At 38.8% G+C, this 230,686-nt stretch carries 202 protein-coding genes and 5 pseudogenes (1 of these 207 only partly in view); 139 read left to right on the forward strand and 68 right to left on the reverse strand.

Translation table 11 applies throughout. The features are described from left to right. Positions 1-126: 126 nt before the first annotated feature. The 26 genes from IPM48_09570 to IPM48_09695 all read right to left on the reverse strand — a co-directional run bounded on the left by IPM48_09570 (position 127) and on the right by IPM48_09695 (position 26,594). Entirely contained in the window at positions 127-2,352 is a 2,226-nt protein-coding gene (locus IPM48_09570) for a TonB-dependent receptor (GenBank protein ID MBK9271836.1), read from the reverse strand. 80 nt (positions 2,353-2,432) lie between these two features. After that, entirely contained in the window at positions 2,433-2,882 is a 450-nt protein-coding gene (locus IPM48_09575) for a hypothetical protein (GenBank protein ID MBK9271837.1), read from the reverse strand. A 50-nt stretch (positions 2,883-2,932) separates the two neighbouring features. After that, positions 2,933-4,075, reverse strand: coding sequence for an acyl-CoA dehydrogenase family protein (locus IPM48_09580; GenBank protein MBK9271838.1), 1,143 nt, complete (start codon positions 4,073-4,075; stop codon positions 2,933-2,935). Between the two features lie 65 nt (positions 4,076-4,140). Then, a complete protein-coding gene (locus IPM48_09585) occupies positions 4,141-4,608 on the reverse strand; it encodes an isoprenylcysteine carboxylmethyltransferase family protein (protein ID MBK9271839.1) in 468 nt (155 codons plus the stop codon). Between the two features lie 334 nt (positions 4,609-4,942). Next, a complete protein-coding gene (locus IPM48_09590) occupies positions 4,943-5,680 on the reverse strand; it encodes a DUF2807 domain-containing protein (GenBank protein ID MBK9271840.1) in 738 nt (245 codons plus the stop codon). Positions 5,681-5,728: 48 nt separating this feature from the next. After that, positions 5,729-6,085: a GntR family transcriptional regulator gene (locus IPM48_09595; GenBank protein ID MBK9271841.1), complete on the reverse strand. Its 357-nt coding sequence runs from the start codon at positions 6,083-6,085 to the stop codon at positions 5,729-5,731. Then, the gene (locus IPM48_09600; GenBank protein MBK9271842.1) at positions 6,085-6,852 is read right to left on the reverse strand and encodes a hypothetical protein; all 768 of its coding nucleotides are present in this window, start codon (positions 6,850-6,852) and stop codon (positions 6,085-6,087) included. The genes IPM48_09595 and IPM48_09600 overlap by 1 nt, the downstream gene beginning before the upstream one ends. A 12-nt stretch (positions 6,853-6,864) precedes the next feature. Continuing rightward, a complete protein-coding gene (locus tag IPM48_09605; GenBank protein MBK9271843.1) occupies positions 6,865-7,725 on the reverse strand; it encodes an ABC transporter ATP-binding protein in 861 nt (286 codons plus the stop codon). Between the two features lie 344 nt (positions 7,726-8,069). Then, on the reverse strand, positions 8,070-9,854 hold the full coding sequence (sppA, locus tag IPM48_09610) for a signal peptide peptidase SppA (protein MBK9271844.1): 1,785 nt from the start codon (positions 9,852-9,854) through the stop codon (positions 8,070-8,072). A 5-nt stretch (positions 9,855-9,859) separates the two neighbouring features. After that, positions 9,860-10,510, reverse strand: coding sequence for a deoxynucleoside kinase (locus IPM48_09615; GenBank protein MBK9271845.1), 651 nt, complete (start codon positions 10,508-10,510; stop codon positions 9,860-9,862). After that, positions 10,488-10,997 carry a 2-amino-4-hydroxy-6-hydroxymethyldihydropteridine diphosphokinase gene (folK, locus tag IPM48_09620; protein ID MBK9271846.1) on the reverse strand — a complete coding sequence of 170 codons (510 nt, stop codon included), beginning with the start codon at positions 10,995-10,997 and terminating at the stop codon, positions 10,488-10,490. The genes IPM48_09615 and folK overlap by 23 nt, the downstream gene beginning before the upstream one ends. Continuing rightward, positions 10,997-12,523 carry a M28 family peptidase gene (locus IPM48_09625; GenBank protein ID MBK9271847.1) on the reverse strand — a complete coding sequence of 509 codons (1,527 nt, stop codon included), beginning with the start codon at positions 12,521-12,523 and terminating at the stop codon, positions 10,997-10,999. The genes folK and IPM48_09625 overlap by 1 nt, the downstream gene beginning before the upstream one ends. Before the next feature lie 10 nt (positions 12,524-12,533). Further along, positions 12,534-13,895 (reverse strand): hypothetical protein, encoded by a 1,362-nt coding sequence (locus IPM48_09630; protein MBK9271848.1) that lies wholly within the window; start codon positions 13,893-13,895, stop codon positions 12,534-12,536. Then, entirely contained in the window at positions 13,892-15,724 is a 1,833-nt protein-coding gene (locus IPM48_09635; protein ID MBK9271849.1) for a UbiD family decarboxylase, read from the reverse strand. The genes IPM48_09630 and IPM48_09635 overlap by 4 nt, the downstream gene beginning before the upstream one ends. A 157-nt stretch (positions 15,725-15,881) precedes the next feature. Beyond that, on the reverse strand, positions 15,882-16,208 hold the full coding sequence (locus tag IPM48_09640) for an iron-sulfur cluster assembly accessory protein (protein MBK9271850.1): 327 nt from the start codon (positions 16,206-16,208) through the stop codon (positions 15,882-15,884). Between the two features lie 25 nt (positions 16,209-16,233). Beyond that, on the reverse strand, positions 16,234-16,614 hold the full coding sequence (gene iscU, locus IPM48_09645; protein MBK9271851.1) for a Fe-S cluster assembly scaffold IscU: 381 nt from the start codon (positions 16,612-16,614) through the stop codon (positions 16,234-16,236). A 33-nt stretch (positions 16,615-16,647) separates the two neighbouring features. Further along, complete coding sequence (locus IPM48_09650) at positions 16,648-17,862, reverse strand: IscS subfamily cysteine desulfurase (GenBank protein MBK9271852.1); 1,215 nt, start codon at positions 17,860-17,862, stop codon at positions 16,648-16,650. Positions 17,863-18,928: 1,066 nt separating this feature from the next. Next, on the reverse strand, positions 18,929-19,330 hold the full coding sequence (locus IPM48_09655) for a hypothetical protein (GenBank protein MBK9271853.1): 402 nt from the start codon (positions 19,328-19,330) through the stop codon (positions 18,929-18,931). 1 nt (position 19,331) lies between these two features. Continuing rightward, a complete protein-coding gene (locus IPM48_09660; GenBank protein MBK9271854.1) occupies positions 19,332-20,285 on the reverse strand; it encodes a beta-ketoacyl synthase chain length factor in 954 nt (317 codons plus the stop codon). Between the two features lie 3 nt (positions 20,286-20,288). Beyond that, the gene (locus IPM48_09665) at positions 20,289-21,458 is read right to left on the reverse strand and encodes a beta-ketoacyl-[acyl-carrier-protein] synthase family protein (GenBank protein ID MBK9271855.1); all 1,170 of its coding nucleotides are present in this window, start codon (positions 21,456-21,458) and stop codon (positions 20,289-20,291) included. A gap of 1 nt (position 21,459) precedes the next feature. Beyond that, complete coding sequence (locus IPM48_09670; protein ID MBK9271856.1) at positions 21,460-21,723, reverse strand: acyl carrier protein; 264 nt, start codon at positions 21,721-21,723, stop codon at positions 21,460-21,462. Between the two features lie 20 nt (positions 21,724-21,743). Further along, entirely contained in the window at positions 21,744-22,079 is a 336-nt protein-coding gene (locus tag IPM48_09675) for a hypothetical protein (protein MBK9271857.1), read from the reverse strand. 80 nt (positions 22,080-22,159) lie between these two features. Further along, positions 22,160-22,891 carry a 3-oxoacyl-ACP reductase FabG gene (fabG, locus tag IPM48_09680; protein ID MBK9271858.1) on the reverse strand — a complete coding sequence of 244 codons (732 nt, stop codon included), beginning with the start codon at positions 22,889-22,891 and terminating at the stop codon, positions 22,160-22,162. Next, positions 22,888-24,048, reverse strand: a complete 1,161-nt coding sequence (locus tag IPM48_09685) for a hypothetical protein (protein ID MBK9271859.1) — start codon at positions 24,046-24,048, stop codon at positions 22,888-22,890. Before IPM48_09685 ends, fabG begins: the two co-directional genes overlap by 4 nt. Before the next feature lie 19 nt (positions 24,049-24,067). Further along, on the reverse strand, positions 24,068-24,910 hold the full coding sequence (locus tag IPM48_09690) for a DUF1702 family protein (GenBank protein ID MBK9271860.1): 843 nt from the start codon (positions 24,908-24,910) through the stop codon (positions 24,068-24,070). Continuing rightward, positions 24,900-26,594 (reverse strand): NAD(P)/FAD-dependent oxidoreductase, encoded by a 1,695-nt coding sequence (locus IPM48_09695; protein ID MBK9271861.1) that lies wholly within the window; start codon positions 26,592-26,594, stop codon positions 24,900-24,902. The genes IPM48_09690 and IPM48_09695 overlap by 11 nt, the downstream gene beginning before the upstream one ends. A 396-nt stretch (positions 26,595-26,990) precedes the next feature. Between IPM48_09695 and meaB the strand changes: the two genes are divergently transcribed. The 12 genes from meaB to IPM48_09755 all read left to right on the forward strand — a co-directional run bounded on the left by meaB (position 26,991) and on the right by IPM48_09755 (position 40,441). Beyond that, entirely contained in the window at positions 26,991-28,013 is a 1,023-nt protein-coding gene (gene meaB / locus IPM48_09700; GenBank protein ID MBK9271862.1) for a methylmalonyl Co-A mutase-associated GTPase MeaB, read from the forward strand. 1 nt (position 28,014) lies between these two features. After that, positions 28,015-29,730, forward strand: coding sequence for a M23 family metallopeptidase (locus IPM48_09705; protein MBK9271863.1), 1,716 nt, complete (start codon positions 28,015-28,017; stop codon positions 29,728-29,730). Positions 29,731-29,741: 11 nt separating this feature from the next. Further along, positions 29,742-30,224 (forward strand): peroxiredoxin, encoded by a 483-nt coding sequence (locus IPM48_09710; protein MBK9271864.1) that lies wholly within the window; start codon positions 29,742-29,744, stop codon positions 30,222-30,224. A 1-nt stretch (position 30,225) separates the two neighbouring features. Then, positions 30,226-30,531, forward strand: coding sequence for an acylphosphatase (locus tag IPM48_09715; protein ID MBK9271865.1), 306 nt, complete (start codon positions 30,226-30,228; stop codon positions 30,529-30,531). A 38-nt stretch (positions 30,532-30,569) separates the two neighbouring features. Next, complete coding sequence (locus IPM48_09720; GenBank protein MBK9271866.1) at positions 30,570-31,742, forward strand: NADP-dependent malic enzyme; 1,173 nt, start codon at positions 30,570-30,572, stop codon at positions 31,740-31,742. A gap of 62 nt (positions 31,743-31,804) precedes the next feature. After that, a complete protein-coding gene (locus IPM48_09725) occupies positions 31,805-33,211 on the forward strand; it encodes an aldehyde dehydrogenase family protein (GenBank protein ID MBK9271867.1) in 1,407 nt (468 codons plus the stop codon). Beyond that, positions 33,187-35,394 carry a S9 family peptidase gene (locus IPM48_09730; GenBank protein MBK9271868.1) on the forward strand — a complete coding sequence of 736 codons (2,208 nt, stop codon included), beginning with the start codon at positions 33,187-33,189 and terminating at the stop codon, positions 35,392-35,394. Before IPM48_09725 ends, IPM48_09730 begins: the two co-directional genes overlap by 25 nt. Positions 35,395-35,455: 61 nt before the next feature. Beyond that, positions 35,456-35,860 (forward strand): hypothetical protein, encoded by a 405-nt coding sequence (locus IPM48_09735; GenBank protein ID MBK9271869.1) that lies wholly within the window; start codon positions 35,456-35,458, stop codon positions 35,858-35,860. Then, on the forward strand, positions 35,857-36,306 hold the full coding sequence (smpB, locus tag IPM48_09740; protein ID MBK9271870.1) for an SsrA-binding protein SmpB: 450 nt from the start codon (positions 35,857-35,859) through the stop codon (positions 36,304-36,306). The genes IPM48_09735 and smpB overlap by 4 nt, the downstream gene beginning before the upstream one ends. Before the next feature lie 32 nt (positions 36,307-36,338). Continuing rightward, positions 36,339-37,433: a 3-dehydroquinate synthase gene (locus IPM48_09745; protein ID MBK9271871.1), complete on the forward strand. Its 1,095-nt coding sequence runs from the start codon at positions 36,339-36,341 to the stop codon at positions 37,431-37,433. A gap of 2 nt (positions 37,434-37,435) precedes the next feature. Beyond that, positions 37,436-40,057, forward strand: a complete 2,622-nt coding sequence (locus tag IPM48_09750) for a transglycosylase domain-containing protein (GenBank protein ID MBK9271872.1) — start codon at positions 37,436-37,438, stop codon at positions 40,055-40,057. A gap of 24 nt (positions 40,058-40,081) precedes the next feature. Then, positions 40,082-40,441, forward strand: coding sequence for a hypothetical protein (locus tag IPM48_09755; GenBank protein ID MBK9271873.1), 360 nt, complete (start codon positions 40,082-40,084; stop codon positions 40,439-40,441). Positions 40,442-40,452: 11 nt separating this feature from the next. Here the strand turns inward: IPM48_09755 and hppD are convergent, their stop codons facing one another. The 6 genes from hppD to IPM48_09785 all read right to left on the reverse strand — a co-directional run bounded on the left by hppD (position 40,453) and on the right by IPM48_09785 (position 51,537). After that, positions 40,453-41,580 (reverse strand): 4-hydroxyphenylpyruvate dioxygenase, encoded by a 1,128-nt coding sequence (gene hppD / locus IPM48_09760; GenBank protein ID MBK9271874.1) that lies wholly within the window; start codon positions 41,578-41,580, stop codon positions 40,453-40,455. Positions 41,581-41,708: 128 nt separating this feature from the next. Further along, positions 41,709-42,338: a histone H1-like repetitive region-containing protein gene (locus IPM48_09765; protein MBK9271875.1), complete on the reverse strand. Its 630-nt coding sequence runs from the start codon at positions 42,336-42,338 to the stop codon at positions 41,709-41,711. Between the two features lie 304 nt (positions 42,339-42,642). After that, positions 42,643-44,754 (reverse strand): hypothetical protein, encoded by a 2,112-nt coding sequence (locus IPM48_09770; GenBank protein ID MBK9271876.1) that lies wholly within the window; start codon positions 44,752-44,754, stop codon positions 42,643-42,645. 19 nt (positions 44,755-44,773) lie between these two features. Then, positions 44,774-49,636, reverse strand: a complete 4,863-nt coding sequence (locus IPM48_09775; protein ID MBK9271877.1) for a gliding motility-associated C-terminal domain-containing protein — start codon at positions 49,634-49,636, stop codon at positions 44,774-44,776. Between the two features lie 96 nt (positions 49,637-49,732). After that, positions 49,733-51,187, reverse strand: a complete 1,455-nt coding sequence (locus tag IPM48_09780; GenBank protein MBK9271878.1) for a GWxTD domain-containing protein — start codon at positions 51,185-51,187, stop codon at positions 49,733-49,735. After that, positions 51,184-51,537, reverse strand: a complete 354-nt coding sequence (locus IPM48_09785) for a hypothetical protein (protein ID MBK9271879.1) — start codon at positions 51,535-51,537, stop codon at positions 51,184-51,186. The genes IPM48_09780 and IPM48_09785 overlap by 4 nt, the downstream gene beginning before the upstream one ends. 51 nt (positions 51,538-51,588) lie before the next feature. Here IPM48_09785 and IPM48_09790 point away from each other — a divergent pair, with 51 nt between their 5' ends. Both IPM48_09790 and IPM48_09795 read left to right on the forward strand, forming a co-directional pair. Further along, positions 51,589-52,446 carry an SDR family NAD(P)-dependent oxidoreductase gene (locus tag IPM48_09790; protein ID MBK9271880.1) on the forward strand — a complete coding sequence of 286 codons (858 nt, stop codon included), beginning with the start codon at positions 51,589-51,591 and terminating at the stop codon, positions 52,444-52,446. Then, positions 52,443-54,086, forward strand: coding sequence for a M1 family metallopeptidase (locus IPM48_09795; protein MBK9271881.1), 1,644 nt, complete (start codon positions 52,443-52,445; stop codon positions 54,084-54,086). Before IPM48_09790 ends, IPM48_09795 begins: the two co-directional genes overlap by 4 nt. Positions 54,087-54,110: 24 nt before the next feature. On the opposite strand, the gene rplS is transcribed toward IPM48_09795, so the two are convergent. Next, entirely contained in the window at positions 54,111-54,464 is a 354-nt protein-coding gene (rplS, locus tag IPM48_09800; protein MBK9271882.1) for a 50S ribosomal protein L19, read from the reverse strand. A gap of 120 nt (positions 54,465-54,584) precedes the next feature. Beyond that, complete coding sequence (locus IPM48_09805) at positions 54,585-56,849, reverse strand: gliding motility-associated C-terminal domain-containing protein (GenBank protein MBK9271883.1); 2,265 nt, start codon at positions 56,847-56,849, stop codon at positions 54,585-54,587. A gap of 107 nt (positions 56,850-56,956) precedes the next feature. Here IPM48_09805 and IPM48_09810 point away from each other — a divergent pair, with 107 nt between their 5' ends. Further along, a complete protein-coding gene (locus tag IPM48_09810) occupies positions 56,957-57,493 on the forward strand; it encodes a hypothetical protein (protein ID MBK9271884.1) in 537 nt (178 codons plus the stop codon). A 14-nt stretch (positions 57,494-57,507) separates the two neighbouring features. Here IPM48_09810 and IPM48_09815 read toward each other — a convergent pair whose 3' ends face one another. The 3 genes from IPM48_09815 to IPM48_09825 all read right to left on the reverse strand — a co-directional run bounded on the left by IPM48_09815 (position 57,508) and on the right by IPM48_09825 (position 62,169). Beyond that, positions 57,508-59,022, reverse strand: coding sequence for a hypothetical protein (locus IPM48_09815; GenBank protein MBK9271885.1), 1,515 nt, complete (start codon positions 59,020-59,022; stop codon positions 57,508-57,510). Between the two features lie 4 nt (positions 59,023-59,026). Continuing rightward, positions 59,027-60,487, reverse strand: coding sequence for a glyceraldehyde-3-phosphate dehydrogenase (locus tag IPM48_09820; protein MBK9271886.1), 1,461 nt, complete (start codon positions 60,485-60,487; stop codon positions 59,027-59,029). Between the two features lie 812 nt (positions 60,488-61,299). Continuing rightward, positions 61,300-62,169: a sigma-70 family RNA polymerase sigma factor gene (locus IPM48_09825; protein MBK9271887.1), complete on the reverse strand. Its 870-nt coding sequence runs from the start codon at positions 62,167-62,169 to the stop codon at positions 61,300-61,302. A gap of 228 nt (positions 62,170-62,397) precedes the next feature. Between IPM48_09825 and IPM48_09830 the strand changes: the two genes are divergently transcribed. The 4 genes and pseudogenes from IPM48_09830 (at position 62,398) to lysS (ending at position 68,432) form a co-directional block, all read left to right on the forward strand. After that, a complete protein-coding gene (locus IPM48_09830) occupies positions 62,398-62,772 on the forward strand; it encodes an activator of HSP90 ATPase 1 family protein (protein MBK9271888.1) in 375 nt (124 codons plus the stop codon). A 59-nt stretch (positions 62,773-62,831) separates the two neighbouring features. Continuing rightward, positions 62,832-65,465 carry an AAA family ATPase gene (locus IPM48_09835; protein ID MBK9271889.1) on the forward strand — a complete coding sequence of 878 codons (2,634 nt, stop codon included), beginning with the start codon at positions 62,832-62,834 and terminating at the stop codon, positions 65,463-65,465. A 71-nt stretch (positions 65,466-65,536) separates the two neighbouring features. Beyond that, positions 65,537-66,754 carry a porin gene (locus tag IPM48_09840; GenBank protein ID MBK9271890.1) on the forward strand — a complete coding sequence of 406 codons (1,218 nt, stop codon included), beginning with the start codon at positions 65,537-65,539 and terminating at the stop codon, positions 66,752-66,754. A 164-nt stretch (positions 66,755-66,918) separates the two neighbouring features. After that, positions 66,919-68,432, forward strand: a pseudogene (gene lysS / locus IPM48_09845) (lysine--tRNA ligase). Positions 68,433-68,658: 226 nt separating this feature from the next. On the opposite strand, the gene IPM48_09850 reads toward lysS, so the two are convergent. Then, positions 68,659-69,015 carry a hypothetical protein gene (locus tag IPM48_09850; GenBank protein ID MBK9271891.1) on the reverse strand — a complete coding sequence of 119 codons (357 nt, stop codon included), beginning with the start codon at positions 69,013-69,015 and terminating at the stop codon, positions 68,659-68,661. Positions 69,016-69,173: 158 nt separating this feature from the next. Between IPM48_09850 and IPM48_09855 the strand changes: the two genes are divergently transcribed. The 93 genes and pseudogenes from IPM48_09855 (at position 69,174) to IPM48_10315 (ending at position 163,802) form a co-directional block, all read left to right on the forward strand. Beyond that, on the forward strand, positions 69,174-70,865 hold the full coding sequence (locus tag IPM48_09855; protein ID MBK9271892.1) for a tyrosine-type recombinase/integrase: 1,692 nt from the start codon (positions 69,174-69,176) through the stop codon (positions 70,863-70,865). A gap of 366 nt (positions 70,866-71,231) precedes the next feature. Further along, the gene (locus IPM48_09860; GenBank protein MBK9271893.1) at positions 71,232-74,612 is read left to right on the forward strand and encodes a DEAD/DEAH box helicase family protein; all 3,381 of its coding nucleotides are present in this window, start codon (positions 71,232-71,234) and stop codon (positions 74,610-74,612) included. 3 nt (positions 74,613-74,615) lie between these two features. Beyond that, complete coding sequence (locus IPM48_09865; GenBank protein ID MBK9271894.1) at positions 74,616-78,071, forward strand: N-6 DNA methylase; 3,456 nt, start codon at positions 74,616-74,618, stop codon at positions 78,069-78,071. A 190-nt stretch (positions 78,072-78,261) separates the two neighbouring features. Further along, positions 78,262-78,459, forward strand: a complete 198-nt coding sequence (locus IPM48_09870; protein ID MBK9271895.1) for a hypothetical protein — start codon at positions 78,262-78,264, stop codon at positions 78,457-78,459. Then, positions 78,456-78,878: a hypothetical protein gene (locus IPM48_09875; protein MBK9271896.1), complete on the forward strand. Its 423-nt coding sequence runs from the start codon at positions 78,456-78,458 to the stop codon at positions 78,876-78,878. The genes IPM48_09870 and IPM48_09875 overlap by 4 nt, the downstream gene beginning before the upstream one ends. Before the next feature lie 9 nt (positions 78,879-78,887). Continuing rightward, a complete protein-coding gene (locus IPM48_09880) occupies positions 78,888-79,262 on the forward strand; it encodes a hypothetical protein (protein ID MBK9271897.1) in 375 nt (124 codons plus the stop codon). Between the two features lie 42 nt (positions 79,263-79,304). Beyond that, a complete protein-coding gene (locus IPM48_09885; protein MBK9271898.1) occupies positions 79,305-79,697 on the forward strand; it encodes a hypothetical protein in 393 nt (130 codons plus the stop codon). A 191-nt stretch (positions 79,698-79,888) separates the two neighbouring features. Continuing rightward, on the forward strand, positions 79,889-81,310 hold the full coding sequence (locus IPM48_09890) for a linear amide C-N hydrolase (protein MBK9271899.1): 1,422 nt from the start codon (positions 79,889-79,891) through the stop codon (positions 81,308-81,310). Between the two features lie 521 nt (positions 81,311-81,831). Continuing rightward, positions 81,832-82,038: a helix-turn-helix transcriptional regulator gene (locus IPM48_09895; protein ID MBK9271900.1), complete on the forward strand. Its 207-nt coding sequence runs from the start codon at positions 81,832-81,834 to the stop codon at positions 82,036-82,038. After that, the gene (locus IPM48_09900; GenBank protein MBK9271901.1) at positions 82,038-84,143 is read left to right on the forward strand and encodes a site-specific DNA-methyltransferase; all 2,106 of its coding nucleotides are present in this window, start codon (positions 82,038-82,040) and stop codon (positions 84,141-84,143) included. Before IPM48_09895 ends, IPM48_09900 begins: the two co-directional genes overlap by 1 nt. Position 84,144: 1 nt before the next feature. Next, positions 84,145-87,018 carry a type III restriction-modification system endonuclease gene (locus IPM48_09905; GenBank protein MBK9271902.1) on the forward strand — a complete coding sequence of 958 codons (2,874 nt, stop codon included), beginning with the start codon at positions 84,145-84,147 and terminating at the stop codon, positions 87,016-87,018. Then, positions 87,011-87,448 carry a hypothetical protein gene (locus tag IPM48_09910; protein MBK9271903.1) on the forward strand — a complete coding sequence of 146 codons (438 nt, stop codon included), beginning with the start codon at positions 87,011-87,013 and terminating at the stop codon, positions 87,446-87,448. The genes IPM48_09905 and IPM48_09910 overlap by 8 nt, the downstream gene beginning before the upstream one ends. A gap of 155 nt (positions 87,449-87,603) precedes the next feature. Continuing rightward, positions 87,604-89,625, forward strand: a complete 2,022-nt coding sequence (locus IPM48_09915) for a site-specific DNA-methyltransferase (protein MBK9271904.1) — start codon at positions 87,604-87,606, stop codon at positions 89,623-89,625. A 3-nt stretch (positions 89,626-89,628) separates the two neighbouring features. Continuing rightward, positions 89,629-92,289, forward strand: a complete 2,661-nt coding sequence (locus tag IPM48_09920; GenBank protein MBK9271905.1) for a DEAD/DEAH box helicase family protein — start codon at positions 89,629-89,631, stop codon at positions 92,287-92,289. A 307-nt stretch (positions 92,290-92,596) separates the two neighbouring features. Beyond that, on the forward strand, positions 92,597-93,157 hold the full coding sequence (locus IPM48_09925; protein MBK9271906.1) for a Crp/Fnr family transcriptional regulator: 561 nt from the start codon (positions 92,597-92,599) through the stop codon (positions 93,155-93,157). A 78-nt stretch (positions 93,158-93,235) separates the two neighbouring features. Further along, positions 93,236-93,553 (forward strand): hypothetical protein, encoded by a 318-nt coding sequence (locus IPM48_09930; GenBank protein ID MBK9271907.1) that lies wholly within the window; start codon positions 93,236-93,238, stop codon positions 93,551-93,553. 205 nt (positions 93,554-93,758) lie between these two features. After that, the gene (locus IPM48_09935) at positions 93,759-94,142 is read left to right on the forward strand and encodes a VOC family protein (protein ID MBK9271908.1); all 384 of its coding nucleotides are present in this window, start codon (positions 93,759-93,761) and stop codon (positions 94,140-94,142) included. Further along, positions 94,139-94,579 carry a DUF1801 domain-containing protein gene (locus IPM48_09940; protein ID MBK9271909.1) on the forward strand — a complete coding sequence of 147 codons (441 nt, stop codon included), beginning with the start codon at positions 94,139-94,141 and terminating at the stop codon, positions 94,577-94,579. The genes IPM48_09935 and IPM48_09940 overlap by 4 nt, the downstream gene beginning before the upstream one ends. A 174-nt stretch (positions 94,580-94,753) precedes the next feature. After that, positions 94,754-95,038 carry a hypothetical protein gene (locus IPM48_09945; protein MBK9271910.1) on the forward strand — a complete coding sequence of 95 codons (285 nt, stop codon included), beginning with the start codon at positions 94,754-94,756 and terminating at the stop codon, positions 95,036-95,038. A gap of 252 nt (positions 95,039-95,290) precedes the next feature. Continuing rightward, positions 95,291-95,527 carry a hypothetical protein gene (locus IPM48_09950; GenBank protein ID MBK9271911.1) on the forward strand — a complete coding sequence of 79 codons (237 nt, stop codon included), beginning with the start codon at positions 95,291-95,293 and terminating at the stop codon, positions 95,525-95,527. Between the two features lie 183 nt (positions 95,528-95,710). After that, on the forward strand, positions 95,711-96,919 hold the full coding sequence (locus IPM48_09955; GenBank protein ID MBK9271912.1) for an alpha/beta hydrolase: 1,209 nt from the start codon (positions 95,711-95,713) through the stop codon (positions 96,917-96,919). Positions 96,920-96,956: 37 nt separating this feature from the next. Then, positions 96,957-97,886, forward strand: a complete 930-nt coding sequence (locus tag IPM48_09960; GenBank protein MBK9271913.1) for a ketopantoate reductase family protein — start codon at positions 96,957-96,959, stop codon at positions 97,884-97,886. A 71-nt stretch (positions 97,887-97,957) separates the two neighbouring features. Then, positions 97,958-98,890, forward strand: a complete 933-nt coding sequence (locus IPM48_09965) for an alpha/beta hydrolase (protein MBK9271914.1) — start codon at positions 97,958-97,960, stop codon at positions 98,888-98,890. 67 nt (positions 98,891-98,957) lie between these two features. After that, positions 98,958-99,431 (forward strand): HXXEE domain-containing protein, encoded by a 474-nt coding sequence (locus tag IPM48_09970; GenBank protein MBK9271915.1) that lies wholly within the window; start codon positions 98,958-98,960, stop codon positions 99,429-99,431. 242 nt (positions 99,432-99,673) lie between these two features. Continuing rightward, positions 99,674-100,696 (forward strand): ParA family protein, encoded by a 1,023-nt coding sequence (locus IPM48_09975; GenBank protein ID MBK9271916.1) that lies wholly within the window; start codon positions 99,674-99,676, stop codon positions 100,694-100,696. A gap of 185 nt (positions 100,697-100,881) precedes the next feature. After that, positions 100,882-102,639: an AIPR family protein gene (locus tag IPM48_09980; GenBank protein MBK9271917.1), complete on the forward strand. Its 1,758-nt coding sequence runs from the start codon at positions 100,882-100,884 to the stop codon at positions 102,637-102,639. A gap of 302 nt (positions 102,640-102,941) precedes the next feature. Continuing rightward, a complete protein-coding gene (locus tag IPM48_09985; GenBank protein MBK9271918.1) occupies positions 102,942-104,018 on the forward strand; it encodes an asparaginase in 1,077 nt (358 codons plus the stop codon). Positions 104,019-104,480: 462 nt separating this feature from the next. After that, positions 104,481-104,876: a helix-turn-helix transcriptional regulator gene (locus tag IPM48_09990; GenBank protein MBK9271919.1), complete on the forward strand. Its 396-nt coding sequence runs from the start codon at positions 104,481-104,483 to the stop codon at positions 104,874-104,876. Between the two features lie 69 nt (positions 104,877-104,945). After that, positions 104,946-105,818 carry an SDR family oxidoreductase gene (locus IPM48_09995; GenBank protein ID MBK9271920.1) on the forward strand — a complete coding sequence of 291 codons (873 nt, stop codon included), beginning with the start codon at positions 104,946-104,948 and terminating at the stop codon, positions 105,816-105,818. 51 nt (positions 105,819-105,869) lie between these two features. Next, positions 105,870-106,271, forward strand: a complete 402-nt coding sequence (locus IPM48_10000) for a hypothetical protein (protein ID MBK9271921.1) — start codon at positions 105,870-105,872, stop codon at positions 106,269-106,271. 45 nt (positions 106,272-106,316) lie between these two features. After that, positions 106,317-109,430 carry an SIR2 family protein gene (locus IPM48_10005; GenBank protein ID MBK9271922.1) on the forward strand — a complete coding sequence of 1,038 codons (3,114 nt, stop codon included), beginning with the start codon at positions 106,317-106,319 and terminating at the stop codon, positions 109,428-109,430. 50 nt (positions 109,431-109,480) lie between these two features. Next, entirely contained in the window at positions 109,481-110,443 is a 963-nt protein-coding gene (locus tag IPM48_10010) for an ABC transporter substrate-binding protein (protein ID MBK9271923.1), read from the forward strand. Between the two features lie 5 nt (positions 110,444-110,448). Beyond that, positions 110,449-111,249, forward strand: coding sequence for an ABC transporter ATP-binding protein (locus IPM48_10015; protein ID MBK9271924.1), 801 nt, complete (start codon positions 110,449-110,451; stop codon positions 111,247-111,249). After that, positions 111,246-112,049, forward strand: a complete 804-nt coding sequence (locus tag IPM48_10020) for an ABC transporter permease subunit (protein MBK9271925.1) — start codon at positions 111,246-111,248, stop codon at positions 112,047-112,049. Before IPM48_10015 ends, IPM48_10020 begins: the two co-directional genes overlap by 4 nt. Next, positions 112,046-113,410: a hypothetical protein gene (locus tag IPM48_10025; protein ID MBK9271926.1), complete on the forward strand. Its 1,365-nt coding sequence runs from the start codon at positions 112,046-112,048 to the stop codon at positions 113,408-113,410. The genes IPM48_10020 and IPM48_10025 overlap by 4 nt, the downstream gene beginning before the upstream one ends. A 9-nt stretch (positions 113,411-113,419) precedes the next feature. After that, positions 113,420-113,941 (forward strand): cysteine hydrolase, encoded by a 522-nt coding sequence (locus IPM48_10030; GenBank protein ID MBK9271927.1) that lies wholly within the window; start codon positions 113,420-113,422, stop codon positions 113,939-113,941. Positions 113,942-114,485: 544 nt separating this feature from the next. After that, entirely contained in the window at positions 114,486-116,066 is a 1,581-nt protein-coding gene (locus tag IPM48_10035; protein ID MBK9271928.1) for a hypothetical protein, read from the forward strand. A 30-nt stretch (positions 116,067-116,096) separates the two neighbouring features. Beyond that, positions 116,097-117,020, forward strand: coding sequence for a T9SS type A sorting domain-containing protein (locus IPM48_10040; GenBank protein MBK9271929.1), 924 nt, complete (start codon positions 116,097-116,099; stop codon positions 117,018-117,020). Positions 117,021-117,290: 270 nt separating this feature from the next. Beyond that, positions 117,291-119,249 carry a hypothetical protein gene (locus IPM48_10045; GenBank protein ID MBK9271930.1) on the forward strand — a complete coding sequence of 653 codons (1,959 nt, stop codon included), beginning with the start codon at positions 117,291-117,293 and terminating at the stop codon, positions 119,247-119,249. 195 nt (positions 119,250-119,444) lie between these two features. Then, positions 119,445-119,951: a hypothetical protein gene (locus IPM48_10050; GenBank protein MBK9271931.1), complete on the forward strand. Its 507-nt coding sequence runs from the start codon at positions 119,445-119,447 to the stop codon at positions 119,949-119,951. 135 nt (positions 119,952-120,086) lie between these two features. Then, positions 120,087-121,007, forward strand: a complete 921-nt coding sequence (locus IPM48_10055) for a restriction endonuclease (GenBank protein ID MBK9271932.1) — start codon at positions 120,087-120,089, stop codon at positions 121,005-121,007. A 368-nt stretch (positions 121,008-121,375) separates the two neighbouring features. Then, the gene (locus IPM48_10060; GenBank protein ID MBK9271933.1) at positions 121,376-121,858 is read left to right on the forward strand and encodes a hypothetical protein; all 483 of its coding nucleotides are present in this window, start codon (positions 121,376-121,378) and stop codon (positions 121,856-121,858) included. A 92-nt stretch (positions 121,859-121,950) separates the two neighbouring features. Next, on the forward strand, positions 121,951-122,799 hold the full coding sequence (locus IPM48_10065; protein ID MBK9271934.1) for a DUF3347 domain-containing protein: 849 nt from the start codon (positions 121,951-121,953) through the stop codon (positions 122,797-122,799). Positions 122,800-122,857: 58 nt separating this feature from the next. Continuing rightward, a complete protein-coding gene (locus IPM48_10070; protein MBK9271935.1) occupies positions 122,858-125,002 on the forward strand; it encodes a heavy metal translocating P-type ATPase in 2,145 nt (714 codons plus the stop codon). Positions 125,003-125,012: 10 nt separating this feature from the next. Beyond that, positions 125,013-127,283, forward strand: a complete 2,271-nt coding sequence (locus IPM48_10075) for a multicopper oxidase domain-containing protein (GenBank protein MBK9271936.1) — start codon at positions 125,013-125,015, stop codon at positions 127,281-127,283. 387 nt (positions 127,284-127,670) lie between these two features. Beyond that, a complete protein-coding gene (locus tag IPM48_10080; GenBank protein MBK9271937.1) occupies positions 127,671-127,955 on the forward strand; it encodes a hypothetical protein in 285 nt (94 codons plus the stop codon). 13 nt (positions 127,956-127,968) lie between these two features. Then, on the forward strand, positions 127,969-128,445 hold the full coding sequence (locus IPM48_10085) for a DUF1772 domain-containing protein (protein ID MBK9271938.1): 477 nt from the start codon (positions 127,969-127,971) through the stop codon (positions 128,443-128,445). Between the two features lie 160 nt (positions 128,446-128,605). After that, positions 128,606-128,948: pseudogene (locus tag IPM48_10090) on the forward strand (cupin domain-containing protein). An 11-nt stretch (positions 128,949-128,959) separates the two neighbouring features. Then, complete coding sequence (locus IPM48_10095; GenBank protein ID MBK9271939.1) at positions 128,960-129,364, forward strand: group III truncated hemoglobin; 405 nt, start codon at positions 128,960-128,962, stop codon at positions 129,362-129,364. A gap of 183 nt (positions 129,365-129,547) precedes the next feature. Then, positions 129,548-129,943 carry a helix-turn-helix transcriptional regulator gene (locus IPM48_10100; protein MBK9271940.1) on the forward strand — a complete coding sequence of 132 codons (396 nt, stop codon included), beginning with the start codon at positions 129,548-129,550 and terminating at the stop codon, positions 129,941-129,943. 68 nt (positions 129,944-130,011) lie between these two features. Continuing rightward, entirely contained in the window at positions 130,012-130,884 is an 873-nt protein-coding gene (locus IPM48_10105; protein MBK9271941.1) for an SDR family oxidoreductase, read from the forward strand. A gap of 354 nt (positions 130,885-131,238) precedes the next feature. Further along, complete coding sequence (locus tag IPM48_10110; GenBank protein MBK9271942.1) at positions 131,239-132,315, forward strand: asparaginase; 1,077 nt, start codon at positions 131,239-131,241, stop codon at positions 132,313-132,315. A 441-nt stretch (positions 132,316-132,756) separates the two neighbouring features. After that, positions 132,757-133,098 (forward strand): cupin domain-containing protein, encoded by a 342-nt coding sequence (locus tag IPM48_10115; GenBank protein MBK9271943.1) that lies wholly within the window; start codon positions 132,757-132,759, stop codon positions 133,096-133,098. A gap of 11 nt (positions 133,099-133,109) precedes the next feature. After that, positions 133,110-133,514 carry a group III truncated hemoglobin gene (locus IPM48_10120; GenBank protein MBK9271944.1) on the forward strand — a complete coding sequence of 135 codons (405 nt, stop codon included), beginning with the start codon at positions 133,110-133,112 and terminating at the stop codon, positions 133,512-133,514. A 176-nt stretch (positions 133,515-133,690) separates the two neighbouring features. Further along, positions 133,691-134,284: a Crp/Fnr family transcriptional regulator gene (locus IPM48_10125; GenBank protein MBK9271945.1), complete on the forward strand. Its 594-nt coding sequence runs from the start codon at positions 133,691-133,693 to the stop codon at positions 134,282-134,284. Between the two features lie 56 nt (positions 134,285-134,340). Beyond that, positions 134,341-135,360, forward strand: coding sequence for a cytochrome c (locus tag IPM48_10130; protein MBK9271946.1), 1,020 nt, complete (start codon positions 134,341-134,343; stop codon positions 135,358-135,360). A gap of 111 nt (positions 135,361-135,471) precedes the next feature. Beyond that, positions 135,472-135,939, forward strand: a complete 468-nt coding sequence (locus IPM48_10135) for a hypothetical protein (GenBank protein MBK9271947.1) — start codon at positions 135,472-135,474, stop codon at positions 135,937-135,939. Between the two features lie 172 nt (positions 135,940-136,111). After that, positions 136,112-136,507 carry a helix-turn-helix transcriptional regulator gene (locus IPM48_10140; protein ID MBK9271948.1) on the forward strand — a complete coding sequence of 132 codons (396 nt, stop codon included), beginning with the start codon at positions 136,112-136,114 and terminating at the stop codon, positions 136,505-136,507. Positions 136,508-136,594: 87 nt separating this feature from the next. Further along, positions 136,595-137,449, forward strand: coding sequence for an SDR family oxidoreductase (locus IPM48_10145; protein MBK9271949.1), 855 nt, complete (start codon positions 136,595-136,597; stop codon positions 137,447-137,449). A 697-nt stretch (positions 137,450-138,146) separates the two neighbouring features. Beyond that, the gene (locus IPM48_10150; protein ID MBK9271950.1) at positions 138,147-138,500 is read left to right on the forward strand and encodes a tail fiber domain-containing protein; all 354 of its coding nucleotides are present in this window, start codon (positions 138,147-138,149) and stop codon (positions 138,498-138,500) included. Positions 138,501-138,505: 5 nt separating this feature from the next. Further along, complete coding sequence (locus tag IPM48_10155; GenBank protein ID MBK9271951.1) at positions 138,506-139,495, forward strand: glycoside hydrolase family 16 protein; 990 nt, start codon at positions 138,506-138,508, stop codon at positions 139,493-139,495. A gap of 12 nt (positions 139,496-139,507) precedes the next feature. Further along, positions 139,508-140,449, forward strand: coding sequence for a T9SS type A sorting domain-containing protein (locus IPM48_10160; GenBank protein MBK9271952.1), 942 nt, complete (start codon positions 139,508-139,510; stop codon positions 140,447-140,449). Between the two features lie 530 nt (positions 140,450-140,979). Further along, complete coding sequence (locus IPM48_10165) at positions 140,980-142,023, forward strand: IS481 family transposase (GenBank protein ID MBK9271953.1); 1,044 nt, start codon at positions 140,980-140,982, stop codon at positions 142,021-142,023. A gap of 8 nt (positions 142,024-142,031) precedes the next feature. Beyond that, complete coding sequence (locus IPM48_10170) at positions 142,032-142,688, forward strand: tail fiber domain-containing protein (protein MBK9271954.1); 657 nt, start codon at positions 142,032-142,034, stop codon at positions 142,686-142,688. Positions 142,689-142,769: 81 nt separating this feature from the next. Then, a complete protein-coding gene (locus IPM48_10175) occupies positions 142,770-143,660 on the forward strand; it encodes an IS1595 family transposase (protein ID MBK9271955.1) in 891 nt (296 codons plus the stop codon). After that, entirely contained in the window at positions 143,661-144,656 is a 996-nt protein-coding gene (locus tag IPM48_10180; protein ID MBK9271956.1) for a glycoside hydrolase family 16 protein, read from the forward strand. 12 nt (positions 144,657-144,668) lie between these two features. Beyond that, positions 144,669-145,610 (forward strand): T9SS type A sorting domain-containing protein, encoded by a 942-nt coding sequence (locus IPM48_10185; GenBank protein ID MBK9271957.1) that lies wholly within the window; start codon positions 144,669-144,671, stop codon positions 145,608-145,610. A 161-nt stretch (positions 145,611-145,771) separates the two neighbouring features. Further along, positions 145,772-146,323 carry a Crp/Fnr family transcriptional regulator gene (locus IPM48_10190; GenBank protein MBK9271958.1) on the forward strand — a complete coding sequence of 184 codons (552 nt, stop codon included), beginning with the start codon at positions 145,772-145,774 and terminating at the stop codon, positions 146,321-146,323. Between the two features lie 77 nt (positions 146,324-146,400). After that, positions 146,401-147,204: a 3-demethylubiquinone-9 3-O-methyltransferase gene (ubiG, locus tag IPM48_10195; protein ID MBK9271959.1), complete on the forward strand. Its 804-nt coding sequence runs from the start codon at positions 146,401-146,403 to the stop codon at positions 147,202-147,204. Positions 147,205-147,665: 461 nt separating this feature from the next. Beyond that, positions 147,666-148,532, forward strand: coding sequence for an AraC family transcriptional regulator (locus IPM48_10200; protein MBK9271960.1), 867 nt, complete (start codon positions 147,666-147,668; stop codon positions 148,530-148,532). Positions 148,533-148,616: 84 nt separating this feature from the next. Beyond that, positions 148,617-149,546 (forward strand): EamA family transporter, encoded by a 930-nt coding sequence (locus IPM48_10205; GenBank protein MBK9271961.1) that lies wholly within the window; start codon positions 148,617-148,619, stop codon positions 149,544-149,546. After that, a complete protein-coding gene (locus IPM48_10210) occupies positions 149,530-150,039 on the forward strand; it encodes a cupin domain-containing protein (GenBank protein ID MBK9271962.1) in 510 nt (169 codons plus the stop codon). The genes IPM48_10205 and IPM48_10210 overlap by 17 nt, the downstream gene beginning before the upstream one ends. A 19-nt stretch (positions 150,040-150,058) precedes the next feature. Then, on the forward strand, positions 150,059-150,766 hold the full coding sequence (locus IPM48_10215) for a carboxymuconolactone decarboxylase family protein (protein MBK9271963.1): 708 nt from the start codon (positions 150,059-150,061) through the stop codon (positions 150,764-150,766). 16 nt (positions 150,767-150,782) lie between these two features. Beyond that, positions 150,783-151,748: an alpha/beta hydrolase gene (locus IPM48_10220; GenBank protein ID MBK9271964.1), complete on the forward strand. Its 966-nt coding sequence runs from the start codon at positions 150,783-150,785 to the stop codon at positions 151,746-151,748. 500 nt (positions 151,749-152,248) lie between these two features. Continuing rightward, positions 152,249-152,533, forward strand: coding sequence for a type II toxin-antitoxin system RelE/ParE family toxin (locus IPM48_10225; protein ID MBK9271965.1), 285 nt, complete (start codon positions 152,249-152,251; stop codon positions 152,531-152,533). 1 nt (position 152,534) lies between these two features. After that, positions 152,535-152,834, forward strand: a complete 300-nt coding sequence (locus IPM48_10230) for a HigA family addiction module antidote protein (protein ID MBK9271966.1) — start codon at positions 152,535-152,537, stop codon at positions 152,832-152,834. Positions 152,835-152,963: 129 nt separating this feature from the next. Then, positions 152,964-153,308: pseudogene (locus IPM48_10235) on the forward strand (type II toxin-antitoxin system RelE/ParE family toxin). Continuing rightward, the gene (locus IPM48_10240; GenBank protein MBK9271967.1) at positions 153,308-153,622 is read left to right on the forward strand and encodes a helix-turn-helix transcriptional regulator; all 315 of its coding nucleotides are present in this window, start codon (positions 153,308-153,310) and stop codon (positions 153,620-153,622) included. Before IPM48_10235 ends, IPM48_10240 begins: the two are co-directional and overlap by 1 nt. Positions 153,623-153,886: 264 nt before the next feature. Beyond that, positions 153,887-154,078, forward strand: a complete 192-nt coding sequence (locus IPM48_10245) for a type II toxin-antitoxin system HicA family toxin (GenBank protein ID MBK9271968.1) — start codon at positions 153,887-153,889, stop codon at positions 154,076-154,078. Further along, the gene (locus IPM48_10250; protein MBK9271969.1) at positions 154,075-154,473 is read left to right on the forward strand and encodes a type II toxin-antitoxin system HicB family antitoxin; all 399 of its coding nucleotides are present in this window, start codon (positions 154,075-154,077) and stop codon (positions 154,471-154,473) included. The genes IPM48_10245 and IPM48_10250 overlap by 4 nt, the downstream gene beginning before the upstream one ends. Positions 154,474-154,787: 314 nt before the next feature. Then, positions 154,788-155,582, forward strand: a pseudogene (locus IPM48_10255) (abortive infection family protein). A gap of 220 nt (positions 155,583-155,802) precedes the next feature. Then, positions 155,803-156,513, forward strand: a pseudogene (locus tag IPM48_10260) (VIT family protein). 481 nt (positions 156,514-156,994) lie between these two features. Continuing rightward, positions 156,995-157,330 (forward strand): type II toxin-antitoxin system HicB family antitoxin, encoded by a 336-nt coding sequence (locus tag IPM48_10265; GenBank protein ID MBK9271970.1) that lies wholly within the window; start codon positions 156,995-156,997, stop codon positions 157,328-157,330. Positions 157,331-157,587: 257 nt separating this feature from the next. Continuing rightward, positions 157,588-157,998 (forward strand): antibiotic biosynthesis monooxygenase, encoded by a 411-nt coding sequence (locus IPM48_10270; GenBank protein ID MBK9271971.1) that lies wholly within the window; start codon positions 157,588-157,590, stop codon positions 157,996-157,998. A gap of 291 nt (positions 157,999-158,289) precedes the next feature. Then, entirely contained in the window at positions 158,290-158,616 is a 327-nt protein-coding gene (locus IPM48_10275) for a DUF3830 family protein (protein ID MBK9271972.1), read from the forward strand. Between the two features lie 256 nt (positions 158,617-158,872). Next, on the forward strand, positions 158,873-159,361 hold the full coding sequence (locus IPM48_10280; protein ID MBK9271973.1) for a DUF1801 domain-containing protein: 489 nt from the start codon (positions 158,873-158,875) through the stop codon (positions 159,359-159,361). 227 nt (positions 159,362-159,588) lie between these two features. Then, positions 159,589-159,915, forward strand: coding sequence for a multidrug efflux SMR transporter (locus tag IPM48_10285; protein MBK9271974.1), 327 nt, complete (start codon positions 159,589-159,591; stop codon positions 159,913-159,915). 415 nt (positions 159,916-160,330) lie between these two features. After that, the gene (locus IPM48_10290) at positions 160,331-160,723 is read left to right on the forward strand and encodes a DUF1801 domain-containing protein (protein MBK9271975.1); all 393 of its coding nucleotides are present in this window, start codon (positions 160,331-160,333) and stop codon (positions 160,721-160,723) included. A gap of 26 nt (positions 160,724-160,749) precedes the next feature. Continuing rightward, complete coding sequence (locus IPM48_10295) at positions 160,750-161,115, forward strand: DUF2200 domain-containing protein (protein MBK9271976.1); 366 nt, start codon at positions 160,750-160,752, stop codon at positions 161,113-161,115. A gap of 257 nt (positions 161,116-161,372) precedes the next feature. Further along, complete coding sequence (locus IPM48_10300; GenBank protein ID MBK9271977.1) at positions 161,373-161,834, forward strand: DinB family protein; 462 nt, start codon at positions 161,373-161,375, stop codon at positions 161,832-161,834. Between the two features lie 338 nt (positions 161,835-162,172). Continuing rightward, positions 162,173-162,961 carry a PhzF family phenazine biosynthesis protein gene (locus tag IPM48_10305; protein ID MBK9271978.1) on the forward strand — a complete coding sequence of 263 codons (789 nt, stop codon included), beginning with the start codon at positions 162,173-162,175 and terminating at the stop codon, positions 162,959-162,961. 229 nt (positions 162,962-163,190) lie between these two features. Next, positions 163,191-163,610 carry a DUF1801 domain-containing protein gene (locus IPM48_10310; GenBank protein ID MBK9271979.1) on the forward strand — a complete coding sequence of 140 codons (420 nt, stop codon included), beginning with the start codon at positions 163,191-163,193 and terminating at the stop codon, positions 163,608-163,610. Continuing rightward, positions 163,611-163,802: a hypothetical protein gene (locus IPM48_10315; protein ID MBK9271980.1), complete on the forward strand. Its 192-nt coding sequence runs from the start codon at positions 163,611-163,613 to the stop codon at positions 163,800-163,802. Positions 163,803-163,855: 53 nt separating this feature from the next. On the opposite strand, the gene IPM48_10320 is transcribed toward IPM48_10315, so the two are convergent. The 3 genes from IPM48_10320 to IPM48_10330 form a co-directional block, all read right to left on the reverse strand. Next, positions 163,856-164,050 carry a hypothetical protein gene (locus tag IPM48_10320; GenBank protein ID MBK9271981.1) on the reverse strand — a complete coding sequence of 65 codons (195 nt, stop codon included), beginning with the start codon at positions 164,048-164,050 and terminating at the stop codon, positions 163,856-163,858. Between the two features lie 8 nt (positions 164,051-164,058). Next, positions 164,059-165,102, reverse strand: a complete 1,044-nt coding sequence (locus IPM48_10325) for an IS481 family transposase (GenBank protein ID MBK9271982.1) — start codon at positions 165,100-165,102, stop codon at positions 164,059-164,061. A gap of 177 nt (positions 165,103-165,279) precedes the next feature. Next, positions 165,280-165,933 carry a metal-dependent transcriptional regulator gene (locus IPM48_10330; protein ID MBK9271983.1) on the reverse strand — a complete coding sequence of 218 codons (654 nt, stop codon included), beginning with the start codon at positions 165,931-165,933 and terminating at the stop codon, positions 165,280-165,282. A 118-nt stretch (positions 165,934-166,051) separates the two neighbouring features. Here IPM48_10330 and IPM48_10335 point away from each other — a divergent pair, with 118 nt between their 5' ends. The 4 genes from IPM48_10335 to IPM48_10350 all read left to right on the forward strand — a co-directional run bounded on the left by IPM48_10335 (position 166,052) and on the right by IPM48_10350 (position 170,508). Further along, positions 166,052-167,251: a thiol oxidoreductase gene (locus IPM48_10335; GenBank protein ID MBK9271984.1), complete on the forward strand. Its 1,200-nt coding sequence runs from the start codon at positions 166,052-166,054 to the stop codon at positions 167,249-167,251. Beyond that, complete coding sequence (locus tag IPM48_10340) at positions 167,252-167,692, forward strand: Rieske (2Fe-2S) protein (GenBank protein MBK9271985.1); 441 nt, start codon at positions 167,252-167,254, stop codon at positions 167,690-167,692. It abuts the gene before it with no gap. Continuing rightward, positions 167,679-168,917: a hypothetical protein gene (locus tag IPM48_10345; GenBank protein ID MBK9271986.1), complete on the forward strand. Its 1,239-nt coding sequence runs from the start codon at positions 167,679-167,681 to the stop codon at positions 168,915-168,917. The genes IPM48_10340 and IPM48_10345 overlap by 14 nt, the downstream gene beginning before the upstream one ends. 1,054 nt (positions 168,918-169,971) lie before the next feature. Further along, complete coding sequence (locus IPM48_10350; GenBank protein MBK9271987.1) at positions 169,972-170,508, forward strand: hypothetical protein; 537 nt, start codon at positions 169,972-169,974, stop codon at positions 170,506-170,508. 86 nt (positions 170,509-170,594) lie between these two features. Here IPM48_10350 and IPM48_10355 read toward each other — a convergent pair whose 3' ends face one another. From IPM48_10355 to IPM48_10370, 4 genes are all read right to left on the reverse strand, one after another. Further along, the gene (locus IPM48_10355; protein MBK9271988.1) at positions 170,595-171,791 is read right to left on the reverse strand and encodes a pyridoxal phosphate-dependent aminotransferase; all 1,197 of its coding nucleotides are present in this window, start codon (positions 171,789-171,791) and stop codon (positions 170,595-170,597) included. An 82-nt stretch (positions 171,792-171,873) separates the two neighbouring features. Continuing rightward, the gene (locus IPM48_10360) at positions 171,874-173,931 is read right to left on the reverse strand and encodes an Omp28-related outer membrane protein (GenBank protein MBK9271989.1); all 2,058 of its coding nucleotides are present in this window, start codon (positions 173,929-173,931) and stop codon (positions 171,874-171,876) included. Positions 173,932-174,265: 334 nt separating this feature from the next. Continuing rightward, entirely contained in the window at positions 174,266-177,193 is a 2,928-nt protein-coding gene (locus IPM48_10365; GenBank protein ID MBK9271990.1) for a hypothetical protein, read from the reverse strand. A 220-nt stretch (positions 177,194-177,413) separates the two neighbouring features. Then, positions 177,414-178,265 carry a cupin-like domain-containing protein gene (locus IPM48_10370; protein ID MBK9271991.1) on the reverse strand — a complete coding sequence of 284 codons (852 nt, stop codon included), beginning with the start codon at positions 178,263-178,265 and terminating at the stop codon, positions 177,414-177,416. 172 nt (positions 178,266-178,437) lie between these two features. Between IPM48_10370 and IPM48_10375 the strand changes: the two genes are divergently transcribed. Genes IPM48_10375 through IPM48_10385 form a run of 3 tightly spaced genes read left to right on the forward strand, consistent with a single transcriptional unit; the run spans position 178,438 to position 180,887 of the window. Beyond that, positions 178,438-179,595, forward strand: coding sequence for a phosphoribosylformylglycinamidine cyclo-ligase (locus IPM48_10375; protein ID MBK9271992.1), 1,158 nt, complete (start codon positions 178,438-178,440; stop codon positions 179,593-179,595). A 6-nt stretch (positions 179,596-179,601) separates the two neighbouring features. Beyond that, positions 179,602-179,889 (forward strand): hypothetical protein, encoded by a 288-nt coding sequence (locus tag IPM48_10380; protein ID MBK9271993.1) that lies wholly within the window; start codon positions 179,602-179,604, stop codon positions 179,887-179,889. A 5-nt stretch (positions 179,890-179,894) separates the two neighbouring features. Next, positions 179,895-180,887 carry an acyl transferase gene (locus IPM48_10385; GenBank protein ID MBK9271994.1) on the forward strand — a complete coding sequence of 331 codons (993 nt, stop codon included), beginning with the start codon at positions 179,895-179,897 and terminating at the stop codon, positions 180,885-180,887. Between the two features lie 95 nt (positions 180,888-180,982). Here IPM48_10385 and pfkA read toward each other — a convergent pair whose 3' ends face one another. Together pfkA and IPM48_10395 are read right to left on the reverse strand one after the other, a co-directional pair. Beyond that, positions 180,983-181,954: a 6-phosphofructokinase gene (gene pfkA, locus IPM48_10390; GenBank protein ID MBK9271995.1), complete on the reverse strand. Its 972-nt coding sequence runs from the start codon at positions 181,952-181,954 to the stop codon at positions 180,983-180,985. Further along, positions 181,950-182,795: a hypothetical protein gene (locus tag IPM48_10395; protein MBK9271996.1), complete on the reverse strand. Its 846-nt coding sequence runs from the start codon at positions 182,793-182,795 to the stop codon at positions 181,950-181,952. The genes pfkA and IPM48_10395 overlap by 5 nt, the downstream gene beginning before the upstream one ends. Before the next feature lie 125 nt (positions 182,796-182,920). On the opposite strand from IPM48_10395, the gene IPM48_10400 reads away from it, so the two are divergent. Then, the gene (locus tag IPM48_10400; GenBank protein MBK9271997.1) at positions 182,921-183,826 is read left to right on the forward strand and encodes an NAD-binding protein; all 906 of its coding nucleotides are present in this window, start codon (positions 182,921-182,923) and stop codon (positions 183,824-183,826) included. After that, the gene (locus IPM48_10405) at positions 183,819-184,169 is read left to right on the forward strand and encodes a DUF983 domain-containing protein (GenBank protein ID MBK9271998.1); all 351 of its coding nucleotides are present in this window, start codon (positions 183,819-183,821) and stop codon (positions 184,167-184,169) included. The genes IPM48_10400 and IPM48_10405 overlap by 8 nt, the downstream gene beginning before the upstream one ends. Positions 184,170-184,225: 56 nt before the next feature. Here the strand turns inward: IPM48_10405 and IPM48_10410 are convergent, their stop codons facing one another. The 5 genes from IPM48_10410 to IPM48_10430 all read right to left on the reverse strand — a co-directional run bounded on the left by IPM48_10410 (position 184,226) and on the right by IPM48_10430 (position 188,882). Then, positions 184,226-185,167: a T9SS type A sorting domain-containing protein gene (locus IPM48_10410; GenBank protein MBK9271999.1), complete on the reverse strand. Its 942-nt coding sequence runs from the start codon at positions 185,165-185,167 to the stop codon at positions 184,226-184,228. Positions 185,168-185,393: 226 nt separating this feature from the next. After that, on the reverse strand, positions 185,394-186,635 hold the full coding sequence (gene rocD, locus IPM48_10415) for an ornithine--oxo-acid transaminase (protein MBK9272000.1): 1,242 nt from the start codon (positions 186,633-186,635) through the stop codon (positions 185,394-185,396). Beyond that, positions 186,632-187,234 carry a dephospho-CoA kinase gene (locus IPM48_10420; GenBank protein MBK9272001.1) on the reverse strand — a complete coding sequence of 201 codons (603 nt, stop codon included), beginning with the start codon at positions 187,232-187,234 and terminating at the stop codon, positions 186,632-186,634. The genes rocD and IPM48_10420 overlap by 4 nt, the downstream gene beginning before the upstream one ends. A 2-nt stretch (positions 187,235-187,236) precedes the next feature. Beyond that, positions 187,237-187,881, reverse strand: a complete 645-nt coding sequence (locus tag IPM48_10425; GenBank protein MBK9272002.1) for a YigZ family protein — start codon at positions 187,879-187,881, stop codon at positions 187,237-187,239. 20 nt (positions 187,882-187,901) lie between these two features. Continuing rightward, positions 187,902-188,882 carry a hypothetical protein gene (locus IPM48_10430; protein MBK9272003.1) on the reverse strand — a complete coding sequence of 327 codons (981 nt, stop codon included), beginning with the start codon at positions 188,880-188,882 and terminating at the stop codon, positions 187,902-187,904. Positions 188,883-188,940: 58 nt separating this feature from the next. On the opposite strand from IPM48_10430, the gene IPM48_10435 reads away from it, so the two are divergent. The 4 genes from IPM48_10435 to IPM48_10450 all read left to right on the forward strand — a co-directional run bounded on the left by IPM48_10435 (position 188,941) and on the right by IPM48_10450 (position 194,396). Next, positions 188,941-190,431 (forward strand): DoxX family protein, encoded by a 1,491-nt coding sequence (locus IPM48_10435; protein ID MBK9272004.1) that lies wholly within the window; start codon positions 188,941-188,943, stop codon positions 190,429-190,431. Positions 190,432-190,523: 92 nt separating this feature from the next. Beyond that, entirely contained in the window at positions 190,524-191,462 is a 939-nt protein-coding gene (nusB, locus tag IPM48_10440; GenBank protein MBK9272005.1) for a transcription antitermination factor NusB, read from the forward strand. Between the two features lie 29 nt (positions 191,463-191,491). Next, positions 191,492-193,030, forward strand: coding sequence for a glutamine-hydrolyzing GMP synthase (gene guaA / locus IPM48_10445; protein ID MBK9272006.1), 1,539 nt, complete (start codon positions 191,492-191,494; stop codon positions 193,028-193,030). Then, positions 192,987-194,396 (forward strand): hypothetical protein, encoded by a 1,410-nt coding sequence (locus IPM48_10450; GenBank protein ID MBK9272007.1) that lies wholly within the window; start codon positions 192,987-192,989, stop codon positions 194,394-194,396. The genes guaA and IPM48_10450 overlap by 44 nt, the downstream gene beginning before the upstream one ends. 20 nt (positions 194,397-194,416) lie before the next feature. Here the strand turns inward: IPM48_10450 and IPM48_10455 are convergent, their stop codons facing one another. Both IPM48_10455 and IPM48_10460 read right to left on the reverse strand, forming a co-directional pair. Then, on the reverse strand, positions 194,417-195,496 hold the full coding sequence (locus IPM48_10455) for a M42 family metallopeptidase (GenBank protein MBK9272008.1): 1,080 nt from the start codon (positions 195,494-195,496) through the stop codon (positions 194,417-194,419). A gap of 13 nt (positions 195,497-195,509) precedes the next feature. Beyond that, on the reverse strand, positions 195,510-196,154 hold the full coding sequence (locus IPM48_10460; GenBank protein MBK9272009.1) for an orotate phosphoribosyltransferase: 645 nt from the start codon (positions 196,152-196,154) through the stop codon (positions 195,510-195,512). Positions 196,155-196,162: 8 nt separating this feature from the next. On the opposite strand from IPM48_10460, the gene IPM48_10465 reads away from it, so the two are divergent. Then, the gene (locus tag IPM48_10465; protein ID MBK9272010.1) at positions 196,163-196,819 is read left to right on the forward strand and encodes an NUDIX domain-containing protein; all 657 of its coding nucleotides are present in this window, start codon (positions 196,163-196,165) and stop codon (positions 196,817-196,819) included. Positions 196,820-196,851: 32 nt separating this feature from the next. Next, entirely contained in the window at positions 196,852-197,646 is a 795-nt protein-coding gene (locus IPM48_10470; protein ID MBK9272011.1) for a diaminopimelate epimerase, read from the forward strand. Positions 197,647-197,655: 9 nt separating this feature from the next. Here IPM48_10470 and IPM48_10475 read toward each other — a convergent pair whose 3' ends face one another. After that, a complete protein-coding gene (locus IPM48_10475) occupies positions 197,656-198,075 on the reverse strand; it encodes a nucleoside-diphosphate kinase (GenBank protein MBK9272012.1) in 420 nt (139 codons plus the stop codon). A 106-nt stretch (positions 198,076-198,181) separates the two neighbouring features. On the opposite strand from IPM48_10475, the gene IPM48_10480 reads away from it, so the two are divergent. The 3 genes from IPM48_10480 to prfB all read left to right on the forward strand — a co-directional run bounded on the left by IPM48_10480 (position 198,182) and on the right by prfB (position 201,249). Next, the gene (locus IPM48_10480; GenBank protein ID MBK9272013.1) at positions 198,182-199,204 is read left to right on the forward strand and encodes a DHH family phosphoesterase; all 1,023 of its coding nucleotides are present in this window, start codon (positions 198,182-198,184) and stop codon (positions 199,202-199,204) included. Positions 199,205-199,218: 14 nt separating this feature from the next. Further along, positions 199,219-200,115 carry an FKBP-type peptidyl-prolyl cis-trans isomerase gene (locus IPM48_10485; GenBank protein MBK9272014.1) on the forward strand — a complete coding sequence of 299 codons (897 nt, stop codon included), beginning with the start codon at positions 199,219-199,221 and terminating at the stop codon, positions 200,113-200,115. Positions 200,116-200,150: 35 nt separating this feature from the next. Continuing rightward, positions 200,151-201,249, forward strand: a protein-coding gene (gene prfB, locus IPM48_10490; protein MBK9272015.1) for a peptide chain release factor 2 whose coding sequence is annotated in 2 segments (ribosomal slippage) — positions 200,151-200,210 and positions 200,212-201,249 — 1,098 coding nt in all. Because the reading frame shifts where the segments join, the coding sequence is not laid out codon by codon here. 39 nt (positions 201,250-201,288) lie between these two features. Here prfB and lpxB read toward each other — a convergent pair. Genes lpxB through surE form a run of 3 tightly spaced genes read right to left on the reverse strand, consistent with a single transcriptional unit; the run spans position 201,289 to position 203,523 of the window. Next, the gene (gene lpxB, locus IPM48_10495; protein ID MBK9272016.1) at positions 201,289-202,422 is read right to left on the reverse strand and encodes a lipid-A-disaccharide synthase; all 1,134 of its coding nucleotides are present in this window, start codon (positions 202,420-202,422) and stop codon (positions 201,289-201,291) included. A gap of 2 nt (positions 202,423-202,424) precedes the next feature. Then, a complete protein-coding gene (locus IPM48_10500) occupies positions 202,425-202,751 on the reverse strand; it encodes a hypothetical protein (GenBank protein ID MBK9272017.1) in 327 nt (108 codons plus the stop codon). Continuing rightward, the gene (surE, locus tag IPM48_10505; protein MBK9272018.1) at positions 202,732-203,523 is read right to left on the reverse strand and encodes a 5'/3'-nucleotidase SurE; all 792 of its coding nucleotides are present in this window, start codon (positions 203,521-203,523) and stop codon (positions 202,732-202,734) included. The genes IPM48_10500 and surE overlap by 20 nt, the downstream gene beginning before the upstream one ends. Positions 203,524-203,596: 73 nt before the next feature. Between surE and holA the strand changes: the two genes are divergently transcribed. From holA to topA, 4 genes are all read left to right on the forward strand, one after another. Next, positions 203,597-204,607 (forward strand): DNA polymerase III subunit delta, encoded by a 1,011-nt coding sequence (gene holA / locus IPM48_10510; protein MBK9272019.1) that lies wholly within the window; start codon positions 203,597-203,599, stop codon positions 204,605-204,607. Between the two features lie 14 nt (positions 204,608-204,621). After that, positions 204,622-210,153 (forward strand): hypothetical protein, encoded by a 5,532-nt coding sequence (locus IPM48_10515; protein ID MBK9272020.1) that lies wholly within the window; start codon positions 204,622-204,624, stop codon positions 210,151-210,153. Further along, positions 210,150-212,480 (forward strand): penicillin-binding protein 1C, encoded by a 2,331-nt coding sequence (gene pbpC, locus IPM48_10520; GenBank protein ID MBK9272021.1) that lies wholly within the window; start codon positions 210,150-210,152, stop codon positions 212,478-212,480. The genes IPM48_10515 and pbpC overlap by 4 nt, the downstream gene beginning before the upstream one ends. A 63-nt stretch (positions 212,481-212,543) precedes the next feature. Beyond that, entirely contained in the window at positions 212,544-215,081 is a 2,538-nt protein-coding gene (gene topA / locus IPM48_10525) for a type I DNA topoisomerase (GenBank protein MBK9272022.1), read from the forward strand. 36 nt (positions 215,082-215,117) lie between these two features. Here topA and IPM48_10530 read toward each other — a convergent pair whose 3' ends face one another. Together IPM48_10530 and IPM48_10535 are read right to left on the reverse strand one after the other, a co-directional pair. Next, entirely contained in the window at positions 215,118-215,396 is a 279-nt protein-coding gene (locus tag IPM48_10530) for a DUF2752 domain-containing protein (GenBank protein ID MBK9272023.1), read from the reverse strand. A 45-nt stretch (positions 215,397-215,441) separates the two neighbouring features. After that, entirely contained in the window at positions 215,442-215,816 is a 375-nt protein-coding gene (locus IPM48_10535) for a YqaE/Pmp3 family membrane protein (protein MBK9272024.1), read from the reverse strand. Between the two features lie 16 nt (positions 215,817-215,832). Between IPM48_10535 and IPM48_10540 the strand changes: the two genes are divergently transcribed. Further along, on the forward strand, positions 215,833-216,744 hold the full coding sequence (locus IPM48_10540; GenBank protein ID MBK9272025.1) for a hypothetical protein: 912 nt from the start codon (positions 215,833-215,835) through the stop codon (positions 216,742-216,744). Between the two features lie 43 nt (positions 216,745-216,787). On the opposite strand, the gene IPM48_10545 is transcribed toward IPM48_10540, so the two are convergent. Beyond that, complete coding sequence (locus IPM48_10545; GenBank protein MBK9272026.1) at positions 216,788-218,578, reverse strand: ABC transporter ATP-binding protein; 1,791 nt, start codon at positions 218,576-218,578, stop codon at positions 216,788-216,790. A 129-nt stretch (positions 218,579-218,707) separates the two neighbouring features. On the opposite strand from IPM48_10545, the gene fbp reads away from it, so the two are divergent. Continuing rightward, entirely contained in the window at positions 218,708-219,691 is a 984-nt protein-coding gene (gene fbp / locus IPM48_10550) for a class 1 fructose-bisphosphatase (protein ID MBK9272027.1), read from the forward strand. 79 nt (positions 219,692-219,770) lie between these two features. Here the strand turns inward: fbp and IPM48_10555 are convergent, their stop codons facing one another. After that, positions 219,771-220,664, reverse strand: coding sequence for a helix-hairpin-helix domain-containing protein (locus tag IPM48_10555; GenBank protein MBK9272028.1), 894 nt, complete (start codon positions 220,662-220,664; stop codon positions 219,771-219,773). 2 nt (positions 220,665-220,666) lie between these two features. Further along, positions 220,667-222,679, reverse strand: a complete 2,013-nt coding sequence (locus IPM48_10560) for a ComEC/Rec2 family competence protein (protein ID MBK9272029.1) — start codon at positions 222,677-222,679, stop codon at positions 220,667-220,669. A 265-nt stretch (positions 222,680-222,944) separates the two neighbouring features. Here IPM48_10560 and typA point away from each other — a divergent pair, with 265 nt between their 5' ends. From typA to IPM48_10575, 3 genes are all read left to right on the forward strand, one after another. Beyond that, the gene (typA, locus tag IPM48_10565) at positions 222,945-224,759 is read left to right on the forward strand and encodes a translational GTPase TypA (protein ID MBK9272030.1); all 1,815 of its coding nucleotides are present in this window, start codon (positions 222,945-222,947) and stop codon (positions 224,757-224,759) included. Positions 224,760-224,994: 235 nt separating this feature from the next. Beyond that, positions 224,995-226,038: an IS481 family transposase gene (locus IPM48_10570; GenBank protein MBK9272031.1), complete on the forward strand. Its 1,044-nt coding sequence runs from the start codon at positions 224,995-224,997 to the stop codon at positions 226,036-226,038. 8 nt (positions 226,039-226,046) lie between these two features. Then, positions 226,047-226,226 (forward strand): hypothetical protein, encoded by a 180-nt coding sequence (locus IPM48_10575; GenBank protein MBK9272032.1) that lies wholly within the window; start codon positions 226,047-226,049, stop codon positions 226,224-226,226. A 99-nt stretch (positions 226,227-226,325) separates the two neighbouring features. Here IPM48_10575 and IPM48_10580 read toward each other — a convergent pair whose 3' ends face one another. From IPM48_10580 to IPM48_10600, 5 genes are all read right to left on the reverse strand, one after another. Beyond that, on the reverse strand, positions 226,326-227,504 hold the full coding sequence (locus IPM48_10580; GenBank protein MBK9272033.1) for an acetyl-CoA C-acyltransferase: 1,179 nt from the start codon (positions 227,502-227,504) through the stop codon (positions 226,326-226,328). A gap of 93 nt (positions 227,505-227,597) precedes the next feature. Continuing rightward, entirely contained in the window at positions 227,598-228,413 is an 816-nt protein-coding gene (locus IPM48_10585; GenBank protein MBK9272034.1) for an MOSC domain-containing protein, read from the reverse strand. A gap of 131 nt (positions 228,414-228,544) precedes the next feature. Continuing rightward, positions 228,545-228,841 carry a hypothetical protein gene (locus IPM48_10590; GenBank protein MBK9272035.1) on the reverse strand — a complete coding sequence of 99 codons (297 nt, stop codon included), beginning with the start codon at positions 228,839-228,841 and terminating at the stop codon, positions 228,545-228,547. Beyond that, positions 228,838-229,119, reverse strand: a complete 282-nt coding sequence (locus IPM48_10595) for a hypothetical protein (protein ID MBK9272036.1) — start codon at positions 229,117-229,119, stop codon at positions 228,838-228,840. Before IPM48_10595 ends, IPM48_10590 begins: the two co-directional genes overlap by 4 nt. Positions 229,120-229,128: 9 nt before the next feature. After that, positions 229,129-230,686, reverse strand: partial view of an acyl-CoA carboxylase subunit beta gene (locus IPM48_10600; protein MBK9272037.1) — the 3' portion only. It continues 68 nt past the right edge of the window; only the last 1,558 of its 1,626 coding nucleotides appear in the window; the start codon falls outside the window, past its right edge — the gene reads right to left on this strand; its stop codon occupies positions 229,129-229,131.

Raw genomic sequence — 230,686 nt, forward strand, 5'->3', positions numbered from 1 at the left:
CCAATTCCTGGTAATAAGGAATTGTACCTAATTGTAAGAAGAACCCATAAGTAGAGAAGGAAGGATGGTTTGTTTTCCAATCCAAATTCCATCCATCCTTTTCTTCGTAATGGCTATGATTTATTTTTATTGCCATTTATAGCGAACACCCAAATATGGTTTGATTCCGTTGATGGGTGCAAAAACTTCTGTTGCATTAAAAAAATCCCCGTGCGGATCACTGGCTGCAATGATCGCACTGTGCTGGGTATAGTTGGTGATGTTTTCACAGCCGAGGTACCAGTCCCAGCGACCTTTTAAATAATTGATCTGTGTTTGCAAGAGAGGATAGGCAGGACTTTTGTCTGTATGATCATGAATCAATTCGTGCGAATAATTGGGCTTGTCCGGAAGTCTCATTGGGCCAATGTAATTCATGGTCATGTTAACGCTCCAAGTTTTGGACTTACTTTCCCAATCCAGTGAAACCAATCCGCGCCATTTTGGAATCATCACCTGTTCTCTGAATCTGAAATCTGCATTGAGCTTGTTGTTCTGATAGCGAAACCCAAATTTTGCACGGATAAAATCAAAAAATGGATAGCTGATGGTGCTTCCAAGTACCCAGGCTCTTGATTTGCCTTCCAGTTCCTTTATGCTGATCAGAGGTTGAGAATTTTGAAATTGATCCAAACCAACCACCAGTTGTTTTTCAAAATCAGTGCGATAGGCATCTATATTTATTTCAAATTCTTCTCCAAAGACTTGTGGCTTTCCCACCAGATTTAATCCATAGTTCCAACTCAATTCATAATCGGGCAGTTTGCCAATGCTCAAAGAGGAATTGCTGGACAAAAGATTAATCTGGTCTGAAAACACCCTGAAAAAGCGGTAGCCCCTGCCAGCAGATGCCCTTGCAGTCCACTGTTCGGTCATATTGTAACGCAGGTTAAATCTTGGTAGCCAGAGCGCTTTTTGATTGTTTAACCAATCCAAACGCTGGCTGGAGCTTACAATAAGTTTGGCGGGTTCCGATTCGCAGTCCTGCCCATATCTCCATTGGTAATCCAACAGCAATCCCGCCACCATCTGGTTGTATTGGATGATTGGAAATCGAATGTCCTTTGTTTTTTCCTCCGCAATATTGAGATGAAGGGAAGGCCCGGCATCAAGCTGATGAGCCTTGTCGGCACTTTCGTAGGTCAGAATAATCTGTGATTGAAAATGATGTTCATTGGCATTTAAAGTGTTTCGCTTGCCAAAGCTGGCGTCCAAATTTGATTTAGAAAAATCCCAGATGGAACCAATGGTCATGTTTTTATTGGGCAAACCAAGGTAGCCTACATTGCCTGAGACATTGAAATGACTTAAGATCTGTTGAGACAAATAAGGATCTTCCATTCTAGTTTGACCTCCGCTGCGAAAATCTCTCAGCGCGTGAAGATTAAATTGACCCTCCCAATTTTTGCTGTGAAAAGTATTTCTCCACAGTCCATTTAGGCGCAGTGTTCTCGCATCATCGTAAAATCCGTCCTGGTTGTGGTCTCTAAATCCGGAATGACGGGATCCGTGTAAGTAGAGTCCACTGAATAGCCCATCTTTCCATTTCTTATTGAGATGAATATTGCCTTCATATCTACCGTGGTAATCACCATAGGCATTCACAAAGACCGGTGGGTCCGTTTCCGGAGATACCAACCCGACGTTGATGGCTCCGGTCATGCTTTGCGCGCCATAGATCGAACTTCCTGCACCTTTTTGAATATTGACCCTTTCCAGCCAGGTGCCAGGAATGAAATCATATCCAAATGTGGAGAGAATACCTGTAAAGACCGGGCGATTTTCAATGAGTTGTTGCGTATATGCACCACGCAATCCCAAAAATTGGATTTCCCGATTTCCGACGACAGCGTTGTTGTACGAAAGATCCACTGTATTTGAGGTCTGAAAACTTTCTGCCAAACTACAGCAAGCGGCTTTTCTAAATTCAGATGCGTGGAGGGTTTCTACATTGAGTGGATTTAAGAGGGAAAAACTATGTGATTTGCGGACTGCTTCGATGGTGACTCCTTCCAATTCAATTCCTTCTTGTAGAACCAATAAAATTTGATGCATGTCTTTTGGAATAAGGATCGTGTCTGTCTGATAACCGGTATAGGCTATGACCAGAGAATCCTGATGCGGAGGTCTTGAAATGAAAAATTCTCCTTTTTCATCGGTTTGAGTACCTGTACCTGTATTTAAGAAAAACACGGTTGCGCCTAAAAGGGGTTTTTGGTTTTGGTCTTGGACGCTACCTTGTAAAACCTGAGCATGAAGTTTTAGGAATACAGGAAGAAAGACATATATTAAAGTGAATGATTTTGCTTTCATTTTTAAAATAGAATTTAAACAATAAAATGATGGTGTCCCTCTTTCGAAAGGTAACACATGAATAAAGTGAAAGCAAATTTCTAACAGGTGAGAGAAGCGTATTCAATCCTGATGAAACAACCTGATCGTTGTCGTCGGTCTTGGGTAATCTCAGGATTGATCAGGGCACTGGAGTAAACCTTGATCAGATTTGCAAAGTTCGGAAGAACTTGCGCTTCAGCAGTGAAGTGGAGGGATTTGGAATCCAAAGAATAGGATTCGGTATTTACTTTTTTATATTGAGTTTCTGACTTGCCACATGATTTTTTAGTGGGTTCTTCATGGCTTATTTTGCAGCTTCCCGATTTGGAGCAACAGGAATTGGAAAGCAAACCTTCATGACCACAGACCTCAGGATGAGGCAGGAAGGATGTTTGTATGGCTTTTTTACAATAACATGAAAAATTGAAAATGTTTAGACCAATCTGACCAACCAGTATGAGGCTACTGATGAATAAAACAAAGGGTTTGATATTTCTAAAAATCTTCATGCCTTTAAATCAGCTATTGCTAAAAACGCCATTCACAGCATTTTGTTGAATCATTCATTGCAAATCGCCCTGGAAATGACCAGCTTTTGTATTTCTGAAGTGCCCTCTCCGATGGTGCACAATTTGGAGTCTCGGAAGAATTTCTCCACTGGAAAATCTTTGGTATAGCCATATCCCCCAAAAATCTGGATGGCATCGGTGGCAGCCTGTACACATACTTCGGAGGCATAATACTTTGCCATGGCCGAATATTTGTTGGTGAGTCGGTCCTCATCTTTCATTTTGCCGGCTTGCCGGGTCAGGAGTTCAGCAGCTTCGATCTTTATGGCCATATCAGCCAATTTAAAGGCGATTCCCTGGAAGTTGGAAATGGATTGACCAAATTGCTGTCTTTCTTTAGAATACTGGACAGAGGCCTCGTAGGAGCCTTTGGCAATCCCCAAAGAGAGGGCTGCAATCGAAATCCTGCCACCATCCAATACCTTCATGGCCTGTTTGAATCCTTCGCCCACTTCACCCAATACCTGAGACTCATGCACCCTGCAATCTTCAAAAATGAGTTCTGCAGTTTCTGAGGCCCGCATTCCGAGTTTATTTTCTTTTTTTCCACCTCTGAAACCTGGAGTACCGCTTTCTATGATAAATGCGGTCATTCCGTTGGAGTCCAAAAGTTCACCGGTTCGCGCAATGACCACAGCCACATCTCCTGAAATTCCATGGGTGATCCAGTTTTTGGTACCGTTGAGTACCCAATGCTCACCGTCTTTTTTGGCCACACATTGCATGCGCATGGCATCAGATCCGGTATTCGCTTCCGTCAGACCCCAGGCACCGATCCATTGTCCGGAAGCCAATTTGGTGAGGTATTTTTGTTTTTGCGCCTCATTGCCAAAGTAGTTAATATGGCCGGTGCAAAGTGAGTTGTGGGCAGCAACGGAAAGTCCAATTGAACTACACACCTTGGCGATCTCTTCAATAATGCAGATGTATTCCTGATAGCCAAGTCCAGCGCCACCGTATTCTTCAGGAACGAACACACCGAGATAACCCTGGGTTCCCAACGCATGCATCAGGTCTTTTGGAAAATGCTGGGCTTCGTCCCATTCCATGACATAAGGTCTGATGTTTTGTTCGGCAAACTCACGCACGCTTTTTCTGATCATTTCCAGCTGTTCCGTATCCTGAATGGGCATCTAATCTAAATTTTTTTGCAAAAATATAAAATTCCCCACAATAAAGGAAGTAGACCTAAGGCCTGTCAAAGCCAGCGAGGAGTTTGAGATTGGTATTGACGATAACTCTCACCGAATTTACGGAGCATTCGTGGCTCTTCATGCAGGAGAATAAATAATTGAAAAACGCAAAACACAAAAAGGGTATAAATGAGTAGGGTGTAAGATCTAAAAAAAAGGGATTTTGCAAGCAGCATGCTGATCACGCAGACATACATTGGATTTCTTGAATAACAATACAGTCCTGAATCCACCATTTGCTGAGTGGGATCGATGGGAGAGAGAGTGCCTTTTCCTGCTATTGCAAATAGGCTTATGCACCATAGAAGGCCAGACAATCCGATCATAAAAATCAGTGCAGCAATAAAATGAAGCAAATTCAAGTTTTCAGGAAAGTTGTTGTTGTTTTTTATCAGCCACCATGGGATTATGCCAACAACCACTCCAGGCTGAAGCAGGGTGTAGAAAAGATTTCTGATAAATAGTGAAAGCATGGATTTATCAAATGATGCAAAACTCTAATTACCTGAATCCTATCATGGCAAATCTACTATTTGAAAATAGAAGGTTTATCATGGAAGAACCCAAAATGAGTAGCCCACAAATTTACCAATTTATCTGATCCTGGGTAAAGATTGTGACTCTGGTAATGTGGAAAATGTTATCCACACCATCCACGATGCATGGAGAAAAAATCAAAAGGAAATGGTCCATGGCCTCCAAAATTGCATTAAAGCTCTATGTGAAGAGGGAAGGAGAACAGTGAAACTTTAATTTAATTCATAGAAAGAGGAATCCATTCATCATTCCTGATTTTTGCGACAAAGCTTATTCTGCTTTTATCACCTCACCGTGTCCCGTTTTATTGATCTGGAGTTGGGGATTGCCCATATAAATGACATCGCCGCTGCCGGTAAGATTGACCAGCAAGCTATCTGCACAATGCAGTGCGATTGCACCAGTTCCAAGCAAATTGACGGTTGCATTTTTGGCGGTAGTGGTTTTGGTATTGATTTCTCCGCTGCCTTGTAGCGAAAGCTGAAGTCTATCAACAGTCCCTTCATTGGTAACAAAGCCCGATCCCAAGATCGATATATCCAAAAATGGTCCTGAATATTTGGTATGTATATCTCCGCTCCCTTGCAAATTGATACGATGCAGTCCTCCTCCGTAGGTGTCTTTGTAATTCAGTTGCCCGGAACCCAGAAATTTAACATCTCGCAATTCATCTGTGAACACGGTAATTTTTAGACCAGCTCTATAGGATACATTGCGTTTTGTTTCTATTTTGAATTGTAAGACGGAATCTACTACTGATATTTCATGACTCGCTATTGCGAGAGAATCACCGTCCAGTTGAATGGAAAATGGACCCTTTGCCAGTTCAATATCGGCGAATGACTGTACTTTCAGGCTGTGGAAGGCAGAGAGATTTTCTTTCTTTGTAATTTGTGTGGAATCAACATGCGTGATATTTAATCCTTTTTTTGCCAGAAGCAGAGAGATAAATATGAAAAGGAGAATGGCAGTGATCAATGCGATGAGGATTTTATAACTGGTTTTCATATACTTGGTGCTTGTAATTTTTTAATTGTATTTCTGATTGGATTTGTTTTAATTTTGTTCGACATACTTGCGAAGTTCATCCAGATCGATTCCCAGAAGTCTCATTTGTCTTACGGTGTCCGGTAAAACCTCTTTGATGAATTCATCTTTTTTCAAAGCAATCGTTTTCTGATATACATCTTCTGACAGATAGAAGCCAATTCCTCGCTTCTGATGAATGATATTTTCATCCTGCAACCATTGGTAGCTCCGTTGTACCGTGTTTGGATTGACCTGAACATTCAGTGCCATCTCCCTAACCGAAGGGATTTTATCACCATCCGTCAATTTTTTGTTGAGCACATCTTCCAGGATAACATCTGCAATTTGCATATAGATGGGTTGTTGTTTTCTAAAGTCCATAATTACAATTCTTTTTCGCGTAACTTAAATAATGATGTAGCCATAATGGTCAGAAAAAAGATGAAGCCAATCAGGTATCTGATCCATTTTTGTTCAACGATATGCTCAAACGGAAAGTCAATAGACACATGATCCTTGACCATTAAAACACCGATGAAAAAATCATAAAAAACAATTCTGAAAAACAAAAACGAAACCAGACCAATCATTATCGTGAGCAGGAAAAGGGAGAATGTAGTTTTTATGATGCTGTACCTTGGTTGCCAAATGGATCCCAATATGTAAATGCTCTGAGCCACTAAGATGGAGGGAATCATTTCAAAAATGTCTCCAAATCCAAGAGTTTCGGACATGACTTCTCTGGTAGTGAAAAGCTGAATCAACCAGGGAGCAATTAGGGAAATCAGGTAAAAACAGATTATAAAGCTTACCGGTATGACCAATGCGACCATGGTCCATTTGGATATAAGTTTTTCCAAGGGGCTTGCAGGAATCGCAAGATAGTTTTGTCTGCTTGCTGTTTTGGCCAATTCAATAAAGCTCAAACTGGCAAATATGATAGACATGATGGCAAGAGATGAGCCCAGACTTTCAATTCTGTAGGGGGAATCGATTGATTCACTTCCCAATAGCTGGATCGGCAAAGACAAAAACATAATGCCTAAGATGCTTGTAAATACAATGGCAATGGTACTCTTGCTGTGATTCCACTCCCTGAGCAATAGGAATTTGAAACGGGTAAATTGAAATATAAAAGTTGATGAGGACATGTTTGAAATTTTTTAGATTTGGCCAATGCGTGATTTGTATTTTTCCAGAATGGATTTGATCTGATCTTTCTTCATCAGGATCGCGTTAAATAAGACTTCTACATCCACACTGGAATGAAGCCCTTCGGTATTTTCTCGAATGCTGAGATAACCTCCACTGATGCGTTCTGCATATAGAACTCCCTGGGGTTCAGTCATGCTATGATGTACTTCAAAATATAGGGCATTGGCAATTTCTTCCAGACTGTGGTTAAAAATAATTTTTCCATCTTCAAGAATAAGGATTGGGTCGATAAGATTGACCATATCTCTTACCTGGTGGGTGGAGATGATCACAATTCTTTGATCCAGCATGGCTTCAGTGATCAGCTTGCGAAACTGTGATTTGGAAGGAATGTCCAGTCCGTTGGTGGGTTCGTCCAGAATGACGATTCTTGCATTGGATGCCAGGGCAAAACTGAGCATGACCTTTTTCTTTTGTCCAAAGGATAGTTTATTTAATTTGAGCTGACCTTCCAGACCGAATTCAGTAATCAGACTGAAAAACTGATCAAAGTCAAATCCCGGATAAAATGGCGCGTAAGTATAGAGATAGGCTATGATCGATAAATCCGGTATATAAGGTTCTTCCTGGACATAACAGATGTCTGCCAGCATATCCGGGTGACGGTCAGTTGCGTCAAAGCCCATGACATCTACCGTTCCTTTTACAGGGAATAGAAGACCATTGATTAACCTTAACAAGGTAGTTTTTCCGGCACCGTTTTTTCCAAGCAGTCCATAGATGTTTCCTGCTGTCAATTGCAGATCGAGGTTTTCAAAGAGGTTTTTTCTTTTGCCGTATTTGAATTCCAGATTTTTTAAATGAATCATATTCTATTGTTTTAGTGTATTACATAACTAATACACCACAAAGGTATGTTGGTGGATCTAAATTGTCCAAATTTTTTTCAACATTTTTTTATAATTTTATTTTTATAATGTATAAAATACAGAATAATAATTATATATAAAATATTTGGACTCAAAAAATCGTTCCATTTCAGCCTTGTCCTTGGGAATATACAAGGCTAAGGATTGCTGATCTGAGCAAACAAGCCTTGATTTTTAAAGAATTGAATGGGATTTATAAGTCTGGGTTAAATAAGTTATTGCACCGCCAATCAGCAGCGGTTACCTTACCATTTTTGCAATTCCAGAAGATGAAATACGATTCCTTAGAATGCTGGTTTGACCGGAAGCAACATTTGCACTCCTTTGGAGTTACGGATGTTTTTCCAGTCATTCAGATATGGGTAATACTCTCCAAGATTTTCCCGCAGGATGGATTCTTTCAAGCGAGAGGAGACCTCATCATTTCCTTGCAGTTGGTCGAGAAATTTTTGAAAAGGATCTTTTTGCCGTGGGTATTCCTCTGTCTTGTAGCGCTCCACTGAAGCCAGAGAAGCAGCCGCTTTGATCGCATCGGGCAATTCACCAATGGCACTAATTAGTCCCAGCTCCCTGGCCGCTTTTCCTGTCCAGATTCTTCCTCTGGCAACTTCATGCACTTCCTCACGAGACATTGATCTGCCTTTGGCCACAATGCCTAGGAATGTCTCATAGACCTGATCTACATTTTCCTGAATGATGGCTGATTCCTCTGGTCCCCATTCAAAATTGGGATTGAATCTGGAGGACAAAGGTCCTGTTCCAACGGTATCGACATCAATGCCGATTTTATCTCCCATTAGAATTTTGACATTGGGAATCATGGCAAAAACACCGATGGATCCGGTAAGGGTATGGGGGCTTGCGAAGATGCTGTCTGCGTGACAAGATATATAGTATCCACCGCTTGCTGCGTAATCTCCCATGCTCACCACCACTGGTTTGCCTTCAGTGCGCATCTGATCTATTTCATGGAGTATTTCGTCAGACATGATGGCACTGCCACCTCCGGAATTCACACGGAGCACCATGGCTTTGATGTTTTTATTCTCTCGAATGTCTTTGAGGATTTTTAGGTACTTTCTTCCGATTTGACCTTCTTCACCTTTGCCATCAATAATATTTCCCTCTGCAAATACCACGGCAATTCTGCTTTTGCTGTTGTAATCCTGTTCGGATTTACCATTCACTTTAAAATAATCCTGAATGGATACAAACTCAGTTTTTGTACCAGCCTCTATTCCGGCTTTGCTTTTTAGCTCCTTAATGGCATCCAATTCGTAGTTCAATCCGTCTATTATTTTCTGCTCTACTGCCTTTGCCGGAGAAGAAGCTTTGTAGTTATGAAAAATAGACTTCAGTTCTTCGGAGGACAGCATTCGGCTTTTGGAGACCTGGACACAATATTCGTCCAGCTGGGCATTGAGATATTCAGATAGTTGCAGGCGGTTTTCAGGGCTCATCTTGGCCAATCTGAAAGGCTCAGTTGCAGATTTGAATTCGCCGGCATAATAGATATTGAAGGAAAGCCCGATTTTTTCCATCATTTCTTTAAAAAATGGAATGGAAGCTGCGAATCCTCTCAGGTCAGCAAATCCCAGGGGATGCATGATCAGTTGATCGGCCACAGAAAGGAGAAAATAATTCTTGTGGTCGAGAAACAAGGTGTAGCCTACAATGGGTTTGCCGCTTTCTTTAAATTCCAATAAGGCATCGCGGATAATTTTTAAGGTTGCATAGCCATGCTGGTAACTCTGACCGGTCAGGTATATTCCTTTGATTTTAGAGTCTTTTGCTGCATTTCGAATACTCTGAGCGAGGTCGTGCACACCGATGGTTTTTTCATCTTTGAATGAAAACCCCGCCAGGGGAGTGTTGTTGGTTTGTTCCGGAAGTATTTCCGGGATGGATACTTTTAGCAAACCGGATTCCGGGATGTGTACCGATTGACCACCTTCCATGCCTTTGGAAGCAAGGCTGGATCCGATTCCCATCAGGATAAAAAATAGGATCATAATGGCAATCATGGTGCCCAGACAAGATGTAAATAGTGATTTTAAAAACTGAGTCATATTATTTAAAATAAGATACGTAAATGATGAAGTCCCGGCTGGTATTTCTGCCGAAGGGATTTTTTGATTTCTTCAAAATGAAGTTTGTTGTCAATGAAGTCGATGTGTTCAGCATCTAACACCAAAACGGGCAATACGGTTTGGGATTTAAAAAAATCAAAGTAAGAATTCTGTACTTTCTCGAGGTATTGATCTTCAATTTTCATTTCATAAGAACGGGCCCTGTCGATGATGTGCTTTTTGACTTTTTCCACAGGACGGTGCAAGTACAGAATTAAATCAGGTTTTGGTGTGCTGTGATTCATTTGCTGATAGATCCTCTGGAACAGGTTGAACTCAGTTTTGTCCAGATTATGGCTGGCAAACAACAGACTTTTGACCAGGGAATAATCTGCTAAAGTAAACTCTGCAAATAAATCGTCATGGAGGATCGTAGCCTGGAGTTGTTTATGTCGTTCTGCCAGAAAGAAGAGTTCTGTAGGCAGGGCATATCGCTGAGGGTCTTTGTAGAAAAACTCCAGAAAGGGGTTTTCAGCAAATTCCTCAAGGATCAGCCGGCATTTCAAATCTGCTGCGAGCATGGAGGTCAATGTGGTTTTTCCTGCACCAATATTGCCCTCAATACAAATGTAATTATAAGGTATCTGTTTTTTCATTCAGTTTGACAACTTCCAATGGATCTTTGCATGCAAAGAATATTTCTTCTATTGTTTTTTTAAGTACCGGATGAATGATCTCACCCGCAATTTCCATTAAGGGAATCAGGGTAAAATTTCGTTCATGCATTCTGGGATGGGGAATTTGTAAATCAGCTTCGTCGATGTGCATCTCACCATAGAGCAAAATGTCAATATCAATCCTTCTGGCTGCATTTTGTACCGTCCTAACTCTGCCCAAAGCGCTTTCGATGTCTAAGATAAGTTGAAGGATTTTTGAAGCGGATTTGGAAGTATCGATTCGAACGACCAGATTCAGATAATTTTGTTGGTGGGGATCCCCCCAGGGCATGGTTTCGTATAGCGAACTTTTCTCCTTAATTTGTCCGATGCGCTCAGACATCAGGGCCATGGCTTTGTTTATCCAGGACCTGCGCTGACCCATATTGGAGCCCAATAAGAAATACACCGACTTTTTGTCACCCATTATTGCCAGAAAAATTGGTAGGTTTTTTGACTCCGATGGTTTCTCAAACAGAGGAAGTAAATTCCTGGGGAACCATCATTGGACCATTTCAGCGAATGTCCTGGTTTTAATTGAGAACTTTTTATAAGATGCCCATTCGAATCAAAACAATTCAGAATTATTTCAGGAGAATTTTCTTCGGCTTCAATGTTCAGTATTCCATTGGCCCAGTATATCTTGGGTAATTCGAAGGAAGCATCCTTGTTGGCCGTTCCCAAATGAAGCTCCATACTGCTTGCTGCCGCGTGTTCGATTCCAGAAAGTTGCACCATGGCAGCGATGGTGGTTTTTATAATCTGAATAATAAAATCGAGATCAAGTGTGTGTACCGAGTCACGAATGGTGTGATAATTTTTGTTTCTAAAGTTGGCCGCGTCGGTGATCATCAATGCGGGAATGTTTCTATCCCAAAAGCTGGCGTGGTCCGATCTTCTCAAATCCGGTGTCAAAGTTCCATTTCCCGGCACTTTCAAAGACATGACTTTGAGTACAGGAACAAATTCAATGGCTGCATTGGCAAATGCGTCCACCAAAGCAGAGGAGTTGACATTTCCAACATTGGTGATAAAATCCCCACGTCTTTGATTTGCAATAACCTGATTGTATACATCCGGAAACAAAATATTGAATCCAGCCGGAAGATCCTGGGTATTTGGCTGATCTGAATAGTAACCAATCATTTCAAAATTGATACAATTTTGCAAAAGGTCATTTGGATTTAACTGATTGATTAAATAAAATTGAGAGCCGAGTAATCCGGATTCTTCAAGATCAAAAAACAGATAGCGGATCGTCTTTTGAGCGTACAGGGGTGAAAGGATTCTCATTGCTTCCATAACCCCCGCCACACCAGAACCATTGTCATCAGCACCCGGTGATTGTCCAAAACTATCGTAATGAGCGTCAATAATTTGAACCTGCTCAGGATGCTCGCAACCCCACTGAGTGGCTTCAATATTGATGAGTTGTCCTTGTGGTAATCTGCCTTCTATTTTTCTGGACAAAAGGTGAAGTGAAGAAAATCCCAATAGATCATCTCTGGTTTTGTTGAGGAAAACAGGATCAGTTACTGCATTCCTTTTGCCCTGCAGCTGATTTAAATAATGTAGAATGGAATCTCTGTTGACCCCTGCGATGAGGTCACCCACATTGAGTTTTTCGCCATCGTGTGCAGATAAGTGTACAACAATATCTGCAGGCAATAAAGAGGGGTCTTCAAAACTCAGACGAATGGATTTATTGGCGCCTGTAGCTACATTTGCTCCAATGTCTCCCTCAGCATTCTTAATTGCAATTTTATTTCTGTTTTGTTGATTAAAAATGGCACAACGGATTTCCAATAAATGATTATCCGGATCAGCCAGATCATAGTAAATGGTAATTACACCATTTTTAAATTCCGAGTAGCAATGTTCGAGTATGGGTAGTTGGTTGGCATACACCAGCCTGGAGAGGATCCAAAACAATAAAACAACACTCTTTTTCATGAAAATTATTCTAAAGGTGACGAATTCTGAATTCCCTGGGATAATGGTTTTTAATGCTCTGTGCATTACATTTTATCCAGCCCAAAGTTACATCTTTAAAAGCAACTGTTTGCCATTTCTCATGAAGGAAATTTGGAATTTTTAAATCTTTGGGAATCAACCCTCTGAGATAATCTAAAGCCTGATTTAGGTCTAAAGTGACCGGTTCTGTCGACGGTTTATGATCGATGCTCAAAGCAAGAGCCTGATGGGGGATCCAGTCTTTTCCCTTGAATTCCCCAATCGGAATGCCCGCATGGATGAGTGGTATTTTGTTGTGATAAATGTTTTCAAACCATGAAAATATTCCAACCGGAAGAGCATACCAACCTGATGAATTTTGAAAATAGCGAAAGGCGTCCGGATGGTGCAAATGATGTTTTACCAGGGGAGGAATATTCATTTCAAGGGCGGTTTTATACCGGTTATTTTTTGCAGTCCTTTCTTTGGTTTCCGATTTTTTTTGGAGGACACAAAAACTAAATCCCTCTCCGGACATTCGGCTTGGCAAACATCGATTTATCAGGATTCCTTGATGATCGCTTTGAAAGATTGGAGAGTCCTTTCCAAAATCGATTGGAAGCAGATCGAATTGGCTTGAATCTATTGATGATCGTATGCTGCCTTCATTCTCTATGGTATTGTAAGTACAGGTAGAATATATGATTATTCCACCGGGTGCAAGTAGCTTGTACGCAGTTTGCAGCAGGTTTTTTTGGATCGAGTGGCAGCGATGTACCTTTTGCAAACTCCATTGTCGCAGAGCTTCGGGTTCTTTTCGAAACATTCCTTCGCCACTACAAGGAGCGTCCACCAAAATGAGATCGTATTGAATGCCAGTTTGCAGAAGTTTATCTGCATTTCCAGCAGTGACCACTGTGTTTGGGTAGGCCCATTTCAGCATATTTTGTCTCAGAATTTCGGCCCTGGCAGAAATGAATTCATGGCAATGAATGAAAGCCTCTCTTCCGAAAAAATCACACAGCAAAGTAGATTTACCTCCGGGTGCCGCGCACAAATCCAGTATTTTGGGAAGGGAAGGAATCGGAATTTTTTGAAATATTTGATCTAAAAACATGGAGGAGGCTTCCTGTACATAATAATGACCTCCGTGGAAATAGGGATCCTTGGTAAAAGAAATTCTCTCCTTTAAATAAAATCCATTGCTGCTCCATGGAATTTTTCCAATCAAATCAAAATCATGCCCCGGCTTCAGTGGATGGATTCGAATACTGACAGGAGGTTTTTCCTGCAATGCGATGAGGAGCGAATCCAATTCTTCTCCTATGGCCTCTTTCAACAAATTTTCAAATCCTTCGGGTATTTGAATCATAGATATGGCCTTAAGTAAGCATGGTTTTTAAAAAGCTGATCCACTTTTTCTTCCACTTCCGGATCTTCAATCAATTCCGGAGCATGGTGGGGCTTTTTCCGGGCATCGATGATGATGGGTCCATCGCATCCCCAATGTTTGTTTTTTATAAAAGAACGGACTCCGAAAATATCATTGGCAGGATTGCTGCGGGTAAATGCCACCCAAAGGAAGTTATTTAAATTTTGGCTGGTCCAGGCTGAATCATCAACAAGAACGATCATTGGGATCTCGCTCCAATCATAGGGAGCTAGTTTATTTTCGAGTCCCAAAAGATTTTTGATTTCATTTTCTTGATGGGTATAGCTGGATATTTCACACAAGAGTATTCCCGGTAATGCAAGATGGAGATTTTTCAATTCTGAACATTTCAAAAGGGCAGATGGAATTCTATCTGCGAGGGATCGTATCGGAGAGCCATGAACAGCCATAATCAGTTTTGACCCCTGATTGAGAAATTCTCCGCTGTAGTCCAAGGTATCGATGGTCGTGTTGGTGATAAAATGGAGGTCTCTTTTTAAATCGATTCTACGCAACACATAATCCAAATAGGCAGGAATATTTTTGGTGGAAAGATTTTGATTTTCCACGTCGGTCGTGATCATTAAATATTTAGCCAAAGAGGTTTGACCTTTTCCAAGTATGTGCATAGCCTGGGTCAAAATTTCTTCTGGTCGGATCTCTCTAAAGGGCATATACCTTTCCGAACCAATGGCCAGTAAAAGTGGGTGTACTCCTGCGGCATCCACAGCATGGATTTCTTTCACTCCCTTAAATTCGTCCGGAGTTAATTCCTTTACCATTTGATGAATCAAATGTCCAAAAGAAGAATCTTCCTGAGGCGGTCTGCCTACTACCGTAAAATGCCAAAGAGGATTAGGTCTGTGATAAACTTTATGTACTTTTAAATAGGGAAACGGATGTTGCAGACTATAGTAACCGAGGTGATCCCCAAAAGGTCCTTCAGGTTTTAAATTATCCTTGACCACCGTGCCTGTGATGCAAAAATCAAGATCAGATGGTACAAAATAGCCATCCTCCCAGATATAGCGATATGACCTGTTTCCCAATAAACCGGTAAACAGGATTTCACTCAGGGCTTCCGGCAATGGGAATATCGATCCCAGAGTATGGGAGGGTGGGCCGCCTATTCCAATACTAACTTTAAACTCCTCCTCGGATTGGTTATATGCCTGATGGTGGATACCAATCCCGCGATGGATCTGATAATGCAAGCCAACTTCCTGATCGAATAAGTAATTGTTTCCGGCAAGCTGAATGCGGTACATTCCTATGTTGGCCTGTTTGAGGTCTTTTATATTTGGGGGAAAACTAATTACTTGTGGAAGCGTAACAAAAGCTCCGCCGTCCATGGGCCAGGATTTTATGAGTGGTAGTTTTTGGATGCTTGTTTGATTTTTTAATATTTCGGGTTTTAGCCAAGATTTTCTTGGTAATCCATTTAATGCAAAGGGGATGGTTTTTAAAGATTTTATGGGAGATTTTACGATTTCGGCAGGATTCAATTTTATCTTGATCAGTTGTTCCATCTTTCGGAGAACTTCTCTGAAAATGTATTCTGACCTTTGGAAGGTCCCAAACAAATTGGAGATAGCTTCAAATGGACTGGCTTTTACTTTTTCAAAGTGGATGACCGGACCTTTTTTCGCATAAATCCTTCGATGGATGGATGCCATCTCAAGATTCGGATCAGTTTCAAATGGAATTTTCAGGACTTCTCCTTTTTGTTCGAGATCCTTGATGCATTCTCTCAGCTTTCGATAGGACATGGCGGCCAGATTTTGTCAACTGACTAACAACAAAGCAGCCATAGGGTTATGAAATCAGGTCAATCAATCTCTGGATGAGCCATTACGGGCACATTGTCTGAAATTAACTGTATGCCTTTTTATCAGAGCTATTGGAAATCTTCTTTAAATTGGAAGTTTAGACAGAAAAGCTTTCGCCACATCCGCAGGTTCTGGAAGCGTTGGGATTGGTGAAATAAAAACCCTTGCCATCCAGGCCTCCTGAAAATTCGAGGGTGGAATCAAATAAGTAGAGGAAGCTTTTGAGATCGGTCACCACCTTGACCCCTTTGTCTTCAAAAATCTGATCATTGGGTTGAATGGTATCGTCAAACTCCATGTTGTAACTTAGGCCACTGCAACCGCCACTGGTGACGGAAACCCTTATAAAATGCTGCATGTCCAGATTTTCAGAAAGCCTGATCTGGTTGATTTTTTCAAGTGCAGAATCAGCTACGTGAATCATAATTTTAAACCAATGAATGAAGGAATCAATGTTTGGACTGATAGTCTTTAATGGCAGATTTGATGGCGTCTTCCGCCAAAACGGAGCAATGTATTTTGACTGGAGGAAGCGCCAGTTCTTCGACGATTTCCATGTTGTCAATTTTCAAAGCATCTTCCAGACTTTTTCCTTTAAGCCACTCGGTGGCCAGGGAAGAAGAAGCAATGGCGGATCCGCATCCAAATGTTTTAAACTTTGCGTCTTCGATGGTATGCGTTTCCGGATTGACTTTGATTTGGAGTCTCATGACATCACCACATTCAGGGGCGCCTACCAGACCGGTGCCGACGTTGGGGTCATTTTTGTCCAAAGTACCCACATTTTTTGGGTTTTTGAAGTGGTTGAGAACTTTTTCTGAGTATGCCATATTTCTGTTTTTAAAATAAAACCAAATGTATCATTAATGGGAGGACCAAACAACTGAGTTGAGGTCAACACCTTCTTTGTACATCTCCCAAATGGGAGATAAATCCCTCATGTGATTCACACCTTTGACAATGGATTCGAGGGCGAAATCCACATCTTCTTCAGTGGTAAATCTTCCCAAACTAAATCTCAGGGAAGAATGTGCCAAATCATCACCAAGACCCAACGCAACTAAGACATAAGAGGGTTCAAGTGAAGCCGATGTGCAGGCAGAACCTGAGGAAAGGGCAATGTCCTGATTAAAGGTCATCATTAGTCCTTCGCCTTCCACGTGTTTGAAAGAGATATTGGTGACATGAGGCATTCTGTGTTCCGTATTACCATTTACATAAACTTCTTCCAGCTTGTTTTTAAACCCAGCCTCTAATTTATCTCTCAATTTTGAGAGTCTAAGCGCCTCGTCGATCATTTCAGATTTGGCGATGGCCGCAGCTTTGCCAAATCCTACAATTCCCGGAACATTGAGCGTGCCGCTCCGCATGCCCCTTTCATGCCCGCCTCCATCCATCTGAGCGGTAACTTTGACTCTGGGTTCTTTGCGGGATACATATAAAGCGCCTACTCCTTTTGGTCCATACATCTTGTGTGCGGAGAAGGCCATCAGGTGGACACCATTTTCTCTTGGGTTGATGGGGATTTTGCCCACTGCCTGGGTAGCATCTGACATAAACAGGATGCCATGTCTGGCACATATTTCACCGATGGCTTTCATTGGCTGGATAACTCCGGTCTCATTATTTGCCCACATGACTGAGACCAGGATGGTGTTTTTCTGAATGGCTTTTTCAAGCTTTTCCAAATCCACCAGACCATCTGATTCTACCTCCAAATAAGTCACCTGAGCACCCTTTTTCTCCAATGATTTGCAAGTATCCAATACAGCTTTGTGCTCTGTTTTGAGAGTGATGATGTGATTGCCTTTCCGGCTGTACATTTCAAATACCCCTTTAATGGCCAAATTATCAGACTCTGTTGCTCCTGAGGTGAAGATAATTTCTTTCTCATCTGCGCCAATAAGGTCCGCCACCTGAGCTCTGGCCTGGTCCACAGCATCCTCAGCTTCCCAACCAAAAGGATGGCTCCTGCTGGCTGCATTCCCAAAATGTTCAGTAAAATAGGGGAGCATCGCATCCACTACACGGGGGTCGCAGGGGGTGGTGGCATTATGATCGAGATAAACTTTTCTCATTGGCAAAATAGAATTGTTTGGGATACCTAACATTTTTTGAAGGTACAAAGTTCAACAATTTATTGGTGAATTTGAAGTGAATTTTATAAAATGGTGATTTTCGTCATCCTTGAAGTTGATAAAAGTCAATTTTATTTCAAAAATCTACAGCAATCGTGAGTAGAAATCAATATATATTAAAAATTAATTTTATATATAATATATTATATTACATGTAAATTATAAATATTGATGAGAATATTTTTGCCGTTTAAGTATTAAAAATTTAATTGAGGATATGATCTTAACCCATTAGTTTTCAATGGTCTATGGCAATTCAATTGGGTAACCATTTCTTGATTCAAACCGCAATTGTATTGTAACTGAGCCATGCTTTACTTCTGGAAGCCTACTGATTTCGACATAACAATCGTTGATAAATAAATTGTTTTAATTGTGATCCTATAATTGGAAAGGGATTACAGGACTGTGTTAAAGTTACATTTTTTACTTCTTCACCCTCATTGATGAAATGGATATTGTCTTGTCCTGCTATTATACAAAGGTAAATATCGTTCACGGCAGAACCGATTCTATTGCCTTCCCAGTTCATACTACCTTCTTTTATGCTACTAAGGTGGAATTTGATCTTACTCTTATCATCCAGTGGATAAGAGGCAAGTCCAAAACCCAATTGTGATCAAAAATCGTTTTCGACCTGGCCGTATTAATACAATATTTTAGCAGTCCCTTGAGGTATTTCACCAATTAAATTTTCGATTTTAAATTGGCATCCATCCAGGCTCATTTTCGATGGGTAATTTTGAGACACGCAGCCATTGTTTTGATAGGGTAGAGAGGATGACATTAGCGTTTTTAAATGATTCAGGTTTAGATAAGAAAAAGTTACTGCAATTCATCCAATCGAAGTAAAAAATCAGACTTTTAGGGGAGCAGGAAATTTGTTCCGCTCATCAACCATATGGGATTTGGTCTGTAGAAAGGTTATTTTCTGGTGCGGATAGACGAAGCTGCCTGTGACGATTAAAATTGGATTCCTTGTACTTTTTCAAAGTCAGTAAAAGTCTCAGGTTGATTTTCTCATTTGCTGATTGGGATACTCAAGGACATGGTAAACAGCATTCACTTTAAAATACAATTCATTGTCACTCGTTGCGCTAGATTTTACAGAGCAAGTTGGTCCATTGCTGTCGCAGTCTATTTTGACAATTATTTGGGGAGTTTTTTCAGGGTTCATGATTTTTAAAAATTTACATTGTAAAATGGTTTCAAGTTTTAATTTAATTGAGAATTTTTTTTCCAGTAGTTCATGAAGGATCAGTAATTGGATGGCGCCGGGAGTAACTGGATGTCCAGGAAAATGACCGGTGTAAACTATATGGTCTCGATTTAGTTCAATTTTAGCAAGAAATCCATTTTGAGTTTCAGAAATTGAAATTATTTTATAAAAATCATTTGCGAGTTTCATCTTATGAGTCAATAGATTCCAATAATATAAGACCAAGATTTTCCGGGATTAAATTGTTGCAGATTAGAATTCTTTTGATCATTGGATACTTTTGTTGCGATAAAATATCTACTGCATAACTTAAGGCAAAGCCAGAATTGGTAAGATAGACACCGGAAAATTTTTGAAAGTCCATTAATTTACTTTTTTCAAACAATGAGTTTACACCCACAATTGTATTTTCTTTGCTATTCGAATAGAGTACCAGGTCAATGCTTTCAGGTGAGCAATCATTATTTCGTAAAAAATCTGAGATTGGATTAAGAATAGAGTTGTTCAATACGAAGCTGGCAACATCCACTATCCTGGTATCAGAAGGAGCGTTTGATTTATTTGCCAGAATAAAAAATGAGGCCCCTGAAGTTGAAAGACAATCATTGAGATCCAGTCTTTTTTCAATATTGTACAAATTGGCTTCTATTTCATCTGCAGCCCCCACCAATGCAGTGCTCGAGCCTTCACTGATATACAATGCGGCATCCATGAGGGCCTGTTCAAAGGAAACATTGTTTTGGGTATGCGTCATATTATAGCTATTGTTTCCCAATATTAGGGAAAGCTGGCCAGCAATGGTATTGTGTGTAGAAGAGATGAAAGAGGTAGGAGACAAGGGACCACCTTCTGCATTTATAATTTTTTCGAGAAATTGTTTTGTATGAGTACAGCAACCCATGCTAGTACCAATGATAATGGCCTCTGGCTGCTGCTTTTCAGAAGACAGAAGACAGTCGATAGCACAGGCAACTGACATTTTTAAAACATTGCTCATTCTTCTTCTTTCCATGGGTGAAATAAATTCGCTATAGTCCGGATGTAGGAGAACACTGGAATGATCCAGTTCTTTGATCAATGCAGAAAAGCCTTTGTTTCGAAAGCTGGGCTGATGAGAAATGGTAGAAGCGGAAAGTATGTACATTCCTTAGATTTTACTGAATATTAGACTTGTACAATTACCTCCAAAACCAAATGAATTGGAGAGAACATGCTCAATGTTTGCATGGTTCTGAAATATGGAACAAGGAGCCATTCCGGTTTCTTTCATTGGTGTAGTATAATGGAGATTTGGGGGAATGACTTGTGTGTTAAGAGCAAGAACACTATACACGGCTTCAATTGCACCTGCTGCTGCTAAGGTATGACCTGTAAACCCTTTGGTTGAGCTAAAAGGCGGAATATTGTCTTCAAATACCGCTTTAATGGCCATTGATTCGGATAAATCATTGTTTTCTGTTCCTGTGCCATGAGCATTGATGTAATTTATTTTTTCCGGTGTGATTTTTGCTTTTATTAAAGCTTTGCTCATGGAAAGCACAGCACCTTGGCCATTGGGAGAGCTTGCAGTTTGATGATAGGCATCTGTTGAGTTGTTCCATCCAGACAGAATACAAAGAGGCGTATTGCCGGTGACCGAAACACTGTGCTCGTTTTCAATCACCAGAAAAGCAGCGCCTTCCCCCAGATTTAGTCCTTTTCTATTTTCATCAAAAGGCTTACAGATGCTTTCATCATAGATTTTCAGTGAATTGAAACCATTGATGTTAAATAGTGTAAGCGGGTCGCATCCACCTACGATCACTCTGTCAAGCTTTTTTCCTTCCACCATTCTTGCTCCGAGCATAATTGAATTAGCACCAGAGGAGCAAGCTGTTGAAATGGTTCCAATGTAACCAGAAATTCCTAATTCTCGGGCCACTTTTTCTGTGGTACCACCATTTTCAAATATCTGTTTGGTGTATGAATCTGATTGATTGTATTTTTTTGATTGTATATAATATTCCTCCATTTTATCGAGTCCACCGACAGAAGTTGCAGAAATCAGTCCTGTCCTGACACGGACAAAATGCCTGTTATTTTTCCAGGCCTCATTTGCTGCCAAGAGGGAGAGCAAGCTTGTTCTTGAATAGTCTTCCTTGGGTAAGTTGAGCAATTTAATAATTTGTTCATTGTTCCATTTGACTTTACCCAGCAATAATTGATGATCATTGGATTTTTTAATGCCGGTTTGAAGTGATTGGAGAGAATTTAAATTTTCATCTACATTGAGTCCAACAGCACTCACAACGCCAATGCCCGTCACATATATTTTCATTTTACTTTTTGCCGTTCCTGATGATATAGTCAGCCATGGTATTGATGGATTTTAGCACCTTTCGTCCTGTTTCCTCATCCGGAATTTTAACTCCGTGGTATCTTTCCATTATAACAACCAGTTCCAGTGCATCAATGGAGTCAAGTCCAAGACCTTCGACAAAGAGTGGAGCATCGTCTTCAATATCTTCCGGCTGTAAATCTTCAATATTTAACTCCTCAATAATTTTTTTCTTTAGATCGTATTTTAATGTATTAATATTCATGTGATATAATAGAATTATTATTAGATTCCAACTAGTTTCATTTCACATTCCAGCAGCAATTCTTGACCTAGATAGCTTTCCCCTTTTATTAAAAACATGCTTCCAAATTGCTGGATTGGAGTTACATGTGTTTGGATGGTATCATTTAGTTTTGCTAATTTATGTAACTTTAGTTTTGAGATGGCCCCAATAAAGCCGTCCAAGGGTTTAGATTGTATTTCAATACCAATAAAGCACAAACCAGCGGCACTGCTTTGTGCTATATTTTCAATTAGTGCATATTCACTGAGCGTATTATCCAAAAGAAAAATGTTGTTTTGTCGGATGGTGAAATCAGTAATAATTTCTCCATCCATGCATTCTATTAAGTTGTCAATCATAATAAATGGTTCCCGTTGGGGAATATAATATTTAATATTTTCATTGCTGACTTGCATTAAGAGTATAATCCACCATTAATATTGATCACTTCTCCAGTTATGTAAGAAGCTTTTTCAGAACACAGAAAGCTAACCAGATGAGCTATTTCTTCTGGCTCTCCGACTCTTCCGGCGGGAATTATTTTTAAATAATTTTCCACATTGATGCTTTTGATCATATCAGTATTGATTAGCCCTGGAGCAACAGCATTGACTGTAATTCCCATTTTGGCCACTTCCTGTGCGAGGGCTTTGGTGGCTCCAATCATTCCCGCTTTCGCGGCCGAGTAATTTGTTTGACCTGGAGTTCCTTTTAAGCCTGAAATGGATACAATATTGATGATTTTTCCGGTTTTATAGTGTAGCATCTTTCGCATCACATTTTGCGTAAGGTTAAACATTCCTTTAAGAGATACCTCAATAACCTCATCCCAATTGATCTCCGACATAAAAATGAAAAGACCATCTTTTGTAATTCCTGCATTATTAACAAGCACGTGAATAAATTTATCAGGATTTGAAGTTTGCCAATCTGAAATGACCTGATCTACTTCATCCTTGTTCTGCACTTTAAATTTTAAGACTTCTGCGCTACCGCCACATTCTTTGATCATATTGCAGGTTTCATTAGCAGATTTTATGTCTGTCGAGTAGTTAATCAGAGTATGGAGTCCATGGTCCAGAGCAATTTGTTTGGCGATGGCTCTGCCTATGCCTTTTGATCCGCCGGTAATCAGTGCACATTTCATTTGGATTTAGTCTTTTCTTTCTTAAGAAATCTATTTAAACTTCTAATTCCACGAATGCAAAGCATTATAAGTAGTGCTCCAAGAATGAGCCAAGCCAAACCTAGTACCATTCCTGATACTAATAATGATATTCCATAAATAGTTAAGCATATTCCTGCGCATATCAAAACTACTAAATATATAATCCCAAGAATAGCAAATAATGTCAAAATCACTGCAGCTTTTTTCCTCGCAATTTGATCAGTTTCGAGTGTATTTTGACCTTTGAGTTCATCGGAATAACTTGAATGCAGTTGCGTTGTTATGGCATTGTCAACGGAGTAGAGTATTTTTGTACCAGTAGAATTTGGAAATTTGACCGTAAATTGGTTGCCAAATGAAGTAACTATTATGGTGGAAGATATGATGATTGCCAAATAACCTGCTCTCTGCCGGTTTAAAACTTTGGGTAAGGTGAATTGATTGCTATTGTATAAAAATGGGACCAAGAGGAAACCCAGTGCAGCTAATATTCCGAATAGAATGTTGTTGACATTTGTCAACTCATACCCCAATTCTCTTAAATTGTGGCCGGTGATAAAAGCGATCAGAATAAGTGGTATTTGGAGTAGCGCTATAAATAATTGTGCTTTTTTAGGATTTGTTTTTGCCCAGCGAGTTAGTTTGGTAGCCCTGCTTTTATTCATCCTAAGCATTCCAAAGGTAGTAAGGGCCATTAACACAGCAGCCAGATAGATTAAACGATTGCCGTTTCTGTACTTTTTATGTTCTATAGTATGGATTGAGATTCTTTTTTTTGTACTTTCAGCTCTTTTACCGAGATAAATGGATTCTGTTTTTTTCTTAAGATGGGAGCTCTGTTTCTTGGTAGGTGGAATTGGTAAAGTTTCTTTGGTTGTATAAAAATTTTGAGTTTCGACCTTTTTAAAATCTTCTTTATTTGAAGATTGAATGACCTGATTGTTTTCGGAATTTATAGGTAATCCTCCATTTTTTTCGTTTTGAATGTGTGCTGTCATCACATGGGTACTTTCATTGATAGGATTGTATTGCCCCATGCCATAAGGGTTTTTCTCGATTGTACAGGAATAAAATTTTTTCCTTGGAGTACAAGAGTTTAGGGTCAGAATCAGAATAATAATGACATATGTTTTCATATGGTTTAATTTTAAAGGTTTAGTTTATTGAAAGCTTTTTTTCAAGGTTTGAAATCCAATGGATTTTATCCTGGCAATCAGAAGATGAAAAGAGTTTTTCAATTTCTAAAATTGGAATTCCACAAACAACTTCACAGGCCATTACAACAGAGGGAATGACAGTTTCAGATTTAATCCGACTATAGGCTGCTATGGCAATACCTGCGCTTAAAGATACAATATAATTGCCAGATTGATTGGTCAATTCTTTGAGGATCGATTTTTCCGTTCCCCCAACATATCCACAAGCAATACCCACTCCTCTCCATAAATCAGAATGTCGAGATTCTGTAAAAAGGGAGATTTTGGCATTTAGAATTTGCAAATTTCCCTTTGAAATATGCCATAATCGCCTTCCAATCCCCTGGTCGTATCCTTTTAGCTGAATGCCTTTAATTTCTTCAGGAATACAAGCGTTTTGAATGAACTTACGTTCTTTGAAAAGGGAATGGTAGTAGCCATAGCCGTCAAGAACCATTTGTTGGCTGTGCAAAGGTAAATCAAGAGTAAACAAGTCGGGTGGTGTATTTGATTTGGCCAATGCCCATCCCAGTCCAATTTGCATATGAAAAGGATGAAGTTGGCATTTTTTCAGGTAAAATTCGCTGTAATTCTTAAGAGCTAATCCGGCTTTCAGATCTTGGTATGCGATTTCAGAGGAAGCACTTTCATAAGACAGAGAATGGAAATCGTGATGATCCTCGTCCAAAAAATTAATTATGTCAATAAGGGTGGCATACTTGTTTATATGATAAGCCACCATCAGAAATAAATTCTGGATGTACTCAATGTTTTGGGCGATATTTTGAGTATTATGGTTCAATTTTTAATTTTTCAGGAACAAGCCACATTTTTTCAATATCTGATTTAATTTGTTCATGTATTTCAAATGCATTTGGATGATTGGCTTTTTGATATAATGATTCAACGGAATCGCTTAGCGACATTTCGTAAGGATTTACTCTTAAATCAGCAGGAGTTTGGTTAATTTGAAAGCACAGCTTTCTAAAAATTTCTGAAGCTAGCCTTTCAAGTTGGTTGACATTGGATTCTAGCTTTTCGATTAATCTGTCTTCGGTGTATTTTAAATGAAGATCCAATTGTAATTTTCTTAGAAAATTTAATTCGAATAGGTTTCCATGAAAATTTGCATATTGATTCTGCTCAAATCCACTCCAGTCCTTAAATAGCATTTGCATTTTTTCATTTAATTTATTAAATCGTTTGCCTATGCTTTTGGATGAGGAAGAATATTCTTTAAGAATGGCAATATTCGTGTACCCGTCATTTACAAACAGAACAGCCGGTACAGACCAATAAGTTGCCCAATCCCAGATTATTTTCATTAACATGATTTGACTATTGCCGAAAAGTCCGTATTTGTTTTGATAAATCAAAGTCCACCCGTCAAATAGTTCATTTATCGTGAGTTCATAGATCATTGAGCGCAATGTGATGTCCTCTCCTCTTAACTCACGAAGAATTAAATCTGCGGTCCAGGTGTTCCCAAGAGCAATGAAATCTGAACCGGGAGAATAAAAGGGATCCATAAAGGCTCCGGCCTCACCGGTAATGGCCCAACGATCTTTTGAAAAAAATTTTTGGGTGCCGTATGCCAAATTTTTCATCGATTTGAAATCCATCTTTTTTCCTTTGTGAGGAGACAGCATTTTAAATGCAAGCGGTTCGTGTTCGGCAAGCCAGATCATTGCTTTTTCAAATGTGTTGAAAGTTTCAAACGGATGGTATGCAGGGTCCGCCACTATTCCCACGCTTGTAGCGCCTGAAATAAGAGGAATTAACCACACCCAATAGCCCTCACCCATCAGGTGGTTGGTGGCAAGACGCCTCCGTCCCGCAGGGACTTTATTACGCCATATTAAGTTATTTGACCATTCATCAATGTCAATTTCATGATCCAATCTGAACCAAACAGCATTGATTTGGTGATTTAGTGGTTTTTGAAGTTCCAATTTCCTTTTCAGCAAGCTGCTTCTTCCAGATGTATCGACAATCCATTTGGCAAAAACTGTTATGTTCTTATTTTCTTTTTCATAAACCACAGTATGCTTTGTGGGGGACAAATGGACTGTCCTGACGACTGCACCAAAAATTATCTCAACCCCAATAGAAATTGACAAATGAGACAGGTCATTTTCCAGGATGCCCCTGTCAAGTTGATGGGTAGGGTTAAATCCATCGATTCGTGTTCCCACTTCTACACGCATAGAGAGGTCGCCAGCATTTTGAGGACTAAAGAAAAACCTCAATCCGTATTTCAACAATTGCTTTTCATCGAGATATTTGGCAAGATCCAATTTTTCTCTTAAGTAACAAGCAGCAATCTCACTGATCGATTCTCCAACTTTATGGGTTGCAACCGGTGCTGCATTATCTCGTTTTTCAATCACAAGAATGGAAATTGCAGGGTTTTCTCGTTTTAATTGCAAAGCAAGAGTCAAGCCAGCCAGCCCACAGCCCGGAATCAACACATCATATGTGTTCACGATATTTATAGTATTGTGGATACAAATAAAGACATTTTATTTTAAATCTGTCCACACATTTCACTTTTAATTTTATTTGACGCAGACAAAAATCCAAAGCCGGACTTTGGATGGCAGATCTTTTTGGGTTTTAAGAAGTCCTTATGTTTGATTGATTTTTCAAAATTTACAAGATCAGTTGTCATTTTTGTTGTACCAATTCCGGGAGAATTAAACGTACTTTTTTTAATGCATTGAATCAAAATGGAGTTTTTTGATTTCATTTTGGAGCGATTCTCAAATTGGTGTCAAGATATATACCCTATTAAACATTGGGATTTAAGAGTTAAGATACATAATTTACTTTATGTAGTTTCAAAGTAGAGAAGAGGAGTCATACCTTCAACTTAGTTATATTTGTCCCTATTTTGCTGGTTTTGGGATATGGCGAACTTGGATCAGGTAGACGAATGGGTAAGAAAGATTACTGCGCGAGACAGGACTGTTCTCGCCCGGGCCATTACTTTGATAGAATCTTCTAGAAAGGAGGATCGGGATCAAGCCAAAACCCTGATTAGGACATTGAGGAAGTTGGCTAAACCCAAACTTAGATTGGCCGTCACCGGACCTCCCGGAGTAGGTAAAAGTTCGATGATCGAAAAACTAGGAATGTTCCTTATTCAGGAAGGTTGGAAGGTCGCCGTGCTTAGTATTGATCCAAGTAGTCAGATAAAAGGTGGAAGTATATTGGGAGACAAAACCCGAATGCAGGATCTGTCAAAACAGGAAAACGCTTTTGTGAGACCAAGTCCTTCAGGACAGTATTACGGTGGGACTTCAAGGTATACCCGAGATATCGTTTTACTTTTGGAAGCTGCAGGATATGATATCATTGCCATTGAGACTGTTGGAGTTGGCCAATCAGAAGTGGGAGTTTTTCAAATGACGGATCTTGGGTTGATCCTATTACAACCAGGATCAGGAGACGAACTTCAAAGTATTAAAAAGGGCATTCTGGAATGGGCTGATCTTTTTGTCATCACCAAAGCCGATGGAGCTACTGAACGATTAGCCCAGAAGGCATATTCAGATATGGTTCATTCCTTTCCTCCTAGCGTAGATGGAGCCACATTGGCTAAAAAAGTTTTACTATATAGCACTGAAAAAGAAGAACTTACAGAGGTTTTGGCCAAGTACATTTGTGCAAGCTGGGAACAAATCCAACATTCCGGGCAATTGACTCAAAAGCGGTTATTCCAGGAAGCAAATGACTTTATTTTACATTGGCATGAGGAACTCAAAGATGTTTTATTGGCTAATAAAGATATTGTAAATCAATTAAATACAATTAAGGATGGTATTTTAGATGGCAGTATCGACAGAGAAGAAGCCTTCAATTTGATGATTCGTTTTACTTTTGCGCTCTGTAAAAAGCAGTAGTTTGGTAAAGTGGATTCTAAGCATCGTTTTTTTCTTTGGCTTTGGCTTAAAGAATGATTCCGGAATGGGAACTTTCCTTGTGATCAACGAACCCTTTCAGTTGAGCTCTCCGGTAAAACACCCCCTTTCCTTTTCCGGTGGTTTTGGCGAGTTGCGGAGCAATCATTTTCACGCGGGCCTCGACATACGTTCCAGCCATTCCGGAAGACCAGATGAAATATTGGCTGCTCAAAAGGGATTTATCTCCAAGATTGACATCAAAGCAGACGGTTACGGCAAAGCTGTTTTTATCCAACATCCGGGTGGATATACCACGGTGTATGCCCATCTCGAACGATTGAGACCTGACCTGGAAGCAAGGCTGCGCGAATTGCAATTTGCGCAAAGAAAATTTGAGATTGAAGCTGAATTTAAAGAAGGAGAAATACCCGTAGAAGCCGGAGAGTTTTTTGCCTTTATGGGCAATACCGGTGCAAGCAGAGGAGCCCATTTGCATTTTGAGTTGAGAAAAACCGCTACCAATGAAATTTTGGATCCCCTGGAATTTGGACTCGGGGTGGTTGATCGGATTGCCCCTGTGTTAAAGAGAATCAAAGTATATGGTTTTGGACAAGATGGTTTTCTGCAAGATGAAAAAATAGTTCTCAAAAAACAGTTGGTGAATCCTGTTGTCATCGCCGGTGACTTTTTGGGAATTGCCGTCGATGCCGCAGACAAGAACAACCAAAGTTGGAACACCACCGGACTTAAACACATTCGCTTGATGGTGGACAGTGTTCTGGTGTATGAATATCATTTAGACAGTTGGCATCCTGAAGATGCGAGGTATATGAATGCCCATATAGATTTTCACTCCAAGTTAAAATCACTGGGTCATTTTCACCGATGTTACAAACTACCCGGCAACTGCCTACCCATTTACAAAAATATCCTGAATGATGGTCTCGTGTCTTTGCAATTTGAAAAAGATCATCACATCAAGCTCGAAATTGCAGATGCGTTTGACAACAAAACCCATGAGAGTTTTTTGGTGAGACGGTCTAACCAAATGATCAATCCTGTCGGACAATGCAAAGGGGATATGGTTCCTTATGACCAGGCCTATGTTTGGGATTTTAAATTTGGACAAATCCGCTTTGATGCGGGAACCTTGTATGAATCCACACCGATCGTTGCCGATACCTTATCAAATGTACTCAAGAACGCATATTCTCCATGGTTAGGCATCAGGGCTACAGGGATTCCACTTCACAAGCATTATCAGATTTCTGTTTTTCCAACAAGAAAGTTGGACTCTGCTTTGATCGATAAGGCCTATTTAGCGATTAAAACTGCTGAGTCCGTCAGGTCCCTCCCGAATTCAAAATGGAATGGTGAACACTTTGTAGGAACTCACAATCAGCCTGGATTTTTTTGTATCATGGTGGATACCATCGCGCCAACCATTACACCGCTTACGTTTAGAGCAGACATGCGCAAATCAAAGTCCTTTAAATTTAGAATAAAAGACAATATACCCTCCACAAAAGTATCCCAGGAAGTCAGATACCATGCCTATATAGATGGTAACTGGATTCTTATGGAACATGATGCAAAGTCCAGAACCATTCGGCATGAATTTGACCCAATGTTAGAATCAGGAAGACACGAATTGGTCATTGTGGCAGAGGACAATCGGAACAATAAAAGAACGTATCGTGCGAATTTTATAAAGTAAATGAGAATTGCATGAATGAGTATCTGCCAAAGTTTGTGTATGAAGTGGGCAGCCCTTTCCCTAAGCAGGAGATGCTCAATCAAAAATCAAAATGGGTCAGGTTTAAGGATATTCACACCGATTGGATTGTACTTTTTTTTTATCCGGAAGACGATTCTCCCACATGTACAAAACAAGCCTGCAATCTTAGGGATGATTTTAAAATATTGAAAAAATTATCCATCACACTTTTCGGTGTCAGTCCGGACAGCGCAAAAAGCCACCAGAAATTCATTGAAAAATACAAATTGCCCTATGATCTGCTGATAGATCCGGAAAGTCAATTGTCCATGCAATTGGGTATTTGGTGCACAAAAAAATTTATGGGACGTGTGTATGAAGGCATGCATAGGGTAACGGTAATCCTGGATCGTGATTTGAGAATCCATCACTATATTTATCCAGTCAAATCAGGCAGTCATGCGGAGCAAATCCGATCCGTTTTAAATTTGTGAAATGAAAATGGCCTATACTATTTTGGTGTCAGGGATTGTGCAAGGAGTTGGATTCAGGCGTTTTGTTTTGGAAAAAGCAATCATCCATCCTATTTCTGGCTGGACAGGAAATCTCACAAACGGCAAAGTTTTCATCATCGCTGAAGGAACCAAGCAGAATTTACAATCTTTTGTAATGGACCTTAGAAAAGGACCTTTGGGTTCTGCGGTCCATAAATTAAGAATTATGGTTGTTGAAGTAATTGGTTATGAGGGATTTGTAATTAAACCAGGCAGCCTGGATCAAAAAATACTGGATGCGGTTTAAAGTGGCTTTATTTTTGCAGACTATCGACAAATCCCATTATGGATATTTTTAAGAAGGCACTGGAATTGCATGCGACGCTCCGAGGTAAGCTAAATGTTGAAAACAAACTGGATGTACAATCCAAGGAGGATTTGTCATTGGTATATTCTCCCGGTGTAGCGGAACCCTGCATAGAGATCCACGCCCATCCGGACAAAGTGTACGACTACACCATCAAAGGCAATACGGTGGCGATTGTGTCGGATGGCTCTGCCGTACTGGGTCTTGGCAATATCGGTGCGCATGCGGCAATCCCTGTTATGGAAGGAAAAGCCATGCTTTTTAAGCGATTTGCCGGGATCAATGGATTTCCGATTTGTTTGGAAACCCAAAGCACAGAAGAAATTATTCACATCGTCAAAAATATCGCCCCTGTTTTTGGGGGAATTAATCTTGAAGACATTGCTGCGCCGAGATGTTTTGAGATAGAAGAACGCTTGCAGGATATCGGCATACCGGTATTTCACGATGACCAACATGGTACCGCCATTGTTGTATTAGCTGCCCTTATGAATTTTTGTAAAATTACAGGACGCAAAATGAGAGATTTAAGAATGGTGATCAATGGCGCTGGAGCAGCCGGCATTGCCATTAGTAAATATCTCGGTAAAAAAGATGTGGAAACACCCAATCAGGAAATTGCCAAAGAAATTATCGTTTGCGACAGCAATGGAATCATTGGTCCGGGTAGGAATGATTTGAATGATTTCAAAAAGGAATTGTTGTTATACACCAACCCACGAAAACTGGATGGGACTGTATTTGATGCCATTAAAGAAATGGATGTCTTTATAGGTGTCAGTAAAGAAAATCTGCTGAACAGAGACGATATACGCACGATGGCCAAAGATCCTTTGATTCTCGCATTGGCCAATCCGATTCCAGAAATATTACCTGAAGAAGCTTATGCAGGTGGGGCTTTTGCAGTGGGTACCGGCAGATCGGATTTTCCAAATCAGGTCAACAATGTTTTGGCCTTTCCCGGAATTTTTTTGGGAGCACTTAGATCCAAAGCCAGCAGAATTACTCTGGCCATGAAATTTGCGGCGGCAGCAGCCATCGCCAATGGCATCAGTCATCCGACGCGCGAACAAATCATCCCTCCTGTGATGGATGAAAGCATTGCCCAGAAGGTGGCAGATGCAGTTGCATCCTTCGCACATCGAAGCTAAAGTTGGCTCAGAACCTATCTTCCATGTGTTTGTTTGAAACAAACTGATCATCTACATTTCGTTTGGACTCCACGATTGACCATTTATTTCAGTTGCAAAGAGAAGCTTTTATAAAGGAGCCTTGCATTCCATTGGCTCAAAGAAAATTAAGGTTGATTCAACTCAAATCCCAAATCCTTCAAAGAAAGCAAGATTTACGAGAGGCAATGATGAAGGATTTTGGTAAGCCAATCTTTGAAGTAGATGCCAGCGAACTCCTTGTTGTACTGAGGAGCTTGGATCTTGCCATTAAGAATCTATCTAGATGGAATGCTGGGAAAACAGTTGATACAGATATTTTACTTCCGGCAACCTCATCGTATATCAAACCTGTTCCCAAAGGTTTGGTGTTGATTATTGCTCCTTGGAATTATCCCTTCAATTTGAGTTTTATTCCATTGATTTCTGCTCTGGCGGGCGGAAACAGAATTTTTTTAAAACCCTCCGAATTTGCACCCAATACTGGTAAACTGATCCAGGAAATCGCAGAAGAGGTTTTCGACCCTACAGAAGTTGTCTGTGTTCGTGGAGCGGCAGATGTGGGAGCCTATCTTTGTGGAAAAGATTTCGACCATATTTTTTTTACAGGATCCAAAAGAATTGGCAGCCTGGTTATGGAGGCTGCTGCCAAAAATCTAAGCTCTGTTACTTTGGAATTGGGTGGTAAAAATCCAGTAATAGCAGATCGTGATTGTGATTTGAAATCACTTGCTGAAAAGGTGCTGCATACCAAATATTTGAATGCTGGTCAAACCTGCATCGCATCAGATTACCTGGTATTGCCCAGAAAAGATCTGGATTGTTTTGTGGAATGCTGGAGACAAACCTTGCGCAATTGGTTTCCTAAGGAATGGAAACAGGAGAGAGATTATTCTGCCATGATACACGAGGACCATTTTCAAAGGATGTTAAATTTGGTGAATAGGAGTATTGAGCAGGGAGCTTCTTTATCGGATCCTTTGGACATGGATGTTGCACAGAGAAGAATCAAACCAGTCCTGTTGTTACATTCAGATTTTAACCATAGATCCATGGAGGAAGAAATATTTGGTCCTATTCTTCCTGTGATTGTATATGACAAAGAAGTCGAAGAACTTTTTGAGCCAATGAAAAAAGTGGACAGACCTTTGGCCATGTATGTTTTTAGCCATCGCAACTCGTTTATCCAAAAAATAACAAGTCATCTGAGGGCTGGAGGAATCAGCATCAACAATACCCTCATCAATTATTGCGAGTCCAACTTACCTTTTGGAGGTGATAAACACAGTGGTCATGGCAGCACGCTGGGTTATCATGGATTTCGTACCTTTGTTCATTATTTACCGGTGGCGAAACAAAAATTCTGGTTGAATTCTTTGCAGTTTTTTTATCCACCTTACAAATCGCCAAAAAGCAAATTGTTAAAATGGATTATAAAGCTTTATTCCTAAAAGACAAAAGTTGGATTGGTTTTGCCTTTCTCCTTTTTTTTACTTGTCAGGTTTTTTCGCAGAAAAAGCAAATCGAACTTGCGGATGTATATGAATATGGAGTATTCAGAACAGCCGGTATTGGAGGTTTTAATTTTTTAAAAGATGGTATCAGCTATACCAGAAGCCAATCAAATTTAATTTTAAAATTTGATTTGCGAACCGGAAAAGTAACAGACACTCTTTTTGATGCCAATAAGCATGCTGCTGAAATAAGCGGATTTAAAATGGACCAATACCAGTTTTCAGGAGATGAAAGTAAAATTCTACTTTTTACCAAGACGGAAGCTTTGTATCGGTATTCTGGCTTTTCTGATGTTTACGTATTTGACCGTCTTTCCAAAAGTATCCATAGAGTATTTGCCAAAGGAAAGGTGATGTATCCAAGCTTCAGTCCAGCTTCAGACAAAGTGGCATTTGTCTTTGAAAACAATCTTTATTATCAGCGTTTGTCGGACGGAAAAATTGTACAAGTCACCAAAGATGGAAGAAAAAATGAAATCATCAATGGAGCGTCAGATTGGGTGTACGAGGAGGAATTTACCCTAACCCGTGCCTATGAATGGTCCCCTGATGGAAAAAACTTGGTGTTTATCAGAACAGATGAATCCGAAGTGCGTGAATTCAGTCTTGAATATTATAAAGATGAGGCTTATCCGGAAATCTATCGCTTCAAGTATCCTAAAGTGGGTGAGAAAAATGCAAGGTTGACGGTTTGGGTTCATCATTTGAAGAAAGGATCCAATCGTCAGCTAGCAGTACATTCGGACATGAATGGAATGGAAGGATACATCCCCCGGATTGGCTGGACCAAAAACAATCATCAAATTTGGGTGAACTGGATCAATAGGGAACAAAATTGGTTAAAATTGTATTTGGTGGACCTAGTAAAAAACAAAGAACAAGTTTTGTACGAGGAAAAAAGCAAATACTATATTGATATTCACGATCACCTGCAATTTATGGATGCTGAAAATTCCTTTATTTGGCAGAGTGAGAAAGATGGCGAGGTCGCAATGTATCTAATGGATGGAAAAGGTAATTTGAAAAACCGGATCACGCCGGCCGGAAAGGAAATGACTGAATGGTATGGGTTCTCAGAGGATGGAACCACCGCATTTTTTCAAATAGCTGATCAAAGAGGAATGGATCGGCAGATTTGTAGCGTGAGTCTCAATGGCTCCAATTTTAAGACGATCACGACAGCTGCCGGATGTCATTCAGCACAGTTTAGTGCGGGTGCAAAACTCATGGTTCATACGTATTCCCAAATCAACGTACCACCCGTTTCATCCATTCGCAGTTCTGATGGAGAATTGATCAGGATCTTGGAAGACAACTCCAAGTTAAAGTCGATTTTAAACCAATATCAGATATCGGAAGTTGAAACAATGAGCATTTCCAACAGGAACAATGAGGCTTTGAACGCATTGATGATCAAACCCAAAGATTTTAACCCCAATAAAAGATATCCTGTTTTTATGTATCTCTATGGTGGACCTGGTAGTCAGCAGGTGATGAACAAATGGAATTCATTCAGATATTTCGGATGGCTGCAGATGATTGCGCAAAAAGGCTACATCGTTTGTATCGTGGACAATCGAGGTACGGGTGGACGAGGAGAAGAGTTTAAAAAAATGACTTATTTGCAATTGGGAAAATACGAAACAGAAGACCAGATAGACGCCGCAAAATATTTATCCACTCTTCCATTTGTCGATGGTAGCAGAATTGGTATTTTTGGATGGAGTTATGGAGCTTACATGTCTTCATTGTGCCTACTGAAGGGAAATGATGTTTTTAAGGCTGCGATAGCGGTAGCGCCTGTGACCAATTGGAAGTGGTATGACAGTGCCTACACGGAGAGATACATGGGTACGACCCAATCCAATCCCGATGGTTATCGAGAGAATTCACCGGTTTACTTCGCAGATCGATTGAAAGGAAACTATCTTTTAATTCATGGAATGGCAGACGACAACGTACATTTCCAAAATGCCGTAGAAATGGTCAATGCGCTGATCCACCACAAGAAGCAATTTGACACTTATTTTTACCCCAACCGCAATCACGGGATCTCCGGGGACAATGCCACCATTCATTTATTCACCAAAATGACCCAGTTTGTTTATGAGAAAATTTGATGCTTACGTTTTATTTTCGGCTCTTTTCATATTTGCATCCTGCTCCAGGGGATCGCTAAAAATGGTCAACAAGACTGAATTTTCTCCCCAGTTTTTAGTGGGCACATGGAAGATGAAAGACAAAATGCTGTATGAAAAATGGTCGCAAACAGGACCGACAGAATGGATGGGTGTTGCTTATGATATGACATCCGGTATTGCAGAAATCAATGAGTATCTTAAAATATATAAATCCGACAAAGATTGGTTCCTGGAAGCCAAAACAAAAGCCAACCAGTTTGTCCCGGTTTATTTTAAGCAGATCAACGATCCTTTTTGGACCTGTCATTTTGTGAATGAGAGGCATAATTTTCCACAGGTTATTTCTTACAGAGGAGGCGAGGATGGAATTCTATATGCTCAAATTAAGGATTTGAAGGTCAGCAATATGATTGATTTTGTGTATTTGAGAGAGACAAAGAAATGAAATCGCCCGAAATTATAAACCGCAAGGCAACACACGAATTTCAATTTATTCAGTTGTTTGAAGCAGGAATGCAATTGTCCGGCACAGAGGTAAAATCGATCCGGGCTGGAAATGCCAATTTGAGCGATGCCTGGTGTGGTTTTGACAAGGGAGAACTTTGGATTAAAAACCTGCACATTTCTGAGTATGAAAGTGGCTCCGATCGAAACCATGAGCCCAAGCGTCCAAGGAAATTATTGCTCAATAAATTGGAATTAAAAAAACTCGAAAGAAAAATTGCTGAAAAAGGGATGACCATTGTTCCATATCGAATTTATTTTTCCGACAGGGGAATGATCAAAGTAGAAATTGCGCTTGCCACCGGAAAGAAATCTTTTGACAAAAGAGAGTCCATTAAGGATCGCGATGTAAAGAGAGAACTCAACCGTAATCTGAAACTCAGATAGGCTCAACCGCGACTGATAAACCTTCATTCGTTATGACGATAAAGTCTAATTGTGAATTCCTCCTGACCGATGGTAGTAGCCTTGAGCAAAGCTGGTTTTCTGACAGCGACTGGAAACAATTGATTTCAAAATATACATCTTCAATCGTAATCGTATGCGATTCCAATACCAGATTGTTTTGTGTTCCAAAAGTGATGGATCTCTTCCAAATGAGCCATTGCCCCATATTTGAAATTCCGGCCGGTGAATCGTCAAAACAATTGGATCAATGCATTCGTTTTTGGGATTTTGCATCCCAACATTTTTTAGATCGCAGTTCTTTGATTCTCGCAGTGGGTGGCGGCGTTGTACTCGACCTTGTTGGATTTTGTGCGTCTGTATGGAAAAGAGGGATCCCATACATCAGTATTCCAACAAGCTTGTTGGCTCAGGTCGATGCATCCATTGGTGGAAAAACCGGAGTTAATTTTCTCAAGATTAAAAATTGTCTCGGAAGTTTTTATCCTCCTGATTTCATCCTGGCTCATTTTGACTTTCTGCAAACCCTGCCAGAAATCCATTGGCGCAATGGCAAAGTTGAAATCATAAAGCATCTTCTGCTAGACAATGAAAATCCCTGGGAGCAGGTGGAACAATTGCATCACAGGATCAGCTATGATAGCTGGAAGGAAGTTGTGACGGATTCCATAAGGTTCAAGTCCGAAATCGTCAAGGAAGATCCGTTTGATGAAGACAAAAGAAAAATCCTAAACTTAGGACATACGATTGGACACGCGATGGAGTCTTTTTGTCTTGAGCAGGGTGAGATCCTTTTGCATGGAGAAGCAGTAGCTGCCGGTATTTGGTGGGAATCTTTGATGGCAAAAGAATTGCTGGGATATCCGGACCAGCATTTTGATGTATTGTTTCAACATTTGCAACATTATTTTCCGCGAATTCCTTCAGACGTATTCAATGGCAAGAACTGGTGGAATTATATGGCTTCTGACAAGAAAAATACTGCAGGAAAAATCAATTTTAGTTTGTTGAAAGCACCCGGTCATCCGGAATGGAATGTTGGCATTGATTTTTTACACATTGAGAATTATTTTCAGAAGACAGATATATCTTCTATTTTTACAGTCTGAATATGAATCATTTGATTGATCAGTTGGCTGAGCGGCTCAAGACATTTTGGAATCGATTTAGTTTTACCGATATTTACAACGGGGCCGCGTCAGAGGATAAATATTGGTTCAAGTCTTCGGTGGCGTGGATGTGGAAAGCTTTGATGGGAAGCATCCTTTTGTTTCTTTTGATTTTATTTTTGGTTTCGTTTGACAATTTGCCCACACTTGAGGAATTGGAAAACCCCAAATACCACAACGCCAGTTTGGTAATTGCCAAAGATGGTTCCATGCTTGGAAAATATTACAATGAGAATCGGGAATTTATTCCTTTTGATAGTCTCAATCCAAATCTGCTTAAAGCATTACTGGCAACCGAAGATGTAAGGTTTTACAATCACTCAGGGGTGGATCCATGGGCTTTGCTGCGGGTATTTTTCAAAACAATTTTATTGAGCAAAGGCGAATCCGGCGGAGGCAGTACAATAAGTCAACAGTTGGCAAAATTACTTTTTGAGCGACCTAGCCTGAAAGGTAAAGGCGCGATTGTAAGGACAGCCTTGCTGGTTCGTGTCAAATTTAAGGAATGGCTGACCGCCATAAAGTTGGAGCGAAGATATACCAAGGAGGAAATTATTTCTCTTTATCTCAATAAGTTTGATTTTATCTATGAGGCCCACGGAGTTCAGACGGCCGCCAAAACATATTTTGGAAAGGACCAAAAGAATCTCAGGTTGGACGAAGCCGCTGTATTGATAGGTATGTTAAAAAACCCAACCCTTTATAATCCCAGGCGATTTATCAAACTGGCTGTCGAAAGGCGAAATACGGTTTTGGCCCTGGTGTACAAGGATGGGCAAATTTCAAAAGCAGAATTCGAAGCATTCAAAAAAGTACCTTTGGATGTATCTGCATTCAAAAGAGAAACCCACATAGACGGACTTGCGCCACACTTTAGGGCAGAATTGGGTAAATGGCTAAAGGAATTATTTGAAAAAGATGAAATTAGAAAACCAAATGGGGATAAGTACAATCCTTATCAGGATGGATTAAAAATCTATGTCACCATTGATCCCATTATTCAAAAGGCAGCTGAGGACGCAGCAAAAGAACACATGATCAACATCCAGAAATCTTATTTCAATGTTTGGACCAAAAGTGATCCCTGGGAATATGATGCAGATGAAAAAATGAAAAAAATCAGAAAAGAAGCATTAAATCAGTTGGTCAGAGAGACAGACAGGTTTAATATTTTATGGAATCAGCACTATGGCAAGTTGATGATGGAACTCGAAGCTGAGATTGGAAAAGTAGATGTGAATGACAGAACCATACAGCGGCTTATCAATGAAAGGAGAAAACCTGGTTTTTTAAAGCAGGAATTGAAGAACAACCAAATTACCAAAACACAGTACGATTACAGCACGGAAATTCTCAAAAGCAATCAATGGCCTGAAATTGAAAAAGCCTGGCCTGGATTTGAGAAGGATCTGCGTTTGCAAATGAACACACCAGTTTCAATGATTGTCTATGATTATGAAACTCAGGCTGACAAAATGGTCAAGATGTCTCCATTGGATTCCATTAAATACCACCGGAAGCATCTACAGATAGGTTCATTGTCAACAGATCCGCACACCGGGGAAATTAAATCCTGGGTGGGGGGAGTTAATTTTAAATACTTCAAATACGACCATGTGAATTCGAGAAGACAGGTTGGCTCAACGTTTAAGCCATTTGTCTATGCGGCAGCGATTGCATTGCAAAAAATTTCTCCCTGTAATGAATTTCAAGACATACAATACACGATACCAGCCAACGACCCAAATTTTGGATTACCTGAGTCCTGGTCTCCGGGAAATGCCACTGAATCTTTTACGGGTGGATATTACAATCTTTACAATGCACTGGCCAATTCCCGAAATTCAATTACGGTCAAACTGGTGATGTTGTTGGGTAGTGTAAATCCCATTCGCGGACTGCTGCACAACATGGGAATTGACAGTACATCCAAAAGAAGGGATGGCGGATATTTGATACCCAAATTTCCTTCCATTGTATTGGGTTCAGCGGATTTGTCCGTTTATGAAATGACTGGTGCGTACACCACCTTCGCCAACAACGGGGTCTATGTAAAACCTTACTTTGTGTCTCACATCGAGGATAAAAATGGAAAGGTAATTTATCGCAATACTCCGGTACAGAATGTAGCTTTGGCTCCCGATTACAATTATGTGATGGTCGATTTGCTCATGAAATCCGGAGGCGTTTCATTTTTGAAAGTTCCTGCCGGAGGAAAAACGGGAACAACCAATAATTATGTCGATGGATGGTTTATGGGTATTACTCCTGATCTGGTGGTTGGTACCTGGGTGGGTGGCGAAGATCCATGGATTAGATTTTTAAACATGAGTACGGGTCAGGGAGCAGTGATGGCAAGACCATTTTTTGTAAAATTCATCAATAAGTTATCGGATTTAGGTGTTAGTGAAGTCAATCCTGAATTGAGATTTCCTTATCCCAAGGGAGAACTCGAAATCGAACTGAATTGCGCTAAATTTAAGGAGATGATGAAATCCCTGAATATGGATAATTCCATTATGCCTAGTTCAGGTGATACAGATGAAGATGAAATTTTAGAATAAAGAGATTTAATAAAACGCATAAAAATGAGTCTTTCAAGCTTTCCTCTCTACAAAGTAAATTTGACGCTTTCCCTGTTATTGGTCTTATTGGGTTTATGGAGTTATGAATCATCCGGAAGAGATTTTCACACGCTCAGCATTCCAGTAATGGGGATTATCTTAAGTATGTTTCATCGTCCCTTAAAAACCCAACCCTTCAAATGGTTGCCTTGGGTGACGGCACTAACAGGTCTCTATGCATTCATTTTGTTAATGCCTCTGCAAAATAGTTATTCTGCCGGCAACCAACAGGCCCTGTTCCGGGTGTTACTCATGCTGCTTGCCTGCCTTTCGGCTTTCTGCATTTATCTTTATAGGCTCCGCGTTTTGCGCAAACCTCTTTAAATAGAATAGAATTACAAATTTCCTCGGATTTCCTGTTCTCTTTCTATGGCTTCGAACAAGGCTTTGAAATTGCCTTTGCCAAAAGAAGTGGCTCCTTTGCGCTGAATGATCTCAAAAAAAACAGTTGGCCTGTCTTGAAGAGGTTTGGTGAAAATTTGTAAAAGGTAGCCATCCTCATCTCTGTCAATTAGGATATTTAGCCTTTTTAAATCTTCAATGTTTTCATCTATTTTACCGACACGGTTCAACACATCTTCGTAGTAATTATCCGGAACGTACAAAAAGTCGATTCCATTTTTTCTCAACATTCCAACAGTCTTAAGGATATCATCCGTCGCGATGGCGATGTGTTGAACACCAGGACCATTATAAAATTCAAGATATTCGTCAATCTGAGATTTTTTAAGACCTTGAGCGGGCTCATTAATGGGAAACTTGATATAACCACTTCCATTGCTGACCACTTTGCTCATGAGCGCGGTGTACTTTGTAGAAATGTCTTTGTCATCAAATGTAATTAGCAGTTTGAATCCCATCACCTCCTGATAAAATTTGACCCATCGGTTCATCTGACCGATTTCAACATTTCCAACACAATGGTCTATATATTTGAGACCTATTTTTGGAATTTCCGTAGCACTTTCCATTGCTTTAAAACCCGGCATAAATGCTCCGTGAAAATTTTTTCTTTCCACCAATGTGTGGATGGTATCACCGTACGTTCTAATTCCGGCAAGGACGACCGTGCCATGTTCATCTTCGATGGTATAAGGTTCAAATGCAATTTGAGCACCTTTTTCCACTGCTTTATGAAATGAGTCTGTAGCATCGTTGACCCATAAGGCGAGCACTTTCACACCATCACCGTGGAGCTGTACATGCCTGCTTATTTCATGATCAGGTCTGAAGGCAGAACTGATGACAAATCGAATTTTATCTTGTTGCAGCACATAGGAGCAATAATCTCTGTTGCCGGTTTCGGGACCTTTGTACGCGACCAGCTTGAAGCCAAATGCCGTTTGATAAAAATGAGAAGCCTGTTTGGCATTTCCGACATAGAACTCAATGAAGTCAGTTCCCAATATTTCAAAACTGTCGGTATGGCTGGATTTTAATGGAGAAGGCTGGAGAATTTGCATTTTTAAAGATTTTCTACAAAGTTAATGGATTGACTTGATCTGGAATGGAAAAACAAAAAATGCAGGCAAAAAAAAAACTCCGTCTGTTTTTGCAACGACGGAGTTTCTTATTTGAAGTTATTCCAGTATTAATCCATGGATGGTGCCATAGCAGAGCCTTCAGCTGGTGCTGGAGCTGCTGGAGGAGTAACCTTTTTACGACCACGACTGGCAGAAGGTTTTCTAGCAGAAGTTTTTTTAGCAGTCGCTTTCTTGGGAGCTGCTTTTTTGGCGGTCGCTTTCTTGGGAGCTGCTTTTTTAGCTGCTGCCTTTTTAGGAGCTGCTTTTTTAGCTGCTGCTTTTTTAGGAGCTGCTTTCTTAGCTGCTGCTTTTTTAGGAGCCGCTTTTTTTGCAGTTGCCTTTTTAGGAGCTGCTTTCTTAGCTGCTGCTTTTTTAGGAGCCGCTTTTTTAGCTGCTGCCTTTTTAGGAGCCGCTTTCTTAGCTGCTGCTTTTTTAGGAGCTGCTTTCTTAGCTGCTGCTCTTTTAGGAGCTGCTTTCTTAGCTGCTGCTTTTTTAGGAGCTGCTTTCTTAGCTGCTGCTTTTTTAGGAGCCGCTTTTTTTGCAGTTGCCTTTTTAGGAGCTGCTTTCTTAGCCGTAGTTTTCTTAGCCGTAGTCTTTTTGGCAGTTGTTTTCTTGGCTGCCTGTCCTGCTTTTTTAGGAGCTGCTTTTTTTGCAGCTTTTTTAGCGGGGGACTTTTTTGCACTACTTGTAGTTGCCATTTTTAATTGATTTAGTTAAAAAATTGATTTTAAAAATTGAATTAATGAAAAAAAAATCTCAATATTCGTATCAAAGGTATAACTATTTTTACATATACAAATATTTTTTAATATTTTTTTTGTAAAAAGTGATGTTTTTTAATAAAATTAGTGTTAATGGAAGAATTTCTGATTTACTTTCGTCGAGGAATGACATTTTTCAAATCACAACAATCAAAAAATTTTTCCCTTCGTTTCTCTTTACAGCAATTCTGAGCGAGCTTCGATTTGCCGGGTGAATTAAAAAGGATGTGAGCTGTCATTGCTAAAAACTATATTGAATTTGCAAATGAATGTCATTGTCAAATTCCCTTTGCACATCAGGATTCAGAGTTTTTGATTTATAGATGAATGCGATTCGGGTTTCTAAGTTTAGATTTCTCAAGACCCTCCAACGCAAATTGAAGTAAGCCATTGAGCCATTTCCAAAGTAGGCGGGTATTCTAAAAATACCGGAAACATCATTCTCATAGGCATATATTCTGCTATTGAAAGATGGAATGTCAAAGACCGAAACTCTGAAATTGGATGAAAATGGTTTGTCGATGGATTTATAGATTAAGTCAAAATATACCATCCAGCCTGATTCATTGTTTTGATTGTCAGAATACAAATGATATTCATTTCGCAGTCTAAAGCTCCAGTCATTGCTCAATTTTTGTTCCAAATGAAGTCGGATGTTTTGATTTTCGATCGGTATCAAATTCGATTCAATGCCTGAATTGAAGTTGATTTCAGTTTGTCTCACTCTGTATTGAGCATATATAGACCACTTTCTTTTTAAGCTGTATTGCAATCGCACGGACCAGGATTGACCAAAGGATGGAAGATCCACTCTGTATCTAAACCAAGGATGGGACCAGCTGTCAAAGTAAAATCCGGCCTTCCAATTCCTGGTCAGCAAGGTATTTATTCCCACCATCAAACCCTTTTCATTGCTGCTGCGATTGCTGACAGAGATGCTTTGACTTCTCAAGGAAATAAATTCTGGACTAAAATCCCGATACATGACAACTGCTTCTGTTCCTTTACCAAAGCTTTTTAATAAGCCCTGAAGGACGGCATGGGATAATTTTTGGTCCACTGCAATTTCACCAAAACTGTAAAATCCGGCAAATTGGAATTGATGAAAAAGGCTGTAATGTTTTTGATCGTTGAGCTTGCTGTCGTACAATTTGTAGGGATCGGTGGGGATGCTGCGGTCTAGATTTAGTTTTGAGAAGGCAGCAGCTGCCCCAATATAACCGCTGGAAAATTGGTGTTTTAATGACATTCCGTATTCTGTCAGGCCCAATTGATTTTTATTTGAAATTTCGGTCGCTGTCCTGTGTAATCCGCTCAGTGTAATTGAGGAGAAAGTGCGGATGGCAATTCCTTCATCGGTAGTGTCTGTCTCCAGTACACTGGCATCTACTCTTTGTGTGGAATAATACAACATAGCAGTTTGCCGGTTGGACAGACGCAATCGGGTGCTGACACCCCGCATCATTTGGTTTTCCTGCAGAGAGTTGTAGGGTCGGATGATGTCTGGATTTTTGACAAAGGCTCCAAAATCGAAACCCCGTGTGTTTTGAAAGGCATTGTCCACGATCAATCCCTGCCCTACACGTATTCTGTAATCCCCGATGGCAAAGATCTCAATGAATGGATTGACTTTTTCCAAATACAGATGCGCACTTAAATAATCCACCTTGGATTTTTGCGACTTTGTCCACCATTTTTCTCCTTCATCTTTTTCCGCAATAAATCCGGCAGAATAGATCCCGGATCGGGATGAATTGTATCTCAGAAAAAACTTATCAGCGGATCCCGCATACTTTGGAGCAAGGCCATTTTCAGACCTGTATTCATCTTTCAGATGTAAATCCCTCCTCCATCTGGTGGTGATTCGATGAGTACCTTTTGAGAAAATTTGCTGTAGTAGTTGTGGATTGATCTGCTCTCTGGAATCCAGACTTAGGTAGGGCAGGATCGATTTTAGTTTTTCTAGAGAGAATTCTTCGATCACCTGTAGTTCCAGTAAGGAATGAATTTTATCCTGACTGTTTACATAATTGAGCAAGGCAGTTTTTTCAATTTCTGTGAGATAAGGAATTCTATCCAGCTGCTTTTTTTGAAGGCCATTTATTTGAATGGGGTGCATTCTCAGGTCTTTGTCGGTCTGTGAATCAAATAATTCTTCAGCCGATCGCTCCGCGTCGGATTCTTCCAACACCAGCGATTCCAGTTTTTGAGGATCCCATTCTTCCTGAGCTTGTATTAAAAACAGGGGAGAAAAACTCAAAAAAAGGATTGGAAGAATTTTGGTGCCCGTTGTGTAAATTTTTTTCAGCGGTATGAAAGTTTTGTAAGCCGTGTTTTTAAACCATTCCGTCATGGAGTAAATAAATTGGAATCTAACGGATGAGGGTGATTTCGCCTGTCAAACGCTGCTCTTCTTGACCCGGTACTTGATACAATATTTGGAAAACATAGACACCCGGATTAACAGGATTCCCCTTAAATCGGCCATCCCAACCCACCATGCTTTCGACGCTGACATTGCCCTCATGAAAAATTCTTGCTCCCCAGCGATCATAAATTTGCATGGATTTCAACAAGCTGCCGGGAGGCGCATGGTAGATTTTAAAGTGGTCATTGACCAAATCCTGGTTGGGAGAAAAAGCATTTGGAATATAAATTTCATACTTGGTCCGTACCACAATTGCCAAGCTGCTGATATGTTCGCAGCCATTTTCATCCACTAGTTTGAGTGTATAATTGGTATTTTCAATTGGGTTTGCATCCGGGTTGGGACAATCGGTACAGCTCAAACCATTGGCTGGCGTCCATTCAATGCGGACGGGAACAAAATTTGATGTATAGCTTAATGGTATTTTTTCTCTGGCAAGAATGGTGTATTCAATGGGATGAGTCACTTGAAGATCTATAAATTCTAAGTTCACATCAATGATGGAGTCGCAGCCAAATTGATTCGAGCCAGGGAGGACAGCTTGCCCCGTGGGATGGTCGATATCAAATTTCATTCCGTTGATCCAGATAAATTGATCCTTGCAAAATAAATCCTGATAAACAGAGTGCCCTGGCTCATTGACAATAATTTCAATTTGCAGGACGCTGTCGCAGCCGGTGTGGGAAGCATTCTTTAAAGTATCCGAACCCATGGGGTTTTTGGCTGAGTAGTATTTTCTTCCAATCAATACACTGTCACCCCGGCAGATTTCTTTTTGGTACAAATGGCTCACAGTTTGGTCAAAACTCAAATCAATCTCAAGTATGGAATCACAGCCCATGATAGCACTGCCTTTGAAATATTCAGTTCCTGCAGGATGGGAGGAATTGTAGATCGTATTGTTGATGCGAATCTCATCGTTTTCACAATAGCTGGCCACAAGTTTTCCTCTGGCTTCTGGCAAAAAATAGATTTGAATATCTACGATGCTGTCGCAAAATGAATGAGATGCCCCCTTCAGAATCTCAAATGCCGTGGGATTGTTTTGATCAAATGTTCGGCCGTTGATTTGCAAAGTTTCTCCAAAACACAGGCTATCCCGATAGGTGAAAATGGCATGGTCTATTAAGCGCACCGTAATTTGCACCACAGAATCACATCCTAAATAACTCATCCCCTTTAAGGTGTCAAATCCGGTCAAATTATTTTTGTGATAAATTTGTCCATGGATCAGGAGACTATCATCACTGCATAAAATGGGATTGTATTGGTAAAATGACAAGGGATGAAAATTCAAATTAAGCTCGACCATGCTGTCACACATTTGATAAGAGGCAGAAGGAAGAATTTCGATACCCTTTGGATTGAATTTGTCATAGCGCTTACCTTGCACTATAATAAAATCATTGTCGCAAAGTTGGGCCATATAATTTCCTTTTGCTTCCTGCAAAAATTCCAGTTGCACATTGACCAGGGTATCGCATTCATTTGGATTCAACGCATGTATGGTATCCTGGCCGGATGGACGCGAGCGGTCATAGCGGTTTTGCCCGATTATAAAAAATTCATCCGGACAGAGGTCTTTTTTTATCAAGTCCATTTGGGCATTGCTGCTTACCCTTACCTGGATCATTTGAAAATCTGAACAGCTTCCTGAACTGTCTGCTGCATATATATATAAAGGTGTAGATTGCCGGATGGTGTCGCCTGGATTATAAAATGAACCTGAACCATTGGGATTGTTGTAATACCCAACCGAATGCTGGATGTATTTACCTGTAATTGGAGGAAGGATTACCTGATTACAACCGACCAGATCTGCTAAGCGATCAATGGCTGGAGTTGGTCTGATAAGTAAAGTAAAGATTGCTGTATCACTGATGCAATGGTTGGCCGGATCAATCCAATACATGATCGGAAAACGACCATGGCCGGAAACCTGAGTATCCCAGAGATAACCATTTAAGGCACCCGTTTGACTTAAGTCAAAAAATTTTCCCGCGGGATCAATGGCTCCAAATGTTTGTCTTAGATCAATCGATAGATTATTATTGCAGATTGCCGAAAGACTATCGGGACCTACCGTCAGTTTGGTTTTGACTTCAATTTCCAAAATCGCTGTGTCTGGTCCACATACCTTTCCGAAGTTTGTGATAAATAATACCTCAATAATCTGTCCAGAAAGACCCATGGCAGAGAAAAGACTATCGGGCAACCACTCCATGCTGGATAAATTATAATAGCGACCTGTTGACCGGGCTGGGACATATTGGCTTAGATCAATTTGGGATCCTTCACAAATGTTGATTTTTGTATCGGATCCTGCGGAATTTCTTAATTCAATCTCTACATAGAAACTGTCCAATGTAATGCATTTTTTTGTCGAGTCAATCAGATAGATCCAACTTGATGTGAATAAGCTGTCTCCGCTTTGAAGCTTTGTACCTGATCCCACTGCGTCCAGGTACATCGAGGCATTTGAAGAAAGATTGCGGCCTTTCAATGGAGGTATCAAATAATATTGACAGACGCTCGTGTCTGATTTGTTTTCAAATTCCGGAGCAGGAATCACTTCCACAGAAATTAATGCGGGCAAGGACTTGCAGGTTCCATCATCGACCAGCGCATAAAAAATATGAGATTTTGTAAGAATTTCTCCCGTAATTCTATTGTTTAGCAAACTGTCAGAATAAAATTCAATCTGGTGAGGCATTCCCATGGTGATTTGGTCCATCAGCGATTGCGGGTCAAAAAAGGATTCGCCATTGACATCTCCGCAAATTGAAATGGAAACAGAATTAGCCTTGGGAAGCGGAAGAGACTTTAATCTAATTTCTACTGATTCTGAAAAACAATCTTTGGCGATTGTTTGAGCATAGATGGTATCACTGCCACTGATTTGAATGGGTGGTTGAAGGGGATTGGTCAATAGTTTGTCCGAATAAAATTTCACTTCTAATCCAGGGTCATTTTTCTTCAATGAATCGATTACATTTTTCAAATCAAAAGTGGATTGACCCATTCCATCATCGCATTGTGAAAAATCCATGGGAGGGATGTTTTGACTCTTTCGCACAAATAGACTGATTGGAATGGCATTGGACTTGCATGGATTTTGATAAATGACGACCCATATCATTTGTCCCGAAGTTCTCAAACTGTCTTTAATCGGCTGAGTGGTCAAACTGTCGTAATAATAAAGGATGCTATCCACCTGAACACCACCGGTGATGACGGTATCCAATTTTTTCAAACGGAAAATTCCGGTGCCATCGCCCAGATCGCAGAGCGTATCACCCACTGATTTTGCAGGAGGTAATGGATAAACGATCAGTTGTATTTCAACCGGCTTGGATGCGCATTTGTCATTGAGGGTAATGGCATAAATGCTCGTGGCAGAACTGAAATACGGCGATTGAATTTCTGTATTCAAATCCGGGTCCGAAAAAAATTTGACCTTGAGCAATGGGTTATTGCCAGTTATGGTACTGATGATATCCGACAATCTAAAGCTGGCGCCAGCTAATTTTTCTTCGCACAACTGCATGCTGGTGGGACGCGCAAATGGCAGAGGATTTACAGTGAGCCTAACGGGTATGGGATCTGATTTGCAACTTCCTTCTACGACTCTTGCAAAAATAGTGGTGGAGCTACTTGTAAAAGGTGATTGGATAGGACCAGTGCCATTGGCATTCCGGTACCATTCAATGGTGCCCTGACCGCCTGGATTCAATACATCTTGTTCATAATCTTCTAAAATGAAAGTACCTCTTCCATTTTCCTCTTCACAAATTTCCTTACTGATGGGTCTTCCAGAAGGACACTTCACGCTGATTTCAAATCTCTCCGTGAAAATTTCCGGACAACACATCGGATCGGGTTTTGGATTCACAATGCCAACGATTTCATAGGTCTTGCCACACCATGATTTTGGGATGGTAAATGTAAAAGGATCAATGGTACTTATTGCCGGATCGTAACTTCCGGGACCAGAGATGGTCGCAGCACATCCTCCGTTTGTAATACCTCCAGCCCAGGCATCTCCTTCACCAATGAGAGCGGGGTCATCGGTATCATAACTGACGGTGGCTCCACACGCACAACCATTAATTGTCATGGATTGCGTTCTGATGCCATTGGATGTAAAATTGGAAAATGCGCCGATGGATCTGTTGCAGGAATTCTTGCTTACAAAAACTTTAAGTCCCAATCCACAAACTGCGGAAAAATCATAAGGGTAAGTGGGACTGCTACTGGTAAATATAATCCATATCGCATTGCCTGGTAAATTGTAACCCCCACCCACTGAAGTGGCCATACAACTTACCATGCCGGCAGGACCTGGGGCAATGGCACAGGTAGATCCAATGTCTCCATTGCCAGCTCCAAAATTGTTGTTGGCATCAAAATCAAATGCAAACGAACTGGTATTAAAACCACTTCCCGTCCATAGGATGATAAACTCATTTTGTGCTTCGGATCCGCAAGCGTCTATCATAAATCCAAGCAGCTCCGGACAAATTCTACAGTTTCCTCCCGGCGTGGAAATATTGGCAGTTCCAAAAAGACTGCCCTGGTTAATATAAGGATTAAATCCTGTCTGTTCGCTAAAATAATATTCTATTTTTCCTCCGTTGGGTAAATCCAAACCGGTAAGTCTGATGGTAAGTAAATCAGCTTCACACAATTCACAGGATGGCAAACAATCTGGTGTAATGATAGTAGAGGTGATTTCCGGGCATTGCGCATTCAAATAAAAAGAGATAAGAATGAATAATGAAGGAAGTCCGAAAATTCGATGGATCACTGTTATGGAATTTCACAACAAATATCATATAAAATTTCTACAAATGATCCGCCTTTTTATTCTTGGAGAAGGATGCTGCGAAATGTTGGTTTGATTTTATTCGTTGAAAAAGTCTCTGGCTCTGCGGGAGAATGCCCTTTGCACACCTTTTGCATCCAAAGGATTTTCTCCTTCGTATTCGTCTTTTACTTTGCGGTACAGCTCCAACTCCCATTTGGGATTGGACAACTCACCATAGGCAGTACTGTGAAGCAATCTGTAATTCTGTCCTCCCATGTCCAGATTGTAAAATAAAAATTTCACATTGTTCTGTCCGGTTTTTTGAATTTTGTCGTACTTCCATATCTCATATGGATAGGCTCCGGCATCAATCTCTTCTCTGAAAATTTCTATTGGCTTTCCATATTTTAAATAGATTCTGCCGCGATCTGATTCAAATCCATATCCAAAGCCGGAATAAAACATCCTGTTGGCTTCATTTACCAATTCCATGTGTTGCTGAAATTTTTCAATCGCATTCGCACCATGGCTGTCTTTCCAATATCTATAAACAAACATACGCTTGCCATCCAATTTTTTCTGATTGATCAAATCATCTGCAACAGCCTGATGTGGGGTAGAAATCAGTGTATAAAGTGCTTTGATGGCAATGTGAATGCTGTCATCGCTCAGCTGTTGGAAAAATCGTTCATCCAAAGAGTTTTCGTATTGTACTTTGTGAATCCTATCCCAAAATGGATTCATCCGATAAAACTCTACTCCTGTACTGAAGTATGTATTTTGAGCTTTATCTTTGATGCTCGCTTTTAAAATATATTTCCCGGAAGGAAGGTGGCTGATGTCTTTATTTTGAACAATATAGTCAATGGACTTGGTTTCTCTTCGTTTGATCCATTTGTCTATTAACTGACTTTTTCCAAAAGTGTCGAGCAGGAACAATTCGTTTTCCAGATAATAGTGTTTTTCTGGAAGCAGATTCGTTTGATATGTTTCGATGAAATAAGGTAAAATGTATTGCGTAGGGACCGATATTGAATAGGGAAGCGGTTCATAATAAAATCCATATTTGACCATAGAATGAAGGCTATCTTCACTGGACTTTATGGTGGACAGCAGTTGGATGTCAGATATAAATGGATTCGAAGGAGGAGCTTCCACATGCACGAATTTGATCAAGGATATTTCCTGATGGATATCCAGCAGGTCAGTCAGGATAACTTCCAATTCGTAATCTCCGGGATTTATTTCCCATCTTAGATTAAACAACATTGGAGCAGAATGATTTGAAAATTTATTTTGCAGGTTTACTTTATCAGCCATTTGAATGGCTTCCTTTGATTTCAATACAAGGGTGGCCTGCACCTGGTGGTTAAAGCTGCTGTCTGCTGCGTAATGGCGTTTTAAATCCTCTGTTGGAATGTAAAGGCAGATTTCCAAATAGTTTTTACCTTCGGAGTAGTAGCCAAAAGTTTGTACATCAGCATGAATGGCAAGGGTATATTTTAAGAATATCAGTAGAAGAAGTCCGGTCAAAAAAAGTCGGTTTTTCATCCCTTGATCAATAGAAATTTAAAAAGAGTGCCGTGCAGTTGAGTGCTAAGGTAAAGTGTATCTTTATGTGGCTTTTCAATGATGTATTGGATGGTTTCAGGTTCCATTTGAACCAGGGTATCGGATTGCTGGATGTACTTTGATTCCATCACATCACCCTGATAATTGGTAATCATTATGTCGGATTGAAAATCAAAAAACGCGCCATCGAAAGTATTCGTTTTTGTATCATTTCTCCAGGCTTCATATACTGCCCATTTTCCGCTCAGTTGCTCAAGCTGACTTGGCTTGGAATCATTGCAGGAACTACCGTACAGCGCAAGGCCCAGAAGAATTAAACGTGGATTCATATTTTGGCTTTCTTGTTCCAAAGGTAGTATGTTTTCCTGTATCTTTAACGTATGAAAAATGAAAATGCTTTTATTTTTATAACAGGAGCTAGTTCAGGAATTGGTCGCGAGCTGATTCATTGGTTCTCAGCAGAGTTCAAGCTAATCGTTACAGTCAGAAAAGAGCAACAGAAATCAGAAATAATTAACAATTATCCTGATGTTATAGTGGTCATCATGGATTTTGAGCAGGAACAATCTTTGGTGAATGGCTTTGATGAAGTAAGGAAGATTCTGAATGGAAAGTCGCTGTTTGCCTTGATCAACAATGCGGGAATTGCTGTCCCCGGGCCCATTGCATTTTTGACTCCGGAAGCTTGGATGCGACAGTTTAAGGTCAATTTTTTTGCTGCAGTTTCATGCATTCGCGAATTGTTTCCTTATCTGATAAAAAATACGATGGGTCCCAGGATTATAAATGTTGGTTCCGTGTCGGGTCATTTTGCATCCCCATTTTTAGGGGCCTATTCCTCTTCAAAATTTGCTTTAAGAGGTTTGACAGATAGTTTGAGGAGAGAGTGTGACTTGTTGGGTATCAAAGTTGTTTTGATCGAACCGGGACCTACCCAAACACCCATCTGGCAAAAGAACCTCGGTGTAGGCAAGCAGTTTGCCGATACAGTTTTTGGGGCATGGATGGAGAAAGCTGACCAGGTGATTCACAACACCGAGGCCAATGCAATGCCGCTTGAAAAATTAAAGACAGTTTTTCAAAAAGCCCTGCAATCAGCGCAACCAAAATCCCGTTATCTTGTGCACAAACATCCTGTTTTGTTCAGGATATTCGTTTACTTTGTGCCTGCAAAATGGGCAGATTTTCTTGTCAAGCGACAATTTTTAAAGAAACAGAATAAATTCCGGCCGATATGATTTTTCATTCAATATTGAGATTGTTTTTTATCATTGGCATCTTTACACCAGCTGTGATATATTCCCAGCCATTTACCTTAGCAGATAGTCTGAGAGGAGCGATTCGAAAGGAAAGAGAATACGATGTGAAGCACTATGATCTGAGGGTCAAATTGGACGTTGATAAAAAATATATTTCAGGTTCCAATGAAATTACAATGGTGGCAGGAACCGATCTGACAGAGATCCAAATTGATCTGTTTGACAATATGAAAATCACGCGGATCAGTAAAGACAAAAAAGAGTTGAAATATCTGCGCATGCACAACGCTGTTTTTGTCGTTTGTCCGTTGAAAAAAAATGAAAGCACCAAAGTAAAAATAGAGTTTGAAGGCCAGCCAATCATCGCAAAGAAAGCACCCTGGGATGGTGGATTTGTATGGTCACAAGACAGCCAGGGAAATCCATGGGTAGCGATCGCCTGTGAAGGAATTGGAGCGAGCCTTTGGTGGCCCAACAAAGATCATTTGTCCGATGAACCCGATTCTATGGACATCCGGATTACGGTTCCAAAATCCTTAAAAGCCATCTCCAATGGTGCACTACAATCCATAGAACCCAGTGGCAAATGGCACAGCTTTCATTGGAAAGTCAGCTATCCGATCAACAACTATAATGTCACACTTTATGCGGGCAATTATATCAGCTATCAAGAACAACACCAATTTAAAAGCGGAGAGAAACTAGTGCTCAATTATCATGTTCTGGATGGACATCAGGATCTTGCGAAAAAGCATTTTGCCCAGGTGCCCAAGGTGTTGGAGGCCTTCGAGCATTTTCTTGGACCTTATCCGTTTATTCGGGACGGATACGCATTGGTGGAAGCGCCATATGCAGGAATGGAACACCAAAGTGCCATCGCTTATGGCAATGGTTTTCAAAACGGATATCTCGGAAGAAAAACACCCCAAAATTTTGAATACGATTATATCATACTCCACGAAACGGGACATGAGTATTTTGGCAATAGCCTTTCCTGCAAAGATCACGCTGAAATGTGGATCCATGAAGGATTCACCACCTATCTTGAAAATCTTTTTGTGGAATACCACCATGGCAAAAAAGCAGGTCTTGAATACCTTCAGGAACAGAGGAAATTGATTAGCAATGACCTTCCTTTGTTAGGCCCTAAAGAGGTAAACTTCCAGAATCTACCCTTAGACATTTATTATAAAGGAGCCTGGATTTTGCAAACCCTGAGACAGGCGATCAACAATGATACTTTGTGGTTTTCCATCCTCCGGGAATTCTACCAACAACACAAATATGGTTTTGCAGAAACCGAAGATTTTATTCGGCTGGTCAATGCCAAAACAAAGAAAGATTATACCATTTTTTTTAGACAGTATTTGATCCACAAGTCCATTCCAAAGCTGGTCTATCAAGTGACACAGCGAGACCAATACACCCAGATCAAATACAAATGGGAGTGCGACGAACCCGATTTTGATTTACCCGTGGAATTTATCATGGACGGTCGGAAAATAAGGCTAGATCCATCCATGGATTGGAAGAATATTGAGTTCAGCAAGCCTTTCTCAAAAGTGGAACCGAACACAAGCGGTATCCTGGTGGAAGAGATTAGAAAGAAAGTGCAATAAAAAATTGAAATAGAGCTGCCCTGATTATTTGGCAGTGTTGGCTTCTTTAATCCTCGCTTTCTTGCCGGAGAGATTTCTAAGATAGAAAAGCTTGGCGCGTCTTACCTGTCCTTTCTTGACCACTTTAATTTCAACAATGTTGAGGGAAGAGAAAGGAATAATTCTTTCTACCCCGACACCGTTAGACACTTTGCGAATCGTAAAGGATTTGTTTTTGCCTTCTCCACGAATATTTATCACATCACCTCTAAAATCCTGCACTCGCTCTTTGTTTCCTTCAATGATTTTGTAACTGAGGATGATGGTATCGCCAGCTGAAAATTCCGGAACATTGCTGACGTTAAGTAACTGATCTTCAACGTATTTTATTAAATTCATGGCGTGCAGTCTTTACTCGTTCTTTAAAATGAAGGGCAAAGGTAAGAAAAAGCGGATTATGTTTGCTAAAGAGTTTTGGTTTTTTTCAACTTGGCCTCCCACAAACCGGAAAGCAGGCAATTATCGGATCAGATTAACATATCCTTTGAGAAACACCGCTTCACCCCTTGGTTTCATATAGTTTACCTGGTACACGTAGACTCCGGGAGGCAAATCTGTACCCGTGTTATTGACTTTACCATTCCAACCCATGATCGGATCATTGCTGACAAATACCTTGCTTCCCCATCTGTCCCAAATCACCATTTCAAATTGGCTCATGTATCCTGTGTAACCGACTCCGTAAAAACGCTCGTTGGTTCCATTGCCATTGGGTGTAAATGCATTGGGCATAAAATAGCTTACGATGGGTTCAACATCAATATAAGCGATGGCCGTATCGGCACATCCATTGAATTTTGAAACGATTTGTTCTATTTTGTATAAGCCGGTGTCCTGAAATTCATAATTTGGATTGGCGCTAAAAAGCGAAATCCTGTCATTAATCAGGTATTTTAGAAAATCCCCGTTGGAAGACTTATCGGAGATCATCAGAATTTTATCATTCGAGTTGAGTTTCTGCGGGGAATAGTCAAAAGCGGCTTCCGGAGTGGTAAATACCTGAATCCAGTTATTGAATGTGGTTTCCGTTTTGCAACCGATTGGAGAGATTAGACTCAATTTGACAGAATACACTCCTGTCTCGTCAAAGACATGGTGGGGTGAAATGGCATTGCTGGTCTTTCCGTCTCCAAACTCCCACAAAATGGTGTAACTGGGATCAATTGGAAAGGATAGATTGTTAAAAAAAACTTCCAGCGGTTGACAACCTTGAAACTTACTGGGTTCGATGACCAGAAGCGCCGGCACCGGAAAATATCGGATTGGCCTCACGATGGAGTCGTGACATCCGTTGATGTCTTTCACCCAGAGTTGAACATCTTTCACTCCGGGCGTTTTAAATTCGTGGGTTGGATTTTGTGCATTGGAAATTTGATTGGTTTCAAAATTCCAGCGCCAGTTTGTGATTCTTCCGGCCTCTGTCACACTCAGATCCGTAAACTGAACAGCTGCGGCAATGCATGTATCGTAGCTAAAGCTAAAATCAGCTTTCAGGTCGGGGAGAATTTTTATCACAATGTCTGCGGAGTCATTGCATTCCTGGTCTGTCTTGTTGATATACATTTTACCCCGGTACACTCCCAGATCCGGAAATGTAATGTTTACGTCTTTTGTATTGTAAAATTCTTTTTGACCATTGATGTCAAATTCCCAGTCGTACGTCTTGATATTGGATTCGAGGGTGCTCTTGTTCAGAATACTGACCGTTTTACTTCCGCAGGAATTGATGACAAACTGCCCGGTGGCTTCTATTGAATCTGCCTGAACAAATGCAGATAGGTTGTTGACACAATTTATTACATTGAATTGAAAATCCCTTTGCGTCAAACTGAGCAAAACTCCATTTCTGTATTCTCTGATGCATACCGCCACGACGTACTGTCCCAATGCATTTGGTACTCCGGTGATCAGGCCAGTGGTTGGATTGACCGAGATGATTGGATTTCCTCCCATCGGAGTGGTGCGCGTATATAGAGGCGCCCTAAATTGGACAGGGTCAAAGGGTGGCGGACATCTTGCAGGATCCGGAGTGACTCCATCACAATCCATGGCACTTCCACCCGGACGGCCTTCAGGAGATCCTGCTTTACCTCCCGCTGTAAAAGGATTGCAAAATTCATAAACAACCACATCCGATTCTGTATCAGTCACACTGTGATCGTATTTTAAAGCCTGTCCCTGGCATATCAGGATGGGAGGAAAGGATTTAAATTTTGGACTGTTGTTGCAAGATCGTTGACCTTCCGGAGTAATCTCCATAAAATAAGAAGCTCCCTGGTCACCCGGTAAAATGATGTTGGTGATGGTTTCATTTCTACAACAACGCTGATAATTGATGTAGTAATTTTGGTTGGAAAGGGGCAAAGTCATGGTGGCAATGTAAACGCCCTCTTCTACGCAAATATTCCCCGGCACTACAACACAGGGATTTAATGAAGAAAGGAATTGAGTGGCTTGAAGGGTAAAATCTACTCTTCTCACAAAAGTGTAATTGTTATTTCCAGTGGTATTAAAAACTCCAATGGTGGCAGGATTGTCAAACAGGGCTCCTCCACCAAAACAATCCCTGTAAATGGTTAATGTGCATGAAATGGTAAAGCTGTTGTTGGTTTGATTGACTCCAAGACAGGTATATGAAAAATCACCGCCAATGATATGCCTTGCCTGCAAACCGAATGCCGTCAAACAGATCATTGTGGTAAAGATTGCTTTTATTTTCATCATCTTTTAAAACTCCATGTAAACATCTTAAATTGTCAATTGGTTAGCTAAAAGTAGCTTTTTTATGAAAATTTGGATTTTGCTTAAAATCTGCAGACGGTACAAGTCCTATGAATGACTCAAAAAACCTTGATTTTTTTGCATCGGGTGATTTATTTCTTTTGGTGTCAGACGGCATGTGGTGTCTGGTTTGCGATTCGGAATCGCCCCAATTGAATTCTCTGCTGAATCCTCCCTCTGCTTATAGTGAATCAAGCTTGCTCACCATGGCTTCTCTCGACATGCTGACGACCTATTACAGCCTTCATCCAAGGATGGATACCATTTTAGAATTTCACAAGCGAAGCATTGATTTTCAATCTTTGGTCAGAAACAAAAGCTGGAATGGTGTGATTCATCACCATCCATCAGAAAGGGTCCGTTTGACCACCGATCCACTTTTGATCCGTTGGATCGAACACACACGAAGACCCGCTATCCTGATACCAATTGCACCGGCCCATTCCATGGCAGAAGTTGAGTTAAAAAATCATGAATTTGCAAAAAGGGCAAACCACCTCCTCCATTCAACATGCAAGGACTTACCCAATCAAGTGCCGATGGTATCTATGGATGCCAATGGGGAATTATTGTTTCACCGCCAATAAGCAGCGTTTCGATCTTATTTCAGAATAATTTCAACTGCTTTTTGGAAAGCCGGATCTGTTTTAAGTCTTTCACCCAAAGCAAATTTTTCACCCATGGTTTTTTCATGGAGCATTTGAGTGGCCAATCCCTCCAATGATATTTTTGCATCCTGCTTGCTGAAAAGATCTGTTCCGATTTTATTCTTATAATCTTTTAAAACATCGGCTACCAGATTCAAATTTTGGAGGTCTTTCTGATGGGTTGCTGCGAGCTTTTTTATCATAATTTCTTCCAACTCAGAGCGAATTTGAGTTTTATCTTCATCTTCTTCGTAAGTCCATGATTTGCCAATGATAAAATCCGGTACAATGGCGAAAGAAGAAAATGAATCTGGCTGTTCTTCGGTAGTCCGTGTACTCAGCCAATCTGTTGGATGACCGGTAAAAGACGCATAGTTTTTTTGAAAACATCTTCCGGAAGGCAAATAGATTCTCGCAGTGGGAATCAATAGTTGGGCACCGCCAGCCAACTGAAAGGATTCCAATACGGTGGCTTTTCCCCGGGTTTCCTGACCCACCACTTTGGCCAGCTTTAATTCCTGAAGGACACCAGCAATGACCTCTGCAGAAGATGCAGTTTGATGATCGGAAAGGATGACTATTTTTTCCAATTGGAAAAATGGTTTACCGGTGCTTTTGTAGGATTTGCTTCGACCGTTTTTATGAAAAGTCGTGAAAAGGACAACATCTCTTTGTCGCACCAGTTGGTTTAGAATATCGGCTGCTTCATTGAGCAAACCTCCGCCATTTCCCCTCAGATCCAGAATCATATTGGATATTTTCTGATCGCTGACATAATTCTCTATGGTATTCATAAACTCGCGATAACTGCCACTGTTTATTTTCTCGAGCCTGATGTAAAAGTATTGATCCGGTTTGCCGAAGGAATGTGTGACAGAAGGATTGGGAACAGACCTCAACTGAAGATTTGCGGTTTTTTTATTCGTTTCACCATACACGGAATATTGCAGGCTCAGTTCTCCGCCGGATGTGTTCTCAGCGATGGAGTCCAGCTTGGTAAAGTCAAGCTTGCTTTGCCCATTGACCTGGTGTAATTCGAATCCGGCTTTTAAGCCTTTTTCGGCAGCGTCGCTTTCATCCAAGACCTTTTGAATCCACCATTTTCCGTCGATTTCTATACAGCGGAGACCTAGGGTGTGTAGCGAGTTGTTCAGATCAGAATGCCAGTTTTTTGATTCAGCAGAAGGAATGTATTCAGTAAATGGATCCAGTGCAAGACACAGCTGATAGGTCAAATAATCTGATGTTTCCGAATACAAAATGCTATCCAGATAATGGGCATCCAGGTAAGCAAATACATCTTTCAGATGGTAAATGGTATTTTGAGACGAGGGATAAGTAGATCCATCGAGTTCTTTCATTTTTTCTTCCGGCAATCTCATCTTATATCCTCCATACATACCGATCAATGTACAGAGGGCCAGCAAAAGAGGCTGATATTTATAATATGATGGTTCTGAATCCTGCATCCTGTTAATAATAGGTATATCGTCTCACCTTGGCCACGTGCTTGGCCAATCTGACGACCTGACAAGTATATCCAAATTCGTTGTCATACCATGCGTAAATGGTGACCGTTTTTCCATCCGTGCTGAGCAGGGTAGAAGGGGCATCGATGACCGAAGCCACCGTGGTGCCCACCGCATTGCTGGATACATATTCAGTAGAAGTGGAATACTGCAATTGCTCCACAAGATCTCCTACAAGGGTTTCTTTTCGGAGGGCGGATAAAATTTCTTCAAGGGTGGTGGATTTTTCAAGACTTAAATTTAAAATGGCGAGTGAAACATTTGGGACCGGAACCCTAACGGCATTGCCGGTCAAAATTCCTTTTAGATGAGGCAATACTTTGGCGACGGCAGAAGCCGCTCCGGTACTGGTAATGACCATATTGATGGGAGCGCCCCTACCTCTTCTGGGTTTGCGGTGAAAATTGTCCAACAGATTTTGATCGCTGGTATAGGCATGCACTGTTTCAATATGCCCTTTGGTAATTTTAAAATAGTCATCGATAATTTTAATCACCGGGACAATGGCATTGGTGGTACAGGATGCAGCACAAAAGATATTTTCCTGATCAAGGGGCAGATCTTTGTGATTAACACCCACCACAATATTGGGAATGTCTTTCCCTGGTGCAGTCAGTATCACCTTGTCAATTCCGGGTCTCAAATGGGCGCTTAGTTTTTCGCGGGTGTCCCACATACCCGTGTTGTCGATCAGGATCGCTTTTTGGATGCCGTAATCTTCGTAGTTGATTTCAGAGGGATCCTGTGCAAAGATCATGTGGATCCGATTGCCATTGATCTCGACCACCGATTCTTCCGGAAAAATTTCGATGGTGCCGTGAAAACTACCGTGAATGGAGTCGGTTTCAAATAAGGACATTCTCTTTTTCAACTCCTCTGCTCTGTCTTTCATGCCCGGCCTCAAGACGATGGCTTTCAATAGCAATTGTTCCCCTTTTCCTGTCGTAGAAATCATCCGTCGGGCCACCAGCCTTCCTATTCTTCCAAATCCATACAGGACCACATCTCTTTGACCTTCGTTTGCAATTTCCGTGCTCAAACCTTTGGCCAGCCTTTCTGAAATATATTGATTGACCTCTGTTTTTCTTCCTTCTGCCACCCATTGGGAAGCCAATTTACCAATATCAATTCTGGAAGGTTGCAAATTGGAGAGAGCGTGAATTGCTTTGGTGATGGCAAGCGTATCTTCGATATATACAGGATCTGTTCCGTAATTGGCCGCATATTTATGAATATCGATGACCTCACTTGGGCGTTTGTCCTGGAGTTCTCTTCTAAACAGCAACAATTCGATGGAACGGTCAAATAAAAGTTCTCCGATCAATTTACTGAGTTCGAGGGCATTTTTTTCTTTTTCCCTCCATTGACTAAGCGCTATTTTGTGGTTGGCTTCGTTTTGGTTCATGATGTCTAAGTTTGCGCAAAATTGAGAAAAATCGGATGAATTTCTCTTCTTAATTCTGAGCTGCTGTGTTAATGATTTTAAAGTACAGGGGTAAATTTGGTGGAACAGATGCTTTCAAAAATCAAGATGGATGGATCACTGTTGCAAATCACGGGTTCAAAACATTGAATGATAAGACCTTGTAATTGGATGTTGGGAGTCTGGATTCGATTGGTTTATCGACATGAACGCAAACAATGGATTTTCTTAGATGGTATCCAATATGCCAAATCCAAAAAGGTCTTGCTTATTTTTTTGACCATCCAAAATAAATTATACAGGTACTTCTGATCACAATTTCTATTCATTGAAATAGAATTTTCCAAAGCTGCAATGGTTTACTTGGATCCACCACAAGTAACATTGTTCACTCTTTTTTCGACCTACGCAGAATCTGTGCGTCATTTGCAATTTTTTGAGAAGGCTCCTGTCTTGATTAATGTTTTGGCCATCATGACGAACTTACATGACAGCATTGGGCTGAATTTGAAAGAAGGTTAAACCCAGAATTGTCATTAGATTTTGTAATGAGAGCCAAAAGAGCAACAAAGGCAAGACTCCTCGAAAGAAATTCGCGCATGACTGACTGGTTCCGACATGGTCGGAAAGCGAGTGAACAATTTCACTCGCTAAGGAAGGAACCAAACAATACTTTGTTTGGTCATTTTATATTTCATTGAGCACGAATTTCGAGAAGAGGCTTGCAATTAAAGCTATTTTGGCTCGTAATAGAATTCTAATGACAATTCTGGGTTAAATAAGGGATCTGTAAATTAAATTCCCAAATATTGTTTGAGAAGTTTGCTGCGGGTAGTGGATCTCAATTTATTAATGGCTTTGTCTTTTATCTGTCTCACCCTTTCCCTCGTCAAACCAAATTTATCACCGATATCTTCCAGTGATTCCGGATGCTCCAGTCCAAGTCCGAAATACAATTTGATGACATCGGCCTGTCGGTCTGTTAAGGTGCCGAGGGCTCTTTCGATTTCTCTCCGAAGAGAATCCTTGTACTCCAACATCGAATCGGTCGCCGGCGTGGAATCATTTTCCAAAACATCCAAAAGTGAATTGTCTTCACCTTCCACAAAAGGGGCATCCATCGAAACATGTCTCGCAGCTACACCAAGTGTGGTTTCTACTTCTTCCGTTGGAATCTCGAGCAAGGTAGCAAGTTCTTCAGGAGAGGGTTCTCTCTCATATTCCTGCTCCAGTTCTGAAAACGCCCTGTTGATTTTATTGAGTGAACCCACCTTGTTGAGCGGGAGTCTGACGATACGGCTTTGTTCTGCGAGAGCCTGAAGAATGGATTGACGAATCCACCACACGGCATAAGAGATAAATTTAAATCCTCTGGTTTCATCAAATCTCTGAGCGGCTTTGATCAAACCGAGGTTGCCCTCGTTGATTAAATCCGATAAAGACAAACCTTGATTCTGGTATTGCTTGGCGACCGAAACCACAAAACGCAAATTGGCTTTTGTCAATCTCTCGAGTGCACTTTGATCACCTTGTTTGATCAATTTTGCCAATTCCACTTCTTCCTCCGGGGTGAGGAGATCTACTTTTCCGATTTCCTGAAGGTATTTTTCCAGAGACTGACTTTCCCTGTTGGTAATTGATTTGGTGATTTTTAATTGACGCATCAGGCTTTATCTTTAGCTAAGAGATTGAATATGAATATAATGAAAATAAGAATTGGTACAAATAACATACGATTGGATGATTTGACATCCATTCAGCTATTTGACCAAAACAACCCTATTAATGAATTCTCGTCAAAAAAAGTTCATAAATAATCGAAAAAATCAGGAAACAAGTTAATATTGCCCGTCTTTAAGTCTTGTTTTTCTTTACTTGATCAATATAATTGTATGGCCAGAGTTTCTTTCCAGACAGAATTTATGTTTAAAGCATCGCCCTCCATCATCTATCTTTTTGTCACACAACCGACCGCCATCATCCGTTGGTTTTGTGACCAGGTGGATAATGTGGGAGATGAATATACTTTTTCATGGGACGGTGACGAGGAAAGCGCAAAATTGGCCATCGATATTGAAGATGAACTGGTGCAATATGTCTGGCACGATAGACCGGATGAGTATTTGCAGTTCAGAATTTACAAAACCCCGATCACAAATGAGACCATTCTCGAAGTGACCGATTATTGTGACGACGACGAGGTCCAGGAACAAAAGGACATCTGGGAGGTTTATATCAAGAAGTTTAAGACTTTTTGCGGAGGTTGATTTGCCTGGAACAAGTTGGTTTTTGAATTGGATGAATAACACCTTAACGGAATGTGCAGATGGAAGAAGTAAGCAGACCCAATGAACCCAAAAAATACAAGTTTAAAGAGTTAAAGGTTTATGCATCTACGGAGTGGCTGGCCGATAATAAGAAAAAATACCGGCAGGTATTTGACAGATTTGATGTGACCTATATTTATGCAGAGTTGTCATTTATCAACAAATGGTTTGACAAGGATTTTTGGGAAGCGGATTTTGAACTCAAATGTTTCAATCTCACAAAGACCAAAAAAGAAATCTGTAATTTAAATTTCAAAAGAAAGATTTCAAAATTTGAAAACCAGGTTTATGTCCGCGAGGGCTGGGGCAATAAAAAAGAAGGATCCTTTTGGAAAAAGGGAACCTATTGCTGGGAAGCCTGGATCGATGGAGAAAAAGTGGCCACCCGATTTTTCTACATCGAAGATCCGGGAGGTGCCTATGAGGATGATCAAAACCCATACCTGGAGTTGCAGAGCCTGAGACTTTACGAAGGGCCATTTGACGACTTACCCGAGCAGGAAAGGGTCTACTACAAAACTTTTCATGCAGAAGAGACCCGGTATATTTATGCTGAAGTAGTTCTTAAAAACAAATGCCTGCAACCGAATTGGCAATGCGAATTATTTATCAAATTTCACAATGAAGCGAGGGAGCTGAAGGGTCAACTGGTGCGTCTCGTGCCCGTCAAGAAAGAAGATACTGAAATCTCGATCACCGCAGGATGGGGAAGCAATGTGAAAGGTTCCTGGTGGGAAGGAAATTTTACCCTTGAACTGGTTTTCATGGATGAATTACTGGGAGTGATGTCCTTTGCAGTGGACGACGAGTTTGAGGAGGGCATCCCAATGATTACTTTACCCCATACCAACCAACCGGTGGTCCTGACTGAAACAAAGGAAGATCAGCGGAGCTTTACAGAAGTGCTCAAAGATTTGGATCGTTTGATTGGTCTGGAAGAAGTCAAGAGAAAGGTCAACGAACACGCCCAATACATCCAATATCTGAATCTCCGGAAAGAAAAGGGCATCGTAGAAAATGATCAGATTCTATTGCATTCCATCTTTTTTGGCAATCCCGGCACCGGCAAAACCACGGTGGCCAATATGATGGGATTGCTCTATAAAAAAATGGGCGTTTTGTCCAAAGGACATGTGTACGAAGCCGATCGCGCTGAACTGGTGGGTGAGTACATTGGCCAGACCGCTCCAAAAGTGAAAGAAGTCATTGAGAAGGCGAGGGGCGGGGTTTTGTTTATTGATGAAGCCTATGCCCTGGCAAGGACCCACGATGATTCTAAAGATTTTGGCAGAGAAGTGATCGAGATATTGGTAAAGGAAATGTCCAATGGCCCGGGAGATATTGCCATCATCATGGCTGGATATCCCAAGGAGATGAAATATTTTTTGGATTCCAATCCCGGCATGAAAAGCAGAATCAAATTGTATTATGAGTTTCCCGATTATTTGCCACAGCAACTGTATCAGATCGCAGAATTCGCCTCTTTGGAAAAAGGTTTGATTTTCCGCAGCGATGCATTTGAAGCCTTGAAGAATATGATTCTCAATGCGTATCGCAACCGCAACAGCAATTTTGGAAACGCGCGCTTTGTGTTTGATTTGGTGGACAAGGCCAAAATCAATCTTGGCATTCGTTTGATTTCATCCGGCACTGCGGCTGAACTGGACGCGGAGGCCCTCAGCGAAGTGACCATGGAGGATGTGACCAACATACAGCTGGAGCCGATGAAACTCAGACCGGCCATTCCGGTGGATCAAAAACTGCTGGATGAGGCCTTGCTCGAACTCCATGGCCTGATTGGCATTTCGCAGGTAAAAAAAGACATCCACGATCTGGTGCAGATTGTACAATATCAGCAAAGATCCGGAAAGGAAGTGCTCAACCAGTATTCCCTTCACACAGTCTTTCTGGGCAATCCGGGCACCGGCAAAAGCACGGTCGCAAGGATATTGGCCAAAATATTCAAATCACTTGGAATACTGGAAAGAGGACATACGGTAGAAACAGACAGACAGGGATTGGTGGCCGGATACATCGGTCAGTCAGCCATTAAAACAGCTGAAAAAATAGAGGAGTCCATAGGCGGAGTTTTGTTTATCGATGAAGCGTATTCATTGACCCAAAGCCAGGCCGGCCACGGTGATTATTCCGGAGAAGTCATTCAAACACTTCTCAAACGCATGGAAGATCAGCGAGGCCAGTTTTTTGTTTTTGTGGCCGGTTACACCGAACCCATGGAGCATTTTCTCAAGTCAAACCCGGGACTGAACAGTCGATTCGACAGAATTCTCAAATTTGAAGATTATACCACCCAGGAATTGATGGACATTGCCTTAAAAATGTTTGGCGATCAGTTTTTCGATCTGGAGGATGCCGCAAAAGGCTTATTGCATGCCTATTTGGACAATCTCCACAGAACCAAAGACAAGTATTTTGGCAATGCGCGCACCATTCGATCCATTGTTCAGGAGACCATCAAACTTCAGAATATCAGGTTGTCCAACCTATCCTCCACCGAACTCGAAGGACTTGATAAAAACCTGATCATGGCGGAAGACCTGAAGGATCTGTCGCAAGAGTCGGAGCGCAGAAAGGCGTTCGACAAGCCGCGGATGGGCTTTAAAACTTCATAATTTCTTAATATACAATTTTTTAACACTGACTTAATATTGCGGTCAAATTAACGTAGCAATTTTTTAAAGTCATGCGCTTCCTATTTTGCCTTTCCCTGACCCTAAGTTTTGTCCACTTTGGTTCCGCACAATCTGCCAACGACAGCATCTCAAAAGAAGTGAAACCAACTCCCGCCCCAAAATGGTACGAGTCTGTTTCCATCAGAGGCTATACCCAGATCCGGTACAACCGCTTTCTGGAGACCAATCCTTCTTTGAATTGCGAGCAATGCGACCGCTCCTGGGGCAATAACGGAGGGGTCTTTATCCGGCGACTGCGGATGATCATCTACGGGCAGATTGGCAAAAGAGTGTATTACTATTTCCAACCCGATTTTGCGAGTTCGGCCAGCAGCACAGGATTGCATTTTGGTCAGGTGAGGGACATGTATTTTGATGTGGGAATCGATCCCAACAATGAATTTCGTTTTAGAATCGGGCAGAGCAAGGTGCCATTTGGATTTGAGAATTTGCAGTCCAGTCAAAACCGACTCCCGCTCGACCGCGCGGACGCCACCAACAGTGCAGTGGCCAATGAGCGGGATCACGGCGTGTTCTTTTACTGGGCTCCCAAAAAATACAGAAAACTGTTTTCCAGTCTCGTCAGTGAGGGCCTCAAAGGCTCCGGTGATTACGGCATCTTCGCCTTTGGAGCCTACAACGGTCAGACCGCCAACAAACCCGAGTTAAACAACAAAAAACATTTTGTCACCAGGCTTAGTTTGCCAATCAAAATTGGCAATCAGCTGATCGAGCCCGGCATTCAGGCGCACACGGGCCATTTTACCATTGCCTCTGACCAGCTCTCCTCAGGAGTAAAATCAGTGGTGAATAAAACATACAGCGATAGACGCGTGGCCGCCAGCTTTGTGTTGTACAGCAAACCCATCGGAATCTTGGCAGAATACAATTTTGGAGAGGGACCCCGTTTCAACAAGGAGACCGACTCCATCGAATTGAGTCGCCTCCACGGAGGATTTATCACGGTCAATTACATGATGCATCACAAAGGCCAAACGATTGTACCCTTTGTGCGTGCCCAGTATTATGACGGAGGTAAAAAACACGAGCGCGATGCACGCGCCTATTTGGTCAAAGAACTGGAGATCGGATTGGAGTGGCAGCCCTTCAGACAGTTTGAACTGGTGGCGATGTACACCTTGTCCAGCCGCAGATTTGAAGATTTTATCCTGCAGGACAACCTCCAGACCGGCAGGCTAATCCGCCTGCAGGCACAGGTGAATTTTTAATGGATTCCTGATAAGCGTTCAGTTTTTTATTCTTTGGAGCGGAGTAATACACTTAAAACTCCTTCACCCACTTTCCGCCAACTTGCCTGGGGACAAGCCGTTTGGAGACTTTGGAACTTAGAACTCAAAACTCCTGTATCTTTGCCGACCTAATTCAATATGCAATGTCCCATTTGAGCGAGCAGGAAATAATCCGAAGACAGTATCTGGAAGAAATACGTGCCCTGGGCATAGAGCCCTATCCACACGCTGAATTTCCCGTCAACACCCACGCTGCCCGGATCAGAGAAAGATTTGCAGACCATCCCGAGGAGTTTGCTTCCGTGACCCTCGCAGGTCGTCTGATGATGAAGCGCATCATGGGAAAGGCCGCCTTTGCAGAACTGCAGGACAGCACCGGCAGAATTCAGATTTACCTCAACAGAGATGAACTTTGTCCCGGTGAGGACAAGAGTTTGTACAACACCCTTTTAAGAAATTGTGTGATATCGGTGATTTTGTGGGCATTGAAGGATATGCCTTCACCACACAGACCGGAGAATTGACGGTGCATGTAAGGGCATTTCATTTTTTGGCAAAATCCCTGCACCCACTTCCGGTGGTAAAGGTGGATGCCGACGGTAAGGTGCACGATGCTTTTCTGGATCCCGAAGCGCGCTATCGAAAAAGATATGTCGATCTGATCGTCAATCCATTTGTAAAAGATATTTTTGTAAAGAGGGCAAAACTTATTTCCGGAATGCGGGCTTATTTTGACGCACACGGATGGCTGGAAGTGGAGACCCCTGTGTTGCAGAGCATTCACGGCGGCGCGGCGGCAAGACCCTTTAAGACCCACCACAATGCCCTGGATATGCCGCTTTTTCTGAGGATCGCCAATGAGTTGTATCTGAAAAGGCTCATCGTTGGGGGATTTGATGGGGTCTATGAATTTGGCAAGATGTTTCGCAACGAAGGCATGGACCGGACCCACAATCCTGAGTTCACTTCCGTAGAAATCTACATTGCATACAAGGACTATCTCTGGATGATGGAAATGGTGGAGGATATGTTGGAAAAAGTAATCCTACAGATCAACGGACATTCAGAATCTACCATTGGAAAAAATGTAATCCATTTCAAAAAACCATTCCGAAGGCTGAGCATGTATGAAGCCATCCGGGAATACACAGGCTTTGATGTGGAAGGAAAATCAGAAGAGGAACTTCGCGCATTTTGCAGGACAAAACACATCGAATTGGATGATTCGATGGGAAAGGGAAAACTGATCGATGAGATCTTTGGTGAATTGGTGGAAGAGCATTTGATCCAGCCCACCTACATCACCGATTATCCGATCGAGATGACGCCGCTGGCCAAAAAACACCGGAGCAAAGAAGGATTGGTGGAGCGGTTTGAATTATACATCAACGGCAAGGAAATCGCCAATGCATACACAGAACTCAACGACCCGATCGACCAGAGGCAGCGGTTTGAGGAGCAGCTTAAGTTGGCTGAGAGGGGAGACGAGGAGGCGATGATGCTGGACGAGGATTTTTTGCAGGCACTGGAATATGGCATGCCACCGACATCCGGATTGGGCATAGGCATTGACAGACTCACCATGCTGCTCACCGGACAGGAAGCCATACAGGAGGTGCTGTTGTTTCCACAGATGAAGCCGCAGAAAGAACAATAGCTGAAGGCTATTTCAGGCAATTCACGCTGAGGCTTGGATCGCATAAAGAGGGATGTAATTTTTTTTGTTTAAGTTTCCATCGTTTCACTATATTTGACACAGCATTTGGCCGGGGCGATTTTGATCCCTATGCCAACATCAGACAAGCTATAACATACTGTCCATTAATCTTTTAGATACAAAAATCAATGATGGACGACGGCGAAGCCATTTAATTTTTTAAAGCTTAAGATTTTGAAATTCGTTTGATGACCACTTCCTGATCTGAGAAAATCATCCATGAAAAATCGTAGACATAGTTTACAAATTTCTTTTGGGTGTTGATATGATAGGAAGTGATGTACTGCCAGTTAAACTTTTTGGCATCTAAAATAGAGCGGTTGATTTTTTTGTAGTGGATATTTTTTCCAAGGATTTCAAGAAGAATGGATCGATTGCGATGCAGGATTTTGTCTATGTGGAAGCTGGCCTGCAGAGTTACTTTGGATAGTTTTTCATGGTAGGAGGTTTTGCATTTTGCAGAGCAGAATATTTTATCGGACCTACCCACCAGAATGGAAGGGCACATTTTACATTTTCTCATAATGTTTGAGGATTGAAAACATTGAAAATTCAGAACAAGATCTTTCCATCAAAAAGTCAACGGTTGACTTACGATTAAGTTTGTAAATATTTGAATTTTAACTACATAAACGTATTTTTTTTGTCCTGTAATTCTATTTTTGCTAAAATTGTAAAGCTATGATCAGGGTATCCAAAAAAATGCACAAAGACAAATGGCAAATATTTCTTGATTTTGATGATGATTTAGTGGCGATCAATAAAATTAAAAGGATCAGTTCTGCGAAATATAGTTATTCAAACAGAGCCTGGTACATCGATTATGATAAACTATCGTGGCAGGCCTTTCTCAGAACAGGCTTAAAATACCAGATCGATGATTTCGGAACCACTGGCGATACACAGCCTATAAGTGACCATGCCGAAAAAAAACAAGCTGATGTGCCTCGCGTGTGTATGGAGAAGGCAGCAGACCAGTCAGGTACTCATCTCAGGTATTTTCATCCTTTTTTCTTTATATCGGGAAAGCTGACTGGCTCCCATTTGGATAAGATCAAAACATTGCCAAAAGCTTATTGGAACCACAGATATCAGAATTGGGTCCTCAGGGCGAATTTGGAAAACCTGGAATTTATCTACAGGGATTTAGAGCTTATTTCTCAAACTCAGTTGGATGTTTGGAAAAAGCAAATCAGCTTAATCAGCAACCCGCCCAAATGCATCCTTTATCAAAGTCCTGAATTTCCGGAGAAGATATTGCTGCAGTTGAGCGGCGATGGCGTGGACATTGACTTTGTCAAACACATTCCGGAGAGGAGCTATCATGCAGGTCGCAAGTTTTGGGTCGTGCCCCATGAAGAACAAATCCTGAAGAGGATCCTGGATCATTACACATCGCAAAAAACCATAATCATCAATAAGTTGTATTCTGGCAAGGCTATCCAAAAAACAACCAGTTACCTGGAGCTAAGGAAACATTTGTTGGCAAGGAGTTCTTCTGAATTAAAGCCTTTTGCAGAGACTTATTTAGATGCTTTAATAAGAGAAAGGTATAGTGGACATACCGTGAAGGAATACTATGGAAAGTTTATTCAATTTTCCAAAGCAATCCAACCGAAAAAATGCAATGAGATCACTGTAGAGGAAGTGAATGCCTACCTGGCGGAAATTAGTCAAAAGAAAGTTTCGGATTCCCTGATCAATACCCTGATCAACGCCATAAAATTCTATTATGAAAAAGTGGTTTTCCTGGCAGATTTTAAGATAGAAAGGATCAAGAGGCCAAGAAAAGCATTGTTGCTGCCAAAGGTCTTAAGTGTGGAAGAAGTGGACAGGCTAATCCGGTCCACTGAAAACCTCAAGCATTGTACCATCCTATTCGCCTTATACGGGCATGGACTAAGACTATCTGAGTTGCTTAACTTACGACTTGAGGATGTTTTGTGGGACCGCAATCAGCTTTTTATAAAAAGCGGGAAGGGAAAGAAAGACCGATACGTCAATTTGAGTCAGGAGTTTAAAGGTATATTGTCCCTCTATGTCCATGAATATAAGCCAAAGTACTGGTTGTTTGAGGGGCAGCAAGCCCATCGGCAATATGCTGAGCGTTCGGTCCAGGAAATCGTAAAAAAAGCCGCTTCCAAAGCATGCATCAACAAGCGGGTCACTCCCCATACGCTCAGACATTGTTATGCAACGCACCTATTGGATTCAGGAACCCAGCTCCCCTACATCAAAGAGTTACTGGGCCACAAAGACATCAAAACAACGATGATCTACACCCATATCACCACAGCCAGCATAGAAAATGTCGTTAGCCCGTTGGATGTCTTAATAAAATACAGAACAGAAATCTCTAAAAAACCGCAATAAGAATATATTTTTGTTGCGGAGATAAGTAAGTTATAGCCAATGGTAGGACGACCGTTCCAAAGACGACTGACCGACCAAAATTTAAACATTAAAACAAAGACAAACCATTTTGACAGGTGACCAAAAACATACAGACCATATTCAAACGGGACAGCAATTAAGCCGACACTCAAGCCGACCCGATTTTTTTTATTTTTTTCCCCACCGCACTTTTTTAAAAACAATTTTAGCCAGCCGCACAAATGGCACATTTGGTTTTGCCCGACACACAAGCCGACCCTTCGCAAAACCAAAAGAGCCATTTTTTGCCAACGCACCTATAGAAATAAATTACGATATTCACGACATCATTTTAACAGACAATTAATGCTATTAGATAATAAAACCAAGACAGAAGACAGCGACCACTATAAAGTGTTTGACTTCATTAAAAACTACACTGAAAGCGGTGGACTTGACCTTGTGACAGGTTTCTTTTCTGTTAATGCTTTGGCTTTAATGAAAGACGACATTAACCAAGCAGAAAAATTCAGACTGATTTTGGGTAATTTAATGCAGGACGAAGCACAATTAAATAAAGTAATTGACCTGCTTAACGGCAACACAAGTATAAGCGGGACACTTTCTTTGAGTGCAGCAGCTCAAAAAGCAGTTGAGTTTTTGCAACAAGACAAGGTTTTAGTAAAATCAATTCAACGGAATTTTTGCCACGCAAAAACTTATATCTACAACGACAAAGATTCAAGAAAGAACTTTCACATCATTGGCAGTTCAAACCTAACAGACGCAGGTCTTGGAATTAAAGAGAGCAGCAACATTGAATTAAACACAGCATCGACAGGCGACAACAACGACTATAAAGAATTAAAAAAATGGTTCAAACACCAATGGGAAAATGTTGCACTTGAAAAAATCGATTTACCTGACAAAACTAAAGTTGAAGTAAAGCAACACATCATTGAATTGATTAAAAACCTTTTCAAAGAATACACACCTCACGACCTTTACTACAAAGTTCTTTACGAACTTTTCAAGGATGATTTAATGGAACTTTCTGGTGATGCAGAGTTCAAACGTGAAATTGCACACTTAGAAGAAACCATCATTTACAAAACGCTTTTCTCCTACCAACAAAAAGGAGCAATTAGTTTGATTAAAATGCTTCAAAAATTCAATGGAGCAATTTTAGCTGATGCAGTTGGTTTAGGTAAAACTTGGACTGCATTGGCGGTAATGAAATATTTTGAAATTAAGGGCTACACCGTTGTTTTATTTTGTCCTAAAAAACTTCGTAACAACTGGGAGCAATATCAATCACACAGAGGTTCAAGATTTGAGAAAGACGAAATTGAATACTATGTAAGAAACCACACAGACTTTCAAGACGAAAGACTAACCAATAACTATCCAGACTTTCCACTTTCCAAATTGCAACGAAAACAAAAACTGCTTTTGGTAATTGATGAAAGTCACAATTTAAGAAACGATAAATCTTCCCGATATAAATTCTTTGTTGACAATGTTTTGTTGCCCGAAAAAACAAATCGTGATGTAAAGGTTTTACACCTTTCCGCAACACCAATCAACAACAAACTGATGGACATTCGTAATCAGTTTAAATTAATGACCAAAGGGCAAGACAACGGTTTTAAAAATACCGATTTAGAAATTGACAGCCTTGAAAACATTTTCAGAACAGCACAAAAAGACTTTAGCGAATGGTCTGACCTTGACGATAGAAAAATTGCAGACTTCATTGCTAAACTTCCACAAAAATTTGAGAAGCTCACTGATGCTTTAATTGTGGCAAGGACAAGAAAACTAATTGAAGGTGAATTCGGAGAAATGAATTTCCCGAAAAAAGACGACCCAATTAATGAATACATCACACCCGAAAACTTAGGCGACCTCAAATCATTTGATGATATTCTAAATGCTTTACGAGTAAACCTAACGGCTTATCGCCCTTCGGAATACATCAAAGATTTGAAAGTGGAAAGTGTTTTGGAAAACCCAAAACAACGTGAAAAATTCTTGGTAAAAATGATGTATATCCTTTTGATGAAACGCTTGGAATCGAGTTGGTTTTCATTCAAAAGCACCGTTGAAAATATTTTGAATCATCACATTAACGCATTAGACAAAGTAAATCTGTTTATCAAAAATCAAACAGACAGTTCATTAGAAGATGATTTTACAGAAGAAGAACAAGAAGAAATTGACGAGACAGCAGCAGAGATTGAAGCCGAAAACGACCAACCAATTACACTTGGAAAGAAAAATCCAATTCCGCTTTCTTCTATCACTAACATTGACCTTTTCAAAAAACATTTGGAAGCTGATGTAACCAAATTAACCAATCTCAAAAACAGCCTTGTAAAGTATGAAGCAGAGTTTGTTGCTGGAAAAGCCGATGATGATAAACTCAATAAACTGATTGAGCATATCACAACCAAACAAAAAAAATCGGACAATAAAAAAGTTTTGGTTTTCACTGTGTTCAAAGACACAGCAAAATTCCTTTACGATGAATTGAAGAAGAAAGGATTTAAAAATGTGGCTTTTGTTTCAGGTTCTATCAGCGAAACTTTTGACGGATATTCAGGCGACAAGTTTGAACCTATTTTGGAACGCTTTGCTCCTTTCACTAAACTATACAATGAAAAAGACTGGTCGGAACTTTATGAAAAAGCAAACCTTTCAGAAGATTACAAAGAAGCCGACAAATGGAAAGTGCCTTATGAAAAGTGGCTTGAACTAATTACCAAACACGATAAAGCAACACTAAAGAAAATTGATAACCCAATTGATGTATTGATTGCTACCGACTGTTTAAGTGAAGGACAAAACTTACAAGATTGCGACACGGTTGTAAACTATGATATTCACTGGAATCCAGTACGACTTATTCAGCGAATGGGACGTATTGACCGTATTGGCTCACCAAATAAAACTATAAAAGGAATCAATTTTTGGCCAGGCAAAAACTATGAAGATTACTTACGACTAAAATCGAGAGTAGAAAACCGAATGGCTTTGATGAGTGTAGTGGGAACCGAGCTGGACGACAAAATGACACCTGAGTTTCAACGAATGGTTGAAGAAAATCCATTGTTGCCAAAGCAAGCCCAAAAAATGCTGGAACAGTTACAAGTTACTTGGGATGATGTGGAAGTAAGTGACGAAACACTTGGATTGAATGACCTTTCATTGGAGCAGTTCAGACAAGAATTATTTGAGTTCTTCAAAAAGAACGAAGAGTTTTTCAAGAAAATACCAAACGGAGTTTTCACAGGTTTTAAATTCAGACCTAACACAAAATGGAAAACAATGCCTGACAGCATTGTGGCGGTTTTGGGTTATCCGAAAAGACCTGATGAAAAAATAGACCACGTTTACGATGAAATTCATCTATTACATCAAAGTATTGATGATGGTAAAAGCGGAAAGTTGGTATTAAATAACAATCAGGAAATTTTAACCTTGCTTCGGAATCACAAATTGGAAGCCCGTTATGTTCCCAATAATATTGACAAAGGAGACCAAGCTGTTTTAGATAAACTGGCTGCTGCTGTTGGCACTTGGGTAAAATCACAAACAACACCAGTTGCGGTAAACCAAATTCAGGATTTGTTTACTGGCGATGTAACACCCAAGAAAATATCACCCGAACAAAAGAAACTGGAAGATAAATTCAAGAGTGAGAATTTCGATTTAATCAATTGGTTTGTAATTTCTAATAAGTAAACAATGAAACTAAACATATTCAATACAGCCAATCTTTTTGAAGCAGCCGCCAATCTGTTTCAACAGTTGGGTATAAAACTAAACTCCAATACAGCCGAGCCATTGCCTGTAAAGGATTTGCTAAAGCAGCATTACAAAGACAACGATACTTTTAAAACTATTGGCAAAACTTATTTCATTGGAATAATTGACAACACCGTTTTTCAAGCCACCGGAATGTTTGATGTAAACTATTCCTACAAAGAAGCATTACAACAAGGCGACAAAAACTATGACGGCTTAATGCTTTTTGCTTTAGAACTTAGCAAACAACCAACCCGAACCGAAATATCAGACCTTACAAGAACCTTCAACCGTATCAGTCAGAAAATGCCTGTGGCTTTGGTTTTGAAATACAAAACAGGAAACGAAGCGTGTTTTTCAATAGCCATTAGCGAACGCTTTAAATACAAACAAAACTGGCGACAAGGAGAAAAGGCAGGCAAAGTAATTATCCTTCGTGATATACATACTGAAACTACCCACGCAGGACATGAACGCATTTTATTAGACTTGGTGAAACCTGTTGGCGTTACCAATTACGACCAATTGCACCAACATTGGTTGCAGGTTTTAGATGTAAATATCCTTAACAAAAAGTTCTTTCAGGATTTGGCAAACTGGTATTTCTGGGCAATGGAAAACGTTACGTTTCCTGACGATTTGGAAAAAAAGAAAGATGTTCGCAATGCCACCAACCTCATTCGTTTAATTACTCGGGTAGTATTTATTTGGTTCATCAAAGAAAAATCGCTGGTGCCAAATGCTTTGTTCAATAAAGCACACTTAGATAAAATTCTGAAAGACTTCAACAAGAACAAAAAATCGCAAAACTATTACCACGCCATTTTACAAAACCTGTTTTTTGGAACACTGAATCAAAAAATGGATGAAAGAAAATTTGCAAAAGATGGTGGGAATATCAAAACAAATGGTGAAGAATACGGAGTAAAAAACCTGTTCCGTTATGCTGACCTTTTCAATATATCCGAAAAGGATGCAATGCAATTGTTTAAAGATGTTCCTTTCTTAAACGGTGGTTTGTTTGACTGTTTGGACAAGCCAAACGAAGAAGGCAAAATTGTTTATGTAGATGGTTTTAGCCGCAACCCGAAGAAACAAGCCAGCGTTCCCGATTATATTTTCTTTGGTGAAGAAAAAGAAGTTGACCTGAATGAAATTTACGGCACACGAAATAAAACCTACAAATCAAGAGGATTAATTAATCTGTTGGAGAGTTACAAATTTACCGTTGCAGAAAACACACCTATTGAAGAAGAAATTGCTCTCGACCCTGAATTATTGGGTAAAGTATTTGAAAACTTATTGGCAAGCTACAACCCAGAAACCCAAACCACTGCAAGAAAACAAACAGGTAGTTTTTATACGCCAAGAGAGATTGTAAACTATATGGTGGATGAATCGCTATTGGAATACATCAAACAAAATGTAAAGAACGAAAGCGAGGATTTTGAAACAAGGTTAAGAGATTTGATTTCTTATGCTGAAACGCCAAATCCTTTTGATGAACAAGAAACCAAAGACCTAATAGAAGGCATTAATAATTGTAAAATATTAGACCCTGCCTGCGGCTCGGGTGCATACCCAATGGGTATTTTACATAAGATGGTTCATTTACTGCAAAAATTAGACGCTGATAACAAACATTGGAAAGCCTTGCAACGCCAAAAAGCAATGGAAGAAACGGAAACTGCTTTTAAAATTGGCGACAAAGAAGAAAGAGGAAAACGGCTGAATGAAATAAACGATGTATTTGAAAACAACGCTAGTGATTACGGACGTAAATTGTATTTAATTGAAAATTGTATTTACGGTATAGACATACAACCTATTGCTGTGCAGATTTCCAAATTGCGTTTTTTCATCTCCTTAATTATTGACCAAAACAAACAAGAGAAAAAGGAAAATTTTGGAATAAGAAGTTTACCAAATTTGGAAACAAAGTTTGTGGCAGCTAATACTTTGATAAGCCTAGACAAACCAGCACAAACCCTTTTACGCAACCCACAGATTGAAGAAAAAGAAACCGAACTAAAAGAGTTACGCCACAAATACTTTACAGCCAACACACGAAAAGAAAAACTGCAATACCAAAAGCAGGATAAAAAACTGAGACAAGAAATTGCAAAAATGCTAGAAAGCGATGGATGGCAGACATCTGTAGCTAAACAAATTGTAGCTTTTGACCCTTACGACCAGAATACTTTTGCTCGTTGGTTTGACCCCGAATGGATGTTTGGTTTGACCAGTGGATTTGATATAGTGATTGGCAATCCTCCATATATTACTTACAAAGGAAAAGAGGTTGTAGATATAAGTGATGCTGAGGTAAAGCAACTTATTAGTTTATATCCCAATTCTGCTGAATATAAAGTAAATAGTTACGCATTATTTACAGAGAATGGAGTTAAACTTTTGAAAAAAGGGGGTACTCTTTCATTCATTATTCCAAGCACTATTTTACAAAATGAATATTTAAAGAAGATTAGAAAATATTTAGTTACAAAGTATCATATTTCTCAAATCGTTTCTTTTGCTAATAAGGTTTTTGAAGCAGTTACAGATTCAATTATCCTGAATGTGATTAACCAACATTCAAAAAAATTGGACACAATTGCAGTCAGAAAAAGTGATTTAGATTTTTCAAATCTTGACGATTTAAAAACATATAATCAACAAAATTGGGATGACGAGCCAAATGATTACGTTATAAACTTAAAGACAACTGAAGATGAGGATATTATTATTTCAAAGATAGAATTGAATTCAGAATTTGTGGATGATTATCTGGAAGTTTATGTTGGAATTGTGGCAAATGGTATAAAAAAGTTTCTTTCATCATCAAAGGTAAATTCTAATTATAAAAAATACCTGCAAGGAAAACACATTGATAATTTTGCAATTTATCCTGATAAACTTTTTATAAATTTCATCAAAGAGGAATTACACAGTAATACTGATGAAACAGTTTATCTCCAAAAGGAAAAGATTCTTGTACGAAAGACTGGTAATAGGTTGATTGCAGTTATTGATGATGAGAAATATTTCACAGACCAAAGTATTTATAATTTGTATCCAAAGAGAGGTAAAACAGTAAATCTTAAAATTATTACTGCCTTACTAAACTCACCTATGTTGGAATATTACTTCAATAAAAAAATGATTACCAATCCTGATGTATTTCCATATATCAAAGGAATTCACCTGAAGAAACTTCCCATAAAACTTCCAAAAGATAAAACTTTAGAAAATAAAATTGAATCACTTGTTATAAAAATTATTGAAGGCAAAAGAAATGAAACTGATGTAACAAAATTAAAACAGCAATTAAATCACTTAGTATACAAGATTTACGAATTAACAGAAGATGAAATTAATACAATAGAAGGAAATGAATAGCCAACGCATTTTGCAAGCACATTGCCAAAGCCGCACAAGCCAACGCACAGACCAAAGCTTTGTCAAAGAGCTTGCAAAGCCAACCCATGACAAAATTGTTTTTAAAAAATTTCCAACACTTCAAAAAAAAATAAAAAACGCACCGCACAGCCGACACTCAATGACACGACAACTCAATACTGACAATGGTTTGCAAGGACGGTGGACAAAAACCACTGGCTATAACAGCACCTACCCAAAAGGCGGGGTTTCGTGCTTCGCAGACAGTTTTGTGGTTAATCAAACATTAGTTTTTCAAATCAAGTTTTGTGGTAAAAGTCCCGCCCTTCGGGTAGCTGCAAAACGTTATGGGCAATTTTATAACTTTACACAAACTCTAACAAAATGAACAAAACTCTTTTCACCACCTTTCTCTTTTTATTGTGTTCAATTTTTTCTTATACTCAAACTCTACATTTATATGGTGGACAAAACCATGACGTGTATTTGGGTTGCTTAAACTGTAGCAACTATGACCAAAACTCAATATGGAATGATTACGGTAAATATGGAAATAACTATAACTCAAATTCTATCTGGAATGACTATGGCACATATGGAAATGAATATAATTCAAATTGTCCATGGAATGCTTATGGTTCAAACCCACCAGTAGTCGTTGACAAAGAAGGTAATTTTTATGGTTACTTCACCGTGAATGAATATAAAGCTAAAAGAGCTGATTTTGAATTGGCGTTAATTATTTATAAATACTATGATTCCATACGCGATGATGTATCAAAATGGTACGATAAAATATTTCAATAAATTTCCTATATGAAAAAAACTATTATTATTAACATTTATCTAGCACTAGCTATAATTATTTCGTCTTGTTCATCAGATGCAGAAAATAGCAGTAGAAGCAGTTCATCTTCTTCAAATTTTATTGAAGAGGATGAAAGTTCAAATGGCTGTAGATTTGATGATGGAACACATTCCGCATCTGTTGATTATAGTAACCCAGAAACTGGATACTCTTCTAGTTATACCCTCGATGTTGTGGTACAGGATTGTCAAGTAATTCAAATCAATTTCCCCAATGATGGGTATCTTGATGAAGACCATATATCCTACGCAGATATTGATGACGATGGAAATGCTACTGTTGAAGGTGAAAATGGCAAAACATATGAAATACACATTGATTAGAACTATCCATACATCATTAAATAGTATAACAACTAAACTTTTATGAAGACCTATTTATTGCTTACATTTTTGCTATTACCAATAATTACCAAAGCTCAAGTTTCTTGCGTAAAAACAAGGGTATGCCTTATCTTAAATTCTTATGAAATAATAAATGGCCAACAGCAAAAAAGAGATAGAACTGGATACGTAACAATGGGAGATGATGCCTTGATATTAAATATGGAAGACTCCCAAGGAAATAAGTATAACAGTAGAATTAACTTCACAAGTCCATGTATTCTTAGCAAAGAAGGCGAAGCATTTTCTCTTTATGGAGTAAATAAAAAAGGAGAAAAATTTCTTCTTACTATGAGTATTAAGGATAGAAGTATTGTGATAATATTACAAAATAAAGATACTGGCAAAGAATATTTATATGACCTGGTTGACTAGGAAATTATTTAGTGCAGAAACAGCCCATAACAGCACCTATAAGAAATTGGCGGTTCAGTGGTTAAATGAAGTTCAGTTTTTCAATCAAACTTTCGTGCAGGTTGACAGTTTTGTGCTTCGAAATCGCCAACTTCTTATAGCTGCCAACCGTTAGCGGCAAGCATAAACGAGAACTCAAAACGACAAAGACTATGAAAAAATATTTTTGGACACTCCTATTCCTGACAACAATGACACAATCGGTATACCCTTGTTCGTCATTTGTATTGAAGAATGGAAAGACAGTCTTGTTGGGGAAGAACTTCGACTGGACTTTTGACAAAGGCTATATCATCAAAAATTTAAAGAACACAACAAAAGTTGCTTATTGTACACATAACGGAACACCTGCGAGTTGGACAAGTAAATACGGAAGCGTAACATTCAACCAAAACGGGAAAGAAATGCCTTACGGTGGAATGAACGAGAAAGGGCTTGTAGTAGAAATGCTTTGGATGGAAGACACCCGTTTTAATATTTCGGAAGAAAAAACATATCTCAACGAATTGGAGTGGATACAATATCAGTTAGACAATTTTCAAACTGTTGACGAAGTTGTTACCCATATTGAAAACCTTAAAATATATCCGATTAAAGGTAAAATTCATTACATTCTAGCAGATACTCAAGGCAAATCTGTAATTATTGAATATTTAGACGGCAAGCCGGAGATTTATAAAAAGGAAGTCAACTCTTGCCAGGCTATAACCAATAAATCGGTGGTTTATTCCGAAAAATATATCGAAAACATTAAAGGTATTCGAAAGAATAATACATCTACAACTTATCGTTATCATAAGCTTGAAAACCAAATTAAGAAACTTCAAAACTCAAATGATTTTTCAGAAAAGGCAGCTTTTCAAATGCTGAAAAGTGTAACTATTCCCAAAGGGGATTTTAAAACGGTTTGGACTATTGTGTATAACATTGAGAATAAAACTATTTCATTCTTTTCTCATTCACATAAAAAAACCAAGCAAATCAATCTCAACAACATTGACTTTGAACAAGATTTAAGTCACTTCAATATCAATCAGGATATAGAAATTGTTTTAGACAGTAAGCTAAAGCCGTTTACAGAACCAGCAAACTTTGAAATTGCTTCCGCTTCTTTGATACATCTTGGATTTGATAAGGATTTGACCAAAGAAATAAGTGAACACCAATTCAATCAAAAATTGGCAACACAATCTTATTTTTTGAAAAAATATTTTCACTTCGACATTCGTATTCCTATGACAGAAGCGGATAAACTTTTAATTTTTGTGATAATGGACAGCGAAGAAAATTTCAATAAAAAAGTAGCTGTAACAGGTGGGTATCTTTCTGGCACAACATCAATAGGCACGGCTAACAGACACATTTACGGTTTGAAAAACGGCACATACTCAATGATTGCACTAATTGACGAAAACAAAAATTCCGAGCTTGATTTTGACACTAATGGAAATCCGACAGAAAAGTACGCAACGTTCAGCGACTTTAAACCAAAATCAATGACAGAAATCACGTTCAAAAACACATCAAACTATTTTACAAAAGACAACGCTAAACTGACAATAGAGTGGAGATAAGAATGCCAGCCGCTAACATCGTATTGGCAATAGGCGGGCTGAACGGCTTCGTATCAAAGGAAGTGCAAAATTCAAATTTAGTACTTCGATTGAAGTTCAGTGCTAAAAATCCCGCCCATCGCCAATACGAAAACCGTTGGCTGCAAGTGTAACGGACGATACAACCCGACAGAGAAACAGGAACAAGAAACAAAAAAAGCAAACTATTTTGACAGGTTACAAAAGAACAGGAAACGATATTCATAACAGACAACGAGTAAGCCGACACTCATTGCCAACCCTTCTGTATTTTTTATTTTCCCCACCGCACATTTTTTTTAATTCAATTTTATGCCAACGCACAAACGGCACATTGGCTTTTGCCCCAACTGCACAAGCCAACCCACAGGCAAAAGCCAAAGAGCCGTTTTTTGCCAATGCTCCTATGAGATTGTTAAAAATAATTTGATTACTTTTTATCTTACAAAATGAGATACTAAAAATTATAAACCTATCTTTGCGACTTGACATCATTTGAACAAATGAACAGAATAAAAGAAGTGTTGGACGAAAAAGGCATCAAGCAGACTTGGCTTGCCGAGCAATTAGGCAAAAGCTACAATATGGTAAATGCTTATGTGCAAAACAGACAACAACCACGAATTGAAGTGCTTTATGAAATCGCTGAAATTCTTGGCGTAAATGTAAAGGAACTATTGATTGACAACGAAATTAAAAAGGACAAGTAATGAGTAACGAGCAAAAAATTACGACTGAAATAAAAGTGCCTAACAAAGATTTGGAAAAATTGAAAATTCACTTTCCGCATTGCTTTGACAAAGACGGAAATTTTCAATTAGAGAAATTTAAAGCTAACCTGACTGAAAAAGAAATCAATTTTTCTACTGAGAGTTACGGTTTAGACTGGCTCGGCAAAAGCTATGCACGGCTTTTGGCAAGCGACCCAGCAACCACTTTGCTAAAAGCAGACGAAACTCATAATAGCAAACCCGAAAACGCTAATTCTGAAAACTTGCTCATAAAAGGCGATAATTTGGAAGTGCTGAAACACCTTGCCAACGCCTACTACGAACAAGTAAAAATGATTTATATAGACCCACCTTACAACACAGGAAATGATGGGTTCTTATATCAGGACGATAGAAAATATACAGTAAAGGAACTACAGCAACTTATTGGTATAGACGAAGAAAAAGCGAAACGGATTTTAGATTTTACAAAACAAAAAAGTAACAGTCATTCGGCTTGGCTTACATTTATGTATCCACGACTTTATATTGCAAAGCAATTATTAAAAGACGATGGGGTGATTTTTGTGTCTATTGATGATAATGAAGTGGCTCAACTCAGATTATTGATGGACGAAATTTTTGGAGAAGAAAATTTCATTGCTTCAATGATATGGAACACAGGAAGAAAATCAATGGCAAAATTGATTGCAACCAACCACGAATATTGCGTGATTTATGCAAACTTAAAAAACAAACAATCAGCAGAAGAAATCATAAATGAAGATGATGAAAGTGAAGTTAACGGAAAACTTTGGCGTGAAAGAAAACAGGGTCTCGAACCGATTTATAAAAGATTTGAAGAATTAAAAGCAGAATTTGGTAATGATTACGCCAAAATTTCTAATGGCTTAAAAGATTTTTACGACTCACTAAGTGATGATAATCCATCAAAAGCTCACGACCATTATAATTTGGCAGATGCAACAGGTGTTTTTTTTGCTGGGGACATTTCGCAAGGAACTGGTGATGGCGGACGTTTTGATATTCTACACCCAGTAACAAATAAACCTTGCAAAGTTCCAAATGGTGGTTGGCGATTTAACGAAAACAACTTGCCTGATTTATTGGAAAAGGATTTAATTTACTTTGGTTCAGATGAAAAAACTATTCCTTGCTTAAAGAGATATTTACATTTAACAGAATTTGAAGTTCCATCAAGTGTTTTTTATAGAGATGCAAGGGGAGCCAAGAAACGGTTAAAAAAATTATTCGGTGGTGCAGATGTTTTTGCTTTTCCTAAAGATGAAGAAGTAATTAAAAAATTCATTCGTTTTTGTGTATTAAAAGGTGATATAGTTCTTGATTTCTTTGCAGGTTCAGGGACAACAGCGGAAGCGATTTATCAATTAAATTCCGAAGATGGTGGAGATAGAAAATTTATAACAGTTCAAATTCCTGAGCCAATAGACCCTAAGAGAAACAAAGCTGCTTACGATTTTGTAAAAAACGAATTGAAAGCCGAGCCAACTATTTTTGAAATTACAAAAGAGCGTTTGTTGCGTGCAGCAAAAAAAATAAATACAGAATTAGATAGCAAAATTGAAAAACTGAAAAAAGAACTTCAAACAGAAGAAACAAAACTTGAAATTAAAAATTTAGAAAAACTCAAAACTCAAAATGGTTTCAAAATTTTTGAAACAACTCCAATTTGGGAAGATTACAATTTTGAAGCAGAACAGTTTGACAGTTCGCAAACGCTGTTTGATGCTGGCAAACTAACAGAAGACGACATCAAAGCTTTGCTGACCACTTGGAAAACCTATGATGGCATTGCCTTAACGCAAGATTTAGAAAGTATTGATTTAAGCGGTTATACCGCTTATTATGGCAATGGTAGATTGTATTTAATGAACAAAGGCTTTACCACAAACAACCTAAAAGCATTGTTGGAAAAGATAGACACTGACAAACATTTTGAACCTAAAAGTATCATTGCCTTTGGCTATCATTTGGAGAGCAAGAGTTTACGAGAGATTTCAGAAAACGTAAAAACTTACAACAACAAGAAAAAAAGTGATATTGACTTTATAACAAGGTATTAATATGAAGGGATTTAATTTTGAGAAAAACCTAAACCATCAATCACACGCAGTAGATAGCACTATTGCGGTGTTTGAGAACATTAGCCTTGTTCAGCCCACAGAAGCGGATAAGAACTGCATTAACCCTACATTTGATTTTTTAAGCGATTGGGCTTATCCACAAAATTTAAGAGCCATTCAAGAAAGGAACGGAGTTAATGAAAAAATAAAGCGTAACAGCAACATCATTGATATAATGATGGAAACAGGAACAGGTAAAACTTATACCTACACCAAAACAATTTTTGAACTCAATAAAAACTACGGCATTTTCAAATTTATTGTAGTGGTTCCAACCTTATCCATCAAAGCAGGAACAATTGATTTTTTGAAATCGGACAGTAGCCGTGAGCATTTCAAAGAACAATATGGCAAAACGCTTCACTTGCATATTGTAGAAAGTCAGAAAAACAGCAAGAGCAAAAAATCATTCATACCACCTGCAGTAACCAGTTTTGTAAATGCTGGAACTTTTGAGAAAAACAGTATTCAGGTTATGATTATCAACGCAGGTATGATTAACTCTGAAACAATGCAAAAAAGCTTTGACAAAGGTTTGTTTGACAAATACACCGTTCCGTTTGATGCCATTGGAGCAACGAAACCTTTTATGATTATTGACGAGCCACACAAATTTGGGCAAGGCAATAAGACTTGGGAGAACATTCAGAAAATGAAGCCCCAATTTATTTTGCGTTATGGTGCGACTTTTCAAGGTTATGAAAACTTGATTTACACTCTAACAGCCGTTGATTCATTCAACAGAAATTTAGTGAAAGGCGTAATCGGACACATCACTGAATTTAATGCAGGTGAAAACGCAATCGTAAAATTCATTGATTCAGATGGAACCGAAGCCAGTTTTGAATTGATTGAAAATGACAGACGAAAAACAGTAACAGTCTCTAAAAAGGAAAGTCTGAAAAAGATACATCCTGAAATGTCTGACTTGGGAATTGAAAATTTGAATAAAAGCACGGTTGTTTTAACCAACGGCTTAGAAATGAAAAAGGGAGATAAAATCAACCCTTATTCTTATGCCGAAAAGTTGCAGGAAACAATGATTCAAAAGGCAATCAAGCACCACTTTGAAATTGAAAAAGAGCTATTGACACGTGAAGTAAAGATTAAACCATTAACACTTTTCTTCATTGACAATATAGACGAATACCGTAACAAAGAAGGATATATCCGCAAAACTGTTGAGCAATACATCAAGGCAGAAATTGAAGAACTGCTAAAAACAGAAAATGATGCTTTTTACAAAACCTACCTTGAAAAAACATTGCTTGACCTTTCGGCAACACACGCAGGATATTTTTCAAAAGACAATACCGAAAAAGACGAAGCCATTGAAAAAGAGATAAACGAAATTTTGCACGACAAACAAGCAATGCTAGACTTGGAAAATCCAAGACGATTTATTTTTTCAAAATGGACGTTGCGTGAAGGTTGGGATAATCCCAACGTATTTCAGATTTGCAAACTCCGAAGCAGTGGAAGTGAAATTTCAAAATTACAGGAAGTCGGGCGTGGTTTGCGTTTACCAGTGAATGAATATGGCAATCGTGTAAAAGACGAACAGTTTTATCTCAACTATTTTGTTGACTTTACCGAAAGCGACTTTGTAGATAAATTGGTTAGTGAAATCAATCAGAAATCGGGAGCTATTTCCATTGAGCAAGTTCCAGACAAACTTTCTGAGCAAATGATTAAAAAGATTTGCGAATTATACGAAACAACCGAAGACGAACTTTTGGAAGTTTTGGACACTAATAACGTAATCACAAGAACAAACTCATTCAAGGCAGGTGGGTTTGACTTCATCAAACAAAACTATCCGAGAATATTTGAAGGCGTAAACTCTAACAAGGTTCGCAAAGCAACCGACCCGAAAAAGAAAGTTGTAGTTAGAACAGAGAAATATCAAGAACTAAAAGACCTTTGGGAAAAACTGAATGAGAAAGTAATTCTTGAATACAAGTTTGACAACGAAGCCAACTTCAAAACTTTGTTTACAGAGTTTTTGAAAGCACAAAAAGACAATTTCACTTCGGACGGAATTAACGAGAGAATTTCAAAAGTTGAAATCAAGGACAACAAAGCAGTTGCAAACGAACCTGAATCTGTTTACAACCGTAAGACAGCGACTATTTCTATTATGAAATATAGCGATTTTCTGAAAGAATTATCAAAAATTCTAAATATCAACATCAATACACTTCATCAATCAATAATTGACGCAGAAACGGACATCAATAAATATCTTAATCAAACTACATTGAGAATAATCAAACAGAATTTCGACTTTTTCTTAATGACACAAGCGTTTGACAAGTATTCGATTGAATATAAAAAGGTTTCAAACAGCATTCATCCAACCAAGTTGACAGACGAAAAAGGAAATGTGCTGAAAGAAATTTCTGCATCTGATGTTGGTGTTTTGTTTTCAGACGAAGATGTTGCAGACTCTTACTTCTTTGAAGAATTGTATTACGATTCTGACTTGGAGAAATCCAACATCAAGACAGAAATAAAAGAAGTAATTGTGTTCACCAAAATCCCAAAGAACTCGATTAAAATTCCAGTTGCAGGTGGCAAATCATATTCACCTGACTTTGCCTATGTTTTGAAATTCAAAGACGGAGAGCAAAAACTAAACTTCATTGTAGAAACCAAAGACGTAAACAGCAAAGACGGACTTCGTGACGAAGAAAAATTCAAAATCAAACACGCTGAAAAATTCTTTGATGGCAAAGTAAAAATTGAGTTCAAGACACAATTCAGCAACACCAAAATAGTTGACTTAATAAAAGAACTTTCAGTTGATGAATAAAGCAAAAACAATAAGCCCACGCACAGGTGTAAGCACATTTGCAAGCCCCACAAGCCCACGCACAGGGCAAAGCTTGCAAAAGAGCTTCCACCTTTCCCACGCAGAAAAAATTGAATTAAAAAAAATTTCCTCCCCTTCTGAAAATAAAAAATACGCAATCGCACGACCCAACACGACAAAGACAACAACAGCTAAACACAACAGGGACAGCGGTTTGCAGACACGAAAGACAGAACACCAGCAGCCAACAGCAGTTTGGCGTAATGGCGGGGGACGTGGTAAATTGAACAGTAGTTTTTCAAATCAACATTTGTGCTTGGTTGACAGTGAAGTGCTCCGAATGCCGCCACTACGCCAAGCTGCAAAACGTTACAAGCAAGCCGAAAAAAAAAGACAACGACAGAATGACAAAGGAATTTTTGCTGCATAAAGACAAAGAAAAATGAAAATGCCGACACACAAAACAGCACATTTGCAAGCCCCGACACACAAGCCGACACTTCGGCTTGCAAAAGAGCTGTTTTCCTGCCAGCGCACAGAAAAGAATGATTAAATTTGAGAATTAAAAATTAAGAAACAGAAATGATACAGAACCTTTTTAATGATATGACAGAATTGCTTCGCAAACAAGCACCTGACTTTTTTGTGAATGACAAATTTAATAAAAACAAAGTAACAGATGCTGCATACAGTTATGATAAAAACTTGCTGAAAGCATTATTGACAAATGATTCTTTGAAAAAACAGTTTTTTGTTGAAGTTGAAAAGAACTTAGTTTTTAAGCAACGAGAGTTTTTAATGTTTCTCAATAATAAAAGCTTTCTTCAAGATAGCTACACCCGCTTTAAAAATGAAATTGGTTTACAGGATGAAGAAGGAAGATACTTTCGTGAAAATACCGATGTTGTGTTAGTATGGCCTCATAAGGACTGCATTTTAGAAGGCGGACAAACAAAAGAAGACCAAAGTAGAGAGGAGGTTTTTTACAATGAAACTCTAGCACCTGATGAAATTGACAGACTATTAGATACAAAGGCACTGACAAATTTTTCCTTATTTGATAAAAACGGTAAAAAAGAACTGAAAGCAAATACAGAACTAAATTTAAGAGAACAAAATTTAATCATTAGGGGCAACAATCTATTGGCTCTGCATAGCTTGAAAGCAAGAAAAGACATTGCTGGAAAGGTTAAGCTAATCTATATTGACCCACCTTACAATACAGGGAATGACGAGTTTAAATACAATGATAGCTATAACCATAGTACTTGGTTGACTTTTATGAAAAACAGATTGGGTGCAGCTAAAGAATTATTATCTAAAGATGGTGTTATATTTATTCAATGCGATGATAACGAACAACCATACTTAAAGGTTTTAGCTGATGAAGTATTCAAATATGAGAATTTCGTTAATTCTATTTGTGTTAAAATGAGTGAGGCTTCGGGTGTTAAGATGAATCACGCTAAAAAGCGTTTTCCGAAAATCAAGGAATATATACTTTTTTACAAAAAGTCAAATCAGTTTAAAGGATTTGAGACAATTGATAAATATCAGCATCCAGTGTGGGATAAGGAAAACAATATTTTTTTAGAAAACATTACAAAAGAGCAAAGAGAAAAACTAATCGAAATTGAGGAAAAAGATGTAAATGATGAAAATGATTTAAACGCAGTTAATGCAATTCTAAAAAAAGTTAAAAAAGTATCACTCTCACAAAAACTAAAGGAACTTGAAACTAAAGACTGTGATGAAATAGAAAAATGGAAATTTGAAAACTCATTTCGCATAATTAAAACTGCAGGTTCTGCAAGTTTAGCAAAAGCAGTAAAGTCGTACAATACTATTCCAGGCCAAGATATTGCCGCTGGCTTATCGGCTGAGAAAATCCTATTTTATTATATTACCGATTTTAATAGGGAAGCTAAAAGTCCTCGTCTACAGGTAATATTTGCGGATACCAATATTTTTAGAAACCCTTGCGACTTTTGGCAAGATATTAAAACTACAGGTGCAATAGCTGATGAAGGTGGTGTCAAATTAGAGAAAGGAAAGAAACCCGAGAAATTAATTGAACGAATTATAAAAATGACTACTAAAGAAAATGACATCGTGCTTGATTATCATTTAGGTAGCGGTACAACGGCTGCGGTAGCTCATAAAATGAATAGAAGATATATCGGGATGGAACAACTTGACTATGGTGAAAATGATTCAGTCAATAGATTAATTAATGTAATAAATGGTGACCAAACAGGAATTTCACAGCTATATAATTGGCAAGGAGGAGGCTCATTTTTATATTGTGAATTAAAAGAATTCAATCAGAAATATATTAAAGACATACAATCGGCTAAAAAAGGCAAAGACCTATGGAAAATATGGGATACTATGAAATCCGAAGCGTTTTTAAGAATTGAAATTGACAAAGATAAATTTACTGAAGATTCTTTTAATCAATTAGAAGTTGATGAGCAGAAAAGATTGTTAGTGGAAACATTGGACAAGAATCATTTGTATGTAAACCTCTCTGAAATGGAAGACGAAGAACATAAGATGACAAAAGACGAAATTGAACTAAATAAAAAATTCTATAACATTTCATAACGTATGGCAGAAGTTCAATTACTTGCAGACAAAATTCAGCAGGAGTGGGAAACGCTTCTTCAATACGGTATTGCAAAAAAAGAAGTAAAAGAATACATTAAAAGTAATCTAAACCCAATATTTTTAGATAGGGAATATCAAATTGAAGCAGTTTCAAAATTTGACTTTTATCTGAATGTTTCAAAAAGCAAGCCTATCGGTGTCCCAATTCATTTGTTGTTTAATATGGCAACTGGTAGCGGGAAAACTGTTATGATGGCTGCAAACATTTTGGAACTTTATACTAAGGGCTATCGGAATTTCATCTTTATTGTAAACAGTACCAACATTATCAAAAAAACGATTGCCAACTTTATTGAAAAGGATAATCCAAAATACTTGTTTGCTGATAAGGTAATTTTTGATTTCAATGAGATTAATATTAATGCGGTTGAAAATTTTGAAACTGTACCTACTGATGACATCAATATACTTTTCATTACTATTCAAGGGTTGCACAGTCGTTTAGACAAACCCAGAGAAGGGCAAATAACCTTTGAAAGTTTAGCCGAAAATAAAATTGTAATTCTTTCTGATGAAGCGCACCATTTGAATGTACTGACAAAAAGCACTAAAAATAAAGGTGAAGAGGAAGAAGAAAAAAACTGGGAAACCACAATAAATAAAGTATTAGCGGGCAACCCTGAAAACATACTTTTAGAATATACCGCTACTGTGGATTTGAAACATCCAAAAATATTGGAGAAATATACCGATAAAATATTTGTTCGATACTCGCTAAAAGAGTTTAGAAATGATGGATATAGTAAGGAAATAAAACTTATTAAATCGGACTTAACAAACGAACAAAGAATTTTGCAAGCTTTAATTTTAAATCTATTCAGACAAAAGGTTGCAAACAAAAGTAACATTCATTCACCGTATTTACCTTTTAAGTCAGTTATCTTATTTAAGAGTTCAAGTATTGAGGAAAGTAAAACACACTATGCGAATTATTTAATTCAGCTAAAAAGAATAAATATCAGAGAAATTAATGATCTTGAAACAGTTGGCGGTCAAACGCTGAAAAAAGCACTTAAATATTTTGAAGAACAAGGGATAACAAGACAGCAGTTGTGTGATGAAATCAAAGATACATTTAGAGAAGAACGCTGTATTGTAATTAATAACGAACAAGCGAGTGAGGAACATCAAATTGAACTAAATCAATTAGAAGGTGATAAAAATGAATATCGGTTAATTTTCACAGTTAAAATGCTAACTGAAGGATGGGACGTTTTAAATTTATATGATATTGTTCGATTGGATGAAAGCAAAGGAACAAAAAGCAGTACAACAAGCGAGGTGCAATTAATTGGACGTGGTGCAAGATATTTCCCTATGAGTATAACCGCTGGCGATGAAATGTATCAACGTAAACTAGATAAAGACCTTGGCAATACGCTTCGATGCCTTGAAGAATTGTATTATCACAGCATTAACGATAACACTTACATTGAATCTATTACTAAAGAACTTGAAGAACAAGGTATTTATAATCGTGAACAGGAAGACCCAATTCGAGTAAAAGTTAAAGAACAATTTAAACAAACTTCTTTATGGGATGATGGTTTGATTTTTACCAATGAAAAAATAAAGAAAGACCCCAAAAAGGTTACATCCCTAAAGCAAATACACGAAAGCGGTTTGCAATATAAATTTCATATTGGTAGTTCTGCTACGCAAGAATTAGTGGTTTTTAATGAAGAAGACCAAAGCCAAAAGAGTATACCCAAAGACCCAAAATCGAAAAACTTCCCTTGGACAATTCAAAATATTGGAGTTGATATTTGTCTAAAGGCAATGGACAAAATACCATTCTATCAGTTTTCTCATTTAAATCGAATGCTTCCAAATTTGAAAAGCAAAAAGCAATTCATTACGGATGAAAACTACATTGCTAAAGTTCCACTTACAATAATTGCCAATGAAGAACGAATAAAAACATTGACACCAAAGGAAAAATTACAAATTGCTGAAAATATGCTTTTGGCTATAAAGAATGATATTTCAGCCAAAATAACTAAATATGAAGGGAGTAAAGAGTTTGAAGGCAAACCACTAAAAAGTTATTTGCAAAACGACATTTTAATGATGGTGCAAGAACCTGGCGATGATAGTAAAAAGCAATACGGACTTGCTATGACAGGTAATAGAGTTGAAGAATTTAGAATGAATGTCGCAGACAAAGACTGGTATATCTATGAAGAAAACTATGGTACTTCTGAGGAAAAGTATTTTGTAAAATATCTGGAAGTTGTTATTGAAGAACTTAAAAAACAATATACCGACATCTACCTTTTGCGAAACGAGAGACTTTTCCAAATTTATAATTTTTCAGATGGTGCAGCATTTGAACCAGACTTTGTATTATTTCTCAAAGAAAAAGAAACAGAAAAGAAACTTACATATCAACTTTTCATAGAACCCAAAGGAGACGGTTATATCGAAAAGGACAAATGGAAAGAGGAGTTTTTGGAAAAAATGAATGTAAAAGCAAAAATTAAAAAGTTGGACTTGCTATATGAAGATGATAAATTTAAAGTTATTGGCTTACCATTTTACAATTACCAAACAAGACAGAAATTTGAGGAGAAATTTAAAGAAAAACTGAAAATAAAATAGCCAACGCTTCGTAGTCAAGCACATTTGCAGGTCGCACCAGCCAACGCTAAGACCAAAACCTGCAAAAGAGCTTGCCTACCCAAACACACGGTAGACAGAAAAAATGCAGCAAAAATGATAGACAGAATAACGAAAGACAAAAACGGCCAGCTTGTAACAGGCGGTATATTTTATTGCCTAGACAGTGCGAGTTTCAGCGTTTCTGCATCTAATAAACTTTCGTGTAACTTGACAGGACAGTGCTTCGAAATCGGCAACAAAACATACCGCCGACCGTTATGTGCTATGCTAAAACGACAACGTACCGATGACAATAGACAATATTCTTGACAATATTTATCCGCTCACCGAAACTTCTAAACAGACACTCAAAAAGTACATTGACGAAGTAAGTTATCCAAAAGGATATATTTTGTTACGGGCTGACAGAATAGAAAAGAACATTTATTTTATCAAACAAGGAATTGTTCGGGCTTACACCAAAACAGCCGACAACGAGATAACTTTTTGGTTTGGTAAAGAGGGTGACGCCATTATTTCTACGAAAAGTTATGTTGCCAATCAAAAAGGATATGAAGACATTGAGCTGCTGGAGAATTGTAAACTTTATGAATTGAAAACCCAAAATCTTCGGAAACTTTTTGACGAAGACATACACATTGCAAATTGGGGACGAAGATACCTAGAACAGGAATTTATGAAAATGGAAGAACAGCTTATTTCCCGACAATTCCGAACCGCAAAAGAACGTTACAAGCAACTTTTAAAAGATAATCCCAGCTTAATTCAGCGAGTACAACTAGGACACATCGCTTCATATTTAGGAATAACACAAGTAAGCCTAAGTAGAATAAGGGGAGAAATATAGTAACCATCCATTTTTTATCATTTGTAAAATTTTTTCTTGATTCAATTTTTGAACTTTGCGTAAACAAAAAAAAAGATTATGAATTGGATTGCATTGATTCTTGCAGGTATTTTTGAAATCGGTTGGCCACTAGGTTTAAAAATGGCTCAGAATGGCGATGGGTATAAATTTGGATGGATAACTCTAGCCATAGCATCTATGGCAGTTAGCGGTGTATTATTGTTTTATGCCCAAAAAACAATTCCAATTGGCACCGCATATGCTATATGGACAGGTATCGGGGCTGTTGGAACATTACTAATTGGCATATTCTTCTTTGGTGATTCGGCTAATATATTTAGACTATTGTCGGCAACGCTCATCATCGTTGGAATAGTTGGATTAAAAGTATTTTAACTGCCCTGTGAAGTTGTTAAAATGCACAGCACATAACAAGGTATTGCCAAAAGCGGGGCTGAACGACTTCGATTGGTCATTTGTGCAAGGTTCAACATTCGTTCTTCGATTGAACTTTTGTACTAAAAATCCCCGCCTTCGGCAATACCCAAAACGTTATGCGTCAGCTTAGAAAACGACAACCGAACATTTAAAACAGAAAAATATGAAAAATAAAATGACACATTTTGCCATTCACATTGACGACATTGAACGGGCAAAGAACTTTTATGACGGAGTTTTTGATTGGGGTTTCAACTCTTACGGACAAGGAGACTTTTTGCAAATCAAGGCGGACAAGTCCGAGAGTGGAGAATTGATTGGAGCTTTGCAGTCAAGAAAATATTCGCCAATTCCTGACAAAGTTATTGGTTTGGAATGCTCAATTAGTGTTGAGAACATTGACGAAATCATTGAAAAGGTAAAAAGTAATGGCGGACAAGTTGTTATGCCGAAAACAGCTATTCCTTATGTAGGTTATTTAGCAAAGTTCTTGGACACAGAAGGTAACTTGATTTGTGGAATGCAATACGACAATACAGCGAGATGAAAAAAACACGACCAATTCACCCAGACTTTCAATTCTTTTTGGACTTCAAAGACCAAGAAGTAATTGACTTGTTTAAAGATTTGAGAGAATACATTTTGGAACTGTATCCCGACTGTAATGAGCTTGTTTATCATACTCACGCCTTGACAGCAGTTTTTTCAATCTCTGACAAGCTATCAGACGCTTTTTGTATGTTACCAATTTATACAAACCACCTAAATTTAGGGTTTAACAAAGGGACACTTTTGAAAGACCCAAATAAACTCTTAACAGGGACAGGTAATTTAATCAGACACATAGATGTAAAAAAGCCAAGTGATTATAGAAACCCCAAAGTAAATACTTTGATAAAAGAAGCTATTGATTTTGCAATTAAGGATATGGACAAACCGACAAAATCAATAGGTGTGACAATTTCAAAAATCAAGAAGAAATGAAAGCCGAACGCATAACAGCGGTTTGGCAAAAAAGCGGGTTTCGTGCTTCTATGACACATTTGTGGTTAAACAAACATTTGTGCTTCTAATGAACTTTTGTGCTAATAATCCGCTTCTTCGCCAAGCCGCCAAACGTTAGCTGCCATTTTTTGACGATATTACTAAATTTGAAATATGATAACTCTAAGAATTGAACATAAAATAGCCAACTATGAAGCTTGGAAAAAAGCATTTGATAGTGACCCAATTAATCGAAAACAATCAGGTGTGAAAAGCTATCGTGTTTATCGACCTGCAGACGATGACTTTTTTATCATCATCGAGCTTGACTTTGATAACATCGGACAAGCCTTAGCGACACAGGCTGCATTGAACAAAATGTTTGGTAACATAGACGGCAAAATCATATTCGGCCCACAGACAAAAATTCTGAATATTATTGAAACAGTTGAACTTTAACAATAACCACACCATGATACTAAATCTTATACGTTTTTCGAACATCATTGTAGCGGCTCTACTTGCCGGGACAAGCTTCGGAATTTGGATGGGACTAAATCCTACCAACTATTCGCCTTCAGCTTACATAGAACAACAGCAAAATCTGGTTCAATCATTAAATGCATTGATGGTTTCCCTTGTTATTTCTGCAACTTTAGTGACAGTTGTTTCGGCATTTCTTCAACGTAGGAACAAGAGTACTTTTATGACATTACTTATTGCTGCATTTTTTTTGCTTCGTGTATTTTCATTTCAAGGTTTGGAAATCTTCCAATCCAGACTGAAATGCTTAATTGGAGGACAGATTCTCTTCCTGACAACTGGATTTCGCTTCGTGACAAGTGGTGGTCGCTTCACATTATGCGGACAGTTGCAGAATTAATTGCTCTTGCACTTGTGGCTTGGACAACAAGTAAAACTGTTTTAAACATTAGCAATGAAAAGTAAAACGTCAGCTAACAGCGGTTTGGCGATATGGCGGGCGAAGTGCTTCGTAGAAACATTTGTGGTTAAACAAACTTGTTCTTCGTATGAACATTAGTGCTATAAATCCGCCACATCGCCAAGCCGCAAACCGTTAGCGGTCATTGTAACGGACGATACCAAACATATTAACAGACCAGAAATATAATGGCAAAAAAAGCAGGAAGAGGGACGACAAAGAATATTTTCTTTAAAAATCAAGAAATGAACTTCACCGTTCTTCGTGCTTTAATGGGAGTATATGATGATGGTGCAACTATTGGAGAATGTTTACGAGTTGTTCAAAATACGAAAAATGGAGACAACGAAACTTTTATTAAGGAATGGCAATCGATTGGCAATCTAAATTTGGAAAGAGCAATTATTGCAACAGACAAGGGAGATTTAATAAGAGCAAGAGAAAATTATTTTCGAGCCTCTACCTATTTCAAGTCGGCAATGATTACATTAAATCCACTTGACACCAGACACAAAGACTTTTGGAAACTTTCAGTTGACTGTTTTGAAAAAGCAGGAGCTTTACTTGAATGTCCAATGGAGATAATTCAAGTAGAATTAAATGATAAGACGCTTCCTTGTTATTTTATACCAGCAAAAAAGAACAAAGTATGCCCAGTTATATTTCTTGTTACTGGTGGTGAAGGGTCTAATACAGAAATGTATTTTTGGGTTGGAGCATATGCGCTAAAAAATGGATATAGCGTTTTTTTGTATGAAGGGCCGGGCAATTTTTCGGCAATGTATACTAGCGGACTGACAATGATGCCAAACAGCGAAGTTCCTATTGGTAAAGCATTGGACATTCTTTGTAGCAGACCTGATGTTGATGTTGACCGCATTGCAATGTTTGGAATTAGTTTTGGCGGTTATTTAGTTGCCCGTGCTGCAATATTCGACAAAAGGATAAAGGCTTTAATACCCAACTCTCCTTTGACAAATATTCATAAAATGCTTATAAGCGTGTTTCCAAATTTTATTTTTAAGCTACCTGACTGGTTACTAAATTTCATTAAAAAATACTTAATGAGTTATTCGGACAAGGCAACACTTGACCTGTTGCTTTGGGAAGGAGGCACAAAAATTTTTAAGGACGGAATAAACATTCTTAAAGCTTATTCAATCGAAGGACTTGAAAGCAAAATCACTTGCCCAACTTTAGCTTTGGCAGCGGAAGGAGAAGGTAATGAATTTAACAAACAAGCTAAAGACTTTATAGGAAATATTAGTTCGCAAGAAAAGACACTCCGTATTTTCACAAGTGAAGAAGGTGCAGGTTCTCATTGTCAGGTGGACAACCACAGACTGATGAATGAAGTCGTAATAACGTGGTTAAATAAATTATGGAAATTAAATTAATAAAGCTAGCGGGAAAAAAACGAACGATAAATTAAACATGGAAATTAAAAAAATACTGATTTTTGGTGCGGGTGTTATTGGTTCTGTTTATGCAGGGAAACTTTCATTGGCTGGACACACCGTTTCAGTTTTAGCTCGAAATAAACGACTGGACGAACTTCAACTTAATGGACTTTTACTTTCTGAAAATGGAAAGAATACAATTAAAACAAATGTTATTGTTATTTCAGAATTAAAAAGGGATGACATCTATGATTACATTTTTGTAACCTTAAGGAAAGACCAAGTAAAAAATGCTTTACTACTCTTAGGACAAAATCAATCAAAGATTTTTGTGTTTATGGTCAATACTTCAAGCGGTTATGCTGACTGGATTAGTCCAATAGGACTTGAAAGGGTAATCCCTGCATTTCCAGGGGCAGGTGGAAAAATTGAAAATGGCATAGTTTATTATTCCTTGACATCAAGATTTATTCAACCAACAACACTTGGAGAAATAGACGGAAAGGCGACACAACGAACTAATGAATTAGCCAAAATATTAAGTAATGCAGGTTTTCCAACCTCAATTTCAAAAAAAATTGACAGTTGGCAAAAATCACATGTAGCAATGGTATGTCCGCTTGCATACGGAATTTACTTTGATGGTGGCAATAATTATACTTTCGCAAAAAACAAAATGGCAATTATTCAAATGAATAAAGCACTGAAAGAAAATTTTGGGTTCTTAAAAAAATCTGGAATTGGAGTTGAGCCTGCCAAATTAAACCTATTCAGATTTGTTCCGCTACGTATTCTGAATTTCCTTATTCCTTTAGTATTCAATACAAAATGGGCAGAGACAGTTATCTCAAATCATGCACTTGCAGCTCGTGACGAGATGAAAATGCTATTCAATGATTTTATTTTATTAGCAAAGGATAAGGGATATAATTTAAATGAATTAAAAAAATTAAGCCCTCTTTAAGACATAAATGAAGAGATTATTTAAGCAGAATAAAAAAACTAAAATATAATTGAACGTTAAATCCACATATAATGAATTATTACACTGAAACAACATATTGGAAAAAATACAATGATTTTTTACCAGAAGAGTTACAATACAAGAATAACAAACTTCCTATTGAAGAATATTGGAAATGGAAAGACTTTAATATTCATTTAGACAGAATGAAAAATCCAAATTCACCATTAAAAATAATTATACTTCACGGTGCTGGTGGTAATGGTAGAGTTGTTGGTTTATTGGGCAACTTTTTACACCCTTTAGGTTATGAATATGTTGCACCGGATTTAATTGGATACGGATTAACAAAAAATCCTAAAAAAATAAATATTGAATATTCGGTTTGGGTAGATAGTATATCTGACTTTATCAATGAAGAATTATTAAAGGATAATAGACCGGTTGTATTGTTTGGGCTTAGTGTGGGTGGATTGTTAGCATATCAGGTTGCTGCAAAAAATGATAATGTAAAAGGTATAATTGCAACAACTTTGGCAGACCCTCGTTCCAAAAAAGTAAGAGATGACCTGGCAAGGAATAAATTTTTAAGTAGAGCCGGAATGCCAATCAGTAATTTTTTTAAGTTATTATCTGACCATATTAAACTACCCATAAAGTGGCTTTGCAAAATGGATAAAATTACTAATGACGTTAATTTTTCAAAGGTGTTTTCAAATGATAAATTGGCAGGCGGTAGTATGGTTAAGCTAAGATTTTTAAGGACATATATGAACTTTAAGCCTGATAAAGAACCGGAAAACTTTAATAAATGTCCGGTTTTGTTTTTACAACCTGAAAAAGATACTTGGACAACATTAGAAACGAGTAAACCTTTTTACGATAGACTTAATTGCATTAAGAGATTAGTGATGTTAGAAAATTGTGGACATGCTCCATACGAAGAACCTGGGTTAACTACTATGAAAACAGAAATTTTAAAAATTTTAACCGAAATAAAATAATAACTGCATACAGTAATTTTCAGAAATAATTAATTTGTTAAAATAACATTTAAAACTCTCTACACCTATGGAAACAAATCCATCTTTACCAAACAATAAAAACGTAAATCTTATTTATTGGCTTCCATTTATTTGTTTTGTTTTACATACCATAGAAGAAATCCCTGGTTTTGCAATTTGGGTAGCTAAACATTTCAAAGAGTATTCTACCGAAACTTTTGTTTTTGAACATATACCTTTAATCTGGCTCGCCTTAGCTACCTCGTATTTTGCTACAACGACAGAGAAAAAGGTATGGAAGATTTTGGCGGTGGCCTGGCAAATACAGTTTGGTCTTAACGCTTTCTTTCATCTTACAACAACCCTGTTATTTGACGAATATGCTCCAGGTTTATTTGTGGGAGTAGGAATTAATTTACCATTAACCGTGTATTTGTTATATCAGGTCATAAAATTTAAGCTATTATCTAAAACCAATCTTTTAATAGCTTTTGGAATTGGCATTTTAGTGGCTGGTTTAGCAATAGCAACTTTGTTTTAGTATGACTAAACAAACTATGGAAATTAAACGGACAAAACTAACGGACGAAAAACAACGAACCGCTAACAAGGGGTTTGCGATAGCGGGGGTTCCGTGCTTCACAGACACATTTGTGCAAGGTGGAAGTTCAGTTCTCCAAATGAAGTTTAGTGCTAAAACACCCCGCCATCGCAAACCCCCGAAACGTTGGCAGCAACTTTAAGTGACAGAAAAACAAAACTTTAAAACAAAAACAATAAATTATGAAATACGCATTTTGGAACAACAAAGGTGGGACAGGAAAAACAAGCCTTGCATTTCAGACAATAACTGAATATGCTATTGCAAACCCTACAAAAAGAATTTTAGCTATTGACTTATGTCCACAAGCTAACTTGTCAGAAATATTAATGGGTGGACTTCTTGGAAACGGTGGAAACAACCTAAACAATTTATATACATCAACACCAGCAACTTCAATTGGTGGTTATTTCCAAGAGCGACTTTCAAGTCCTTATCAAGTTCCGACAATAAACGCAGCACAATACATTTCAAACCCGAGCAGTTTCAACAATAGTATCCCTGTAAATATTGACCTAATTGCAGGCGACAGAATTGTTGAGTTGCAATCAAACTCAATTTCTGCTCTTTCAATAACTCAAATACCGGGTGTTGACACTTACATTAAAATCGTAGATTGGGTTAACGACCTTATTGACGCATTAAATCAACTAAACAATTACGATGATGTGTTTATAGACACAAACCCAAGTTTTGCAATTTACACCCAAATTGCACTTGCGGCAAGTGAACGACTTATTGTTCCCGTAATGGCTGATGACAGTTCAAGAAGAGCATTGAGAAATATCTTCTCATTGGTTTACGGACTTAATTTACCTTCTACAATTTATAATCAATACGCATTCAACAACAAATTAACTGCCGCAGGTAAAGTATTGCCTAAAATACATTTAGTAGTTAAAAACAGACTTACCCAATATATGGGACCTGCATCAGCATACGCTTCGGTTTTAACGTCAATTGACCAAGACATTAACTCAATTCTCACCTCCCATCCTCAACACTTTACATTTAACAATATAGTAAATGGAGTTGTTGAAGTGAGAGATTTTCAAACGACAGGAGTTGTTGCATTTGCAGAAGCAACACCTTTCTCACGTTTGGCAACAGGAAATCATAACATTTTTGGAAATATTACACAAGTTCAACAGGCATATTTGACAAACTGTATAACATCAATCAATGGAATTGTAACACGAATATAAAAGCAGCTGCCAACAGGCGTTTGGCTCAATGGCGGGTAACGTGGTTAATTGAACATTCTGCCTCGCATCAACATTTGTGGTGTATTGACAATTTTGTGCTCCGAAATCCGCCACTGCGCCAAGCGCCAAAACGTTGGCGGTCATGCTAAAAACGACACAGTAAACAATTAACAACGACATAAAATATGTTTGAACAGATTAACGAAGAAATTAAAACACCCTACTATCAGGACAATTTCCCCAACAACGGACAAAGATTTGTGGCTTGGTATTTACGTAATGTTCACTTACGTGACATGGTAGAAACCCGAGACGACATTACTGATGGTGCGGACGACAAACAGATAGATGCCATAGTAATTGACGATGATAAAAACACAATTTTTATTCTTCAAGGAAAGTTCATTGGTGGGACAGCGGTTGACGCTGAACCATTGAGAGAAGTATTATCCTCATGGATACAGCTACGTGACCTTGTTAGACTTCAAGAAGTTGGGAACAACAAACTGAAAAGAAAATTATCAGACGTTGCAAGAGCGTTAGAAGACGACTATGAAATTGCCTTTGAATTAATAACCACGGGGGACTTAACGGCAGCAGCCAAAAATGACCTTGCGACCTTTCAACAACAGCTTGCGGACTTATCTGAAAAAGACGACTTAATCTGTTCAATTTCTGTAATAGACAGTGACGAAATTAAAAGACGTTATGACCTTGCACTTGAAAAGGAAAATCCTTCCATAAACCATGTAATAGACCTTTCAGCAGGGCACTTTATGTATGAAACATTAGCAAACACTCAAGTTGCTATTGGGGCACTTCCGTTGAAAGAGTGCATAAAAATACCAGGTATAAAAGATGGAACTCTATTTCAAAAAAATGTTAGACAGAGTTTAGGACTGAGTAACACAGTAAATAAGGGTATCAGACAAACAATTTACAGTGACAAACACAAAGACTTCTTCTTTTTCCATAATGGTATTACTGCTATTTGTAACAGAATGGAAAAGAAGGATAATCAATTGAAACTACATGGACTTAGTGTTGTAAACGGTTGTCAATCTTTAAACACGATTTTAAGTTGCAGTGAAAAGGTCAAAACACTTGAAGACACTTACGTTCTTTTCCGCTTCTATGAAATCCCACAGCGAGACAGAGCCGATAGAATAAGCATTAACACAAACTCTCAAAGCGCAGTAAAACCAAGAGATTTAAGAAGTAATGACAAGCGTGTTTTAAATATCAAAAAACAATTTGAGCAGAAATACTCACAAGGTTACTTTATTACAAAACGTGGTGAAGTTCCGCCAGCCGACAAGGACAAATCTTATGTTCTCGACTTTTCAGACTTGGGCAAGTTCTTAATTGCTTGGCATTCACAAAGACCAAATATTTCATACAGCGAGACAAAAATATTTGACAAATACTTTGAGCAGCTCTTTAAAAGAGAATACAAACCTGAAAATGCCCATGCACTTAATTTCTTCTATCAAGAAATTCTGAAAACATGGGGAAAAGAAAATCCGCTTGGACTTAATGAAACTCTCTTAGCAATGAAAGCATATGCTCCCTATCACCATTTATATGCTGTATCAATGTGCTTTTCAATATCAAATAACCAAGCTGAAAGAGTTCCATTTCCAATAAAGTGTTATGAGAAAGCCAAAGAAGCAGGGATGGTTGGAGAGATAATTAAAATTGCAGGTGTGAGCCTAAATATGGCACTTGAAGCAGCAGCAAATGAACCGCAACCCCAAAACAGAGTTTTCAGCCCTCATAATTGGATTAAGGCAAAAAGTTGTTTAGCAGGAATAAATGGTGCTATTAGAAACTATTTCAGTATGCTTCCTCTTATGCCGGGCGGACAAGAAATAAAAAACCGACTGACAACAACTCTTGAATTAAATCCCGAAGACTTTGAATATAGATGGGCAGCGGACTAACAGACATAGAAGAAGCACGAACCGCCAACATGCGTTTGGCGCAATGGCGGGTGACGAGGTTAAGTCAAGTGCAGTGCTTCTATGAAGCATTTGTGCAGGCTGACAGTTTAGTGCTTCTAAGTCCGCCACTACGCCAAGCGCAAAAACGTTGTGCACAATGCCGCGGGACAGCGGGACTGTGCTTCGAACATTGGCACTTTTGCTTGCCACTCATTCCCGCGCGACACCAAAGCAAGCAAAAGAGCCAACGATTTCCCAAGATGAAAAATTTACTAATTTCAACTACATATTAAAAGACTGAGATGAACTTTTTAATCAACACACTAAAAAAAATACTATTAGTACTTCTTTGTTCCAGTTGGACTCATTGTGCCACATCACAAAATTTACCGCGTATAATTGTGTTATCAACTGGCGGCACAATTGCTGGACAGCAACCGAATATGGATAAGGCAGGTTATTTGCCGGGCAAAATTCCCGTTGAGGAATTACTCAAGAACATTCCTTCAATCACTCAAAAGGCCATTATTCAGGGAGAGCAAATAGCATCGATAGGAAGTTATGATATGACTGTAGACATATGGATAAAAATAGCACTGCGTATCAATGAAATATTTGTTAAGAATGAAGCTGATGGAATTGTAATAACCCATGGTACAGATACGCAAGAAGAAACAGCTTATTTTCTCAATCTTACTGTTCAATCAGATAAACCAGTTGTATTAACTGGATCAATGCGTCCAGCAACAGCCATAAGCGCTGATGGGTCTAAAAATTTATATGATGCCATCATTGTAGCAAGTGATACTAGCAGTAAGGGAAAAGGTGTGCTGTTATGCTTTAATGAGAATGTCTATGATGCTAAAAATGTAGTTAAGTCAAGCACTACCAGTGTGAATGCATTCTCGTCACCAAATACTGGTGCCATAGGACAAGTATATGATGGAAAAGTATTTTATAACACCAAGACATTTAATAAGCATAACGGTTTTAGCGCTTTTGACATCACTAAACTTGCTTCATTACCAAACGTAGAAATTGTTTATGCTTATGCAGGAGCCTCTGATGCGGCAATAAATGCTTTTATCAATAATAAAGTTGACGGGATAATAATAGCGGGGACTGGGAATGGCAGTTATGATAAAGCTATACGAGAATCCGTAAATGATGCAGTTAAAAAAGGCATAATAGTAGTAAGATCATCAAGAGTATTTTCAGGGAAAGTTACCACTCAATATGTAGGACAATTTGACGATTCTAAATTTGGTACAATATTTTCAGATAATCTTAATCCTCAAAAAGCAAGAATACTTTTGATGCTTGCGTTAACCATCACAAAAGACAAAAATAGAATTCAAGAATTGTTTCTGACTTATTGATTGAAAAATCATTAATTACTTATAAGTCCAGACGGTGAGGCTAGCAAGAAATTGGACATGGGAAAGATTAAAAGAGTTGAAAATTGACAAGCCGACTGTCGACTAAAAACATTTCGGACTTCTTTACCGATAGAGACATCGACAAAGATTCATGCTTCGAACCCGCAGCACCAATGCCCAAAGCCGCGCAACTTCAACACACATCCAAAGCTTTGACATCCGTGCTGCTCAGTAACGGTCGAATGCGGCACTGTGCACAACAAAAGGTTTGCACAATTGCCGGGTTCGGTGTCCTCATTAACTCTCGGTTTCATTATTTACATTTGTCACGGGGGACACTGTACAACTGGTCAGCCTTGCCATGCTTCGCATTTAGCAAGGCTTCCTATACCGGCAACTGTGCAAACCCAAACGTTAGCGGTCAGGCTACAACGACACCCAAACGACAATAATCATAACGGAATGACAACAGAAAAAGATAAAGCATCTGTAAGACAAAAGGAAATAGTTGCCCAGTATCTTCACGAGCTTGACAAACATTTGACCGACCTTAAAAACGGAATGGCTGACAAAACTTTTGAAATAAAGGATTTGGCTGAATTGCTATTTGTAAGTCCCAAACATTTGAGCAACACTATTCAGGAAGTATTAGGGAAATCGCCCTGCGATATTTATGAAGAGCGGCTTATGGAAATTTCTAAAGAACTTTTGCTTACAACCAACAACACCATCTCACATATCGCACAGACATTAACCTTTGACCCGTCTAACTTCACCAAATTTTTCAAGAGCTATGAAGGCAAAACCCCAAAACAATTTCGTGAACTAAATTCAAAAACTGAACTTCTCACCAAATAATCGGAACTTCTCACCATAATTCAACCCATAATCTATTTGGAAATTTGCACCAACAAATTCAAATAGATTATGACAAAGAAAATTCTAATAACAGGTGCAAGTGGTGGCTTCGGAAAATTAATCGTATTTGCACTGTTACAAAAAGGTCATTCAGTTGCCGCTTCTATGCGGGACATCAATGGGAAAAACAAATCCATTGCAGACGAACTGAGTAAAGCAGGAGCAAAAATTATAGAAATTGATGTTACTGACGATACAAGTGTAAACAATGGAGTGCAAAAAGCCATTGCAGAACTTAATGGCTTAGATGTTTTGATAAACAATGCAGGTACCGGAGTTCTTGGAATGCAGGAGTTTTTTACACCTGCCGATTTTCAAAAAATATTTGACATTAATGTTTTTGGGGTACAACGAATGAACAGGGCCGTTGTTCCCTATTTCCGTGAAAAGAAGGACGGTTTGATTGTTTATACTTCAAGCTTGCTTGGCAGAATAGCCTTGCCATTTTACGGAGCTTATCAGGCTTCAAAATGGGCATTGGAAGCTCTAGCAGAAAATTACAGGGTAGAACTTTCTGGTTTCGGAATTGAAAATTGCATTGTAGAGCCGGGAGGATACCCAACTTCATTTAACGAAAATCTAATAAAGCCAAGCGACAAAAGTAGAGAAGCCGCTTATGGCGATTTTGCAAAAGTGCCTGAAATAGCACTTCAAAATTTTGAGAATGTTTTAAAGAACAATCCGCAACAAGACCCTCAAAAAGTGGCAGACGCTTATGCCGAACTTCTTGAAAAACCCAAAGGCGAAAAACCATTCCGTAAGGCAGTTGATTTTATTGGTATGGCAGAACATATCCAAAAATATAATGAACACCACGAGCAAATAATGACAGGACTTTACACAAAATTTGGAACACAAGGAATGCTGAGTGTAAAGAAATAAGTCAACGTGAAATATTTTCAGGACAAAGGTTAATACTTCGGTATTGACCTTTTGGCATTAGCAAAAGCCCGAACCGCTAACAAGGTATTTGCAAAAGCACGGCTGACGGAAGTAATTGAACAGTTGTGCATCTATCAACTTTTGTGCTTATATTTAGCTGACGTTTTTCAAATACCGTGCCTTCGCAAATACCCAAAACGTTACCGGAAACCCTATGACGACAGTGCTAACATTAAAATGATTGATATGAAACGAACTTTTGGGAACAATTTAACCAAACAACTTACCGACAAACAGACAGGCAACGCTTCGTTTTTAATTTCTTTTTTTTGCCAACGCACAAATATTTTAATTCAATTTTTTGGCAACGCACAAAACACACTTTCATTTTTTCCCCAACCCACGAACCCAACGCAGAAAAAAAATGAAAGAGTGTTTTCTCCAACGCTTTAAGAAAAACAAACAACCAAAAACTATCGTAGCTGCATAAATATTACCATGACTATTATTGACAAAAAAGTATTTCTAAGGAGTTTTGCAGTAAGACCAAACGGCTCATTGAATTTTCTTTTAGGTGCAGGTGCATCAGTGCAAGCGAACATTCCAACAGCAGGGACTTTAATATGGCAATTCAAACGCAAACTTTATTGCGAAGCCAATAATGTTAGAGAAGAAAAATTCAAGGACTTGGAATCAGAAAGAAACAGAGGAATAATTCAAAGCTACTTTGAATTGAAAGGTGGCTTTCCCCCTCTTTACAATCCTGACGAGTATTCATTTTATTTTGAGAAATGCTATCCCAACTCAATTGACAGAAAAGCTTTCATTCAAAGAATTGTTCAGGGCAAAAACCCATCAATTGGGCACAGATGTCTTGGCGTTTTGTTTGACACTCAAAAGGTGAATCACATTTGGACAACAAATTTTGACGAGTTAATTGAAAGCGGAATTAAAAGCATTAACAACGCTTCCAACTTTGAAACAATTTCTGAGGACAGCAAAAACCAATTGGATAATCTGAACAGATTGCAACGAGTAATAAAACTGCATGGAGATTATCGCTATGACAAATTGCAAAACACATCTTCTGAACTCCAAACTCTAGAGAATGACTTACATAAATACTTTGCAAGTATTCAATCCCAAACGGGCTTAGTTGTCATTGGCTATAGCGGAAATGACAAATCAGTGTTGGATGGTTTCAATGAAGCATTAAAAGCAAACAATCCATTTCCCTATGGTTTACATTGGTGCATACGCAAAGGAGAAACACCTAACAAAAATTTTGTTGAACTTATTGAGAATGTAAACGCAAAAAGTAAAGAGAAACTTTCTGGCTTTGTTGAGATAGAAAGTTTTGACGAGTTTTTGTTTGAACTCTATATCGCTAATGAAAAGCCAAACGATGAAATTGAAAATATTGCAAAAACAAGGTTTGAAACAAGAAGACCCTTTGCCTCACCGCAGATAAGCAACAATTTCACACCAATAAAACTGAATGGACTTAAAGCAACTGTATTTCCAAAAACTGTTTACAGTTTCAAAAGTGATTTGGAAGGTTGGAAAGAGCTAAGAGAATTGGTTGCAGAGCAACCAATCAAAGCGGCTCTTTCAAAAGGGAACACTTTGGCTTTTGCAAATACAGATACTATAAACAAAGTGTTCAACGGTAGAGTAAAATCTGAAATCATTACAGTTGACATTGACGACAGTATTACTTACAAACAAGATTCTTTTTTCACTGGATTGATTTATGACCTGATTGAATTCAATCTGCTTTCAACTTTCAATCTTCAAAGAGTTCCTGCACACAGTTACAGAAAATACTACTCAACAGAAAACCTTGTTTCGCAAGCCGAGCTTGCGAAGTATTACATTCAAACGAATGCAAAAATTTATGAGGCGGTAGAATTTCAAATTGAATTCCACAACAAAGAACTTTTCTTGACATTACTTCCATCCATTCACATTGATTCAAACAGCACACTAACAAGAATTGAGAAACAAAATATTTCAAACAAGATTTTCTCAAACAGAAGAAATGATGCAGTGAATGAAAGAGAAAAATTTTGGATTAACCTTTTCAAAAATGGCAATGACACAATTCAATTTTCTCTTGACACATTCAAGGTAGAGTTTGAATCAAACTATTCAAGTGCTGGAATTCCAGTTTCAAAAACGCATAGTTTCAAAGGTGCATTTCAGAACAATGAACCCCAGTTAGATTTTCATATCAGCGATAAGAATTATCAAATGAGTCATCCCCTGAAAGGATTAAAAACTTTTGGACCATTGGATTATTCATTTGAAAACAATAAAGCAAATCCGCAAGCAATAAAATTAGGTATCATTTCCCCCGAAACAGGTTTCGCAAGAATTCAAAAACATCTTAACGGGCTTAACGAAGAAATAAAAGCAACAACAGAAAAAGATTATTTGATTGAATATTTGCCATTTTCAACAATCTACAAAAGATACCTTGACATTCCACAGAACACCGATAACAAGTTTGTTGAGTTGATTAAAGAAGCAGATGTAAATAAACTTAGCCAGTTGGAATTTTATGATTTTCTAAAAAGAAAAATTGACTACTTCTATACCATCAGAGGCGAGTTTGATGTTTTGATTCTTTACTTACCAAACTCTTATCAAAGGTTTCGTGAACTGAAAAATGAAACCACATATTTTGACTTACATGATTCGCTAAAACTTTATTGTGCTAAAAAGAATATCAAAATTCAAATGATTGAGGACAAGTCCATCAATTATTTAGACCCTGCAAAAGTTAGATGGTGGCTTTCTTTGGGCTTGTATGTAAAAGCAAACGGAACGCCTTGGAGAAATCAAACAGTAACGGATTCAACAGCATTTATCGGTTTGGATTTTTCAATTCAAAAAATAAATGCTCAAACAAAATATGTTTTAGGTAGCAGCCAAATCTTTGATTCATCAGGACAAGGTTTGAGATTTTTACTTCAACCAATTGAGCATCCAGTTTTCTATGGAAAGAATCCTTTCATGAGTAAAGAAGATGCAAGACGATTGATATTGAAATTGAAAGAAGCATATTACAGGATTGACGGAAATTCAAAACTTGACAAACTTGTAATTCACAAAGTCCTTCATTATACACATGATGAAATGAAAGGCATATCAGAGGCACTTGAAGGAATTGACAATGTTGAGTTGTTACAGATTCAGAAGTATTCTAATTGGAGAGCAATCAGAGGAGAGAAAAACAGTTTGACACAGCAAATAAAAATTCACGGTTATCCTATTCAGAGAGGAACAGTAATTCAATTGGATGATTTCAGCTTTCTGCTTTGGACACACGGTTCTGTTTTAGATAATGATGTTGCAGGAACAGGAAGAAATTATTATCAAAGTGGCAGAGGAATTCCTGCACCACTTTTAATAAGAAGATTTAGAGGCAAAGACCCGATTGAAACAACAGCAAAAGAAATTCTTGCTCTCACAAAAATGAATTGGAATGGTGGTGAACTTTACAAAACATTGCCTGTAACACTTGACTTTTCAAAGCGGCTTTCACGATATGCAAAGCAGGCAGAAACTTTACAAGCAACTCCTTATGACTTTAGATTTTTCATGTAAATAAAAATTAGCAATCTCAAAATTCTATCTTTGAAACAAAAAAATTAGCAATGAAATCAATATCAAAAATTTCGGTTTTAGCAGTCATGACATTTGCAATTCTACTTTCAAGTTGCAATAGTTGTAACAACACAACCCACGACCAAAAAATAAAAGTTGGCTACCTTCCAATGGTATCAAGTTTAACTCACTTTGTTGCTGTTGAAAAAGGCTACTACAAAGAAGAAGGACTGGAGGTGGAAGCAAACCCAATCAAGACTAGCAACTTGATTGCTCAAGACCTTGTTACGGGTCATATAGATGCGGGTATTGAACTTTCAATTGTTCCGCTTTTAAAGCAACTTGAAAACTCACCTAATGCAGCAAAAATATTTTCAATCAGCAACATTACAAGTGAAAATGGCTTTGATGGAATCGTAGTTAAATCAACTTCATCCATTACAAAGTTGGAAGAACTTTCAGGTAAAAAAGTTGGAGTGTTTCCCGGAACTACTGCCAAAAATTCTCTTGCTGAAATTTTTAAAAGAAACTTTCCAACGCTTGCACTTCCAACATTTATTGAGTTAGACCCACCATTACACATTCAATCTTTAGAAAGCGGAGACATTGATGCACTTTTCACTTATGAGCCAACCTTAACAACAGGCATTGTAAAAAGTAACTTCAAAAAAATCTCAACTTCAATTTATGCAATGCAATACTCCCCTAATCCAATTGGTATTGCTGCAATGAATCAAAAGTGGTTGGAAGAAAATCCTGAAACTGCTAAATCATTTTTCAGAGCAATTGATAAAGCTGTAATATTCATTAAAGAAAATCCAGCGGAAGCACGACAGATTTTAGCAAAGTCAACCAACCTTGATTCAAAAGTTGCTGATGCAATGAACATAATGCCGCTTTCACTTTCAACCCAAATTGACCAAAACAACTTGAAAGGTTACTTAGATGTATTGAAAAATTTGGGAGAAATAAAAACAGTTCCTAACACACAGGACATTTGTATCAAACAGTAAACTAAATGGAGATTGAATTAAAAGACATATCGTTTGAATATGCTTATCCTAAATCTTTAGTTCTCCAAAACATCAATCTGAAAATTGAGAAAAGTGATGTGGTGGCATTGATGGGAGCAAGTGGTTCAGGAAAGTCAACTCTTATCAAAATAATTTCCTCTTTTTTAAAACCAACAACGGGGAGTGCTTTGATAAAAGGTAAAACTATTCTGTTGAATAAACCGCATCAAAGTTTAGCGTATGTTTCTCAATCCTCACAGAAAACTCTTTTCCCTTGGCTTTCAGTAGAGAAGAATCTCTATTACCCAAACAAACTTAGAGGGACTTTTAACGAAGTGAGCAAAAAATATTGTGATGAATTGCTTTCAACTCTAAAACTTGACAAGTGCAGAAAGTCATTTCCAAATAAACTTTCTGGAGGTGAACAGAAACGACTTTCACTCGCAGTAGCACTCAGCTACAAGCCCGAAATAGTTTTACTTGATGAGCCATTTTCAGGAATTGACTTTAAACTCACAGAGGAACTTTGGGATATACTATATCAAGATTTTCAAACAAGAAAACCGACAGTCCTTTTCGTTACACACAGTTTGGATGAAGCATCATTACTGGCAAACAGAACAGTTTTTTTGAAAAACATTTCCAACGAAAAAGACAAAGAGTTTTTCTCACTTCATTTTCCTGATAAGTGCATTAAAGATTTTGACGGTTCAGGAACGCTTCCACGATACGAACAAATTACAAACGCAAATATTATCAATTACAGAGGTTACTTATTGGAACAATTTAATTCACCCCTTAGATGAAAAGAGTTTTACAAAATCCTAAAATAGTTTTTGGATTTGGGTTTCTGGTTTTACCAGTATTCCTCTTTCTGCTTTGTATTGTTCTAAACTTATTTGCTCCCGAAGCTTTGAAGTTTCCAAAGCCGGCTGTAATTTTTTGGGAAGTCATCAATACTTTAGGAGAAACCAAAGTTTGGACGATACTTGGAAACACCCTTTTGAATGTTTCAATTGTTTTACTCATTGCTGTATTCTTAGGATTGCTCTTTGGAATTGTTTTAGGTTATAGCAATCGGGCTTGGAATCTCTCACAACCGACAGTAGATTTTTTTAGAAGTATTCCTGTAACATTTCTTATTCCAGCATCAGGACTTTTGTTAGGTGTTACTTCTCAAAATATGATTTGGGTTTTAGCTTCTTACCCATGTATGTTGATTATGATTTTAAATGTTAGAGCAGGGTTAACGAAACAAGAATCGGAAAGAGTTTTATCGTATTCAATTATTAGTGGCAACCCAAATCCAATAAAGAAATTTTTCCGAGTAACGATTTTTGAAATTCTTCCTGATGTTTCTACAGGATTCAGAATAGCACTTTCATACAGCATTGTAATCGTTACAGTTTTGGAATACATGAATATTGGCAACAACGGTAGCAATCCAGGAATTGGTAAACTCATTGGTGAAGAAGCAGAGCAATTAAATTACCCAAGAGTTTATGCTCTAATTTTCGTTATTGGTTTGGTGGGCTTTCTATTAAACAAGATTGTAGAAATCTTAGATTCATTCTTTTTACAATGGTCAAAAAATAATTCCAAATGACAGCAACAGGCGGCTCAAACAATAAAACCTTAAATGTTATTCTGCAAATTGCAGGAATACTTGGTGGACTTTATTATCTCATTCATGTGGTGAGTTATATTTCAGAAGGCATTTCCCTTTTCGGTTCAAACAAGAATGTTGTATTTGGTATTGGAATTTCAATATTGGTTCTTTCTATAATCTTCGGCTTTCTTGTCATTCGTGCAACAAGAGCAAACCTTAAAGAGGGAATTAATTCCTTTTGGCTTAAAAAATCTTTCATCATTCCCTTTTTAGTCATAGCAGTTTTGAATTCACTTTTTACTGCTTATTTATTTGGGAAGAAACTTTCATCAGCAGATGAAAACATCAAAACGAAAACAAGGATTGTAATTATGCTTCCTTTAGGCGATGTAATAAAACCAGCTTATCAGGATGGCATGAGGCAGATGTATGGATACGCTGAATTTTTGAACGATTACAATTCAAGATACACTGAAGATTTTGAGTTTGTTCCAGTTGACCATTCAATGAATTATGAAATAGCCAAGCAAATAGTAGAACGAGAAGTAAACAATGGAACTAAATATTTTATATGCACAATGAGCAAAGTTAATGAGGAACTCTCTCAACACTTTGATGAAATAGTTAGCAAGTGTAAATATTCGGGAGACCATCCAATACTGATTTGCACAGTTACATCTTCTCCCAAAATTTCACTTAAACCAAATTCAGTTTATCGCTTTTATGTAAGAAGTCAAGAAGAAGGAAAGTGTTTAGCTAATTTTGCTACTAACAAAAAAATAAATTCAGCAACCTACATTGTTGTAAATGACCCTTACGGAAAAGGTGCAGATGAGGAATTTAAAAAGAACTGGAATGGAAAATTTACCGAGGGAATTAAGGTTGACTTTGGAACAGGCGTAGATGAGATAAGTTCTCAAATTGAAAAGCAACTTAAAAGTATTCCGCAGACAGATAGACAAGCGATTTTTATAGCTCACTACGGTAATGGTATTGACAATATTTTAAAGGCATTAAGTAAAGAGAAAATCAGTGGAGTAATTCTGGCAACTTCAACTCTTAGCATTACTGATTGGCAAGAGCCAATTCAAAACATTCTTTCAACATACGAGTGGTATACATGCGTTCCTGATTACAATTCCATTGACAAAAATCAAGATGATGTAATTAAAAACTTCACGACACATACATTGAAAAGATTGGTGCAAACAATCAATTTAAAAAATGGAAACCCCACATCGTCATTTGACGAGAACTGGAAAAAGGCAGAAGTTTATACAAACCTTGACATTACTTGGGACACTAATGGAGATGCTATCATTCCAATGAAAGCAGTTAATAAAACATACTTTAAATAAACAATAGAAATGAAAGTTCTAATCATCATTGACATGCTGAAAGGGTTTTGCAGAAAAGGGTTTCCGCTTTCACTTCCTGATTCAACGGCAGACATTGAAAATTACATTGCTTCAAAAATTTCAGAGACACATCAACAAGGCGGCAAAGTAATTTTTGTTTGCGACAGCCATTCTTTGACTGACCCTGAAATAGGAAATCCTTATCCACCGCACTGCATGACAGGAACTGTTGAAGCGGAAATAATTGACGAATTGAAGCTGCTTGCAGACAAATCAATCGTTTTGACAAAACACACTTTGAGTATTTTTCTCAATACAGGACTTGAAAAGTATTTGCGAGAGTTCAAACCGACAGAAGTTGAATTGACAGGGGTTTGCACTGACATTTGCGACTTGTTTGCTGTTTACGAATTGAGAATAAGAGGTTATAATGTTTTCGTTTCAAGCAAAGGAGTATTACCGCTTGACCCGAACAAACAAACAGAATACATGGACTACTTTAAAAACCGACTTGGTGCAAAAACAGAATAAGGCCAACGCACATTGCAAGCACATTTTATTTTTTGCAATCGCACAATGCCACCGCAGAAAAAAATAAAAAGAACTTGCAATCTTCCACCCAAAAAAAATTGAATTAAAAAATTATCCACCCACAAAAAAAGAAATTAAAAACCCCAACGCACCGTGCAAACTCTGACATACACCGCATCTAATGTAAATCGCCTCGGACAAAGTATGTGCGGTCTTGACACGACACATCTTCGGACAGACAGAAGGGCATCCGGTAACAAGGTATTGCCAAAAGCGGGGGTGACGGGCTTCTATGACACTTTTGTACTTAACCGAACTTTATTTTTTCAAATCAACAGTAGTGCTGAAACGCCCCGCCTTCGGCAATACCCGAAACGTTATCAGATATTTTAAATAAAAAAGTGTATTTTTGTGGATACACCACAAAATAAATGGCAGCAAGTACTAGTAATTTGATAATTATTCACAACAATTGCCTACTGTTAGAATATTCTGCAAAGCAGTAAAGACAAATTTATGCAAATTTGAAATTAAAACTATTAATATGAACAAACTTGTCAATCTAACCTTTCTCTTGATCTTAATTGCTTTTATCGGTCAGAAAGTTACTGCCCAGACGGAATACTGTGACACAATTCAACCGTCACAGTCAGCAAATGCTGCATCAGAACCTTGTTTTAATGTAGATAGTATTTTTCAGAATTGTGTCCCTGTCTATGTTAAAGTTAATTTTCACTTCTTTGTGAATGATGACTGTTCTGGAAATGTTTCATTGCCCCTAGACGGTACTCAAGTCAAGCAAGAGGATGCCACAGGATGGGCAAATTACCTGATTTATTTAGCAAATATGGATCTGGAGAACAATCTGCCTCAATTGAATGCAAGTGGATATAACACAGCCCCCAGCTCACCTCATTGTAATCCAATCAGATGGGTCTTAAGTGGTGTTTATTTTCATTGTGATGAAGATGATAAATTTGATGGGTATAACTTGAGCTCATTAAGAACTAAATATGCTGTAAATCTTAATTCTGAGATTAATATATTTATGTCCTCCTTTAACCATACCTCTGTAAGTGGCGTGGCGTTTTGGAAAGGAAGCATTTTATCTGTTAATCGATTCGACAAGGGTAATCTAAATCATGAATTGGCACATAATTTAAGTTTATTACATAGCTTTGAAGGAGAAGATGATTGTGCGGATACACCTAAATTAGTGTTCGATTTTGATCGAAATTGTAATGGCCAGATAAGTACAAATCCTAATGATAACGAAAAAAACCAAAAATGTTGGGGTTTGGAGCCGACCAATAGTGCGAAATGTAACCCTACTCCTCCCTGTACCATCTTCCCTTGCTGCGATTCTGGATGGGTCAACAATAATATTATGGGCTATAATAATCCAAATGCAGCATGGACAAATTGCCAGATTCTAAAGGCATTGGATAATTTAGCCAATTTAAAATGTGATTTCATAACTCAAGTAGGAGGTAATTGTCCACCTCCAAATGCTTTTATAACCAGGATACCAAAAGAAACAGTTCAATCCAAACACTGTTCCTATTGTTTCGATTTGAACGCAAGTACGAATTATCAAAAATATAAAGTTGAAATTTATGATTATCAAAATCCATCAAATCCAGTATTAATCAAATCTACAAATTGGATAACTGGTACAGCAAAAAAATATTGCATAGGAGGCTTGAGCTTGAATGGATCTTGGCAAAATGGAATGCAAGCCAACCACCCATACTTAATTAAATTAATTGTACAGAATGAATGTGACGAAACAGCGTTCAGCTACCCATTCACTTTGCCAGTTAAGGATTGTCAAATTACTTCCACACCGGACACAGTTAGAAAAGACTATTTTTTAAGCTTAAGCCCTAATCCGGCATCTAATGAGATAACTATACATTATGAGCTTGAAGATTCTCATAATACCAGAATTTTTATTACCCACCCATTTTACAACAACTATAGTTACAACGTCAAATCTTTTGGAGCTCAGGATGCTGGTACTTACAATTTAACGAGTCAAATCCAAGATTTAAACACTGGGCTTAATGTCGTAGTCCTTCAAGTGGATGGTACTATTTTTACGGAGGCATTTATTAAGCAATAAAGTAATATTTATTATTATAAATTAGTTAATATGAAAAATATTGTTTTAATTGTGCTTAGTTTTTTCTTGTATTGTATACAAGGAATATCTCAAAAAATTGCTCAATTTGAAATGAAATTCTACTTTGAAGATGCACGAGGAAATAAAGATACTTTATTTTTCAGGGCAGACTCATCAATCGTAGACGATGAAACAAAATCTTCTGATGATTTAAATTTAGACTGGGATGAATCAATAGATAATTCACCATTTGATTCGACAATCGAAGTAAGAGGACAAGGATTGAACGGAAATTCCAATTTTTTTCATAATATTATCGTTAAAGCATATGATAATGGTCAGGGTTGTATAGCTCCAAAACCTCTACTAATTTTCGTTTACACTAAGTATTGGCCTATTAAAATGACTTGGAATCTAGATTATTTTAGAGATCATGGTTGTCTATACGGTACTTTTGCTACACCCGATGCAGATTATGCCAAGAAGTGGCTTTTTAATGACCCTGTGCCCATTCGTGAAATTGCCTGTTTAGGAAATCAAAATCAATTTGTTAAAGATTTAAGAGAAAGCGAATTATTCTCCAATTGGGAGCTGCCATATGAGACATTTCACGAGGTTATTGGAAATGGAAAAATTCCAATTACTGCTATACAGATTTATTTTGGGAAGCCTTGGGCTCATTTATGTGATACTTTATCTTCTATCAATGACTTTGAGAAATTGAATGTTACAGTATTTCCTACAATCGTTTCAAATCAACTAAAAATTGTTAACCCAAACTCTGAATTATTGGATTGCAGGATAATTAATATTGAGGGAAAAGAATTTGATAAATTTGTTATTAATAACAGTGAATATTATAAAGATTTGGAGTACCTAAGTTTCGGCCTTTACTTAATAATAATACAAAACAGTAAAGGAATTAAAATTGTTAAAAAATTTATTAAAACTTAGGTTAAAACATCTGATAACAATGTGTATGACGATCATCCCGCCAACCGGCGGGACGACGCATACACTTAGTTATCAGATATTTATAAAACCTAACTCGATGATCGAAGAATTCACTTTATGGAGTACAATTCAAACTAAATCAAAATGTTACGTAATTAAAAAATATTAAAATAATGGTGTTCTTATCTGGACTTCAACACCCAAAAATGAAAAACAGCTCAATGTCAAAAGAGATAAGATGACAATTTGATTCATTAAAAAACGATTTAAATGAAAAAATTTAATAAATTAGTAGTTATTTTGATTACAATGGTGAGTTTAAATCTTCAAGCTCAAGTTGAAGTAGGATGTGGAACTTTTCCATCATCTGACTCCTTAATGGAGACTCTTCCTTGGTATGGAAACAATGAAGTTCTTGATTCCTTTATTTCTGCTGGTCTAAAAAGAGTAAATGACAATTTGCCATTTAGTGTAAGAACCAGTGGCAATACGTGTCCCGAAATTAATGAACTCATTTTTATGCCTATTCAATTTTTCTGGGTACTTGGGACAAATGAACCACCTCCAACCCCAACCCAAGTCAAAAATGTTATAAAATGGGTGAATGAATTTTACCAAAATAATGGCTTGCCATTTAGATTTTACTCTGGATATCCATTGGAGCTAAGGGATGAGGATCACTTGGTGATTAATAATTATACAGAAGCATACTTTATGTACTTAGGATTGCACCATAACAGTGCAATTAATGTTTATGTTGTTGATGATATTGTTGGGGCTGATGGTGTATATAATGGAGTAGGAGATTTTATATACGTTAAAAAAGACATATTTTCGAGCAAAGGCGAAGCCAGTACTCTAAGTCATGAATTGGGTCACTTCTTTGGCCTCGAACATACATTCAGAAATCATGATCATCCTGATCCATTATGTTATCGCGAACCAGTTAGTCGAACTAGAAATTATAATCCTTTACACTGCGGTATTTTTAAATGGGGAAAAATGTGTTCATCAACTGGTGATGGACTTTGTGATACACCTGCTGATCCATCAATATTCTGGGATAATTCGAATTGTGTATTCAATCGGATTCAAAATGATATTTGGGGAAATCAATTTGTTCCAAACGCTCGTAACATTATGTCAAACACAAGACCAAAAAGCTGTAGAACAATTTTGTCAGAAGGGCAAAAAGGAGTAATTTGGCATAATTTACTAACAAAACATGAAGAGTTATTAGAAATTGATGAAGACAACTTAAATCCTGATAAATATGAACCAGATCATACACCAGAAATTGCAACCTTAATTAAGGTGGATGAAACCCAATGTCATTCAATGCAAAACTGGTGCAGAGATGAAGTTGATAATCTTTGGGTTGAAAAAAAACAATTTATAGGAGATTACTACTTTGAGGTTGAAGACGCAATGGGAAGCAACAATCCAGTAGATGAAGTTAAGTTTTTTAATAGAAATTCAAATGGAGGAAATGGTTCAGAAATAATAAGTATCAGATCAACTCAAAATGGTGCAAGAAGATTTGCTATAGCGTGTACTGACATCACTTCTGCTTTTGGAATGAATATTGAGATAAAAAGAAATAATAGAGAGCAAGGTATTTACATAGCAAAGTTGTTAAAGAGCAATAACTTAAGTATTAATAATAATGATAAGGATTGCTTATCGGCAGGTGATGTATTGAGCATTTTAAATTTACCAAGTGGCTGTACAGTTAGTTGGTCAAGTACAAAAAATATATCGTTTTCAAATAATGGGCAAGGGAATCCAGTAACTATTGAAAACTTGAATGGAAATACTCCACCAATACTAATCAATGCTACAATTTCGCACAGCAATGGTTGCTCAGAGCAAATATCTAAAGAATTTAAATCTTTGGTTGGAGTAAATTCTCCCTATTTTGTGATTAAGGAAAATGAAAAACCTTGTAGAATTCATGGGTTTTTATACTATGAAGGATACTATGAAACAGAACCACCTGTTGAGGTTGACTGGACAGTATCGAATGGAACTCTGTCGCCTGATTATGGGTACTATACAAGCGTAACGCCAGATGAACTAGGTTGGATTACTATTACTGCTACTTATAATGATGGTTGCTCAATACCAAGGTCTGTACAAAAAAATGTATTGGTAGAAAATTGTGATGATGGTCCGAAAATAACTATTAATCCGAATCCATCTGATGGAAATATTAATGTTCGAGTTTAAGGTATTGAAGACTTAATTAATGGGAGCATAATCACAATTATTGATGGTTTATCAAATGTTAGATTGACTCAAACTACAGATTTAGATCAAAACTCAATTGATGTAAGTGCATTAAATAATGGAATTTATTATTTGAACTGGACAGGCCCAAATTTTAGCCTTTCTTCGATTTTAATCATTAATAAATAACAAGAAATGAGAAGTCTTATTCATATATTACTAATATTATCTATCCTTTTAACAACTTGTTGTACCCCGGGAGGTGAAGAAGCGTGTGATAATAACCCATTTTATACTCCATTTTTTTGTTATGTTTATGATAAAAACACAAAGGAATCCATAGTTGGAAGATGCGTTAATTGCCCATATTCAAATGAACTGTCAACTTTGAGAAATGAATTTGGAGATACAATTTTGACTGAGCAAACAATTGATACAGATGGCGCAATGAAATTTTACTTAGCAACAGAACAAATAGACTCAATAAATAAAATGATAAAAAAATCTTACTATTTACATCTTGTAGATTTTAATGGGGTTGAAAGAGATATTGATACAATCAGATTTAAGTTTGAGATTACAAATAGTAATAATTGTGATTTATTTACATACAAGTCTTTTGAATGTTATTATAACGACAGCTTATATTTAACTAGCTATCCATGGAATAAATCGGGCGGAAGGGTAATATTTCATAAATAAAAGAAAACATCTGATAACAATGTGTATGACGAACATGGCGGCTAAACGCCGCCACGTCGCATACACTCGGCCGTTAGCGGGCAGCCTAAAAGACGACAACTAAACATAAAACGAACTGACAATTAAAGAGAAAATATGATTCCAGACTATCAATCCTTAATGCTTCCACTACTCAAACTTGTTGCGGACGGACAAGAACACAAATACAGAGACTTGATTGAAAGTTTGGCTATTGAATTTGAAGTTACAGACGAAGAAAGAAAAGAACTTTTGGCAAGTGGCAACCAAGCTATTTTTGACAACAGAGTTGGTTGGGCTAAGACTTATCTAAAAAAAGCAGGTCTTCTTGACTCTCCAAAACGTGCGACATTCGTTATCACTGACCTTGGAAAACAGACTTTAGCGAAAAATCCAGACCGAGTTGATGCAAAGTATTTAAGACAGTTTCCCGCATTTTTGGAGTTTCAAAACGCTTCGAGAAACAATAACGAAAGCGAAGAAGATGAAACAACAATAATCGAGAACAACGAGCAAACACCCGAAGAGAGTTTAGACAAAGCATACCAACGAATAAGAAAATCGTTAGCGTCTGAACTGCTTAACAAAGTTGTTGACCTCTCTCCTGCTTTTTTTGAGCGACTTGTAGTTGAACTTTTAGTTAAAATGGGTTACGGTGGTTCAATCAAAGACGCTGGAAAAGCAATGGGTAAAAGCGGTGACGAAGGAATAGACGGGACAATTAAAGAAGATAAACTTGGACTTGACATCATTTACATCCAAGCCAAGCGTTGGAGACCAGGAAATGTTGTTGGACGACCAGAACTTCAAAAATTTGTTGGTGCACTTGCCGGACAAGGAGCCAAAAAGGGAATTTTTATAACAACATCAAATTTCACTAAGGAAGCATTGGAATACACACCGAGAAATGAAACGAAAATTGTGCTCATAGACGGTGAACATTTGGCTCAACTAATGATTGACTACAATCTTGGTTGCACGACACAGCAGACTTATGAACTTAAAAAAATTGACAGCGACTATTTTGGAGAAGAATAAAACATACGGACAGACAGAAGGCCGACCCGCTAACATGCGTTTGGCGTCATGCGGGGTGAAATGGTTAAATTCAAGTGCAGTTTTTCAAATCAACTTTTGTGCTGGGTTGACAGTTTTGTGCTCCGAAAACCCGCACGAACGCCAAGCGCAAAACCGTTACCGGCAAGTGTAACAGACGACAGTGCAAATATTAAACGGACGACCAAAATTTGAGCATTAACACAAGGGCAAACCATTTTGAAAAGCGACCAACATATAGACCTTATTACTAACGGACAACGAGCAACCCGACACGCCGACCGACCCTATGTTTTTTATTTTTTTGCCTATGTACATTTTTTAAAAACAATTTTTAACCAACCGCACAAATGGCACATTTGGTTTTGCCCGACACACAAACCGACCCTTCGCGAAACCAAAAGAGCCATTTTTTGCCAACACACCCGAACGAAAAAATTTATACCTTTGCAGACAGAAAATATATGACAAGACAAATTTCCATAATGCTGATAGTGGTGCTTGGTTTCTTTTTAACACCAACGCTAACCTATGCTTGTGGAAAATCTCATACTAAAACTGAAAAATCTTGTTGCGACAAAAAAACTTCACAGACTGAGAAAAAAGACTGTTGCAAAAATCATACTGACAACAACCAAAACAATGACGGTTGCGGTGGAAAATGCAAAAACGCTTCTTGTCATTGCCCAACTGCTCCCCTTGCTTTTGCATTAACTCTTGATGCAGGAATGAAAAATCATATCATCGTACTCGAAAAGTTAACTATTGGCTATACGCAAAGTTATATTTCTTCGGGCTTTCATTCTATTTGGCAACCGCCTAAAATAAGCTGATTTCTTGTCTTGACAGCCATAGGTGTGTCCTATTGAAAGCGATTTAAAGGTTTTCAAAGTTTAAGTAATTTAGTAATCTAAAATTTTAAAAAATGAAATCATTAAAATATGTAATGACAGCATTGGTAATGTTGTCATTCGGAGTGAGCAACGCTCAAATTAAAAACGCCAGAACCGAAACCGTAAAAATTTACGGTAATTGTGGAATGTGTGAAACCACCATAGAAAAAGCAGGAAATGTAAAGAAAACAGCCATCGTAGATTGGAACAAAGACACGAAAATGGCGACCATTACCTACGATGCAAAAAAGACCAATCAGGACGAAATCCTGAAACGTATTGCCTTGGCAGGTTACGACAGCGATAAATTTCTTGCACCCGATGATGTGTATGCAAAACTGCCTGAATGTTGCCTGTACGAACGGGTAAACAAACCTGTTGTAAAAGCAGAACCGAAAACGGAAACACACGACCATTCAAGTCATGCGACATCTACAGAAATGCAGGAAGTAAACCAACTGAGATCTGTTTTTGACAACTATTTTTCATTAAAAGATGCACTGGTAAAATCTGACGGAAACATAACTTCCACAAAAGCAAAAGACTTGCTAACCGCTCTTGACGCTGTTCAAATGAATAAACTTTCAAACGAGGAACATACGGTTTGGATGAAAGTAATGAAAGACCTTGCCTTTGATGCAGAACACATTGCTGAAACCAAAGATGTAGCACATCAGCGAGACCATTTTATGAGCTTATCAAAAAATATGTACGAACTGATAAAAGTTTCAAAACAGGAAAAGCCTGTTTATTATCAGCATTGCCCAATGGCAAACAAAGGCAAAGGAGCAAATTGGTTGAGCAAAGAAAATGCTATTAAAAACCCTTATTACGGTTCGCAAATGCTTACTTGTGGTAGTACAGTTGAAACTATAAAATAACCAACAAAGCAATGAAGTGGTAAAATCCATCTTCATTGCTTTTCAAAGCAGAAAGAATATGAAAAAATATACTTGTCCGATGCACTTACAAGTGATAAAGGACGAACCGGGAAAATGTCCGCTTTGCGGAATGGATTTAGTTCCTATGGGTGGCAGTAAAAAAGAAACACACAGCCATCACGAACACCAACATCACGACCACAAAGAACATTCGCATCAAAGTGAAAACCATAATCATCATTCCGATAGTGGTTACGACAAACACGAAGGGCATCATACCCACGATTTCCTCAAACGTTTTTGGGTGAGTTTAATCATTACCGTTCCCATTTTGCTCTTATCGGAAATGATACAGCATTGGTTCGGTTTTACTATTGCTTTTCCGGGAGATAAATATGTACTGCTGACATTAGGAACTATTATTTACATCTATGGTGGAATGCCTTTCCTGAAAGGAATGGTGGGCGAAATCAAAGCCAAAGCCATCGGTATGATGACCTTGGTAGCCATCGCTATTACTGTCGCTTATGTATATTCTGTAGCCGTGGCACTGGGATTGAAAGGTATGGATTTCTTTTGGGAGTTGGCAACCCTTATCGTGATTATGCTTTTGGGGCATTGGATGGAAATGCGTTCTACTATGGCAGCTTCAAAAGCCTTACAGTCATTGGTGGCACTTTTGCCAAACGATGTTACTGTGGAACGAAATGGTGAAGCCATAAAAATAAAACTTGAAGCACTGAAAAATGGCGAAACCATTATCATCAAACCCGGTGAAAAAATTCCTGCGGATGGAACAATTGTCGATGGAGTTTCTTATGTAAACGAAAGTATGCTCACAGGCGAAAGTGTTCCGGTGAAGAAGGAAAAAGACGGAAAAGTAATTGCAGGTTCTATCAATGGAGAAGGAGCGTTAAAAGTTACTGCAACAGGTGTAGGCAAAGACAGTTACCTCAATAAGGTTATCAATTTAGTTCAGGATGCACAAGCAGCAAAATCCAATACGCAAAACCTTGCCGATAAAGTAGCTAAATGGCTTACTTATATTGCCATTGCAGTAGGCGTAATCACTTTTATTTATTGGTTTGGCAGTAGCGGAGATATTGCGTTTGCTTTGGAAAGAATGGTTACCGTAATGGTTACGGCTTGTCCACACGCTTTGGGTGTGGCTATTCCATTGGTGGTTGCTATTTCCACCACGCTTTCGGCAACCAATGGTTTACTCATTCGCAACCGAACGGCATTTGAGGCAACACGAAAATTATCTACCATTATTTTCGATAAAACCGGAACATTAACCAAAGGTTCTCATGCTGTTGAAAAGGTTATTCCATTAACCGATAAATATACTGCCGATGAAATGGTACAGTATGCAGCAGCCGTTCAGCAATATTCCGAACACCACATTGCAAAAGGTATTTTGAAAACGCTGAAGGAAAGAAACCTTGAACTATGGAAGTCGGAAAACTTCAGCTATATGGCTGGTGTTGGTGTAAAAGCAGTAGTACACGGAAAGGAAGTGGTGGCAGCAGGACCTAATTATTTCAAGCAGAATAATCTTACCGAACCGGAAACTCCCAAAGAAATCAATCAAAATATTGAAACCGTCAATTATGTTTTTATTGACGGTGAAGTTATCGGCATCATCACCTTGGCTGACAGTATTCGGGAAGGTTCGCAAGAAGCTATTGAAGAGTTAAGAAAGATGAACATCAAATCCATTCTGCTTACTGGCGACAATGAAAAAATTGCAAAGGCAGTTTCTGAACAATTAGGAATGGACGGCTATATCGCCAATGTATTGCCTCACGAAAAGCAAGAGAAAGTAAAAGAGTATCAAGCCAAAGCTGAAATAGTGGCCATGACAGGTGATGGCGTGAATGATGCACCTGCATTGGCACAGGCAGATGTAGGTATTGCAGTAGGTTCAGGTACGGATGTAGCTGCTGAAACTGCCGATATTATTCTGGTTAACAGCGACCCAAGAGATGTTGTAAAAATGATTGACTTCGGTAAACGGACTTATAAAAAAATGGTACAAAATCTCCTTTGGGCAGTTGGCTACAATGTGATTGCCATTCCGCTTGCAGCAGGTGTGCTTTACCCCAATTTTGTTTTAAGTCCTGCTATGGGTGCGGTTTTGATGAGTGTAAGTACCATTGTGGTTGCGATTAATGCGAGCCTTTTAAAAATTAATAAATGAAAATTCTAAAATGGATATACAAAATATTTTTCAAAAAAAGCTGTTGCCGATAACACTGATGCTTTTGGCAACAACTTCTCTTTTCGCACAAAAAGTTGTGCGATACGATTTATATGTAAAAGACACATTGGTAAACTATGCAGGAAAAGAAAAAAGAGCAATTGCAGTAAACGGTCAAATTCCAATGCCAACACTCACTTTTACAGAGGGCGATACTGCTGAAATTGTGGTACACAATCAGCTAAAAGAAAGTACATCACTACATTGGCACGGAGTATTTTTGCCCAATAAAGAAGATGGTGTGCCTTGGCTTACACAAAAACCTATTGAACCCGGTACAACTTACACATATCGTTTTCCCATAATCCAGCACGGAACACATTGGTATCATTCCCACTCGGGTTTGCAAGAGCAAATTGGAATGTATGGCAGTTTTGTGATGCTAAAAAAGCAAAACGACCCAACTTTTAGAAAAGGCATCGATGATTTACCAACCGTTCCCCTGATGATAAGTGAATGGACAAATTATAATCCCAATAATATCAACCGAATGTTGCACAATGCCAACGATTGGGCAGCCATTAAAAAAAATGCAACACAGTCATACGCAGAAGCTATTCGAGAAGGGCATTTTAAAACAAAAATCAAGAACGAATGGAAACGGATGTTGGCGATGGACGTAAGTGATGTGTATTATGATAAAATTCTACTCAACGGAAATCACACAACCGATTTAAAAACGGTTGACGGAAAAACCTTGAAAGCAGGTGATAAAGTAAGATTAAGAGTTTCCAATGGTGGAGCTTCGTCCTATTTTTGGTTGCGGTATGCAGGCGGTAAAATTACTGTAGTTGCCAATGACGGTAACGATGTTGAGCCTGTTGAAGTGGACAGGTTGATTATTGCGGTTTCTGAAACTTATGATATTGTTGTAACCATTCCTTATGACGGTGTTTCTTACGAATTTTTGGCAACAACCGAAGACAGAACACAATCTGCAAGCTATTTTATTGGCAACGGCATCAAGCAATTAATTTCTCCGCTTCCAACATTAAAATATTTTGAGGGAATGAAAATGATGAATGATATGATGAAAATGGACGGCAATCTGGACGATATGGGAATGAAAATGAGTCTGAACCAAATGGATATGAACGTGGTAATGTATCCCGAAATAACAGGAGAAGCGAAGCAAAAACAAAAGCAAGACCATAGTCAGCACAATGTGGACAGCGACCCAAACCGCTACAATGCCAACGAATTAGGAGAAATAAAGACCCTGAATTATGCAATGTTGCAATCGCCCCATAATACAGAACTTCCTAAAGATGCTCCGGTGAAAGAATTAAAATTTACACTTACCGGAAATATGAACCGTTATGTGTGGAGTATGGATAACCGGATACTTTCGGAAGTGGATAAAATACCAGTGAAAAAAGGAGAAATACTGCGTATTACCATTTATAACAACTCTATGATGCGCCACCCGATGCACTTACACGGTTTTGATTTTAGGGTAATCAATGGTAAAGGCGAAAATGCTCCTCTCAAAAATGTGTTGGATATTATGCCGATGGAAACCGATACCATCGAGTTTTTGGCAAATGAAGAAGGCGATTGGTTTTTTCACTGCCATATCTTATACCATATGATGGGCGGAATGAATAGAGTTTTTGCAGTTGATGACTATCAAAATCCACACTTACCCAACAAGAAACAAGCCTACAATAAATTGCAAAGAGAAAGTAATATGCTGCACTTTATGATTGAAAATGATTTTGCAACCAATGGGAACGATGGTGAAGCAATGGTTCAAAATGCAAGATGGAGTTTGGGTACAGAATGGCGGTTGGGCTATAATGATATGCACGGCTACGAAGTAGAAACGCATTTGGGACGATACATCGGCAAAATGCAATGGTTTATGCCGTTTATTGGTTTTGATTACCGATACCGAAAAATGGGAATGGACGAACACGAAACAAACTTATTCGGACAAAAGAATGAAAAAGATACACGCAGAGCTGTTAGTTTAGGTTTTATGTACACCCTGCCAATGCTCGTTAACTTTCAGGCAGAAGTATATCACGATGGAATTGTTCGATTGTCTTTGATGCGTGAAGACATTCCGATTTCAAAAAGAATAAGAGCAGGTTTTATGGTCAATACCGATTTTGAATATATGGCTGAACTAAAATACATTATCAATAAAAATATGGGAATACGAACACATTATGACAGCGATATGGGATTTGGAGTTGGACTATCATTGAATTATTAAAACCCATCAATTGCAAGCACATTGCCAAAGCCACACAAGCCAACGCTCAAACCAAAGCTTTGGCAAAGAGCTTGCAAAGCCGACTCAAGACAAAATTGTTTTAAAAAAATTCCCGACCCTTCAAAAAAAATTAAAAAACGTAACACACAACCGACCCGACAATGACACAAAAAACTCAATACTGACAATGGTTTGCAAAGACTGGCAGACAGAACACCAGCCGGTAACAAGGGTTTGGCGTAATGGCGGGCGAAGTGCTTCGTATGAAAGTTTTTGCTAAATTTGAACTTTGGTGCTTCGATTGAAGGGTAGTGCTAAAATGCCGCCACTACGCCAAGCCCACTTCCGTTAGCTGCCATTTTTTGACGATATTACTAAATTTGAAATATGATAACTCTAAGAATTGAACATAAAATAGCCAACTATGAAGCTTGGAAAAAAGCATTTGATAGTGACCCAATTAATCGAAAACAATCAGGTGTGAAAAGCTATCGTGTTTATCGACCTGCAGACGATGACTTTTTTATCATCATCGAGCTTGACTTTGATAACATCGGACAAGCCTTAGCGACACAGGCTGCATTGAACAAAATGTTTGGTAACATAGACGGCAAAATCATATTCGGCCCACAGACAAAAATTCTGAATATTATTGAAACAGTTGAACTTTAACAATAACCACACCATGATACTAAATCTTATACGTTTTTCGAACATCATTGTAGCGGCTCTACTTGCCGGGACAAGCTTCGGAATTTGGATGGGACTAAATCCTACCAACTATTCGCCTTCAGCTTACATAGAACAACAGCAAAATCTGGTTCAATCATTAAATGCATTGATGGTTTCCCTTGTTATTTCTGCAACTTTAGTGACAGTTGTTTCGGCATTTCTTCAACGTAGGAACAAGAGTACTTTTATGACATTACTTATTGCTGCATTTTTTTTTGCTTCGTGTATTTTCATTTCAAGGTTTGGAAATCTTCCAATCCAGACTGAAATGCTTAATTGGAGGACAGATTCTCTTCCTGACAACTGGATTTCGCTTCGTGACAAGTGGTGGTCGCTTCACATTATGCGGACAGTTGCAGAATTAATTGCTCTTGCACTTGTGGCTTGGACAACAAGTAAAACTGTTTTAAACATTAGCAATGAAAAGTAAAACGTCAGCTAACAGCGGTTTGGCGATATGGCGGGCGAAGTGCTTCGTAGAAACATTTGTGGTTAAACAAACTTGTTCTTCGTATGAACATTAGTGCTATAAATCCGCCACATCGCCAAGCCGCAAACCGTTGTTGTACGCAAGCATAAAAACAGACCATATGGACAAATTATCATTTAACTACGAAATTGAATTTAACGAAAACCATGTTATATCAAAGGTTATTGTTGAAACTTCATTTTCAAAAGAAATACGAATTCTTTTTAAAAAGTGGACAGGTTATGAAAGAGCATAAGACGCCTTTCCCAATTATAATTCACATAATACAGGGAAATTTAAAATTAGGTGTGCAAAGCGAAATGTATGATATGAAAGATGGCGATATTATTGCATTGGATGGTAACATTCCTCACAATTTAATAGCAGTTGAAGATTCAATTATACGCCTAACTCTATCAAAACATGATAAAGTAGAAAGAGTTAAAAGTGTTCTTGAAAACTAAATTGATTCGCAATGAGACAAATTGATAACAGAAGCGACATAAATATTTTAGTGAATAGTTTTTATTCAAAAGTAAGAGTAGACGAACTATTAGGGCCAATTTTTAATGCTCACATTTCAGATGATAAGTGGCCAGAGCATCTTGACAAATTGACTGATTTTTGGGAAACTAATTTATTTGGAGTTGCAAAATTCAAAGGAAACCCAACGCAAAAGCATATCAATGTTGACAAAAATTTAAATTATAGCATTGAACAAAAGCATTTTGGGAGATGGTTGCAAATTTGGTTTGAGACTATTGACGAACTTTATGAAGGAGAATATGCCGACAAAGCTAAAAACTCTGCTCGAAAAATGTCGACAGGACAATATTTGGCTATTTGGCAACAACGACCAGAAAATAAAATAGAATACTAAAATGCCTGCGTACAACAGCAGTTTGGCAAAATGGCGGGTTCAGTGCTAAATTGAACATTTGGTTTTCAAATGAACATTAGTGCTAAATTGAAAGTAAGTGCTTCTAAATCCGCCACTTCGCCAAGCTGCAAACCGTTAGCGGTCAGGCTACAACGACACCCAAACGACAATAATCATAACGGAATGACAACAGAAAAAGATAAAGCATCTGTTAGACAAAAGGAAATAGTTGCCCAGTATCTTCACGAGCTTGACAAACATTTGACCGACCTTAAAAACGGAATGGCTGACAAAACTTTTGAAATAAAGGATTTGGCTGAATTGCTATTTGTAAGTCCCAAACATTTGAGCAACACTATTCAGGAAGTATTAGGGAAATCGCCCTGCGATATTTATGAAGAGCGGCTTATGGAAATTTCTAAAGAACTTTTGCTTACAACCAACAACACCATCTCACATATCGCACAGACATTAACCTTTGACCCGTCTAACTTCACCAAATTTTTCAAGAGCTATGAAGGCAAAACCCCAAAACAATTTCGTGAACTAAATTCAAAAACTGAACTTCTCACCAAATAATCGGAACTTCTCACCATAACCAACCCATAATCTATTTGGAAATTTGCACCAACAAATTCAAATAGATTATGACAAAGAAAATTCTAATAACAGGTGCAAGTGGTGGCTTCGGAAAATTAATCGTATTTGCACTGTTACAAAAAGGTCATTCAGTTGCCGCTTCTATGCGGGACATCAATGGGAAAAACAAATCCATTGCAGACGAACTGAGTAAAGCAGGAGCAAAAATTATAGAAATTGATGTTACTGACGATACAAGTGTAAACAATGGAGTGCAAAAAGCCATTGCAGAACTTAATGGCTTAGATGTTTTGATAAACAATGCAGGTACCGGAGTTCTTGGAATGCAGGAGTTTTTTACACCTGCCGATTTTCAAAAAATATTTGACATTAATGTTTTTGGGGTACAACGAATGAACAGGGCCGTTGTTCCCTATTTCCGTGAAAAGAAGGACGGTTTGATTGTTTATACTTCAAGCTTGCTTGGCAGAATAGCCTTGCCATTTTACGGAGCTTATCAGGCTTCAAAATGGGCATTGGAAGCTCTAGCAGAAAATTACAGGGTAGAACTTTCTGGTTTCGGAATTGAAAATTGCATTGTAGAGCCGGGAGGATACCCAACTTCATTTAACGAAAATCTAATAAAGCCAAGCGACAAAAGTAGAGAAGCCGCTTATGGCGATTTTGCAAAAGTGCCTGAAATAGCACTTCAAAATTTTGAGAATGTTTTAAAGAACAATCCGCAACAAGACCCTCAAAAAGTGGCAGACGCTTATGCCGAACTTCTTGAAAAACCCAAAGGCGAAAAACCATTCCGTAAGGCAGTTGATTTTATTGGTATGGCAGAACATATCCAAAAATATAATGAACACCACGAGCAAATAATGACAGGACTTTACACAAAATTTGGAACACAAGGAATGCTGAGTGTAAAGAAATAAGTCAACGTGAAATATTTTCAGGACAAAGGTTAATACTTCGGTATTGACCTTTTGGCATTAGCAAAAGCCCGAACCGCTAACAAGGTATTTGCAAAAGCACGGCTGACGGAAGTAATTGAACAGTTGTGCATCTATCAACTTTTGTGCTTATATTTAGCTGACGTTTTTCAAATACCGTGCCTTCGCAAATACCCAAAACGTTGTGCACAATGCCGCGGGACAGCGGGACTGTGCTTCGAACATTGGCACTTTTGCTTGCCACTCATTCCCGCGCGACACCAAAGCAAGCAAAAGAGCCAACGATTTCCCAAGATGAAAAATTTACTAATTTCAACTACATATTAAAAGACTGAGATGAACTTTTTAATCAACACACTAAAAAAAATACTATTAGTACTTCTTTGTTCCAGTTGGACTCATTGTGCCACATCACAAAATTTACCGCGTATAATTGTGTTATCAACTGGCGGCACAATTGCTGGACAGCAACCGAATATGGATAAGGCAGGTTATTTGCCGGGCAAAATTCCCGTTGAGGAATTACTCAAGAACATTCCTTCAATCACTCAAAAGGCCATTATTCAGGGAGAGCAAATAGCATCGATAGGAAGTTATGATATGACTGTAGACATATGGATAAAAATAGCACTGCGTATCAATGAAATATTTGTTAAGAATGAAGCTGATGGAATTGTAATAACCCATGGTACAGATACGCAAGAAGAAACAGCTTATTTTCTCAATCTTACTGTTCAATCAGATAAACCAGTTGTATTAACTGGATCAATGCGTCCAGCAACAGCCATAAGCGCTGATGGGTCTAAAAATTTATATGATGCCATCATTGTAGCAAGTGATACTAGCAGTAAGGGAAAAGGTGTGCTGTTATGCTTTAATGAGAATGTCTATGATGCTAAAAATGTAGTTAAGTCAAGCACTACCAGTGTGAATGCATTCTCGTCACCAAATACTGGTGCCATAGGACAAGTATATGATGGAAAAGTATTTTATAACACCAAGACATTTAATAAGCATAACGGTTTTAGCGCTTTTGACATCACTAAACTTGCTTCATTACCAAACGTAGAAATTGTTTATGCTTATGCAGGAGCCTCTGATGCGGCAATAAATGCTTTTATCAATAATAAAGTTGACGGGATAATAATAGCGGGGACTGGGAATGGCAGTTATGATAAAGCTATACGAGAATCCGTAAATGATGCAGTTAAAAAAGGCATAATAGTAGTAAGATCATCAAGAGTATTTTCAGGGAAAGTTACCACTCAATATGTAGGACAATTTGACGATTCTAAATTTGGTACAATATTTTCAGATAATCTTAATCCTCAAAAAGCAAGAATACTTTTGATGCTTGCGTTAACCATCACAAAAGACAAAAATAGAATTCAAGAATTGTTTCTGACTTATTGATTGAAAAATCATTAATTACTTATAAGTCCAGACGGTGAGGCTAGCAAGAAATTGGACATGGGAAAGATTAAAAGAGTTGAAAATTGACAAGCCGACTGTCGACTAAAAACATTTCGGACTTCTTTACCGATAGAGACATCGACAAAGATTCATGCTTCGAACCCGCAGCACCAATGCCCAAAGCCGCGCAACTTCAACACACATCCAAAGCTTTGACATCCGTGCTGCTCAGTAACGGTCGAATGCGGCACTGTGCACAACAAAAGGTTTGCACAATTGCCGGGTTCGGTGTCCTCATTAACTCTCGGTTTCATTATTTACATTTGTCACGGGGGACACTGTACAACTGGTCAGCCTTGCCATGCTTCGCATTTAGCAAGGCTTCCTATACCGGCAACTGTGCAAACCCAAACGTTGTACGCAAGCATAAAAACAGACCATATGGACAAATTATCATTTAACTACGAAATTGAATTTAACGAAAACCATGTTATATCAAAGGTTATTGTTGAAACTTCATTTTCAAAAGAAATACGAATTCTTTTAAAAAGTGGACAGGTTATGAAAGAGCATAAGACGCCTTTCCCAATTATAATTCACATAATACAGGGAAATTTAAAATTAGGTGTGCAAAGCGAAATGTATGATATGAAAGATGGCGATATTATTGCATTGGATGGTAACATTCCTCACAATTTAATAGCAGTTGAAGATTCAATTATACGCCTAACTCTATCAAAACATGATAAAGTAGAAAGAGTTAAAAGTGTTCTTGAAAACTAAATTGATTCGCAATGAGACAAATTGATAACAGAAGCGACATAAATATTTTAGTGAATAGTTTTTATTCAAAAGTAAGAGTAGACGAACTATTAGGGCCAATTTTTAATGCTCACATTTCAGATGATAAGTGGCCAGAGCATCTTGACAAATTGACTGATTTTTGGGAAACTAATTTATTTGGAGTTGCAAAATTCAAAGGAAACCCAACGCAAAAGCATATCAATGTTGACAAAAATTTAAATTATAGCATTGAACAAAAGCATTTTGGGAGATGGTTGCAAATTTGGTTTGAGACTATTGACGAACTTTATGAAGGAGAATATGCCGACAAAGCTAAAAACTCTGCTCGAAAAATGTCGACAGGACAATATTTGGCTATTTGGCAACAACGACCAGAAAATAAAATAGAATACTAAAATGCCTGCGTACAACAGCAGTTTGGCAAAATGGCGGGTTCAGTGCTAAATTGAACATTTGGTTTTCAAATGAACATTAGTGCTAAATTGAAAGTAAGTGCTTCTAAATCCGCCACTTCGCCAAGCTGCAAACCGTTGGGCGTAATGATAAAACTCAGTAGAACAATTTAAACTCAATGGAAAAAATTATTTCTGCACTTGCCAGGATAGAACCCTTGACAACTGGTCAACAAGATGCTCTATTAGCACTTCAGCCTTTCATGAAGCATGTTACCTTAAAAAAAGGCGCTTATCTCTATCAGGTAGGCGAAATTCCAGACTTTGTCGTATTTGTTGAATTTGGAATACTTCGTCACATTATTATTGACAGCAGTGAAAATGAAAAAATACTTAGGTTCTACAAGGAGAAAGATTTTATTGAAGACTGCCAATCCTTCAATGAACAAAAACCTGTGAATTATTCAATCCAGGCACTTGAAGACTGTGAACTCAGTTATTTCAAATTTCTGGAGGTGGCACATTTATATACCGACTACCCGGAATTTGAAAAAATAGGTAGGAAAATGATGGAAAGTAACGCAGCATCTTATGGGAAGCATTTATCTATATTATTGAAATATAATTCAGAGGAACGGTATAAGTTTTTAATTCAACACTATCCTGAACTCATAAAAAGAATATCGGTTACCCACTTGGCACAGTACCTTGACATGAACAGAGTCACCTTAAGCAAAATGAGGTCACGAATCCTTAATGGCAAGATTTTGTAGCTTAAACTACACATCTCAAATATGCCTGTGCCCTAACTTTGCTGAAAATTACGGACATGGACAAAAAAAACTCCATTAAAAAACGAAGACTGGTTATCAGGATACTGAAATGGACAGGAATAGGACTAATTGTCCTCATTCTTGGTTTTGTTGCATTTGTGCAATTGACCTGGGACAAGAAACACGAAGCTCCTTATCCTGAAATTACAGCCAGTAGAGATTCTGCTGTAATCGCAAGAGGTGCTTATCTTGCAAATAGTGCTGCTCATTGTGGTGCTTGTCACACAAGCATGGATGAAGTTCGATTATTTGACGAAGGGAAAAAGGTCGAGTTCAAAGGTGGTTGGGAATTGTCTTTCCCGGGCTTTGGGACATTTACAGGACCAAACATTACCTCAGATAATGAGACAGGGATAGGAAAATACACAGATGCCGAAATAACGAGGAGCCTTAGACATGGGGTAGGCACGGACGGCAGGGCACTCTTTCCAATGATGACCTTTCAGGGAATGAGTGATGAAGACTTAACCGCAATAATTTCCTATTTGAGGACTTTGCCTCCTATTCAAAATAAAGTGAAGCCATTTGATTATGGGTTCATGTATAAAGCGCTGTTGGCTGTAGGAATGATAAAACCAGAAGGAGCAAAAGAACCTCCACCAAAGTCTGTGAAAATTGAGCCTACGGCTGAGTATGGTAAATACCTTGCGTATAATGTTGCCAATTGCAGGTCATGTCATACTGAAGTGGATATGAATACCGGTGAATACATCGGTAAAGACTTTGCAGGAAAGGCTTATTTTCCACCTGATGAATTTTCAGAAGGATATTCATATGTATCTCCGAATTTAACTCCCCATCAAGAAACCGGAATTATGGCAGGTTGGACTGAAGAGCAATTTGTAAATCGGTTCAAACATGGAAGAGTACACAAAGGCAGTCCTATGCAATGGGGAGCTTTTTCAAGAATGAATGATGTCGAACTTAAAGCATTGTACAAATTCTTCAAGTCTCTCGAACCTGTCGAAAATAATATCAAACAAATTGTATTCGCACCGGGGGAAAAGCCGGAATGAGAAACACATACGCCCAACAACGGCTATGCGATAATGCTCCCGAAACGGTCGCACTACGCATAGCCAGCCGTTATAGGCGACCATTCGTAAATTTATAATAAAACTTTAATTATGAAAATTGTAATTATCATACTTACAGCATTAGCTATGATTTTAACTTCTTGTTCAAAGGAGAGTTCGGACACAGGTGAAGGTACATTTTATTGTAAGATTGACGGAACTCCTTTCAGTTCCTCTGGAATGTTATTATCCGCTTCAACCTTTGGAGATGGTTTTAAAGTTATCGCTATAGAATCTGTTACCTCTGGTAGATCTGTTGCACTATTTGTCTCTGAATCCTCAACTGGTACATTTGACCTTGGGCCTTCTCAGCAAAATAATAGGGGCTCATTTTTTGATTCTTACCTAAATACGGTGACTTATACCACCCATTCATTAGATAATGATGGTTCCGGTACAGTAGTTCTTAGTCGAAATGATGGAAAAATAGCAATTGGAACTTTTGAAATGAATGTCTCTAACGGAAGTAGAGTTATAAGAATTACTGAAGGTAGGTTTCATGTCAGATACTTAAAATGATGGATTGTTAGGAGACAATGAGCAATTAAATGGCCGCCTATAACATGCTGCACAACGCTATGCCTACTAACGTCTCCGTGAATAATTAAAAGTACTAAATCGGCACAGCGTGTGCAGCCCTCCGTTAGCGGTCAGGCTACAACGACACCCAAACGACAATAATCATAACGGAATGACAACAGAAAAAGATAAAGCATCTGTAAGACAAAAGGAAATAGTTGCCCAGTATCTTCACGAGCTTGACAAACATTTGACCGACCTTAAAAACGGAATGGCTGACAAAACTTTTGAAATAAAGGATTTGGCTGAATTGCTATTTGTAAGTCCCAAACATTTGAGCAACACTATTCAGGAAGTATTAGGGAAATCGCCCTGCGATATTTATGAAGAGCGGCTTATGGAAATTTCTAAAGAACTTTTGCTTACAACCAACAACACCATCTCACATATCGCACAGACATTAACCTTTGACCCGTCTAACTTCACCAAATTTTTCAAGAGCTATGAAGGCAAAACCCCAAAACAATTTCGTGAACTAAATTCAAAAACTGAACTTCTCACCAAATAATCGGAACTTCTCACCATAACCAACCCATAATCTATTTGGAAATTTGCACCAACAAATTCAAATAGATTATGACAAAGAAAATTTCTAATAACAGGTGCAAGTGGTGGCTTCGGAAAATTAATCGTATTTGCACTGTTACAAAAAGGTCATTCAGTTGCCGCTTCTATGCGGGACATCAATGGGAAAAACAAATCCATTGCAGACGAACTGAGTAAAGCAGGAGCAAAAATTATAGAAATTGATGTTACTGACGATACAAGTGTAAACAATGGAGTGCAAAAAGCCATTGCAGAACTTAATGGCTTAGATGTTTTGATAAACAATGCAGGTACCGGAGTTCTTGGAATGCAGGAGTTTTTTACACCTGCCGATTTTCAAAAAATATTTGACATTAATGTTTTTGGGGTACAACGAATGAACAGGGCCGTTGTTCCCTATTTCCGTGAAAAGAAGGACGGTTTGATTGTTTATACTTCAAGCTTGCTTGGCAGAATAGCCTTGCCATTTTACGGAGCTTATCAGGCTTCAAAATGGGCATTGGAAGCTCTAGCAGAAAATTACAGGGTAGAACTTTCTGGTTTCGGAATTGAAAATTGCATTGTAGAGCCGGGAGGATACCCAACTTCATTTAACGAAAATCTAATAAAGCCAAGCGACAAAAGTAGAGAAGCCGCTTATGGCGATTTTGCAAAAGTGCCTGAAATAGCACTTCAAAATTTTGAGAATGTTTTAAAGAACAATCCGCAACAAGACCCTCAAAAAGTGGCAGACGCTTATGCCGAACTTCTTGAAAAACCCAAAGGCGAAAAACCATTCCGTAAGGCAGTTGATTTTATTGGTATGGCAGAACATATCCAAAAATATAATGAACACCACGAGCAAATAATGACAGGACTTTACACAAAATTTGGAACACAAGGAATGCTGAGTGTAAAGAAATAAGTCAACGTGAAATATTTTCAGGACAAAGGTTAATACTTCGGTATTGACCTTTTGGCATTAGCAAAAGCCCGAACCGCTAACAAGGTATTTGCAAAAGCACGGCTGACGGAAGTAATTGAACAGTTGTGCATCTATCAACTTTTGTGCTTATATTTAGCTGACGTTTTTCAAATACCGTGCCTTCGCAAATACCCAAAACGTTAGTAGATATGATCAAAGACCTAACAAGATGAAAAAGAAACCACTTTATGGTGTAACAACATACAATTCATCACGTTACGTATAGAGAAAATTCAAACTAACGGTGTTAATTACCTGAAAGTGACACCTTAAATAAAACGAGTACGGCCCATTACCTTTAGGGACAGTGAGGTTAACTATATAAACTTAAATTTATGAAAATCAATTCATTTCCATTTTTTAATTTTAGGTCACAAGGATATTTATATTTCTGTGGGTATGCAATTTTGGGTTTAGAAATGAAGCATTTTGCCAAATTAAAATATTTCCAGACGGCAATACAACTGTAGGAACATTAACTCAATTTCAATCACAAACGAAATTACAAATATTAGCTGGTGCCGGACCTACTGATCCTGTTGGTTTGTGGATTAATTGCCTCAATCACACTAACAACTATGCTTACTGTCAGACGAATAATGTCAACAAGCCTTTATCAAAAGCTTTTGAAGTCCAATTGAATGGAGTAACCAAGTATTATATTAAAGGAGATGGAGGAACAGTTTTTACTTCAGATTCATTATTGAAAACCAATATAAATAGAATTTTGAACTCAATAGAAATACTCAGTAACTTAAATGGTTATACTTATCAATTTAAGGATGAATTGGCAGTTGATCATAAAATCAGGTCAGGACTAATTGCTCAAGAAGTCGAAAGGTTTTTACCACATTTAGTTGATACAGATCAAAACAATATCAAAGGTGTAAATTATGTAGAATTAATTCCATATCTTTTAGATGCAATTAAAGAGCTAAATGCTAAAATTGAAGAATTGGAAGTCAAATTAGATAATTGCTGTAAAAATTAACTACTATGAGAAAATTATTTTTTTTATTATTTGCTTCTTTTAAAGTGGCTGCCCAATTTCCTTCGAACGATGGAACTTGGGAATTGAAAAAAGAGGATCAATTTACAATATATAATTCTACAGATTGGCATGATACATACCCATGGGGAAGTTATAATGGATACAGTCCTGAATACAATGACCCAGCTAATTTAATATACTCTAATTCTTGGTTAAAAATTAGATCAAATAAATTTACACCTCCATGGTATGACCCAAACACTAATCGTACATACGATTATTCAGGTGGATGTACTTGGTCAAAGTTTAAATACAAGTATGGATATTTTGAAGCTTCTATTAAGACCCCTATCGGGCGTGGATATTGGCCAGCTTACTGGGTTTGGGATGCAGATCCAGATCCATGCAATTACTATGATGAAATTGATATCCATGAAAGAGGTGGTGATCTATCAGAAACTAGCACCACCACAAGCCAAAGTCACCATTGGAGAGACGCATGCATAAGGAAACACAATACAAATGTTTACACAGGAATAAACAATTGCGCTATAACTCATAAATATAGCATGCTTTGGCAGCCAGGTAGAATGATTTATTATATCGATGATCAGACAGTGCATTCCATGAATGATCAGAATAATACGCCATCACATTCACAAGCCTTAATTTTAAATTTTGCAATTGATCCTTGGACTCCCCCAAACAACTCAACAGCATTCCCCAATCATTTCGAAATAGACTACATTAAGATTTATCAACTAAAAACAGACTGCTCGAAGGTAGAGTCAATTTGTACTTTTAATAAATCACAATATGTATTAAATGTAAAAAAAGAAATTACTTTTGGAGGGACTACTTGCAATACAAACATCAACACTAGTGATGGTGTAGCTTTTTGGGCCAAAGACTTTATAATTCTTGATAAAAATACAACACTAACAAGTAACGGTTCCGGTTATTTATGTTTCAACACATATAATTGTTCAAATTAAAACATTAAAGTTATGAATAAATCAATTTTTCTTTTTTCTTTATTGCTTTTGTGTGAAATAAATGCTCATTCCCAAATAATGGATTTTGAAGGCAATATTTATGATACAGTCAAAATAGGATTTCAAACTTGGCTGACTAGTAATATTAAGTCTAAATACTATTCAGATGGAACTCCAGTTTTAGCAAGTAACCATAAATGTGTCAACGGTGACTGCAATAATACTGATACATTTGGCTTACTCTATAATTATACTGGCCTTACCAGAAATGAAACCAAGCGAAGGATACAAGGGATCTGTCCAACAGGATACAATATTCCAAGTCCTGATGATTGGCATCAACTAATGATTACTCTAAATGCGGATACGACATGGCTTTGGAAAGGAGCGTACAATTATGTTTCTGGAAAAGTAATCTCTAAACATTATGGTGGCAATAATAGTTCTGGCCTGACTTTAGTGCCATCTGGGGTGTTCGGTTTAAGTAACTATTTCAATTTTAGGAGAAGCGAACATTATAAACTATTTGATTCGACCAAGATTAGAGGAATCACTGTTTTTTTTGATGGTTCAACAAATGAAACAATTAGGATTGATACTTTTATATCAGAGACTATAGCAAGATCAAATGACCAATATCTTCCGTGCCGTTGCATAAAGAATTCTATAACAACAAGCATAACTGAATTGGGAAGCAATGAAAGCATTAAGATATTTCCGAACCCATCTTTGAATGGTGAATTTACAATTGAGATTGGGGATGAATTATTAGGTGGATCAAACGAGATTCAAATTTTGTCAGAACTTGGAATTGTTTTAATTAATGAGACTTCTTTAAACAATAAAATTATTACTTTTAAACTTCCACGAGGTGTTTATATTATTAAAGTTATTAAAAGTAATAATAGTCGAAAAAGTATCTATTCCAAAAAAGTTGTACTACTCAATTATTGATCACATCTACTAACAATGTGTATGACGAACATGGCGGCTAAACGCCGCCACGTCGCATACACTTGGCCGTTAGTAGATATGATCAAAGACCTAACAAGATGAAAAAGAAACCACTTTATGGTGTAACAACATACAATTCATCACGTTACGTAGAGAGAAAATTCAAACTAACGGTGTTAATTGCCTGAAAGTGACACCTTAAATAAAACGAGTACGGCCCATTACCTTTAGGGACAGTGAGGTTAACTTTATAAACTTAAATTTATGAAAATCAATTCATTTCCATTTTTTAATTTTCAAGCTACAGGGATATTTATATTTCTGTGGGTATGCAATTTTGGGTTTAGTAATGAAGCATTTTGCCAAATTAAAATATTTCCAGACGGCAATACAACTGTAGGAACATTAACTCAATTTCAATCACAAACGAAATTACAAATATTAGCTGTAATAGTTTAGACTTAATCTGACAGTTAGTGATTAATTTTAAGTTGTCAAAAATAATTAATTAACCACTAAACTGTCAGAAAATGAAATTAGAAACAAAATTAATCAAAACTAAATTGGGATTAGTCCATTTAGCAGAAAAATTGGGAAATGTATCTCAAGCTTGTAAAATAATGGGGTATTCCAGGGATAGTTTTTACAGGATTAAAGAGATGTATGACACAGGAGGCGAAATGGCCTTAATCGAAGTCAGCAGGAGCAAACCACTGGTCAAGAATCGAGTGGCTCCCGAAGTAGAGAAAGCAGTTGTTGATATGGCTATTGACAATCCAGCTTTTGGACAAGTAAGGGTTGCAAATGAGCTTGTTAAGAGAGGAATATTTGTATCCCCTTGTGGAGTTCGTTGTGTTTGGTTGAGGCACGATCTGGAGACCTTCCAAAAGAGATTAAAGGCCCTCGAAGCCAAAGTGGCCCAGGATGGAATAATTCTTACAGAAGCCCAAGTTGTAGCCTTGGAGCGTAAGAAAGAAAAATTGGAATCTCAAGGTGAAATTGAAACATATCATCCGGGCTATCTGGGAGCTCAGGATACTTATTATATTGGCAATATCAAAGGCGTTGGTCGTATCTATCAACAAACCTACATTGACACTTACTCTAAGGTAGTTCTGGCAAAAATCTATGATCGTAAAAATGCTCTTGTAGCAGCCGATTTGCTAAACGATAAAGTCCTGCCATTTTATGAACATGAGCAAATCAGGCTACTCAGGATACTGACCGATCGTGGCACGGAATACTGTGGAAAAAGAGAATATCATGAGTACGAACTTTATCTGAGTTTGGAGGATATTGAACATACTAAGATCAAAGCACGACACCCACAGACTAATGGTATCTGTGAAAGATTCCACCGCACCATTCAAAATGAATTTTATGCCATTACCTTCCGTAAAAAGTTATACAAATCTATTGAAGAGCTACAGGCTGACTTGGAGGATTGGCTACATTACTATAATTCGGACAGACCTCATTCCGGAAAATATTGCTTTGGCAAAACTCCTATGCAAACTCACATCGAGTCAAAAAATATTGCAATTGATAAAATGTTAGAAACTCATTTTGAATAAAGAAGATCATGAATAGAGTAATTCAACGCGTAAACGCCAACAAACTAAATTGTGGAGTAAATGTCAAGAGTTCCGAAGGAACTTGCCTCGCTCTTGACTTTTACGGAACAATTGTTACTTTTGTTGAAGCGTTGGATTATTCTTTTTTATCGCCAACTGTCAGATCAAGTCTAGGTTATTACATATTAGCTGGTGCAGGCCCTACTGATCCTGTTGGTTTGTGGATTAATTGCCTCAATCACACTAACAACTATGCTTACTGTCAGACGAATAATGTCAACAAGCCTTTATCAAAAGCTTTTGAAGTCCAATTAAATGGAGTAACTAAGTATTACATTAAAGGAGATGGAGGAACAGTTTTTACTTCAGATTCATTATTGAAAACCAATATAAATAGAATTTCGAACTCAATAGAAATACTCAGTAACTTAAATGGTTATACTTATCAATTTAAGGATGAATTGGCAGTTGATCATAAAATCAGGTCAGGACTAATTGCTCAAGAAGTCGAAAGGATTTTACCACATTTAGTTGATACAGATCAAAACAATATCAAAGGTGTAAATTATGTAGAATTAATTCCATATCTTTTAGATGCAATTAAAGAGCTAAATGCTAAAATAGAAGAATTGGAAATCAAATTGGATAATTGCTGTAAAAATTAACTACTATGAGAAAATTATTACTGAATTAGGCAGCTAAAATACTAAATAATTGATTAATTTTGAGGAATTTAAAAAATTAAAATGGAGAAAAAGTTTGGGAGTTTGAGCATTTTTGAATTTCAAAAGCTATTTCCTGATGATGAAGCTTGTTATAAATACCTTGATGGGTTAAAGTGGGGGAATGGTTACAATTGTATTAAGTGCAAGAATAAAAAATACCATGCAGGTCAAGGCAAGTTGGGGAGAAAATGCAGTCTATGTAATCATCAGGAATCTGTGACAAGCAATACCTTGTTCCACAAGGTGAAATTCCCTATTATAAAGGCTTTTTATATGGTCTACTACATCAGCACATCCAAAAAGGGAATTAGCTCGACAGAACTAAGCAGGAAGCTTCAGTTGAGACAAAAGACCTGCTGGCTATTTAAACGCAAAGTGATGGAAGCAATGTCAAGTAGTGGCAGATACCCATTAATGGGAGATGTTGAAATAGATGAAACATTAGTTGGTGGCAAAGAAAAGAATGTTATTGGGCGAGAAAAGGGCAAGAAGAAACTGGTAGTATTTGCCATTGAAAAGGCAGGAAAAGGGATCAAAAGGGCTTATGGAAAAGTCATCGAGAATGCCGGATTTAAGGAGTTGGAGCCTTTTGTAAAAGAGCATGTAGATCCACAAAGCCAAATCACTACGGATAAATGGCGAGGATACAAGCCTTTCAAGAAGGAGTTCAAACAAATGAAACAGAAAAAATCAAAGCAAGGAAAAAATTTTGACTCCTTCCATCGATTTATCATGGGATTCAAAGCATGGCTGCGAGGAATGCATCATTCAGTTAATCATCTTCAGGCGTACTTTAATGAATACACTTACAGATTCAACAGGCACTTCATGAAAGGAGATATTTTTGAAAATCTAATGGTGCGGATGGTAGTACATCAACCAGTATTTTACAAAATGATAAAAGTAAGTTAAATGCCTAATTCAGAATTATTATTTTTATTATTTGCTTCTTTTAAAGTAGCTGCCCAATTTCCTTCGAACGATGGAACTTGGGAATTAAAAAAAGAGGATCAATTTAATTCACTAATTTCCAATGATTGGTTTGCTGAATATCCATGGGGTAGATATAATGGTTATTCGCCAGAATATATTGATCCAGCAAATTTAATATACTCCAATTCTTGGTTAAAAATTAGATCGAATAAATTTACTCCTCCATGGTACGATCCAATCACAAATCGAACTTACGATTATTCAGGTGGTTGTACTTGGTCAAAGTTTAAATACAAGTACGGATACTTCGAAGCTTCTATTAAGACCCCTATTGGGCGTGGATATTGGCCAGCTTACTGGGTTTGGGATGCAGATCCTGATCCTTGCAATTATTATAATGAAATTGATATTCATGAAAGAGGTGGTGATCTATCAGAAACAAGCACAACAACTAGTCAAAGTCATCATTGGAGAGATGCCTGCATAAGGCAGCACAATACCAATGTTTACACAGATATAAATAATTGTGCTCTTGCTCACAAATATAGTCTGATATGGCAGCAAGGTAGAATGATTTATTACATCGATGATCAAACAGTGCATTCCATGAATGATCAGAATAATACGCCATCACATGCACAAGCCTTAATACTAAATTTTGCAATTGATCCTTGGACGCCACCAAACAACTCAACTTTATTTCCAAATCATTTCGAAATTGACTATATTAAGATTTATCAATTAAAAACTGATTGTGCAAAAGTAGAATCAATTTGTACTTTTAACAAGTCACAATATGCATTAAATGTAAAAAAAGAAATTACTTTTGGGGGAACTTCATGCAGTACGAACATTAATACTAGTGATGGGGTATCCTTTTGGGCAAAAGACTTCATAATTCTGGATAAAAATACAACACTAACTAGTAACGGTTCCGGGTATTTATGTTTCAACACATATAATTGTTCAAATTAAAAATTTTAAGTTATGAATAAATCATTTATTATTTTTTCTTTATTGCTTTTGTGTGAAATAAATGCTCATTCCCAAGTAAAGGATTTTGAAGGAAACATTTATGATACAGTCAAAATAGGATTTCAAACTTGGCTTACTAGCAATATTAAATCTAAATTTTATTCAGATGGAACTCCAGTTCCTCTAGCTAACTTTAAATGTGTAAATGGGGATTGTAATAATACCGATACATTTGGATTACTCTACAATTATACTGGCCTTACCAGAAATGAAAGCAAACGAAGGATTCATGGAATCTGTCCAACAGGGTACAATATTCCAAGTCCAAATGAATGGCATCAATTAATGTTAACACTAAATGCCGATACGACATGGCTTTGGAAAGGTGCTTATAATAATGTGTCTGATAAAATTGTATCAAAACAATATGGTGGAAGTGATATTTCGGGTCTTAAAATTGTTCCATCAGGATTAAGTGCAAATGGTCAATTTTATAATTTTCAACGCGGCGAATTTTATAAATTGATTGATTCAAATGATATAAAAGGAGTAACAATATTTTTTCCTCCATTACCAGATGGAATATTAAGATTAGAAAAATTTATCACTGATGAAATTGCACGTTCAAATGACCAATATCTTCCGTGCCGTTGCATAAAGAATTCTATAACAACAAGCATAACTGAATTGGGAAGCAATGAAAGCATTAAGATATTTCCGAACCCATCTTTGAATGGTGAATTTACAATTGAGATTGGGGATGAATTATTAGGTGGATCAAACGAGATTCAAATTTTGTCAGAACTTGGAATTGTTTTAATTAATGAGACTTCTTTAAACAATAAAATTATTACTTTTAAACTTCCACGAGGTGTTTATATTATTAAAGTTATTAAAAGTAATAATAGTCGAAAAAGTATCTATTCCAAAAAAGTTGTACTACTCAATTATTGATCACATCTACTAACAATGTGTATGACGAACATGGCGGCTAAACGCCGCCACGTCGCATACACTTGGCCGTTAGCAGTCATGCTATAGCGACCGTGCAAACAATTACCTTTGCTAAAAAACTCTATATAATTCAGTCCATGTCGGAAGCACTAAAACAAAGTATGAAAAGATTTGTGCAGCTTAGCGAAGCTGAATATGATTATGTTCTGTCGCATTTCAGACAACAGACAATTAAAAAGAAAGAACATATATTCAGAGCGGGGGAAATATGCAAACTGGCTGTTTACTGTGAAAGAGGCTGTTTCAGAAAATACTATTTGAATGACGAAGGTGAAGATATTGTGGTGGACTTTGCCATAGAAGACTATTGGATTGGCGACCTGAACAGTCTATACAATAAAGTTCCTACACCTTATAACTTTCAGGCTCTTGAAGATTGCATTTTGCAAGTAGCGCCCATTTCAGATTGGGAAAGAATTTCAGTAGAACTACCTGAGTTTGGGAAAAAACGTTATGCTAAAGAAATCCGCAATCACAATAAAACCGCTGAACTGCTGACGTTTGAAAAGTATGCTACGGCAGAAGAAAAATACGAAAAATTGTTGCAACGTTTTCCGGGCATTACCAATCGCATAGCAGGCAAATACATTGCTTCTTATTTGGGAATAAAGCCCGAATCGTTAAGCCGATTGAAAAAAAATAAAGGTCGGTAAAAAAAACATAACATACGTCAATCTTTTCCAGATTTCGCTGACGATAACTTTGTCAAAAGTTTTAAAAGTAAATCGTCATGAAAAAATTACCACAACACATCTACAACCGCATTGACAACGAGTTGTATAATGAAAAAGGGGACATCTGGTGGAGAGAAAACACCGTTTTATACCTCTTAAAAACTTCGGTCAACCCATGCCGTTTTCCGTATTACCTGAACGTTTACAAAAATGTTTTACAGCTTGACCCCAAAGAAAAAGCAGCTTTGGACGTAGGTTGTGGAGGCGGCATTTTAGCAGAGGAATTTGCCGCAGCAGGCTTTTCGGTTACAGGCATTGACCCTTCAGAAAATTCATTGCATACGTCTAAAGAACATGCAAAACTTTCAGGTTTGAACATAGATTACCGAAAAGGGACAGGCGAAGAACTCGATTTTGCAGACAATTCGTTTGACGTAGTTTATTGTTGCGATGTGTTGGAGCATGTCAGGGATTTGCCTAAATGTATTTCGGAAATAGCGAGGGTATTAAAACCGAATGGCGTTTTCTTTTACGACACTTTCAATAGGAATTTTTTAAGCAAACTCATTGTGATTAAGATTTGGCAGGAATGGAAATCAACTGCGTTTATGCCGCCTAATCTTCACGTTTACGAAATGCTTATTAAGCCCGAAGAACTAAAAAAGTTGATGCAAAGTAATGGGTTGGGACAAATCAACATGAAAGGAATGTCCCCGAACATCAATCCGCTAAAAATGATTTCTTTGCTTCGCCAAAGAGCAAAAGGTGAAATGACGTATGGCGAATTGGGAAGCAAATTTCAACTGAAAGAAAGCAACGACCTGAAAGTAGGTTACATGGGATATGCGATAAAGCAATAACCAGACAAAAATCACCGAGTAACTTTACCACAAGCAAGAAGCACGAACTGCTAACATGCTATTGCCGCAATGGGGGCTGACGTGCTATAATCAACATCAGTCCTTTTTTTATACATTTGTGCTGTATTGAACGTTAGTGCTTCCAATCCCCCACTGCGGCAATACCTGAACCGTTCGAGGAAATGCCTTCGGCATTCCCTCGAACGGGCACTGACTTTGTGCCATCGGAGATAGATGCCTTCGGCACTATCCCCGAACAATGGCTTTAAGCCATTGTAACGGCCCAAAGCCAGTGCCCGTTAGCTGCAAGCTTAAACCCACCGCATAAACAGCACATTTGGTTTTTGCCGACCCACAAGCCAACGCTCATAAAACCAAAAGAGCTGTTTCTTCCCAACGCACCAAAGAGAATAATCGTTTGAACAGAACGTAGATTTGTTTGAATTTCTTAACTTTGCACTATGCCAAGAAATTCGTCAACATACAACAGCCTGTTAAAACTAAAAGGGTTCAACGTTTTTCAAATTGAGAAAGACGCCAATGCTTCCTTTGCCTATAACCGAAAGGATTTTTACAAAATATGCCTGACCACAGGCAAAAGCCGAATTCATTATTCCGACAGAAGTTTTGATGCCGAAGGCACTATTCTGTTTTTTGGAAACCCGAACATTCCTTATTCTTGGGAAACGCTTTCTACCCGATATGTCGGTTATACCATTCTCTTTACGAAAGATTTTTACACTTCGGGAAAACATTCAGAAACCCTGCAAAAATTACCTTTATTTAAAACGGGTGGTACACCTATTTTGGAAATTTCGAACGAACAACGCTTGTTTTTGAACAGCATTTTCCAAAAAATGATTGAAGAGCAACTAGCTGACTATGAACATAAAGATGACCTGATTCGTAATTATATAGATTTGATTTTGCACGAATCGTTAAAATTAAAACCGTCTGAAAATTACAATCAGGATAAAAACGGAGCGGAACGGTTGACCAATGTTTTTATGGAACTTTTGGAACGTCAATTTCCAGTGGAAAGTCCCAACAGACCACTTCAATTGAGAACCGCCAAGGACTACGCAAAAAATCTTTCGGTACACGTCAACTACCTGAACCGTGCCGTAAAAGAAGTTACAGGAAAAACCACAACGACACATATTTCTGAACGTATCGTTAATGAAGCTAAAGCCATTTTGCAACATACGGATTGGAATATTTCGGAAATTGCTTACGCATTGGGATTTGAATATCCGACTTATTTTAATAATTTCTTCAAAAAACAAACAGGAACAAGTCCATCTTCCGTTCGTTTAGAAAAGGTTTGAATTTCATAGTCATCGGTTTGAATATCTTTAACTCTAAAGATTGGAATCAAACTAATTTTGTCCTAATTATTTAATCGAGTTCAGATGAACGAAAAATATAAAGGACATATAGCCATAGTAGCTGCCAATATCATTTTTGGTTTAAACATTCCAGTTACCAAATCGCTTATAGCAAACTGGATGTCGCCTATGGGCTACACTTTGACCCGAATGTTGTTTGGTGCTGTCCTTTTTTGGGCGGTTGGTTTCTTTTATCCTAAAGAAAAAGTAAGCCGTAAGGATTTGTGGATTATCGCACTTGGTGGTTTTTTCGGCTTTGTTGCCACACAATTGTTGTTTGCTTGGGCTTTGAAATTTACAACACCTGTTTATTTCGCCCTGATGATGTCGCTGACACCTGTATTGGTGCTGTTGCTGTCCGTTCTTTTTCTGAAAGAAACTACAACCCGAATAAAATTATTGGGTACATTATTAAGTATTGCGGGTGCATTTTTAATCATTTTGCAAGGCGGAAATCACGGTACAGGTTCAAACAATTTGTTGGGGATATTTTTGGCTATACTGGCTGCTTTGGGCTACGGAATTTATATGATAATCACCCGGGAAGTTGCCTTAAAATACAAGCCTGTTACGGTGGTAAAATATATGTTTTTCTTCTCGTGCCTGATGATTGTACCGTTCGGAATCACGGCATTGCCCACGGAAGCAATATACAGCACGGAAGTAACCATTTCGGCTATCTTACAACTTGCATTTGCCCTGTTGTTTTCAACCACTTTGGCATTTTTTCTGATGCCCGTTGCTCTGAACAAACTGAAAGCATCTACGGTAAGTATTTATATGAACCTACAACCCATCATTGCTTCGGTTGCTGCTCTTATCATCGGACAGGATGTTTTTTCGTGGGACAAACCGCTTGCAGCCGCATTGGTCATTATGGGTGTGTATTTGGTAACGAAACCTAAAAGTAGAAATCAGACAAATATCATAACAGAATATGAAAACAATCTTTAAAACAATAGCAGTTACCATTCTAATTGGAAGCGGAATTGCCTTAACATCTTGTAACAACAACAAAAATCAAAATAAAATGGAAACAAACATCCCAAAAATTAGCGATTTCCCCGTAGGGGATGAGAATACAGGCTTTGCACAGTATTTTTCGGGCAGGTCTTGGCTTGCACCATTAACGAGTAACAAAGACCTAAACGTACCGATGTTCAACGTAACTTTTGAGCCGGGTTGTCGCAATAACTGGCACAGCCATAGTGGCGGACAAATTCTTATTGCTGTTGGCGGTACAGGATATTATCAGGAACGTGGTAAACCTGCCGTTCGTATGGAAGTTGGAGATGTAATTGAGATAGCACCAAACGTAGAACATTGGCACGGAGCATCACCCGACAGTTGGTTTTCGCATATTGCCATAACCTGCAATCCGCAAAATAATGAAAATAAGTGGTTTGGACCTGTTACCGATAAAGAATATGCAGAAGCCGTAAAGTAAAAACTAAAATTCAAAAATTATGTACAAAAACATATTTCCAAAATGGATATTGTTGTTTGCCATAATCCTAAATGTAAATACAATGAACGCACAGGATAAAACAGATGCATTGACCATAAAGCAAGAAAGTTTTGTTATCATTTCTGCGTTGACGGCAACAGGAGATTTGGAAAATCTGAAAGTTCAGCTAAACAACGGACTGGATGCGGGGCTAACCATCAACGAAATAAAAGAGGCATTGGTTCATCTATATGCTTATTGTGGTTTCCCTCGCAGCCTAAATGGATTAACTACCTTAATGCAACTTGTGGAGGAAAGAAAAAAAGTTGGTAAAAAAGATATTGCTGGGCGTGAAGCAAATCCTATTTCTACGAATAAATCAATGCTTGAAATAGGAACAGAAGTACAGACAAAATTAGTCGGACAACCTGTTTCGGGTGGTGTTATGGAATTTGCCCCAGCAATTGACCGCTATTTAAAAGAACATCTTTTCGGAGCAATTTTCGCAAATGATGTGCTTGACCACCAACAAAGAGAATTAGTAACAATTTCAGCATTATCATCTATGTCTGGAACACTTGGGCAATTACAATCGCATATTAGAATTGGAATGAATACAGGGCTTACAGAAAACCAGTTCTTTCAAACTTTCGATTTGATTGAAAAGCATATCGGTAAAAAACAGGCAGACGATGCAAGAGGCGTTCTTACAAAAGTAATTAAATAACTAAAATTTAGAAAATATGAACAATATAGAAAAAACAGAACATTATACTTTCGAGTTAAGCGGCAAAGTAACCCGACTAAAAGTAACTTTCAAAAACCGATACGGCATTGAACTTACAGGTGACTTATACATTCCGAAAAATGGAGGAAACAATCTGCCTGCATTGGCAATCAGCGGACCCTTTGGTGCTGTAAAAGAACAATCATCAGGATTGTATGCCAACCAAATGGCAGAGTGTGGTTTTGTGGCATTGGCATTCGACCCGTCCTATACAGGCGAGAGCGGTGGCGAACCACATCATATTGCATCACCCGAAATTAACACAGAAGATTTCAGTGCAGCAATCGACTTTCTCGGCTTACAGGAAAACGTTGACAGAAACAAAATCGGTATCATCGGCATTTGCGGTTTTGGTGGATTTGCCTTAAACGCTACTGCTGTTGATAAACGTGTAAAAGCCGTTGCTACTGCAAGTATGTACAATATGTCGAGATTAAACGCAAAAGGTTATTTTGATACAACTACACCCGAACAACGTACAGAAATATTAGAAAAAATGAGCATACAGCGTTGGGAAGATGCGAAAAGTGGAACGCCCGAATTAGCCCCACAAGGATTACCAAGCAAAATTAAAGGAGGCGAACCACAATTTGTAAAAGATTACTTTGATTACTACAAAACCGACAGGGGTTTTCACGAACGCTCTATCAATTCAAACGGTTCGTGGACGGTTACTACACCAATTTCATTGATGAATATGCCTATTTTGACTTATATCAAAGAGATTTCGCCAAGACCAATGTTGCTCATTGCAGGTGAAAACGCACATTCAAAATATTTTAGCGAAGATGCCTATAAAAATGCTTCCGAACCAAAGGAGCTAATGATTATTCCGAATGGCGTTCATACTGATTTGTACGACAGGTTAGAAATTATTCCTTTTGAAAAATTGACAACATTTTTTAAAGAGAACTTAAAGTAAATTCAGAATTTAATCCAACGCCAAAAACCATACACATTGCCAAGTCGCTCGAGCCAACACGCAAACCAAAACTTGGCAAAGAGTATGGTTTCCCCAACGCTGTCGAACAAATAAGATGATAGAAAGCCAGCAGCTAACACGGGCTTTGGCGTCAGGCGGGGTGATCCCGATTCGTGCCTCTCGGGACAAGCTGTGCAAACTTGGAGCTTTGTGCTTCTATTCAAGTTCAGTGCTGGTTGACAGTTTTGTGCTCCGAAACCCGCCCGAACGCAAAGCCCGAAAGCGTTCGAGGAAATGCCTTCGGCATTCCCTCGAACGGGCACTGACTTTGTGCCATCGGAGATAGATGCCTTCGGCAAATCCCCGAACAATGGCTTTAAGCCATTGTAACGGCCCAAAGCCAGTGCCAGTTATGCACATTCAATAAAAATGTTAATAATAAAATAAAATAAAATAAAATAAAATACTAACTTTGTGCGTTAGTATTGTGAAATGATATTATGATATTGAGTTTTGGAGACAAGGAAACAAGTCTTGTGTGGGATGGAAGCATCTCTCAAAAACTACCAATAAAAATTCAACAGATCGCCCGCCGGAAACTTAGGATGATAAATAATTCACACAATATCAATGATTTGCGTATTCCACCAGCGAATAGATTAGAAAAACTCGAAGGGAAAATATATAAAGGAATGTACTCTATCAGAATAAATGATAAGTGGAGAATTATCTTCGAATGGAATAGCCCAAATGCTTCAAATGTTAAAATTATAGATTACCATTAATATGTCTAAATTAAAGAACATTCACCCAGGGGAAGTTCTGAAGAAGGAATTCTTAGAACCAATGGAGATAAGCATGTACAGATTATCAAAGGAAATTCTAGTGCCTCAGACCAGGATGTCTGAAATCATAAAGGGAAAGAGAAGCATTTCTGCTGATACAGCAATGAGATTGTCAATATATTTTGGGAATACCGCAAATTTTTGGTTAGGACTGCAGAATGATTTTGATATTGAGCAAGAGAAAAAATTAAAAAAAAAGGAATTTGCTAAAATTAAAGAGATAAAATATGACTGGGCATAACATCAGCTAGGATGACAGCGCAAGGCGCAATCGCATGGCTGAGAAACGTTATGCTCGACCATAATAAAAAGTTAGTAAAAAATAAAGTGTCGTATTAAAGAAACTATTATCTTTGTCAAAATGTTATGAATGAAAGACCTTTTTAGGGTTGAATTGCTTGATGAGGCTACTGAATTTATTGAGCAACTTGATCAAAAGACTAGAGATAAAGTCTTTTACAACCTTAAAAAAGCATCCAAAAAGCAGGATTCAGAATTATTTAAGCAATTGGACAATGAAATCTGATATTTTAGAACACTTTACAATCGGCAAAAAATCAGATTATTTGCATTTTGGGATAAACAAGATAAGAAAGATACGTTGGTCATTGCTACTCATGGTATTATAAAGAAAAGTGATAAACCTTCAATATCTGAAATAGATCACGCAAAAAATTTAAGGAAGCATTATTTAAATACGAAAAATTTAAAATAATGAAAACAACAAGTTTAGATACTTTAATAGATAAACATATTGGAAAAATTGGAACTAAAAAACGAGATGCATTTGAAAATGAACTTCGATTAGATTTACTTGGTGAGGCTGTGAAAAAGGCCAGAAAAGAAAGAAACCTAACACAAGAGCAACTTGGAAAATTAGTGGGAGTACAAAAATCACAAATTTCAAAAATAGAAAATTCTGTAACTGACGCACGATTTGACACCATGTTAAAAGTTTTTAAAGCTCTAAAGGCCAAGGTAAACTTTAGTGTTGAGATTGATAAAACAAAACTAATGTTAAATGAATAAAATAAAGGCCAGAGCATAACAATGTATAAGACGATAAATCGGCTAACGCCTCGCATCGCTTATACTTGGACGTTCGAGGAAATACCTTCGGCAATCCCTCGAACGGAGCACTGATTTTGTGCCATCGGAGATAGATGCCTTCGGCAAATCCCCGAACAATGGCTTAAAACCATTATAACGGCCCAAAGCCAGTGCCCGGGAGAGCCAATACCCAAATATATTAAAAGTTTTTTAGAAGGTAAATAATTGTTTACCTTTGCCTTATTGAAGTGTTCTGAACTATATAGAATCTTGATTAAGGCTGGGTGGTTTCCAATCAGTCAAAAGGGATCGCATATTAAACTGAAGCATTTATTAAAAAGTAAAATAATAATTTTTCCAAATCATGGGAGTCAGGAAATCGGCAAGGGTCTTGAAATGAAAATTCTAAAACTAGCTGGAATTAAAAAAAAATGAAAACCAAAAGAATAGTAAAAATTGAAATAATAGTGGAGAAAACCAAAACTGGGTTCTCCGCCTACACTGAAAATTTACCAATATTTACAACAGGAAAAACTTTGGCACAACTAATAGGCAATGCCTATGAAGCCACTCAATTGTATTTTGAAGATAAAAAAAATAATTCAACCAAATTTACGATTAAATATCAAGTAGACTTCAAACAATTCTTTCAATACTATCGTGTTCTTAATGCTAAAGTAATTGCTGAGAAGATCGGTATGAATCCAACGTTGCTTTCTCAGTATGTACAAGGAAAGAAAAAGCCATCTCAACAACAAACGGAAAGAATTATAAATGCAATACATGAATTGGGAGTTGAACTTTCCTCAATAAATCTGGTAAATGCATAAAAAAAGTACTGGCTCTAACAATGTACTTGCGGAAATGCCGCTTAAAAGATTTAACTTTCATTATCTGCAAACAGTGAAAAATAACTTTTTGCCTTTGGTTTGTTGATGAAAGCGTCACATCGCAAGTACTTGAACGTTCGAGGAAATATCTTCGGCATTCCTTCGAACGGGAACTGACTTTGTGCCATCGGAGATAGATGCCTTCGGCAAATCCCCTGATAATGGCTTTAAGATATTATAACGGCCCAAAGCCAGTGCTCCGTTAGCGGTCACCCTATGACGACAACTACGAAGAAAATATAGACACAAACAAAATGGAAGGATTAATATCTCCAAAATACCAAATGAAGTTAGTTGAAGACGTTGAAAACGCTCTTTGGAATATGTTTGCGACATCTAAATATTAAAATGTAGAGAAGTATTTAGAAAAATGGCAGGTATTTGAAGATAGATACACGGACACCAATTTTCATATTGGTTGGAGACCGCAGTTTGAAATCAAAAAACAAAAAGAAGGTGGCTCAATTGATTTAAAATCAACTTTACATTCTATAGACGGAGAAACTTTATTGAAAATCGCAATCGAATTAGGTGTTGATACTCCAGACTTTATACCTTCAATCCCAACATTTAAGAATGTTCTAAAAGCTGACTATCAAACAGCCTATGACACATTTGTTAAATCTTATAAGCAAATTGACATCGACCCAAGTTTAGCTGTTGGACTTGCGAACTCTGCACTTGAAAGCATAATAAAGGAAATTCTTAAAGACGATAGAATTGCAAGTAAAATAACTGGTGGAGAAACCCTATATAAACTGACTTCAATAATTTTAAAAGAGTTCAACTTAACAAATGACAACCATCCAAAAGAAATAAAAACAATCGGCAGTTCCCTTTTGGCAATAAATCAAGCAATTGAAAAACTTAGAAGTGAGAATACAAATTTTCACGGCACGACAACTGACGACTATTTAATTAACGATACCATTTACACATTTTTCGTTGTAAATACCGTTGCGACAGTTGGACTTTTTTTAAATTCGTATTACAAGACAAAGTTTCCTAAACCTGCACCTGCAATAGAAGATGACGGTTTACCATTTTAGGACAAGGACAAATGACATTTTACACTTTGAAATTGACAGTAAAAAAAGAAGGGCGAACCGCTAACAGGCGTTTGGCTCAATGGCGGGTGACGTGGTTAATTGAACATTCTACCTCGCATCAATCCCAAAATTTTGTGTATGGTGTATTGACAGTTTTGTGCTCTATAACCCGCCAGATCGCATAAGCTGAACCGTTGGTCTTATATTTAAAACATGCAAAATGAATGAAAAGATAACCATAGACAATTACTTAGAAAGCCATTTTATTCACCGAAGCAATTGGCTGAGAGCGGCAGTATTAGGGGCCAATGATGGTATTATTTCTATTTCAAGTCTTGCAATTGGCGTAGCCGCAGCAAGCACAAGCAGAGATGCAATTTTACTAGCCACCATTGCCGGGCTGGTGGCCGGGGCATTGTCAATGGCGGCGGGTGAATATGTTTCCGTAAGCTCTCAAACAGACATAGAGAAAGCGGACATCGAAAGAGAAAAACAGGAACTCAAGAATATGCCGGAAATTGAATTAAACATTTTGGCGGATATCTATCAAAAACGAGGATTAAGCAGAGAAACTGCTTTGCAGGTGGCCAAAGAATTGACAGCTGCTGATGCTCTTGGTACCCATATCAGAGACGAACTGTGAATCAATGAAATAAGTCAGGCCCATCCCATACAAGCTGCCCTTGCTTCAGGCGCAGCATTCACAGCAGGTGGCCTATTGCCTCTCTTGGTGACCATTCTGGCACCTGTGAAAAATATGGAATATTTTCTTTACGGATTTACAATCATTTCTTTGATCCTACTTGGAGCGATAGCAGCACGTACCGGCGGTTCAAGTATCAAGAAAGCCATTGTTCGAATTGTGATTTGGGGGACCATTGCAATGGTTTTGTCTGCTGCTGTAGGTTATCTCTTTGGTGTCAAGGTTTAAGTTCGGAAACGCATTGGTTCTTTATCAACTCCACAGACAAAATAGTACAGAAAAGATGATATACCAGCACGTCAGAAAACCTTGGCGTTTGAAGAAATGCTTTCTGCATTATCCCCGACCAGATGCTTTAAGTCACAGTGATGATGCAAAGCCAGCGTCCTTTGGCAAATCACTTAATTTGGAACCAATTATTAGTTGCAAATCTTGTATTTTTGTATATTTACTTTGTGAGTAAATTGCAGAAAATTTTACAGTGAATAATCTAAGGTTCAGGAATCATAATTTATGCTGAATTGAACTATGTTCTCTCTAAACTGAGATATTAAGAAATAAAAACTGGTAAATCGTGTTGCTCTCGTATAGCATTTTATAATGAGATTAAAAAATTGCTGATACGATTACACAAGCCTCACCCTGGAAATGAACGGAAGAATTATCAAGTAAAACTTATTTTATCTCAATTAGAACAAAATAAACTATTATAAATGATAGATTAGAATTTGAGAATGTGATTGGATCTGTTCACTTTTCTTCTATTGATGAAACATTTTTCGGCAAATCTGAAGGAATTAATGATTTGGTCACTTTCAAAGGGCCTTCAGTGAAAGAACTAATAAAGTCATTTGAAGAAGCGGTATTAGATTATAAGTTCTTATGCAAAGAAGCGGGGAAGAATGTGAATAAGTCATTTAAGGGGTCTTTTAATGTAAGAATTGATCCCAAACTTCATGATTTAGCATTCATCAAAGCAACCAAAGAAGGAATAAGTCTCAATCAATTTGTGCAAACTGCTTTGAAAAAACAACTGGTTGAATGAACGCCATCCAGTGACATTGTACTTGACACCATGCCTCTGAAATAAGTATGTTTGACCATTGGCTTATGCCAGTTTCCATCCGAAGAAATGCCTTCGACATTCCCACCAACGGGCACTGACTTTGTGTCATCGGAAATAGATGCCTTCGGCAAATCCCCGAACAAGGACTTTAAACCATTGTTATGATCTAAAGCCAGCACCCTATAATCGCAAGCTGACAATTTTAAAAATAAAATTTAAACCTTAAATTTGATGAAATGAAAACAACAAAACTTTCACTGACAATTTTGTCCATATTTTTGATTGCCCTAATTTCTTGCCAAAACAAGCAGCAAGAAATGATGAACCAAGAAAGCAATCAGAATCTGATCGTACTTATAAAATACAAGACACTGCCCACAAAGAGTAATGAAGCCATATCAGGTTTAACAAAACTGATCGATGTGGTTAAAAATGAACCTGGGTTTGTGAAAATCACGATGCATCAAGATCCGAAGGATGAGTCAAATATTTTACTTTATGAAGCGTGGAGCGATGAAAACTATTATAACGGTGATCATATGAAAACACCCCATTTGCAAAGTTTTATTCAAGACTCAAGGGCATTTTTGGCTGGACCTCCGGAAATTTCACAATGGAAGATCAGGCAAGAATTTGAACAAAAATAAATCAACAGCAGTCATATACAGCTGTCCCATGGTGGAGCTTCTGTGGTTTATTCATCCTGATAGGCATCGGGATTGTGGATCCATAGTCCTTACTGCTTGATAGATCCCGCAACTTCGGGACTTGGAAGTCGCCGGTTTCATTTAGCTGCATCATGTTAAAGGACATTTTGAACGATACCCGCAAATAAACAATAAACAAGTATGAATGGATTTAAAATAACAACATCGGACAACCAAGAAATAAAATTTGAATTTTATCTTTAACATGCACCGCTTACTTCAAAAGCTTTTGTGGAAATATTGCCATTTACAAGGACGTTTCATCACGCAAGGGTCTCGGGACAAGAAATTTGGATTGACAATGTTCCGCCACTTGACATTATTCAAGAAAACGCATCCGTATTCACAGAACCGGGAGAGGTGGTATTTGGACCGGCCAAGCCTTTCAGAGCAAAGACAGCAAACTGTTTTGGAATTTATTATGGCGAAGGCAAAGGGCTAGATGCCTGTAACATTTTCGCAAAGGTAATCGACAGTGACAAACAAAAATTGATTGAGATTGGAACTAGGATATGGAAAAATGGGGCACAGGACTTAACAGTTTCTGCTTTGGATTAAATAATGGATCGACTTTCCAGGGCAAGAATGAAAAAAGCCCTGCCTATTGTGGTTAGGGAGGGCGGGGGCTTGTCATTTGTTTGTTTTGTGAAGTTCATTCGATGAATTACTTTTGCAGGATAGAAAGTGCATTTGAGCATGGGATGAAACGCCAAATCTTTATGTTTTGGAGCCATGCACTTTTTGGATCTAACAGACCTTGGTGGTGAACTGAAAATTTTAAATATCGTTACAAATTGTACCAAACCTTCACTTTATGAAAGCAGTAGGAAAAACAGTTGTTGAGATTTTAACAAGCCAGCCTCCGGATAGGTTGGAGCCATTCAACAAACTGCATGATGTGATTGTAGAGAATCTACCCAAGGGTTTTGAGCCTGCCATTAGTTACGGTGGACTGGGTTATGTGGTTCCACATGAAATATACCCGGCTGGTTATCATTGTAAACCAACCGAGCCGCTCCCATTTGCAGGAATTGCATCTCAAAAGGGATCCATCAACTTTTACCACATGGGAATTTATTCAGATCCAAAATTGTTGGATTGGTTTGTAAAAGAATACCCCAAACACAGCAAACAGAAACTCGACATGGGGAAAAGCTGTATCCGTTTTAAAAAGTTGGATGAGATTCCCTATAAGTTGATTGGCGAGCTAATGCGTAAAATAAGTGTGGATGATTGGATCGACAAATACGAATCGACTTTTAAACCTCAGGCAAAACCAACCAAAGCCAAGGACAAGAAGTAAGCCTGTTGGACAAATTTGCTTCTCGGGAATAGTCAGCATAATTTGAGTTTGTAGTGGCAATGATGCCCGGACGAATGAGTGGATGATTGGAGATCGTTTTTTTAAAGGATAAATCAATATTGATTGGAGAGATCTTTCAATTGAAACATAAAGTATTTCCGTATTGTGAAAGTTAGTTTAATTCTGAAATTGAAAATTGAAATCGAACGAATCATTAAACATAAGCGATGGATTGGATTGTATTAATTATTGCCGGCTTATTTGAAGTAGCATTTGCTTTCTGTTTGGGTAAAGCAAGGCAAAGCACTGGAAACGATGTCTACTACTGGTATTTGGGGTTTTTCGTCAATCTGTGCATTAGTATGGGCATGTTGATAAAGTCCACTCAAACTTTACCCATTGGAACAGCTTATGCGGTCTGGACTGGGATTGGGGCCGCTGGTACGGTGTTAATTGGAATATTTATTTTTAAAGAGCCATCTACTTTTCTTCGACTGCTTTTTATAACAACTCTGATTGGTTCGATCATTGGACTCAAGTTTGTCTCCAATTGAGCAAGACCTTTGATCAAAGAGAACGTTTGAAGTCAAAGCATTGAATCGCTTTAAGAAATAAGCCTTACAACCTGTATCGAGACATTGGCAACTGAAATCAAGGATGTGATTTGACATAAATGCCTGAGCAATTGTTTCTCCAAAAGTTAGGTTTTGAGGCATTCGGGAATCATGCTTTTTGTTTTGGGGCTGACTAACGAACAGTCATTGTCATGCATCTGAGATTGACTTAATACTTATCGAGGATGATCCTTGAACCATTATAACTTATCTAGGTTTTGTAGTATGTCCAAATTCTTTATCATGGATTTATTTGATCCATTTCCAAAAAATGGTCAATTACAAGACATTTGGCATTTCATTTTCTTTGGACTGGATTGAACTGATTTTTTGGTGGTTTTAGAGATATAGAACAATGCACGACAGTATTAGAAATTATAACAACAGTCAATCGCCGGAAGATAAGGCCATTTGTGAGTTGCTGGCTGAGTGGGTGGACAAGGAGTTGACCGAGGCAGATAGCAAAATTTGGCATGGCCATCCGGTTTGGTTTATTGAATCAAACCCAATTGTTGGGTACAGTAAGCAAAAACCCGGAATTCGATTCATGTTCTGGAGTGGTGCAGATTTCGGAGAAGAGAAATTGGATCAGATTGGAAAGAAATTTAAAGATGCTTCTATATTTTTTACTTCAATCACGCAAATTAACCCAACAGACCTTGTCCGATGGCTGCGAAAGGCAAGAGACATTCAGTGGGATTACAAAAACATCATAAAGAGAAAGGGGAAGTTGGAAAGATTGAAATAAACAATCCTATTTTTAAAAATTTTACCATGGATGATTCAAACAAACATGATCAGCGAATCGCTCAAATGAGCTTTGCTTCGGTGTACCCTCATTATGTCACCAAAATCGAGAGGAAGGGAAGGACAAAAGAGGAATTGCACCAAATAATAGAATGGTTGACTGGCTTCAATACCAGCAAACTCCAGGAATTCATCAAATCCAATGCAAGCTTCGAAACCTTTTTCGATCAAGCTAAGCTAAACCCTAATGCCTCAATGATTACCGGACTTATTTGTGGTTATCGGGTCGAAGAAATCAAGAACCCTCTTACACAAAAAGTAAGGTGTTTGGACAAACTGGTCGATGAATTGGCCAAGGGCCGTAAAATGGAAAAAATTTTGCGCAGCATTTAAGCCTTTGGAAAATGATATTAAATTTTAATGATCCGGCAGATAAGTCCTTGGCGAAAGGCGGACAGCTTACTGTCTAAACCGGTAAATGATGATTTCTTGCTCTTTGATTCGTACTTTTCTGCCGCATCTTTAGGATCACAAATTTAAGTTTTAATCCCTGGAATTTTTCTTTGGAAGATAATTTTATAAATCTTTGCATTCAATCATAGTCTGATCGCTGTTATTCTTTAAAAGTAAGCATGAATTAAACCATTACAATGAATAGAAATTTAGCTTTGGCAAATCGACTCAGGGAAGTGCTGCTCAATGGACATTGGATCGCAAATACCAACTTTAAGGAGCAATTGTTGAAAGTGGACCATGAGCAATCCATCCGGAGAATGGGTAGCTTAAATTCTATCGCTGCATTGACGTATCATATTAATTATTATCTGGCCGGTCTGTTAAAAGTATTTCAAGGAGGGAGTCTTGATATTCGCGATAAGTATAGCTTTGATCTTCCCGAAATCAGGTCCGAATCCGATTGGAATAATTTGGTGGGTGAATTTCTGACCAATGCGGAACAATTTGCAAATGCAGTAGAGCAGTTGGACGATCATATTCTCGATAAGCCTTTTGTTGACGAAAAATATGGTAGCTATTTAAGAAATATTGAAGGAGTCATTGAACATTGCTATTATCACTTGGGTCAGGTGTCACTGATCAGGAAATTGTTATAACCTGGCCATTTCTAATCATTGAATAGGGGCAATAGGCCATTGATGGATTTTGAAAAGATGCAGACAGTCAGTTTGATTTTATTGGCTTGTGATTGCTTGGAATTAATGCCTTGCTTATTCCGTGGAAGCTTCTCCACTATGAATTTTTTGCCAAAATTGAACCATTGATCCGATATTTTCTTTAACAATGGTAAGGCAATGTGTATTCGGAAGATTGTGCTTCAAAGTGTATTATTTAATTAGATTTTTGACCATTGTTTTAGTGGATATACCAGAATTGATTTGGGAAAGACTAGTTAATTTTTGGCTGTGCCAGTTCTGATTCATTTATTCTAAATATGAAATTAAAAATATACCAGGTCGATGCATTTGCAGGTCGTGTTTTTACGGGTAATCCTGCCGCAGTTTGTCCTCTTGACCATTGGCTGCCAGACGAGATCCTACAGAATATTGCCATGGAGAATAATTTGGCAGAAACAGCATTTTATGTAAAGAAAGACGGCCATTTTCAAATTCGTTGGTTTACGCCAACGGTTGAGGTGGATCTATGCGGACATGCTACCCTGGCTTCGGCATTTGTTTTGTTTAAGTATGATAACCATCCTGAAAACAGCATTCGTTTTATTTCACCGCGGAGTGGTGATTTGTCGGTGAGAAGAATGGGCGATTTGTTGATTCTCAATTTTCCTAGAGATTATTTTGTGCCAGTGGAATGTACCGACGAAATCAAGACCTGTTTCAACACAGCACCCAATTTGGCCTTTAAGGGTAAGACAGATTATTTGTTTGTTTTTGACAGCGAGGATAAAATAGCAAATCTTGTTCCTTTCCTGGAGAAGATTTCAAAATTGGAAGGAAGGGGAGTCATTGTCACAGCCAAAGGAAATGAGCAGGATTTCGTTGCCAGATTCTTTGCGCCTCAGTCCGGTATCAATGAAGACCCTGTGACGGGTTCGGCATACACGACTTTAATTCCTTATTGGTACCATCAACTTGGAAAGGCTGAAATGACAGCAAAACAGCTTTCTATGCGAACTGGATTTGTCCATTGTAAATATTTGGATGAGCGGGTAGAGATTGGTGGCGAGGCTTGCCTGTATATGATCGGAGAAATATTCCTGGATTAATCAGTATATGACTGCTGGATTTTCACTTCATTGGCTTCATTCAGTCAAGGATTTGAATCTTCACATGAAAACATGGCTGCTTTTGACAATTTGAAGAATTTATTATGGCAGCGGTCGTTGAAATTCGGATCAATTGAATTTTAGAAGGGGGAAAGTTGTAAACACCCATTGAATGCTATTCAACGGGCATTTTGGAATGAAAAAATAATTCATACAGTAAAATTAGAATATGGCAAAACTAGCAGAGATCAAAACAAAGCAGACCGACTTAAGTGTCGAAGATTTTATCAATGGATTGAAAGATGAGACACAGCGAATGGACAGTTTGTCGATTCTTGAAATGATGAGAAAGGCAAGTGGTGAGGAGCCCAGGATGTGGGGAAATTCGATGATTGGATTTGGAAAATTGAGATACAAAAGTCCCAAGACAGGTCGTGAGGTGGATTGGTTTAAAATTGGCTTTTCTCCCCGCAAGGCCAATATCTCTCTGCATCTTGTTTTGAATCTGAAGGAAAAATCAGCCAGACTTGAAAAATTGGGTAAGCATAAGACAGGAGTTGGCTGCTTATACATCAATAAGCTGAAAGACATCGATGAGAAAATTTTGGAGGAATTAATTGAATCGGCATTAAAAGAGAAATTAGATTAAATGTATATCTCAAATATTGAAAAAGCCCTTGGTAATAAAGTCTTACAAAGAGGTGTAGGTCACATAGATTTAATAAAGTATCAACAATATCTGAGCGAAGTACATTATTTAATGGGCAATAATGAGAAGGGAGATTACTACAAGGCATTGTCAGATGCAATCATTCGGAAGACCAGTGCAGAGGATAAATAAGATATTAAGATCAGCTTTGCCGAATTCCATTTTTAATGGAGACAATAAATTCATCATTTGACTTTGAATAATATGTAATAACCTAGACTTGATCTGACAGTTGGCGATAAAAAAGAATAATCCAACGCTTCAACAAAAGTAACAATTGTTCCGTAAAAGTCAAGAGCGAGGCAAGTTCCTTCGGAACTCTTGACATTTACTCCACAATTTAGTTTGTTGACGTTTACGCGTTGAATTACTCTATTCATGATCTTCTTTATTCAAAATGAGTTTCTAACATTTTATCAATTGCAATATTTTTTGACTCGATGTGAGTTTGCATAGGAGTTTTGCCAAAGCAATATTTTCCGGAATGAGGTCTGTCCGAATTATAGTAATGTAGCCAATCCTCCAAGTCAGCCTGTAGCTCTTCAATAGATTTGTATAACTTTTTACGGAAGGTAATGGCATAAAATTCATTTTGAATGGTGCGGTGGAATCTTTCACAGATACCATTAGTCTGTGGGTGTCGTGCTTTGATCTTAGTATGTTCAATATCCTCCAAACTCAGATAAAGTTCGTACTCATGATATTCTCTTTTTCCACAGTATTCCGTGCCACGATCGGTCAGTATCCTGAGTAGCCTGATTTGCTCATGTTCATAAAATGGCAGGACTTTATCGTTTAGCAAATCGGCTGCTACAAGAGCATTTTTACGATCATAGATTTTTGCCAGAACTACCTTAGAGTAAGTGTCAATGTAGGTTTGTTGATAGATACGACCAACGCCTTTGATATTGCCAATATAATAAGTATCCTGAGCTCCCAGATAGCCCGGATGATATGTTTCAATTTCACCTTGAGATTCCAATTTTTCTTTCTTACGCTCCAAGGCTACAACTTGGGCTTCTGTAAGAATTATTCCATCCTGGGCCACTTTGGCTTCCAGGGCCTTTAATCTCTTTTGGAAGGTCTCCAGATCGTGCCTCAACCAAACACAACGAACTCCACAAGGGGATACAAATATTCCTCTCTTAACAAGCTCATTTGCAACCCTTACTTGTCCAAAAGCTGGATTGTCAATAGCCATATCAACAACTGCTTTCTCTACTTCGGGAGCCACTCGATTCTTGACCAGTGGTTTGCTCCTGCTGACTTCGATTAAGGCCATTTCGCCTCCTGTGTCATACATCTCTTTAATCCTGTAAAAACTATCCCTGGAATACCCCATTATTTTACAAGCTTGAGATACATTTCCCAATTTTTCTGCTAAATGGACTAATCCCAATTTAGTTTTGATTAATTTTGTTTCTAATTTCATTTTCTGACAGTTTAGTGGTTAATTAATTATTTTTGACAACTTAAAATTAATCACTAACTGTCAGATTAAGTCTAAACTATTACAAATAATATCCTCTCATACATGGTGCTTGTCTTTTAAAACACATGATCACAAAGTCCATTCGGAAAAAATGGAAAACAACAAAATTTAGGATATTTAATGTACCAACAAACTATCTGCCAATTTTTTAGAAACACTCGCCTTTCCTTCCTTTCCAATTTGTATCACCAGTGATTCATCAAACGGTATTTTCTCCAATACTTTAATTTTGGTGCCAATGCTGATGTTCAATTTTTCCAGGTACTGAAGAAATGGGGTCGAGGTATCTTTGATGGCAGCAAGACGACACAACTGACCAATTTCAATATCAGTGAGCAAGGTATTGGTAATGGAGGGAATTTCACCTTTTGCATTGGGAATGGGATCACCATGTGGATCGTACTCCGGATAACCCAAAAAATGTTCCAATCGGTCAGCCAGCTCCTTGTGCCTGATGTGTTCGAGTTGTTCTGCTATTTCATGAACCACATCCCAGGAATACCCCAGTTTATCCAGTAAAAATACTTCCCACAATCTGTGCTTGCGCACGATGTCCACTGCAATTTTTTTTCCTTCTTCTGTCAGCACAGCTCCTTCCTTTTTATGATAGACAATCAGTTTTTTGTCGCTTAGTTTTTTGATCATATCCACCACGGAGGCAGCATTGACACCCATCGCTTCAGCAATGGAAGTGGGTGATATTTTTGTAGTTTCTATTTGAGAGAGCCTGTAAATTGACTTTAGATAATTTTCTTCCGTCAGAGAGCGCATCAGCTTATTTTTTGTAAAGATAAGGTTTTTATTAAAAAAGAAATTAGATAAGTCTAATAAAATTAATTTGGTTATTCAAATAAATATCTAAATTTGTGCGGTTCAATTGGGCTTAAATATGAAAAACCATCGGAATTTTAACCTACTAGTATTATTTAGTATGTTGATAATCAGTTTCTCATGTGAGAAAATATTTCCTGCTTTGCCCAATGAAGAAGATATTTTAGAGGGCCCGTTGCAGAGATTGAGCACTTTTGAAAATGCGCTCTTTCTGAAAGGGGATAAGGCCTTTAATGAAGTATTTACCTCCGAATCTGGTTTGGGTCCCCTCTTTGTAGCCAATAGTTGCGGATCTTGCCATGCCGGAGACGGTAAGGGTCATTTGTTTACTACACTCACCCGTTTTGGTCAAACGGACAGCACAGGAAATAAATACTTGTTGCAGGGAGGCCCTCAGCTGCAAAACAGGGCTTTGCCTGGATTTCAGCCCGAAATGATACCAGTGGGTGCCAGTTTTTCAAAATTCACTCCACCTGCAGTTACAGGTTTGGGTTATTTGAGTTTGGTAAGCGATGAGGATTTACTTGCCATTGCGGATCCTTTTGATGCTGATTCGGATGGAATATCAGGAGTACCCAATTGGATCAGCTTACCTGATTTTATCGTTCCGGGACCGGGATCTGTTTCAAATGATGGAAAGTACATGGGTCGGTTTGGAAAAAAAGCGGCTGTCTATAATTTATTGCACCAAACGGTCAATGCATATAATCAAGACATGGGGATTGCTTCTATTTTTAATCCCTTCGATGTCTTTAGTGGATTGGAAATAGATCCTGAAGTGTCCACCGAAAGAATCCATGAGCTGGTGTTTTATCTTCAAACTTTAAAAGCACCCATTCCAAGAAATCAGGAGGATCCGGATGTCAGACTGGGCAAAAATTTGTTTGAAAAGATCAAATGCAGTTCTTGTCACCTTCCATCATTAAAAACCCAGTATTCTCCGATTGCGGCATTGTCCAATCAAGTTTTTAATCCCTATACTGATTTACTATTGCACGATATGGGTCCCGGATTGGATGATGGTTACACAGAGGGAAATGCAAAGTCCTCCGAGTGGAGAACGCCAGCTTTGTGGGGATTGGGATTATCACCCAATGCCCAGGGCGGGCAATATTTCTTATTGCACGATGGCAGAGCAAGGAGCATTGAGGAAGCCATTTTATGGCACGGTGGTGAAGCAGAAGACAGTAAAAATCAGTATCAAAATCTTTCCAATAGCGATAAGGATGCCCTGATCAGATTTCTAAAATCATTGTAGTTGAACAGAAAAGAATTTTTAAAGAATTGTGGATTTGCCTGTCTTAGCGGGACAGCGATGATGACTTTCTTGCAAGCTTGTGCAAGTTCATCCTATTTTGCCACGACTACTTTCTCTAATAATAAATTCATTCTTCCTAAGTCCGAATTTTCGGAATTGAAAAATGGGAAATCCATCCGAAGGAAATATGTTTTGCTCAAGAATGAAAAACTAAGGTACCCCATTGTAGTATTTGAAATCGCAGAGGGTTCCTATTCTGCACTATTGATGAAATGCACCCACAATGGATGTGAGCTTCAGCCGGCCGGCACTTATTTGATTTGTCCCTGTCACGGGAGTGAATTTGACAATTTGGGTAAGGTGCAGAATCCACCGGCAGAGCAGAATTTACAAACTTTTCAAATTTCAGCGGACGATAATTTCATCTATGTACAAATTTAAAACAACGATCATATTCGTGCTTGCCATCTGTCTTTTCACGGTGGTGCATGCACAATCTGATTCATCCGGTTTTTTTCAGCGGAAATGGTCAGATACCACGGACAAAAAATTAAACATGGATGCCGTTTACAATCGTCCTTTTTTGACTTTGGGTAAGTTTCCGGTGGCCATAGGAGGTTATCTTGAAGCCAATACGCATTATGAAGTGGTGGACGGCGTGACAAATGGTTTTTCATTTCAGGCAAGACGGTTTACCCTTTTTCTTTCATCGTCCATTGCACATAAGATCCGTTTTTTTTCAGAATTGGAATTTGAAAATGGAACAAAAGAAATTAATATAGAATTTGCCGCATTGGATTTTGAATTTCATCCATTGCTCATCCTAAGATCGGGAATCGTGATGAATCCGATCGGTGCATACAATCAAAACCACGATGGCCCCCGCTGGGATTTTATTGAGCGTCCTTTGGTGGCTACAGACATTGTGCCCACTACACTTTCTAATGTGGGTTTTGGAGTGTACGGAAAATATTATGTGAACAAATGGGTTTTGGGTTATGAGACATATCTCACCAATGGATTTGATGATCGCATCGTTTCAAATACCTTAAATCGCAGTTCTTTGTCTGAGGGTAAAATCAATCCGGAAAGGTTTTCCATGAGCAACAGTGGATTGCCTATGTTTACCGCGAAAATGGCCGTTCGCAATCGGAGTTTGGGTGAATTGGGTTTATCTTTTATGAGCGGTGTTTACAACAAATGGCAAGAAGATGGTCTCCGATTGGATCAAAAAAGAAGTGCAAGTGTTTTTGCACTTGATTTTAACACCTCGCTGTTTCGAAAAAAGCTGGACATCACAGGAGAATTTTCAAAAGTTCTGATCAGTATTCCTGAAACCTACGATCAGACCTTTGGAGATCAGCAAGCAGGAGGCTTTCTGGACTTGGTATGCACCATGGTCGAGAAGCCGATGTTGGGCTGGGAGAAAGCAAAGATCAATTTTGGGGTTCGACTGGAATATGTTGATTTTAACCAAGGTAAATTTAAGGAGACCAACGGAAATATTGGTGATCACGTCTGGGCAATGGTACCCAGCCTTGCATTCAGACCAATGGGCACTACGGTGCTCCGGTTGAATTACCGGTTTATTCAGGAAACAGATTTGCTCGGAAATCCTCCGATAGTCTCCGGTGTCCTCCAATTCGGCTTTTCATCCTACTTTTAAGCAAAAGCTTGCAGAATCCATTTTAGGGAGGGGTTGTTTGAGTTTTTCTTGATTTTCTTCATTTTTCAGCCCGAGTTTCCATTTAGACTAAATTGAAGCTGTATTTCAAATCGACCTTTAGATTTTCAAGGTTTAATTATTGAATAATTTCACATCTGTCTAAAATAATTTTTAGAAACTAACTTTTCCACTTTTTGTCGCTCACGACTGAACGATCCAAGCTAAAAGCTTGGTAGAGTGCGACAGCACTCTAAGTGAAGGAGCCGCGAAAGCGGGGTACCAAAAAAACGCAGCCTTTTCTAAGGCGGCATCTTTCTTGGCTATATTGATCTTTATTTGGTTCATTTTGCAAGGTTCTCTGTTGGGACAGATTTTGGGCGCTGTATATTGCCGCCCCATAATGTCACTTCAATATGAAGGTTTGTTTGATAAGTGCACCATATTAGTTCCGTATAAGGAGCGACAATATAAGGCGCTGTTTCCAAAATCTGTCCTACCTGAGCCGCTGACGAAAAGGCTAATAATATTACACATTATCTAGATTGAAATATCAGGAAGAATGATGGTTTTCATGCAATTCAATGCGGCTTAGGGCTCCGCAGCTCGGGTACCCAACCAGCGAATTTCGCGGTCATGCTAAAAACTGTCTGAGCCCAACCGAGAAGCTATCAACAATGACAGAGTTGGCGAAGCGAGGATTGTGGAGCCAAGTAGGAGAAGGTAGAGGCGAGTTTTTTTAGCATAGCGAAAGAGCTGCAGTTGGGTGAGCGAGGAGTCCAGCCGCGAGTTTTCTTTGGTTACTTTCTTTTGACGGCCAAAAGAAAGTAACATACATGAAGTTTGATAAACAAAAGATATTTTTTAAATTGCAATAACTGTTATGGAGGTTCAATTTTAAAATATCGTTACAAAATTTGTATACACTTGTAAATCAATGGTCACATTTCAAATTTAAACTTATTTTGGACAGGTATGGAATAATTTTAATTTGCATTTTTCATAAATAACATTATTTTTAGGCGGTTTTATTGCTACAAATAATCAATTTATACCCATGAAAACTTTACCATTTGCATTGACCATAACCATTTTACTTTCCTCCTTTTTGGGCTGTGACCTTATAGATGATTCGCCATGTGGACCCAGGCTAACCTATGATTTGTACTTATTGGGTACATCTGTTGTGGACAACACCGGTGATATTTTAAACACCTACATGGAAGGCACAAACAGGGTTTTACAGTGGAGTGAACTGGTGGAAGAAGTTTGTTCGGACGAGCACGTTAAAGTGGATTATAGAGTGGCATTTTTGGACAATGGTACAGCCGTAAAAGAGAAAATGACAGCCCGGGGATCTGTTTCCTGGCAATTTTTATTCGAAAGAGTGGTAAACCTTACAGCCGATCAATCTGATCTAAAAGGAAACCTGGAAGTGGGTTTAAAACAGGCTTTTCCTGATTTGAAAGGCTGGATGGTACCCACCCTCGAAGTGATTTTTCCAACCAAAGGAAGTTATTCAGCGGACACGGCCTATATTAAAAAACATTTGATAGCCGTTGAGATGAGGGCAAAATACAGAGAATATAAATAAATATAAATAGTTAAATACATGATTCTTATTTTAAGAACTTAAATGAAGCTCTTAGTGGATTGCAAAAATAAAAGTCAGATTTGAATTTATGAACGCCCCAAAACTTCAACAATCCTGCGAATGGCTTCCCGGATCTTGGCCTCAGAGAGTGAATAGGAAATTCTAAGACAGTCCGGCGCTCCAAATGCTTCTCCGGAAACCAATGCCACATGGGCTTCTTCCAGCAATAACATGGCTAAATCATCGGCATTTTGAATGTCTCGACCTGCTATCTTTTTTCCAAAACAGGCATCTACTTTTGGCAAAATGTAGAAAGCACCCTGCGGAAAATTGACTTTCCAATCTTGAATTTTTTTCACTTCCTCCAACAAAACATCTCTTCTTTTTTGAAAATCTTTGCTCATAGCATAGGTAGGACCTAAATCTGTGCTCAAAGCATACGCACCCGCTTTTTGAGTAAATGAAGCAGCGCCGCTGGTAAACTGGCCCTGCACTTTAATACAAGCTTTGATGATCTCTTTTGGCCCTCCCATGTAACCCAGTCTCCAGCCTGTCATGGAAAAACCTTTCGAAAAGCCATTGATGGTCACCGTTCTTTCGTTCATATTCGGAAGAGAACCAATGCTCAGATGTTTTTGGTCAAAAATGATATACTCATAAATTTCATCAGAGACCACCAATAATTCGGGAAACGGGGCGACCAGTTTGGAAATCATTTCCAGATCCTCTTGAAGAAACACTGTGCCCGTAGGATTGCAGGGAGAAGAAAAAATGAGCATCCTGGTTTTTGAATCCAACCTGCCGGCGATGTCTTCTGCCGCAGGCTTGTAGTCATTTTCGACCGAAGATGGTACCACCACCGGCTTTCCTCCGGCCATTTTGATAATTTCAAAATAGGATACCCAATATGGTGCGAATAGCATCACCTCATCTCCGGGTTCCAAAAGGGCAAAACACAGATTGGCAAAACATTGCTTGGCCCCATTGGAGACCAAAATTTGATCCGGTGGATATTGCAATTGATTGTCTCGCTCAAATTTTTTACTGATCACTTCCCGGATTTCAAGCGTACCGGCCACCGGAGTATATTTGGTAAAACCCTGATCGATGGCTTCCTTGGCTTTTTGCCGAATGTGAATGGGAGTTTCAAAATCTGGCTCACCCAGACTGAGGTTGATGACATCTATACCTTTGCTGCTGATTTCTCTGGCCATTTGGGCCATTTTTAGCGTCGCAGATTCATTCATTTCTGCAACCCTGGAGGATATCTTGAAGTTTGCCATTGCGTGGCAAAGATCCAAATAAAAAAGGAAGTACCCAATAGGAGGATACTTCCTTCTTTGTTAATGTATTTTTATTAATGAATTAGTGGCTCACCACCAATTTTTTGGTTTGAAGTTCAGCACCCATTCTCAGGCGAATGGTGTACATTCCGTTTTCCATGGCCATTGTATTAATTGGCAGGACCAAAGATCCTTCCAGTTGTCCATAATTTCTGGACAAAACAATTTTTCCATTGAGGTCCATGATTTCCATACTTACCTGGCTGGGACTACTGAGTTCTACGCTAATCTGGCTATTTTCAGCAGCCGGATTTGGTGTCACATTTACAGGCGTCAGGGCCACTCCAGGATCTTCTGTTGAGGTGAACAATCCATTGGCAACCGCTTCAGCGATGGTTGTTTTGGTGGCATTGACAATTTCTCCGGCTGGTCCATAAAGAACACCAATGATTTCAATATTGTCTTCTTTCCATGCAATGGGCAGGTTGGTGGTATATGTAATAAAATGAGTGGTTCCGGCAGAAATACTTGCTGGAAGATAACCGGCGAGACCGTCATAACCATCCATGATGATTCTGGCGACATGGTTGTAGGTCATTCTGGAAGCAGGAACCGGATTGGGTAGAATTTCGTATCCACCCATTCTTCCATTGGCACCTCCTGAATATGCGTTGGCTTGGTTATAAGCGGCCGTATTGCCTTTCACACCGTTTTCAACCAAAACCATGTTGAAGCGATAATCTCCTACCAAGTCTTTTACAAAATCAGCTTTTACGCTGACCACCAAATCTCCTGTAGTAGGATTCCAGGTGGCTCCGTTGGTAAGTATGACCGGTGTTTCAACCACAATGTTGTTATAAAAGCTGGTTTCAAGAAACAATGGGTCAATGATGATGCTTCTGTCAAAAAGTACACTTGGAAATCCAGGAAATCCCGGAGTTGAAGTTAATCCTGCATCATAAATAGGTATTCTCATCGGCTCAGTGGCAGAACCTCCGTGGACAGCAATACCCGCAAAATATTTATGATAAGTTCTGTCCATAGAATCCATAAAAACAGCTCCTCTTGGGCACCATTGACACCATGTGCCGGTCGCTTCCTCAGCCACCACCATTTTATTGGCAGCAGGCACCACACCTGTTATTGGACTGATCTTGGTATTGTTGGAGGCATCGTCATCAGACTGTCCGTTGACCTTGTCAATGCTTACTTTTAAATCATTCGATCCTGGTGCATAAGTCACTTTTCCTAAATTCAAGGTAGTCGAACCCAGTGGAGCAATATTCAAATTGTTGAATGAATTGACCGATGGGGGATCAGCACCTACCTGTGTGGTCAATTCCAAAGAAGTAATTGGAGTTAAACCAATGTTTCTGATTAAAACGCTTCCACCAGAACTTTCATTGGCGAGGAATCTTGGTTTGAAGGTTGAATTCAGTAAAGTGGCCTCCAGATTGGTTCTGGTATAGGGTACATAAGAGTAACTGACATCATCCACATAGTAGGTGGAACCGTTGGCAGGAGCTCTGAAAGTAGGGTATAAATTTAGAGAGGCAATTGAATTATTGATGTTGGAAAATTTGGATACACTGACATCATTGAAAAATATTTCCCAAATGTTGTTGGTGAGGTCGGCTTTCAAATTGAATTTGATCCATTCCCCGGGAGTGTAGTCAGTTTCAACAAACTGTCCTCCTCCGGCACCGGCACCCATGTCTGCTCTAAATTTTGAATCTCCGTCAAAATAGCCCTGGAAACACCATATCTGACCGATAGTAGCCTTCCCCTGAAAATTGAAATAAGCTCCCTGATCTGGCACAACATAGATGTACATCTCAAAATTGAAATTTCCAATGTTGTACTCCTGTCCAAAAGGCAACACGATATCAGTTGGCCCACCGGTTGGGCTTATGGATTCCAGTTTAACACTCTTTGTGCCCGAACGCGCATTTTCATCCGTGACATAAGCATCCTCCTGTCCTCCTTCAGCAGCAGCACCGCCCCAGCAAGTCCATGCAGCAGAGGCTTTTGCCAATTGGTCTCCGACACCATAAGATTCAAAATCATCTGAAAAACTGGCCTGCGAATAAGCAAATCCAAAACCGAGTGAGAAAAGCAATAGAAGTAAGTTTTTATTCATTTTTATTCTGTTTAAAAAGTTATACAATGCCGTAAATTTAACGCATTCTTCTGTATTTACAAAAAAGAAGAAAAACAGCATAAAGAAACCATGGAACAGAAATAAAAAAATCCAAATAATATTCTGCTTCTAGATGAATAGTAGTTAATGCTAATATTTTATTTTGAAATTTTTAAATTTACAAAATTTAATATTTGGAATGACAATTGATCGTCCATTTGCATTTCCATTGTAAAAATGGATTTGGAGCATGCTAAAATGTCAAACCCAGACTTGCTGAAATATAAAAACCCTCATTCATTTGCATCAGAAAATGCAAATGAATGTCGATCGGTTATTTGCTGACAAAAATTCTGTAATGGTAGAATTCCTGACCCAATTGGACCCGCAAAATATAAATGCCACTTTGCTCAATGCCGGATTCCATCTGCCAGCTTAAAGCAGATTTTTGGTTTAGTACAAATGAAAGTTTGCTGCCAGAAAGATCGTACAAGGATACAGCCAACTGATCTGGTATAAGCTGTTCTGATTGAATCTGCACATGACTTCCATCAAAAAACGCTTTAAGTCGGTTGACTTTAAAGCCGCTTTTGCCTGCACCCAAACATTCTAATCCAATAAATTCTACCGCTTTGCAACAGCTTGGATTTTCCTGATCGCAAATCTTCATAAAATCATGTTTAACAGCTGATTTCGCAAAATGAGGCAAAGTAAGCGGTAAATCTGAGTAAGCGTGGTCGCTTATTTTACCGTTCCGGTCGTACAAATTAAATCTTGAACCAGTACCCGAATGTAGAAAATTAAGTTTTAAGGAATAGGAGCCTTTGCCAGTGCATTCTTGTGGTATGGCATCTACTTCGTAGATTTTGCAATTGGATTGACTTTCGCAACACACTTTTCCCAGATTTTTTTCCAGCGCACAGCGTTCATTGTGGCAATCTCTGATCACAAATCCGTAATTGGTTTCACAATTTCCATCCAATGGACCAATTTTAATGGGCAGATCTGTATATTTAAACGTGCCGTAATTATGGCCATTTCCACTCACAGTAAAACAGTCTGAAACATTTTTATACCCAAAGTTGATCGTGACGTAGAATTTCTTTTCTGCATTGCACTCTGTTCTCTTGAGGTCCAACTCACTGAGTTTGCAATCGTTGTTCTGAGATTCACAACATACTTTACCCAAAGATTTATCGACTGCACATTTTTCATTGTGACAATCGCGTACCACAAAACCATAATTGGTTTCACAATTGCCATCCAATGGACCAATTTTAATGGGTAGATCTGCGTATTTAAACGTCCCGTAATTATGGCCATTTCCACTGACTGTAAAACAATCTGAAGTGTTTTTATGGCCAAAATTGAGGGTCACGAAAAATTTCTTTTCCGGAGTGCATTCAGATTTTTTGAGTTCAAGTTCATTGATTTGGCAATCATTGTTTTGGGTTTCACAGCATACCTTGCCAAGGACTTTGGAGATTCCGCATCTTTCATTGTGACAATCGCGAATGACAAATTCGTATTCTGTTTCACAATTTCCGTTTAGTGGACCTAATTTGAGGGGCAGGTCAGTATATTTAAAAGTCCCGTAGTTATGGCCATTTCCACTGACTGTAAAACAATCTGAAGTGTTTTTATGGCCAAAATTGAGGGTCACGAAAAATTTCTTTTCCGGAGTGCATTCAGATTTTTTGAGTTCAAGTTCATTGATTTGGCAATCATTGTTTTGGGTTTCACAGCATACCTTGCCAAGGACTTTGGAGATTCCGCATCTTTCATTGTGACAATCGCGAATGACAAATTCGTATTCTGTTTCACAATTTCCGTTCAGTGGACCTAATTTGAGGGGCAGGTCAGTATATTTAAAAGTCCCGTAGTTATGGCCATTTCCACTGACTGTAAAACAATCTGAAGTGTTTTTATGGCCAAAATTGAGGGTCACGAAAAATTTCTTTTCCGGAGTGCACTCCGATTTTTTGAGTTCAAGTTCATTGATTTGGCAATCATTGTTTTGGGTTTCACAGCACACCTTGCCGAGGGATTTTTCGATCGCGCATCTTTCGTTGTGACAATCGCGCACGACAAATCCGTAATTGGTTTCACAATTTCCTTCCAAAGGTCCCAATTTAATGGGCAGATCAGAATATTTAAAAGTTCCGTAGTTGCGTCCATTTCCGCTGACGGTAAAACAATCTGAGGTATTTTTATAGAGGAAATTAAGGGTAACATAGAATTTCTTTTCTTCGACACAGTCAGATTTTTGTAGTTGAAGTTCAGCCAGCTTGCAATCCGTATTTGGATTTTCACAACACACTTTTCCAAGGACCTTTTCCAGGCCGCATCTTTCATTGTGACAGTCCCGAATGTCAAATTCATACTCTGTTTCACAATTGCCATTCAACGGCACGATTTTAATTGGTAGGTCGGTGTATTTGAAAGTGCCATAATTGATTCCATTTCCTTTGACAACAAAACAATCCGATGTATTCTCATGCTTGAAATTGATCGTAACAAAAAACATTTTGTGCCCGTCACAAGCGGATTTATCGAGCTGAAGTTCAGAAAGCTTGCAGTCCGGATTGGGATTTTCGCAACAGACTTTTCCCAATTCTTTCTCAATGACACAGCGCTCATTGTGGCAATCGCGCACCACAAAGAAAAAATTGCTATCGCAATTGCCGATGAGGGAATCTATTTTGATGGGGAGGTCTGCATACTTATAGGTGCCGTACAATTTTCCATTTCCTTTGACCGTAAAGCAATCGGAGGTGTTTTTATGGAAAAAATTGAGGGTGACAGAAAAGTATTTTTCGCCAAAACAATCGGATTTTTTAAGTTCCATCTCGGCTAGCTTGCAATCGGCATTGGGATTTTCACAACATACCTTTCCAAGGGATTTCTCTATTGCACAGTCCTCTTTTTCACAATCCCGGATCACAAATTCATAAGGCGTCTCACAATTACCAGCCAAAGGCCCAATGGTAATGGGCAAATCTGCGTAAAGAAAAGTGCCATAGTCGGCTCCATTACCTTTTACGGTAAAGCAATCAGAGGTGTTTTCGTGTTGAAAATTAAGGCTGACAAAAAACTGCTTGTCGGCATTGCAAGCTGATTTTTCCAACTGCAATTCACTCAATTTACAATCTTCATTATATATAAATAATTTACTATCAATTGATAAAATATTTGAATAAATGTTAATATGAAAATTGACCGCAAGGACCAAAAAGAGAAATCGGGTAAACCATTTTTTCATAATCCGTTGATTTTATAGTCAGTTGACCCATCAAAGTTACTGAATGTTGCACGGATAAAAGGAATTTTATCAGATAATTCTGAATAGGAGAGAGCCAGCAGCTTATTGGAGATTCCAAAAGTACCCAAATAAGAAATCCTGCCTTGGGCAAGGCAGGACCTCGGTTGGTTTTAACAAATACAGCAATTGGTTCAGTTTTCCAGAATTTTTATCTCAAACATCATGCCATGGTGGGAAGTCGCTGTTTGCTTTTGGCCTGATCGACTTTCCACTGAGCCCATTTATCGCCCAGTAAAAAATTCATGCTCCGGTCCACCATCATGTGCTGAGTGATGTGAAAGATACCATTTAATCTTTGCGCCACCGAGTCAAAAGCCCTATAAGCAATTGAAAATCCGGATTCGGTATATTCGATATGATGCCAAAACTTCGAAGGCATAAACAAAGTTTCTCCATGCTCCAGGGTGGTTTCATAACCCCTGAGGTATTTTAGGCCTGGATATTTTCCTTCATCAGGATCGATCGGATTTATCAAACAACCTACGGTAAAGGGAACTGGTCCCAGAAGGTCCGATTGATCAGGAGCAAACAACAAAACCCTTTTTTTCGTCTGGAAATGGGTCAAAAAAACATGGGAGCAGTCGAGATCATAATGGATTTTGGTATAGGCCCCTTTACCGCCAAAAAACATAAAAGGCAGTGAATCAATGAACCCATCCATGATGCTGAGCTTACCCAAATCATTTTTTAGTTCTGGAATCAGGGCTAGAATATTGAGAAGAAAGATCCGAATATTGGAAGAGCCATTTTGGATCAATCTGAGATAATCACCCAATAACATTCGGCCTGTCGGCGACATATAGCTCTTACCGGCTTTTGAGAAACTTTGGTCATAAATTGGAATTTCTACCTCTCCATACTTTTGAATGAAATATTCAAAGTCCCATTTCGAATAAGCTGGCCAATCCTGGATCAGATCCTTAAAAACCACCGGTTTGTTCGCCTTTAAATATTGATTTTCAAATTCTTTTTTAGAAACATTGCTTCGTTTTTCGATAGCCTTGAGTATCATCATTTATTTTTTTGGGTTCTACCTTGCAAAATTAGCGAAGGTATTTCTTGATGGGTAATAAATAATTTGTTAAATCTAACAAGCTGTTTGGGGATAGAATGCCCAAAATGACAATCAGTATTTTTCTCTGTCGCGAATCATTTACCTTTGTGTCCAACCGAATACCAGGAACATGGCAAAAAGATATGAATCGCTGGGAGTTTCAGCCTCCAAGTCTGAAGTGGAAAAGGCCATCAGGTCTCTGGACAAGGGTTTGGTCGAAAATGCTTTTTGCAAGGTCCTCCCGGATACCATGGGTGGAGATCCTCTATACTGTAATCTGATGCACGCTGATACCGCTGGTACAAAAACCAATCTGGCTTATCTTTGGTGGAAGGAAACCGCTGACCTCTCGGTTTGGAAAAACATTGCTCAGGATGCCCTTGTCATGAATTTAGACGATCTTGCCTGTACAGGGGCCAGTTCTCCCGTAACAGTGTCCTCGACCATTGGTCGCAACAAGCACCTGATTCCCGGGGAAATCATTGAAGCCATCATTCAAGGCACGGAAGAACTCCTCCGTATGTACCGAGACTTTGGGATTGAAATTTTGTCCGGTGGCGGAGAAACAGCAGATGTGGGTGACATCGTCCGGACCATTGATGTTGGTATAACCGCTTTTTGCCGCCTTCCGCTCAAGGATATTTTACCCATCGATATAAAACCTGGAGATCTGGTCATCGGATTGGCTTCTTATGGTCAGGCTGTCTATGAAAAGGAGTACAACAGTGGGATTGGATCCAACGGGTTGACAGCCGCAAGACACGATTTGCTATCAAAATACTATTTGGAGCATTTCCCGGAGACGGTAGCGCCACAAACCAATCCGGCACACGCCTATACAGGACCTTTTAGGATAACAGATCAATCGGATTCCGGACACATAATAGGTCGTTTGCTTTGTTCTCCGACACGGACTTATGTTCCTTTTTTACACGAATTGATTCATCACAGACAGATCCGACCCCACGGCATTATTCATCTCACTGGTGGGGCCCATACAAAAGTCAAAAAGTTTATCAGAAATTTAAAAATTATCAAAGACCAATTAATCCCGGCACCTCCGGTTTTTTCGCTGATTGCACGACATTCTTTATGTTCACCGGACGAATTGTATGAGGTGTACAACATGGGGCAACGGCTGGAAATCTATTGTATTCCGGAGGATGCCAATCAAATTTTGAAAACTGCAAAAGATTTTGGCATTGAAGCATCTGTCATTGGCAGAGTTGAATCAAGTAAAGATACCACGGTTGAATTGCACACGGCTCAGGGAATTTTTCAATATTGATCCGCCATGTCTTCAGGTCCCACCAAATCTCTTTTGTATAGATATGCACTGCAACAATGCACGGATGAAGAGCAAGTTTTTGTAGAGCTTTGGCTTGCCTCAGATCCCAAGGTCAAAGATCAGTTGGAGATGATCCGCAGTATGCTCAATCATATTCAAGAGGATAAACCGGAAAATAAAAAATCGACTTCCGAATTTGTTTCACCCTCCACTCGAAGTATGTATTGGCTTTGGTATATCCTGGTTGCAATAGTATTCATTGCAATCGTCTGTTGGAAAATATTCAAAGCTTGAGCCCGATGGTTGGCGAAGAAATAATAGCGCGGATTTTTGGTAAAGCAGACTTTGACTTTGAAGAATTGGCGATGGAAATTTTTAAAATCCAGTCCATTAAAAACGAAGTTTATAAAAATTATCTCCACCAACTAAGAATAGAACCGGAAAATGTAAAATATTTAAACAAAATACCTTTTTTGCCGGTGGATTTTTTTAAATACCACGACATTAAAACGGGAAATTGGAAAGAGGAAAAATATTTTCTGTCCTCTGGCACTACCGATGCCCAACGTTCGAAACATTGTATAAAAAATCTACAAGACTATCATCGAATGACAGAGATTTGTTTGGAAATGTTTATTTCAGATATTCGAGAATACAGTATTTACGGATTGTTACCTGGATACATTCAAAATCAACATTCGTCCCTGATAGAAATGGTTCGGCATTTTATAGAAAAATCAGGTAAAGCTGATTATAGAGAAAGAATATTCGCAGATTTTAGTTTGTTGAGCCAGGCTTTGAAAAAGGAAAAATCAAATGGATCAAAAATTTTATTGTTTGGAGTGAGTTTTGCATTATTGGATTTTGGGGAAGCGCATCCACTTAGTTATGAACCATTGACCATCATCGAAACAGGTGGAATGAAAACCCACAGACGTGATTTTTCCAAGGAATATATTCTAAAAAAAATGCAACTCAATTTTCCAAAAAGTATGATCTATTCAGAGTATGGCATGACAGAGATGATGTCGCAGGCTTATGCCACCGATGGAATGTGGTATTCACTCCCATCCCATGCAAGGGTATTCATCAGAAATTCAGAAGACCCTTTTGGAGAATTTATCATCAACCGGCAGGGTAGGGTCAATGTCATCGATTTGGGCAATTTGCACAGTTGTTGTTTTCTGGAAACCGCAGACCTGGGTATATCCAATGCCAATCAACAGTTTAAAATAATGGGTAGAATTCAGAATGCGAGCATCAGAGGATGCAACTTAATGTATGAGTATTAAGACAATGGATCAGTTTTCTGATCTTTCAATGCGATTTACAACAAAGATTGAATTTGATTTCCGGAAATCTTGGAAATCGACCACATGGGGCAATTCTATATTCCCAGCATCCTTGTAAGATCAATCATTTCCCCGGATGGTTGCTTGGATAAAGTCACACTTTCTTTAAAAGGAGTAAAACAAATATGATCATTTATAATTCCTGCCATTACATTTCGCTGACCTTGCATGAGCGCATCCACAGAAGCATGTCCCAATCTTGCGGCGAGTATTCGGTCAGCTGCAGTTGGCGCACCTCCTCGCTGTAAATGACCAATGACCGTTACCCTGATATCTTGTTCAGGCATGAGGTTTTTAATCTGCTGACTCAGGTTGTAAGCATTTCCGAGTTTATTTCCTTCTGCAGAGATGACCAAACTAAACAATTTTTTTCTTCTCTGAGCTTGTTGTAGTTGCCGAACCAGTGTTTCTAAGTCTGTCGCATCTTCGGGAATGATAAATGCGCTGGCCCCGGATGCCAAAGCAGTATACAAAGCGATATAACCAGAATGTCTGCCCATCACTTCGATGATAAAAAGTCGGTTGTGGGAATCTGCAGTATCCCGGATTTTATCCACGGCCTGCACGGCGGTATTAACAGCTGTGTCAAATCCCAGGGTAAAATCTGAGCCATACAAATCATTGTCAATGGTACCCGGAATTCCAATGGCAGGTATCTCGTATTCTTCTGAGAATATCTGGCACCCTGTAAAAGTGCCATTTCCTCCAATTGCCACCAGAGCATCAATGTCAAAGGCCTTTAGGTTTTCATAGGCTGTTTTGCGCCCCTCACTCTCCAAAAACCTCTTACTTCTGGCAGTTCTGATAAAAGTGCCGCCGTGGTGAATAATGTTGCGCACATCATCGTCTTCCAACCTCCGAATATCGCCATCGATCATGCCTTCAAAGCCTCGCAGTATGGCATAAATATGCAGGTCGTAATGATTTGCCCTTCTGTAAATAGCCCTGATTGCTGCGTTCATTCCCGGTGCATCGCCTCCGGACGTAAAAACACCAATCCTGTTAATCTGTCTCATGGTGGTAATGACAAAGTTTGTGCAATATTTGTTGACTGAAGCTCAGCTCTTGAAATTCATAGGTTTCTGCTATTTTCAAAATGTTCTCTTTAAGTTCTATCGACACGGATCCTGCAAAATGCAAGGGCAGCTTCCGATGCTTTGAATAGGGGGCTATCCTGTTTTTGAAAAACAGATCCAGACTGAAATCTACCATCCGCGATATGTCAGGATGCTGCATCTTTTCCAGAACAAAGGGAAATAAACTGGCCAATTCATAAGCAATTCTTGGAGAGGAATATAGATACGCCAGATAATCTCCGGAAGGCACCGGCATTCTCTCAGTCAATTGTTGGCTCAATTCAGGATCAAGTGTTTGGTAATAGTGGCTGACCAGCAGTTGTTTGCAGATGTGAGAGGCGCTGCCTTCGTCCCCAAGCAGATAACCGAGGGCAGGCAATTGATGGATCAAAACCCTCCCGTCACTCAATGCGCTATTGCTTCCGGTGCCCAAAATGGCCACCACACCCGGTTTTTTGTTGCATACTGCCCTTGCAGCACCGAGAAGATCAGAATGAACATTGAGATGACTACATTCCGGCCATTGATCCCTCAAAAAAGTAGTCATTTGATAGGCTCCTTGCCCAATGCAGCCAGCCCCATAGTACCAGATTTGATCTGGAGAGGCGCGGTTGATTTGTGAAAAGGCCGATTGAAGACCGGAAAGAATGGAATGCTTGCTCTGAGTCATTGGATTCAAGCCGGCCGTAGTCCATTCCTGCAGAATTTGACCATTTTGAGACAATGCCCAATGGGTTTTGGTAGAACCTGCATCTGCGATCAGTTGGATCATTGATGCAAAGAAAATGAATATTGTGGACTTGGTCTTTCTGTTGCGAAATGGAGTATTTTGATCTCTGTCCTCATTTTAGCTGGGAAATGTGTGCTATTGTCCTATTTTTGCGCGCAAATTTTGAAATGAATAAAATAACAGTTATTGGAGCAGGAACCATGGGGAATGGGATTGCCCATGTATTTGCTCAATATGGATACCAGGTCACCTTGTGCGATATTTCAGAGAAAGCCCTTGAGAAGGCATTGGCCACCATTGATAAAAACCTTGGCAGAATGGTCGAAAAAGGGAAAATCACCCCTGACATTCATCGGAAGGCCATTGAAAATATCCGAACCCAAACATCGATGCAGGAAGCCGTCAAAGAGGCAGAACTGGTCGTTGAAGCTGCAACAGAAAACATCGATCTTAAACTCAAGATATTTAAAGAACTGGACGCATGCGCGCCTCCGGATTGCATTTTGGCAACCAACACTTCCTCCATTTCTATAACGAAGATCGCAGGTGTAACCAGCAGACCTTCTTCAGTGATCGGTATGCATTTTATGAACCCGGTGCCGGTCATGCGACTGGTAGAAATCATCCGGGGATATTCTACCAGGGCAGAGGTCTGTGCCACGATTGTCAAAATGACCAAAGCCATTGATAAAATTCCGGTCGAAGTCTATGATTATCCGGGATTTGTCACCAACAGAATCCTAATGACCATGATCAATGAAGCAATCTATACGCTTTTTGAAGGGGTCGGCAACGTGGATGAAATTGACAGCATTATGAGGCTGGGAATGGCGCATCCTATGGGCCCACTGCAATTGGCTGACTTCATAGGTTTAGATGTTTGTCTTTCCATTCTAAGGGTTTTGTACGACGGATTTGGAAATCAGAAATACGCTCCTTGTCCATTGCTTATCAACATGGTCAACGCCGGCCAGCTAGGCATTAAATCCGGAGAGGGATTCTACGATTATTCAAAGGGAGGTAAAGAATTGGTCGTCAGTCAAAAGTTCCTCCAAAGGTTTAAACATGACTAAATTAACTGCTATCTTTTGGTTGAAATGTCCCGCCTGTTGGAAGGGAAATTTATTTGTCAGGGGCTCTAATCCTTTCTCATTTTTCTTTGAAATGCATCAAAAATGTCCTCATTGCGGTGAGAATTTGATGAGGGAGCCAGGATTTTATTTTGGATCAATGTTTCTATCCTATATTATGACTGGATTTTTTTCTCTGGCAGTTGTAGGAAGTTTAATCCTGGGATTTGGACTGGATTGGAGATGGGCCATGTTTGTTTTGGCTATTATTCTCATAGGGCTGTATGCTTTCATTTACAAATTTTCAAGATCCTTGTGGATACACTTATTTGTTTCCAAAAAATAAAAAGCCGAAAAAAAATTGCTTCTTTCCGGCCTTCTAAAATATTTTAATAAGTTGTTTTAAATCCTCGTAAATTTTTTAGTACTGATTCTGCCATCCTGATCTGCTATTTTAAGCAGATACCATCCGGCAGGAAGATCCGCTACACCAATGGACAAATTGGATGCACCTGGTTCCAGATTCTTTTGGACGGCTTTGTGTTCCCTGCCATTTTCATCCAAAATACTGATGGTGGCATCAAATTTTTCATAGGTTTCCAAACTCACCAAAAGTTCTTCTCTCACTGGATTGGGCGTTAATTCAAAGCTCAATTTTTTACTCAGGTCTTCAACTCCTACCGGCACATTGGCGATGATGACATAAGTTTCTTCAAATACACCAACATTGTTGCTGTTTTTGTTGAAGAAAAATGGAGTTACGAAATAATTATCGTTGTTGTAACGGTAGTTTAAGCTGATGTTGTGGACTGCAAATCCCTGACTTCTGCCTTCATATTTTACCGTAATTTCTGCTTTTTTACCACTTAAAGTTGAAATATTAATTTTATTGGTTTCGTAACAAATCAGATTGTTGACATTGGTGCTCATCATTACAAAGCTGTTGTTTTTTGTTTCAACTTTTGCGTTACCCAGTATTTTACCAGAGATGTTTCCAAGGTCCCCGTTTGTGCTTGAAGTTACAGTAGTACAGGTTGTGCAACCAGAACAATTGGTTTGATTGGTGTTATTTTCACATTTGTCGGCTATGACCTTTGTGGCAAAACTGACAGAATTTACGCCAGTCTCACCCAGTACATAAACCGGATTCGTCTTTGAATTACCAATCTGACCGATTTTGATAAAATCCAGATGGATAGAGGCTTTTTCTCTTTGATCGTTGCCACCTGGGTCTGTAGAAGGAGTTACAGTGGCGGTTTTTCCACAAAATTGAAATTGAATGGTCTGAGCCTGGAGAAATGACCCGATCAAAATAAAAACAAGGGGGGAGATGTGTTTTTTCATATAACTTGTATTTTTAATTTGTTGAGATGACAAAGATGGTAAAAATTTTATAATATACCAGATATTAAATTTTTTTAATCGGATTTTGACGAATTACTAAACAAAAAATAAAGTAATTTTCATGCTTGTCTATTGGATCAAAGCATCAGGGATAAAGATCCAATCAAGAATGCTTTAATAAATACAATGGGATTCATTCTGATAACATGCCTAAAAGGAAATTGGTTTAATCCAGCAAGCTCGACTGAATGATTTCCAAGGCCAGGTCGATTTGTGCTTCCGATATAACGAGTGGTGGCGCAAGTCGGATAATATTTCCATGGGTTGGTTTGGCAAGTAGTCCCCGCTCAGCCATTTTGAGGCATAGATTCCATGCTAGTTTTGAGTCTTCAGGTTGATTAATTTCAATGGCGTTGAGCAAACCCTTGCCTCTCACTTCTTTGATTATTTTGTGTTTTTCGCTAATGGCTTGCAATCCCTTTCGTAAGCGAAGGCCCAGAACGTCAGCTCTTCCAGCAAGGTCTTCATCCAGAATGACTCCAATGGCTTGCATGGCCACGGCACAAGCAAGAGGGTTTCCACCAAATGTAGAACCGTGCTGTCCGGGTTGAATACACAACATGATCTCATCATCTGCCAGGACTGCGGATATAGGCAGTAGTCCTCCGGAAAGAGCCTTGCCCAAAATCACAATATCTGGTCTGATATGCTCGTGATCGCAAGCCAGCATTCTGCCAGTACGGGCAAGGCCGGTTTGAATTTCATCTGCAATAAACAAAACTCCTTTGCCGCGACACAAATCGAAAGCTTTGGCCAAGAATCCTTCTGCAAGCATTTTCACTCCGGCTTCGCCCTGGATAGGTTCAAATAAAAATCCCGCTACATTGGGCTCTTCAAGCGCTTTTGCCAATGCATCCAAATCATTAAAAGGAATTTTGATAAACCCCGGTAAATAAGGTCCAAATCCGGAATAACTTTCAGGGTCTGTTGACATCGATACAGGTCCCATGGTTCTACCATGAAAATTTCCTTCAAATACGATGATGTTGGCTTTATTTTCAGTGATTCCTTTGATTTGGTAAGCCCATTTGCGGCATAATTTTATGGCTGTTTCCACTGCTTCTGCACCCGTGTTCATTGGCAAGAGTTTGTCATAACCAAATACCTTGTGCATCATAAATTCATATTCACCCAGCAAATTATTGTGAAAAGCCCTGGATGTGAGAGTCAATACTTCTGCTTGTTGGATCATGGCTTTCACCAAACGCGGATGACAGTGCCCTTGGTTTACTGCAGAATAAGCTGAAAGAAAATCCAAATATTCCTTATCATCCACATCCCAAACTACGGCTCCAAGTCCTCTTTTCAGGACCACAGGCAATGGGTGATAATTATGTGCGCCATAAGAATCTTCAAGTTCGATAAATTTTTCTGCAGAGGAAATTATAATCTCAGCCATTGACATCATGTATTTATTTGGTTCGCAAAATTACATATTTTGTGATGGATGTTCAAAATTTGTGGCAGCACTGGAATCTCGCCATTGTTGTCGATGAGATAATCTGCCTTTAGGACTTTTTCGAGGTCTTTGATTTGATGTTGCATCCTGGCTTTTACCTGATCTGAGCTAAGACCATCTCTTGACATTACACGTTTCAACCTGAGCTTTTCAGAGGCCAACACGAGAATTATTTTATCCACTGCTTGTTTTTCCAGAGTGATATGAAGCAAGGCGGATTCTTTGATAACATAAGTGGATTGTTGAACAGAAACCCATTGATCAAAGTCTTCAAATACCCTTGGATGAACAATGGCATTCAGCTGGCTGAGAAGTTTTTCATTGTTGAATACTTTACCGGCAATCCATGATCGGTTCAGTTGTTGGTCTTGGGTATAAGCCTTCTTGCCGAATAAATCTTTAATTTCCTGTATCAATTCAGGATGTTCTGACATCAGTATTTTAGCTCTTTTGTCAGAATCGTAAATGGGTACACCAAGCCAGCCAAAGACAGTGGCAACCATCGATTTTCCACTTCCAATACCTCCGGTTAAACCTGCAATGAGCAATTTTACAGTTTTTGGATTTTACAATGTAGGAGAACAAATCTATCCTGGCTTGGTTCGTATTGATTTTTTTCAAATCGAATTTTGATTTTTTGAATCAAGTTTTCATGATCTGCTTTCGGGATGCAAATTTTCAAAAAGCGGGGTCCGGTTTCGTTCATTTGAATTCCAAGATTTTTAATGATGCCATATAAGATGGAAATATTCTCTTCATTGCTTTCAATCTGGTAGCATACCATGATATGGATTTGTATTGGCTGAGCCTGATCCAATGCCAGTTTCGCAGCAGTTTTATAGGCCTTGGACAGACCAGAGCTGCCCAATTTTATACCACCAAAATATCGAATGCAAATAATTGCAACAGCCATCAATTGATGGCTTTCGATTTGTTGAAACATTGGCTTGCCTGCACTCCCAGATGGCTCTCCGTCATCCGATGATCTGTTGAGATTTAAATCCGGACCTGACTTCCAGGCGTGACAAATATGCCTGGCTTTGGGGTGTTGTTGACTAAAATGTTCTATGTATTTCTTGAGTTGATTTTCATCAGAACAGGGGATCGCATAGGCTATAAATTTGCTACCCTTCTCCTGATAAATGCCTTCAGCGGATTCTCCAATGCTATGGTAAAAAGAAGCTTCGATATTCATTCTCAAATTTTAGTCTTACTTTAGCTTGGATTGAAAATACTTAGAAGAAGAATGGCCACCATGGCCACCATTAAACCCCATATTTGGATTTTGAGCAATTTTTCTTTGAATACAGCATATCCGATCAGGACACTCAAACTTAAAACAGCGCAATTTAAGATCGGAAAAAGCTGAGACCCCTGCATGCCTTCCATCATGGAAAGATTGATGAAGTAAATAGAGAAAAAATTAGGAAGACCCAGCACAATCCCGGCACCAATTTCGGTAAGACGAATGGAGGAATATCCTTGATTTCTCAACAATACAACAATAGATACCAAAGCTGCTCCGGTAAAAATTAGTTTCGTTAATCCCATGCTTCCTTCAGTCAGAGAGAGATGGCTGTGGTGCGCAAGAATAAGGCTGATTTCAATCATGGAAGAAACCAAAAACACCGCCGCCAACAAAAGGAATCGGCTGGATTTATTTTCTGCTGTTTTGTCTTTGCTATGGTCCGATCTGGTAAGCCAATAGATGGCTGGTACAGATAGAATAATTCCAAGCCATTGCAACGAGCTCGGGTTTTCACCAACAAACAAGGCAACAATGACTGTTAAAACAATTGAAATTTTTTGAAAAACTGTGCTTACACCCAATCCGTTTTCCCTCACAGAAGCGGAGTAAAAATTAAATCCAGCAAAAAAAAGAATTCCCATCCAAATGCCAAAGAACCAAGTCCCAAGGCCATGAGGACTGGATATCTGAGGCTGTCCAAACCATGACAGGATGGCACAAATTAAATAATTGACAGCGATGATATTGGGCATTCTGTAGTGAGCGGGCAAGATTCTAAAAATCAGCCCAAGGCACAAAGTACAGCCAATGCATAGAACGAGATAAATCATCAAAATGAAACGAAGGTAAAGAGTTTGATCGGCTCCTGATACCAAAAATCCTGATACCAAGGTTTTTAAAGGAATGGCTCCCATTAACCATTTATTGGCATGAATATGATACTGCATTGTCTTTTGCAAAACTTTTTGGGATTACATTTGTAGTTCCATTTTAAAATTCATCTGTATGACCATTATCAGCTTAAATATTTATATTGCCATCGTAGCAATCGTTTTGACTTGGGTCGCAAGCAAAAAGGCAGAGATTTTTCAAAGTTGGTTTGACAGTTTTTTACAGAATTTCTGTGGTGCTTTGTTTATTTTTTCCGGATTTGTCAAAGCAGTCGATCCTATGGGCACGGCATACAAAATGGAAGAGTATTTCAAAGAGTTTGAGCAAATGGCCAATGGAAGTTTTCTTGCCTTTATGGCAGACCTGTTTCCATTTATGCTACAATATGCAGTGGGGTTTTCAGTAACGATGATTGTTTTGGAAATTGTGGTTGGCATTGCATTGATCATTGGATCTTATAAGAAGTTAACGGCATGGTTATTTTTCCTGATTATGGTGTTCTTTACCAAATTAACCGGATATACTTTTTTGACAGGTTACGTGCCTCAAGGTGTTAATTTCTTTGAATTTTCAAGCTGGGGAGATTGGGATAAAACCCTCATGAGGGTCCAAAACTGTGGTTGTTTCGGAGATTTCTTAAAGCTGGATCCCCGTACATCCTTTTTAAAAGATGTTTTCCTGATGATTCCGGCGATTTTATTTTTGTTCAGGTATAAGAGTTGGCATTCCTTCTTTTCGCCATCCATTCGAAAAGTCATCATGGCGCTTTCGATAGCGGGTTTCCTATTGTTTTGTTTGACAAATTTTGTCTGGCGGGAACCCATGATTGATTTCAGGCCATTTGCCATCGGGACCGATGTTCGAACAGCGAAAGAAAATGAAATGGAGGCCATGGCCAAAGTCAGCATTGTGGGATGGAAGTTGCGAAACAGAAATTCGGGTGAAATTAAAGATCTGAGTGACGCTGACTATATGGGTAATCTTGCGTCTTATCCAAAGACGGATTGGGAAGTATTGGATCAAATCAAAAGTGAACCAAGCATTCCTATCACCAAAATTTCCGATTTTGTGATATACGACCTTGAAGGAAATGATGTTACCTACAAAATATTGGATGAAGAGAGAAGCCAACTGATGATCAATTGTCCAAAAATGTACTTTACAAGTAGGTCTGAATCCGTGATGAGATCTGATACAGTCTATCGAAATGACACCATTTGGGATAAATCAATAAAGGATTCGTTTCAAGTAACTAGGACCATTGAAGAAATCAAGCAGCTTGAAGAGAAAAGAAACGTCTATACCTGGGATCAAAAATTCCTTAATCTTTTGAAAAATAAGATCTTGCCTTTAGCGGATTCGTTGAAAAACGATGGTTTGGCTACCTGCCTGGTGGCCGGGGGTACAGGTGAAGAGGCGCTTAAAGATTTGATTGATAGTCAGAACTTGACTATTCCGGTATATACTGCGGATGATATCCTCTTGAAGACGATCATGAGATCCAATCCTGGACTGATCCTGTGGAGAAATGGTAAAATTATCTACAAATGGCATTATGCCGCATTGCCAGAAGCTTCATTGGTTCGAAGGGATTATTTGAGATAGGCTGGAAAATTAAATTTGTTATTTTTTTAAAAAACAAAGCATATATTAGACATTCATTTTATCTTTGGGCGGCGTTACCGTAAAGACCGTTCATGCTAAGTAGAAGAAATGTGCGCATCAAAGCGATGCAGCAATTGTACAGTTTGTCCCAAGACCGCGAACTTAGTTTTTCTGAAGCCATGACGGCATTCAGGAAATCCATTCAGGACGCATTTTTATTGTATATGCTCAATCTTCATAGCCTTGTAAAAGTTTGTTCTTTTGCCTCAGAAGACGCCAATCACAGATCTAAAAAACACATTCGAAGCGAGGAAGACAAGGTTTTTACAGATAAACTTTATACAAACCCCAAAATTCAAAGTCTAGCTACCAATAAACCATTTCAGGATGCTTTGAAAAAAGAAGGATTCGACAAAGCAATTGATGATGATTTATTCCGAAAGATCTACAAGGAATTTGCCAAGGAAGCCAGTTATGTACAGTATATCAGTAATACGGAGACCACCGATGAAGACACGGTAGAAGTACTTTTAGAATTGTACAGAGCCTGCAGGAGAAATGAATTGTTCAATGAAATAATGGACGATTTATTTGCCAGTTGGGCAGATGACAAATCTCTTGTCATAGGATCTGTAAAGAAAACAATCAAGGCATTACCGGTGGAAGGTAAATTTTTTACCGAATTTCTTCCTGACGAAGAAACAGTAGAAGAAGTTGGCACTACTTTGCTGCAAAGGATTCATGACGAAGGCAAAGAGTTGGATCAGTTGATTGAACCACTCCTGGAGAATTGGGATTCTGAAAGGGTTGCAATTATAGACATGATCCTTATAAAGATGGGCGTTGTAGAAATGAAGTATCTGAAGACCATACCAACAAAAGTGACCATCGATGAATATGTAGAGTTGTCAAAAATGTACAGCACCGATAAATCCAAAGAATTTGTCAACGGTGTTCTCGATAAGTTATTAAAGGTATTGCAGGATCAAGGTATGATCGTAAAAGAAGGGAGAGGTCTGTTGGAATCATAACAGATACACATCCCTCCACCAAACAGGAGATGGAACTCAAACGCATTGTTATATTGGATTTTGGTTCTCAGCTTACCCAGCTCATCGCAAGAAGGGTGAGAGAGCTTAATTATTTTTGTGAGGTGATCCCTTTTCATAAAGCGGAAGAATTGACTCCTGAAAATTGTTCTGCAGTGATCTTATCCGGGAGTCCTGCTTCCGTCAGATCAGAAAATCATCCAGCTGTGGATGTCAATAGACTCATAGAGCTTTTTCCCATATTGGGAATTTGTTATGGCGCTCAATTGGTAGCTTCGCTAACAGGAGGATTTGTGGAAAATTCAGGCCACCGGGAATACGGTTTTGCAAGATTGAATCAGATCAAAGATGACCCCATTTGGAAAGATATTCCCGACCATTCCCAGGTGTGGATGTCTCACAGCGATACCATTCAATCCATAGGTCCGGAATTTGAGCTCATTGGTTCTTCAGATAGCATTTCTATTGCAGCTTATAGGAAAGCAAATGGCGCAAATCCCTGCTATCTCGTCCAGTTTCATCCTGAAGTGGTGCACAGTGAATTTGGCAGTCAGTTTTTGAAAAATTTTTTACAAAATCTGGCAAAATTGGAGCCGGACTGGACCCAGGAATCTTTTATCCAAATGACTGTTGATGACATTAGAACAAGGGTGGAGCAAGAACATGTTCTATTGGCATTGTCCGGAGGAGTGGATTCAACAGTCGCTGCTTTACTGATGCACCGCGCGATAGGCCAAAATTTGCATTGCTTTTTTATTGACAATGGACTGCTCAGGCAGGGAGAATATGAACAAGTGCTCGAGAACTACCAAGAAATGGGCTTAAGCATTCGAGGGATCGATGCAAAGGATAGATTTTATGCCGCATTGAAAGGTCTTGAAGATCCGGAACTGAAAAGAAAGGCCATAGGGAAAACTTTTATAGAAGTATTTGAAGAAGCGGCTTCCTCTTTCCCTTCTGTGAAGTGGTTGTGTCAGGGTACCATTTATCCTGATGTCATTGAGTCCGTATCTGTCACCGGGCCTTCTGTTACGATCAAGTCTCATCACAATGTTGGGGGATTACCCGAAAAGTTAAAACTTAAAATTATTGAACCGCTTCGCATGCTCTTCAAAGACGAAGTGCGAAAAGTAGGGAAGCTGCTCGGTCTTAAATCATTAATACTCAATCGTCACCCTTTCCCGGGTCCTGGTTTGGGAATCAGGATCATTGGTGAAATCACACCGGACAAAGTAGAATTGCTTCAAAAAGCAGATAAAATTTTCATCGATGTTTTAAGGGAGAATCACCTTTACCACGAAATTTGGCAGGCAGGATGTATTCTTTTACCGGTAAAGTCCGTTGGCGTGATGGGAGACGAAAGGACTTATGAAAATGTGGTGGCGTTAAGAGCGGTGAGTTCATCGGATGGAATGACTGCCGAGTGGAGCAGAATTCCACATGAAATTCTTGCTAAAACCTCCAGTGAAATAATCAACAAAGTGAAAGGTATAAACAGGGTCGTCTATGATATCAGCAGTAAGCCTCCGGCAACCATTGAATGGGAATAATTTCTTATTTGCATCGGTCTTTTTCTTGCTATTGGGACTTTTTTGGATGTCTTGTTCTACATCAAAAAAGACAGTAAATCCTAAATCAATTCCTGAGAAGAAAACTGATGTATCCTCAAAACCCGACCCATCTCAAAAAGTAGACACTGTTGTATGGAAGGAAAAGAAATTGGACCCACCTGTTGTTCTTGAAAAAGATAAAATCACTTCCAAACCAACTACCGCAGGTAAACAAAAAATAAAAACCGGCAAAGTAAGCAAATCAACGGATGAGTTTCAAATTTTGGTTCTACTCCCATTAAAGTTGACAGAAACAGATACCAATACCGGAAGAATCAATCCAAGTCTGTTGAGATACATTCACTTCTATGCCGGTATGGAGTTGGCTTCACAGGAATACAGTGGTATGCTCAGTAAGCCGGTGACCCTTAAAATTCAATCTGTTTCAGAGTCCGGTGATTTGCAAAAAATATTGGATGATTTCCGCACAAGTCCTCCTCATTTGATCGTTGGACCTCAAAAATTGGAATTATTGAAAGAGGCCTCTATCTGGGCCAAGGAGTACCAAACCACCTTAATCAGTCCGTGGGTAAGCGGTAGCAATTTGGTAGAGGAAAATCCTTTTTATATACAGATTAAACCGACTCTGGCCAATCAGTATAAGTTTATGAATGAACACGCCAGAAAGTCTTATGCAGCATCTAACATCACACTTGTCTTAAGGGATGATGATGAAGGGAAAGAACTGTATTTCAATGACTCCAGTGAGTATGCACAAAAAATCCAAATCAAGAAATTCAAAGAATCTGACTTGGTTAGTTCCAATGAATTGTTGATAAAAAACATGCTCAGGGAGACGGGTACAAACGTATTTATATTGCCCATGGGATTCTCACGAGATGAAAATTTTGTTTACCATTTTTTGAGAAGGGCTGCAGCAGAGAAAGAGACCAAGGATGTGGTGATTTATGGAATGTCAAAATGGCTCGAAATGAAAAGTGACGTGGTCGATATGCTCCACACCCTGAAAGTCAGAATGAGCGCTGGAAATTTTTCCGATGCAGACAGCCAGGACTTGAAGAATTTTAAAAGAAAATTTTTCGACAGATACAGAGAATTTCCAACCCAAGACGCGCTGGAGGGATACGATTTGATGAGTTACTGCATTAAATCGCTGGATACCTTTGGACCAGATTTTCATTTAAACCAGCAAACCAAATTGCAAATTCAATATTTGCAAACCGACTTTGAATTAAAACCCATGTACAAAGATTCGAAACTGAAAGACGCGAATCCTGATTATTTTGAAAACAGCTACATCAGAATGATCGAGTTAAAGAACAACCGATTGAAAGTAGTAGACTAGAATTTTCAGCAACAGCTGGTTTAAAAATATTTTAAACGAATCGTTGGTTCAATTTGGAGTAAAACTTCGTGGATCAATCGAATGACGTTTTCGATGTCTTCTTTGTGTGCGGACTCAACGGTTGTGTGCATATATTTTAGGGGCAGAGATATCAATGCAGAAGGTACTCCTCCGTTTGAGTATGCAAATGCATCGGTATCAGTTCCTGTGGTTCGCGAAGATGCAGCCCTTTGAAATGGAATTTCCTTTTCCTGAGCAATCTTTATGATTAAATCTTGCAACATATTGTGTACCGCTGGAGCATAACAAAGAACTGGACCTGATCCGCATTTTATACTTCCTTGCTCCTTGGTTTTGACCATCGGTGTATGAGTATCATGCGTAACATCCGTAACAATGGCAATATTGGGTTTGATGGTGTGGGTGATCATTTCTGCTCCCCTGAGGCCAATTTCTTCTTGAACAGAATTGACGATGTAAAGTGAATAGGGTAATTTGGTTTTATTTTCATGAATTAATCTGGCGACTTCGGCGATACAAAATCCGCCCATGCGGTTGTCCAATGCTCTCCCGACATAATAAGTATCATTTAGTTTGGTAAGACCATCTTCGTAAGTAATCAGGCATCCGACATGTATGCCCATTTTTTCTACTTCTTCTTTGTCTTTGGCGCCGACATCGATAAAAATATTTTCAATGGTTGCCGTGAGATTTGTATCGTTACCTTTTCGCAAATGAATGGCTGGCCAGCCAAATATACCATTGACAACTCCCTTTGCAGTATGGATCAGTACACGTTTTGAAGGTGCGATAGACTGATCTGTACCTCCGTTTCGGATCACATAGATGTAACCATCATCCGTTATGTAATTGACCATCCATGAAATTTCATCGGAATGACCTTCTATAACTACTTTAAACTCCTTGCCGGGATTGATGATGCCGTACAAGGTGCCATAGTGGTCCAAATGCCATTCATCAATATATGGTTTAATGTAATCAAGCCAAATTTTTTGCCCTTCGGATTCATTTCCCGTGGGTGATGGATTGTTGAGATATTTGAATAAAAATTCTTCTGACTTGCTGTTAATGATGGTCATAAAATTGGGATAATTAATTATGGTGAACGAAGGAATCAGACCATAATTTCGGATTCAGGTTCCAGGATTTAAGTTTTTCGAAATCTTCGGGACTAACAAACTTTCCATGCAAAGCGCGTACCAAAAGTGTTTCAAAGTTGGTTAAACTGTGAAATTTTACTTTGTTTTCGGAAAATTTGTGGCTTGTTTCGGGAAAGCCGTATTGAAAGAGTGCCAAAACTCCGGCAATTCGAGCCTTCGCACCAACAATGGCATTTACCGCTTCCATAGAACTTCCCCCCGTGGAGACCAAATCTTCAATGACCAATACCACAGGATTTTCCGGCAGTCTGCCTTCAATCATATTTTTAAGGCCGTGGTCTTTTGGCTTCGACCGCACATACACAAAAGGGAGGTCAAGATGGTCTGCTACCATTGCACCCCAGGGAATTCCTGCCGTAGCTACACCGGCAATGCAATTCACAGCTTCAAACAGGTGGGCTTCTCTGCAAAGACCTTTCACGACGATTTTTCTTACTTCAGGAAAAGACAAGATGAGCCGGTTGTCACAATAGATAGGAGATCTCAATCCGGAAGCCCATATAAATGGCTCTTTTGGATTTAATTTAATTGCGTTTATTTGCAGTAATCTATTAGCAATATTATCAGCTAAATTCATATTGACTCATGTCTAAAGCGGACCAAAAGTACGAAATTTATATCAATAAAAGGTTGCTCATTCTGATCACTGAATCCTTTCTGTCAGATTATCAAACAGATAGATCTTTTCTTGTCCTTCCGTATCTTGGGGTCAAAAAGAACCTTTTTCAATACATGGACATTCTGGAAAAATCCAATCGCTTCGAAGCAGTTGTATTGTTTACTCCCGATCTGGATCAGCTGCTCCAGGATTTGCTTTCATTGGTAATTGTGCTTCCTGCAGGTGGAGGGATCATTCGAAATGACGAGGGAAAAATATTGATGATTTTCCGAAGAGGATTGTGGGATTTGCCCAAGGGAAAGCTCGATCTGGGGGAGACTGTCAAACAAGCAGCCTTGAGGGAATGTCAGGAGGAAACTGGATTGATGGAATTAAACATCATTAAAAAATTTAAAACCAGTTATCACTTGTATCGTGATAAAAACTACACGAGATGCATTAAAAAAACCAAGTGGTATCTAATGGATTATTTTGGAGTAGACGCTCCTGTTCCACAATTGGCAGAATCCATCGAAGGGATTGGATGGTTTAGCATCAAAGATGCACTTAACCTCAGTCCGATCCATCTTAGTATCAGAAATTTATTGGTGAAATACCGCGAAAAACTAAAATCCAAAATTTGAACCCCTTCTACACGAAAGAACCATTGCCAAGCATGAAAAAAATTTTGCCTTTTGAAAAATATCAAGCCATAGGAAATGACTTTATCATTTTTGATTGCATGGAAAAAGACCTGATCGATTACCAGGATGTTATTTTACGCAGGGATTTATGCGACAGGCGATTTGGTATTGGTGCAGATGGAATAATCGCTTTAACACCCTCTCAACAATTTGATTTTAAGATGTTGTATTACAACTCGGACGGACAGCCTTCCAGTTTTTGCGGCAATGGTAGCCGCTGTGCCATTTCTTATATGGCGGGCAAATTGGAGAAACAAGAATTGATATTTGAAGCAGCCGACGGCTTGCACAAAGGCTTTTACCATGGGAAGGAAGTATCTGTACAAATGAGGGACATTGACCAGTTTGAAAAAACAGAATTGGGATTTTTTGTTTTTACGGGCTCTCCTCATTTGGTGATTGAAGTCACAGATTTGGAGAATATGGATGTCCAGTCGGTGGGCAGACAAATTAGAAATTCATATCCAAAAGAGGGTAGCAACGTCAATTTTATTCAAAATGGACCTGATGGCATTAAGGTCAGAACCTATGAAAGAGGAGTGGAAGATGAGACCTTGTCCTGCGGCACAGGAATGACAGCAGCAGCCTATTATTGTGCATTAAAAGAGCCCAACCAATGGGCACCACAATACATTATACACACGAAAGGCGGTGAGGCAAAAGTGAGCATGACCATAAGCGGACAAAAGGCTTCACAGGTTATGTTAAAAGGACCCGCTGAAAGGGTATTTTCAGGATTTTATGATTTGAACCCAAGGAATACTTAATACAATCCCTTAAAAAATCTCAACACTTGCAAAATGAAATGCGCTTTCGATGGCTGCATTTTCATCAGAATCGGATCCATGTACTGCATTCTCACCCACATTTCTGGCATACAAGGCTCTGATCGTACCCGGAGCGGCGTTGGCAGGATTGGTGGCTCCAATCAGATTTCTAAAGGATTCTACTGCATTTTCTTTTTCAAGGATCGCAGCAACAATAGGGCCTCTGGACATAAAATCCACCAATTCACCGTAAAAAGCTCTCTCTGAATGGACGGCATAAAACATTCCAGCTTTTTCCCTGGAAAGCTTGGTGTATTTCATCGCAACAATCTTAAATCCTGCGTCCGTGATGTGTTTTAAAATGGATCCGATATGTCCGTCCTCTACGGCATCGGGCTTTATCATGGTAAAAGTTCTGTTTCCAGCCATTGTTTTCATTCATTAAAGCCGCAAAATTAAGCTCATTTCAAGTCCGCCAACTGAGTTTAACAATCCATTCAATATTCCTTCCGGATAATATTCTCATTTTTGTGGCATGATCTTGGATCAGAACGAGTTAAGCGCATTCTTTGAACATATTGGATTTCCAAAGGATATTGTGATTCTTTCGCATCGCAATCCAGATGGAGACGCCATGGGTTCTTCCCTTGCGTTGTCTTCCTTTTTAATGAGTTTGTCGCATCGCGTCCATGTTTTGATGCCGAGTGAATATCCTGAAGTTTTTGAATGGATGCCTGGTGCGAAAGATGTTGTGGTGTATGATCTACAGCCAAAGGAATGTGAAATTCTGATCGCAAAAGCTGAATTAATCTTTTGTTTGGATTTTAATTCTCTCGACCGGATCGACAAAATGGGTCAAATGCTCAATGAATCGAGTGTGCCCATTATAATGATCGATCATCATCTGGATCCGGAACCCTTCGCCAGTATTCAGTTTTCAATGACTGAACTGAGTTCCACCTCAGAAATAGTGTACCATATTTTAAAAGCTTTTTCTTCCGAATCTGTTAAAAGGAAAACAATTCTGGATTGCCTTTACACAGGCATTCTGACCGACACCGGTTCTTTTCATCATGCTACCAGCGTTGAATTGTTTCAGTTGATGTCAGAAATGAAAAGTTACGGATTAGACGATACATTGATCCAGGAGCTAGTGCACAATAGTCTTCCGGACAAATACCTTAAATTGCTGGGACACTGTCTGTATAACAGAATGGAATTAATACCTGAATGGAAACTCGGGATCATTCATCTGACCAGAGAAGATTACAGATTGTTTGATATCAGGAGAGGGGATACTGAGGGCATCATTAATTACCTCATGATGCTCAAATCCGTTCGGGTGGGCATCCTGATTATGAATCAACCGAATATCGTAAAGATTAGCATGAGATCCAAAGGAGATTTTTCAGTGCAGCAGATTTGCAAAGAACATTTCAACGGCGGCGGACACCGCAATGCTTCAGGTGGGTATTGGAAAAAATCCCTCGAAGAGGCGATCGCAAAAATGAAGGAAGTTTTTCCGTTTTATCTCAAACCGATCGATGTCGAAAACTAATTAAAACCATAATAATGAAATTAAACAATTTTCTCTTGATGAGCTTGATTGCAGTATTGGCAACTGCATGCGCTAAAAAAGGAGGACAGACCGTATCCGGTCATGCCTATGAATACATTGAAGATGTTGCTGGCACCAATGCCGTAGAAGGTGACTATGTATATTTTCAATTTACAGTCAAAGTCAAAGATTCTGTCGTTTTTAATTCCGTAACTCAGAATCCTCCCTTTATCCGTTTTAAATTGCCCAAAAATGAAAAGCCGGCTGACAAAACGAATTCTCAACCTGTGCTCGAATTGCTTTATTTTATGTCCAAAGGTGATTCTGCGGTAGTGTATCTGGAAACGGATGAAGAAGTTAGAAAGCAGATTGGAATTGCTGATGCTCAAAAACTGGCATATCATGTCAGGTTAATTGACATCAAGGATGAAGCGGCCTATCAGGAAGACATGAAAGAAGAACAAAAAAAGCTGGATGAAAAGTTTGAGGCGAACAAACAGCGCTTGCCGGAAATAGAATCTTTGATCAAAACGACACTGGAAGAATTCAAATCAGAAAAAAACAAAGACCAGGTAATCAGCACTGAGAGCGGAATCAAATACATTGTGCATTCTACAGGAAGTGGGCCCAAAGCGGAAAGTGGCAAATCAGTGAATGTGAATTATTATGGTTGTTTGATGGATGGTACCCATTTTGATGACAGCTGGTCCAGACCTCAGGATTTTAGTTTTGTCATTGGCAGCGGCCAGGTTATACCTGGTTGGGACGAAGGAGTAGCCCTTTTGAATGAAGGCTCCAAAGCCACTTTTATTATTCCTTATGCATTGGCCTATGGGGAAGCTGGCCGCCCACCGGTGATTCCTGAAAAAGCGGATTTGGTTTTTTATATTGAAGTGAACAAGGTAAATTAATACCATTTTTATTAATCGGATAAAATCACCATTCAATGACATTGGATCAGTTGAAAGAGCTTAAAGCGCGGCTCGGTGAGCTAAGGAGGTTTCTTTGACGTCGATAAGAAACTGATTGAGCTTGAAGAAAAAGAACAGTTGACCCTGGACCCGGACTTTTGGTCCAACGGTCATAAAGCAGAAGGAATCATGAAGGAGATTAAATCCCATAAAAGGTGGATCTCTTCTTTTATGAAGGTGCAGTCTGCGATGGATGATCTGGACGTTCTGTTGGAATTTCTGAATGCCGGAGAAGCCACAGAGATGGAGGTGGATGCCAAGTACAAGGAGTGCATCGAAATGGTGGATGACATTGAATTTTATTCTACACTAAATCGGCCGGAGGACGAACTCAGTTGTCTGGTAGAAATTAACTCTGGTGCTGGTGGTACGGAAGCTTGTGACTGGTCCTCTATGCTGATGCGCATGTATCAGATGTGGGCAGACAAAGAGGGATTCAAAGTGTCTGTCGTGAACGAGCAGCCAGGAGATGTGGCCGGTATCAAGACCGCCGAACTCGAGATTCAGGGTGACTATGCCTACGGCCTTTTGAAAGGTGAAAATGGTGTACACCGTCTGGTGCGCGTCAGCCCATTCAATGCTCAGGGTAAACGGATGACTTCGTTTTCTTCTGTGTTTGTGCATCCCCTGGTGGATGACCGGATAGAAGTAGAAATCAATCCGGCTGATCTGGAATGGGATACTTTTCGATCAAGTGGAGCAGGTGGACAGCATGTCAACAAGACAGAATCAGCCGTAAGGGTGCGGCACCTGCCAAGTGGACTTGTCGTCGAATGTCAGCAAGAGAGATCACAGCATCAAAACAGAGACAAGGCATTGCAAATGCTAAAGTCCAGACTGTATGAGAGAGAACTGCAGAAACAGTTTGAAGAAAAAGAAAAACTGGAGTCCACCAAAATGAAAAACGAATGGGGCTCACAAATCAGATCTTATGTTCTGGACGACAGACGCGTAAAAGACCACCGCACCGGGTATCAGACAGGTAACACCGATGCAGTCCTCAATGGACAGCTTCAGGAGTTTTTAAAAGCATTCCTGATGCATAAGACCGTGGGATTGCCTGAAGAAGACTGATTTGTGTTAGCAGAATTGGCAGTTTTTTGTAGTATCATTTTACAGATGGCTTCTGATTGGAATTCTTAAATTCAGTGAATCTAACATCTCCTTAGCGGTCGACTGATAGGAATGTTCATTGTATAGAAGCTTATGTAAGGATTGATATCCTTCCAATATTTTGTTCTTATGCTCAGGGTTCATGAGTTTTTGTAATTCCAATCGCAAGTTTTCGGCATTCAATTGATCCTGGATTAACTCAGTGATGACAGCCTTATCCAGGATTAAATTGACCAAGGAAATGTATTTTATTTTGATCAGGCGTTTGGCAATGATATAGGACAAAGGATTGCCTTTATAACACACGATTTGGGGTACACCAAACAAACCAGTTTCTAAGGTGGCAGTACCGGAAGTAACGAAGGCAAAATCTGCAATAGAAAGTATTTGATAAGTTGAATCATAATACAGCTCTATATTCGCGGAGTGCTCCACAAGTATGCTTGTATAGAGCGCTTTATGTTGTGTCATTCCCGCCACCATGATTTGCACACCCTTTAAATCCTTCACTGCATTCAGGAAAAAGGGCAGCATGGTCTTAATCTCTTGTATTCGGCTACCCGGTAAGAGGGCTAGGATGGGTTGATTCAACTTTTTTTTATATTGTATAAACTCTGCAGACGTCTTAAATTCTTGAATGCTTTTGGACAAGGGATGGCCGTAGTAGCTTGCATTGACACCCCTTTCTCTAAAATATTTTTCTTCAAATGGAAGGATGACAAACAATTTGCTGACATATCTTTTTATAATTTCGATCCGCTTTTCCTTCCAAGCCCATAGTTGAGGTGCAATGTAATAAAACACCTTAAATCCTTTTTCAGAAGCCCATTTGGCCATGCGCAAATTAAATCCTGGATAATCCACCAGAATGATGGCATCGGGTTTATAGGTATCAATGTTCTTCTTGGTGATCCGAAAGAGCTTAACAATCTTGGGTAAGTTTTTGAGCACTTCAACAAAACCCATAAAACTCGCTGAGCGATAATGTACGTCCAACTGATGACCTTCTTTTAGCATTAAATCTCCTCCCCAACCTCTGGTTTCACTATCAGGATGTAAATCCTTGAGCGCGCGAATAAGTTGACTGCCGTGAAGATCTCCGGAAGCTTCCGCAGCAATGATATACCATTTAATTTTCAAGAGATTCCAAGCAATTCCAATCCGTAAAGATAAAACCAAATACCAGCATAAATTAAGGTGGGAAATACCATTCCTCTCATTGCATCATCCCAGTGTTTGCGATAAAAAATCTGCATGGGGATGATGTTGGCCAGCAGTGCAATTAAGGCGAGTGTCCGCGGTCTGAATCCATAGACCAGCCCATTCTCAGAGCTCATTTCGCTGGCGGTAAGTGCATCTGAAATACTCAATAGAATGGCATACATGACAAAAGGTATGAGCGCCCCAAACAATATTCCTATCCAAAGTTTGTCGTAAGTATGTCTAATTCCCAATCGGTTCATGTTGGTTGGTTTGTAAGTGATGATTTTGATGGAGTGCAGCATGAACGGTCAAATCATGCCCTGATGGTACGACGCTGATATACCCATTTTCCAGAGCCCATAAGTCGGTATCATGACCAGGATCATCGCAATAAAACTGGCCGGTAAGCCAATAATAAGTTTGATTGCGCGGGTCTTTTCCTTCCTGAAATTCTTCCACCCAACTGCCTTCGGCCTGTCTGCATACTTTTAGACCCTTGATCTCATCCCTTTTCAATTTTGGAATATTGACATTGAGTAAATTGCATGCGCGAATTCCGTTTGTCAGCACCTTAGAGATTAAATCATCTAAAAATGGTTCAGATTGCCAAAAATCAGCATCAAAGGAATAATCCAGCAATGAAAACCCTATGCTCGGGATCTGTTCGAGGCTTGCTTCCATGGCTGCGGACATGGTGCCGGAATAGATAATGTTGATAGATGCATTGGATCCATGATTGATCCCGGATAGACAAAGGTCAATATTTCTTTCTTTGAGCAATACATTCTTGGCCAATTTGACGCAATCTACAGGCGTCCCGCTGCATTCGTAAGATTCAATTCCATCGAAATGATTGAGTTTGTGAAGCCTGAGGGGTTGGTTCATCGTAATCGCATGGCCCATACCCGATTGTGGGGTGTTAGGAGCAACAACGACTACTTCTCCGTGCTTTTTGGCAATGCCCACCAAAGCCCTGAGTCCCGGTGCAAAGATCCCATCGTCATTGGTCACCAGAATTAATTTTTGATTCATGAAAGTAGGTAAAATGAGATCTCAAAGATAGCACCAGTTTTGTACTTTTACGCACTCATCTCAAGATCGCATTGTGGATTACAATAAACTCTACAAAGAATGGAAAGCCAATAAACCAGCTCATGCATCTCTATTGGCTGGGGAGGAACCCTATTTCATGGATCAATTGACAGAAATTGCTGAGTCTGTTTTTATACCCGAAGCAGAAAAAGATTTTAATCAATTGGTCCTTTATGGAAAGGACGTTTCTGCCAAAATTATCGTTGAAACTTGTCGGCAGTATCCATTTATGGGTACCAGAAAATTGGTCATCGTTAAAGAGGCTCAGGATATTAAGGATTGGGAAATCCTGGACAATTATTTAAAAAATCCAGTGCCTACCAGCATTTTAATTCTGGTTTTTAAGAATAAGAAACCAGATGGAAGGTCAGCATGGGTTAAAACCATGAAGGAAAAGCACGTATTTTTTGAATCCAAACCCCTGTACGATCACCAGTTGCCGGCATTCATCTCAGAACTTGCGGCCGAATTAAATTTGAAATTTGATCCCGAAGCAATCGCCTTGTTTGCAGAGTTTGTTGGAAATGATCTCGGTCAAATTCGCAATGAGATGGATAAAATTAAAATTAATTTTGACAAAGGAGTTGTTATCACCAAGGACATCATCTCGGAGTTGATCGGTGTGAGCAAAGAATACAATGTATTTGAACTTTGTAAAGCATTTTCCAAAAGAGATGTGTTGAAAACCATTCGAATTGCCAGGAATCTGGCCCTACACATTAAATCCAATCCATTGGTCTTGAGCATTGGATCGGTTTACAATCATTTTAATAAAATCTGGGCTACGAAAATTTATGCAGCCAAATCGGATCAGGAATTGATGTCTATCTTGAAAATTCCATTCATTGGATTTGTCAAAGAATATCGGGAAGCAGCCAATCAGTACAGCACGGCAGAACTTGAAAATATATTCCATCAATTGAAGATATACGACCTCAAATCCAAAGGCCTTCATTCCGGAAATACAAGCCAGGAGAATTTGTTGATGGAAATGGTCATTTCCATCCACCATTCCCATAAGTAAAAGCAATTCCAACCATGAAAAATTATTATTTTTTAATTTCAGTTTTATTTTTCGCATTGTCCTGTCAGAAAAAAGCTGTTCAGGAATTGAATAACAATGTGCAATCATTTGAAAATTATATTAGCGGTATTCAGGCAGGTCATGTTCGACTTCAGGAAGGAGTCAAAATATTTTTTAGCCAAAGCCCTGTTACCTCTGACAATGTGGGTATTGATTTACCCAAGGGTCTAATTGACATTCACCCAAAACTGGAAGGCCATTGGAATTGGTCGAATGCATATACTTTGAGCTTTACTCCTGAACTGAGCTTTATACCAAATCCTGACCAAAAATATACGGTCAAGTTGCAGATGCATCAATTGTTCAATGATTTGCCGGATTCACTTAAGATCTTGAGTTTTGACTTTGTTTTTATTCTGGTCCAGGCTCAGGTGAAGTGGTCATTTCTCAAATCGGATCCATCCAATGAAAACCACATGACACTGGAAGCCAATGTTCAATTTTCAGACTTCGTTGATTCAATAACGAGACTTCAATTTATTCGCATTGATAAACCCAAAAATTCAAACATCAAATTGAACCTCTCGCAAAATCCGGATGGCAGCTGGTTGTATCAATTTCAACAAATTAATCGGGGACCAACTTCTCAGGAATTGCTTTTTTCTTGGGACACTGATTTTGGAAACAGTGAAAATAGAGTAAGCCATCATTCAGAAATTCCGTCGGCAACAGAATTTGTAATAACTGGAGTTGAAACAGAGCAGTTGGATGAACGCCTTGTTCAGATTTATTTTTCAGATCCTTTGGACAGGACACAGGATTTCAAGTCATTTGTAAAGCTTAACCAGAATTTTAACCTGGTGGATATCCGTTCAGACAACGATATACTTCATCTAAGGATTAAAGATTCCAATCCGGATGAGGCTTGCACGATCAGTTTGCTAAAGGGATTAAAAAGCATCAATGGTAAAATGATCGTGTCTGAATTTAGCCATCAGGTTTTGGGTAGGAAGCAAAAACCAAAACTGAGACTTTTGTCCAGTGGAAATATTCTTCCATTTACCGATCAATTGGTTTTACCATTTGAAGCAATCAATCTACAGAAAGTAGATGTTGAGATTTTTAAAATATTTTCCAGCAACGTGCTTTTCAATTTTCACATGGACTTTGGCAATGAACCCTACAATCTGGTAAAACTGGGAAGAATTGTCCATCAGCAAACCATAGAGTTGAATCCAACAGAATCCGGAGACAACCGAAGATTGTGGAAAACCTATGCGCTCGAACTTTCAAAAATGATCAAACCCGAGCCCGGAGCTCTCTATGATGTGCGGCTTTCTTTTAGACCAGAATACTCGGACTATGATTGTGCAAATCAATTGTCCAATCTTGTATCTAGTCAATACGAAGATTATAGTGGCAGCTCAAAATTTTCCTCACGATGGAACCAATGGGGTTATTACGAATACGAAGATGAGCAAGGAGAGAGATGTTATAATTCAGAAGACCCTTGTTGTCCTTATTATTATTCTTCCCGCAATTTTGCAAGAAGACTTGTCATGGCTTCAAACATTGCACTTATTGCCAAGAAGTCCCCGGAGTTTGATGCGCATTATATTTTTGCCCGCAATTTGATGACCGGAGAACCATTGTCGGGTGCAGAAATTAAATTTTACGATCCCCAGTTGCAATGCATTTTTACGGGTACCACCGATGGATTGGGAAAGTTGATTTTTCAATCCAACAGCGAAGCAAACATTGTGACTGCTCGCCACAAAGACCATCACGCCTACTTGAGATTGGACCAGGGACGCAATCTACCCATGAGCGAATTTGATGTGAATGGTTCAAGCTCTCAGCAGGGACTCAAAATCTTTAACTATACAGAAAGAGGAGTTTGGAGACCGGGTGACACCATTCTTTTCGGTTCTATTGTTTATCAACCTACACAATCGATTCCGATCCAAATGCCACTGCAAATACAATTAAAGAATCCAAGTGGCAAAGTAGTACAAGAACAATCATTACAGCAGAATCTGTTTGGCCATTATACCAGCAAAATTCCAACAAGACCTGATTATGTCACAGGAGATTATCAACTGTCAGTAAAAGCTGGAAGCGTTGTCGTCACCAAATCAATTAAAATAGAGACGGTTAAGCCCAACCGCTACAAAGTGGAGTACAATACGGATCTGGTTTGGCCATTTGCACAGGATTGGCCACCCTTAAAACCCAAAACCAGTTTTTTGCACGGGGCTCCGGCTGCAGGAAAAAAGTTTACCGTAGACATGATTTACTCCACCAAATTTCCAGAGTTTAAAGAATTTAAATCTTTTCAGTTTTATGATCCTGAAAAACCACTCCAAGCTGGAGTGGAACAAGTCGCTGACACCCAACTAGACGAACAGGGTGTGGTTGATTTCAAATACCCATTGGATAGATCTCAGTTTACAAATGATTTAAAAGTAGTACTTGAATCAAAAGTGATCGAAGAAGGTGAGGTAAGTACTGATTATTTCGAACATGAGGTAAAGATGCATCAGAAATACATTGGTTCGAAATTTAGCAGCACAGAATTTGGTCAGTATTTTCCGGTTCAGAAACCGGTTTTTATGGAGTTTGCATGTGTAGATGAAAATGGCAAAGGCCTTGCCAATGAGAGATTGATTTTGGAAGTCTTTCTGGTCGATGGCAACTGGTGGTACGAGGTGCGCAACAACCGATCTTTTGTTTCAGAAGGACATCAAAAGAAATTGGTGCATACCGCTGATCTGAAAACAGATTCGAAGGGATATGTAAAAACAAGTTTTACACCGACAGAATACGAACGGTATTATGTCAGAGTTCGGTCTGAGAAGACTGCCCACACATCTGGTCTTAATTTTTATTCAGGTTGGGATTACGGCGATGAGGATGGAAATCATCAAAGTGAATACATTCAGGTGTTAAAACTGCAGACAGAAAAAGAGAAATATTTGCCGGGTGAAACCGCTGCCATCTCTTTGCCGGGCGCTTTGAATGGTCAATATCTTATCCACATTGTAAAGGACAATAAAATCATTAAGTCAGAAACCATAAAAGCAAATAAATCAAAAACCGATTACAAGTTTTCCGTTGTTGAAGGAATGGAACCCAACGTTTATTTAGACATCAGCTTAATCCAGCCAGTATCCGGACAGAATGTAGATTTGCCCATTCGGATGTTTGGCATTGTACCTGTCATTGTTGAAAACGCGAAACGCAGGATAGAACCCCTTATTTCAACTGCTGATGTGTTTAAGCCCGGCAAAAAAGTCCAGATTGAAATCAGCGAAAAGTCAGGCAAGGAAATGGCCTATCAATTGTATTTGGTAGAAGAGGGTTTGCTTGGATTGACCCGCTTTAAAACCCCAGATCCATATTCCTGGTTTTTTCAAAAGGAAAGCATGAATTTGTATACCTGGGACAACTACAATCAAGTAATTGGATCCACCAACGGAATTTTTCAGGGGGTGTTCAGCATAGGTGGAGATCAGGGAATTGATCCGACCCAATTGAGTAAAATGAAGCGTTTTAAACCACTTGCATTGACCACTCAACTCGCTTCGTTAAAACCCAATTCAAAAAACAAACACGAATTCGAACTCCCCAACTACAACGGCTCTGTGAGAATTATGGCAGTAGCCAACAACCAAAGCGCTTTTGGATTTGCTGAAAAAATAGTGCCGGTAAAGGCAGAATTGATGTGCGATATTTTGTTTCCAAGGGTGGTGGCTGTTCAGGATGAAATTTCGGTTCCTGTGAGCATCACAACTACAGATGAAAAAGTGAAAGAAGTTGTTGTGACAATTAAAACACCCAAATTAATGAAATTGATCGGTACTCCTTCTCAAACCTTGAAATTTGAAAAGGTCGGTGAGAAAAAAGTATTTTTTAAGTTGTCGGGCAAGGGTACCATTGGGCCTGATCAGTTGGAGGTCAACGCTGTTTCAGGTACTCTCAGTTCTCAGGGAAAGGTGGACTTCTTTGTGGATAATCCAAATCCCTTGGTTCACCGATTGAAGGAATATTGGATAGAGCCGGGTCAATCAGTGACAGAAGATTTAACAGCATTTGGAAGTCCGGGTACTCGGAAAAATACACTATCCGTTGGTGTTTTTTCAGGTAAATCATTTGAAGACATGCGGCACCAACTTATTCATTATCCCCATGGCTGTGCAGAGCAAACTACTTCTATTGCTTTTGCACAATTGTATCTCGATAGAATCATTGAACTTGATGCAAAAACTAAATTGGAAATTAATTCCAATGTACGCACAGCCATACAAAAGTTAGCAGGATTTCAAAAGTCCAATGGAGGGTTTAGTTACTGGCAACACGACGCAAACCCTTCAGATTATGTTAGTTCATTTATTGGACACTTTTTGTTGGAAGCCAAAAGACTTGGTTATCAAATTCCTCCAAATACATTGGAAAACTGGAAAGATTATCAGTTGAAGAACTCTCGCAATTTTGAAATTAAAAATTCAGACTACGGGGATTTTTTGAGATACAATCAGGCCTATCGTCTTTATAGTTTAGCGATGGCCTCCTCTCCGGATTGGACGGGAATGAACCAAATGAACCAGTCAAAGGAAAAGCCAATGATGGCCCAATGGATGTTGGCCGGAGCTTATGCACACAGTGGCAAAAAAGATCTGGCCAAAGGAATGTTAAAGAATTTGGAAGAGCAGGTACAACCCTATCACGATTCCTATTTTCACTTTGGTTCTCACATAAGAGATGAAGCGGTCATCGCTATGATCCTAAATGATTTAGATTTGAAGTCAGAAGCCATGAGATTGATGAAAAAACTGATGGCCAACGTGAAAGCAAGCAATTACCTATCCACACAGGAAATGGCTTTTATTCTTTTGAGTTGTGGAAAAATTTATGCAGGCAAACAGCTTTCTGGAAATGACATTAAATTTGATTATAAATGGGGAGATATTTCGAAATCCATCCAAACGGAGCTAAGTAGCTATTCCTGTACTTTAACCGATGGAGAAAAGATAAAGTACACTTTGGTGAATCGATCACAAATTCCTTTGTCTTTTCAAATGATACAATATGGCAAATCTGAAGAAGAAAAAATACTGGATGAATCCAATGTATTGCAATTGAAAGTGAACTATCTGGATGAATTTGGCAAATCAGTTGATATAAGGCAAGTAAACCAATCGGACAGATTGGTAGCACATTTGCAAATTAGCCACAATGGATCTGCAGGTTATCTTAGAAACCTGGCTCTGACCGCAGCCTTTCCATCTTGTTTTGAAATCAACAACCAAAGGATAGGCAACCTTAATCCGGACAATCCAAAAGTGAAAAACACAGACTACAGAGACGATCGGGTTTATTTTTATTTTGATCTTGGAGCCCGGGAATCCATTCATTTTAAAATACCTTTGATTGCAGCTTCAGTAGGTAAGTTTATGTCGCCTGATTTTTTTGTGGAAGCAATGTATGATCCATCCATCTATGCCCGAATCAATAAAGGTAGGGTTGTTGTGCAACCAGTCAAATGAAGCGAAGCTGCAAAAAGTGGCTGGTCGGCTTTTTGAGCTTCTTTTTTGTTTTCTGTTTACTGGCATATTTCAGTGCGGGTCGATTATTTAAAGACATTCCTTATTCTCCGGTTCTGTATTCCCATGAAGGAGAAATACTTTCTGCCAAAGTCGCCTCAGATGGTCAATGGCGTTTATATTCTGAAGCAGCATTACCGGAAAAATTGGTGCAAACCTTAATTTGTTATGAAGACGCCTATTTTTATTATCATTTTGGAGTCAATCCTATTTCATTGTTACGAGCGATCTATCAGAATCTAAAAGCAGGTCGCATTGTTTCTGGCGGCAGCACCATTACCATGCAATTGGCCAAAATTGGTTTGAATAACAAAAGGAGAAGCTTGTTCCACAAACTAAATGAATGCATTGTTGCGGTTGGACTTGAAATGATTTATTCCAAAAATGAAATCTTGAATCTTTACACAAACCTTCAGCCATTTGGTTCCAATATTGTGGGTGTGGAAGCTGCTCTATGGAGATATTTTGGAAAGAAAAAAATAGAAATCACCTGGGCTGAAGCTGCTTTGCTGGCTGTGGTTCCAAATCAACCGAATATTATTTTTCAAAAGGAAAAATCAAATCGACTGATCCTCAAAAGAGATCAACTTTTAAATAAACTTCTCAGCAAGAAAAAGATAGACAGTTTGACCTATGAACTGTCCTTGCTTGAAGAAATTCCTGCAGGTACTATGAAGTTTAAAAGGAAAGCTCCTCATGCATTGGAATCCTTAATTGCGAAACATCCAGGGCAGTATAATTTTTTTTCTTCGATCCAATCCGACTTGCAGTCCAAAGTAGATGAGATCATTGTTCAACAACATGATCAACTTCGACAAAAGGACATTCACAACATGGCAGTTCTGGTCATACAAAACCAAAATGCCCGAATCATATCCTATTCAGGAAATGTAAACCGAAAGGACCTGGCGGTGCCACAATCAGAAGTTGATATGATTCAGGCATCAAGAAGTTCTGGTTCTACATTAAAACCATTTCTTGTGGCTTCGATGTTGGATCAGGGAATGATTGCGCCACAAAGTTGGGTTCCTGATATTCCCATATTATTGGGTGGGTTTCGTCCTGAGAATTTCAACAGAAATTATGCCGGATTGGTAACAGTTGGCGAAGTGATTCACAAGTCTCTGAATGTGCCGAGCGTTTGTTTGCTAAAAGAGTATGGAGTTAATTTGTTTTATCGCGATTTAAAAAAATTGGGTTTTCAAACTTTATTTAGACCCTGGGAAGATTATGGCCTTTCGTTGATTTTGGGTGGTGCTGAGATTCGACCCTACGAATTAGCAAGGGCTTATGCTTTTTTGGCATTCACACTGCAATACTACAGAGAAAATTCAGCTGCCTATTTCCCTTTTTCAAAATACAATCCCTCTTTGTTGATGAATCCTATTTCGGACCATGCAATTCCTTTGAAATTGCCAGAAATTTTCTCTGCAGCAGCCATTTGGTGGATGTATGCTACTATGAGGAAGGATCTGGAATCAGAAGAACTACACCAAATTGCCTTTAAAACAGGTACTTCTTTCGGTTATAAAGATGCATGGTGCATTGGCGTGACTCCAAATTACACCGTATGTGCATGGGTTGGAAATTCTTCCGGACAAGCAAGACCTGATTTGATTGGAACGCAAATCGCAACACCCTTGGTCAAAGAAGTGTACCGGGTATTGGGTCCTTCAGGAGATTGGTCCTGTCCTTACGATGATTTGAAGAAATTTCAAATCTGTGCGGTTTCTGGATATGCACCTGGTGCATATTGTGAGACTGTGGATACCGTATTTTTACCAAAAGCTGCTTCTGCACTGCGATCATGCAATTACCACCAACAAGTTTGGCTTAGCGAGGATGGCACTTATCGTGCGGATAGAAATTGTGCATTCAATTTGGTTTCAGAAAATTATTTGGTGCTTCCACCAGTCATCGAATATTTTTACAAACAGCAAAATCCTTCTTTTGTCAGTTTACCACCTTGGCATCCTGACTGTTCTCAACATCAAAATCAATCTTCCGACGATCTTGCATTTATCTATCCCAATGAAAATAGCAGCATGGTAGCTCCTTTGGACCTGAATGGTGATCAAAACAAATTTTTATTTAAGGCTACTCACAAAAATCCCGATATGGAGTTGCATTGGTTTTTGGATCAACAATATCTTGCAACGACCAAAGAAGTCCATCAGCTTCAGTTCTTTCCGAGTGCAGGATACCATGTTCTAACCATCATGGATGCAATGGGCAAGGAGAGTTCAGTGAAAATCAAGGTTTTAGACTAAATGACCTCAATTTGTCAAAAATCTTTAGTTTTGCACCCTCTTTAACAAAGCTTTTGTATTGACATGGCCAATAAATTACTAATTGTAGAATCACCTGCCAAAGCTGCTACCATTGAGAAATTCCTTGGAAAAGAATTCAAAGTGAAGTCCAGCTATGGGCACATAAGGGATTTGGACAAAGGACCGAAAGGAATTGATGTCAAAGCTGGATTTAAACCAAGTTACATTGTTTCACCTGAGAAACAAAAAGTAGTAAAAGATCTTAAAGAGTGGGTAAAAAAGGTAGAAGAAGTTTGGTTGGCGACGGATGAGGATCGCGAAGGTGAAGCCATTTCCTGGCATCTCTGTGAAGTACTTGGACTGAATCCTAAAATTGTAAAAAGAATCGTTTTTAGAGAGATCACCAAAACAGCCATACAGGAAGCGGTTAAAAATCCTAGAAATGTAGATCTTGACCTTGTGAATGCACAGCAGGCGAGAAGGGTATTGGATCGACTTGTGGGATTTGAATTGTCTGAGATTTTATGGAGAAAAGTAAAAAATAAACTTTCCGCTGGCAGGGTTCAATCGGTTGCTGTTAAATTGGTGGTGGACAGAGAACGTGAAATTCAGGATTTTAATACAGAAGCATTCTTTAAGGTGGATGGCGTTTTCTTGGCGGGTTCAAGTAAAAAAGAAGAATTAAAAGCCAGCCTTAATCACAAATTTTCTGATCACAAACATGCCGCAGAATTTTTGGAGAAATGCAAAAATGCTGAATTTAAAGTGTCAGCCATTGAGGTAAAACCTCTTAAGAGAAATCCTTCAGCTCCTTTTACAACCTCAACGCTTCAACAAGAGGCCAGCAGAAAATTGGGTTTTGGCGTCAACAGGACCATGGGCGCTGCCCAAAAGTTGTATGAATCGGGGTTTATCACTTATATGAGAACGGATTCTACTAATTTGAGCCAATCGGCCCTTGCGGCGATGGCTGCTGAAATTGAAAAGCAATTCGGAGCCAAATACGTGCACACACGACAATACAAAACAAAAAACTCCGGTGCACAGGAGGCCCATGAAGCGATACGACCCACCTACATGGACATGCGTTTGGCCGGAGACAATTCTGATCAGCAAAAGCTTTATGAATTGATCTGGAAGCGCGCGCTGGCTTCACAAATGTCAGCTGCAGAATTGGAAAAAACGGTGGTGGACATCAGCATCAGCACTGAAAAGAAATACAAGTTTGTTGCTGAGGGTGAAGTTCTAATGTTTGATGGTTTCCTAAAATTATACCTGGAATCAAAGGACGAAGAAGATGAAGAAACAGAAGGCATGCTGCCTCAGGTGCGCAATGGTGAAATATTACCTTATTCCAGTATTGCAGCCACCGAGAGATTTACAAGACCAGTTTCAAGATACACCGAAGCAAGTCTTGTAAAAAAACTGGAAGAACTTGGTATAGGCAGACCTTCTACATACGCTCCCACCATTTCTAAAATCACAGAAGAGGATCGGGGGTATGTAGTCAAAGAATCAAGAGAAGGCACAGAGAGGATCTATAAAAAACTGCTGCTCTCCAAAGGGCTGATCAAATCCTCGGAAGCCAAGGAAATAACAGGTGCGACAAAAAACGTCTTGTATCCCACTTCGATCGGTATGGTGGTTTGTGATTATCTGGATGAGCATTTTGGACAGATCATGAATTATGGATTTACTGCTGAAATCGAGCAAGATTTTGATGAAATTGCTGAAGGGAAGCGCGATTGGGTAAAGATGTTGGATGAATTTTATTGGCCCTTCCACAAAGATGTCGAAAAAGTAATGGAGGAAGGTGAAAGAGCAAGAGGTCGTAGAGACCTCGGTTTGGATCCCGCCACTGGCCGAAAAATCATCGTTCAATTGACTCGCTTTGGTCCGGTTGTCCAAATTGGTGATGTAGATGAATTAGAAGAAGGTGAAAAACCCCGCTATGCCAATCTAAAACCTGGCCAGAACATGGAGACCATAAGCTACGAGGAAGCTTTGGAGCTTTTTAAATTGCCCCGCGAACTAGGCACATGGAATGGAGAAACCATTACAATTGGAGCGGGAAGGTTTGGTCCCTATGTAAAAATTAGCGATCAGTTTATTTCCATCCCAAAGAGTTTTGATCCACTAAGCATCACCCTGGATGAGGCAGTGGGTCTTGTCCTGGAAAAGAGAAAGGAAGATGCACCGATTGGATTTTATAAAGAACAAGCCATTACCAAGGGTAGGGGTCGATTTGGCCCATTCATTAAATGGAATGGACTTTTTATAAATGTGCCCAAACGAATTGATCTTGACACCATCACTTTGGAAGAGGCCATTCCATTGATCGACGCCAAAGAAATGAAGGAAGCCAACCGCTTTATCCACAACTGGCCTGAAGAAAAAATCAGTGTTGAAAATGGAAGATGGGGGCCTTATATTAAATTCAACAAAAAGTTGATCAATATACCAAAAGTGGACGACCAAAAAGTAACACCTGAAATTGCAGCAACCATGGGATTGGAGCAATTTAAAAAAATCATCGAGGGCCAAATTCCCGGAGCATTCGAAAAGAAATCCAAAGCCAAACCAAAAGGCAATAAAAAGTAGTTGATCTCTGACTAAATGCTGATTACAAAAGATTAGCTATTTTGTAAAAATGGTTTTGATTCCAAGGGATTGGAATGTTTTCGATAATTCACCAACCCACAAGTAAATCAGGAGGGGAAGTACCAATAAACAAAGCCTGTTGTATTGCAATGCAATATCAAATTCAAAGTGAATCAAATGCATTATTGCCCTGGTCATACCACAAGCATAACAAGACTTGTCAAAAAGCAATTTGGAAAGGCATAGTTCAATACCAGTATGGTCAAAAAAATCAGCGGGAAGAGCCAACAATAAAAAAGGGGTCACCAATAGCAACCCCAGATAAATTTGAAAAAAAATCTTTCTAATGATGGATCAATCTTATTTTTTACCTAAGATGACAATCAATGCGTGGATAAGGCCTGGCAATCCACACAAGAGAGTGAGGATCAAATTGAGGGTACAGGTTTTATTCCACTCATCAAAATACATGTAAACAGCCAAAGGTGGCAATATGAATGCAAGAATGATGAGTAATACTTTATCGTCGTCAGATTTTTGTTGATTGTCCAAAATCTTCTCCAATTCCACACTTTTCAATTCTGAATTTGATTTTTGTGTTTGAACAGAAGTATTCTGTTCTTGTTTTTTCTTCCCTGGAAAGGCGGCGTAGGATTTTTGCAGAGATGAACTTCCAATGGTAAAAAGACAAACAAGTAGAAAGATCAGGTTTAATTTTGTTGAAATGTTTTTCATAATCAGATAAAATTTTATGCAAAGATATAAGTTCATTGAAATTGTCAAATATTTTTTAATAATTCTACATATTTTATTTATATTTAATATAAATTATATTTATTCTCAGCATTTTGAATACACTGGTGCAATAGTTATCGGGCAGAAAGAAGCCATGAGTTACAAAATTGTGTATGAATTGAAAGGAGCAGAAATGCTAGGGTATTCCTTGTCTGATGTGAATGGTGCCCTGGAGACAAAATGTTTGATTCAAGGTAAATATGACAAAAAGTCAAAATCAATTTCATTTAAGGAGGAAAGAATTTTGTACAGTAAATCAAATATTCCATGGAAGGAGTTCTGCCTGATGCGCGTCAATGGTAAAATTGAAAAGAAATTTGGGAAGGAGATCTTCCAGGGAAATTTTACTTCACTTCCTCAAACACCAGAAGTGGTATGTGGAGATGGAAGTATGATTTTGACCAACACCAAAACATTGTATGAAATTGCAACAAGGGTTGCCAGTAAGTTGGATTCGGTTTCCGTCAAAGACAGCACAAGCCAATGGATTCAGTCCAGAATAACCGACTTAAAAGATGTCAAGAGCATCGATGAAATAACCAGCCAGTCGATTCAAAAATTCAAGTGGAAATCTGATACCGTATATATTGATATCTGGGATGATAAGTTGGAGGACGGTGACAAGGTCGCCTTGTACAAAAATGGAGAGATTCTTGTGAAAGAAATGACCATTACCAATCACGCCAAATCTATTCAATTTGCATGGAATTCGGCAGACAAGATTGAGCTTATCGTGAAGGCATTATCTGAAGGGAGTCATCCACCCAATACTTTGAAGATTACACTGAGGGATCATTCAGAAAAACACCTTTTGATTACACAGCTCAGAAAAGATGAGCAGGCTACTATCCTCTTGCAAAAAAAATAATGGAGGCAAACATCCTTCATTTGGCTTGCTTATACAGCAATCTTCAAATTACTTCATCCATTTGTTCTTTTTTTATGGTAGTCTCCAGTAAATACATTTTGGTAAAAATTCCGTTTCGTTCAAGCAACTGATCATAGCTGCCTTGCTCTTTTAGTTCGCCCATATCCAACACATAGATTTGATCCATGTCTCTGGTTTGACTGATTCTATGCGTAATAAGGATCATCGTCTTTCCTTTAAATCGCCTGTGCAAATTGCCGATGATTTTTTCTTCAGTGCCAGCATCTACTGCAGATAAGCAATCATCAAAAATATGGATCGGAGTATTTCTCACATAGGTGCGTGCAATGCCCAACCTTTGACGCTGGCCCCCCGAAAGCGTTATTCCTCGCTCTCCAAGTAGAGTGTCTAAACCTTCTGGAAATTTTCTAACTTCCTGGTCCATTCCCACAGTTTCAAGAATCGACATTAAGTTTTCATCTGTAATGTCATTACCTTCCTCGAGTCCAAACTTTAAATTGTTGCGTATGCTGTCAGAGAATAAAAACACATCCTGTGGCACATAGGAAATTGAACTGCGCAATTGGCTTAGATTCCAATCCTTCAAAGGTAAGTTGCCGATACTGATTTGTCCAGATTGCGGATCTGCCATTCGGAGAAGCAGCTCTGCCAATGTACTTTTACCGGAACCTGTTCTGCCAACAATGGCTACATGTGCGCCTTCTTTAATATCTAAGCTTATATTTTTGAGAGAAGGCTCAGCTTGTTCCTGGTAGCTAAAAAACAAATGATCCAATCGTATATCATAATGATCAAAAATTTCCCGGTGTTGTTTTTCAGAACTGATTTCAGGTTCTGTTTTCAGAAATTCGTTGATTCTTTTTTGTGAGGCCTCAGCCTGCTGAATAATAGAAGCGCACCACCCAATTGCGGAGACCGGCCAGGTAAGCATATTGATGTATATGACAAATTCGGCAATGTTTCCCGCACTGACTGTGCCGTTGTACACGTCCAGGCCACCGACGTAGATGGTAATTAAAGTACTGATACCGATCAATAAAAACATCGAAGGAAAAAACATGGCATCTACTTTTGCCAGATTCATGGATAAGTCAGAATATCCCTGACTCTCTTGATCAAATTTCTTTATCCAGTCTTTTTCTTTGTGAAAAGACTTAATAATTCTAATGCCGCTGAATGCTTCCTGTGCGATACTGGTTATTACTGCCAATTGGGCTTGTATTTTTCCGGATCTTTGGTGAATGAGATTGCTGACTTTGTATATGATCAGACTGAGGACAGGAAGCGGAAGTAAAGTATAGACAGACAACCAGAAATTTACCTGAAACATCGTAATGATAACAACGACAAATAAACTGATCAAATTGAATCCATATAAAAAGGCTGGTCCAAGATACATCCTGACCTTGTTCACATCCTCACTGATACGCGACATAATATCGCCGGTTTTGTTATTCTTATAAAATGCCAGATCCAGTTTAAGATAGTGATCGAAGATTTTTTTTCTGAGATCGTATTCAATTAATCTGGACATCACAATAATGGTCTGACGCATAAAATACATAAAGATCCCCATGAGCAAGGCACAGCCAAGCACCATCAGCCCAAAATACATCAGATCTGATGACAAGTTGGCTGATTCTTTCGATTCTGGTGAAGCTTTAATGTAGGCGACAATTTTGTCAAGTGCTACTCTGATGATCTGGGGTTGGAATATTCTGAAAAGGTTGCTCAAAGTGATAAACAAAATACCCCAGAGTAACTTGTCTTTGTATTTGACAATCAAAGTATTGAGACTAAATAGATGTTTCACTGTGAAGCGGAATTGGTCACAAAGGTAGCTAAAGATTTTGCACCTGTTCAGCGCAATTGTTTTATCCCTGATGGATCAATTGATTTGGCCTTATCTTTGGGCCGAAATCGATCAATGTAAATCACCATCATGATAGAACGCATTACCTTGGATGAATTTATTGTCAAAACGCAACAGGGAAACATTAGCTCCTCCGGAGAATTTTCTGCATTGCTCCGGCATTTGGGAATTGCTGCCAAAATTATCAACAGGGTGGTAAACAAAGCCGGATTAATGGATATTTTCGGATCGGACGAACAAATGAATTCCACCGGTGATACGGTTCAAAAGCTTGATCTCTATGCCAACAAGCTGATGATGGATTATATGTCCAACTCTGGGATTTGTGCAGGCGTGGCTTCAGAAGAACTGGATGATTTTATTGAATTTGAAGACCGCATTTCTCTGAATAGAAATTATGTAGTGGTGACTGATCCATTGGACGGATCATCCAACATAGACGTCAATATTTCTGTGGGAACAATATTTGGTATTTACAAAAGACTGAGTCCCCTGGATCTACCTGTGGAAAAAATGGATTTCTGTCAGAAAGGCTCACAATTGGTAGCAGCAGGTTATGTATTGTATGGCACATCTACCATGTTGGTTTATACGTATGGCGATGGAGTCAATGGATTTACGTATGACAGGGGAATCGGTGAATTTTGTCTGAGTCATCCAAACATGAAAATTCCAAACCACGGAAAAATATATTCTATCAACCAGGGCAATGCTTCTGCCTTTAGCCCTGCTGTGACCAATTACCTTGAGTACTTGTGCGGTCAGGAATATGCATTGCGGTACATAGGGAGCATGGTGGCAGATGTCCATCGTACCTTATGCAAAGGAGGTATATTTATTTATCCTTCCACGTCAAAGAATCCAGAAGGTAAATTAAGGTTATTGTATGAATGCAACCCCATGGCCATGATCATCGAACAGGCTGGCGGCATCTGTATCGATGAAAATCATCAGCGAATTTTGGATCTTGAAGTTTCTGCATTGCACCAAAGGAGTACCATTGTTTTGGGCTCAGTGCAAAATGTCGAAGAATTCAGACGCTTTAAGGTCTAATGGTCTAGCTTATTTTTCCTACGACTGTATTTTTATTTCATGACCAGAGTTGATAAGCTGGTGGTTTGCAAATGAATGATTATTCAAAGGCAAAGTAGTGTTTCATTTTGTCGATCCAAGCCTCTTCGAAAAAGCCGGTTGATTTTAGTTCCTCCATGTCTTTAATTTTTTCATGATTTCGACGGTACTTAATGATAAATTCTGCTTGCTTTTTATGAATGTAGGGGTGGGTTTCCAATTCATCCTGATCGGATTGGTTGAGTAAAATGCGTTTGGGTTCACTTTCCAAGATCAATTTTGGAAGAATGGCCGTACATACAGAATCTGTGATGCCGTACACTTCGCAAACCTGCTCTGTGCTATAAAAACCACCAAGTGCATCTCTGAATTTGACGATTCTTTTGGATAACTTCTCACCGATTGCAGGCAGCTGATCCCAATGGCTGGCATCAGAGGCGTTGATGGAAATTAGCATTTCTACGTTCGGATTGGATTCATTCTTTACCTTCTGAGGATTTGATGATGATGCTGTGATTGGAGGCAGGACAATGAATTCCTCCAGACGCTGATACAAATCATCGTTCATGCCGTAGATTTTTTTCAATTGTTCTTTACTCTTAATCCTGCCCCCTTTCTTGAGATAGCGATCCAAATTTCTAAATACCTGCGAGGGGAGTCCAATTTCTCTTGCAGTCTTTTCATCAAGTTGGTTTGGATCAAAGTTTTTTAGTGTGATTTTAGTGGTGTTTTTCATGTTTTTAATTTTATGGGTGGAATAATTGATTTTTGATGTATGATCAGTGGTTTTAGGAAGAGTGATCGTAGATTCTTTCAGTGTGGAGTCTTGGATGAGCAATTTGGGTTTCCAAAGGTAAGGTCCCAATACAAAGAGCCCCATTAATGCAACCAAGATGAACATGCCGGTTCTCTCTTTCTTGCTTAGGTACAGTTCTTCAGATATACTTCTGGGCATGGTTAAAAATTTTTTAGTTGGGTCCCGTTTTCCAATTCAATCATTTGAGTGGATTTGTTTTTAAAAAATTCACGGGCATCATTTTTAAACCACCAGCTGTTTCTTTTACCAATCACCACAAACGTGGGAAATGATTCTGCAAAAGGAATGCTGTCGAATTTCTTCTGTCCTTCAAACCATACAATATTGAGATCTTTGTCGTCATTGAAATTGAAATGCCATTGGTTTTTGCAAAAATTTAGACTTCCGTGCAATGGTAATGGGTGACGTATTTGAAAGCAATCCATATCCGGAATCTTCAGGAGGAAGTTTAATTTTGTCATTCTCTTTCTGCTGAATTTGCTGGCAGACAGTTGCATTCCATTTTCCTTTCTCAGACCAACAACGGCGGATCCTTGCCTGATGTCCAATATGCTATTTTTTGTATTGGAATAAAACAATATTTCATTTCCATTTTGATAACAGTAGGACCTAAGTGGCCACACCAGGATCATTGCTGCAAAGCAGGCAAAGCCAAGTTGGGCCCAGGTTTTTTTTCCTGATCGCATCCAGATGTAGAAGGCAATAAATGATACCAAGCACAAATTGACTTGCTCTGGAAATAGAGTCAGTTGATCCAGTAGGGCAGAAGGAAGTGCACAAATCCTGTCAAAAACAAACAGGCCAAATTTAATCAGCCATTCAATGCATAAGGCTGTGCATGACACAACAACAGAAGAAATAGGGATCATTACAAGTAAGAAAATACCGGCACACATCAGCACAAAGGAAAGTGGAATCCAGAATAAGTTGGCGAGCAAGAAGTAAACTGGAAAATTGCCGAAATGATACATGGACACTGGTGTGACCAGGATTTGAACAGCCAAACTGACTGTTATAATACGTATCAAATAGTTGTACCAGTCATACCGGCCTTTTACAATTTTATACAAGCCAGCTTCAAATAAAAGTATACTCAATACCGCACTGATGGATAACTGAAAGCCAATATCAAACACCATGCATGGGTCAAACATCATCATTAGAAAGGCACTGCAACTCAAAATGTGAACCGATCCGGTTTGTTTTCGCAAATTAATTCCGATTTCAAGCATGGATAGCATTACCGCTGCTCGCACCACTGATGCGCTGAATCCTGTAATGGCAGTAAATGCCCAAATATTAAAAAGATGGGCAAAAGGTAAGATATTGCGGTACATTGGAAACCACCTGACAGGAAACATCAGGATAAATTTTCCGATGGAATAGATGATTCCCAAGTGCATACCGGAGACTGCCAAAATATGGGCAGTGCCGGTATTCATAAACTGCATTTTGACTTTCTGGTCAACCTGACTTTTGTCTCCAAGCAACAAGGCGATCATTACTGCAGAAATCTCTGGATCTTTTATCCAAATTTCGAATTTCTCTTTGATTCGAATTTTTGACAAGTAGGCCATGGCCAGTAGGTCAATACTTTTTTTAAACCGACTGTCACAGACCTCGGTAGGATAGCTGTCGATGTATCTGATGTGTATTCGCTCCAAATATTCAGAATAATTGAATTCATCAAACTCAGAATTAATGACTGGTTTTGTTATCTTGCCAAATAACAGGATACTGTCTCCGGGCCTGATACGCGCTAAATAGCTTTCATTGTGAACCCTGATTTTTGCTTTTAAAGCGGGCAATGGAGGGAGCAAAAGCACATCCATTGAGACAAATTCACCAAATCCGTTTATTTTTTGAACAATCGCCTGATCCGAATTTAAGTAAATCGTATGGGGGGCATTGGAAGAATGGTGCATGGATTGATGGGAATGCCATCTCAGTTGAATAAATCCTAGCACAGGGAGGAAAAGGAGCAGAAACCACGGCTGTTGGTGGTAAAATATTTTTGAAAACAAGAAATAAAAAAGACAAACTAGACAAATGCAAACAAGACTCCAACATCCGGCAAAATGCTCAGCATAGCCAAAGACCAAAGCAGTACATGTCGCCAGCAAAATAAAGGGCTGGGAGACCAGTGTTCTCATTAATTGGGTGTTTTTGAATAGTGCGAGACAAAAATGCTTAATTTTAACACTGGGATTTGGTAGAATTCGAGAAATTCAAAATTGTTTTTGTCCAATATGTGGAATAATCAAGTTTGAATAAAGGCAGACGATCCCTAACTCTTAACACCATTTGAGTGCGGTCAAATCGCGATCTAAGAATTGCAAATGTTTTGTTATTCATTGATTTTCTTGCAATTATACAATTTTGAATGAATAATTTTGCGTCCTTATTAGAATTCAGTGAATGAGCCAGATTAGAAATATCGCGATTATAGCCCACGTTGACCATGGGAAAACAACCCTTGTAGATAAAATTTTACACCAGACCAAACTGTTTAGAGACAATCAAGAAACTGGTGAACTGATCCTTGACAACAATGACCTTGAAAGAGAAAGGGGTATTACTATCCTTGCCAAAAACGTTTCAGTTCGTTACAAAGATGTCAAGATTAACATCATCGACACACCAGGTCACGCAGACTTTGGTGGTGAGGTAGAGCGTGTCCTTAATATGGCCGATGGAGTTCTACTGTTGGTGGATGCATTTGAAGGGCCTATGCCCCAAACTCGATTTGTGCTTCAAAAAGCTCTGGCCATGGGGAAAAAGGCCATCGTTGTGATCAATAAAGTGGATAAGCTAAATTGCCGGCCTGATGAAGTGCATGATGCTGTTTTTGAATTGTTTTTCAACCTGGATGCTACTGAGGAGCAATTGAATTTTCCTACAGCTTACGGATCATCCAAACACGGTTGGATGTCTGGTGATTATAAGAAACCTACTGAAGATATTTCCTACCTCTTAGACATGATCATTGAGCATATTCCAGCACCCAAATGTCCGGAAGGAAATCTTCAAATGATGATCTCATCTTTGGATTATTCTTCATTTATTGGAAGGATCGCCATCGGTAGGATTTCGCGTGGTGGCTTAAGGGTAAATCAGCCAGTATCCCTTGTAAAAAGAGATGGAGTGGTCATGAAATCCAGAATAAAGGAACTTTACACCTTTGAAGGTCTCGGAAAGGCAAAAGTGGAAGAAGTGCAGGCAGGTGATATTTGTGGAATCTTTGGGATTGATAATTTTGAAATAGGAGACACCGTTGCTGATTTTGAAAATCCGGAAGGCATGGTTCCGATTCAGGTAGATGAACCTACCATGTGCATGCTGTTTACCATCAACAATTCTCCCTTTTTTGGAAAAGAAGGCAAGTTTGTCACTTCGCGCCACATCCGTGAACGCCTTGAGAAAGAATTGGAGAAAAATCTGGCCCTGAGAATGGAAGATACAGAAAGTCCTGATTCTATATTGGTATATGGAAGAGGAATTTTGCATTTGAGTATATTAATTGAGACCATGCGCCGCGAAGGATATGAATTGCAAGTAGGTCAGCCCCGCGTCATCATCAAAGAAATAAACGGCGTCAAGTGTGAACCCATCGAATTACTCAGCATCGATGTGCCAGAAATTTCTGCTGGAAAAATCATCGAATTGGTCAGCCAGCGCAAGGGAGAAATGACCTTAATGGAACAGAAGGGAGACCTAACCCACATTGAATTTAACATACCCTCCAGAGGTTTGATTGGATTAAGAAATCAGTTGCTTACTGCATCGGCAGGAGAAGCCATCATCGCCCACCGCTTTTTGGATTTTGAACCCTGGAAGGGAAATATACCATCGCGTACCATGGGCGTATTTGTTTCAAAAGAAATGGGTGCTTGTACCGGATATTCTATCAATAACTTACAAGACCGTGGATCTTTCTTCATTGATCCGGGAGACAATATTTATGTAGGTCAGATCATAGGAGAACACATCCGTCCGGGAGATCTCGTAGTGAATGTGATCACAGGTAAGAAACTTACCAACATGCGTGCCTCCGGATCTGATGGTACAACACATATCACCCCAAAACGAAATTTCTCTTTGGAAGAAGCATTGGAATATATTCAGGAAGATGAATACGTCGAATTAACACCCAAGTCCATCAGACTCCGCAAAGTATTACTGGACGAAAATGACCGCAAAAAAGCCTCCAAACAAATGGAGATGGCGGGGTAGGTAACAGTGAATGGTTAATTGAAAATTGAGAATTGACAATTGAGAATTGACAATTGAGAATTGACAATTGACAATTCTCAATTGTTGTGCATGGCGCGAATTGAAAATTGGTCAATGGGTTAATTAATCAATGGGAAAACCAGCTAAAAAGTGTAATAGTTTAGACTTAATCTGACAGTTAGTGATTAATTTTAAGTTGTCAAAAATAATTAATTAACCACTAAACTGTCAGAAAATGAAATTAGAAACAAAATTAATCAAAACTAAATTGGGATTAGTCCATTTAGCAGAAAAATTGGGAAATGTATCTCAAGCTTGTAAAATAATGGGGTATTCCAGGGATAGTTTTTACAGGATTAAAGAGATGTATGACACAGGAGGCGAAATGGCCTTAATCGAAGTCAGCAGGAGCAAACCACTGGTCAAGAATCGAGTGGCTCCCGAAGTAGAGAAAGCAGTTGTTGATATGGCTATTGACAATCCAGCTTTTGGACAAGTAAGGGTTGCAAATGAGCTTGTTAAGAGAGGAATATTTGTATCCCCTTGTGGAGTTCGTTGTGTTTGGTTGAGGCACGATCTGGAGACCTTCCAAAAGAGATTAAAGGCCCTCGAAGCCAAAGTGGCCCAGGATGGAATAATTCTTACAGAAGCCCAAGTTGTAGCCTTGGAGCGTAAGAAAGAAAAATTGGAATCTCAAGGTGAAATTGAAACATATCATCCGGGCTATCTGGGAGCTCAGGATACTTATTATATTGGCAATATCAAAGGCGTTGGTCGTATCTATCAACAAACCTACATTGACACTTACTCTAAGGTAGTTCTGGCAAAAATCTATGATCGTAAAAATGCTCTTGTAGCAGCCGATTTGCTAAACGATAAAGTCCTGCCATTTTATGAACATGAGCAAATCAGGCTACTCAGGATACTGACCGATCGTGGCACGGAATACTGTGGAAAAAGAGAATATCATGAGTACGAACTTTATCTGAGTTTGGAGGATATTGAACATACTAAGATCAAAGCACGACACCCACAGACTAATGGTATCTGTGAAAGATTCCACCGCACCATTCAAAATGAATTTTATGCCATTACCTTCCGTAAAAAGTTATACAAATCTATTGAAGAGCTACAGGCTGACTTGGAGGATTGGCTACATTACTATAATTCGGACAGACCTCATTCCGGAAAATATTGCTTTGGCAAAACTCCTATGCAAACTCACATCGAGTCAAAAAATATTGCAATTGATAAAATGTTAGAAACTCATTTTGAATAAAGAAGATCATGAATAGAGTAATTCAACGCGTAAACGTCAACAAACTAAATTGTGGAGTAAATGTCAAGAGTTCCGAAGGAACTTGCCTCGCTCTTGACTTTTACGGAACAATTGTTACTTTTGTTGAAGCGTTGGATTATTCTTTTTTATCGCCAACTGTCAGATCAAGTCTAGGTTATTACAGCTAAAGAAATCATTTTTATTTATAAAATTTCCAAATTTTATAATTTCCATACTTCCCAAAGAACAAATCAACTATTTCTCTAATCGACTAATTAATTTCCTTCTTACACATTCTCCAACACAATCGCTGAAGATCCACCTCCTCCATTACATATAACAGCCAGACCATATTTGGCCTGATTTTGATGAAGGATATTGCTCAAAGCGCCTGTGATTCTGGCACCTGAAGCTCCCAGGGGATGACCTAAGGATATTGCACCACCATTTACATTGAGACGATTTTGATCAATTTGCATGATTTCTGCAAAAACCAATGGGACTACTGCGAATGCTTCGTTGACCTCCCAGTAATCAATCTGAGTAGCGCTTAATCCCGCTCGTTGCAATGCAATGGGGGCTGATTTGGTGGGTGCTGTGGTAAACCAGGCTGGTTCTTGTTCTGCATCGGCATAAGAAACAATTCTTGCGAGTGGATTCAGATTTAATTCCTTGAGTTTTCTCTCACTGACGATCACCATAGCGACTGCACCGTCATTTAAGGTGGAAGCATTGGCTGCGGTCACCGTTCCATCTGGGGTAAAGGATGGCTTCAATCCCGGTATTTTTGAAAAATCTACTTTTAAATATTCTTCGTCATCTTTGATGATCAAAGCTTCTCCCTTTTTTTGAGGAATGGAAATCGGTGCTATTTCTGAAGCCAATCTTCCTTGTGTTGTTGCTTCTGCGGATCTTTGGTAGGACTGGATGGCAAAGGCATCTTGTGCTTCGCGGCTAATCATAAATTTTTTAGCGGTAGCATCACCACAAACGCCCATGGCGGTCTTGTCATAGACATCCAGAAGTCCATCGTAGTGCAATCCATCTATGATCTCTCCATTACCGTACTTATAGCCCCATCGGGCCTTTGGGATGTAATAAGGTACATTGCTAAGGCTTTCCATACCACCTGCGACCACAATATCAGCCTCACCAAGACGTATGGCTTGTGCAGCCATCATGACGGACTTCATCCCGGAGGCACATACCTTGTTAATGGTGGTGCAATTGGTGGAAAATGGCAATCCGGCTCCTAGGGCAGCTTGTCTGGCTGGGGCCTGTCCCAAATTGGCTGAAAGCACATTTCCCATTAAGACAGATTCGATAAGTTCAGGAGATATCCCTGCTCTTTCAACAGCTGCTTTGATGGCATGAGCACCAAGTGATGTAGCTGAAAATGAGATCAATGACGAACCGTAAGCGCCAATGGGTGTTCTGGCAGTGGATACAATATAAGCTTCTTGCATGGATTTGTTTTAGATTGAAAATGGCTTTATTAAAAAGTTTATAACCAACAATCCGAACTGGGTGCTGGTTGAAGCCGCAAAGGAACTAATTTTTTAAAACTCCAATTTAATTTTATCCTTTATATGGATGCGCTGTTTTGTTGTATCACTTATTGCATCAGGAATGAGATAGATTCCAAAACTTACAGCATTTTCTTGGCGCCGAAATTGAGACAATGTTTTTAAAGGATTTTTTCTAAACTCAGCAGATTGAGGTGGTAAAGTACTCATAATGCAACGCTCACATTTCTTGATCACACTAAATGTTTGAAATCCAATCGCAACTTTTTTTAATTGATCTTCCTGATAGGCTTCCAATCCATCAACCATCAGATTGGGTCTGAACTGAGACGGATGGATTTTTTCTCCACACCTTTTTGACAAATCCCTGACCGATTCCAGATTAATCAAATGAACTGGATAACCATCTGTAAAACTGATTGGAAAACTGTCTGGCCAATAATTGCTTTGCTTGATTCTGGCTCTCGGTTTCAACTGTGCTAAAATCACTTTTTCGTTTAGTAATTCTGAAAACCAATCAGAAACTTTTTGATCACCCATCTCAGTATAAAATTCAGACTCCCATATTTTGACAAATATAGAATGATCGCTTTTGAAATCTTTGCTGAGTACTGCAAAATCATCCGGGTGTTTGGGATGGTATAAGCAAAAACCATCAGGAATAAGTTTTATTTCAAGTGTATTTAAGATGGGTTTTTCGCGTTGGGTAATAAATTGATGTTGTTGATTCACCAACATCCACTTTCTGTCATATTCAAATCCAGTTTCTACAACAACCGTTTCGTCTACAGCATATCCGGGCCCCGACTTCAAAGGATATATCATTATTTTTTCTAAACCAGCCGACATCCTCCTTCTAATCTAAAAATTCTCCATTGTCCATTATCCATTATCCAATGTCAATTATCAATTGTCCATTGTCCATTGTCCATTATCAATTATCCATTGTCAATTGTCAATTCTCCATTATCCATTGTCCATTAATCCCTATCTTCATATCGATTCGCTTCCTCCAGACTACCCAATCTAAAAGCCAATCTTCCTGATTTCGTTTGAAAATACCGGTCTTCCATTTTACAGAAAAAAGCCCTGAATTTAGAGGGAGGGATTTTTACTTCATGGGATGATTTTACATATTGGGTAAGGCGATATTTCATGGAGAGACTGTCCTGAATCGGGAGATAAAACTTAAAATTTGTTTGGGCATAAATGCTCTCTGAAAAAAATATTCGAAGAATGATCAGAATCGCTACAGAAATGAACTTGCAATTTTTCATTTTCCAATATGAAATCTTCGCCCAAGTTTTGCAATATAGCTTTTAAAAAATGAAAATTGCCCAAATGGAATGCTGACCAACAGCACCATCATCGGCCAGATCATTGTGACCAATAAAATATACACCACCAGCCATAAAAGTTTAATTTCTATTCCAAAAAGGGGCATGATTATTTTACCCAAATACCCGGTAAGACTGCCGCCAATGGCAAATACACAAAGGATGATGATCAGTTGTGTAAAAGACACCTTCCACTTGTTTTTTAATTTTTCAAACATTCCTTTGTATTAACTTTGAATGACACCTACATTAAATTTTTCAATGGGAGATTTTGAAGACGCTTCTAATCCCATGATCAGCCAGCTCCGGGTTTCTCTTGGATCAATGATGGCATCGACCCAAAGTCTGGAAGCGGCATAATATGCTGAAGTCTGACTTTCATAGCGTTTGCTGATTGTTTCAAATAAATTTTGTTCTTCCTCAGGATTGGGCGCATGTCCTTTTGATTTTAAAGAAGATACCTGGATCTGCGTTAAAACCCTTGCTGCCTGGCTACCTCCCATCACAGCAATCTTGGCGGTAGGCCATGCAACGATAAATCTTGGATCGTATGCCTTTCCGCACATGGCGTAGTTGCCAGCGCCATAAGAGTTGCCAACCACCACTGTAAATTTGGGGACTGTGCTGTTGGCCACCGCATTGACCATTTTTGCACCATCTTTGATGATACCACCATGTTCTGATCGTGTACCTACCATAAATCCGGTGACATCCTGAAAAAATACCAATGGGATTTTTTTCTGATTGCAATTCAATATAAACCGCGTAGCTTTGTCTGCCGAATCGGAATAAATGACTCCTCCCATCTGCATTTCTCCTTTTCCCGATTTAATGACCTGTCTGTCGTTGGCGACGATGCCTACCGCCCAGCCACCTACCCTTGCGTAAGCGCAGATGATGCTTTTGCCATAAGCTTCTTTGTACAAAGTGATGGAATCTTTGTCTGCAATACATTCCAGGACTTCCATCATATTGTATGGTTTGAGATTATTGGCTGGAAAGATACTCAGGAGCTGCTGGGCATCTCTTTCGGGTGAAACTGCGGCTGTCTTGCTGAAACCCGCATTTAATCCATCGCCAAACTTATCCACCAGGGATTTAATGGTGTCCAGACAATGGTGGTCGTTTTTCATTTTATAATCGGTGACACCGGAAATCTCACAATGGGTAGAAGCACCACCCAGTGTTTCGTTGTCAGTGATTTCACCTATCGCTGCTTTTACCAAATACGGACCGGCCAAAAAGATAGATCCCGTTCCTTCCACAATCAATGCTTCGTCTGACATAATGGGCAAATAAGCGCCTCCCGCAACGCAACTGCCCATGATAGCGGCAATTTGAGGAATTCCTTTGGATGACAAGATGGCGTTGTTTCTAAATATTCGTCCAAAGTGCTCCTTGTCAGGAAATATTTCGTCCTGCATGGGCAAATATACTCCCGCACTGTCCACCAGGTAGATCAAGGGAATTCTGTTTTCCATGGCAATTTCCTGTGCCCGCAGATTTTTTTTAGCGGTAATTGGAAACCAGGCTCCGGCTTTTACGGTCGCATCATTGGCAATGACCATGCACATCCTGGCTCGGATATAACCGATGACCACGACAACACCTGCAGAAGGACATCCTCCATCTTCTTCGTACATACCATATCCGGCAAACGCCCCAATCTCCCAGAATTCTCTGTCTTTGTCGAGTAGATATTCAATTCTTTCACGGGCGGTTAATTTGCCAAGTGTTCTTTGTGATTCTTGTTTTTTGATCCCTCCACCCAGTTTGATCCTGTCC

The sequence above is a fragment of the Saprospiraceae bacterium genome, assembly GCA_016715965.1.
Taxonomy (GTDB): Bacteria; Bacteroidota; Bacteroidia; order Chitinophagales; family Saprospiraceae; genus Vicinibacter.

Coding starts and splice junctions, on each gene's coding strand:
- IPM48_09960 (MBK9271913.1), top strand. CDS start 96,957: ATGGAAATTAAAAAAATACTGATTTTTGGTGCGGGTGTTATTGGTTCT.
- IPM48_10300 (MBK9271977.1), top strand. CDS start 161,373: ATGAATAGAAATTTAGCTTTGGCAAATCGACTCAGGGAAGTGCTGCTC.
- IPM48_09930 (MBK9271907.1), top strand. CDS start 93,236: ATGAATTGGATTGCATTGATTCTTGCAGGTATTTTTGAAATCGGTTGG.
- IPM48_10215 (MBK9271963.1), top strand. CDS start 150,059: ATGTACAAAAACATATTTCCAAAATGGATATTGTTGTTTGCCATAATC.
- IPM48_10285 (MBK9271974.1), top strand. CDS start 159,589: ATGGATTGGATTGTATTAATTATTGCCGGCTTATTTGAAGTAGCATTT.
- IPM48_09570 (MBK9271836.1), bottom strand. CDS start 2,352: ATGAAAGCAAAATCATTCACTTTAATATATGTCTTTCTTCCTGTATTC.
- IPM48_09715 (MBK9271865.1), top strand. CDS start 30,226: ATGAAAATGGCCTATACTATTTTGGTGTCAGGGATTGTGCAAGGAGTT.
- IPM48_10270 (MBK9271971.1), top strand. CDS start 157,588: ATGAAAACAACAAAACTTTCACTGACAATTTTGTCCATATTTTTGATT.
- IPM48_10345 (MBK9271986.1), top strand. CDS start 167,679: ATGTACAAATTTAAAACAACGATCATATTCGTGCTTGCCATCTGTCTT.
- sppA (MBK9271844.1), bottom strand. CDS start 9,854: ATGACTCAGTTTTTAAAATCACTATTTACATCTTGTCTGGGCACCATG.
- IPM48_10015 (MBK9271924.1), top strand. CDS start 110,449: ATGGAGATTGAATTAAAAGACATATCGTTTGAATATGCTTATCCTAAA.
- IPM48_09880 (MBK9271897.1), top strand. CDS start 78,888: ATGAAAAAAACTATTATTATTAACATTTATCTAGCACTAGCTATAATT.
- IPM48_09905 (MBK9271902.1), top strand. CDS start 84,145: ATGAAGGGATTTAATTTTGAGAAAAACCTAAACCATCAATCACACGCA.
- IPM48_10315 (MBK9271980.1), top strand. CDS start 163,611: ATGTATATCTCAAATATTGAAAAAGCCCTTGGTAATAAAGTCTTACAA.
- IPM48_10585 (MBK9272034.1), bottom strand. CDS start 228,413: ATGTCGGCTGGTTTAGAAAAAATAATGATATATCCTTTGAAGTCGGGG.
- IPM48_10290 (MBK9271975.1), top strand. CDS start 160,331: ATGCACGACAGTATTAGAAATTATAACAACAGTCAATCGCCGGAAGAT.
- hppD (MBK9271874.1), bottom strand. CDS start 41,580: ATGCAAATTCTCCAGCCTTCTCCATTAAAATCCAGCCATACCGACAGT.
- IPM48_10570 (MBK9272031.1), top strand. CDS start 224,995: ATGAAATTAGAAACAAAATTAATCAAAACTAAATTGGGATTAGTCCAT.
- IPM48_09585 (MBK9271839.1), bottom strand. CDS start 4,608: ATGCTTTCACTATTTATCAGAAATCTTTTCTACACCCTGCTTCAGCCT.
- IPM48_10595 (MBK9272036.1), bottom strand. CDS start 229,119: ATGTTTGAAAAATTAAAAAACAAGTGGAAGGTGTCTTTTACACAACTG.
- IPM48_10100 (MBK9271940.1), top strand. CDS start 129,548: ATGACAACAGAAAAAGATAAAGCATCTGTTAGACAAAAGGAAATAGTT.
- IPM48_10330 (MBK9271983.1), bottom strand. CDS start 165,933: ATGCGCTCTCTGACGGAAGAAAATTATCTAAAGTCAATTTACAGGCTC.
- IPM48_09955 (MBK9271912.1), top strand. CDS start 95,711: ATGGCAAAAAAAGCAGGAAGAGGGACGACAAAGAATATTTTCTTTAAA.
- IPM48_09900 (MBK9271901.1), top strand. CDS start 82,038: ATGAGTAACGAGCAAAAAATTACGACTGAAATAAAAGTGCCTAACAAA.
- IPM48_09855 (MBK9271892.1), top strand. CDS start 69,174: ATGATCAGGGTATCCAAAAAAATGCACAAAGACAAATGGCAAATATTT.
- guaA (MBK9272006.1), top strand. CDS start 191,492: ATGGAACTCAAACGCATTGTTATATTGGATTTTGGTTCTCAGCTTACC.
- IPM48_10540 (MBK9272025.1), top strand. CDS start 215,833: ATGCAAAGATATAAGTTCATTGAAATTGTCAAATATTTTTTAATAATT.
- iscU (MBK9271851.1), bottom strand. CDS start 16,614: ATGGCATACTCAGAAAAAGTTCTCAACCACTTCAAAAACCCAAAAAAT.
- IPM48_09780 (MBK9271878.1), bottom strand. CDS start 51,187: ATGAAAAACCGACTTTTTTTGACCGGACTTCTTCTACTGATATTCTTA.
- IPM48_09710 (MBK9271864.1), top strand. CDS start 29,742: ATGAATGAGTATCTGCCAAAGTTTGTGTATGAAGTGGGCAGCCCTTTC.
- IPM48_10325 (MBK9271982.1), bottom strand. CDS start 165,102: ATGAAATTAGAAACAAAATTAATCAAAACTAAATTGGGATTAGTCCAT.
- IPM48_10220 (MBK9271964.1), top strand. CDS start 150,783: ATGAACAATATAGAAAAAACAGAACATTATACTTTCGAGTTAAGCGGC.
- IPM48_10055 (MBK9271932.1), top strand. CDS start 120,087: ATGATTCCAGACTATCAATCCTTAATGCTTCCACTACTCAAACTTGTT.
- IPM48_10185 (MBK9271957.1), top strand. CDS start 144,669: ATGAATAAATCATTTATTATTTTTTCTTTATTGCTTTTGTGTGAAATA.
- IPM48_10320 (MBK9271981.1), bottom strand. CDS start 164,050: ATGAATAGAGTAATTCAACGCGTAAACGTCAACAAACTAAATTGTGGA.
- rplS (MBK9271882.1), bottom strand. CDS start 54,464: ATGAATTTAATAAAATACGTTGAAGATCAGTTACTTAACGTCAGCAAT.
- IPM48_09615 (MBK9271845.1), bottom strand. CDS start 10,510: ATGAAAAAACAGATACCTTATAATTACATTTGTATTGAGGGCAATATT.
- IPM48_10230 (MBK9271966.1), top strand. CDS start 152,535: ATGTCTAAATTAAAGAACATTCACCCAGGGGAAGTTCTGAAGAAGGAA.
- IPM48_10140 (MBK9271948.1), top strand. CDS start 136,112: ATGACAACAGAAAAAGATAAAGCATCTGTAAGACAAAAGGAAATAGTT.
- IPM48_10035 (MBK9271928.1), top strand. CDS start 114,486: ATGAACAAACTTGTCAATCTAACCTTTCTCTTGATCTTAATTGCTTTT.
- smpB (MBK9271870.1), top strand. CDS start 35,857: ATGAAATCGCCCGAAATTATAAACCGCAAGGCAACACACGAATTTCAA.
- IPM48_10455 (MBK9272008.1), bottom strand. CDS start 195,496: ATGACCATCATTAACAGCAAGTCAGAAGAATTTTTATTCAAATATCTC.
- IPM48_10535 (MBK9272024.1), bottom strand. CDS start 215,816: ATGAAAAACATTTCAACAAAATTAAACCTGATCTTTCTACTTGTTTGT.
- IPM48_09590 (MBK9271840.1), bottom strand. CDS start 5,680: ATGAAAACCAGTTATAAAATCCTCATCGCATTGATCACTGCCATTCTC.
- IPM48_10460 (MBK9272009.1), bottom strand. CDS start 196,154: ATGAATTTAGCTGATAATATTGCTAATAGATTACTGCAAATAAACGCA.
- IPM48_09575 (MBK9271837.1), bottom strand. CDS start 2,882: ATGAAGATTTTTAGAAATATCAAACCCTTTGTTTTATTCATCAGTAGC.
- IPM48_09890 (MBK9271899.1), top strand. CDS start 79,889: ATGAAAAAATATTTTTGGACACTCCTATTCCTGACAACAATGACACAA.
- rocD (MBK9272000.1), bottom strand. CDS start 186,635: ATGATGTCAATGGCTGAGATTATAATTTCCTCTGCAGAAAAATTTATC.
- IPM48_10280 (MBK9271973.1), top strand. CDS start 158,873: ATGAAAGCAGTAGGAAAAACAGTTGTTGAGATTTTAACAAGCCAGCCT.
- IPM48_09600 (MBK9271842.1), bottom strand. CDS start 6,852: ATGTCCTCATCAACTTTTATATTTCAATTTACCCGTTTCAAATTCCTA.
- IPM48_09655 (MBK9271853.1), bottom strand. CDS start 19,330: ATGAAACTCGCAAATGATTTTTATAAAATAATTTCAATTTCTGAAACT.
- IPM48_10190 (MBK9271958.1), top strand. CDS start 145,772: ATGAAAAGATTTGTGCAGCTTAGCGAAGCTGAATATGATTATGTTCTG.
- IPM48_09785 (MBK9271879.1), bottom strand. CDS start 51,537: ATGAATCCACGTTTAATTCTTCTGGGCCTTGCGCTGTACGGTAGTTCC.
- IPM48_10480 (MBK9272013.1), top strand. CDS start 198,182: ATGATCTTGGATCAGAACGAGTTAAGCGCATTCTTTGAACATATTGGA.
- IPM48_09755 (MBK9271873.1), top strand. CDS start 40,082: ATGAGTCTTTCAAGCTTTCCTCTCTACAAAGTAAATTTGACGCTTTCC.
- topA (MBK9272022.1), top strand. CDS start 212,544: ATGGCCAATAAATTACTAATTGTAGAATCACCTGCCAAAGCTGCTACC.
- folK (MBK9271846.1), bottom strand. CDS start 10,997: ATGGGTGACAAAAAGTCGGTGTATTTCTTATTGGGCTCCAATATGGGT.
- IPM48_09830 (MBK9271888.1), top strand. CDS start 62,398: ATGGCCAGAGTTTCTTTCCAGACAGAATTTATGTTTAAAGCATCGCCC.
- IPM48_09810 (MBK9271884.1), top strand. CDS start 56,957: ATGAATGACTCAAAAAACCTTGATTTTTTTGCATCGGGTGATTTATTT.
- IPM48_09945 (MBK9271910.1), top strand. CDS start 94,754: ATGATAACTCTAAGAATTGAACATAAAATAGCCAACTATGAAGCTTGG.
- IPM48_09745 (MBK9271871.1), top strand. CDS start 36,339: ATGACGATAAAGTCTAATTGTGAATTCCTCCTGACCGATGGTAGTAGC.
- IPM48_10120 (MBK9271944.1), top strand. CDS start 133,110: ATGAGACAAATTGATAACAGAAGCGACATAAATATTTTAGTGAATAGT.
- IPM48_09980 (MBK9271917.1), top strand. CDS start 100,882: ATGTTTGAACAGATTAACGAAGAAATTAAAACACCCTACTATCAGGAC.
- IPM48_10105 (MBK9271941.1), top strand. CDS start 130,012: ATGACAAAGAAAATTCTAATAACAGGTGCAAGTGGTGGCTTCGGAAAA.
- IPM48_10010 (MBK9271923.1), top strand. CDS start 109,481: ATGAAATCAATATCAAAAATTTCGGTTTTAGCAGTCATGACATTTGCA.
- IPM48_09825 (MBK9271887.1), bottom strand. CDS start 62,169: ATGCGTCAATTAAAAATCACCAAATCAATTACCAACAGGGAAAGTCAG.
- IPM48_10400 (MBK9271997.1), top strand. CDS start 182,921: ATGAATAAAATAACAGTTATTGGAGCAGGAACCATGGGGAATGGGATT.
- IPM48_09635 (MBK9271849.1), bottom strand. CDS start 15,724: ATGTCCTATCGAAAGCTGAGAGAATGCATCAAGGATCTCGAACAAAAA.
- IPM48_10410 (MBK9271999.1), bottom strand. CDS start 185,167: ATGAAAAAACACATCTCCCCCCTTGTTTTTATTTTGATCGGGTCATTT.
- IPM48_09860 (MBK9271893.1), top strand. CDS start 71,232: ATGCTATTAGATAATAAAACCAAGACAGAAGACAGCGACCACTATAAA.
- IPM48_09875 (MBK9271896.1), top strand. CDS start 78,456: ATGAACAAAACTCTTTTCACCACCTTTCTCTTTTTATTGTGTTCAATT.
- IPM48_09920 (MBK9271905.1), top strand. CDS start 89,629: ATGGCAGAAGTTCAATTACTTGCAGACAAAATTCAGCAGGAGTGGGAA.
- IPM48_10200 (MBK9271960.1), top strand. CDS start 147,666: ATGCCAAGAAATTCGTCAACATACAACAGCCTGTTAAAACTAAAAGGG.
- IPM48_10020 (MBK9271925.1), top strand. CDS start 111,246: ATGAAAAGAGTTTTACAAAATCCTAAAATAGTTTTTGGATTTGGGTTT.
- IPM48_09625 (MBK9271847.1), bottom strand. CDS start 12,523: ATGAAAAAGAGTGTTGTTTTATTGTTTTGGATCCTCTCCAGGCTGGTG.
- IPM48_10060 (MBK9271933.1), top strand. CDS start 121,376: ATGGCACATTTGGTTTTGCCCGACACACAAACCGACCCTTCGCGAAAC.
- IPM48_10350 (MBK9271987.1), top strand. CDS start 169,972: ATGAAAACTTTACCATTTGCATTGACCATAACCATTTTACTTTCCTCC.
- IPM48_10465 (MBK9272010.1), top strand. CDS start 196,163: ATGTCTAAAGCGGACCAAAAGTACGAAATTTATATCAATAAAAGGTTG.
- IPM48_10355 (MBK9271988.1), bottom strand. CDS start 171,791: ATGGCAAACTTCAAGATATCCTCCAGGGTTGCAGAAATGAATGAATCT.
- IPM48_09970 (MBK9271915.1), top strand. CDS start 98,958: ATGGAAACAAATCCATCTTTACCAAACAATAAAAACGTAAATCTTATT.
- IPM48_10030 (MBK9271927.1), top strand. CDS start 113,420: ATGAAAGTTCTAATCATCATTGACATGCTGAAAGGGTTTTGCAGAAAA.
- IPM48_09630 (MBK9271848.1), bottom strand. CDS start 13,895: ATGATTCAAATACCCGAAGGATTTGAAAATTTGTTGAAAGAGGCCATA.
- IPM48_10240 (MBK9271967.1), top strand. CDS start 153,308: ATGAAAACAACAAGTTTAGATACTTTAATAGATAAACATATTGGAAAA.
- IPM48_09795 (MBK9271881.1), top strand. CDS start 52,443: ATGATTTTTCATTCAATATTGAGATTGTTTTTTATCATTGGCATCTTT.
- IPM48_10475 (MBK9272012.1), bottom strand. CDS start 198,075: ATGGCTGGAAACAGAACTTTTACCATGATAAAGCCCGATGCCGTAGAG.
- IPM48_09815 (MBK9271885.1), bottom strand. CDS start 59,022: ATGCAGGATTCAGAACCATCATATTATAAATATCAGCCTCTTTTGCTG.
- IPM48_10050 (MBK9271931.1), top strand. CDS start 119,445: ATGAGAAGTCTTATTCATATATTACTAATATTATCTATCCTTTTAACA.
- IPM48_10500 (MBK9272017.1), bottom strand. CDS start 202,751: ATGAACCGATTGGGAATTAGACATACTTACGACAAACTTTGGATAGGA.
- IPM48_09865 (MBK9271894.1), top strand. CDS start 74,616: ATGAAACTAAACATATTCAATACAGCCAATCTTTTTGAAGCAGCCGCC.
- IPM48_10375 (MBK9271992.1), top strand. CDS start 178,438: ATGGCAAAAAGATATGAATCGCTGGGAGTTTCAGCCTCCAAGTCTGAA.
- IPM48_10065 (MBK9271934.1), top strand. CDS start 121,951: ATGAAATCATTAAAATATGTAATGACAGCATTGGTAATGTTGTCATTC.
- IPM48_10045 (MBK9271930.1), top strand. CDS start 117,291: ATGAAAAAATTTAATAAATTAGTAGTTATTTTGATTACAATGGTGAGT.
- IPM48_09985 (MBK9271918.1), top strand. CDS start 102,942: ATGAACTTTTTAATCAACACACTAAAAAAAATACTATTAGTACTTCTT.
- IPM48_10110 (MBK9271942.1), top strand. CDS start 131,239: ATGAACTTTTTAATCAACACACTAAAAAAAATACTATTAGTACTTCTT.
- IPM48_09765 (MBK9271875.1), bottom strand. CDS start 42,338: ATGGCAACTACAAGTAGTGCAAAAAAGTCCCCCGCTAAAAAAGCTGCA.
- IPM48_09990 (MBK9271919.1), top strand. CDS start 104,481: ATGACAACAGAAAAAGATAAAGCATCTGTAAGACAAAAGGAAATAGTT.
- IPM48_10155 (MBK9271951.1), top strand. CDS start 138,506: ATGAGAAAATTATTTTTTTTATTATTTGCTTCTTTTAAAGTGGCTGCC.
- IPM48_10470 (MBK9272011.1), top strand. CDS start 196,852: ATGAAAAAAATTTTGCCTTTTGAAAAATATCAAGCCATAGGAAATGAC.
- IPM48_10040 (MBK9271929.1), top strand. CDS start 116,097: ATGAAAAATATTGTTTTAATTGTGCTTAGTTTTTTCTTGTATTGTATA.
- IPM48_10135 (MBK9271947.1), top strand. CDS start 135,472: ATGAAAATTGTAATTATCATACTTACAGCATTAGCTATGATTTTAACT.
- IPM48_10370 (MBK9271991.1), bottom strand. CDS start 178,265: ATGATACTCAAGGCTATCGAAAAACGAAGCAATGTTTCTAAAAAAGAA.
- IPM48_10095 (MBK9271939.1), top strand. CDS start 128,960: ATGAGACAAATTGATAACAGAAGCGACATAAATATTTTAGTGAATAGT.
- IPM48_09605 (MBK9271843.1), bottom strand. CDS start 7,725: ATGATTCATTTAAAAAATCTGGAATTCAAATACGGCAAAAGAAAAAAC.
- IPM48_10115 (MBK9271943.1), top strand. CDS start 132,757: ATGGACAAATTATCATTTAACTACGAAATTGAATTTAACGAAAACCAT.
- IPM48_09840 (MBK9271890.1), top strand. CDS start 65,537: ATGCGCTTCCTATTTTGCCTTTCCCTGACCCTAAGTTTTGTCCACTTT.
- IPM48_09885 (MBK9271898.1), top strand. CDS start 79,305: ATGAAGACCTATTTATTGCTTACATTTTTGCTATTACCAATAATTACC.
- nusB (MBK9272005.1), top strand. CDS start 190,524: ATGCTAAGTAGAAGAAATGTGCGCATCAAAGCGATGCAGCAATTGTAC.
- IPM48_10305 (MBK9271978.1), top strand. CDS start 162,173: ATGAAATTAAAAATATACCAGGTCGATGCATTTGCAGGTCGTGTTTTT.
- IPM48_09895 (MBK9271900.1), top strand. CDS start 81,832: ATGAACAGAATAAAAGAAGTGTTGGACGAAAAAGGCATCAAGCAGACT.
- IPM48_10365 (MBK9271990.1), bottom strand. CDS start 177,193: ATGAAAAAATGGTTTACCCGATTTCTCTTTTTGGTCCTTGCGGTCAAT.
- fabG (MBK9271858.1), bottom strand. CDS start 22,891: ATGAAATGTGCACTGATTACCGGCGGATCAAAAGGCATAGGCAGAGCC.
- IPM48_10560 (MBK9272029.1), bottom strand. CDS start 222,679: ATGAGAACACTGGTCTCCCAGCCCTTTATTTTGCTGGCGACATGTACT.
- IPM48_10555 (MBK9272028.1), bottom strand. CDS start 220,664: ATGCCCAGAAGTATATCTGAAGAACTGTACCTAAGCAAGAAAGAGAGA.
- IPM48_10165 (MBK9271953.1), top strand. CDS start 140,980: ATGAAATTAGAAACAAAATTAATCAAAACTAAATTGGGATTAGTCCAT.
- IPM48_09770 (MBK9271876.1), bottom strand. CDS start 44,754: ATGACGGAATGGTTTAAAAACACGGCTTACAAAACTTTCATACCGCTG.
- typA (MBK9272030.1), top strand. CDS start 222,945: ATGAGCCAGATTAGAAATATCGCGATTATAGCCCACGTTGACCATGGG.
- IPM48_09730 (MBK9271868.1), top strand. CDS start 33,187: ATGGATTATAAAGCTTTATTCCTAAAAGACAAAAGTTGGATTGGTTTT.
- IPM48_10485 (MBK9272014.1), top strand. CDS start 199,219: ATGAAATTAAACAATTTTCTCTTGATGAGCTTGATTGCAGTATTGGCA.
- IPM48_10180 (MBK9271956.1), top strand. CDS start 143,661: ATGCCTAATTCAGAATTATTATTTTTATTATTTGCTTCTTTTAAAGTA.
- IPM48_10250 (MBK9271969.1), top strand. CDS start 154,075: ATGAAAACCAAAAGAATAGTAAAAATTGAAATAATAGTGGAGAAAACC.
- IPM48_09975 (MBK9271916.1), top strand. CDS start 99,674: ATGAAATACGCATTTTGGAACAACAAAGGTGGGACAGGAAAAACAAGC.
- IPM48_09820 (MBK9271886.1), bottom strand. CDS start 60,487: ATGAACCAAAACGAAGCCAACCACAAAATAGCGCTTAGTCAATGGAGG.
- IPM48_09735 (MBK9271869.1), top strand. CDS start 35,456: ATGGTCAACAAGACTGAATTTTCTCCCCAGTTTTTAGTGGGCACATGG.
- IPM48_09925 (MBK9271906.1), top strand. CDS start 92,597: ATGACAATAGACAATATTCTTGACAATATTTATCCGCTCACCGAAACT.
- IPM48_10125 (MBK9271945.1), top strand. CDS start 133,691: ATGGAAAAAATTATTTCTGCACTTGCCAGGATAGAACCCTTGACAACT.
- IPM48_09995 (MBK9271920.1), top strand. CDS start 104,946: ATGACAAAGAAAATTCTAATAACAGGTGCAAGTGGTGGCTTCGGAAAA.
- IPM48_10210 (MBK9271962.1), top strand. CDS start 149,530: ATGAAAACAATCTTTAAAACAATAGCAGTTACCATTCTAATTGGAAGC.
- pbpC (MBK9272021.1), top strand. CDS start 210,150: ATGAAGCGAAGCTGCAAAAAGTGGCTGGTCGGCTTTTTGAGCTTCTTT.
- IPM48_09850 (MBK9271891.1), bottom strand. CDS start 69,015: ATGAGAAAATGTAAAATGTGCCCTTCCATTCTGGTGGGTAGGTCCGAT.
- IPM48_10430 (MBK9272003.1), bottom strand. CDS start 188,882: ATGCAGTATCATATTCATGCCAATAAATGGTTAATGGGAGCCATTCCT.
- IPM48_10425 (MBK9272002.1), bottom strand. CDS start 187,881: ATGAATATCGAAGCTTCTTTTTACCATAGCATTGGAGAATCCGCTGAA.
- IPM48_09660 (MBK9271854.1), bottom strand. CDS start 20,285: ATGTACATACTTTCCGCTTCTACCATTTCTCATCAGCCCAGCTTTCGA.
- IPM48_10335 (MBK9271984.1), top strand. CDS start 166,052: ATGAAAAACCATCGGAATTTTAACCTACTAGTATTATTTAGTATGTTG.
- IPM48_09910 (MBK9271903.1), top strand. CDS start 87,011: ATGAATAAAGCAAAAACAATAAGCCCACGCACAGGTGTAAGCACATTT.
- IPM48_09685 (MBK9271859.1), bottom strand. CDS start 24,048: ATGAAAACATATGTCATTATTATTCTGATTCTGACCCTAAACTCTTGT.
- IPM48_10395 (MBK9271996.1), bottom strand. CDS start 182,795: ATGATCCAACTGATCGCAGATGCAGGTTCTACCAAAACCCATTGGGCA.
- IPM48_10130 (MBK9271946.1), top strand. CDS start 134,341: ATGGACAAAAAAAACTCCATTAAAAAACGAAGACTGGTTATCAGGATA.
- IPM48_10380 (MBK9271993.1), top strand. CDS start 179,602: ATGTCTTCAGGTCCCACCAAATCTCTTTTGTATAGATATGCACTGCAA.
- IPM48_10205 (MBK9271961.1), top strand. CDS start 148,617: ATGAACGAAAAATATAAAGGACATATAGCCATAGTAGCTGCCAATATC.
- IPM48_09580 (MBK9271838.1), bottom strand. CDS start 4,075: ATGCCCATTCAGGATACGGAACAGCTGGAAATGATCAGAAAAAGCGTG.
- IPM48_10070 (MBK9271935.1), top strand. CDS start 122,858: ATGAAAAAATATACTTGTCCGATGCACTTACAAGTGATAAAGGACGAA.
- IPM48_10160 (MBK9271952.1), top strand. CDS start 139,508: ATGAATAAATCAATTTTTCTTTTTTCTTTATTGCTTTTGTGTGAAATA.
- IPM48_10360 (MBK9271989.1), bottom strand. CDS start 173,931: ATGAATAAAAACTTACTTCTATTGCTTTTCTCACTCGGTTTTGGATTT.
- IPM48_09670 (MBK9271856.1), bottom strand. CDS start 21,723: ATGAATATTAATACATTAAAATACGATCTAAAGAAAAAAATTATTGAG.
- IPM48_09750 (MBK9271872.1), top strand. CDS start 37,436: ATGAATCATTTGATTGATCAGTTGGCTGAGCGGCTCAAGACATTTTGG.
- IPM48_10405 (MBK9271998.1), top strand. CDS start 183,819: ATGACTAAATTAACTGCTATCTTTTGGTTGAAATGTCCCGCCTGTTGG.
- IPM48_10450 (MBK9272007.1), top strand. CDS start 192,987: ATGATATCAGCAGTAAGCCTCCGGCAACCATTGAATGGGAATAATTTC.
- IPM48_09935 (MBK9271908.1), top strand. CDS start 93,759: ATGAAAAATAAAATGACACATTTTGCCATTCACATTGACGACATTGAA.
- IPM48_10580 (MBK9272033.1), bottom strand. CDS start 227,504: ATGCAAGAAGCTTATATTGTATCCACTGCCAGAACACCCATTGGCGCT.
- ubiG (MBK9271959.1), top strand. CDS start 146,401: ATGAAAAAATTACCACAACACATCTACAACCGCATTGACAACGAGTTG.
- IPM48_09640 (MBK9271850.1), bottom strand. CDS start 16,208: ATGATTCACGTAGCTGATTCTGCACTTGAAAAAATCAACCAGATCAGG.
- IPM48_10590 (MBK9272035.1), bottom strand. CDS start 228,841: ATGAAAAATTGCAAGTTCATTTCTGTAGCGATTCTGATCATTCTTCGA.
- IPM48_09720 (MBK9271866.1), top strand. CDS start 30,570: ATGGATATTTTTAAGAAGGCACTGGAATTGCATGCGACGCTCCGAGGT.
- IPM48_10175 (MBK9271955.1), top strand. CDS start 142,770: ATGGAGAAAAAGTTTGGGAGTTTGAGCATTTTTGAATTTCAAAAGCTA.
- IPM48_09805 (MBK9271883.1), bottom strand. CDS start 56,849: ATGATGAAAATAAAAGCAATCTTTACCACAATGATCTGTTTGACGGCA.
- surE (MBK9272018.1), bottom strand. CDS start 203,523: ATGAATCAAAAATTAATTCTGGTGACCAATGACGATGGGATCTTTGCA.
- IPM48_09790 (MBK9271880.1), top strand. CDS start 51,589: ATGAAAAATGAAAATGCTTTTATTTTTATAACAGGAGCTAGTTCAGGA.
- IPM48_10080 (MBK9271937.1), top strand. CDS start 127,671: ATGATAACTCTAAGAATTGAACATAAAATAGCCAACTATGAAGCTTGG.
- IPM48_10385 (MBK9271994.1), top strand. CDS start 179,895: ATGGTTGGCGAAGAAATAATAGCGCGGATTTTTGGTAAAGCAGACTTT.
- IPM48_09835 (MBK9271889.1), top strand. CDS start 62,832: ATGGAAGAAGTAAGCAGACCCAATGAACCCAAAAAATACAAGTTTAAA.
- fbp (MBK9272027.1), top strand. CDS start 218,708: ATGATAGAACGCATTACCTTGGATGAATTTATTGTCAAAACGCAACAG.
- IPM48_10225 (MBK9271965.1), top strand. CDS start 152,249: ATGATATTGAGTTTTGGAGACAAGGAAACAAGTCTTGTGTGGGATGGA.
- IPM48_10435 (MBK9272004.1), top strand. CDS start 188,941: ATGACCATTATCAGCTTAAATATTTATATTGCCATCGTAGCAATCGTT.
- IPM48_10170 (MBK9271954.1), top strand. CDS start 142,032: ATGAATAGAGTAATTCAACGCGTAAACGCCAACAAACTAAATTGTGGA.
- IPM48_09965 (MBK9271914.1), top strand. CDS start 97,958: ATGAATTATTACACTGAAACAACATATTGGAAAAAATACAATGATTTT.
- IPM48_10310 (MBK9271979.1), top strand. CDS start 163,191: ATGGCAAAACTAGCAGAGATCAAAACAAAGCAGACCGACTTAAGTGTC.
- IPM48_10515 (MBK9272020.1), top strand. CDS start 204,622: ATGAAAAATTATTATTTTTTAATTTCAGTTTTATTTTTCGCATTGTCC.
- IPM48_09675 (MBK9271857.1), bottom strand. CDS start 22,079: ATGGATGGAGAAATTATTACTGATTTCACCATCCGACAAAACAACATT.
- IPM48_10005 (MBK9271922.1), top strand. CDS start 106,317: ATGACTATTATTGACAAAAAAGTATTTCTAAGGAGTTTTGCAGTAAGA.
- IPM48_09940 (MBK9271909.1), top strand. CDS start 94,139: ATGAAAAAAACACGACCAATTCACCCAGACTTTCAATTCTTTTTGGAC.
- IPM48_10085 (MBK9271938.1), top strand. CDS start 127,969: ATGATACTAAATCTTATACGTTTTTCGAACATCATTGTAGCGGCTCTA.
- IPM48_09665 (MBK9271855.1), bottom strand. CDS start 21,458: ATGAAAATATATGTGACGGGCATTGGCGTTGTGAGTGCTGTTGGACTC.
- IPM48_10295 (MBK9271976.1), top strand. CDS start 160,750: ATGGATGATTCAAACAAACATGATCAGCGAATCGCTCAAATGAGCTTT.
- IPM48_09650 (MBK9271852.1), bottom strand. CDS start 17,862: ATGAGAAAAGTTTATCTCGATCATAATGCCACCACCCCCTGCGACCCC.
- IPM48_10025 (MBK9271926.1), top strand. CDS start 112,046: ATGACAGCAACAGGCGGCTCAAACAATAAAACCTTAAATGTTATTCTG.
- IPM48_10075 (MBK9271936.1), top strand. CDS start 125,013: ATGGATATACAAAATATTTTTCAAAAAAAGCTGTTGCCGATAACACTG.
- IPM48_10575 (MBK9272032.1), top strand. CDS start 226,047: ATGAATAGAGTAATTCAACGCGTAAACGTCAACAAACTAAATTGTGGA.